Source organism: Sphingobacterium spiritivorum (genome assembly GCF_016724845.1).
Lineage (GTDB): Bacteria > Bacteroidota > Bacteroidia > Sphingobacteriales > Sphingobacteriaceae > Sphingobacterium > Sphingobacterium spiritivorum_A.
The window spans coordinates 2,190,309-2,420,994 of record NZ_CP068082.1 but is presented as its reverse complement, the minus strand read 5'-3'; the positions used below and the strand labels follow the sequence as shown (position 1 = coordinate 2,420,994).

Annotated in this window: 183 protein-coding genes, 6 tRNA genes, 3 rRNA genes and 1 pseudogene (2 of these 193 only partly in view); 82 read left to right on the top strand and 111 right to left on the bottom strand. The window is 40.3% G+C overall.

Annotation, left to right across the window (positions count from 1 at the left end; all coding sequences use genetic code 11):
- From I6J03_RS10200 to I6J03_RS10160, 9 genes are all read right to left on the bottom strand, one after another.
- Window positions 1-149, bottom strand: partial view of a PRTRC system ThiF family protein gene (locus I6J03_RS10200; RefSeq protein WP_003012815.1) — the beginning only. The gene continues 658 nt to the left of window position 1, outside the view; the window shows 149 of its 807 coding nt (coding positions 1-149); its start codon is at window positions 147-149; its stop codon lies off the left edge, out of view.
- Window positions 149-862: a PRTRC system protein B gene (locus tag I6J03_RS10195; protein WP_003012816.1), complete on the bottom strand. Its 714-nt coding sequence runs from the start codon at window positions 860-862 to the stop codon at window positions 149-151. Before I6J03_RS10195 ends, I6J03_RS10200 begins: the two co-directional genes overlap by 1 nt.
- 12 nt (window positions 863-874) lie before the next feature.
- The gene (locus I6J03_RS10190) at window positions 875-2,029 is read right to left on the bottom strand and encodes a hypothetical protein (protein WP_003012818.1); all 1,155 of its coding nucleotides are present in this window, start codon (window positions 2,027-2,029) and stop codon (window positions 875-877) included.
- Between the two features lie 17 nt (window positions 2,030-2,046).
- Window positions 2,047-2,265: a PRTRC system protein C gene (locus tag I6J03_RS10185; protein ID WP_003012820.1), complete on the bottom strand. Its 219-nt coding sequence runs from the start codon at window positions 2,263-2,265 to the stop codon at window positions 2,047-2,049.
- A gap of 18 nt (window positions 2,266-2,283) precedes the next feature.
- Window positions 2,284-2,823 carry a PRTRC system protein E gene (locus tag I6J03_RS10180; RefSeq protein WP_003012822.1) on the bottom strand — a complete coding sequence of 180 codons (540 nt, stop codon included), beginning with the start codon at window positions 2,821-2,823 and terminating at the stop codon, window positions 2,284-2,286.
- Between the two features lie 12 nt (window positions 2,824-2,835).
- Window positions 2,836-3,033: a hypothetical protein gene (locus I6J03_RS10175; protein ID WP_003012824.1), complete on the bottom strand. Its 198-nt coding sequence runs from the start codon at window positions 3,031-3,033 to the stop codon at window positions 2,836-2,838.
- Window positions 3,034-3,291: 258 nt separating this feature from the next.
- The gene (locus I6J03_RS10170) at window positions 3,292-4,365 is read right to left on the bottom strand and encodes a DUF932 domain-containing protein (protein WP_003012828.1); all 1,074 of its coding nucleotides are present in this window, start codon (window positions 4,363-4,365) and stop codon (window positions 3,292-3,294) included.
- Window positions 4,366-4,409: 44 nt separating this feature from the next.
- On the bottom strand, window positions 4,410-4,802 hold the full coding sequence (locus I6J03_RS10165; RefSeq protein ID WP_003012830.1) for a single-stranded DNA-binding protein: 393 nt from the start codon (window positions 4,800-4,802) through the stop codon (window positions 4,410-4,412).
- Between the two features lie 671 nt (window positions 4,803-5,473).
- The gene (locus I6J03_RS10160; RefSeq protein ID WP_201694356.1) at window positions 5,474-6,739 is read right to left on the bottom strand and encodes a site-specific integrase; all 1,266 of its coding nucleotides are present in this window, start codon (window positions 6,737-6,739) and stop codon (window positions 5,474-5,476) included.
- Window positions 6,740-7,010: 271 nt separating this feature from the next.
- Between I6J03_RS10160 and I6J03_RS10155 the strand changes: the two genes are divergently transcribed.
- Window positions 7,011-7,223, top strand: coding sequence for an NADPH-dependent FMN reductase (locus tag I6J03_RS10155; RefSeq protein WP_003012844.1), 213 nt, complete (start codon window positions 7,011-7,013; stop codon window positions 7,221-7,223).
- Between the two features lie 4 nt (window positions 7,224-7,227).
- Here the strand turns inward: I6J03_RS10155 and I6J03_RS10150 are convergent, their stop codons facing one another.
- Complete coding sequence (locus I6J03_RS10150) at window positions 7,228-8,055, bottom strand: UDP-2,3-diacylglucosamine diphosphatase (RefSeq protein ID WP_003012845.1); 828 nt, start codon at window positions 8,053-8,055, stop codon at window positions 7,228-7,230.
- Window positions 8,056-8,163: 108 nt separating this feature from the next.
- Here I6J03_RS10150 and I6J03_RS10145 point away from each other — a divergent pair, with 108 nt between their 5' ends.
- Window positions 8,164-8,898, top strand: coding sequence for a 3-keto-disaccharide hydrolase (locus I6J03_RS10145; protein ID WP_003012846.1), 735 nt, complete (start codon window positions 8,164-8,166; stop codon window positions 8,896-8,898).
- Window positions 8,899-8,962: 64 nt separating this feature from the next.
- Here I6J03_RS10145 and I6J03_RS10140 read toward each other — a convergent pair whose 3' ends face one another.
- The 3 genes from I6J03_RS10140 to I6J03_RS10130 all read right to left on the bottom strand — a co-directional run bounded on the left by I6J03_RS10140 (window position 8,963) and on the right by I6J03_RS10130 (window position 12,175).
- Entirely contained in the window at window positions 8,963-10,591 is a 1,629-nt protein-coding gene (locus I6J03_RS10140; protein WP_201694355.1) for a peptidase associated/transthyretin-like domain-containing protein, read from the bottom strand.
- A gap of 70 nt (window positions 10,592-10,661) precedes the next feature.
- Window positions 10,662-11,624, bottom strand: coding sequence for a FecR family protein (locus I6J03_RS10135; RefSeq protein ID WP_201694354.1), 963 nt, complete (start codon window positions 11,622-11,624; stop codon window positions 10,662-10,664).
- Window positions 11,621-12,175 (bottom strand): RNA polymerase sigma-70 factor, encoded by a 555-nt coding sequence (locus I6J03_RS10130; RefSeq protein WP_003000010.1) that lies wholly within the window; start codon window positions 12,173-12,175, stop codon window positions 11,621-11,623. The genes I6J03_RS10135 and I6J03_RS10130 overlap by 4 nt, the downstream gene beginning before the upstream one ends.
- Before the next feature lie 266 nt (window positions 12,176-12,441).
- On the opposite strand from I6J03_RS10130, the gene I6J03_RS10125 reads away from it, so the two are divergent.
- The 3 genes from I6J03_RS10125 (at window position 12,442) to I6J03_RS10115 (ending at window position 14,467) form a co-directional block, all read left to right on the top strand.
- Window positions 12,442-13,257 carry a lysophospholipid acyltransferase family protein gene (locus tag I6J03_RS10125; protein WP_232279870.1) on the top strand — a complete coding sequence of 272 codons (816 nt, stop codon included), beginning with the start codon at window positions 12,442-12,444 and terminating at the stop codon, window positions 13,255-13,257.
- A gap of 94 nt (window positions 13,258-13,351) precedes the next feature.
- On the top strand, window positions 13,352-13,918 hold the full coding sequence (locus I6J03_RS10120) for a porin family protein (protein ID WP_003012852.1): 567 nt from the start codon (window positions 13,352-13,354) through the stop codon (window positions 13,916-13,918).
- Between the two features lie 150 nt (window positions 13,919-14,068).
- Complete coding sequence (locus tag I6J03_RS10115; RefSeq protein WP_039990596.1) at window positions 14,069-14,467, top strand: hypothetical protein; 399 nt, start codon at window positions 14,069-14,071, stop codon at window positions 14,465-14,467.
- Window positions 14,468-14,532: 65 nt separating this feature from the next.
- Here the strand turns inward: I6J03_RS10115 and I6J03_RS10110 are convergent.
- The 27 genes from I6J03_RS10110 to nagA all read right to left on the bottom strand — a co-directional run bounded on the left by I6J03_RS10110 (window position 14,533) and on the right by nagA (window position 55,838).
- Window positions 14,533-14,602, bottom strand: a tRNA-Phe gene (locus tag I6J03_RS10110).
- Window positions 14,593-14,844, bottom strand: a complete 252-nt coding sequence (locus I6J03_RS22915) for a GIY-YIG nuclease family protein (RefSeq protein WP_003012856.1) — start codon at window positions 14,842-14,844, stop codon at window positions 14,593-14,595. The genes I6J03_RS10110 and I6J03_RS22915 overlap by 10 nt, the downstream gene beginning before the upstream one ends.
- A 41-nt stretch (window positions 14,845-14,885) precedes the next feature.
- Window positions 14,886-14,960: transfer RNA gene (locus tag I6J03_RS10100), tRNA-Val, on the bottom strand.
- Between the two features lie 16 nt (window positions 14,961-14,976).
- Window positions 14,977-15,051: transfer RNA gene (locus I6J03_RS10095), tRNA-Val, on the bottom strand.
- A gap of 275 nt (window positions 15,052-15,326) precedes the next feature.
- A complete protein-coding gene (locus tag I6J03_RS10090) occupies window positions 15,327-17,318 on the bottom strand; it encodes a putative porin (RefSeq protein ID WP_003012857.1) in 1,992 nt (663 codons plus the stop codon).
- A gap of 62 nt (window positions 17,319-17,380) precedes the next feature.
- Window positions 17,381-18,196 carry a purine-nucleoside phosphorylase gene (locus I6J03_RS10085; RefSeq protein WP_198137151.1) on the bottom strand — a complete coding sequence of 272 codons (816 nt, stop codon included), beginning with the start codon at window positions 18,194-18,196 and terminating at the stop codon, window positions 17,381-17,383.
- Window positions 18,197-18,275: 79 nt separating this feature from the next.
- The gene (locus tag I6J03_RS10080) at window positions 18,276-19,763 is read right to left on the bottom strand and encodes a sodium:solute symporter (RefSeq protein WP_003012861.1); all 1,488 of its coding nucleotides are present in this window, start codon (window positions 19,761-19,763) and stop codon (window positions 18,276-18,278) included.
- Between the two features lie 28 nt (window positions 19,764-19,791).
- Complete coding sequence (murQ, locus tag I6J03_RS10075; RefSeq protein ID WP_003012862.1) at window positions 19,792-20,613, bottom strand: N-acetylmuramic acid 6-phosphate etherase; 822 nt, start codon at window positions 20,611-20,613, stop codon at window positions 19,792-19,794.
- Window positions 20,614-20,644: 31 nt separating this feature from the next.
- Window positions 20,645-23,146, bottom strand: coding sequence for a glycoside hydrolase family 9 protein (locus I6J03_RS10070; protein ID WP_003012864.1), 2,502 nt, complete (start codon window positions 23,144-23,146; stop codon window positions 20,645-20,647).
- 18 nt (window positions 23,147-23,164) lie between these two features.
- Window positions 23,165-25,030: an outer membrane protein assembly factor BamB family protein gene (locus I6J03_RS10065; protein ID WP_003012866.1), complete on the bottom strand. Its 1,866-nt coding sequence runs from the start codon at window positions 25,028-25,030 to the stop codon at window positions 23,165-23,167.
- A gap of 12 nt (window positions 25,031-25,042) precedes the next feature.
- Window positions 25,043-26,272: an exo-beta-N-acetylmuramidase NamZ family protein gene (locus I6J03_RS10060; RefSeq protein ID WP_003012868.1), complete on the bottom strand. Its 1,230-nt coding sequence runs from the start codon at window positions 26,270-26,272 to the stop codon at window positions 25,043-25,045.
- A 65-nt stretch (window positions 26,273-26,337) separates the two neighbouring features.
- Window positions 26,338-28,179 (bottom strand): RagB/SusD family nutrient uptake outer membrane protein, encoded by a 1,842-nt coding sequence (locus I6J03_RS10055; protein ID WP_003012870.1) that lies wholly within the window; start codon window positions 28,177-28,179, stop codon window positions 26,338-26,340.
- A gap of 10 nt (window positions 28,180-28,189) precedes the next feature.
- Window positions 28,190-31,711: a SusC/RagA family TonB-linked outer membrane protein gene (locus tag I6J03_RS10050; RefSeq protein WP_201694353.1), complete on the bottom strand. Its 3,522-nt coding sequence runs from the start codon at window positions 31,709-31,711 to the stop codon at window positions 28,190-28,192.
- Between the two features lie 382 nt (window positions 31,712-32,093).
- Window positions 32,094-33,116, bottom strand: a complete 1,023-nt coding sequence (locus tag I6J03_RS10045) for a glycosyl hydrolase family 18 protein (protein WP_236586224.1) — start codon at window positions 33,114-33,116, stop codon at window positions 32,094-32,096.
- A gap of 46 nt (window positions 33,117-33,162) precedes the next feature.
- On the bottom strand, window positions 33,163-34,797 hold the full coding sequence (locus I6J03_RS10040) for a PKD domain-containing protein (RefSeq protein WP_201694350.1): 1,635 nt from the start codon (window positions 34,795-34,797) through the stop codon (window positions 33,163-33,165).
- Between the two features lies 1 nt (window position 34,798).
- On the bottom strand, window positions 34,799-35,569 hold the full coding sequence (locus tag I6J03_RS10035; protein ID WP_003012881.1) for a hypothetical protein: 771 nt from the start codon (window positions 35,567-35,569) through the stop codon (window positions 34,799-34,801).
- Between the two features lie 4 nt (window positions 35,570-35,573).
- Complete coding sequence (locus I6J03_RS10030; protein WP_232279873.1) at window positions 35,574-37,112, bottom strand: SusD/RagB family nutrient-binding outer membrane lipoprotein; 1,539 nt, start codon at window positions 37,110-37,112, stop codon at window positions 35,574-35,576.
- A gap of 10 nt (window positions 37,113-37,122) precedes the next feature.
- On the bottom strand, window positions 37,123-40,137 hold the full coding sequence (locus I6J03_RS10025; protein WP_003012886.1) for a SusC/RagA family TonB-linked outer membrane protein: 3,015 nt from the start codon (window positions 40,135-40,137) through the stop codon (window positions 37,123-37,125).
- 319 nt (window positions 40,138-40,456) lie between these two features.
- The gene (locus I6J03_RS10020; protein ID WP_039990598.1) at window positions 40,457-41,110 is read right to left on the bottom strand and encodes an N-acetylmuramoyl-L-alanine amidase; all 654 of its coding nucleotides are present in this window, start codon (window positions 41,108-41,110) and stop codon (window positions 40,457-40,459) included.
- A 124-nt stretch (window positions 41,111-41,234) separates the two neighbouring features.
- A complete protein-coding gene (locus I6J03_RS10015) occupies window positions 41,235-42,875 on the bottom strand; it encodes a SusD/RagB family nutrient-binding outer membrane lipoprotein (protein WP_003012893.1) in 1,641 nt (546 codons plus the stop codon).
- A 4-nt stretch (window positions 42,876-42,879) separates the two neighbouring features.
- Window positions 42,880-45,969 (bottom strand): SusC/RagA family TonB-linked outer membrane protein, encoded by a 3,090-nt coding sequence (locus tag I6J03_RS10010; RefSeq protein WP_003012895.1) that lies wholly within the window; start codon window positions 45,967-45,969, stop codon window positions 42,880-42,882.
- A gap of 283 nt (window positions 45,970-46,252) precedes the next feature.
- On the bottom strand, window positions 46,253-47,278 hold the full coding sequence (locus tag I6J03_RS10005) for a phosphodiester glycosidase family protein (RefSeq protein WP_003012898.1): 1,026 nt from the start codon (window positions 47,276-47,278) through the stop codon (window positions 46,253-46,255).
- An 11-nt stretch (window positions 47,279-47,289) separates the two neighbouring features.
- Window positions 47,290-48,099, bottom strand: a complete 810-nt coding sequence (locus tag I6J03_RS10000; protein ID WP_232279874.1) for a DUF4397 domain-containing protein — start codon at window positions 48,097-48,099, stop codon at window positions 47,290-47,292.
- Between the two features lie 13 nt (window positions 48,100-48,112).
- Window positions 48,113-49,672, bottom strand: a complete 1,560-nt coding sequence (locus I6J03_RS09995) for a SusD/RagB family nutrient-binding outer membrane lipoprotein (RefSeq protein ID WP_003012903.1) — start codon at window positions 49,670-49,672, stop codon at window positions 48,113-48,115.
- Window positions 49,673-49,676: 4 nt separating this feature from the next.
- Window positions 49,677-52,757 carry a SusC/RagA family TonB-linked outer membrane protein gene (locus tag I6J03_RS09990; protein ID WP_003012905.1) on the bottom strand — a complete coding sequence of 1,027 codons (3,081 nt, stop codon included), beginning with the start codon at window positions 52,755-52,757 and terminating at the stop codon, window positions 49,677-49,679.
- A gap of 276 nt (window positions 52,758-53,033) precedes the next feature.
- The gene (locus I6J03_RS09985) at window positions 53,034-54,641 is read right to left on the bottom strand and encodes a glycoside hydrolase family 10 protein (RefSeq protein WP_003012908.1); all 1,608 of its coding nucleotides are present in this window, start codon (window positions 54,639-54,641) and stop codon (window positions 53,034-53,036) included.
- 72 nt (window positions 54,642-54,713) lie between these two features.
- Window positions 54,714-55,838: an N-acetylglucosamine-6-phosphate deacetylase gene (nagA, locus tag I6J03_RS09980; protein ID WP_003012911.1), complete on the bottom strand. Its 1,125-nt coding sequence runs from the start codon at window positions 55,836-55,838 to the stop codon at window positions 54,714-54,716.
- A gap of 69 nt (window positions 55,839-55,907) precedes the next feature.
- On the opposite strand from nagA, the gene I6J03_RS09975 reads away from it, so the two are divergent.
- The 11 genes from I6J03_RS09975 to lipB all read left to right on the top strand — a co-directional run bounded on the left by I6J03_RS09975 (window position 55,908) and on the right by lipB (window position 68,772).
- Window positions 55,908-56,048, top strand: a complete 141-nt coding sequence (locus tag I6J03_RS09975) for a DUF6728 family protein (protein ID WP_003000088.1) — start codon at window positions 55,908-55,910, stop codon at window positions 56,046-56,048.
- A gap of 11 nt (window positions 56,049-56,059) precedes the next feature.
- Window positions 56,060-56,446 (top strand): RidA family protein, encoded by a 387-nt coding sequence (locus I6J03_RS09970; protein WP_003000090.1) that lies wholly within the window; start codon window positions 56,060-56,062, stop codon window positions 56,444-56,446.
- The gene (locus I6J03_RS09965; RefSeq protein ID WP_003012914.1) at window positions 56,446-57,360 is read left to right on the top strand and encodes an EamA family transporter; all 915 of its coding nucleotides are present in this window, start codon (window positions 56,446-56,448) and stop codon (window positions 57,358-57,360) included. The genes I6J03_RS09970 and I6J03_RS09965 overlap by 1 nt, the downstream gene beginning before the upstream one ends.
- Window positions 57,361-57,705: 345 nt before the next feature.
- On the top strand, window positions 57,706-60,771 hold the full coding sequence (locus I6J03_RS09960) for a SusC/RagA family TonB-linked outer membrane protein (RefSeq protein WP_003012916.1): 3,066 nt from the start codon (window positions 57,706-57,708) through the stop codon (window positions 60,769-60,771).
- An 11-nt stretch (window positions 60,772-60,782) separates the two neighbouring features.
- A complete protein-coding gene (locus tag I6J03_RS09955) occupies window positions 60,783-62,453 on the top strand; it encodes a RagB/SusD family nutrient uptake outer membrane protein (protein WP_003012919.1) in 1,671 nt (556 codons plus the stop codon).
- A 137-nt stretch (window positions 62,454-62,590) separates the two neighbouring features.
- Window positions 62,591-63,292, top strand: coding sequence for a hypothetical protein (locus tag I6J03_RS09950; protein ID WP_003012922.1), 702 nt, complete (start codon window positions 62,591-62,593; stop codon window positions 63,290-63,292).
- Window positions 63,293-63,314: 22 nt separating this feature from the next.
- Complete coding sequence (locus tag I6J03_RS09945; protein WP_232279875.1) at window positions 63,315-63,746, top strand: hypothetical protein; 432 nt, start codon at window positions 63,315-63,317, stop codon at window positions 63,744-63,746.
- 2 nt (window positions 63,747-63,748) lie between these two features.
- Window positions 63,749-64,441 carry a hypothetical protein gene (locus I6J03_RS09940; RefSeq protein ID WP_003012928.1) on the top strand — a complete coding sequence of 231 codons (693 nt, stop codon included), beginning with the start codon at window positions 63,749-63,751 and terminating at the stop codon, window positions 64,439-64,441.
- A gap of 53 nt (window positions 64,442-64,494) precedes the next feature.
- Window positions 64,495-66,600 carry an ATP-dependent DNA helicase RecG gene (gene recG, locus I6J03_RS09935; RefSeq protein WP_003012931.1) on the top strand — a complete coding sequence of 702 codons (2,106 nt, stop codon included), beginning with the start codon at window positions 64,495-64,497 and terminating at the stop codon, window positions 66,598-66,600.
- 123 nt (window positions 66,601-66,723) lie between these two features.
- On the top strand, window positions 66,724-67,932 hold the full coding sequence (gene hflX, locus I6J03_RS09930) for a GTPase HflX (protein ID WP_003012934.1): 1,209 nt from the start codon (window positions 66,724-66,726) through the stop codon (window positions 67,930-67,932).
- Between the two features lie 144 nt (window positions 67,933-68,076).
- Window positions 68,077-68,772, top strand: a complete 696-nt coding sequence (gene lipB / locus I6J03_RS09925; protein WP_003012936.1) for a lipoyl(octanoyl) transferase LipB — start codon at window positions 68,077-68,079, stop codon at window positions 68,770-68,772.
- A gap of 22 nt (window positions 68,773-68,794) precedes the next feature.
- Here lipB and I6J03_RS09920 read toward each other — a convergent pair whose 3' ends face one another.
- Both I6J03_RS09920 and I6J03_RS09915 read right to left on the bottom strand, forming a co-directional pair.
- Window positions 68,795-69,577, bottom strand: coding sequence for an MBL fold metallo-hydrolase (locus I6J03_RS09920; RefSeq protein ID WP_003000120.1), 783 nt, complete (start codon window positions 69,575-69,577; stop codon window positions 68,795-68,797).
- A 41-nt stretch (window positions 69,578-69,618) separates the two neighbouring features.
- On the bottom strand, window positions 69,619-71,046 hold the full coding sequence (locus I6J03_RS09915; RefSeq protein WP_201694341.1) for an L-serine ammonia-lyase: 1,428 nt from the start codon (window positions 71,044-71,046) through the stop codon (window positions 69,619-69,621).
- Window positions 71,047-71,277: 231 nt separating this feature from the next.
- Between I6J03_RS09915 and I6J03_RS09910 the strand changes: the two genes are divergently transcribed.
- Window positions 71,278-72,804: a glycoside hydrolase family 10 protein gene (locus I6J03_RS09910; protein WP_201694340.1), complete on the top strand. Its 1,527-nt coding sequence runs from the start codon at window positions 71,278-71,280 to the stop codon at window positions 72,802-72,804.
- Between the two features lie 62 nt (window positions 72,805-72,866).
- Here I6J03_RS09910 and I6J03_RS09905 read toward each other — a convergent pair whose 3' ends face one another.
- Both I6J03_RS09905 and I6J03_RS09900 read right to left on the bottom strand, forming a co-directional pair.
- The gene (locus I6J03_RS09905; RefSeq protein ID WP_003012952.1) at window positions 72,867-74,576 is read right to left on the bottom strand and encodes a glycoside hydrolase family 3 protein; all 1,710 of its coding nucleotides are present in this window, start codon (window positions 74,574-74,576) and stop codon (window positions 72,867-72,869) included.
- A gap of 121 nt (window positions 74,577-74,697) precedes the next feature.
- Window positions 74,698-75,240, bottom strand: coding sequence for a TetR/AcrR family transcriptional regulator (locus tag I6J03_RS09900; protein WP_003000135.1), 543 nt, complete (start codon window positions 75,238-75,240; stop codon window positions 74,698-74,700).
- A gap of 143 nt (window positions 75,241-75,383) precedes the next feature.
- On the opposite strand from I6J03_RS09900, the gene I6J03_RS09895 reads away from it, so the two are divergent.
- Window positions 75,384-78,167, top strand: coding sequence for a TonB-dependent receptor (locus tag I6J03_RS09895; protein WP_003012957.1), 2,784 nt, complete (start codon window positions 75,384-75,386; stop codon window positions 78,165-78,167).
- Here the strand turns inward: I6J03_RS09895 and pncA are convergent.
- Genes pncA through I6J03_RS09880 form a run of 3 tightly spaced genes read right to left on the bottom strand, consistent with a single transcriptional unit; the run spans window position 78,164 to window position 80,867 of the window.
- Window positions 78,164-78,754 (bottom strand): bifunctional nicotinamidase/pyrazinamidase, encoded by a 591-nt coding sequence (gene pncA, locus I6J03_RS09890; protein ID WP_003012961.1) that lies wholly within the window; start codon window positions 78,752-78,754, stop codon window positions 78,164-78,166. The two genes, I6J03_RS09895 and pncA, sit on opposite strands and share 4 nt — an antisense overlap.
- 2 nt (window positions 78,755-78,756) lie before the next feature.
- The gene (locus tag I6J03_RS09885; RefSeq protein WP_003012963.1) at window positions 78,757-79,434 is read right to left on the bottom strand and encodes a response regulator transcription factor; all 678 of its coding nucleotides are present in this window, start codon (window positions 79,432-79,434) and stop codon (window positions 78,757-78,759) included.
- Window positions 79,435-79,436: 2 nt separating this feature from the next.
- Window positions 79,437-80,867, bottom strand: a complete 1,431-nt coding sequence (locus I6J03_RS09880) for a sensor histidine kinase (protein ID WP_003012967.1) — start codon at window positions 80,865-80,867, stop codon at window positions 79,437-79,439.
- Window positions 80,868-80,992: 125 nt separating this feature from the next.
- Here I6J03_RS09880 and I6J03_RS09875 point away from each other — a divergent pair, with 125 nt between their 5' ends.
- Window positions 80,993-82,354, top strand: a complete 1,362-nt coding sequence (locus tag I6J03_RS09875) for a DUF4270 family protein (RefSeq protein WP_201694339.1) — start codon at window positions 80,993-80,995, stop codon at window positions 82,352-82,354.
- A gap of 6 nt (window positions 82,355-82,360) precedes the next feature.
- Window positions 82,361-83,350, top strand: a complete 990-nt coding sequence (locus tag I6J03_RS09870; protein ID WP_003012973.1) for a Kelch repeat-containing protein — start codon at window positions 82,361-82,363, stop codon at window positions 83,348-83,350.
- A gap of 272 nt (window positions 83,351-83,622) precedes the next feature.
- On the opposite strand, the gene I6J03_RS09865 is transcribed toward I6J03_RS09870, so the two are convergent.
- Window positions 83,623-84,612: an aspartate-semialdehyde dehydrogenase gene (locus I6J03_RS09865; protein ID WP_003012976.1), complete on the bottom strand. Its 990-nt coding sequence runs from the start codon at window positions 84,610-84,612 to the stop codon at window positions 83,623-83,625.
- A gap of 160 nt (window positions 84,613-84,772) precedes the next feature.
- On the opposite strand from I6J03_RS09865, the gene I6J03_RS09860 reads away from it, so the two are divergent.
- The 11 genes from I6J03_RS09860 (at window position 84,773) to trhO (ending at window position 95,772) form a co-directional block, all read left to right on the top strand.
- Window positions 84,773-86,611: a lamin tail domain-containing protein gene (locus tag I6J03_RS09860; RefSeq protein ID WP_003012978.1), complete on the top strand. Its 1,839-nt coding sequence runs from the start codon at window positions 84,773-84,775 to the stop codon at window positions 86,609-86,611.
- Window positions 86,612-86,624: 13 nt separating this feature from the next.
- Window positions 86,625-87,587, top strand: coding sequence for an NAD-dependent epimerase/dehydratase family protein (locus I6J03_RS09855; RefSeq protein ID WP_003012979.1), 963 nt, complete (start codon window positions 86,625-86,627; stop codon window positions 87,585-87,587).
- 8 nt (window positions 87,588-87,595) lie between these two features.
- Window positions 87,596-88,321: a YebC/PmpR family DNA-binding transcriptional regulator gene (locus tag I6J03_RS09850; RefSeq protein ID WP_003000156.1), complete on the top strand. Its 726-nt coding sequence runs from the start codon at window positions 87,596-87,598 to the stop codon at window positions 88,319-88,321.
- Between the two features lie 95 nt (window positions 88,322-88,416).
- Entirely contained in the window at window positions 88,417-89,553 is a 1,137-nt protein-coding gene (locus I6J03_RS09845) for a hypothetical protein (protein ID WP_201694338.1), read from the top strand.
- Between the two features lie 67 nt (window positions 89,554-89,620).
- Window positions 89,621-90,364 (top strand): DeoR/GlpR family DNA-binding transcription regulator, encoded by a 744-nt coding sequence (locus I6J03_RS09840; protein ID WP_003000159.1) that lies wholly within the window; start codon window positions 89,621-89,623, stop codon window positions 90,362-90,364.
- A gap of 21 nt (window positions 90,365-90,385) precedes the next feature.
- Complete coding sequence (locus I6J03_RS09835) at window positions 90,386-91,888, top strand: lipopolysaccharide biosynthesis protein (protein WP_003012981.1); 1,503 nt, start codon at window positions 90,386-90,388, stop codon at window positions 91,886-91,888.
- Window positions 91,885-92,775 (top strand): glycosyltransferase family 2 protein, encoded by an 891-nt coding sequence (locus tag I6J03_RS09830; protein ID WP_003012982.1) that lies wholly within the window; start codon window positions 91,885-91,887, stop codon window positions 92,773-92,775. The genes I6J03_RS09835 and I6J03_RS09830 overlap by 4 nt, the downstream gene beginning before the upstream one ends.
- 31 nt (window positions 92,776-92,806) lie before the next feature.
- Window positions 92,807-93,724 carry a glycosyltransferase family protein gene (locus I6J03_RS09825; protein ID WP_201694337.1) on the top strand — a complete coding sequence of 306 codons (918 nt, stop codon included), beginning with the start codon at window positions 92,807-92,809 and terminating at the stop codon, window positions 93,722-93,724.
- Between the two features lie 4 nt (window positions 93,725-93,728).
- The gene (locus I6J03_RS09820; protein ID WP_039990599.1) at window positions 93,729-94,481 is read left to right on the top strand and encodes a glycosyltransferase family 2 protein; all 753 of its coding nucleotides are present in this window, start codon (window positions 93,729-93,731) and stop codon (window positions 94,479-94,481) included.
- Window positions 94,481-94,696 carry a DUF3820 family protein gene (locus tag I6J03_RS09815; protein WP_003012989.1) on the top strand — a complete coding sequence of 72 codons (216 nt, stop codon included), beginning with the start codon at window positions 94,481-94,483 and terminating at the stop codon, window positions 94,694-94,696. Before I6J03_RS09820 ends, I6J03_RS09815 begins: the two co-directional genes overlap by 1 nt.
- Before the next feature lie 86 nt (window positions 94,697-94,782).
- On the top strand, window positions 94,783-95,772 hold the full coding sequence (gene trhO, locus I6J03_RS09810) for an oxygen-dependent tRNA uridine(34) hydroxylase TrhO (RefSeq protein ID WP_003012990.1): 990 nt from the start codon (window positions 94,783-94,785) through the stop codon (window positions 95,770-95,772).
- Between the two features lie 73 nt (window positions 95,773-95,845).
- Here the strand turns inward: trhO and pgi are convergent, their stop codons facing one another.
- A complete protein-coding gene (gene pgi, locus I6J03_RS09805) occupies window positions 95,846-97,492 on the bottom strand; it encodes a glucose-6-phosphate isomerase (protein WP_201694336.1) in 1,647 nt (548 codons plus the stop codon).
- Between the two features lie 174 nt (window positions 97,493-97,666).
- Between pgi and prfB the strand changes: the two genes are divergently transcribed.
- Window positions 97,667-98,750, top strand: a protein-coding gene (gene prfB, locus I6J03_RS09800; protein WP_157600629.1) for a peptide chain release factor 2 whose coding sequence is annotated in 2 segments (ribosomal slippage) — window positions 97,667-97,726 and window positions 97,728-98,750 — 1,083 coding nt in all. Because the reading frame shifts where the segments join, the coding sequence is not laid out codon by codon here.
- Window positions 98,751-98,816: 66 nt separating this feature from the next.
- Here prfB and dcd read toward each other — a convergent pair.
- A complete protein-coding gene (gene dcd, locus I6J03_RS09795) occupies window positions 98,817-99,353 on the bottom strand; it encodes a dCTP deaminase (protein ID WP_037460748.1) in 537 nt (178 codons plus the stop codon).
- A 114-nt stretch (window positions 99,354-99,467) separates the two neighbouring features.
- Here dcd and I6J03_RS09790 point away from each other — a divergent pair, with 114 nt between their 5' ends.
- On the top strand, window positions 99,468-100,202 hold the full coding sequence (locus I6J03_RS09790) for a 4'-phosphopantetheinyl transferase family protein (protein WP_003012994.1): 735 nt from the start codon (window positions 99,468-99,470) through the stop codon (window positions 100,200-100,202).
- A 19-nt stretch (window positions 100,203-100,221) separates the two neighbouring features.
- On the opposite strand, the gene I6J03_RS09785 is transcribed toward I6J03_RS09790, so the two are convergent.
- From I6J03_RS09785 to I6J03_RS09670, 24 genes are all read right to left on the bottom strand, one after another.
- Complete coding sequence (locus I6J03_RS09785; protein ID WP_003012997.1) at window positions 100,222-100,995, bottom strand: enoyl-CoA hydratase/isomerase family protein; 774 nt, start codon at window positions 100,993-100,995, stop codon at window positions 100,222-100,224.
- A 4-nt stretch (window positions 100,996-100,999) separates the two neighbouring features.
- A complete protein-coding gene (locus I6J03_RS09780; protein ID WP_003012998.1) occupies window positions 101,000-103,531 on the bottom strand; it encodes a DUF5686 and carboxypeptidase-like regulatory domain-containing protein in 2,532 nt (843 codons plus the stop codon).
- Between the two features lie 113 nt (window positions 103,532-103,644).
- Window positions 103,645-105,030 (bottom strand): NADH-quinone oxidoreductase subunit N, encoded by a 1,386-nt coding sequence (locus I6J03_RS09775; protein ID WP_003012999.1) that lies wholly within the window; start codon window positions 105,028-105,030, stop codon window positions 103,645-103,647.
- A gap of 35 nt (window positions 105,031-105,065) precedes the next feature.
- Window positions 105,066-106,511 carry a complex I subunit 4 family protein gene (locus I6J03_RS09770; protein ID WP_003013001.1) on the bottom strand — a complete coding sequence of 482 codons (1,446 nt, stop codon included), beginning with the start codon at window positions 106,509-106,511 and terminating at the stop codon, window positions 105,066-105,068.
- A 17-nt stretch (window positions 106,512-106,528) separates the two neighbouring features.
- Entirely contained in the window at window positions 106,529-108,448 is a 1,920-nt protein-coding gene (nuoL, locus tag I6J03_RS09765) for an NADH-quinone oxidoreductase subunit L (RefSeq protein ID WP_003000189.1), read from the bottom strand.
- Window positions 108,449-108,475: 27 nt separating this feature from the next.
- Entirely contained in the window at window positions 108,476-108,805 is a 330-nt protein-coding gene (gene nuoK, locus I6J03_RS09760) for an NADH-quinone oxidoreductase subunit NuoK (RefSeq protein WP_003000191.1), read from the bottom strand.
- The gene (locus I6J03_RS09755; protein WP_003000194.1) at window positions 108,798-109,301 is read right to left on the bottom strand and encodes an NADH-quinone oxidoreductase subunit J family protein; all 504 of its coding nucleotides are present in this window, start codon (window positions 109,299-109,301) and stop codon (window positions 108,798-108,800) included. Before I6J03_RS09755 ends, nuoK begins: the two co-directional genes overlap by 8 nt.
- A 7-nt stretch (window positions 109,302-109,308) precedes the next feature.
- The gene (locus tag I6J03_RS09750; protein WP_003000196.1) at window positions 109,309-109,833 is read right to left on the bottom strand and encodes a NuoI/complex I 23 kDa subunit family protein; all 525 of its coding nucleotides are present in this window, start codon (window positions 109,831-109,833) and stop codon (window positions 109,309-109,311) included.
- Between the two features lie 34 nt (window positions 109,834-109,867).
- The gene (nuoH, locus tag I6J03_RS09745; RefSeq protein ID WP_003013004.1) at window positions 109,868-110,905 is read right to left on the bottom strand and encodes an NADH-quinone oxidoreductase subunit NuoH; all 1,038 of its coding nucleotides are present in this window, start codon (window positions 110,903-110,905) and stop codon (window positions 109,868-109,870) included.
- Between the two features lie 14 nt (window positions 110,906-110,919).
- Entirely contained in the window at window positions 110,920-111,933 is a 1,014-nt protein-coding gene (locus I6J03_RS09740) for a 2Fe-2S iron-sulfur cluster-binding protein (protein WP_003013006.1), read from the bottom strand.
- 21 nt (window positions 111,934-111,954) lie between these two features.
- Complete coding sequence (gene nuoF, locus I6J03_RS09735; RefSeq protein WP_003013008.1) at window positions 111,955-113,307, bottom strand: NADH-quinone oxidoreductase subunit NuoF; 1,353 nt, start codon at window positions 113,305-113,307, stop codon at window positions 111,955-111,957.
- A gap of 11 nt (window positions 113,308-113,318) precedes the next feature.
- Window positions 113,319-113,834, bottom strand: coding sequence for an NADH-quinone oxidoreductase subunit NuoE family protein (locus tag I6J03_RS09730; RefSeq protein ID WP_003013010.1), 516 nt, complete (start codon window positions 113,832-113,834; stop codon window positions 113,319-113,321).
- A complete protein-coding gene (locus I6J03_RS09725; protein WP_003000205.1) occupies window positions 113,827-115,062 on the bottom strand; it encodes an NADH-quinone oxidoreductase subunit D in 1,236 nt (411 codons plus the stop codon). The genes I6J03_RS09730 and I6J03_RS09725 overlap by 8 nt, the downstream gene beginning before the upstream one ends.
- Window positions 115,063-115,075: 13 nt before the next feature.
- Window positions 115,076-115,579 carry an NADH-quinone oxidoreductase subunit C gene (locus tag I6J03_RS09720; RefSeq protein ID WP_003013011.1) on the bottom strand — a complete coding sequence of 168 codons (504 nt, stop codon included), beginning with the start codon at window positions 115,577-115,579 and terminating at the stop codon, window positions 115,076-115,078.
- A complete protein-coding gene (locus I6J03_RS09715; protein ID WP_003013014.1) occupies window positions 115,572-116,126 on the bottom strand; it encodes an NADH-quinone oxidoreductase subunit B in 555 nt (184 codons plus the stop codon). Before I6J03_RS09715 ends, I6J03_RS09720 begins: the two co-directional genes overlap by 8 nt.
- A 106-nt stretch (window positions 116,127-116,232) precedes the next feature.
- Window positions 116,233-116,613 carry an NADH-quinone oxidoreductase subunit A gene (locus I6J03_RS09710; protein ID WP_003000211.1) on the bottom strand — a complete coding sequence of 127 codons (381 nt, stop codon included), beginning with the start codon at window positions 116,611-116,613 and terminating at the stop codon, window positions 116,233-116,235.
- A gap of 118 nt (window positions 116,614-116,731) precedes the next feature.
- On the bottom strand, window positions 116,732-118,450 hold the full coding sequence (locus I6J03_RS09705; protein WP_003013016.1) for a tetratricopeptide repeat protein: 1,719 nt from the start codon (window positions 118,448-118,450) through the stop codon (window positions 116,732-116,734).
- Between the two features lie 39 nt (window positions 118,451-118,489).
- Complete coding sequence (locus I6J03_RS09700) at window positions 118,490-119,440, bottom strand: PstS family phosphate ABC transporter substrate-binding protein (protein ID WP_003013019.1); 951 nt, start codon at window positions 119,438-119,440, stop codon at window positions 118,490-118,492.
- A gap of 294 nt (window positions 119,441-119,734) precedes the next feature.
- Window positions 119,735-120,613 (bottom strand): energy transducer TonB, encoded by an 879-nt coding sequence (locus I6J03_RS09695; protein WP_003000219.1) that lies wholly within the window; start codon window positions 120,611-120,613, stop codon window positions 119,735-119,737.
- Window positions 120,614-120,649: 36 nt separating this feature from the next.
- Window positions 120,650-121,201 (bottom strand): ExbD/TolR family protein, encoded by a 552-nt coding sequence (locus tag I6J03_RS09690; RefSeq protein WP_003000221.1) that lies wholly within the window; start codon window positions 121,199-121,201, stop codon window positions 120,650-120,652.
- Between the two features lie 31 nt (window positions 121,202-121,232).
- A complete protein-coding gene (locus I6J03_RS09685) occupies window positions 121,233-121,889 on the bottom strand; it encodes an ExbD/TolR family protein (RefSeq protein WP_003013022.1) in 657 nt (218 codons plus the stop codon).
- 98 nt (window positions 121,890-121,987) lie between these two features.
- Entirely contained in the window at window positions 121,988-122,818 is an 831-nt protein-coding gene (locus tag I6J03_RS09680; protein ID WP_003013025.1) for a MotA/TolQ/ExbB proton channel family protein, read from the bottom strand.
- Window positions 122,819-123,260: 442 nt separating this feature from the next.
- Entirely contained in the window at window positions 123,261-123,611 is a 351-nt protein-coding gene (locus I6J03_RS09675) for a translation initiation factor (RefSeq protein WP_003013028.1), read from the bottom strand.
- A 9-nt stretch (window positions 123,612-123,620) separates the two neighbouring features.
- Window positions 123,621-124,499 carry a diacylglycerol/lipid kinase family protein gene (locus I6J03_RS09670; protein ID WP_003013030.1) on the bottom strand — a complete coding sequence of 293 codons (879 nt, stop codon included), beginning with the start codon at window positions 124,497-124,499 and terminating at the stop codon, window positions 123,621-123,623.
- A 310-nt stretch (window positions 124,500-124,809) separates the two neighbouring features.
- Between I6J03_RS09670 and metK the strand changes: the two genes are divergently transcribed.
- Both metK and I6J03_RS09660 read left to right on the top strand, forming a co-directional pair.
- Window positions 124,810-126,063: a methionine adenosyltransferase gene (gene metK, locus I6J03_RS09665; protein ID WP_003013032.1), complete on the top strand. Its 1,254-nt coding sequence runs from the start codon at window positions 124,810-124,812 to the stop codon at window positions 126,061-126,063.
- A gap of 117 nt (window positions 126,064-126,180) precedes the next feature.
- On the top strand, window positions 126,181-126,597 hold the full coding sequence (locus tag I6J03_RS09660; protein ID WP_003013035.1) for a Dabb family protein: 417 nt from the start codon (window positions 126,181-126,183) through the stop codon (window positions 126,595-126,597).
- Here the strand turns inward: I6J03_RS09660 and I6J03_RS09655 are convergent.
- The 6 genes from I6J03_RS09655 to I6J03_RS09630 are packed head-to-tail and all read right to left on the bottom strand — an operon-like array spanning window position 126,589 to window position 132,810.
- A complete protein-coding gene (locus I6J03_RS09655) occupies window positions 126,589-127,920 on the bottom strand; it encodes a DUF58 domain-containing protein (RefSeq protein ID WP_003013038.1) in 1,332 nt (443 codons plus the stop codon). The two genes, I6J03_RS09660 and I6J03_RS09655, sit on opposite strands and share 9 nt — an antisense overlap.
- On the bottom strand, window positions 127,917-128,909 hold the full coding sequence (locus I6J03_RS09650) for an AAA family ATPase (protein ID WP_003013040.1): 993 nt from the start codon (window positions 128,907-128,909) through the stop codon (window positions 127,917-127,919). Before I6J03_RS09650 ends, I6J03_RS09655 begins: the two co-directional genes overlap by 4 nt.
- Complete coding sequence (locus tag I6J03_RS09645; protein ID WP_232279876.1) at window positions 128,906-130,117, bottom strand: DUF4350 domain-containing protein; 1,212 nt, start codon at window positions 130,115-130,117, stop codon at window positions 128,906-128,908. Before I6J03_RS09645 ends, I6J03_RS09650 begins: the two co-directional genes overlap by 4 nt.
- Window positions 130,114-130,950, bottom strand: coding sequence for a hypothetical protein (locus I6J03_RS09640; protein WP_003013047.1), 837 nt, complete (start codon window positions 130,948-130,950; stop codon window positions 130,114-130,116). The genes I6J03_RS09645 and I6J03_RS09640 overlap by 4 nt, the downstream gene beginning before the upstream one ends.
- Entirely contained in the window at window positions 130,940-131,857 is a 918-nt protein-coding gene (locus tag I6J03_RS09635; protein WP_003013051.1) for a hypothetical protein, read from the bottom strand. The genes I6J03_RS09640 and I6J03_RS09635 overlap by 11 nt, the downstream gene beginning before the upstream one ends.
- Window positions 131,848-132,810: a stage II sporulation protein M gene (locus tag I6J03_RS09630; RefSeq protein ID WP_115168813.1), complete on the bottom strand. Its 963-nt coding sequence runs from the start codon at window positions 132,808-132,810 to the stop codon at window positions 131,848-131,850. The genes I6J03_RS09635 and I6J03_RS09630 overlap by 10 nt, the downstream gene beginning before the upstream one ends.
- Window positions 132,811-132,841: 31 nt before the next feature.
- Here I6J03_RS09630 and I6J03_RS09625 point away from each other — a divergent pair, with 31 nt between their 5' ends.
- Window positions 132,842-133,570 (top strand): RDD family protein, encoded by a 729-nt coding sequence (locus I6J03_RS09625; RefSeq protein WP_003013055.1) that lies wholly within the window; start codon window positions 132,842-132,844, stop codon window positions 133,568-133,570.
- A 49-nt stretch (window positions 133,571-133,619) separates the two neighbouring features.
- On the opposite strand, the gene fabD is transcribed toward I6J03_RS09625, so the two are convergent.
- The 4 genes from fabD to I6J03_RS09605 all read right to left on the bottom strand — a co-directional run bounded on the left by fabD (window position 133,620) and on the right by I6J03_RS09605 (window position 139,493).
- The gene (gene fabD / locus I6J03_RS09620) at window positions 133,620-134,504 is read right to left on the bottom strand and encodes an ACP S-malonyltransferase (RefSeq protein ID WP_003000266.1); all 885 of its coding nucleotides are present in this window, start codon (window positions 134,502-134,504) and stop codon (window positions 133,620-133,622) included.
- A gap of 43 nt (window positions 134,505-134,547) precedes the next feature.
- Window positions 134,548-135,792 (bottom strand): M16 family metallopeptidase, encoded by a 1,245-nt coding sequence (locus I6J03_RS09615; RefSeq protein ID WP_003013057.1) that lies wholly within the window; start codon window positions 135,790-135,792, stop codon window positions 134,548-134,550.
- 142 nt (window positions 135,793-135,934) lie between these two features.
- Complete coding sequence (locus I6J03_RS09610) at window positions 135,935-138,730, bottom strand: outer membrane beta-barrel protein (protein ID WP_003013064.1); 2,796 nt, start codon at window positions 138,728-138,730, stop codon at window positions 135,935-135,937.
- Window positions 138,731-138,743: 13 nt separating this feature from the next.
- Window positions 138,744-139,493 (bottom strand): hypothetical protein, encoded by a 750-nt coding sequence (locus I6J03_RS09605; RefSeq protein ID WP_157600631.1) that lies wholly within the window; start codon window positions 139,491-139,493, stop codon window positions 138,744-138,746.
- A 185-nt stretch (window positions 139,494-139,678) separates the two neighbouring features.
- Between I6J03_RS09605 and I6J03_RS09600 the strand changes: the two genes are divergently transcribed.
- Window positions 139,679-140,275 carry a ribonuclease HII gene (locus tag I6J03_RS09600; RefSeq protein ID WP_003013070.1) on the top strand — a complete coding sequence of 199 codons (597 nt, stop codon included), beginning with the start codon at window positions 139,679-139,681 and terminating at the stop codon, window positions 140,273-140,275.
- A gap of 28 nt (window positions 140,276-140,303) precedes the next feature.
- Here I6J03_RS09600 and I6J03_RS09595 read toward each other — a convergent pair whose 3' ends face one another.
- The 4 genes from I6J03_RS09595 to I6J03_RS09580 all read right to left on the bottom strand — a co-directional run bounded on the left by I6J03_RS09595 (window position 140,304) and on the right by I6J03_RS09580 (window position 147,253).
- Window positions 140,304-142,793: a YfhO family protein gene (locus I6J03_RS09595; RefSeq protein ID WP_003013072.1), complete on the bottom strand. Its 2,490-nt coding sequence runs from the start codon at window positions 142,791-142,793 to the stop codon at window positions 140,304-140,306.
- 143 nt (window positions 142,794-142,936) lie between these two features.
- Complete coding sequence (locus tag I6J03_RS09590; RefSeq protein ID WP_003013075.1) at window positions 142,937-143,623, bottom strand: potassium channel family protein; 687 nt, start codon at window positions 143,621-143,623, stop codon at window positions 142,937-142,939.
- A 9-nt stretch (window positions 143,624-143,632) separates the two neighbouring features.
- On the bottom strand, window positions 143,633-145,354 hold the full coding sequence (locus I6J03_RS09585; protein ID WP_236586223.1) for a TrkH family potassium uptake protein: 1,722 nt from the start codon (window positions 145,352-145,354) through the stop codon (window positions 143,633-143,635).
- A gap of 108 nt (window positions 145,355-145,462) precedes the next feature.
- Window positions 145,463-147,253, bottom strand: a complete 1,791-nt coding sequence (locus I6J03_RS09580; RefSeq protein WP_003013082.1) for an AsmA family protein — start codon at window positions 147,251-147,253, stop codon at window positions 145,463-145,465.
- Between the two features lie 126 nt (window positions 147,254-147,379).
- Between I6J03_RS09580 and I6J03_RS09575 the strand changes: the two genes are divergently transcribed.
- Together I6J03_RS09575 and I6J03_RS09570 are read left to right on the top strand one after the other, a co-directional pair.
- On the top strand, window positions 147,380-148,420 hold the full coding sequence (locus I6J03_RS09575) for a hypothetical protein (RefSeq protein ID WP_003013087.1): 1,041 nt from the start codon (window positions 147,380-147,382) through the stop codon (window positions 148,418-148,420).
- Window positions 148,386-150,782 carry a hypothetical protein gene (locus I6J03_RS09570; protein WP_201694335.1) on the top strand — a complete coding sequence of 799 codons (2,397 nt, stop codon included), beginning with the start codon at window positions 148,386-148,388 and terminating at the stop codon, window positions 150,780-150,782. Before I6J03_RS09575 ends, I6J03_RS09570 begins: the two co-directional genes overlap by 35 nt.
- Here I6J03_RS09570 and rsgA read toward each other — a convergent pair.
- On the bottom strand, window positions 150,779-151,699 hold the full coding sequence (gene rsgA, locus I6J03_RS09565; protein ID WP_003013099.1) for a ribosome small subunit-dependent GTPase A: 921 nt from the start codon (window positions 151,697-151,699) through the stop codon (window positions 150,779-150,781). The two genes, I6J03_RS09570 and rsgA, sit on opposite strands and share 4 nt — an antisense overlap.
- Before the next feature lie 117 nt (window positions 151,700-151,816).
- Between rsgA and polA the strand changes: the two genes are divergently transcribed.
- The 18 genes and pseudogenes from polA (at window position 151,817) to I6J03_RS09475 (ending at window position 175,499) form a co-directional block, all read left to right on the top strand.
- A complete protein-coding gene (gene polA, locus I6J03_RS09560; protein WP_003013101.1) occupies window positions 151,817-154,609 on the top strand; it encodes a DNA polymerase I in 2,793 nt (930 codons plus the stop codon).
- Window positions 154,610-154,621: 12 nt separating this feature from the next.
- Window positions 154,622-155,734, top strand: coding sequence for a toxin-antitoxin system YwqK family antitoxin (locus tag I6J03_RS09555; RefSeq protein WP_003013104.1), 1,113 nt, complete (start codon window positions 154,622-154,624; stop codon window positions 155,732-155,734).
- A 46-nt stretch (window positions 155,735-155,780) separates the two neighbouring features.
- Window positions 155,781-156,434 carry a phosphatidylserine decarboxylase family protein gene (locus I6J03_RS09550; protein WP_003013107.1) on the top strand — a complete coding sequence of 218 codons (654 nt, stop codon included), beginning with the start codon at window positions 155,781-155,783 and terminating at the stop codon, window positions 156,432-156,434.
- Window positions 156,435-156,493: 59 nt separating this feature from the next.
- Window positions 156,494-157,525: a sensor histidine kinase gene (locus tag I6J03_RS09545; RefSeq protein ID WP_003013110.1), complete on the top strand. Its 1,032-nt coding sequence runs from the start codon at window positions 156,494-156,496 to the stop codon at window positions 157,523-157,525.
- A 102-nt stretch (window positions 157,526-157,627) separates the two neighbouring features.
- On the top strand, window positions 157,628-158,275 hold the full coding sequence (locus tag I6J03_RS09540) for a DUF47 domain-containing protein (RefSeq protein ID WP_003013112.1): 648 nt from the start codon (window positions 157,628-157,630) through the stop codon (window positions 158,273-158,275).
- Window positions 158,276-158,310: 35 nt separating this feature from the next.
- Window positions 158,311-159,321, top strand: a complete 1,011-nt coding sequence (locus I6J03_RS09535; protein WP_003013114.1) for an inorganic phosphate transporter — start codon at window positions 158,311-158,313, stop codon at window positions 159,319-159,321.
- Window positions 159,322-159,570: 249 nt separating this feature from the next.
- A complete protein-coding gene (locus I6J03_RS09530; RefSeq protein WP_003013116.1) occupies window positions 159,571-160,953 on the top strand; it encodes an OmpA family protein in 1,383 nt (460 codons plus the stop codon).
- A 212-nt stretch (window positions 160,954-161,165) separates the two neighbouring features.
- Complete coding sequence (locus I6J03_RS09525; RefSeq protein ID WP_003013119.1) at window positions 161,166-162,569, top strand: tetratricopeptide repeat protein; 1,404 nt, start codon at window positions 161,166-161,168, stop codon at window positions 162,567-162,569.
- A gap of 5 nt (window positions 162,570-162,574) precedes the next feature.
- Window positions 162,575-163,321, top strand: a complete 747-nt coding sequence (locus I6J03_RS09520) for a shikimate dehydrogenase family protein (RefSeq protein WP_003013122.1) — start codon at window positions 162,575-162,577, stop codon at window positions 163,319-163,321.
- Window positions 163,321-163,905: a gliding motility lipoprotein GldD gene (gene gldD / locus I6J03_RS09515; RefSeq protein ID WP_003013124.1), complete on the top strand. Its 585-nt coding sequence runs from the start codon at window positions 163,321-163,323 to the stop codon at window positions 163,903-163,905. Before I6J03_RS09520 ends, gldD begins: the two co-directional genes overlap by 1 nt.
- Window positions 163,906-163,923: 18 nt before the next feature.
- Entirely contained in the window at window positions 163,924-164,565 is a 642-nt protein-coding gene (locus I6J03_RS09510; protein ID WP_003013126.1) for an MBL fold metallo-hydrolase, read from the top strand.
- Between the two features lie 15 nt (window positions 164,566-164,580).
- Entirely contained in the window at window positions 164,581-165,816 is a 1,236-nt protein-coding gene (locus tag I6J03_RS09505) for an FtsX-like permease family protein (protein ID WP_003013128.1), read from the top strand.
- An 819-nt stretch (window positions 165,817-166,635) separates the two neighbouring features.
- On the top strand, window positions 166,636-169,926 hold the full coding sequence (locus tag I6J03_RS09500; RefSeq protein ID WP_003013130.1) for a SusC/RagA family TonB-linked outer membrane protein: 3,291 nt from the start codon (window positions 166,636-166,638) through the stop codon (window positions 169,924-169,926).
- Between the two features lie 28 nt (window positions 169,927-169,954).
- Window positions 169,955-171,478, top strand: coding sequence for a SusD/RagB family nutrient-binding outer membrane lipoprotein (locus I6J03_RS09495; protein ID WP_039990601.1), 1,524 nt, complete (start codon window positions 169,955-169,957; stop codon window positions 171,476-171,478).
- A gap of 14 nt (window positions 171,479-171,492) precedes the next feature.
- Window positions 171,493-172,814, top strand: a pseudogene (locus I6J03_RS09490) (GntP family permease).
- A gap of 5 nt (window positions 172,815-172,819) precedes the next feature.
- Window positions 172,820-173,290: a RidA family protein gene (locus tag I6J03_RS09485; RefSeq protein WP_003013139.1), complete on the top strand. Its 471-nt coding sequence runs from the start codon at window positions 172,820-172,822 to the stop codon at window positions 173,288-173,290.
- 9 nt (window positions 173,291-173,299) lie between these two features.
- Complete coding sequence (locus tag I6J03_RS09480; protein ID WP_003013141.1) at window positions 173,300-174,418, top strand: D-TA family PLP-dependent enzyme; 1,119 nt, start codon at window positions 173,300-173,302, stop codon at window positions 174,416-174,418.
- A 10-nt stretch (window positions 174,419-174,428) separates the two neighbouring features.
- Window positions 174,429-175,499: a dipeptidase gene (locus I6J03_RS09475; protein ID WP_039990602.1), complete on the top strand. Its 1,071-nt coding sequence runs from the start codon at window positions 174,429-174,431 to the stop codon at window positions 175,497-175,499.
- A gap of 223 nt (window positions 175,500-175,722) precedes the next feature.
- Here the strand turns inward: I6J03_RS09475 and I6J03_RS09470 are convergent, their stop codons facing one another.
- Both I6J03_RS09470 and I6J03_RS09465 read right to left on the bottom strand, forming a co-directional pair.
- A complete protein-coding gene (locus I6J03_RS09470; protein ID WP_039990603.1) occupies window positions 175,723-176,373 on the bottom strand; it encodes a hypothetical protein in 651 nt (216 codons plus the stop codon).
- A 71-nt stretch (window positions 176,374-176,444) separates the two neighbouring features.
- Window positions 176,445-176,726, bottom strand: a complete 282-nt coding sequence (locus I6J03_RS09465; RefSeq protein WP_003013147.1) for a NifU family protein — start codon at window positions 176,724-176,726, stop codon at window positions 176,445-176,447.
- Window positions 176,727-176,970: 244 nt separating this feature from the next.
- On the opposite strand from I6J03_RS09465, the gene I6J03_RS09460 reads away from it, so the two are divergent.
- The 3 genes from I6J03_RS09460 to coaBC are packed head-to-tail and all read left to right on the top strand — an operon-like array spanning window position 176,971 to window position 179,461.
- The gene (locus tag I6J03_RS09460) at window positions 176,971-177,885 is read left to right on the top strand and encodes an outer membrane protein assembly factor BamD (protein WP_003013149.1); all 915 of its coding nucleotides are present in this window, start codon (window positions 176,971-176,973) and stop codon (window positions 177,883-177,885) included.
- Window positions 177,886-177,912: 27 nt separating this feature from the next.
- Entirely contained in the window at window positions 177,913-178,242 is a 330-nt protein-coding gene (locus I6J03_RS09455; RefSeq protein ID WP_003000319.1) for a DNA-directed RNA polymerase subunit omega, read from the top strand.
- A 10-nt stretch (window positions 178,243-178,252) separates the two neighbouring features.
- A complete protein-coding gene (gene coaBC / locus I6J03_RS09450) occupies window positions 178,253-179,461 on the top strand; it encodes a bifunctional phosphopantothenoylcysteine decarboxylase/phosphopantothenate--cysteine ligase CoaBC (protein ID WP_003013150.1) in 1,209 nt (402 codons plus the stop codon).
- A gap of 2 nt (window positions 179,462-179,463) precedes the next feature.
- Here coaBC and I6J03_RS09445 read toward each other — a convergent pair whose 3' ends face one another.
- On the bottom strand, window positions 179,464-180,825 hold the full coding sequence (locus I6J03_RS09445; protein WP_003013152.1) for a methyltransferase RsmF C-terminal domain-like protein: 1,362 nt from the start codon (window positions 180,823-180,825) through the stop codon (window positions 179,464-179,466).
- 112 nt (window positions 180,826-180,937) lie between these two features.
- Here I6J03_RS09445 and I6J03_RS09440 point away from each other — a divergent pair, with 112 nt between their 5' ends.
- Window positions 180,938-181,321 carry an SRPBCC family protein gene (locus I6J03_RS09440; protein ID WP_003013155.1) on the top strand — a complete coding sequence of 128 codons (384 nt, stop codon included), beginning with the start codon at window positions 180,938-180,940 and terminating at the stop codon, window positions 181,319-181,321.
- An 800-nt stretch (window positions 181,322-182,121) separates the two neighbouring features.
- On the opposite strand, the gene rrf is transcribed toward I6J03_RS09440, so the two are convergent.
- The 5 genes from rrf to I6J03_RS09415 all read right to left on the bottom strand — a co-directional run bounded on the left by rrf (window position 182,122) and on the right by I6J03_RS09415 (window position 187,188).
- Window positions 182,122-182,233, bottom strand: a 5S ribosomal RNA gene (rrf, locus tag I6J03_RS09435).
- A gap of 106 nt (window positions 182,234-182,339) precedes the next feature.
- Window positions 182,340-185,224, bottom strand: a 23S ribosomal RNA gene (locus I6J03_RS09430).
- A gap of 162 nt (window positions 185,225-185,386) precedes the next feature.
- Window positions 185,387-185,463: transfer RNA gene (locus I6J03_RS09425), tRNA-Ala, on the bottom strand.
- Window positions 185,464-185,471: 8 nt separating this feature from the next.
- Window positions 185,472-185,548, bottom strand: a tRNA-Ile gene (locus I6J03_RS09420).
- A 117-nt stretch (window positions 185,549-185,665) separates the two neighbouring features.
- Window positions 185,666-187,188 (bottom strand): 16S ribosomal RNA (locus I6J03_RS09415).
- Together the 16S, 23S and 5S rRNA genes with 2 tRNA genes alongside form the textbook arrangement of a ribosomal RNA operon.
- A gap of 775 nt (window positions 187,189-187,963) precedes the next feature.
- On the opposite strand from I6J03_RS09415, the gene I6J03_RS09410 reads away from it, so the two are divergent.
- The 5 genes from I6J03_RS09410 to I6J03_RS09390 are packed head-to-tail and all read left to right on the top strand — an operon-like array spanning window position 187,964 to window position 196,729.
- Window positions 187,964-189,139 (top strand): Pycsar system effector family protein, encoded by a 1,176-nt coding sequence (locus I6J03_RS09410; RefSeq protein WP_003009901.1) that lies wholly within the window; start codon window positions 187,964-187,966, stop codon window positions 189,137-189,139.
- Window positions 189,140-189,161: 22 nt separating this feature from the next.
- Window positions 189,162-190,055 carry an SdiA-regulated domain-containing protein gene (locus I6J03_RS09405; RefSeq protein WP_003009897.1) on the top strand — a complete coding sequence of 298 codons (894 nt, stop codon included), beginning with the start codon at window positions 189,162-189,164 and terminating at the stop codon, window positions 190,053-190,055.
- Window positions 190,055-193,675, top strand: coding sequence for a BamA/TamA family outer membrane protein (locus tag I6J03_RS09400; RefSeq protein ID WP_003009894.1), 3,621 nt, complete (start codon window positions 190,055-190,057; stop codon window positions 193,673-193,675). The genes I6J03_RS09405 and I6J03_RS09400 overlap by 1 nt, the downstream gene beginning before the upstream one ends.
- A 16-nt stretch (window positions 193,676-193,691) precedes the next feature.
- Window positions 193,692-196,049 carry a GAF domain-containing protein gene (locus I6J03_RS09395; RefSeq protein WP_003009892.1) on the top strand — a complete coding sequence of 786 codons (2,358 nt, stop codon included), beginning with the start codon at window positions 193,692-193,694 and terminating at the stop codon, window positions 196,047-196,049.
- Between the two features lie 56 nt (window positions 196,050-196,105).
- Window positions 196,106-196,729 (top strand): trimeric intracellular cation channel family protein, encoded by a 624-nt coding sequence (locus I6J03_RS09390; RefSeq protein ID WP_003001750.1) that lies wholly within the window; start codon window positions 196,106-196,108, stop codon window positions 196,727-196,729.
- 11 nt (window positions 196,730-196,740) lie between these two features.
- Here the strand turns inward: I6J03_RS09390 and def are convergent, their stop codons facing one another.
- Complete coding sequence (gene def / locus I6J03_RS09385) at window positions 196,741-197,319, bottom strand: peptide deformylase (RefSeq protein WP_003009884.1); 579 nt, start codon at window positions 197,317-197,319, stop codon at window positions 196,741-196,743.
- A gap of 114 nt (window positions 197,320-197,433) precedes the next feature.
- On the opposite strand from def, the gene I6J03_RS09380 reads away from it, so the two are divergent.
- The 3 genes from I6J03_RS09380 to miaA all read left to right on the top strand — a co-directional run bounded on the left by I6J03_RS09380 (window position 197,434) and on the right by miaA (window position 200,400).
- On the top strand, window positions 197,434-198,213 hold the full coding sequence (locus I6J03_RS09380; RefSeq protein WP_003009882.1) for a hypothetical protein: 780 nt from the start codon (window positions 197,434-197,436) through the stop codon (window positions 198,211-198,213).
- Between the two features lie 61 nt (window positions 198,214-198,274).
- The gene (locus tag I6J03_RS09375) at window positions 198,275-199,447 is read left to right on the top strand and encodes a Gfo/Idh/MocA family protein (protein WP_003009879.1); all 1,173 of its coding nucleotides are present in this window, start codon (window positions 198,275-198,277) and stop codon (window positions 199,445-199,447) included.
- A gap of 50 nt (window positions 199,448-199,497) precedes the next feature.
- Window positions 199,498-200,400, top strand: a complete 903-nt coding sequence (gene miaA / locus I6J03_RS09370) for a tRNA (adenosine(37)-N6)-dimethylallyltransferase MiaA (RefSeq protein ID WP_236586222.1) — start codon at window positions 199,498-199,500, stop codon at window positions 200,398-200,400.
- Between the two features lie 27 nt (window positions 200,401-200,427).
- Here the strand turns inward: miaA and I6J03_RS09365 are convergent, their stop codons facing one another.
- The 3 genes from I6J03_RS09365 to I6J03_RS09355 form a co-directional block, all read right to left on the bottom strand.
- Complete coding sequence (locus tag I6J03_RS09365; protein WP_003001733.1) at window positions 200,428-201,981, bottom strand: Rne/Rng family ribonuclease; 1,554 nt, start codon at window positions 201,979-201,981, stop codon at window positions 200,428-200,430.
- Between the two features lie 302 nt (window positions 201,982-202,283).
- Window positions 202,284-203,120 carry a tetratricopeptide repeat protein gene (locus tag I6J03_RS09360; RefSeq protein ID WP_003009868.1) on the bottom strand — a complete coding sequence of 279 codons (837 nt, stop codon included), beginning with the start codon at window positions 203,118-203,120 and terminating at the stop codon, window positions 202,284-202,286.
- A gap of 20 nt (window positions 203,121-203,140) precedes the next feature.
- Window positions 203,141-203,425, bottom strand: a complete 285-nt coding sequence (locus tag I6J03_RS09355) for an HU family DNA-binding protein (protein WP_037461054.1) — start codon at window positions 203,423-203,425, stop codon at window positions 203,141-203,143.
- Between the two features lie 366 nt (window positions 203,426-203,791).
- Here I6J03_RS09355 and I6J03_RS09350 point away from each other — a divergent pair, with 366 nt between their 5' ends.
- Entirely contained in the window at window positions 203,792-206,248 is a 2,457-nt protein-coding gene (locus I6J03_RS09350) for a glycoside hydrolase family 2 TIM barrel-domain containing protein (protein ID WP_003009859.1), read from the top strand.
- A gap of 54 nt (window positions 206,249-206,302) precedes the next feature.
- Here the strand turns inward: I6J03_RS09350 and I6J03_RS09345 are convergent, their stop codons facing one another.
- On the bottom strand, window positions 206,303-207,358 hold the full coding sequence (locus tag I6J03_RS09345) for an aminotransferase class I/II-fold pyridoxal phosphate-dependent enzyme (protein WP_201694333.1): 1,056 nt from the start codon (window positions 207,356-207,358) through the stop codon (window positions 206,303-206,305).
- A gap of 187 nt (window positions 207,359-207,545) precedes the next feature.
- On the opposite strand from I6J03_RS09345, the gene I6J03_RS09340 reads away from it, so the two are divergent.
- Window positions 207,546-208,241 (top strand): outer membrane beta-barrel protein, encoded by a 696-nt coding sequence (locus I6J03_RS09340; RefSeq protein ID WP_003009852.1) that lies wholly within the window; start codon window positions 207,546-207,548, stop codon window positions 208,239-208,241.
- A 228-nt stretch (window positions 208,242-208,469) separates the two neighbouring features.
- Here I6J03_RS09340 and I6J03_RS09335 read toward each other — a convergent pair whose 3' ends face one another.
- A complete protein-coding gene (locus tag I6J03_RS09335) occupies window positions 208,470-209,174 on the bottom strand; it encodes a hypothetical protein (protein WP_003009849.1) in 705 nt (234 codons plus the stop codon).
- A 189-nt stretch (window positions 209,175-209,363) separates the two neighbouring features.
- On the opposite strand from I6J03_RS09335, the gene I6J03_RS09330 reads away from it, so the two are divergent.
- From I6J03_RS09330 to I6J03_RS09310, 5 genes are all read left to right on the top strand, one after another.
- Window positions 209,364-210,410 (top strand): DUF1573 domain-containing protein, encoded by a 1,047-nt coding sequence (locus I6J03_RS09330; RefSeq protein WP_003009846.1) that lies wholly within the window; start codon window positions 209,364-209,366, stop codon window positions 210,408-210,410.
- Between the two features lie 19 nt (window positions 210,411-210,429).
- A complete protein-coding gene (locus I6J03_RS09325) occupies window positions 210,430-210,687 on the top strand; it encodes a carbohydrate-binding module family 14 protein (RefSeq protein WP_003009843.1) in 258 nt (85 codons plus the stop codon).
- 21 nt (window positions 210,688-210,708) lie between these two features.
- The gene (locus I6J03_RS09320; protein WP_081445153.1) at window positions 210,709-210,996 is read left to right on the top strand and encodes a chitin binding peritrophin-A domain-containing protein; all 288 of its coding nucleotides are present in this window, start codon (window positions 210,709-210,711) and stop codon (window positions 210,994-210,996) included.
- 580 nt (window positions 210,997-211,576) lie between these two features.
- Window positions 211,577-212,026 carry a hypothetical protein gene (locus I6J03_RS09315; protein WP_039990183.1) on the top strand — a complete coding sequence of 150 codons (450 nt, stop codon included), beginning with the start codon at window positions 211,577-211,579 and terminating at the stop codon, window positions 212,024-212,026.
- A 133-nt stretch (window positions 212,027-212,159) separates the two neighbouring features.
- Complete coding sequence (locus I6J03_RS09310) at window positions 212,160-212,714, top strand: hypothetical protein (RefSeq protein ID WP_232279782.1); 555 nt, start codon at window positions 212,160-212,162, stop codon at window positions 212,712-212,714.
- Window positions 212,715-213,085: 371 nt separating this feature from the next.
- Here the strand turns inward: I6J03_RS09310 and I6J03_RS09305 are convergent, their stop codons facing one another.
- The 4 genes from I6J03_RS09305 to I6J03_RS09290 form a co-directional block, all read right to left on the bottom strand.
- Window positions 213,086-214,126, bottom strand: a complete 1,041-nt coding sequence (locus I6J03_RS09305) for a hypothetical protein (protein WP_003009831.1) — start codon at window positions 214,124-214,126, stop codon at window positions 213,086-213,088.
- Complete coding sequence (locus I6J03_RS09300) at window positions 214,123-215,388, bottom strand: SGNH/GDSL hydrolase family protein (protein ID WP_003009828.1); 1,266 nt, start codon at window positions 215,386-215,388, stop codon at window positions 214,123-214,125. Before I6J03_RS09300 ends, I6J03_RS09305 begins: the two co-directional genes overlap by 4 nt.
- A gap of 341 nt (window positions 215,389-215,729) precedes the next feature.
- Window positions 215,730-216,341, bottom strand: a complete 612-nt coding sequence (locus I6J03_RS09295) for a hypothetical protein (RefSeq protein ID WP_003009825.1) — start codon at window positions 216,339-216,341, stop codon at window positions 215,730-215,732.
- A gap of 446 nt (window positions 216,342-216,787) precedes the next feature.
- Window positions 216,788-216,860, bottom strand: a tRNA-Lys gene (locus I6J03_RS09290).
- A 173-nt stretch (window positions 216,861-217,033) separates the two neighbouring features.
- Here I6J03_RS09290 and I6J03_RS09285 point away from each other — a divergent pair.
- The gene (locus I6J03_RS09285; RefSeq protein WP_003009819.1) at window positions 217,034-217,492 is read left to right on the top strand and encodes a hypothetical protein; all 459 of its coding nucleotides are present in this window, start codon (window positions 217,034-217,036) and stop codon (window positions 217,490-217,492) included.
- A 55-nt stretch (window positions 217,493-217,547) separates the two neighbouring features.
- On the opposite strand, the gene I6J03_RS09280 is transcribed toward I6J03_RS09285, so the two are convergent.
- A complete protein-coding gene (locus I6J03_RS09280) occupies window positions 217,548-219,959 on the bottom strand; it encodes a TonB-dependent receptor (RefSeq protein WP_232279781.1) in 2,412 nt (803 codons plus the stop codon).
- Between the two features lie 481 nt (window positions 219,960-220,440).
- Between I6J03_RS09280 and I6J03_RS09275 the strand changes: the two genes are divergently transcribed.
- The 4 genes from I6J03_RS09275 (at window position 220,441) to I6J03_RS09260 (ending at window position 225,114) form a co-directional block, all read left to right on the top strand.
- Window positions 220,441-222,585, top strand: coding sequence for a TonB-dependent receptor (locus I6J03_RS09275; protein ID WP_003009813.1), 2,145 nt, complete (start codon window positions 220,441-220,443; stop codon window positions 222,583-222,585).
- A 105-nt stretch (window positions 222,586-222,690) separates the two neighbouring features.
- Window positions 222,691-223,314: a hypothetical protein gene (locus I6J03_RS09270; RefSeq protein ID WP_003009810.1), complete on the top strand. Its 624-nt coding sequence runs from the start codon at window positions 222,691-222,693 to the stop codon at window positions 223,312-223,314.
- Window positions 223,315-223,321: 7 nt separating this feature from the next.
- Window positions 223,322-224,365: a sensor histidine kinase gene (locus I6J03_RS09265; RefSeq protein WP_003009805.1), complete on the top strand. Its 1,044-nt coding sequence runs from the start codon at window positions 223,322-223,324 to the stop codon at window positions 224,363-224,365.
- The gene (locus I6J03_RS09260) at window positions 224,362-225,114 is read left to right on the top strand and encodes a LytR/AlgR family response regulator transcription factor (RefSeq protein WP_003001675.1); all 753 of its coding nucleotides are present in this window, start codon (window positions 224,362-224,364) and stop codon (window positions 225,112-225,114) included. Before I6J03_RS09265 ends, I6J03_RS09260 begins: the two co-directional genes overlap by 4 nt.
- A gap of 1 nt (window position 225,115) precedes the next feature.
- On the opposite strand, the gene I6J03_RS09255 is transcribed toward I6J03_RS09260, so the two are convergent.
- Together I6J03_RS09255 and I6J03_RS09250 are read right to left on the bottom strand one after the other, a co-directional pair.
- Window positions 225,116-225,580: a hypothetical protein gene (locus I6J03_RS09255; protein ID WP_003009801.1), complete on the bottom strand. Its 465-nt coding sequence runs from the start codon at window positions 225,578-225,580 to the stop codon at window positions 225,116-225,118.
- A 204-nt stretch (window positions 225,581-225,784) separates the two neighbouring features.
- Window positions 225,785-226,264, bottom strand: a complete 480-nt coding sequence (locus I6J03_RS09250) for a hypothetical protein (RefSeq protein WP_003009798.1) — start codon at window positions 226,262-226,264, stop codon at window positions 225,785-225,787.
- 205 nt (window positions 226,265-226,469) lie between these two features.
- On the opposite strand from I6J03_RS09250, the gene I6J03_RS09245 reads away from it, so the two are divergent.
- Entirely contained in the window at window positions 226,470-227,444 is a 975-nt protein-coding gene (locus I6J03_RS09245) for a hypothetical protein (protein ID WP_232279780.1), read from the top strand.
- Between the two features lie 128 nt (window positions 227,445-227,572).
- On the opposite strand, the gene I6J03_RS09240 is transcribed toward I6J03_RS09245, so the two are convergent.
- A protein-coding gene (locus I6J03_RS09240) for a S41 family peptidase (RefSeq protein WP_003009792.1) crosses the window boundary here: on the bottom strand, window positions 227,573-230,686 show its 3' portion. The gene runs 57 nt beyond the window's last position; 3,114 of the gene's 3,171 nt are visible here — the last part of the coding sequence; its start codon lies beyond the right edge, outside the window; the stop codon is at window positions 227,573-227,575.

Genomic DNA, 230,686 nt, shown 5'->3' with positions numbered 1-230,686 from the left:
AACTCGATTAGGCTGTGGTTCATTTCAAGCAAAGCGGTCATTACTTTTGAGCCTGTGCCACCTGCACCGATTACGTTTACCGTTATCGGATTAGTGGGATTTATCAGATAGCTGTCCGTAAAATGGACTTTTAAAATTTCTGTGTTCATTACAATATCGTTTTTATGGTCTTGTTTGTCTTTTTCAATACCTCTTTAGGAAAGGTTTTGTCTGTGCTGATAAGGTCTTTCCAAAGGCTCATACAATTCCCTTTTATGGGGTTGTGATCGTTTACCAAGTGGCTGAAATAGCTGTTAAAAAAATAGCTTTCCCACGCCTGTATAAATTCTTCCATCGAAGCCGAATTTTTGATGTTCACATTTACATTACCCATACATACGTGTCCATCCTCGTACACGTTGAAAAACGGAGCGTGAAACAATGCGGTTTTCTCGGTAGGTCTGCGGTCTTTATCGAGGGCGAAAACAACAAGGCTCTGTTTGCTTGCATACCAAAGCATTGCAGGTACTTCTGCCGTGCCGTTTGGTATTTCAAGACTTTCCGTAAAGTACATTTTGGTTTTTCTTGCTTTGGTGTACCAAAGCACCGTACCGTTTTCACTCGGATTAATGTGCAGGACGTTGGTAGGCATAATGCCGTTAGATTTTAAAAATGCCTTGCTCTTTTCCTTTTCCGTATTAAGTGCTTTTGCCAATACTTTGGCTTCCCGTTCGGTCAAAGGATGGGCGTTGATAGGATTACCGTTCTTATCCATATCAAAATGCTCTACATAGGTGGTTTTACTACTTCCTTTGGTCTGGTAGAAAACCAAAGCCGATAAGGGGTGGTAAAGTGTTCCAAAGTCTTGTGTTATATCTTTCATCGCTTGCTGTATCTAATAGTTATTCAGTATGTATATCAATTCCTCAATTAAGGCGAAAACACGGTTTTCAAATTCAAGGGTATTGGCGGTAATGTCACTACCATCAAACCGTTTCACAATGGTGGGTTCTTCCATCTGTCCGTATTCCTGCAACTCGGTGTTAACGCTGTCGAAAAGTGTTTGAAATAAAATGCCTTTTGCATCGGCACAAAAGGAAACATACTTTTCCATCCCTATACTATTTTCCATATCTTCCTCGTTAGCTTCTCCGTTTGGCAGGGCATTTCGGTTTATGGTGGCAGTCGGGAATTGTCCATACAGGGCAAAGGCTTCGCTTGCCAGTTTGTAACAATCTTGGTCAAAGCTGTCTTTGATTTTAAAAGCAATTAAACGCTCTTTAAATCGGCTCAAATTCTGCCCGTTGTAAATCTTCTGCTCCATACGTTCGCCTATCTGTTCTGCTTGCCTAATCTCGTTTAAATAGGTTGGCGTGTCCTCGTTCTCATCATCGCATACAATCCACTCCGTTACCATTTCATACATCCAATACAGGTAACTGCTTTCCTGCCGATAATAAGGAACATCTGCAATGTGGTACAGGTAGGCACACACGGACTGCAATAGCTGTACGGCTTGCTTACGGTTAGGGTTCTTGGATAGTCGGTACAATGGCACTATAGGAATATAATACAGGGTTGCACCTGTACTGTACCGTTCCTCGCTTACGAAATACGTTTTCTTACTATCCTGTATCAAACGTATTTCTTCCCAATCACGAAACTTTTTCCTTAACTGTTCTTCTGTATCATCCAAAGCCAAAGCGATATTGTAGGGATAGCCGTATTGCCTGGACTGCATAGGTTGTATGCCGTAATGTCCTGCAAGTTTGGAAAGGGACTGGTAAAAATCCCTTTCCGTTTTTTCAGATTTCTTACAAGCCTGTGCCGTTTCCGCTTCTTGCAGTTTCGGGAGGAATGAACATCTTAGAAAACCATTGGTAGCATGGCTATCGGTACGGCTTTCAATTTGTCTTTCCGTATCTCGTTTGCGTCCTTTGGTCTTTGCATCCAGTCTGCGAACTCGCCCAACTGTCTGTGCAAAGTCCGCTGTTTGGGTTGCTGTGGGGTTTTGATAGTACCCGATATGATGTTGCGTTGCATAGTTCATCGTTTTTGCTTTTTGGTTTAACCTTTAGTTCCCATTACACTCTCAAATCGGTACTGTACTGTATCGTCACGGATAACAGGGGCAGATACTTCTGCGGTGGTCAATATAGGGTAAGAATTTGCATAGAAATTCATCACGGCTTCCACGCTCCATTTTGGTTCGGGGTCGGTCAGTTTTATTTGCTGTCCTTTATCGTTAAGTATAAATACTCTTTCTAATTGCGTTGCTAATAACATGGTTTCTGAATTTTGGCGTTAAACAATCTGTTCCTGTTCTGCTCCGAAAAGGCTCGGTGTTGAAAATTTTGCGGATAGTTCGCCCTTGCGTTTGCGTATCTCGTCTGCTTTTTCGGGAAACTCTGTTATATCGGGTACTTTCATCCACGCATCACGGAACTTGCCCTCTTTCTCCAGTTCTTCAGCCTTTGCCATTCCATCTTTGAATTTTTTGTCTTTGGCTTCCTGCTCTTTCTTCTGCTTATCGGCTTTCTCTTTCTCCATTGCGGAATTTTTTTTGGCTTCCTCCAATTGTTTCATAAATGCTTCCATATCCACCATTAAGCCCGAAGCCTTTTGTATAGGCGTGGTTATCTGCTCAAAAAATCCCTCGTCAAACTCCTGCGGAGTGGCGTTAAAGGTCAAAGGGGGGATTAGGTTTTTAGCGTTATCTCCGCACCCTTCGTTATTGAGCAAAACCGATACAATAAGGTTACTGTCATTGCCTTTTGCTATGGTCAGTTGCAGATTACCTGTAAAATCCAACTGTGCTATCTGATTGAAAAAATTTGCGTTCATTGTTCTTAAATTTTAATTGTCGTCTAATCTTTTTTTGATTGCTGTCAGTTTCTCGTACATATCCGTCCAGTAGGCTTTTTGCCGTTTGTCAAACTCGGAGAAACTTTTATCCTCATGTCGGTATTCTTTATATTGCCTCGCCATTTTTATGGCTTCACTAAGGTTGGTTACCTCAATAGGGCAACCGTTCAAATCTGTTACTTGCATCATATTATGAGGTTATTTTTCAGTGGTATAAACCCCATTTTCATAGTAGCCTATCAGCCGTTCCCAAAGCCGTATTAAGCTGTCCGTATCTACATAGAAATACTCGCTTCTACTGCAATAAATGATGTATATGGCTTCATCCTTATGCACAGTTTCAAGGCTTTTATATTTAGCCATACTTTTCGCTTCGTCTATTGATTTTGATTTCATCACCATATTTTTAGTAGGCTACCACCGTTTAAGGCGGTAGCCTTTAGTTATTTAATTAAGGTTTAGAATTTCTGCTCCGTCTGTTGCAAAGGAGGTGCATAGTTCAAAAGCCTTTTGGGTCTTTAACTGTGCAGTGCCGCCCATTACAATACTTTGCAACTTGGCTTCATCATTCTTATAGTTGCGTACATTCTGATAGTAGCCTGTAACAGCGTTGTAAGCCCCGAACAATGTGCCTTTAGTGGTGTCCATTTGCTGTGTATCGCTTATCATTGCGTATGCAAAGGCATCCTCTACGGTATTTTTGAACAGCGTAGAAACTTCATCCTCTGCACCTTTTTTGAGTAGGTCAAGCGTTTCCTTATTCGGGCAAAGTGCCAATTGGATTAACTTTCTTACTTCCCTGTCCGTTACTTTTACCTTAGTCCACTCATTGAAAATGCCTTCTAACTGTTTGCTTAGGGTGTTTGCCAAGCCCATAACCTTGTGAGCGTTTTCCAAACGTTGTTTTGCTCCCGAAGTGTGCTTGATGCGTACAACATTGCTCATGTTGCGAAGCGAAGCGTTAAGGGTATTTTGGCATACAATCCTGATAGGTGTAAATGCTGCGGTAATGCTTCCGCTACCATCGTGCGAAGTCGTGAGGAAGATATATTTTGCTGTCACGTCATCGCCATTGCCTACACGGATATAGTCAGGAAGTTTTGCGGTGATGAATATGCGTTCTCCGTTGCCTAATGCTCCTGCGGTTTCGTACAGAATACCCTCGCCACCACCAACAATGGCGTCAAAGAAATTGAAGGCTTCACGGTTTTGTACAATGTGATAGTCTTTGCCCACCACACCCAATACAGCATTGTTATCGGTGCGTATGTTGGCGAAATAGTTGGGTACTTCCAATTCGCTACTGCCTATCTCTATGCCGTTAGCTGTTTCGATTATGCCCGAACCTTTGGTAAACAGTGGGGATTTTACTACCTCATAATCTAACCCTGCGTATTTGATAGCTTCCTCGCTTGTCGGGTATTGCTCCACGATTTGCCCTAAACCGTGCCATGCTTTTTGTTGTACGCTAAAGAATGAATAACGTCCTGTTCTCTCGTTGAAATTGATATTATGTGCCATGATGCTTAAAATTTTGATGTTGAAAAATGATTTAATGCTCTTTGTTAAAATGGGAGGTCGTCCTCTGTGCCTTGCCCTGTTGTAGTGTTGCTTCCTGTTTGTGGGGTAGCCTGTACGGTTTCTGATTTCTTGCCACCTCCGTGCAGTTTGATGTTTGAGGTATGGAAATTCAGCCCTGCGTGTGCTTCTCCGTCATTGCCAGTCCACGCCCTTGCACTTACCCTGCCTGTCAGCTCTACCAATGTGCCTTTGGTGAGTATCTTCGCTACGTTGGGGCTTATCCAGTATGAGCAGTCGAAGTAGGTTGTTTGCTCTATGCGTTCGCCCTGTTTGTTACGGTAGCTGTCATTGGTCGCTATCGAAAAGTTTACTACTTGTTTGTCCTGTGACGTTGTGCGTACTTCCGCATCCCTTGTCAGTCTTCCTGTGATGTTCATGTTTTCTACTTTTTTGCGTTATGAAATTTGTTCTGATTTGATTTTTTTAGATTTATTCGGTAATGAGAGGAGGTGCTGAAGTTTCGTTTCACTCTGTTACCGTTTCCAATGCTGTATTTTTCCATTACTGACATTTTTTTTATTCGTCTAAAGAGCCGGAGTATGCTTTGTTTCGTTTCACGAGCATAAAAGGTTAGTGTTTAGCAGGAACAAGGTTTTGCCAAACAAATACGACCCGCATGGGTGGAGATTTTTTGGCAAACCCAAGGGCAAGACCTTGTTCCTGGGTTAAGAACACGATCATACCTTTGCTCTTGAAATGGAACAAAAGCGGCATACCGGCTCTTGAATAAAAACTATGTGGAAGCAGGTGGAAAAGGCATTAGGAAACGGTTCTGTGTGATTACAAAATCTGTATTCAGTTGTAACAGAAATTTTTAAAGACCTTTTATTTTTTCAAATTATCGTGGCCTGGGAAGCCACGTAAACGATACTAAAAATGTAGTTGAGCAGCAGAGGGGAAGATTTTTTGTATGGTTTATCAATACATCCTGTCAAAGCTCTTTTATGGCAGAGAGTGTGCCGGAGAAATAAATGTGCTTTAAGGATTAAGTATGGGCATAAAAAAAGCAGGACTTAATCCTGCTTCGATTTGTAAGTAAATAATAATTTTACACAAGAACCTCTTCTTCCATTTCAATAAATGCAGCTTCCATTTCGGCGAATTTATGTGATACTAAATCCATGTCCTTACTGATTTTCTGACTTGTGATCTTTGCATAAATCTGTGTGGTGGAAATATTTTTATGCCCCATCATTTTGCTAAGGCTTTCAAGTGGTACACCTTCGGTCACGAACATGGTAGCAAATGTGTGACGTGCAGTATGGAAAGTTACTTTCTGTTCTGTAATAATTTCCGCGTCCTCTATCAATTTCTTTACATGACTATTGCAGGTTGCATTGGAAGGAACCGGAAAAACATACTCATTGCGTGTAACGCCCCTGTATTTCTCAATAATACGCTTCGGAATTTCCAATAGGCGGACGTTTGAAGCAACGTCTGATTTTTTTCTTCTGCAAATGATCCATTGGTGGCCATCAAAAAAGGACTGTATGTTGCTCCATTTCAGCTTTTGAATATCAACATAAGAAAGCCCTGTAAAGCAACTGAAAATAAAGAGGTCTTTTACAAGTTCGTATTTGGGCTTGGACGGTTTTAGAAGCATTAACTTTTCTACATCCTTCTTCAAAAGATAGCTACGATCAGTTTCTTCCATGCTGATTTCATAATCTTCAAAAGGGTTTTGTCTAATCAAGCCTTTTTTAATTGCCAGTTCTGCCAAAGCAATAACCGGCATGGTATAAACCCAAACTGTGTTATGTGTACACTCCTTATCTATGCGGAGAAAGAAATCGAACTCCCGAATAAAGTCTGAGGTAAGTTCCCGAAACGCCATATCCTCCCTGTGATAGCGTTCCCTGATAAATTCGGACAGATGATTGTAAACGGTCTTGTATTTATTGTAGGTGTTTTGAGAACGTTTGCCCTTGCTGACCATTCTTTCAAAATCCTCATTCTGGTCCTTGAATACTTTAAGGATGGCATCATCCATTACACCAACTCCCAAAAATGATAGCTTTACTTTTTGTGCAGTTGCAAAGCCTTCATCTTTGAGCATATCATCGTAAATCTTATTGATACGCACCCGTATATTGTCCAATTTAAGATTGGTACTCAGCGCCTGCGCACTTTTGCCCAAAACCCTTCCGTGTTTTAAATCCCAATTATTGGGGTTGATGTCCAGTTTGGTACTAAAGGATTTTGGTGTTCCGTCAATAGTGATACGCCCCATAACAGGGACGTTCCCGTTCTTCTTCGGTTCATTTTTCTTCAGGTAGAAAAGCAGTTTGAACGTGGATCTTTTCTCTTGTTCCATAACTCAAATGTTTAACGTTTAAAATTAACTTTCATTGAGTTACAAGGGAATACGAAAATCGGTGCAAATAACTGAAATATAGGTTGTTATATCATCATTCGGTTAGTTGTATTCAGTAACGATTTAGTAACCTAACCTTGTCATTTTAAGCCCAAAACTTGTCGGACACCTACTTCCAAATTTTTCCTCACGTTTTATAAACCACTGTATATGAACGGTCTTAACCGTTTTGCTTATTTTTGCTTTCTCCTAATATTTTTTCAACAAAAAAGTGGCTTTAGTCGGTGTCTCCAGCGGAAAATATGGCAACATCAGAGGAGTGGATCATTTTACAGGAGTATGCAACTACCTCCGCATGCATGTATTACCACTCAAAATTCATGTCCCGCATATTCAGTCTGAACTGAATGAAGAACAACAGTTATTTCAACCAACAACTGTAAAATTTGTACAGGAACAAATCCACGAAATTATTCAATTCTAATCCCTTATCTGGATTTCAGAATATTTTCCAACAGCTGATCTACAGAGGTTTTAAATGAAACTTCAGGAGTCGGGTATTTACCCAAGAGGTCTTTACTGTTTTCATATACAAACATTTCCCATTCGCCTTCATGATATTCCAATGCAGTGAGGTTTTCGACCCAATCTCCTGAATTGAGGTAGATCGTCTCTCCCTTCTTTGTTTTGACCGTCCGGATCTGTGGCTGATGGATATGTCCGCAGATAACATAATCGTAATTTTGTTCTATGGCCAGCTCTGAAGCGGTTTCCTCAAAATCATTGATATATTTCACCGCTTTCTTGACACTGTTTTTGATTTTTTTTGAAAATGAGTATTTCTCTCTTCCCATTTTACTCAGTACCCAATTCACCAGATTATTGAGCTGAATAAGTTTATCGTATCCCCATCCGCCCAATTTTGCTAACCACTTGGCATGATGAACGGATGCATCAAATACATCTCCGTGAAAGATCCAGGCCAGCTTACCTCCAAGATTGAGAATTATTTTATTGGTGAGGAGAATATTTCCGAAATGCACATTTGCAAATTTGCGAAGCATCTCATCATGGTTGCCTGTGATATAAATGACTTCGGTATCCTGACAGGCGAGTTCAAAAATATATTTGATAACCAGTAAATGTGAATCAGGGAAGTAGCTTTTTTTGAATTGCCAGATATCTACGATATCACCATTCAGGATAAGTTTACGTGGTTTTATAGACCTCAGATACTGCAAAAGCTCCTGAGCTCTGCATCCATATGTACCCAGATGGACATCAGACAGAATGACTAAATCGACTTCTCGCTTCATATGCAGATTGGTTTTTACAAAAAAGATAAAACTATATTAACTAATCATTTTCAGACAATTAAGAAATTATAATTTTTATATCTTTACCAAAAACCAACAATTATATATATGTACTTTATCAACAAACATCTCCTTTTTATTACATTGCTATTTATTGTCTTCCAAAGCTGTTCAAATTCCAACTCTACTTCTAAATCCCTTACTGATGCTGAACAAAAGGCAGGATGGCAATTTCTTTTTAACGGAGAGAATACCGAAGGGTGGCATATTTTTAATAGCGCAGCAAAAGATTCAAAATGGATCGTGAATAACGGAGTCCTGGCCTGCTCACCTCATAAGAAGGATGGTATATTCGGAGACCTTACAACGGATAAAAGTTATAAAAACTTTGAATTAGCATTTGACTGGAGTATTGCCAAAGGAGGTAACAGTGGAGTATTTATCAATGTGCAGGAAGCCCCGAAGTATAGCGCAACATTTGCGACCGGAGTGGAAATGCAACTTCTGGACAATGCAAATGCTGAGCCCCGGCACCAAAAAGACAGCACACACTGGGCGGGCTGTATCTATGATGTAAGCTGTATTGGTAATCAATCCAAACCAAAGCCTTTCGGGGAGTGGAATTCGTCAAGAATTGTTCAGAAGGACGGTAAAGTAAGCTTTTACCTGAACGGTGTCCTTACTGCAGAAGAAGATCTGAGTGGACCTGCCTGGAAAGCAAAAGTGCAACAAAGTAATCTGAAGGTACATCCCGATTTTGCTAAGACTACAGAAGGCAAAATTGCTTTTCAGAACCATACGGATTCTGTAGCTTTCCGCAATATTAAAATACGGGAGATATAAAATTTATTATACAGATCAGGGGTAGTGAATGATACTCCTGATCTGTAAATATTCTTCATTCGGATTACCACTTAAACACAAGACCCACTGAAGCGCCTCCATGGAAGGTATCAGCTTTTTTGTCTGATCCGAAAAATTTCCATTTAACCGGCTCTTTATCCACATCAGGAACTACATGCTCCGAATAATGGAAAGAAGGCGCAGCATATATAGCCAGATGTTTTGACAGATGAAATCTTGGGATTACCCGTAGACCCGCTCTGAAATAGTCATTCTTGAAATCTTTATCATAGCTCGTTCTGCTGATCAGCTCGGTGGCCAGAGAGAAATTTTTATTACGGATCATATTTGCTCCTATTCCGAATTCTAAAGCATACCGGAGATCCGGATCGTCCCAATAATAACCTGCACTGATAAGACTGTACAGCATACGTCCTCCTGACCTGAAATTAAGGCTTACTAACTTGCTTTCGTCCGCACTGACAGACAATTCTTTATACCCGTTTTTTATCAAGTTAAAAAGACCAATCGGATAGTCACTACTATCCGCAATATTAACCAAACCGGCTATCTGTACGCCTTTTACTTTTTTTGCCACATTAACGGCTCCTGCCAATTGATTCTTCACTTCTGATCTCGATACATTGACAAGTCCGCCAATCTGGCTTCCCTGTGAAGAATTGGCAATATTGAGTGCCCCTGCAAGCTGCAATCCTGACTTTACGGTGTCTACCTTATTCCACAACCCTCCCATCTGGACTCCTGAGAGGTCGTTAACCACCACATTCCCTGCACCGGCCATTTGTAACCCTTTCACATTTCCACCCACGACATTAACAAGACCTCCGATCTGTGTACCACGCATATTGTATTGATTGATATTTAATGCCCCACCGATCTCAAAACCATCCACTCCGGCAGTATACCCCCCCAATACGTTCAGAGAAAACTTATTGACAACCTGAGATTCAAAAAAACCATGTGTGCTCAGTCCGGGTGTCATCGACACCTGAAAGGGGCTATATGCAAATACACCTCCCAGATTGAGACTCTGGAGCCTGCGGGAAGAGTTAGAAAACAAGTTACCCAGATAGGTAGTAAATATTCCCTTTTCTTTGTTGTAATCGGAATAGTACCCCAGCTTACCTTTTTTTGCTAATTTGGTAGCTTCTATGGGCAACAAAAGAATAATGGATGTATCCCTGTAGTTTTCTTTACTCATTGATATAGCAACCAACTGTTCAGGCTTCTTGATATCAAGCTCGAAATACCCGTTTTTATCCGTTAGTGTAGATACAAATGCATTCTTATCATAGATGCTTGCATATTGAATAGCTTTATTGGTACGGATATCTTTTATATAGCCCGTTATCATAACCCTGTTATTTATCTGAGCGGGGATATGAACATCTACATCCATCTTTTGAGGAGAATAGGCAATGATGACGTGAGACATGGTTTCTTTAAAACTGAACTGATCTCCCAACAGATTTTCGAGATAACCGACCAGCACACCACTGTACGCCGGCACATTGACGATGCTGTCTTGATTGATTAGCGGACTGTTATAAGAGAAAAGAATTTGATTCGATGATTTAATCTGTTCAAAGATTTCACGTATTGATGTATTTTTGAATGCCTGCATTCTGATCTGCTGTGCTAATTTTTCCTGTGCACCAGCGTATGTACACATACACAATGCAACAAAAAGTGAACAAAACAGCATTTTTGACAAGTATATTAGGTTGTTTTTAGACATGATTTTATTTGATATGGTACTGATTCCCCTTTTTCTCAATTTTCAGATCAAAGGTCTCCAGGATTACTTTGATAATTTCAGATAGCGGCTGCTGTTCAAATGTTGCGGTAAGCAAAAGCTGCCTCTGCTTCGGATTGCTCAATACCAGATGCTGATCGTAGGCCTTATTCAGTATTTCAAGTACCCTTGGCAATGGTGTATTCTCAAATACAAACTCCTGATGTACATAGTAGCGATACAATTGATCGGGAACGGTATCTACCCTAAGCTTATTTTTCAGCGTATCGCTAATCAAAACAGATTGCAGCGGCTTTAAGATGACCTCCTGATCTGCACTGCGTACACTTACAGAGCCGGAGGCAACAATTACTTCTGTTTCGCCATTACCACGTCTTACGTGAAAACTGGTTCCCAGAACAGTAATTTTAGTTTTACCCGCATCGATTACAAATGGATGCTTTTCATCTCTTTTCACTTCAAAAAATACTTCTCCGGATGTAAGTTTCACTGATCTGTTTTTACTTAACCAAGACTCAGAATAGGCTATCTCCGAATATTTATTTAATGTGACCACACTTCCGTCAGGGAGCTGATCTCTTCGAACATCTGCAAAAGATTGTAATTGTTTGTCCACTGCAGACTGCGCAGCAAAGAAGTAAAGAGAAATACCCAAACACAACAAGGTGACAGCTGCGATCATCCATTTAACCGGAAGGACACGTGAAGGTTTTTCGTATTTGACCTGCGCTTCTTCCCGTTCATTCTTTTTCCGCACAAAATCTGCCCAGACCTGATCGATATCGATATCTTCCGGAACAGTTGTTTGCTTACTCAGTTCCCAGGCTTTCTTCATTTGTTGATACACTTTTTCATTTTCATGATTACTGGAGATCCATTGTTCTACAACAAGAACCTCTTCCGGAGAAGCATCTCCTACAATATATTTTGTCACTAACACGTCTTTCATAACCCAAATAGTAAAGAGATGATTAAAAAGGTTAAATAATCTACCAGATGCACACGCAGATGGCGTAACGCCTTGCTCATATGGCCTTCTACTGTCTTGATGGATAAGTTTAGCAGATCTGCAATCTCCTTATACTTTAAATCCTGAAACCTGCTCATTTCAAAAACGGCTCTGCTTTTCTCTGGCAGCTGCAACAGTGCCTGATGCAATTGTTTCTTTAACTCCGAATCTCCCTGATCCATATATTCTGTATCTTTTTCATGCAGCAACTGGTATTCCTGATACCTTCTTTTTAATTGCTCGCGCTTAAGTGTATTGAGACTTTCATGATACACTGCCCGATAGAGATAGGCTTTTAAGGAAGTATGGATATCTGTCTCCCAATCGCGCTCCCAAAGCCTCATAAATACCTGCTGTACTACCTCTTCTGCAATAGCTGAATCCTCCAGAAAACGAAATGCATACCGATGGAGATCCTTGAAATGTTCTCGGAAGATCATTTCAAACTTGTGTTCCTTTTGAAGCGGAATATGTTCAATACCTGCTAACATCGAAATAATTTAAATACGTTATTTATTCTTCAATTTATAGCTAAGACAACTCAAAAATCATTTACCCTCATCCTTTTCTGCATTTTTTTCCTTTTGTCGTTTCTACCAATACTTTTCTAATCTTTTTAAGGGTAAAAGCCAAACCAATTGTCAAAACTATTAAAAAACAATGTTAAACATGGGGCTCCTCATCTACTCTTTTATTCTCGGCGGATTAATTTTTATTTCTTTTCTATGGATGCTGTATATCCTTATCAATGCAATACATGAAAGCGCAGAAACAGAACAATAAAACGAATCGTAGTCCTCAACATATGAACAGCATATACCGCATTATGGGATTTATGATTGGCCGGATATTTCGTTACCGATATAATGTCGTCATTCAAAACTTCTCACGAGCCTTTCCGGACATGTCTTATACTTCGATTGTGCATCACGTACATGATTTCTATTGTGTACTGGCCCGAATTATCATTGAGCAATTATCCGGCATATTTCGCTCATCCACAGTTCATGTAAAAAATGCACAGCTATTCGATACAGCATACCGGGAAAAAAGACATATTATTATTCTGATGGGTCACTATGGAAACTGGGAACTTCTGAATCGTCTGCCAGGTCTCTTAAACAAACCTGTACAAGCACTTTACAAACCTTTAAAAAGCAATCATTTTGATCGCCTTGCACAAAAATCAAGAACACGTGAAGGACTGCGGCTTATTCCTTCTTCACAGGCATTACGAACATTATTAAAGGAAAAGAATTCCCCACATATCACAGTATTTCTTGCTGATCAATATCCCGGATCTGAGAATGGCTATCCTGTTACTTTTCTGAACCAGCAAACCTATGCCTTTAGCGGAGCAGAAAAAATTGCAAAGACTTTAAATGCATATGTAGTATACGGGGAATTCTCTCCCGCAGGTGATTACAACTGGACGCTGCGTTTAGATCTGATCTGTGAATCCGCAAGCCAGACCTCAGCAGGTGAAATAACTCAAAACTATACCCGGAAACTGGAAGACAGCATTATAAAGGCACCTTCCTATTGGTTATGGTCACACCGGAGATGGAAATAAAAAAAATTAAAATGCGACAAGGGTATAATGCAATTACTCTGTCTTATTCCTAAACAACAATAAAAATTTCATTATCTACTAAAATCAAAAAAAGATGAACAAGAACTTAAAAACAGGATTCACACTATTAGCACTTACTTTGGGGCTCACTCTAACTGCACATGCTCAAAAAATTGAATATGGTATCAAAGCGGGTGCACAGTACAGCAGCTTTTCATACGGAAATAAATCAATTAAAGATGAAGCCGGAAAAATAGGTGCCCATATAGGAGTATTTGCCCGCACAACTGAAAAACTATACTTTCAACCGGAACTGAATTTCTCCATGTTTAATGCAAAATATACGTACGACAGCAAAGTATACACTCCAAAATTCTATCAGGCAAATCTGCCTTTACAGGTGGGATATAAAGTCCTTGAAAAAGATGATCTGAACTTACGCGTATCTGCAGGACCTCAACTTAACTATGATCTGAAAAAAGTGAAGGCAACTGCTACCACATCTTTCAAACAACTTTCCTATGATGCATTGATAAACGTAGGGGCTGATGTTGAAAAATTCACCTTTGACCTGAGATTCAATTACGGCCTGAATAAAAGAAATAAAGATCTGGGTGCCCGAAATGAAACTTATGGCTTGTCAGTAGGATACAAATTCTAATTCCTTTCCCCTCTATTTTAGTAATCAGGCATCCGCGAGGGATGCCTTTTCTGTTTGCGGAAAATCGATATCAGTTGGATTTGTGAGATACTAAATATGTAATCTAAAAACAATCACTAACTTAAGGTTAAAAAACTAGAATCTATAAAAATGCGCACAGGAGTATTAATAACATTAATAGCCATCATCTTTACATCTTCCCTCGTAGGCTGCTCTACAACAGTGAAACTAGGTCTATCGGGAAAGTATAATATGAAACATGTTCAAAGCGAAGAAATTGCAAAGAACAAAGTAGCGATTGCAATCAATCTCTTTGATATCAAAACCAAAGATAAGATTGCTATTGCGGATGTAAAAAATCTACCAGGTATTGTTATAGATAGCTCCAGCAACTACAAATTGCTTCTATTCGACCGCGATTCATTACCTCGAAGTATAAGAATCAATAAAAAGGGAAAAATGCCTTTGCCACTTCATCCTGAGAAAAGCAAAAAAAACCTTCTTATAATTAAAGTATATCTAAGTGAAGATATCAGAGGTGTTATCTGATATTTACAGATATAATTAATCCATAATTAGATGATAACACTAAAGCATCCTCGCGGATGCTTTAGTGGAGGCTACTGGGTTCGAACCAGTGACCCTTCCGATTTTATCGGAATGATCTGAACCAGCTAGTCCGACTTGTTAATAAGCTCCTCTATTTTTAAACGGCTTTTCCAGGATTTAAGCTGACGTTCACGAATTAATGCTTCATTCTTCGTTTCATAACACTCCTGATGGACAATACACCAATCCGTAAATCTTCCGGTAAAACCCTTTTTATAACGTGAATTATGTCGACGCAAACGACCTTCAGGATCATGCGTCACACCAATATAATAACCGTCTGCTTGGACTGAATATAGAATGTATAGAAAATACATAATTAGGTGATAATAAAAAAGCATCCTCGCGGATGCTTTAGTGGAGGCTACTGGGTTCGAACCAGTGACCCTCTGCTTGTAAGGCAGATGCTCTGAACCAGCTGAGCTAAGCCTCCTTTTTTTACTTTAGTGTGGAGAATACTGGGTTCGAACCAGTGACCCTCTGCTTGTAAGGCAGATGCTCTGAACCAGCTGAGCTAATTCTCCTTGTATTTTTAACGGATTTCATACCGCCTACGCTTTCTGACCAGTGACTCTTCCGATCTGTATCGGAATGCTCTGAACCAGCTGAGCTAATTCTCCTTGTATTTTTAACAGATTTTATTCTCTCTGTTGTTTTTTGATTATCTCAAAAACACAATCGTTCTTTCTGATTGCGTGTGCAAATATAGGCGATTATTTCGATTTACAAAACAATTTGTAATATATTTTTAACCATTAAATTACAATTCACTCAAAAACAACCACATAAATTCTTCTGATTAATCATAGAATTTCCAACTCACACCGAACCGAAGATTTGCTTCATTCATCGGATACCTTCTCACTGTATAATATCCTTTAGGGTAAACGAATTGGTTGATGAAATTGTAGCTGATAAATAAGTTCACCCTCTTTATATTAGCTGTAGCCCACACATCGACAATCGGATACGTAGAGAACTCTATACCCACATTATCATTATAAAACTGTCCTGAATTGATCGAATAAGAAGGCGTACGGAAGGGCGTATTGAATTTCACATCCGTTCCCAGATTAAAATCCAACACTTTATATAATTTATTATTATAATAAAAGCTATGCCATGTGTATATTTCAGGAATTGCTAAAATACCGGCAGCATCGGATTTTTGATACACGACCAAATTGTTTAAATGGAAGTTACCAAACTTAAAGTTTTGGCCTACGGATATTTTCAATAAATTCAGATTTCCAAATTGTGCCGGTTCGATTTGCCTTGCCAGCTCTGCATTGTTACTTGGATTGTCTATTTCCTTAAAATAAAGGTAATTGCTGATCAGGAAGTACTCTGCCTTACCCGTAAATCCTAATTTGTTGTTTTTATAAGCAAATGACAGATTCTGTGTCTTTGTTTTATCAAAGTTATTATCCCATTTATGATATGTATAGTTTAAGCGGTCAAATATCATCTCAGGAGACTTATTTTGACTATAGGCACCCAAACTGATCTTTCCGGCATTTTCACTTAACAGCACATCTGCTTTTGCTTCATACAGATAATCACCAAAGTTACGCCCCAGTATAATCTGATCCACTCTTCCCTGAAAATTTACCCTGTCGCTAAACTTATATCCTATTGTACCCCAGATCGTGCTATTCTGAAAAAACTCATTACCAAGCGTATCTTTTGAGCCTGAATACCAGATGAGATCATTTTTGAATCCCAGGTCGAGCTTGGCTTCATTCTTAAGTTTTCCTCCAGGCCTTAAATAGAAAGTATACGTAAATTCATTTGATATATTGGTAATTGAAGTCGTATCTCGTGTAAGTACACTTCCTCCTACCGGGAAGGCATCGTATGAATCGGCTTCATTCTTAAAAAACAGAAATTTCTGCATCCGGATAGATGAGTTGTGAGAAACAGCATTAGTCGGATGTATCTCCATTTCGGGTGTCCCTGCATTAATCGTATCTAGCCGGCCGATGTAATAAGACTGCCGAAGAAAAAATGAATTATCTTTCCATTTATTATAGGGTCGGTTTGCTGTTTGTCCGCTCAACTTTGTTTCATACGTATACTTAGCCTGCCCTGTCGTGTCCTGAAAGATATTATTATTCACTACCGAACCATTCTCAGTGGCATCTAAGGAATTGAAGACAGCATTGACGAGCATATTGTACCGTAGGTTGGAAGACTCATACCAGGAGAACACAGCCGCTTTTCGATCACTGTAATTCTGGTTTTTATAATAGCCATCTGTATTCGTGGCGTGATATTCCGCACCAATGTTCCAATGTGGTGTAATATTTTGTGCAATTTTGGCCTTAAAAACCTGATCATCAAAGAAAAATCCTACAGCATACAACTCCGAATATCTGGCTCGTGCTCTGTAATACTGTATAGAGTCGGGCCGCAGTAAATAACGCTCCATAGCATGAAATCCACTCTGAAATCCAATGGTCTTATTCGGATTGAAAAGAAGATCACGTGATGCGAGTCCGTAAGACCCCAGGTTTATACTTGGATTCCATGGCAGATTTTGTTTATTGAAATACTGAAAATTTCGATGTGAGGTATCAATCTGTACGGTATATGTTGCTTGTTTCAGCATCTCTAATGTAGCATAGCGAACATATCTTGCCGTAAACTCTACCGAATCCTTTTTGTTATCCTCTTTTGCCCGTGCAGAGTCCAGAGCAGTACTCCACTCTTCCCCTTCTTGAGCGTGCGCTTGCCCAAGTCCCAAACTTACACAGCATATTAATGCTAAAACGCGGAGTAAAATTCTCATCTACAATCTTTCGAAATTTATTTTGTTGTTTCCTGCCTCAAAAATAACGCTAAAAAACAAAATTATTGTAGTGCAATTAATTCTTTCATAATTGCGGTCATTTTGGGTTCACATTTGGCTGCCACATCGACAATCTCCTGAAGTGAAACGGGCTTAAGTTCCTCATGAAACCCTTCGTCTGTTACTACTGAAATAGCAAATACAGGCAATCCCATATGATTTGCTACAATTACTTCCGGAACGGTACTCATGCCGACAATATCTCCGCCAATAATGCGCATATAACGATATTCTGCACGAGTTTCAAGATTAGGTCCGGGAGTAGATACGTACACAACTTTATGCGCCTTGAAATCCAGCTTGTCAGCTATATCCAAAGCCTGTCTGATCATCATAGGATCATAGGGTCTGCTCATATCAGGGAAACGCGGACCGAATACATTTTCATTTCCTCCACGCAAAGGATTATCCGGTAATAAATCGATATGATCATCTATAATTCCTAAATCTCCTTTTTTGATCTCCGGATTAAGTGATCCAGAAGCATTGGACACGAACAGTTTTTGTATGCCTAATACTTTCATAATGCGTACTGGAAAAGTAATTTCACGCATACTATAGCCCTCATAATAATGAAGCCTTCCCTGCATAGCTACGACCTTGCGGCCGTTTAAAGTTCCGAAGATGAGTTTTCCGGAATGAAACTCTACAGTAGAGATTGGAAAGTTAGGGATATTCGAATACATGAGTTGAAACTCGACGTCGATTTCATCGACCAGTTTTCCTAATCCTGTTCCCAGGATAATACCGAATTCGGGAACAAAGTCCCCTATTCGTTTTTTGATAAATGATACGGTTTCTTCTATAGATTGATACATGTGTGCAAAAAAAAGTTTAAATTCAAACTTAACGCATTTTTTTTGCACGCACAAGTATCAAATGGTATTCATAGGTAGATTAGAGGGCTTTGGTATCAGCATGCTGTTTGCCCGGCGATGTGATGATCAACATCAGGGCAGTCAGGAATCCGTTATACACGATCAATTCGTAACCGATTCTGTACGTTGTATGCGGTACAATCAGAAAGTAATTGATCAAGAATAATATAACCGGAGAGAGCACACAAATAAATGGAACCAAATTATCATTGACACGATATCTTGTCAAAATACCTAGAGCAAATAATCCCAACAAAGGACCATATGTATAGCTCGCTGCTACGAAAATTGCTGTAACAACAGAATCATCGTTGAGAATTCTGAAAATCAAGATAACAACAAGCATCAGTACAGAGAATCCCACATGAACCCAATTGCGCTGACGCACTAAAGCCGGATCATTTGGATTTGCCTTTTTATTGAAGTTTAGAAAATCCACACAGAAAGATGTAGTCAGTGCTGTCAAAGCAGAATCTGTAGTCGCAAATGTCGCGGCAGTAAGCCCCATCATAAAGATAATGCCTGGAGCAAGTGAAAGATAATTCAGTGCAATTTCAGGATATAAATAATCCGGTGTACGTAAAGCGGAAACATCAATATTATTTTCTGCAGCATAGATATACAGCAATGCGCCTACTGCGAGAAAAAACAAATTGATAACAACAAATATGCTGGTAAAAGTCAACATGTTTTTCTGTGCTTCGCCGATCGTACTCATACTTAAATTCTTCTGCATCAGATCCTGATCCAGTCCGGTCATAGCGATGGTAACGAATATACCTCCAATGAAATTCTTTAGGAAGTGATTCTTATCGCCCAACAGATCTTCCCATACGAATATAGAGGAGTATGAACTGTTTTTCACCTTTTCAAATGCTTCTACTACTGATATTCCAAGACCGTCTGCCATGAAATAAATGGAGAGGACAACCGCCAGCAACAGGAAGAATGTCTGCAATGTATCGGTGATAATAATAGTCTTAAGACCTCCTTTATTTGTATACATCCAAATCAGGATGAGACAGATTGCAATCGTTACTGCAAATGGAACCTGAAGGGAATCAAATATAAATTTCTGCAGAATGATAGCAACCAGGTAAAGTCTGAATGCCGAACCTATAGTTCTGGATATCAAGAATATCATCGCCCCGCTTTTATAGCTTTTATGCCCGAATCGTTCTTCTAAATAGGTGTAAATAGATGTCAGATTCATACGATAATACAAGGGTAACAACACATATGCAATCATCACAAATCCTACAGCATTACCCAAGACAAACTGGAAGTAGCTGAAGTTAGTATGACCTACTGCACCCGGAACAGAGATAAATGTAACTCCTGACAGCGCTGTACCTATCATTCCAAAAGCAACCATATACCATTTAGAATTGCGGTTAGCAACAAAAAATGTAGAGTTGTCAGATGATTTTCTGGATGTAAAATAGGCTACTCCGAGCAAAAGTCCGAAATAAACCAATAAAAAGGTTAATAATATTAAAGGTGACATGTGTTTAGTTTGATTGTTTTAGTGTTCGTTATCCTTTACTTACATAATTCTCTATTGCCTTGCGGACATTTCCAAATTCTTCCAGTAATTCTGATGCCGTTAATTCATCAGCCCCTGTTTCATCCATAATGATACGAACTCCTCTGGCAACCAATTTGTGATTGGACAACTGCATATCGACCATTTTATTACCTTTGACACGCCCTAACCGGATCATGATAGATGTACTTAACATATTGAGAACCAACTTCTGTGCAGTTCCGGCTTTCATACGTGTAGATCCTGTTACAAACTCAGGGCCTACAATCACTTCGACTGGTAACTGTGCTACCGCAGCGATCGGGGATCCTCCGTTACAAACAATACATCCTGTGATTAATCCCTTTTCATTGGCTGTAGTCAATCCACCGATGACATACGGAGTAGTTCCGGATGCAGCGATACCGATCACTACGTCTTTTTCGTTTACACCGTATTCTTCCAGATCTTTCCAAGCCTGCTCGATATCATCTTCTGCAAATTCCACGGCTTTACGTATAGCCGTATCACCACCAGCGATCAATCCGATAATCCAGTCAAACGGCACCCCGAATGTTGGAGGGCATTCCGAAGCATCCAGTATACCCAGACGGCCACTGGTGCCTGCTCCGATATAGAAAAGACGTCCTCCGGTTTTCATTTTCTCTACCGTTGCCGTTACGAGCTTTTCAATCTGAGGAATTGCTCTTTCTACAGCTAAAGGGACTGTATTATCCTCTGCATTTATATTGGTTAACAATTCGTGTACAGACATTTTGTCCAGGTCCTGATAGTTGGATTCTTTCTCCGTGGTGTTAATCATCTTTATCATTGTCTTAATCACTTGTATATGCTGCGCTACGTTACAGCATGTCGTTTATCACTTTAAAATGGTAATCTTTTTTTCTTAATTCTTTAATCAGACGAGGTAGCAAAGTATAAAATTTATCCTTACGCTTCGGATCCGTCCCCAAATGTACTAATATAATGTATCCGTTTAATCCTTCTTTTTGTTCCTTTTCAATCAATTGATTGTAAATAGTTTCTGAATCCAGATAACGGTTACCCAATTCCGGATACGTATAATCTGCAGCCGTTCTTAACCCAGGCGTAAAATTTACAACCTGAATTCCTTCCTGTCCTGCCCATGAAACAATGTCTGCATTATACCACTCATATGAAGGTAAGAAATATCTGGCAACATCTCTCTTCACTCCATATTTTTTCATTTTCTGAAAATTATTATTCAGATCCTGAGTAAATTCCTCTTTTGAAACCCGTGTATGCTGGCGGTCTTCCCAGTCGCAGTACAACAAATGCTGATCGGAATGAGGCGCTAAATAATGCCCCCTTTTAACAATCTCTTTCGTGATACCATCGGTATTCGGGTTATCCAGAAAGCGACCGGTAACAAAGAACGAGCCCTGAACCTTTTCTTTTTTCAATGTTTCCAGAATGGAAGTCGCTCCATCATAGAATTCATCTGCTGTAAAGACTAATGAAATATTCTTTTTGGCCGGATCACCTTTTATAATCGCACCGTAGTTATCTTTTACCACATGATGGCTATCCTCTTCCTGAGCTGCTAACAAATACACCAGCGAAGCCGTTCCATCCATTGTTGGTTCATTTGTACTGTAGTCACCATAATCATCATGATAGACAGCCAGCTCACTCTGGAATTCGGCATATTCATCTTCTTCATTCAATTTGATCCCGATCAGATTATTGAATATAGAAGAATATACAGGTCCGTCTACCAATCCGCCATCGATAGGATAGTTTCCAATCTTTGTAAATGCGGAGTGTGGATCAACCGGAGTATCTCCATCAGCCGGAAGACCGTAAACCATACTTGTACCCCATGGATTGACACCAAATAACCAATCGATATTGGCCTGCTCTAAAGCGGCATAGGAAGAATCCTTACTGATATCCCGATACCATTTACATTGTATAGCAAATGAAACGGTAAGATTATTACTGCACCAGATGAAAGGTACGCCGCGGTAGAAGGCATTTTCCTTTGCCCGTGACCACACCTCATCTATACCTTCTTTATAAAATGCAATCACTTGTTTCTGTTCATCTCCTTTTAACGATTTAGCTAATTCGTAGTGACCAAGATTAATAAAAGGATAATATTGATAATGACTCGCTGTATCTCTGATCATCCAGGGAGTTACTTTTTCCTGCTCTGCGAAATCCAATGCTTTTCTCGCATATGTCTGATCTCCTGTCTTGGAAAACATCAGAGCTGACGCCAGCTCCATATCATCTACCCAATTGTCTTCTGCATAGATATAAGGAGATTTGACAGAAACGGTCTGTGTCACTCCCGGTTTTATATAAGCATATTCCAGAGCTGATTTTGCTTTGTCCTGCAGTGCACCGGAATATCCGGGGTCAACAGACTGAAATAAGGTACTGCCTAATGTAAATGCACTGGAAAACTTAGCTGCTGTAGAACTTGTACCGGTAGTATTGTTCATAAATTTCCCGCGTTGCTGTGGTTCGCCGTCAATAAAGTAAACCGGGCGTTCGAATCCTCTTCCATAAAACGGGTCTTCTTTGGGAATACGCATATTTGTGTGATCCCTGTCATCAGCGATCTGATTAAACATCAGATGTGGCTGAGGATGCATTTTCAGGAGCCAGTCCAGCCCCCATTTTGCTTCATCCAGAACATCGGCAATGCCATTTTTACCCACCAGTCCGTTGGCTTGTTTGGTATCTTCAAAAACATGCGGAAAATCACGGTAAGCAGCCAGCAGATGATATGTTGCATTCGCAGAAGTAGTTGAATACTGAAGGTAATCGGATGCATCATGCCAGCCTCCTCCTGCATCGATCTGCGTACTGTCCGGAAGCCCGGCCTTTCCGGCATACATCGTAAATCCGTCATGGGTATGACAGCTATCCTGTAAGAACGGATTGAAAAGTGTACGTTGTTGCCTCATATAACGCAGAGCAAAATCTGCAGTGCCTTTATAGACATTTTTATTAATCTTAAATGTAGGGGAAACGGCCTTACCTGCCTTAATATAATATTCGCCCTCTTCCCGGAACACAGAAAAATCTAAGCGAAGAGAATGGAGAAACGGCCCGTAAGCTCCGAAATTTTTGCCGGTACTATTTTTAAAGACTGTTTTTTGTGTGCGCACATTGATCAACTCAAATTTATGAGGGACCGATTGCTCTTTTGAAACCCACACAGCCACCTTGACGGCCTGCGGGGTATAGCCTATCTGATTAATACGAATCCAAGATTTTTCTTGTGATTTAGCAAGATTAAAACACAAAACAGCACAAAACAGCATGGCTATCTGCATGATTTTTTGCTTATGTTTATGTGTTAATGTCATCTTTGATATTTTCAGTGATTAAGGTTGATATGACAGCGAAACAACTTTACCGTCCATTGTACTTGCAATAATACTATTTTTTTTGCTTACTAATATAGGATTAACCATACCATTTGAAATTTTATATTGCCATTCTATTTCTCCGGACTTCGCATTAACTGCTGAAACCAGCCCTGATTGACTTGGCACAAACACGTAACGTCCTGCTGACACGATTGCAGACGGAGTAAGTTCGTAAGGCAATTGTAACTTTGACTGCCAGGCAATGTCCATACTATCGGCACGGCTTGAGATACCCAACAGTTGCCCATCCATAGTTTTAACGTATACATGCTGACCATCTTTTGATAAGCCCATTGATTCTCTTACACGATAAGGATCTTTTTTAGCTCTCCATATAATATGACCGTCTGAAGCATCCAATGCTGTCATAAATCTATCCGGAGCAACCACGAAGATACGATCGTGAATAGCGACAGGGTAGCAGGCTGCAGCAGAAAACATACGGTTAGCATGCCCGTTGTTCCATTCCCAGGCTAATTTTCCATCTGCAGTATTCAAGGCATAAAAACCATTTCCCCAGGATCCGAAGATAACCTTGTCTTTATACAGAGTTGGCAGGGTCGAAACATATCCCTTTACCTGTTCAAAAGTCCATTTTACAGCTCCGGTGCTAATATCTACAGCTCTGAACTTTCCATCAGACCCACCTATGTAAGCCGTTCCATTATGTACTGCAGGCGATCCTAACACAGATTTTTCTGTATCTATTTTCCATTTCAGCTTTCCGTTGTTGGCATTAATACCATAAATGCTGTGATCCGATGATCCTACAACAATCGTATTTCTCCATACGGCAGGAGTAGAATAGACTTTTCCTTTTGTAGAAAAAGTCCATACTTTTTTCCCTGTCTTGTTATTTAAGGCTATGATTTCACCAAGTGTATTGGCTGTAATAATAAGATCTTTATAGCTGTTCATACCTGCACCTATATCACCGGCATCTTCAAACACCCAATTCACCTTTACTTTATCACTGTACTTTGTATTGACTGTATAATCAGGTCTGGGATAGACTGTTTTATCTGTCGCAAACTGATGATCTTTCAATTCTACAGTTGCCCAGGCAGATTCCGGGGCCTGCCCCGGTTTCTTTACCTGATAAACCGCTTTTCCGTCTCCTATGGTTACAATATTGTATCCTCCGATGCTATCCTTTGCACGAAGATTTGATCTTCCCATTATACCGGGAATACCTTCCCAGTTATATTTTACATTCGCGTGTCCGTGACCACAAAATGCCAGTTGTACATTCCTTTTCTTCACACGATCTATTGCTTCAAACCAATTGTTGAGTGATGAATCCTGCGGATAATGATTGATATATATCAGTGGCGTCTGCGTATCGGGATTTGCTTTAAAGACCGAATCCATCCACACCAGATTTTCTCTTGGGATCTGACCGGGACTCATACGCATATTGGGTCCTGAGTTGGTCCCCATGAACATGTAGCCTTTATGTCTGAAAAAAAATGTCTCTCCTCCAAATACTGTTCTGAATGTATTTGCGCCATTTTCGGACCAGTTACCGTCATGATTGCCAGGTATGACATACCAGGGCAACTGCAGGCTATCCAGAATCTGCTTAGCTAATTTTAATTCTGCATCTGCACCAAATTCCGTTATATCGCCCGAGAGAATAACAAAATCCAGTTGCTGCTGCGCATTCAGATCCTTGACCGTCCGGCGTAAGTCATCCGCTCCTGTTGCTCCTCCAACATGCGTATCAGTCACATGTGCAAATCTGAATGATTGAGCAGAAAGACTTTGTGCAACAAGAAGACAAAGAGCAATAAATATAGATTTAGTAGGCATGTTTTTCATTTTTGTGGCTTTTTATTCAAAATCAGGATACAGCAAATATTGCTTACGCATCTTTTTATAATCACTCAGCTCCTGCTTCCAGGAATCACGGATTTGTTGTTCTGATTTTCCGGCCAGAATCTGCTTCCTTAATTCGTCGGTACCAGCCAGCTTATCAAAAAATTCTGCACGCGCAAAGAATTTGGATTTATCCGGCATCTTATCATAGAAGTGAAGAATATATTTAAGCGTAAACTTCTGTTCATCCGGATTTAGGTTTCTAAGGTCAATGCCGTAATTGGTTGTTCCTTTTCCTTCCACATGTTTTACCATTCCGGCGCGCTCACTTGGTGTAAATGTAAACTGACCATATACAGGATCCGTATATCCTACCACCTGAAAAGGCCAGTCTGTGCCGCGACCAACTGAAATATCTGTTCCTTCGAACAGACACAGAGAAGTATACAGACGTACGGAAAGATGATTCGGAAGGCTAGGGGACGGAATAACGGGCAGATCATACATCGTTTTGTGATCATAGTTCTTAACCGGAATGACCGTTACTTTACATTGCTTTCCCTTCTCCAGCCATTTCTCTCCATTGATCATATGTGCCAGTTCACCCACTGTCAGTCCGTGAATCATAGCAATCTTATGAAAAGAGACATTTGATTTGAATTTATCATCTTTTCTGACCGGACCATCCACCTGATCTCCGTTTGGATTAGGTCTGTCCAGTACGATCAGCTCTTTGTTATGTTTAGCGCATAATTCCATCACACGATGCAGAGAGGTGATGTATGTATAAAAGCGAGCACCCACATCCTGCAGATCAAATATCATGACATCTACAGACTTCACAATGGAGTCCTGCTTCTCATTACCTCCATATAGGGTGTATAACGGAAGACCTGTTTTCTGGTCTACATCATTGCTTACTTTTTCACCACGCTCCACATTTCCGCGGAAACCATGTTCAGGAGCAAATCCGAATTTCAAATTTACCTTCTCTCTTAACAGCACATCGACAAGATGTTCCTTATCTTTTCCGACAATAGATGTCTGATTCCCCATCAAACCTACTTTCTTGCCTTTCAGCAAAGGCAGATAAGCAGATAGCTGATCAGCTCCGGGAAGAGGAGATGAAGCAACAGTGGTCTGTGCAACAGAATCATTTCTTACCGCCGCTTGTTTTGAAGCTGAAGTACAGGCGTTCTGCATCAGTACCACAGTGATAAGTGATAATGTAAATAGTTTTTTCATAAGCAGTAGAAAACACCAAGAGATTTGGTTCTCTTGGTGTTGTATATTTATAATTGTTTAAATAATTACCAACCTGGTGTCTGAGCCAGTGTATAGCCTAACTCGGTATATTGTTGTATCTGATTTAAGCCCACAGGAGCTAAATAAGCTCTGTCTGTAAAAGCAACACGATTTGCAAATCTCGCCACTACATAATACCCGACCAACGCATCTGCATTGTTACCGTCATATGTAATAATCTGTCCGTTTGCATTTTTTACTTTCAGTACATTTCTATAAGTTGCTGTCAATCGGTTTGGCAAATCTTTTTTCACATTTACCCATGGTCCTAAACTGTAATCTTCTTTTACAAAATTCATATAGTTTAATTTCTTCCACCGTCTGATATCATTGATACGTGCGTATTCATAAACAAATTCCATGCGTCTTTCTCTGCGGATTTCCCACATCAATTGGGAAATCTCTCCGTCACGGGTAGGATCATTAGGTAGATTTGCCAGAGTTAAAGGAGCTGTTTTCTTTACACCCTTATTTGTTGCTTCTGTATCTAAAGGACGATTACGGATCGCATTGATCGACTTATCCAGATCTGCCTGAGTCACTGCCGCACCACCAAATTTTTCTGCCAGGATCTGTTTTGCTTCGATCCAGTTTAGCACTACTTCACCAAGGCGTACAACAGGTGCATCACTGACATTTGTATTACTACCCCATTTAGCCGGATAGGTCTTACCGATATAAGTCAATGCATCTCTTCCTGCAAATTTGTGCGCATAAGCCATCGTGGAAGATGCTGTATTCACCGTATCCATAAATGTGGCTTCGAAACGCGGATCTCTTGTTTTTGCCAGATTTTTCAGTGTAAAATCCTTTGCATTTGCAACTGTAGAATTTTGCCATGTCTGACCATCGTTACAGATAAATGCTTTCAACAGATCCAGATTAGCACCACGAGGCTGACCTTCCGTACCATTGCTGTAAGAAGATACAGCATGTGTTACTTTCAACACATCATCATAGGATCTGTAAAATATAACCTCTGTATTGGTTGCCAGATTATCAGACGCAAAGAGACTTTTGAAGTCATTATTAAAACGCCATTTTCCGCTATCCATTACAAACTGAGCTGCTTCAACAGCTAATTCCAGATATTTTTTAGCTCTTGTTGCGTCCAGACCGTGATAATGCTGCCATGACCCTTCGAATAACATCATATTAGAAATGAGTGCCGCCGCCGCATAACGATTTACGTACTGTGCACCATCGTCCAGACGCATATTAGCCAGCACATATTTAAAGTCATCGTACACACGATCCATTACTTCTCCTCTAGGCGTACGTTCTTTGTACATAGAGGCCTGATCTGTAGGATCCACAGGTGCGTCATAGTATGGAACATCTCCGAAGACACTGGTTAATCTGGAATATTCAAAACCTCTGAAGAATCTAGCCACTGCCATCCAGTGATTATACTCTTCCTGAGAAAGATTTGCTTTAGCCTGATTGTCCAGTCTGTTAATCATGACATTTGCTTTGCGAACCCACGCAAAATTCCAGTTGGGTCCTCCGCCGTATTGCTGAGAGAGAATCGCAGGAACTTCTGATGTAGAACCTCTGGTAGCAGGGACAGTCGCTTCAAATCCGGTCTGCGTTCCTTCTGACGTGAAATCATCTGCCATTGTATAACCGGTCATGGGTGCATATGCAGTTCCGAACCCGGAGTTGTATCCCACAAAGTAATTGGTGTAAAAGTCATTGGCGTATAACTTTACATCTCCCTGATTTCTCCAAAAATCTTTATCTATAACTTTTGTTTTCTCGGGTCTGTCCAGAACATCTTTATTACAGCTTGCTAAACCAACTGTAGTAGCAAGCATTGTATATATGATTTTTTTACTTATTTTCATTTTTGACACATTAAAAATTCAACTGAATACCAAAAGATGCACTTTTAAAGCTTGGCGTACCGACACCTGTTCTTCCTCCGTTATAACTATTGGCATCGAATGAGATTTGACTTCTGCTGCTTGTCGGATTAAAGATAGATTCTCCCTCTACTTCTTCCGGATCAATAGGCAATCCGTTCAGCTTATCCCATGTAAAGAAGTTTTCCAGAGAAACGTATACTCTTAAATTATTGATCTTAACACGCTCCAGCACATTTCTTGGGATGGTATAACCCAAAGTCAGGTTTTTCACTCTCAGGTAGGACATGTCCAGCAAATAGCGCGATTGAATCTGCATATTATTTACATTTAATGTTCCTGCATTATTAAATGCTGCAGGATAGAATGCATCCTGATTATCCGGTGTCCAGTAATCATTAACAAAAGATGCAGGCATAGCTCCGTCAGAAACGTTAAAACCGGGAATAGCCAGGAATCCGACTCCCCATACACTACGCTGTCCTACTCCCTGGAAGAATGCAGAAAGATCAAATCCTTTATAATCTGCTCCTATTCTGAATCCGTACTGGTAACGTGGAGTAGAGTTTCCGATAATACGCATATCGCCCGGATTTTCTACTGTTCCGTTTCCGTTATCAATCTCACCGTCACCATTTAAGTCTTTAAATTTAACATCACCGGGACCGAAGTAAAAATTCGTTGAATTCTGGAACCTCGGCTGATAAACAGCTTTTTCTCCGTTAGGTCCGTCCTTCAGCAAGTATGCTTTACCACCACCGCTGGTATTGTATTTTGACATTTCAGGAGTCAGGCTAACCAGTTGAGGTTTTCCGTTACCATCTAACACAAAGTCATCATACTGATACAGACGATCTGTCTCATATCCCCAGATATCTCCGTATACACGGCCATCGTAATTTAACCCTGTACCTCTTTGTGAGGTGTATCCGCTAAATACAGACTTGGCATCATCGATATTAGCTCTTAAATTGATCCCCAATCCGTTTTCGAAACGGTGGTTGAAGTCAATAGCCAACTCGAAACCTTTAGTTGTCAATGTACCATAGTTTCCGAATGGAGCAGCAGCACCTAAGGTCCAGGTCGTTCCCTCCATAGGAGCAAACATGTTATTTGTTTTCTTCTGATACCAGTCAAATGTTAAACCCAGTTTGTTTTGGAAGAAACGTGCATCCACACCAAAATCCAATGTTTCCAGATCTTCCCAGGTTACAGAAGGGACATTCAGCTTAGGAGTACCTACCGAATTGGTCAACGCACCATTCGCAATCCAACCCGTCTGTCCTGCAGTCATATTCGCTATATACAGATCGGAAGGAACGGCCTGATTTCCGATAATACCCCATGATCCTCTGAACTTCAGGTTACTTAATGTAGGCTTAGCCCACTCCATAAAACTTTCTTCTGAAGCTACCCAACCTGCAGAAAAGGATGGAAACCATCTCCACTTCAAATCCGTTGGAAATTTAGAAGAACCGTCATAACGCAGATTCGCTTCGACCAGATATTTGTTTTTAAAAGCATAGTTGACACGTCCGAAATATCCAAGTTGAGAATCCCATGATTCACCTCCGCTACCGGTAACTTGTCCCACGGCCAGGTCAAACTGAGGATTAGTGATATCTATCAGGTCTGCACGTTGTGTCCAGTGGTATTGTCCATCCGTAGTCACTCTGTTAAGTCCCAGCATAAATTTGAAATCGTGTGCATCATTCAGATTCAGCTGATAGGTAGTGAATGCATTTACAGTGTGTCTGCGCTCATTTTCAGATCGCATATAGATATGATCCTGAGCGGACCCGTTAGCAGTATATGTATCTTTTGAAAGATCATATGCCAATATCGCTCCCGGATCTGTAGAAGCAACAGTCTGTCCGTCACTATTTACATACACCGGCTTACCGTCTTTATCAAATCTTTGCTTTGCAGCGACCCATGAGTTGGCTGCAGTATAACGGGTTCCGTTTCTTCTCCAGCTGTAGTCTTCATTTGTGAAAGTGTAGTCTATATCTACTTTCCAGTTTTTCATGATATTGACCGTTGCACCCGCATTTAAGTTGATATAATTGCGCAGCATACTGGCATCATTTGCCACGGAGTTTTCGCTCCATGGGCTGCGAATCGGATTTCCGTTTTCGTCATTTCCCATCGGATATAAGGAACTCCATCTGTACATGTACAACCATGGATCGGCTGTAGTAGAGTTGGTGGCATACGGATACGTCTTGTTCCGCTGTGCAAACATGGCGCCTCCGCGAACAGTCAGATATTTATTCAGCTCCGAACTCACACGTAAAGCTGCATTGTATCTTTTGAATTTATCCGAATCTCCCGGTTTCAACATACCACTCTGATTGAGCGATCCAAATGACATGGTATACTTGGTTTTATTCAGGTTACCATTCAATGACAGGTTATGTGTCTGTGTAGGTGCCCATTCACGGATCATATAATCATACGGATCGTATGTACGCACACCATATTTCTTGGTCGGATCTCCCGGGTTTACATACCAGTCACGACCATATACAGTCGGATCATCTGCACCAATAGTGGATCCGTATTTTTTATCCCATTCTACCGCTTTTTCATAACTCTCGCGGTTTACTTTGTAAAACGCTCCTGTTTCTACAGCTCCGATACGGTCTAATGCATCCATTGTATATTTCAATGCATTGACACGCCCCATTTCATATTTTTTGAAGGGATTTTGGAAAGAAAAGTTGTTGGAGTAATTAATATTGATTTTTTCCTGCGTACCGCCGGTCTTACTTGTAATGAGAATAACACCAAACGCAGCTTTTGCTCCATAAATAGAGGATGCAGCAGCATCTTTCAGTACGGAGATCGATTCGATATCTTCCGGATTGACATACTGAATACTTGGAATTTCCACATTATCCAATAAGATCAATGGATTACTGTTTCCCTGCATAGAAGAAATAGCACCACGGATTCTGATTCTCGGATCAGAACCAACTTCACCGCTAGGTATGGTGACACTCAAACCTGGAGTTGTTCCCTGTATAGCACGACCGACATCTGCAATAGGCCGACTCTGCAAATTTTCCTTTACATTGATGGTAGACACAGCTCCGGTTAGATTTCCCTTTTTCTGTGTACCGTATCCTACAACCACGACCTCATCCAGTGTAGATTCGTCACTTGTCAGCGTTACATTCAATGTGTTAGATGTAACAGTCAGATCTTTAGATGTAAATCCTACACTTGAAAAACGGACTTTAGCTCCTATCGGAGCTGTAAGACGAAACTGCCCTTTGGCATCCGTTTGTGTAGAAGTAGTGGTTCCCACCACAGAGACAGTAACACCCGCCAGTGGTCCGTCAGGACCGGATACTGTCCCTTGAACCGTCCCTTGCTCCATTCGTAGATTTGAACTCATGTACGAAGTTGCTTCGCGGACGAGCGCATTACCTTTTACATTTTCGGCATGTGCTTCCGAAAATGGCAAGGATAACCCTAGAGCAACAGAAAATAGTAGAAATTTTCTCATACTTTTTTAGATTAAATTAGCTTGTTTTTTAAAGTAGATTTTAAAAAGTTTTGCCTGTTTATGTTTGTTTTGTTTTAAATCAGGATAAAAGTATGCAAGAAATATGGATATAATTAACATTTATTAACAAATAAAGTGAGGAAACACTTACTTTGCTATGTAATAGTTTTGATTTAGGCTCTTGTAAAAAGCAGAAACAGGCAGGTCAAATTTTGAAAATGCGCACAAAAACGCACAATAATCAGATTGACTGCTATTTAAAAGACAAAAGGATAGTGTAACAAATACACTATTTTGTCACGTTTACGATACAATTGCGTTTATAACAAAAAATGCCGGCACTTTACTGCCGGCATTTAAAAACGATTAAGTTGGCGAATACTTACTTTGCAGCAGCAAAACCCACTTTTATTAAAGATTGTGCTCCTACAGCATCCTGACCCCATTCCCAAAACATAATTCCATTTCCTTTTTGTTTGGCCAGCTGTGTTTTCAGCCTGATGGTATTTTCACCATTGTAATAATAAGTCTTTCCATCTTTAGTAAATTCATCAGCATTTGCATTCGCTCCCATCGCAAGCAAATCCCGATATGGAGTTGCTGCATTGGCGGCCGTTTTCCCATAAGCCGGCAATCCTAAAACAGCCTTATTTGCCGGAAGCCCTTTTTCTGTTATCCAGATATTAAGCACACGCTCTGCCATACCATAGCTTGCATGGTGGTTGGGATTGGCCGAATCTGTTCCAATACCATCATAAGCCATAAGGTTGACAAAATCACAGGCATCTATAGCCTCTTTGCTGATTCCTTCTTTTACAGTCCCCGCAAAGATCCCTGCGGTCACAGCCATACTGAGTGTACGGTGCCAGGAGTGAAGCTCGGCACCTAACTCTTGCATAAAGATTCCGAACGTAACATCATTCGCCTTATTGGATCTTGGATATTCCCAATCCATATCTACGCCATCGAACTGGTTCTGAAGCGTAAAGCTCACTATATTCGCAATAAATTTAGATCGTAACTGCGGATTGGAAACAATCGTCGTAAATACCGAATCCACACCATTCATTGCGATTACAATTTTCTTATTGTGACGCTTTACCAACCTGACCGCAGCCTGCATGTTTTCCTTTGTTCCCTGCAAAACCAATGATCCGTCGGACTTGGGCTGCATAAACGCGTATATCACATGTGTCAAACTTTCCAACGCTGTTGTGTCTATAGCGGCAATCGTACGGTAACTTGGTAAATAAACAACCGTTTTAAATGAAAGATCTGGCTGATAAGGAGTTGTCGGTTTGACAAACTGATCTGCTCCGTAACCATCCGGCACCCAGATAACATCCTTCTTACAGGACACCAGTGTTACCAAAAGGGCTATACCCAATATTAAAAATTTCTTCATATTCATTTTATTTAGCCCCTGCATTTCTACAGGGGCAGATTATATCTTATCGTTTTACCTGATCAATAGCGATACCATAAGGCGCATATCCTTTGATAATAAATTCAGGAGTTTCACTTGTTCCTAATTTATATCTCAGGACTCCGGATTTAGATCCCGAACCAACTGTCTGTGGTGCATTTGCTCCACTTGCGTCAGCTTTATTACGGTAACCAAAGTATAGATAACCTTTTCCGGTCTCATCTACATCGATATCCATACCGGTTACATAGATGGTCTCATTTGTGTTGTCCGGTGCTACATAGCCCTGATCACTAAATCCTGTAGCAGTAAAGCCCATTACAGCCGGATCATTATAAACGGCAACAATATTATTGCCGTCCATATCCGAACGGTAAATTCCCGGTATATATGTTCCGCCTCTGTTGATCGCAAAATAAATCTGCTTATTGACCTGATCTACGACAAACTGACGTACTCCTAAAGACTTAATAGTTCCTGACAGGGAGCCGATAAACGCTCCAGCTTTGCTGAACTTATGAATTCCGACACCTGCAGTACCAGTAAACGAAACCCAGATTTCACCATTCACTTCTTTAATTCCGCTATAGAAATGTGTGGAAGAAGAAAAACCGGGAATATTGGTCGCTGTTGGTCTGAATTTAAAGTTAGGATAAGGAATCTCTACCCCACCTCCGGCAGCTACATACACACCGTTATTACGGCTTGTCCACCAGACATTACCATCCGAATCTACTGCGTTCATCCATGGATCCAGGTTATATTCGGATGCTCCGACAACACTTCTCTTTGTCAGGAAGGTCTCGCCTGTTCCATCCAGATTGAAATATTTCACAAAACCATCTCCGTTTGCATTGGTACCGGTACTAAAACGCAATCCAAGACCGGCATCTGACAGATACACCTTGCCATTACCTATAGACAAACCTAAAGGACTGACACCGGTGGTAATTCCAAGATCAACTACGGTAGACGGCGCCAAAGTAGTCAGTTTATATTTGTAGATTTTCTTGGTAATGACATCCGTAAAATAAATGGTTTTGGCCAGCTCTCCTTTGACATCTACTGCAACTTCTGTTGTTAGCGTTTCTACGCCGTCATTGACAGTCAGTTTCACAATCTGACTACCTTCTTTTGTAAACTTAATAACAGGCTTTTCGAGATCTGAAACTACTCCGTTGCCAAAATCCCAGCTATAGGTAACCGTTTTTCCGGGATACGTAAATATGCTGGCGGAGAATTGTACATCTGTATAAACGGCTATATTCTCAGGCACGTTGATCTTTGGCTGCATTTTAGGGATAACGATTTTCTTTGTAATCTCCTTTTTCTGATCGCCTTGCCAGGTGGTCAGGCTGACACTGTATTCACCCGGAAGTTCATAAAAAATAGTATCCGGAACCATTTTTTCAGATGTAGTCACATCCTGTACCTTACCTTTGCTATCGATAATCTTTGCCCCTTCAAACTGCCATTGAAACCTGTCTGCATTCTTTGATCGGTTTGTCAGCACCACTTTTGCCGGAGCGGTAATAGCATATTCCGGAAAATCAAAATTTGCGATATACTCCCCCTGCTGGCCGATACCGGTTATCTCATCCTTTGAACAGCCTAATATGACAAGGCCGATAAATAGGTATAAAAATTTAACTGTCTTCATATTATAAACTGTTTTCGAATGTTCTGGTCGCTACTGTAGCAGTACCTGTTGAAGTTATTGCCGCCACATCTATAGTCACACTGTATTTCCCTACTTTTTTAATGCTGTTGACAACGGGTAGCAACTGTGTTTTTGTCAATGTCTGCTTTAGATTATTAATACCCGTTTGTGACAACACATAAGTTCCGCCATTCGTAAAATGACTGGCAGGAGCACTCGGATACAAGACCAGATAATCTGCCCTGGTAATCGTATAAGCCAGCAACCCCTTCAGTATTTCAAACTCCTGATCCGACAACTTCGTAACCAAGTTGCTGTTATTCGGATACTTCCCTTCTTTAATAACCATCGGATACCTTCCTACCATCACATAATTATTGGTTACAGTTACCCAGTATTTATCCATATCGGCAGCAGCAACTTTCAACCATGAATTTGCTTTTGCAATGGAATCTATAACGGTCAGCGTAGACTCAGTTTCTCCTTTTGTCAATAGTTGCGTCCCGTTTTTAAGACTCATATTAATACCGAATGTTTCGACTATAGTCTCCATAAACCTCACTTCTGAAAATTTATCATCACGCTGCCAGGTCGATGCTGTCACTTGTAAGGTATCGCCGATTGCCGGCCGTGTATTATTATACGACACTCTCAACTGGGCAGCAAACTGACCGTTTGTTTCTCCCAATTCTGAAATGGGATCATTTTTCTCACAAGAAATCAAAGCACATGCTAAGACTACTGCATATAGTATGTTCGTTATCTTTCTCATTCTCTTAATCTTTTAATGTTGACTTCTCTGCCCACCAAACCGGTTTAAATACCCAGTCTCTGGCCGTTGCACCTAAGCGAGCAATTTCTTTAGGATTGTACACATATTCTGTCTGCGGATCGTACGGCAGACGCTGAATATATCTTCCTGTCCATTCGGTAAGTGCATATCTTGGGTAGTATAAATTCGGATAAGCTTTTTTACTGTATCCGTACCGTCTGATATCTGTCCAGGTCTCTCCCTGCAGGTAGAGTGCTATATATTTTTGAAGCATAATGTCAGCTATAGTCAGTGCAGAAGCATTCTGTGCAACCTTGGCAGACCCCATATAACTGATGATCTGACCTTCAGCTACACCCAGTCTTCTCAGGTTCAGATCTATGCCCGTATGGTAAGAAGCCAGCGCACCTTCTGTATCTCCTAAGTAAAACTGTGTTTCGGCTTTGATAAAATAAAGTTCTTCTTTTAACAGGATCGGATAAGGAGAATCATCTGATGTCCAGAATCCGTTTCGCAGGTTTGCAAAATCCTGATATACAGTTCCTGTCGGAAGATTAACGTCCCGCAGACCTTCAGACATTTTAGCTCCCAGATATTTGTTGTTTACACCCGGTGTTGTCAGCTTCAGTAAACGAGGATCATATACCTTATTTACTTCGTCTATTGTCAGTGATTTCATAAGCACATCCGTTGGGAGAGTGGTTTCCAGATCACTTTTGATATCAGCAAACTGAAATGCTTCTCCGGCAGGAGGCGGACCTGAAGGACCCCACAGATTGCGCTGCCAGGATGATGTCGATCCTTTTGGATAGGTATACAGGGCATCCGAGAAATTAGCGATTGCATTGTTTACAATTGTCAGCAACTCCTGATGACCATTTTGAAAATTAGCTGTTCTCAACTTTACACGAGCTCTTACCGCTTCGGCCAAACCTTTCCATTTATTAAGATCTCCCTGGTAGATAATATCTGTCTTAGCATTCATGGACAAGGCCTGATCACTTACATTGTTCAGATCAGCCACACCTTCGTCCAGAAGCACGAGTATATTTTTCAGAATTTCTTCCTGGCTATCATACAGCGGATTGAAAGAGCCTATATATGCTTCTTTCATTGGCATATCTCCAAATACGTCTGTCGCACTCAGGTAACTCAATGCAAGCATAATTTTGCCCACACCAATGTAGTTATTAGACCCTTCTTCTTTAGCACGGACAATCATACCGGCCTGCCCGATAATATTACTACCAACATCAAAGTAATGCCATCTCCATGCACCCAGACGTGTAATACTGTTATAATTCCAGGTATCTGTCTGTGCATTACTATTTCCTGTTCTTGTCGTCAGGTAATAGCTGTGATAGGCTCCCCAACGTGCCTGAGAATACAACGAATAGGCCAGATTGGCTTCTATTGCTGCCAAACGCTGTGTAGAAGGCACGGTTACCGGATTCACAGGGTTCTCATTAATATCCAGTTTACTACACGAACTTACCACGACCAGGGCAAGTACTGTTGTTATGTTTTTTAAAATTCTAGTCATGATCCGATGCTTATAAAGAAATATTAAAACCAAAAGAGTAGGATTTAGGTAATGGAATAGCCCCATTGTCCACCCCCATCGTACTGGCTCCCGAGCCACCTGCATTTGGTCCGGCACTGTTTACCTCCGGATCTCCTCCCGAATAATTAGTAATAACGAAAGGATTCTGCGCAGACAGTTCCAGACTCAGATTATTTACACCCAATCGTTTGGACCACATCTTCGGCAATGCATAGCTTAATGTGATATAACGCACACGAGCCCAGTTCACTTTTTCAACAAAGTTGGTTCCTACCTGATAGTAGTTGTTTGCAAAGTAACTGTAATCCATCACGACGGATTTCTCATTCTTGACATACGTTCCGTCATTTTGCTGCACAACACCATTGAACACAAACTCTTTATCTCTCCATTCTCCGATATCATATGCTGTACCTACAGACATCATGCGCTGACGGCTGGCATTCAGAATATCTCCTCCGAATCTGAAATCCCACAGAAAAGAAAGACTGACATCTTTATACCGAAACTTGTTCATCCAACCGATATTAAATTCAGGTTCGCGGTTACCGATATACTTTTCTTTAGAATCTATGATCGGGTAACCCTCTGCATTTACAACAACATACCCTTCATCTGTTCTTTTATAATCAGTACCCACAATTCCCAACACGGCATCATTAAGTGTCGTTGCGGCTGTACCGGCAGTAAGTTGTGCATTGGTGTACTTGAATGTCACGATATCTCCCGCAAATTCTAACATTTTCGAAGTATTACGCCATGCGTTTAGTGTTGATGACCATGTAAAATCATCTTTTTTAATTGGCGTTCCGCTAAGGGAAGCTTCGATTCCACGATTACGCAGTGAACCTGCATTGAAAGTCATAATAACATATCCTGAAGGCAGAGGCACGCGTGGAGTCATAATCATATCAATACTCTTACGCTCATAGTAGGTCAAATCCAGATTCAGTCGGTTTTTAAACAAACTTAATTCTGATCCGATCTCAAATTCACTGGTTTTCTCCGGTCTCAGGTCCGGATTACCTCCTGTAGCACTGGTCACGAATCCGCCTCCCTGTGTCTGCGCTTGTACCAGATTGGTATTGGTACGATAAATAGGAGCATCCTTACCTACTTTGGCATAACTCACACGTACTTTACCAAACCAGGAATCATGATCAAACAGTTCGCTATAACTAAAACTACCGGAGTAGGATGGAGAATAGAATGACCGTGCATTTTTAGGTAAAGTGGAAGACCAGTCATTACGTCCGGTTACCCCAACAGAAACGATGTTTTTATATTCCAGTTTGAAATCTCCATAGATTGCATAACGCTGACGTCTGGACCAAGTGTCTGTAAGGCTAAGGTTTTCACGCTCCACGACATTCGGAGAGAAGATATCCCTTACGAGCAGGCTTTCGCCCATATAGCCGACACCTTTACTATCAAAATAATCGCTTGTTCCTCCCAAGATCAACGTGGCACGGAAGTCATTATAGAATTTACGGTCAAATGTGGCATTGAATATCGACGTTGTATATTTTGTATTTGTATTGGATTCTGAAACCCGGCCATCAAAGTAGGTTCCCGGAGTTCCCGGCGTAGTGATAATCCGGTATTTGGATGCTGTAAAATCCTGTCCCAATTGATACGAAAGTCTTACCCAGTCTGCAACTTTGTAATCGATTCTTCCATTGACGACAAAACGTTCCACATCGTTGTTTCGCGGATTACGCATTACACCCCACATAGGTGAGATCATCGCATTACGCCCATCATCTTCTGCCTCAATATACGAATACAAGGGTTCTCCATTTGGTTTCTGATACGAAAGGATATCGTATCTGAGCGGATAAGTCAGAATACTATTGATCCATCCACCAGAGTTTACTCCCCCCAGACCTTCCTGAATATTGTTTTTGATGTAATTTGCAGATGTGGTCAGTTCCAGTTTCGAACTTAATTTAGCCGTTCCTTTCAACAGGAAGTTGATTTTTTCCTGCTCCGTATTCGGCACCATAGATCCGGCATTGCGGTATCCTCCGGACATATAGTAATTTAATTTCTCACTACCCCCATTGACATTCAGGTTGACATCATGTGTCAGCGCTGTCTGAAAGAAGCGATCTATATTATTGTACACGGTCTCATCATATCTAAATTTCCGACCCCATGAACTTCCTGAGGTTTCATCATATACTCCTCCTGTTCCGGTAGTATAAATCCCTTGCTGACGAGGTGTACGCCCCATAGTCTCGACAAACGCCTTGTACGAACCGTTGATCTGCATCGCTCCGGCTTTTCCTTTTTTAGTTGTAATAATGATTGCACCGGAAGCGGCATCAATACCATAAAGTGCTGCCGCAGCCGCTCCTTTCAATATGGAAATATCCTCAATATCGGCAGGATTAAAATCCGCAATCCGGTTGACCGTTCCATTAGCGGAAGAATTACTCACACGGATACCATCCACGATCATCAGGGGCTGGTTGTCTCCTGTAAGTGTACTTGATCCCCGAAGGATAATTTCTGTAGGTAGTCCCGGCGAACCTCCGGAAGATGAGATCTGCGCTCCTGCGATCTGCCCTTGTAATGCATTCAGGACATTCGATTGATTGGCATCCCGGAGATCGTCTCCTTTTACAGTCTGCACGGAATAGGTAAGGCTCTTTTTATTACGCTCAATTCCCATTGCTGTAACCACTACCTCATCCAGACCTTTCATGTCGGGCGACAAAGCAATGTCTATAGTAGAAGATTCGCCGACCACACGTGTGACAGGCAACATTCCAATGTAACTAAAAGAAAGAGTCTGCCCTTTAGCAGCCTTGATCTTATACTTACCACCTGCATCGGTCACTGCTCCTACAGCAGTACCTACGACTTTAATTGAAGCGCCCAAAATAGGTTTTCCATCCTCCTGCGATGTGACTAAACCAGAAATTGTTAGCTCCTGAGCAGTTACCACATCCAAAAGGCACACTAGCATTGCCAGCAGCAATAGTAGATGTTTTCTCATAGTGAAAAAATTAGTTTATTCTTTAGTAGTTGTTAAATTGGTTTTGCGTTTTCATGTCGGTTAATTGGCAAAACGTGATAAAAATAATAAAGATTTTGAGTTTAGAAAACAAAACCATCAATTAAAACCAGCCAAAACATGCAAAAATAGTATGGAATAGGTTTTTAAACAGCAATAATGCATAATTTAAAATGCGCACAAAACCGCATTAACGTGTTTAAAATCTTATTATTTGAATCAAAAAAGGAAAGAAGAGAAAACAAAAAAAGTGTCATTTAGACACTTTTAGGTAATTTTTGTGTTACAGTAACAGTATAAGCTAAAAGGAGAGCTTTCTGAGGGTTGTGTTTTTCAGTCCGGAACGCAGTTTTTTCATAAAGTCCAATCCCGGATCTGATTTTCCGGTGATATAGTTAGGGTCCGTTTCTTTCCACCATTTGGTTTTCTTAAACTGTTTGTATTCCAGATGCCCAATGACGAGTTCAATGGGATACTTCTCCGATAACAGATCAATAAGTTGTGTATTGGCCTTCAATTGTGCATCTGTTAACGGGTTTTTCTCACTTCCTATGTTTTCGATACCAATGGCACAATAATTAAGACCTATAGTATGCCTTGCAAATACGGTATCCGGTAAGAATTGATAGATCGTACCATCCCGGTCAATGACGTACTGCGAAGAAACATTAAGTTTACTGGCTTTGGTAAGCTCGGGCCTGCCGGGTAACTGCACCGGATTGAAAGCATTGAATGTAGATTTTACGCTGTTATTTGCGGTCCAGTGAACGACCACGATCTGAGGTTTTATAACAGCTTTTTTCTGATCTAATCCATGCCGGACTTTCAGGTATTCCAGCGATAATTTTTCCCGCTCATCATTCCATGTTATTGGTTTTTGAATGATTTTTGGCGCTTGTGCAGCAAGTACTGTAGTACATAGGAAGCTACAAAACAACATAAGGTATCTGTTCATCCCGTAAATTTAACAAATAATAAAAGCAAATATATATTAAGACCTATTAAAATAAAAAGCGAGGGCTGAATGTAAATTCAACCCTCGCTTAGTCTAAATAAGATCAGTTTTGGAAATATGTCCCTTACTTCTTATCCCAAAATACAGGCTTCGTAATATACGTTGGTAAACCTGCATCAGGATCAGCTTTGGTTACCTGATCAAGATTATATTGAATCTCGTAAGAAGCAATAGCAAATCTTCTTGGCCAATCTGTTGGTCCCGGAAAAGAATTAGTAAAAACGTGGCCAGGTCGGTTAAATCCTTTATAAATTCCTGTAGCTTCATTGTAATTGCCAGATGCATCCATACAATAATCCATTCTTCTCATATCTGCCCATTGCTCCTGAGAATAAGACAATGCAATATACTTTTGAATCATAATATGGCTTAATGTCAATTTGCCCGGATCCTGAATCACAGAACTGCTATTCAGAAAATTAGCAACATTTAAAGCGGTTACCCCCATAATCTCCATATGAATTTTGATACCATCTTTATACGCTTGCAAAGCCTGAGCAGTTTGCCCTTTTTTGAAACGAATTTCAGCTTCAATAAATTTCATTTCAGCTCCTGTCAGCAAAAGTCCTTTTCCACCTTTTTGTGTATACCAGGTACCGGTTGACAATACCCGACCGCTTGTCGTTGCTTTTGCACTTCTCAAGGAGATGTAAACAGAATCTGCATGAGAAAACTTATTTGTCTTTTCATTAAATGTAACAGCAACCGGGCCTGTATTAGGTAAGGCCGACTGCATATCTACTGCTTTAGTTCGCACTAAAGTACCTGTCCCATTATCCATCCTAGGAACTAATAAGTCTAACCGGGGATCAACCATATTATTAGCTCCTGTCGGTGCATTTGTATAGTTATTGGTAATATAATCATAATAAAACTTAGTAATCCGCGCAGTAGTACCCGTATTTGTCCACTGCAAGGAAGCTTTTGAGTTATCAGACACATTATTGACACTTTCATCCACATATTGATAAATTGTACCGTCTGCACTTGAAGTTGGAGCCTTTGTTAATAAATCCAAAATCTGATCCGGATCATAATTCGGTCTTTTACTCAAATGATTTAAAAAACGGGCTTTAAGTCCGTATGCTAACTTAATCCATTTCTGCACATCTCCCAGATTATACGTATCTCCAACCTTAAGATCCGGTGCAAATTGGTCCTGAGGTTTACTCAGATCAGCAATTGCTTCATCCAGCAAAGGCAAAATTTTGCTATACACATACTCGCCTTCATCAAATTTAGGCGTCAGATTATTAACAACATCAAATTCATCATAAGGTAGTATACCATAACAGTCTACCATGTAGCCAAAACCCCAGGCTTTCATGATCTTTGCAACACCCACATAATGATTAGCTCCAACTTTATTAGCGGCATCGATCATGGGCTGTATATTGACAGCAGTATTTACATACCAGGCCTGCCATGGCCATCCTATTGCCGCATTAGTCAGATTCCAACGCGTCATATTCCAGTTGTTGTTACTCGCATTGACTACTGCCAACTGCTGGGTAATAAAAGATGTTCTTGTACCCGCACTTTCATACCCATCAGCAAATTGCGCCAATATAGGCGGCAACCTTTGCTCCGCAGTAGGCACAGTTGCGTTTGCGGAATTAGGGTTATCATTAACATCAAGCCATTTGCTGCAGGCACTTAAAGACAATGCAGACAAAACTGTTGCTATATATATAATTTTTTTCATTGTATTAGAACTTAAGATTTAAACCAAACGTTACTCCTGCAGTGGCAGGTACACCTGCGTAGTCTACACCAACAGATCCTGAGCCAATCACACCTGCACCAGCAGCACTGACTTCAGGGTCCATTCCGGAATAATTCGTCAACAACCAAAGATTGGTTCCGATCGCTGTAACAGAAGCTGCTTTAAAAATTTTAGAGCGATTTAATAAGGCAGAAGGCAAACTATAAGTCAAGCTAAGGGATCTCAGACGCAACCAGTTTACTTTCTCCACAAAATGAGGTGTATTTAAGGAATATATATCCCTGTAATACTCTTCAGTAGCCAGGACTTCACGGGTAATTTGTTCATATTGCTTAGTATCAGGATTTAATCCCATACCTGTAAATGATATTTTTTCCCCTCTGTTTTCAGTGTTCTTACTCATTCCGTTAGCCGTCAACAGATATTCCGTACTATTAAGAATATCACCTCCTTTTCTGAAATCAAACAAGAAAGAAAGCTCCCAGTTTTTATAAGTAAATGTATTATTAAGACCACCAATAAAATCCGGTTCGCGGTTTCCTATAGGATATGTTGCTGTTGTAGAAGTCAAAGGATAACCTGTCTTCCAGTCTAACAATAGATTTCCGTTAGCATCCTTTTGCCAGATGGATCCACTTATCCCCATAAAATCTCCATTACCGAATGAAGCAGCCTTACCATTACCAACCTGCACATCAGTCACATACAAAATTGGCAAAGCAGCAGGTAAAGATTTAACAACACCGTTATTATGAGAGAAGTTTAATGCTAAATCCCATTTAAAGTTTTCTTTCTTAATCGGGCTTGTATTAATAGAGACCTCGATCCCTTTATTTTCAATCTCTCCTGTATTAACATAGCTTAAGATATATCCTGTAGCATTCGAAACACGAGGCTGCAGAATCTGATCTTTAGAGTTGTTTTTGTAATATGTAAATTCCAAACCTAACTTATTGCTGAATAATCTCAGGTCGGTACCTACTTCAAACGAAGTTGTAGTTTCGGGTTTCAACTGGTCATTTCCACGGGTCCACTCATTTCTAAAACCTCCCCCAATGGTTAATTGAATATCCTTCAAATAAGTATTTGTCTGATATGGAGGCGCATCTTTACCCACCTGAGCCCATGAAGCTCTTAGCTTTCCATAAGATAAAATATCATTTTTCTCCATTAACTCCGTGAAGATCAAACTTCCCGAGAATGAAGGGTAAAAGAAGGATCTGTTTTGAATGGGTAATGTAGAAGACCAGTCATTACGGCCTGTAGCACTTAAAAACAATAAATTTTTATACCCTATACGTAAATCTCCGTACACACCTAAAAGGCGCTTATTTGTAATCACCTCATTCAGGTATCGGTTCTTAGGATCTGCATTATTTATACTTTCAAAGTTAGGTATAGAAAACTGCTCAGCCCGCATAGAATTAGCTTGTATACGTGTATCTTCCGCAGTTGTACCCAACAAGAAATTCAGATCCCAATCCTTTGCGAACTCTTTATGAAAGTTCAACATAAAGTTAGAATTGATATAGTTGTATTGTCTCACATTTTCAGAGAGCATACCTTTCTGCCAGGCTTCTTTTACTGCTGAACCTGGTGTAAGAATAGATCTGAAATTGGTCGTATAATTATCAACGCCTAATTTATAAGTAGCATCCAGCCAATCTGTGATTTTCACATTTGCATACACATTTCCTAAGAAACGGTTTGTTTTATCATTTTGCGGATTTTTGTTAATTGTCCAGTATGGATTGTCTACATTATCCTGCAAAGCGACATTAGGTAATAACAAGATCTGTTTCCCACTTGGGTCAATCCAATTCTTCATATCCACATTGCGGGGGAATGCCAAAATAGACTCCATATAACCCATTCCCGATCCTCCCCAAAGACCTGAACCTGTCAACGTCTTTTGTGTAGTACTATGAGAATAAGAAGCATTCGCTCCGAACGTAAATACACCTACCTTTTGCTCTCCATTAAAACGAAAAGTTGTCCTTTTAAAATCAGTTGTCGGCACGATACCTGATTGATCAAGATTAGAACCGGATAAATAAAAATTGCCATTAGCATTTCCACCTGACACGTTAAAGGAATTATCAAAACTTGTAGCTGTCTGATAAAAATCTTCTAAGTTATTATATATCGTTTCACCCTGAGCGAACGCATCACCCCATGATAAATAAGTATTATCCGTAATTTTATTTCCCTTGTAATTAGACCCTTGCTTGTATTTGGATTGAAGCTCTGGTAGACGATTCACCCAATTCGCTCCAAAACGAGAGTTAACACCTATTGTTGCAGATCCTTCTTTACCACGTTTGGTTGTAATGACAACTGCACCAGCTGCTGCCCTCAAACCGTATAATGCCGCCGCCGCAGGCCCCTTTAATACCGAGATTGATTCTATATCTTCCGGGTTCAAATCTAATGCACGGTTACCATTTGTTGTTGAAATATTTGTATTACCGTCAAAAGCAGAATTATCTCCTTGCCCTGTTGAGTTATCCATTGGCATCCCGTCAATCACAAATAAAGGTTGATTATCACGCTCTAATGAAGTTCCTCCACGAATGATGATAGATGCAGAAGCACCTGGAGATCCACCCGAATTCGTAACATTTACCCCTGCGATCTTACCATTAAGGGAGTTAATAACATTTGGATTCTTATTTCGCATTAATTCATCCGATTTAATATCCTGAACAGCATATCCCAATGCCTTTTTCTCTTTTTTGATACCCATCGCTGTTACTACTACTTCTTCAAGAGCTTCCTCCGAACCGGACATAGACACAGAAACCGTATTTGAAGACCCTACTGTTTGCTGGACTTCTTTGGACCCTACAGAACGGAAGATCAGTACATCGCCTGGACTTGCCTGGATTGTAAAGCTACCATCCGGATCCGTTTTTGTGGTTACAGACTTTCCTTTGACAAGAACAGTCACACTGGACAACGGCGCCCCGTCTGCGGAATTGGTAACTTTCCCGGAGATCGTTTTCTGCTGCGCCATCAAATTGACTGAAATAAGCATCAGCCAAAAAAATAATAAGAGTAATTTTCTCTTCATGTTTGACAGTTTGTTTATGGTTTATAAATAAGTTTAGATAATAAGCATGTAATATAGTCTGGTCAGTATAAACAGGACAATGTCCTTTACAATTTTAGCAATTTATTTTCTAAAACTGCACTATTTTGCTTCTTTTATTTAAATTCGAGACAAAATAACACAATTATACCTCAAATTAAACCTTAAAGTCTGCAATAAAACGCAAAAACAAGAACATAACAGCGTTCTTAACAAAAAAAGCGGGCAGAATATCTGCCCGCCTATACTATAAACGTTAAACTTATTATGGCCGCAGCACAAATCCGATTCCATTCGCTGTGGCAGATCCGGTTTTATTAACCGGTCTGTTCAACATATCCCAACGCAGACCTTTTGCGTCTTCCTTTCTCTTAACCATAGCAGAAAAATTGCCTCCATTCGTAAAAAATGCTCTGCTGGATCCCAGAGTTTTCATGACTATGCCCAGATCATTCAGTGTGATTCCTGTAGAAAAGGCATCATCTCCGCCATCTACTACTACGCAGATAACTTTTTTATCTGCATTAATCCCAATTGCCGTACGAGCAGATACTGTAGCAGTCGTAGATGTTATCAGATTATTGTTAAAAACAAGCCAGTTTGTCCCGGAAACTAAATGATAAATGGTATTCAGATCCACCGCTTCCGCAGGATAAGTTGCACTTGGTCTGTTTCCGATAAACGGCACTCCGGCCTTTGTAACAGCAAAATAAGGAATAGTAAAAGCAGTCGCAGTAGTGGTATTCGTTTTGATCTGCCTTCCATAGCGTATATACGACCCCGATGGCGCATTCACCGTTGTTCCGGAAGTCAATACAGCATCTCCGTTGATCGCAACCATCATCTTACCTCCTGATCCTGACTCATTATACTTAGCCATTTCAGGTAAAATCTGTGTAGCATAAAGCACCTCGTTAAATGGACCGAGCGCCTGAGCGGCAAGCTTAGGTTTGGACAAATCGATTTCCAGAACATGCATACTGACAGGGAGATTCAACCTGTTGAGGTAACGGATATGCGTATGAACGATCCCGTCTGCAACAGTTGTAGTCGAATCCAGACGAAATGTCTTGATAATATCGGTATTTGAAATAATACTTTGAGTCAATACACCGATTTGATTATCAGGAGGAATGGTATCTTTTTCCACTACAACTTCCTTTTTCTCAAATACCGGCCAGTCATCCCGTTGTTTACAGGATGTAAATGCTGAAACGATAAACATAGAAGCCACAACAAACTTCAACGAATGTTCAACGCTCAATGACAAAAATTTTAAACTTGATTTCATAGCGTGGTCATTTATCGTATGTTAAAAAATGAAAGATAAGGCTTCATTGCGGTACTGGTCTGTCCATTATAGCCCAATGCAAATGCAGTATAAGTTCGCTGATTGACTATAGTACCTGCATTGCCGTAAAAAGCAATAACGGTCGCATTGGTCACTGCTGCCCCTGCAGGTCTGACTTTCCAGGTTCTGGAGACACTTCTGTTCAGTACAAAATATTCACTCATCTCCATAAATTTAATATTACTAGCCACCAATGAGTCCTGAGTCGCCACCTGGCCCGCTGCTGTAGTAGAGAAAAACCCATAATACAGATCTACTGCCGGCACATTAGGCATCAGGTTTACAAACCGGTAGCGTGCATATAACGAGTCCGGCACGGAGAAATCTTCTTCTGTCAGAAGCGATTTGGTATTTGCTGCAGTATCTGCCAGATGGAGTGTATAACGTTTACCTGCTGTCAGCATAATATTTGTTTCATAAAGAATCAGCGAATCCGTACCATCATCCTTCTTCTTCGGGAGACCCAGTTTTACATTTACATTGCCGGCTTTGATTCTTAGAAAATCTGCTCTCGAGTCTCCTCTTGTATTCCATCCACCACCCGGATACGGTTCACGCGCTCGAATAAGTGGCGTCACACGCTGATCATTAAATTTGACATACATGTATCTGTCATCCGGATACACACTTGCCATATTAATCTTGACAATAGCATCATCGTTGGTCATAAACTCCAGATTTCCGTAATCCTTGACCGACTTTTCGCAGCCTAACAGAGACACAAGACCAAGGATGCATATAATTAGTTTTATTGATTTCATAACTTCAAAAATTTCAATCCGTAGATTTTGAAAACCATAGTTCTTTTGTGACATAATCAGGCTCTAAACCGCCCCATTTAGCCAATTCATCTGCATTCCATACATATTCTGAATTGTAGCGGGGGCGCACCCGGTATCCGTATTTCTTATAGACCAATGTGGAGGGATCGATTTGCTGGTATTGCCTGAAAACAGTTGCATCATAATGATATTTTCTCAGGTCACACCATTGTTCCAGTGATCCCCATCCCCATTGCGCAATATACTTTTGCCCCATAATATCGGTTATGGTCAGTTCTGCTGCAGATTGTGCAACCTCTGTACTTGCCAGATATAGCCCAATTTCAGTTGCCGTAATTTCTTTTTCTCCGGAAGCTTCTGCTACAGCATACCGGCTTACAAACGACATATGTGCGGTTATCCCGTTGCGATATGCAGCAAATGCGCCGTCCCGATTACCTTTTATCAGCATCGCCTCTGCTTTGGCAAACTGCAACTGTGAATACGTCATTAATGGAAAGTCTACCGTATTCTTAAATATAAATTTACCCCCCGCACCTACAACAGACGGAACAGTCGAATTAGAAATATTGGGTGTACCTCCGATGAATGTACTATCTGGAAGTCTAAAGTTCAGCATTCTTGACAATCGGGGATCCAGAGAAGTCTTCGCTGCCTCCACAAAATCTCCTCTGACACCTCCTGTTAAATACCGTAAAATCGGCAAGCCCGCTTTACTGTAATATGTAGAGTTAAGATATCCGCCATCTGTCCCAAAGATATTTGATGTTTCAGGAGATTTGCCACCAAACTTTACTCCGGCATCATCCGCTGCAGAAGTAAAGGAAAGATCTGCATAACGGATTACAGAATCTGCATACTGAGAAGAAAACTCCGGCTTATTAACCAGATGACTGTATTGCAAAGCCAAAATCCCATATACAAATTTTTTCCAGCGATCCATATTCCCTCTGTACAGGTTATCACCGGATGCAGAATTCAGATTTGCAGAATAATTAAGCGGACTTTTCAGCGTCATATAATACAGCGAAGAATCACACCATTGACGAACCTTAGCGTACACCTCAGGCTGATCCTGATATTTGAATTTTAATAAATCATTGCGCAAAGCTTCATCCAGAATCACAGGACCATGATAATCTGTCAGCATCTGATAGCCCCAGGCTTTGATAGCATAGCCAATTGCAGCATACTCATACTTTTCATTTTTGATAGCATCTTCGAGCATTACCCTCAGATTATGTCCATGATTATAATATACCATTCGCCACATCACACCTCCTACATCACTTACACCGCCGATATATCCGTGTCTTTCCCATACCAGGGAGTTAAAATCGGAACTACCGCCCACAATCCCTTGCGTAAACTTGTTTATAATACGTGCATCCTGCGAATAACCATTAGCCATCTGATAGACAATCGGCGCCAGCAGCAATTCAGCTTTTGCATCCTGTGGAAATGACGGGTTATCATTAATGTCCAGATATTTTTTACAACTGGTCAGTAAGCCCACTATGAGCACTACCAGCAATATTTTTGTGCTTTTCATAAAATTATAATTTTAACCGCAATCCTAAGTTAAATCCACGGGGCTTAGCCATATTACCATAGTCAATACCGTAGCCACCTATACCTCCCACACCCGGTGTATTCAGGTTACTTTCCGGATCCAGCCCGGTATAGTTTGTAAATAACAACAGATCGGTTCCTGTAAAGAATACACTCATACTTGTATTTTTACCGATTCTGCTGGTAAGGCTTTTCGGCAATTCATAAGCCAGAGAAATATCCCGTAAACGAAAAGTATAGATGTCCCGCTCGATAAACATAGACGGTTCGACATTTGTAAAGTAATAGTTGGAATTATAAAACGGAGTAACAGCAATATTATTAATAGTCGGATTAGCAGACTCCTCTAAACCATCCTGCAGAACACCCTGAATAACGCGAGGATCTTCACGGTTAAGTGTTTTCGCTGAAACACCCAGATTAAACATCCGGTTTTCTAAACCATTAAATACATCTCCTCCAACCCGCAGATCCCAAAGGAAGGATAAGGAGATACTTTTATATCTGAACTTATTAATCGTACCCAACGTGAAATCAGGTATACGGTCGCCGATAGGATAATAAACACCATCTCCTGTCACAGGAAGTCCTGTCGCTGTATTGATCAGCACATCTCCATTCGCATTCCTCTTAAATCTTGTACCACTCAATGCTCCTATACTATAACCCGGATGCACAGAAGTACGTAATCCGGAAAGTACCCATGTATCAGACTCATACAATTCCGGCAACTCTTCAGCCAAAGAAAGTACCTTTCCTCTGTTTTTAGTAAAATTGAATGTAACATCCCAGTTGAAATCACGTTTCTCAACAGGTCTGACCATTGTCTGAATTTCTATACCGTGATTTTTGACCTCTCCGCCATTCAGCATTTTCAAAATATAACCTGTTCCGTAGCTGAGGCGTGGCAGAATAATCTGATCCGAACTCAAACGAGTGTAATAAGTAAAATCAAATGAAACACGCTTCTTAAATAAAGAGAACTCAATACCCGTCTCAAAGTCGCGCGTACGCTCTACTTTCAGATTCAGATTACCCCCATTGACACCATATGCAAAACCTCCTCCTGTAGAATACTGTCCTTCAAAAGAAGATTTAGTATAATAGGTCCGCCAAGGTTCTTTTCCCGTAAGCGAAACTGAAGATCTCAACTTTCCTTCATCCACAAAAGGGAACATATCGTGAAATCCCTTAATATCAGAGAAGTTAAAAGCAATAGATCCTGAAGGATAACCAAAGAACGGATTATTCGGCATTAGCCGTGAACTGCCATCCAGACGTCCTGACAATGTCAGGTACAATATCGTTTTGTACCCAAGCACTGCCTGCCCGAAAAAACCGACATTCCGGTAATTATTAATGGTGCTTTTGGATAATCTTGTTTCCGGCAGTGTATTGTTTATACTGTAAAAATCCGGATCAAAGAATTTTTTGCCATACTGTGCATTGGTCACATAATTATAATCATTAAAGGAGGCGCCCAATACGCCCTGCAATGAGAAATCATCAAACTTGTGACTCGACCTTGCCGTCAATGATCCCGTCAGGATGCGTGAAGTTCTGTCATATACACTTATCTGTCCTCCGGTAGGATCGCCTTCAGATCCGGAACCTAAGTAGGACTGATTATGATACACACTCTCTCCATGTGTAAAGGAATAGTCTAAGCCCAGAATACCATTAACAGACAACCATTTAGAGGGTCTGTACATAATATTGGAATTGGCCATCATACGATTCACCTTATCAAAAGATGTATTTCTGTAAACATCCCAAAACGGGTTGTCAAACTCGCTGTATATAGTACCGGAGTGCAGGACACGATTCCCTTTTTCATCTATCCACTGACGTACATCAGCCATAGGATTGAATCGTAATAAAGTAACCATATAACCATCTGCACCTTTTCTGGCTTTATCATTATCCGAATTGGTATAGCTAAAAGAGGTATTGATATTTAGTTTCTCTCCAAACTTAGCGGTGGCTGCGAGTCTGGATGAAATACGGGTATAACGTGTATTCGGTGTGATACCGGTATTATCATTGTATTCATTAGACCATCTGTAGGTAAATGCTTCATTTCCTCCTTCAAAAGAAAGATTATGTTTCTGATTATATCCTGTTCTGAAAAAACTTCTGATATTATCATACAATTGGACGCCTTCTTTATATTTAGGCCCCAATGAATATGGTGAAGTCCCGTCATATAATCCATTAGTACCTTTGGAATATATGTTCTGCACTTCAGGAAACTTATTGACAGTCTCCATACGTCCCGAAAAGTTGTATGTTACAGCTGTTCTGCCGGCTTTTGCTTTCTTTGTAGTGATCAATATCGCTCCGGAGGCTCCCTGACTACCAAACAAAGCCGTTGCCTCAGGACCTTTCATGATCGTGTACGATTCAATATCTTCCGGATTCAGGTCCATTCCGCGATTGGAGTAATCCAACGCTCTGTTTGCAGAACCCGATGCCAAATCATTTTCATTAAGTGTCGAATTATCAATAGGAACTCCATCCACAACAATCAGTGCACTGTTGTCTCCGGACACAGACACAAATCCGCGAAGTACAATTTGTGCAGAAGCTCCGGGCGCACCACTGGTCGAATTGATGGACAATCCCGGAACGCGTCCCTGCAGACCATTAAAAAAGGCCTCACGCTGTGTTTCAGAAACTTCATCACCACTCACGACAGGAGTTGAATAGCCTAAAGATTTTTTACTTCTGTCAATACCATAGGCCGTGACCACCACTTCATCAATCGATGAGGATGAGCTTGATAAAGTTACGTTGAGATTGGTTTTGCTGCCTACAGCTTGTTCTACAGTATTCATGCCGACGTAGCGATAGATAAGAGTAGCGCGGGGAGACACCGTAATCTTATAATTACCACTTCCATCGGTAATTACCTGGTTACTTTTGCCCTTTTCCATAACAGTAACCCCCTGTAACGATTTTCCATCATCGTCAGTTACTTTACCGGTTATTGTCTGTTGCTGCGCAAAGAGTATAGCGCAATTCCAAACAACCCCCAGCATTAATAGGAGAAATTTTATTTTCATGATTCAAAATTAGGTTAGTTTCAATAGGTTAAGTCCGATCAGATTAATGACCTGGTCAATAATTCTGAAAAAACAGAGAGGTAGCTGTCTACTTTTTGTTTATAAAATTTGGTTCTTCTTAGGTTAATAATCTCTACCGAAGATAACACATTTATGCATGATATTTCGAAATATATTTTAAAATAAACATAAAAAAGGGTTTGAATATTATTTCAAACCCTTTTTTTCAATAAAACATAATGCATTCACGTAACAAGACGCAAGAATACGCAAATCCTATTTTACCCTATACACCCCCATTTCTCCTTCATTTTCCAGTGGGTCTATAGCTTTTACAATGACCATTTTTAGTTTTTTGCCGTTTTCTTCACGCGCAAACTCCTTACTCAGTATAGAAGGTACTACAATCTCATATTTCCACTCCCCTCCGTAGTTAGTATACACCAGCCACTTACTTACCTGCTCTTTTCGAGGATGCGACCATTTGACAAAGACGCTCTGTTTATGCGTATCGCCGCTTACAAATGGAGCGGAGAGATAGAAAGAAGTTAGCCAGGGTGTTCTCGGTGAAAGTGCCTCCGTACGGTAAGGTCCGTCAGCAACCGCTCTGGTCATAGCCGCATTTTTAGTCAACCCGGCAATACTCCAGTGAATGGCACCTATACTGTTAGGAATTTCCTTACGTGTCACCTCTATCTGACGGACAATCTCATTTGAATAATCTGCAGATCGTCTTCCAACCGTATTAATACCTGGCCACACATGACGACCTAATGTATTTTCACTCTGCCACCATCTCAATAGAGTCGTAAAACTCTGCTTAGCCGGTTCAATTGGCCAGTATAGCTGTGGGGCAAAATAATCGATCCAACCTTTATTTAACCATAGCTTGGCATCAGCATACAACTGATCATACTGACTTGATCCCTGTATTCCGGCAGGATACCCCGGTTTCCAGATACCAAAAGGACTGATTCCGAATTTTACATGATTTTTTTCAGCTTTGATTTCCTTATAGATACGCTCAATAAATGTATTTACACTATTTCTTCTCCAGTCCGCACGGGTAAGTTTACCTCCGGATTTGACATAAGCATTCCAGCTTTCCGTATCCGGAAAATCCTGCCCTCCGTTATACTCGGCATATGGATAGAAGTAGTCATCAAAGTGAACACCATCAATATTATATCGCTTTACAATATCTAATACGACACGTGAAGCATGATCCTGAGTGGATTTTTTAGAAGGATCAAACCAGTAATAGCCTTGTTTCAGCTTCAGTACAGATTCAGGCATTCGCTTTACCATAGATGCTTCCGTGACCACACCGCTTGCGCTGTGATGTGCACGATAAGGGTTTAACCAGACATGAAGTTCCAGCCCCCTTTTATGTGCCTCTTCAACCCAGAATTCCAGCGGATCATAGTAGGGGTACGGAGCTTTCCCCTGTTGTCCTGTCAGAAATACAGACCAGGGTTCATATTCACTTTTGTATAATGCATCAGCAGCAGGTCTGACCTGAAAGATAACCGCATTAAAGCGATTTGATTTTAAGAAATCAAGTAAGGATATGGCTTCCTGCTTCTGTTCCTCTGTGGAGAGGTTATTTTTACTTGGCCAGTTTATATTAGCAACAGATGCAACCCAAGCCGCCCTGAATTCACGTGGTACCTGCGGCAAATCCACCTTAAGCTCTTCCTCTTTTTCCTTTACTTTGGTTTGCGGTTTTTCTATTTGCGGAGTGACCGCCGGTACAGAATCCACCTGTACAACAACGGAAGGAGCTACCAATACCTGGTTTTTCATTCTTTTCTTGGAAGAACATCCGCTCAAACCAACAAAAATAAAACTCAATACTATAACGTAAACTAACGGTTTATTCATAAATCGTAAAATAAACGACAAAACTACACTTTTAAGATTAAACGAAAAACTAATCACTGCTATTGCCGTTTTCTAGCCTTTAATGTTGATCTGTTCTCCCTCAAAAACAACCTGCTGTAATCCGAACGCATCATCAAACACAATTATATTGGCTGTCGCACCCGCTTCGATCCTTCCCAGATCTGTACGTCCGATTAGATTCGCCGGATACAATGTTGCCATACGCAAAGCCTCTTCCAGAGGAATACCAACCTGTAATACGGCATTCTTTACAGCCTGCAACATCGTCAGCGCAGAACCGGATAATGTCCCGTCCGGCAACACATAGTGATCTACATTCAGGATATGTTTATAAATTCCTTTATCACATCTGGCGACAGCATCTGTAATCATAAACAGACGTTCTCCCATTTGTCTTTTAGCCACTTTTGCAGCTTCATAATTCACATGAATACCATCCAGAATGATACTTGCACATGCTCGCTGATGATTGAAAACAGCACCAGGCAGACCTGTTTCACGATGATGGAAAGCCGACATCGCATTGAAGAGATGTGTCGCCGTCAGTATACCGCTATCAAATCCCGCTGTAGCTTCTTCAAAAGTCGCATTGCTGTGCCCTGCACTCAGTAGAATACCTCTCTCCAGCAAAAGAGACAGACAATCAGCATCCAGTAATTCGGGGGCCACAGTCATCATTTTAACCAGCGCCTTATGGTCATCATTCAACAAGTGTGTGATCTCTTCTGCTGTAGCTTTTATGATCAGCTCTTCAGGATGTGCGCCTCTTTTTTTCGCATTCAGGAAAGGACCTTCCAGATGAAGACCCAATGCTACCCGCGGCTCATACTTATTTACAATGGCAATAGCCGTTTTGAATACATCGATAGTATTAGTGGCCAGACACAAGAGGTAAGAGGTACAGCCTTGTTTCAGAAGTGTATCATCAATCTTAGCCAATGAATCACTGGTCAGCTCAGCGGAAAACAGCTGGTCACCTGCGCCGTAGATCTGAAGATCAATCAGTCCCGCACTCACCAATCCTCCTTTTGCGTCTATAACCTTTGCTCCGGCAGGAGGCTGTTCGTAAGGTATGATAGAAGAAACCTTATCATTTTCCAATACGATGATCCGGTCAGATAATATTTCGGTACCTGTAAAGATACGCCCGTTTACAATTACAGTTTTTGTATGCATGATGCCTGAATTTTGAGAGATATAAAGATAAGGATTGGTAATGTCAATGAAGGTGTGTAAATTAGCTTAATGGATTCTTTTAACAAAAAAGACAGCGAAAAACCTGTCAATTCGAATATCAGACTGATGCGAAATATCAATATTATAGCCATCACGATCTTCGTACTGGCTATTCTTTTCAAGGTTATCCAACATTTCTTTTTTAAGTAAACGCTAAACGCATGTCAGAAAAAATTATTTTAAACACTGAAAAAGCGCCCGCAGCTATCGGGCCTTACAACCAAGCCATCAAAGCAGATAAAACATTATATGTATCCGGACAGATTCCTTTGATTCCGGAGACAATGGAACTTATCACATCAGGAGTCCGCGATGAAACACATCAGGTACTCAAAAATGTAGAAGCTATTCTAAGTCATGCAGGATATTCTTTTAAGGATGTAGTCAAAACATCTATCTTCTTAAAAGATATGGGCGATTTTGCTACTGTCAATGAAATATATGCCCAGTATTTTGTAGATGCTCAGCCTGCACGTGAATGTGTTGCAGTAGCGACATTACCCAAAAATGTAAACGTAGAAATATCAGTCATTGCCTGGAAAGCATAGTGAATAACGAAATAAAACATACAGAAAGCCGCGGAAAGTATTTCTTAGCGGCTTTTTTAGCCCCTTTCATCTGGGGATTTATGTCTATCCCTGTTCGCTGGATACGCGGTTGGCCGGCTGAAGATATCCTTTATTTTCGCATACTGACGGCCATGCTTATCCTTTGGATATTCATCCTCATATTCCGGAGAAAAAAATTAAAGGAAGATATTTACCATTATAAAGAACTGGTCCAAAAAGACAAACGAAAATATGTCTGGCTCACTATACTGGCCTCTTTATTTATCTTTGGTAACTGGTATACCTATATCTACTGCATCAATCATATCAGTATTCAGGCCGCAGCATTTGCATATATGTTATGCCCCCTCATTACCACAGCAGCGGCCCACTTTATTCTCAGAGAAGAATTGAGCCTGATTAAAAAAACAGCTTTATTCTTTGCGTTATGCAGTGTCATTATGCTGGCTACCGGCTCATTGATTGAAGTATTATGGTCTATAGCGATAGGTGGATTATATGCTTTCTACCTTATTATACAAAGAGTCGTACAAGGATTTGACAAATTAAACATTCTGGCGATACAGTTGCTGTTGTGCATGGTTATCGTCATACCTAAATTATTATTCAATCATCATGCCCTGCCCACTGCCCCGGTATTCTGGTATACGACATTCATTATAGCACTGTTATTTACGATCATTCCCTTGTATCTGAGCATGTTTGCACTCAACAAAATATCCTCCTCAACTGTTGGCATAATGCTGTATATCAACCCGATAATAGCTTTCTTTTTAGCCGTATTCTATTTCAAAGAACAGGTCGATCCGCACAAATTCTGGGCCTATGGTTTGCTTATCGTGGCATTGCTACTCTTCAATTCAAAGGTCCTGACAAAAATTCTGAAAGGTTAAAAACACATACCTGAATAAAATTTTACTCAAAAACTGACAATAATAAAACAAAAAAGTCGTTAAAGTGTACTTATTTTAGCATCCGCTTTTTTAGCGTTGCTAAATGCTTTTAACACACAAAATATAAACTGTAATTGTCACTTTATCTGTTATCCGGTTATATCGTAATTAGTGGTTCCTTTTCCTTCAAAAACGGCAACCTGCTATATTCCCCTTTCTGTAAGAAAACGGTGCGACAATTTTTTACACACGAGACGCATCCCACCTGATATTCAACGCCGACTTAATTAAAAACAATAAACAATTATATCATTTGATAATACACTATCTTAAAATCACCAATATATGGGTCTTACTACTATCAAATTACATGAATTGCTCAAAGCGACTTTAATAGTACTACTATTAAGCTTGGGCAGCAGCCAGGTATTTGCACAGGCACGGCAAATCAAAGGGCTTGTCCTTGACGGACAAAATCAATCTCCGATCGCAGGAGCTACCATCAAATTGGTCGGGACAGAACAGGCTGCTTCCTCCGACCAGAACGGAACGTTTACAATCAATACGACTTCCACATCAAACACGTTAAGTGTATCTTCTGTAGGCTATGAAACCAAAACAGCAACTGCTGCGGCAAACGGAGCACAGGTAACCATCGTGCTGACACCCAGCATGCAGGAACTGGAAAGCGTAGTTGTAACAGCATTGGGTATCAACCGTGCACAGAAATCATTAACCTATTCTACACAGCAGGTTAATTCGGAAGAATTAAACCGCGTAAAAAGCCCCAATCTGATCAATACTTTAAACGGTAAGGTTGCCGGGGTCAATATCGCTCCAAGTTCTTCAGGTCCCGGAGGTTCTGCGAAAGTAGTTCTGCGTGGTAACAAATCCGCATCCGGAAACAACCAGGTTCTGTATGTTATTGACGGGGTACCGATCAACAACAGTACACTCGGAACGCAGCCAAGCAATGTCTTCGGAGGTGAGCGCGATCCGGGAGATCCCATTGCACTTATCAATCCGGAAGATATTGAAAATATATCCATCCTGAAAGGTGCATCAGCTGCAGCCTTGTACGGTAGTCAGGCCGCAAATGGTGTAATCCTCGTAACAACGAAATCAGGAAAACAAGGACGTACAGTAGTGAATTTTTCATCCAGTGCAACTTTGGAAACACCGGCTTACACGCCTGAATTCCAGAATAAATATGGACAGGGTTCCAACGGAGTAGCAAGTACGACAGGTTCTTCCAGTTGGGGAGAGGAAATCTCCGGACAGAACTACGACAATGTAGGGAAGTTCTTCCGCACAGGTAATAATTTCACCAATTCCATTACCTTATCCGGAGGAAACGAAAAAAATCAAACTTACTTCTCATACGCTAATACGCAGGCTCAGGGAATCACTCCTAATAATGATCTTTCCCGACACAACTTCAACTTTAAAGAATCTGCAAACTTCTTCAATGATAAACTAAAAGTAGAAGGAGGGGCAAATTATATCACACAGAAGTTAGAAAATGCACCTCAGACCGGTTTTTATTTCAATCCGATTGTAGGGCTCTATCTTCTTCCGAGAAGTATTGATATCTCACCCTATAAAGACTTTGAAAAATTCAATCCTGCAAGAAATCTATACGATCAGAACTGGTTTTCTATAACAGATAATGAGACCACACAGCAAAACCCGTGGTGGATTGTCAATCGTAATCAGAATTCTTCCGTACGGAATCGCCTTCTCCTGAGCGGTAGTGCAAAATATACAGCTACACCATGGTTATCTGTTCAGGCTCGTGGTAGCCTCGACAGAACAAGCGAAGTCTATGAAAGAAAAGTGTACGCAGGAACACAAAGCATCCTTTCCAGACCAAACGGAAGATACGATTATACAAATACCACTATCACACAACAATATGCAGACTTAGTCGCCAATGTCAATTTCGATGTGACAGACAAATTCAAGATCTCCGGTGTGGTAGGAACCAGTATCACCGATTGGAAAACAGAAGGTGTTGATTACAACAGCGGACAGGAAAGTCTGAAGATCCCGAATGTATTTACACTTCAGAATTCGACAACTCCCCGTCCTTCGACACTCTCCGCCATGAGAAGACAATTACAGTCTGTATTTGCAAGTGCCAATCTATCGTATGACAACTGGTTATACTTAGACCTTACAGCACGTAATGACTGGTCAAGCACGTTAGCTTTTACCGGCAACAAATCCTTCTTCTATCCTTCTGCCGGTCTGGGTGTTGTACTGAATGACAAACTGAATTTGCCATCGTTTATTAATATGGCGAAGATACGAGGATCATTTGCGCAGGTAGGTAATGATCTGCCGCCATACACAACGCTGCTCACCAACAGATTGGATCCGTATGCGGTCCTTACCCTAAACGATATTGCATTCTTAAGAGAACTGAAACCGGAAATGACCAACTCTCTGGAGATCGGTACAGAATGGAGAATGTGGAATAACCGTCTGGGCGTAGATGTGACCTATTACAAAACGAACACAAAAAATCAGTTCTTTAAGATCGCAGCCAGTCAGGCGTCATTCTACAATCAATATGCAATCAATGCCGGAAATATTCAGAATCAGGGTATAGAAGCATTAATCAGTCTGGATGCCGTTAAATCAGAAGATTTTAACTGGACGACAAGCATCAACTATTCTTACAATAAGAATAAGATCATTGAACTGGATGACAGAATCAAAGATTTCTCTCTTACAGGAGAAAGCCGTAATAACTACGCTTCTAAATTCGAAGTTGGGGGCTCATTCGGAGACATCTACGGACAGGATTTCCAGAAAGATGATCAAGGGAGAATCATTGTCAGCGATGGTATACCTCAAAAAAATTCAAACTATACCAAATTAGGAAATGCCAATCCACTTTGGCAAATGGGCTGGAATAATAATTTCAGCTACAAAAATCTATCGCTTAGCTTCCTGATCGATGGTAAGTTTGATTACGAAGTAATGTCCGTGACACAGGCTGTCCTGGACGGATACGGTGTATCCAAAGCTAGCGGAGATGCACGTGAAGCAGGAGGCGTAGCGATCAACGGTGTTACACCGGCCGGAGTTCCTGTCACCAGCATCGATGCAAATAAATGGTATACTTCTACAGGTGGGATAGGTCCCGTTACCAGCAACTATATCTATGACGGGACAGTGGTTCGACTGAGAGAATTGACATTAGGTTATGACTTCAATATCAAACAAGGCTTTATTAAGAAATTAAAAGTTTCGGCAGTAGGACGTAATCTGTTCTATATTTCCAAAAAAGCACCTTTTGATCCGGAAGTTACTATGTCTACAGGAAATACACTAAGCGGTGTAGATATCTTTATGATGCCTGCAACACGCAACTACGGACTTACTTTAAATGCGACTTTCTAATCTGGACTATCATGCAAAAAATTAATATAAAAAAATACGGAAGCTATTTATTATTCCTTTCGTTATCAGCCGGAGTACTAAGCGGTTGTACCAAAAATTTTGAAGAATATAACACGAATAATATCGGGGTGACAGATGAAGACCTCAAACTTGACGGACAGGATCTGGTCTTATTCTTTCGTCAGGCACAAATGGCCATCTACAATTTTTCAGGTGGGGGCGATCCAAACTCCTATCAGGTACAACAGAATCTGAATGCAGACGTATTTTCAGGATACTTCATGTCTCCGACACCTTTCAACAGCGGTCAGAACAATCTTAATTATGCTTTAGTAAACGGATGGAACGGGGAACCTTTCAAAGTGTTATACGTCAATGTACTCAACTCGCTGAATAAGCTCGAGAAAAATGAGCTGGCTAAAACATATCCGGCACTTTGGGGATCTGCTTTAGTCGTGAAAGTTGCAGCAGCCAGCCGTGTAACCGACATTTACGGTCCGATTCCTTACAGCAAAGCGGGTATTACAGGAGATATTCCATATGACAGTCAGGCAGATATCTATACCAGTTTTTTCAGCGATCTGGATGCTTCCTCAAAAATACTGCAGGACTACATCACGAATCCATCTGCGAGTCCTGTTCCGGATAAAATTAATGATATTGACCTGGTTTATAAAGGAGCTGACAATACCGCACGTTTCAGAAACTGGCTCAAATTATCCAATTCCCTTCGTTTGCGCTTAGCTATGCGTATTGTAAAAGTAAATCCGCAATTAGCACGTGAACAAGCGGAAAAAGCCCTTAACCCTGCAAATGGCGGAGTAATAGAAGTAAATACCGATAATTTCAAGATCAATATTCCAACAGATGCTAACTTCTCCAACCCATTATTCTTTATTGCAAAAAACTGGGATGACACCCGTATTAATGCATCCCTGGAATCATTTATGGTAGGTTATCAGGATCCCCGTATCTCCAGATACATGGATAAAGCCACTGATCCTGCATTTGCAGGACAGTACAAAGGGATACGCGCCGGTGCAGACGGTATAGAAAAAGATAAGTATAAATCTTATTCATCATTAAATACAACCGATGGCAATCCTTCTTTTACTGCGACTACAGCTCCGGTACTCATGACTGCTGCTGAAATATACTTCCTGAGAGCAGAAGCTGCGCTCCGGGGATGGGCAAATGCAGGTGGCACAGCACAATCGCTATATGAGAAAGGAATAGATCTATCCTTCCAGCAATGGAATGTCTCATCTCAATTGAACAACTACATTCAGGATAACACGAATATACCTGTCAAATATACAGATCCCAAGAATACGAAAAATGACGCCCAGGCCATGACAGCAATCACCATCAAATGGGATGAGTCAGCAAGCAATGAACAAAAGCTGGAACGTATCATCACACAGAAATGGCTAGCCATATTCCCTGAAGGACAGGAAGCATGGAGTGAATACAGAAGAACAGGATATCCGAAAATATTCCCTGTTGTGGTCAACAACAGCGGAGGCACGATCAGTACGGCTGTACAGATCAGAAGATTGCCTTTCCCGCAAAATGAATACAATGCCAATGGTGCCGAAGTGCAAAAAGCCATACAGTTACTTGGTGGTGCCGACAACGGGGGCACCCGTCTGTGGTGGGACAAAGAACAAGGAAATTTCTAAAAATCCTTATTCATATCTCTGTATAATGCCTCTGATCTTATTGATCAGGGGCATTACTATTTTTATTAAAATAACAATACAGCTGTAGCAAAACTATTACAATCACCGTCTCACTCTAAAACCATATTATTATTGTTATGAAAATCAAAGCCGTATCGATCTCGATACTTTCGATCCTTATTCTCACACTAATGGGCTGCAAGAAAGAAGGAGAGTCCTATGAAGAGCTAAACAGACTAGCCAACCTCAAAGTTCAGGAAGCCATACAACTTACTAAAGATCGCTCCTGTGGCAATCTGAATGAATGGCGCATAGACACCCTCTATAACTATGGTTATTTCCCGGTGCACCCAAGTTTTGAACAGGATTACAAAAAATTAGTACAAGAAGCGAGTGAACTCTTCACAAGAGCCGGCAAGCTCTATAAAGGGCCGGTACTCAATACCGCCAGAACGTCAATTGCCGTCCTTCCGCCTCACTTTGGATTACGTTGTACAGAAGGCAGGATTAAAGTGGTCACTGCCAATGATTTTGACTTAACAGAGGTCAATGATCGTTTACAGAAACTTTTCCCGGAAATCAGAGACTTTTTTAAAGAGCAGACATGTAGTTCGGCTACAGGATGGTATGTGACTACGATACGAAAAGATTGTGAATTTGTATCAATAGCCTATACACAGACTGACAGATTTAGAGAGTTCTCTAAGAGAATGGAAGAGTATGCTCACCTGTATTATCGCAAAACAGTTTTGGATAAGTCTATGAATTGTCCGTCTGTCAATGATAAACCGGCAAAAGGAGTAGCTTGTGAGAATGGTAAACCTGCTGTTAAATACTAAATCAGTATATATTATGAATATTATGAAACATAGAGCACTTTCAGCATCGCTGGTCTTTATGGTAATCCTGATCTTTTTTAGTTGTAAAAGAAAAGACTGCTGTATTCCTGATATCCCCAATCCGTATAAAAACTTTAGTCAGGAACAATTAGAAAAACTTTCAACAGATTCTTACAAAAAGATAAATGAGTTAACAACCAGTATCCCCTGTACCGACCCCACAGATTGGAATATGACCGATATGCGCACAGAATGTGGATTATCACACATTGTTTATCACAAAAGCCTGGACAGAACAAAACTTGAGCAGCTGATCTACAACCATAATCAGATTATGGAAATATATGCGCCTATGGTCGCTCCTGTTATAAATTGCATGGCTTATCAAAAGCCATCAGGAATCATTTGTCAGAACGGGAAAGCAACATTAATCTATAATAACACCAAAAACTAATTATGAAAAGAGTATTAAGCACCCTCCTTTTATTGTCCGGGATCCTGGTTTTGGGCTGTAAAAAAGATCCTGGTTACGAAGAATTAAGGCGTCTGGCAGACGAAAAGTTTCAGGAAATAGTACAACTGACACAAAGTGTAGCATGCGGAGATCCATCCGTCTGGAAGATCGCTACTATTTACCAACTGGGGCCGGTATATCTTCCGGTACACCCAAGTTTTGAAGAGCGCTATAATAAACTTGTAGAAGAATATCATGTTCGCCGCAAGCGCGCTGATAATGCTCCGGATGCTCCTCCGATTCCTTACCTTGATTATTTTGAAGCCTATCCACCGATCGGAATACGATGCAAGAACAATAAAGCTGAGCTTTATTATGCTAAAGATATGACATTGCAGGAAATTGAGGAGGAACTACCAAAATATTTTACAGAAATAGTGGATTTCCATAAGAATGATCCTTGTACGAATCCCAATTTGTGGAGAATAGGATATATCCGGCAAGACTGTAAATATATCGCTGTACTCTACAATGAAAACATCAGAGGAGAAGAGTTTTACAAAAAAGGTCGTCAGTATGAAAGTCTGTATGCACAGAAAAGAAAACTTCAGGCCTCCCCTCCCTGCAGCAATCAAAATGATAAGCCCGCAAAAGGAGTAAGCTGTGAAAATGGAAAACCAGTCATACAATACTAACCGTTTTTAAAGCATTTTTCTTAAATTAGCCACTTAGCAGAAATGTAATTGCAGTGGCTAATTTATCTTTAATAACACCCATAGAATATCTCAAAGGCGTAGGCCCTCAAAAGGCCGACATACTCAAAAAAGAGTTGCAGGTTTTTACTATAGGTGATCTGCTGGAATATTACCCTTTCCGCTATATAGACCGCACTCAGTTTCACAAAATTCATAAGCTACATCCCGATATGATCGGCGCCCAGGTATTGGGACGACTAATTGGCCTGCAGGAAGTCGGTGAAAAAAGAGGGAGAAGGCTGGTCGGCCAGTTTAGAGACGATACCGGATCAATAGAACTCGTCTGGTTTCAAAGTATTCCCTGGCTGAAGAAATCACTTAAAATCGGCTCTCCATATATTCTCTATGGGAAACCAACCGAATTTAACGGACATATCTCCATTACACATCCGGAGATGGAGCTCTATAATGCACAGGAACAAAAGATCGGAAATCAAAGTCTGCAACCTGTTTATTCCTCTACAGAAAAGCTCAAAAAATTCAACCTTGACACAAGGGGTATACAGCGTTTACAACAGACCGCCCTGGAAACAGTATACCGTAGCATCGGAGATATGTTGCCGCCCTATCTCATACAGGAACACCGGTTAATCGACTATCCGAAGGCTTTACTTGCTATACACTTTCCAAAATCACAGCAGGAACTCGATCAGGCCATCCGAAGATTGAAATTTGAAGAGCTGTTTTTTATACAACTTCGTCTCTTAAACAACAAGCAGCTTAATACCCTCAAATTTAAAGGTCACCGCTTTGATCAGGTCGGAGAAAAGGTCAATACATTTTTCAATGAAAAACTCCCCTTTCCACTGACCAATGCGCAAAAAAGAGTAATTAAAGAAATTCGTCAGGACACCAATACCGGCGCCCAGATGAACAGACTTGTCCAGGGAGACGTAGGCTCAGGGAAGACTGTTGTAGCCCTGATGAGTATGCTGCTCGCCATAGACAATGGATTTCAGGCCTGCATGATGGCTCCCACAGAAATTCTTGCTACACAACACTACGCCAGCGTAAGTGAACTGTTAGGCGAGGGATTCGCAAAAGTCCGCTTGCTGACCGGATCTACACCCGCCAAAGAACGTCGGATTATCCATCAGGAGCTCGAAGAGGGAACACTGGATATACTTATAGGTACCCACGCACTCATCGAAGATAAGGTACGATTCAAAAATATTGGTTTTGTAGTTATTGATGAACAACACCGGTTTGGAGTAGAGCAGAGAGCCAAACTATGGCGTAAAAATGTCATACCTCCGCATATGCTCGTGATGACAGCTACACCTATACCACGCACATTGGCGATGACCATGTACGGCGATCTCGATATATCGGTCATTGATGAATTGCCGGCAGGCCGTAAACCGATCAAGACGGTGCACTTTTTTGAAAGCTCCCGGCTGCGCATGTTTGGTTTTATGAAAGAAGAGATCGCAAAGGGCAGACAGGTATATGTCGTATTTCCCCTGATTAAGGAAAGCGAAAAGCTGGACTTGCTCTATCTGGAAGCAGGGCTTGAAAATCTGCAACGTGAATTCCCGTTGCCACAATACAAGATCAGTATCGTTCACGGAAAGATGCCAGTGAAAGATAAAGATTTCGAGATGCAGCGTTTTATAAAACATGAAACACAAATCATGGTAGCAACGACCGTGATCGAAGTAGGAGTCAATGTACCGAACGCATCTGTCATGGTCATCGAAAATTCCGAACGATTTGGGCTATCCCAGCTTCACCAGCTGCGCGGGCGCGTAGGAAGAGGTGCAGAACAATCCTTCTGTATCCTTATGTCTGGCAACAAACTAAGTAAAGAAGGTCGTTTACGACTGGAAACAATGGTTCGCACCAACGACGGATTTGAAATTGCAGAAGTCGATTTACAGCTTCGCGGGCCCGGAGACATCTCCGGAACACAACAATCCGGTGTATTAGACATGAAGATTGCCAATCTTGCCAGCGATCAGGCGATTCTTTCAGAAGCCCGGAATACAGTGATCAGCATTTTCAAAGAAGACCCTGCTCTACAGTTGGAGAAGAATATTTTACTTAGCGCTTACCTTAAACAACGTGCTCCCGGTATCTCCTGGGACAAAATCTCTTAAAAAACAACTATCTTTGCATTATGCTTTAAGCAAGATGCTTCCGGCAAACAAAATTGCGTAGGAATCTGTTAATAGTATACCTGTTTTCAAATCTCCTGTCGCTATTATTCTTAATACTATTATATGGCTAGAACCAAAATATACGATACCGCATTAAAACCCGAAACTGCAGTACTGATCTCCGTCATTACTCCGGATACAACAGAAGCCAAAGCCCGTGAGTATCTCGAAGAACTGCAATTTCTGGTCGAGACTGCCGGAGGGATTACCAACGGTATTTTCACACAAAAACTCGCTTATCCGGATAAGGCAACTTTTATCGGAAGTGGCAAAATGGAAGAAATCAAATCTTACATCGATGCAGAAGAAATCGATATGGTAGTGTTTGATGATGAATTAAGCCCTTCTCAACTGCGCAATATCGAAAACTTTTTCAAAGTAAAGATTCTGGACCGTTCCAATCTGATTCTGGATATATTTGCCAGTCACGCCAAAACAGCACAGGCAAAGACTCAGGTAGAGCTGGCTCAGCTTCAATACATCCTTCCCCGATTGACACGCATGTGGACGCACCTGGAGCGTCAGCGTGGTGGTATCGGTATGCGTGGTCCGGGTGAATCTCAGATAGAATCCGACAGACGGATGATCCTGAATAAGATCTCCCTGTTCAAAGAACGTCTCAAATCCATTGATAAACAGAATGAGACACAGCGTAAAAACCGTGGAGAAATGATCAGAGTGGCATTAGTCGGATATACAAACGTTGGAAAATCAACCATTATGAATATGATTTCCAAATCTGACGTACTGATCGAAAACAAACTCTTTGCAACCCTGGACACAACAGTCAGAAAGGTTGTAATCGATAATTTGCCATTCCTGCTGTCCGATACCGTAGGGTTTATCCGCAAGTTGCCTCATCATCTGGTCGAGTGTTTCAAATCCACATTAGATGAAGTACGGGAAGCAGATGTACTGATTCACGTCGTAGACATTTCTCACCCCAATTTTGAGGACCACATTCACGCTGTCAATGAGACGTTAAAAGATTTGGGAGCATTAGACAAACCGGTTATTACTGTATTCAACAAAATCGATGCTTACAAACCGGCAGTTGAAGAAGGAGACGAAGGTGAAGAAAGAGACGAAGGTGAAGAAAGAGAAGTAACACTGGAAAAATTCAGAAATAGCTGGATGGGAAAAAATTCAGATCCGGCCATCTTTATCTCAGCAACCAATAAAACGAATGTTGAGGAATTCAAGCAAAAGCTTTACGACATTATTGTCGAAATGCACAATGCCCGATATCCATATAATAATTTGTTGTATTAGCGAAAGGCCGTAAGCGATAATTTAACAAAGAGGGATTTGAACTCACATCATCATTTCCCTCTGCCGATAAAAACAAAACGTTACAGATTAAGCGAAAAAAAACAGTCAGTCAACAGCTTACAGCCTTTTGCCTACGCACATCATATGAACAAAAAAGTACAATTCACGGACTGGGGTTTGCAGGATTATCAGGATGCCTGGAACAGACAAGAAGAGATTTTCAAAAGTATATTGGACATCAAGCATGATAATCGTGTCAACGAAGCGTATACAGAGACCAATAACTATCTCATCTTTACTGAGCATCCTCATGTATACACCTTAGGAAAAAGCGGTCACCCGGACAATCTTTTATTAGATGAGCAGGGCCTTGAAGAAAAACAAGCCACCTTCTATAAAATAAATCGCGGCGGAGACATCACCTACCACGGTCCCGGACAGATTGTAGGCTATCCGATTCTGGATCTCGACAATTTCTTCACCGACATTCACCTGTATCTCCGTACATTGGAGGAGGCTATTATTCTGACCCTCGCAGACTATGGAATTCCGGCAGGCAGATACCCCGGATATACCGGCGTATGGATAGATCCTGATAATGACAAAGCCCGCAAAATATGTGCAATGGGTGTGCGCGCCAGCAGATGGGTCACTATGCATGGATTTGCCTTCAATGTAAACGCAGATTTGAGTTATTTCGGAAACATTGTTCCATGTGGAATAGATGATAAAGATGTGACTTCTATGCAGCGTGAACTTGGAAGAGAGATAGATATCAACGAAGTAAAAGACAGATTAAAGAACCATCTGGCAGACCTGTTCCATATGGAACTGATATAAATATTCCAGATCAGCAACAGTACTAAATCAATTCCTTCAGGAGCAAAGCATGAAGATCAAACAATTCGGTCTCCGCAGACCTGGTCGCTATGGACAGTTTGATCTCTGAGCAATGCGGGGCAAATGTCTGTTCCACCAACTCTACACTGTTATTTTCTCCCGAAAGATGAGTTAATATCAGGTGCTTCAGCCTGCTACTGCGGCAATTATTGAAAATTTCCAGAGAAACAGTATTGGAGATATGCCCCCATCCGCTACTGATTCTGTTTTTCAGATAATAAGAATAGCGCCCCGTACGAAGCATTTCCTCATCATAGTTAGATTCTAACAGCAGAATATCCGCATGCTGAATAACATATCTGACATTATCGCAAGCCCGGCCGATATCGGTCAGGATACCGATATTATACTGTCCGTCAGAAACAAGAAAGCTGCAGGGTTCCTTCGCATCATGATATTTGGGAATACCATATACCGTCAGTTCCCCTATCTCCACTTTATCATCAGGCTTGATTACATGTACCAGATGAGAAGGGAGATGTAACCGGCTTCCGCGATAACTTCCTTCAGTAATATACACCGGAAGATTGTATTTTTTGCTAAAAACCGATAGCCCGCGAATATGGTCGGTATGTTCGTGTGTTATAAAAATTGCTTTTATAGTATCAGGCTGAATCCCCAGATTCCCCATGCGCAGATGGATATGCTTACTGTTTATCCCGGCATCAACCAGAATCGCAGAATCATTCTTCGCCACGTAATAGCAGTTACCGTTACTGCCTGATGCTATAGCACTATACTTCATTCAAAACAAAATTAAAAAATATCCGGCAAGATCATATGCCTTTAACATTCAGGAAGACTAAGCGGAATATGTACAGCCAATCCACCATCTGCCGTTTCTTTATATTTCACATTCATATCCTGTGCGGTATCCCACATCGTTTTCACCACGGCATCAAGACTTACTTTTGCCTTATCCGGATTAGAACGCAGCGCTAACTGCGCAGCAGTGATTGCCTTAATTGCCCCCATGGTGTTCCGTTCTATACAAGGCACCTGCACAAGCCCACCGATCGGATCACAGGTCAGTCCCAGATGATGTTCCATGGCAATCTCCGAAGCCATCAGTACCTGCCGTTGAGATCCACCCAGACATTCGGTCAGCGCTCCGGCAGCCATTGCAGAGGAAACCCCAATCTCAGCCTGACAACCGCCCATTGCCGCAGATATAGTCGCTCCCTTTTTAAAAATCGAACCGATCTCAGAAGCTGTAGCAATAAATTGAATAATCTTACTCTCATCAAATCCATTGTGAAAAGTAATAAAATATTGAAGCACCGCCGGAATCACCCCCGCAGCTCCGTTTGTAGGCGCCGTAACGACACGTCCAAATGAAGCATTTTCCTCATTTACGGCCAAAGCAAAGCAACTCACCCAATCCAGAATATAATCAAAATCTTTTCCTCCTTCACGTATAGCCTGTACCCAACTCTCAAAATCGACATAACTACGGCCATTGATCAGTTTTTTATTCAGTTTTGCAGCACGTCGTTCCACGTTCAATCCGCCCGGAAGGACACCCGAAGTATGACAACCTCTGTAGATACATTCTTTAATAGCTGTAAAAATACGAAGTACTCCGGCTTTAGTCTCTTCTTCGCTACGCCAGGCGCTCTCATTCTCCATGACGACATCAGAAATCTTCAAACCCGTACGCATACAGGCCAACATAAGCTCCTGAGCAGTATCAATAGGAAAAGGCAAATCTATTTCAGATAAGAACCCGGAATCGTCACCCTCCTGAACAACAAAGCCACCGCCGATTGAATAGTAGGTTTCACTCACCGCCTTTTCACCTTTCAAAAAAGCCTGAAATGTTACCGCATTAGGGTGAAAAGGAAGACTTTCCTGAAATAAGAACAACAGGTCTTCTTTAAAAGAAAAAGGAATAACATGTTTCCCTGCTAGCACCAGCTCATGAGCTGCTTTGATATGCTCGACCTTAGGAGTGATCTGATTCACATCACAGGTCACGGGATCATCTCCGCTCAGTCCCAACAGGATTGCAATATCGGTTCCGTGTCCCACTCCGGTCTTTGCCAGTGATCCGTACAATAAGATCTTGACAGCTTCTACATCACCCAACACACCCTTATCTTCTAAGACTTTGGTAAACTGCTGTGCAGCACGCCATGGACCCAATGTATGCGAACTGGAAGGCCCTACCCCAATCTTAAACATATCAAATATAGAAATCTGCTCTTTTGCCATTTTTTAGATCAACAATTTAATCGTCACAAAAATATGATATATTCCATTACAAATATCATATTGAAAAGGTTATTTCAACACGAATTATTGTCATTTTTATAAACAATGGTTTTCCCCCGGCACATTCCGAAAAATTAACACTATTTAACACCCTCATACCTGTACGTAACAAGTCAGTTACCCGCTGTTTGTTATCTTTGATGCCTAATAGTTGTGGGGGATTCAAAAAACATGTTGCACTTTCGAAAGATAATCATTCTAATTCTTTTCATCAGTCATTTCCCGTATCAGGCCATAAGCCAAAATTCTCCGAAACGGGAACTTCGGGGTGTGTGGATTGCTACGGTAGCCAATATTGACTGGCCAAGCAGGGACAATGAAAGTAGTGAACGGCAAAAGCAAGAACTGATCAATATTCTGGATGCACATCAACGTGCCGGACTGAATGCGATATTCTTCCAGATCAGACCTGCTGCAGACGCATTTTATGCAAAAGGAAGAGAACCCTGGAGCAGATATCTTTCGGGTGTACAGGGTAAAGCACCTTCCCCATTCTATGATCCGCTCGAGTTTGTCATTGAAGAAGCACACAAAAGAGGAATGGAGCTGCACGCGTGGGTCAATCCTTACCGCGCATCGACAACACTGAATCCTGCCCATTTTTCCAAAGATCATATTACCCGTACAAAACCGGAATGGTTTTTTAAATATGGCGGAAAATACCTGTTCAATCCAGGATTGCCTGAAGTAAGGCAATATATTATAGATGTCATCATGGATGTCGTCAAAAACTATGATGTGGACGGGATTCACTTCGATGACTACTTCTATCCTTATCCGGATGCCAGAAATACTGCACTACCTGATGCCCCTACTTTTCATCAATTCGGACGAGGCTTTGCCAATATACACGACTGGCGCAGAAACAATGTGGATCTTTTGATCCGTGACCTCGGAATAGCAATTAAAAAGGAAAAGCCTTTTATCAAATATGGAATCAGTCCCTTTGGGATTTGGGACAATAAAAGAGATAACCCGGATGGCTCCAATACGAGCGGACTCAGCGGCTACCGCACACTGTATGCCGATGGAGTCAAGTGGATGAAAGAAGGCTGGATAGATTATATCAATCCACAAATCTACTTCCCGTTTAATAACAGGGCCGCAGCATTTGAAATATTACTGGAATGGTGGGAAAAACATACGTATGGACGTCATTTCTATGTAGGACATGGGGCATATCGTGTAACTGAAAAACGTCCGGGATGGACAGATAAGGGACAAATTCCAAAACAGGTGCGTCATCTGCGGGATCAACATGAGGTACAGGGAAGCATTTACTTCAGCTCTAAATCGTTGATGGACAATCTGGCAGGCCTGCGTGATTCCATGCAGTATGATCTGTATCGCTACAAAGCACTTCCACCAACAATGGCATGGATAGACAGTATTCCTCCACAATCCCCTTACGGATTACAGGCCCATGTGTCTTCAAACAGAAAGTCAGCTACACTTGTATGGCAAAAGCCGAACGATGAACAGATCTATGGCTACATCATTTATCGTTTTGAAAAAGGAGAAAATGTCAATACAGCAAATGCAGAACGTATCTTACAAATATCTTACGATGACAGCTACCTTCAGTATACAGATAATACTATAAAACCGGGAGGACATTATTTTTATGTAGTGACTGCTATTGACCGAATGAAGAATGAAAGTAATATCTCTAATATTCGGGAAGTCATACTCCCCTAATACAATAAAAAAGTGGCGAATCATGTAAGAATGATTCGCCACTTTTTTTAATACGCTAAACCTTAAATTCCTGTTCCGTATTTATAATTTTCGTTGATCGTTACCGGCAGTTTACCTTTAGGCTTGATCTCTCTGAAGATAGCTCTGACTGCAGCTCTTTGCATAAACCAGTCATTCTGATACCCCATGAGTATAGATTGACTTTTCTCTACACCCGGCAGATCAGCCAATGCGTAAGGATTCGTAAACAGACAGGTAATCGCTTTTCTCTTTGCTAATTTAGCAATCACTTCTTTTACTTCAGGGCTAAAAGGAACCTCACTGCGCGGACGTGAACGATCATCGTGAATCGCTACGATCAACTGCTTATGTCCTTTCGCATTTTTAAAGATCTCCTGTAGTGCTTCTTCTTTTTCATCTCCTTTGATGTAATATATATCAGACTCCGGAAGACGGGCTTTCATTTCTTTTTCGAAATCCTGTGCCGCAGTAACACCTATACTTACAATGGCTGTTTTTTGCTTTGGCTGAAAGGAATACAGACGGTTATTAGAATTCAGCAGTGTAATGGATGCATCCGCTAATCGCTGTACCAGTTGTTTTGAACTCGTTCTGTTCAGGTCATCGTACAGATAGTTAGTACTGATTACACGCTTACGGTTCAGACCAACCCACAATTTTGCAGCAAGAACCTTCTTTACACGGGCATCCAGATCAGCTTGTTTGATACGGCCATCTTTGATTGCTTTTTCGATCAACCCAATAGCACGGCCACTGTTTTCAGAGACTTCCAACAAATCATGACCAGCAATAATAGCCTGAACATCTGCTTCTCCGTTTGGAAAAAATTTCTTCACGCCACTCATATCCATGGCATCTGTAACCGTAAGACCCTTGAAGCCCAACTGATCTTTCAAAAGTCCTGTTACCACAGGTTTGGATATAGATGAAGGCATATTAGGTGTCGGATCCAGACTTGGAATATTCATATGCGCAACCATGACAGCTGGTGCACCATCTTTGATCAACTGTCTGAAGGGATACATTTCCAACGTATCAAGACGCTCTTTACTGAATTTCAACTGCGGCAAATCATGGTGTGAGTCCACATCCGTATCTCCATGCCCCGGAAAATGCTTTAATGACGCAATAATCCCCCCGTCAACCATACCGTCCATATAAGCTTTTGCTTTCTTAACGACATTGTATTTATTATCACCGAATGATCTGAAATTGATCACCGGGTTTTTAGGATTATTATTAATATCAACTACTGGCGCAAAATTAAAATGCATGCCGATACGATGAAAATCTTTAGCCACCTCTTTACCCATCTGATAGATCAGAGACTCATCCTGAATCGCTCCCAAAGTCATTTGATAAGGATAAGAAATTGTAGAATCCGGCATACGCATACCCAGCCCCCATTCACCATCAAAAGTCATCAGCAATGGCACTTTGGCAACAGCCTGATAACGGTTAAACATATTGGCATGACGCACAGGTCCGCCCTGAAAAACAACCAGACCACCCAACTGTTCTTTTTGAATCACGGTAGCCACAGAATCTATATATTTCTGGCCCAGATTCGTATGTGCACGGACAAGAAACAATTGTCCTATTTTCTCTTTAGGTGAGAGGGTATTGAATACAGAATCAACCCAGGCGTGCTTTTGATTAATAAAGGCAACAAAATTTGGGTTAGACTGTGCTTTAGCGGCAATTGAAACAGCCACAAAGGCAAGCCCTAAAACCATTTTTCTAAATATCATATGCTTTAAAATTAATTAGGTACCACGAATTACGTCAAATAAAATTGATTTTTAAAACTATTTGTGCGTATTGCAACAAAAAAGATGCACAAAAACGCAAATTGCTACAAAAAAATATAGCTTATAACAGATCGTATTTTTTCTCCAAAAGAATAGCCAGATCCAGGGATTGGTCAATCTCACCGCTGGCTTCTTTTTTCCAGAGCGAGTCAATAACAATTAATAAAAACTGTGTTTCAAGTTCCGGATTTTCATATCCGAGTTCCTCAAATGCCCGGTTAATAATAGGCTGTACAGGTTTCATAAATTGTTCGTGTTGTTGACGCGAAAAAGAATTATGAGACAGACGTTCCTGCAGCTTCCAGAAAATAGGTTCTTCAGCCACCAGTTTACTTGGCAGAAAAATCATATTTTTGAGAAAGTCTTTTGGATTTTTGTAAGTCATCATACCCTTATGATACATCAGTACCCTACGGTATCCGGATTTGATCAGATGAAAAAGCAGCGCATCTTTATTTCCAAAATGCTTAAAAATCAAGGCCTCTGAGACTTCTGCATTTTGAGCAATAATTTTTGTCGAAGTATCCGCATATCCTTTCTCAGCAAAGAGAGCCAGAGCCTCCTTCATTATCCTTTCCTTGCGACTCATCGCATTATCTTTCATGTATCTTTATTGCTATAAATATTACAAATATACCTAATCTTTTTATATTCGCACAGGCATAGTCGAAGAGGATAACGGATTGTCATTATTTTTTTTACAAACGGTATTCTTATAAAAAGGCTATTACATCAACCTAAATTTCAATGAGACACCTTGCGCTTGTCAGTATCTTTCTGTTCCTGTCCTTATCGGCTGTTGGTCAAATCCGGATTTCAGGTAAAATCACGGATAAACAGACATCCCAACCTATCAAAGGGGCCAGTATTTCTATTCTTAACAGCAAAGATTCAACGACCCTGAAAGCTCCCAGTGATGAGGTGGGCAACTATACGTTCAACAACCTGGAACAAGGCACCTATGTCATCAATATCAACTTCATGGGGTATAAACAGGATATGCGAAAAATTACTTTGGGCAGCACAGCTGCAACTGTCAATTTTCAGATGGAATCTTCGGAGATCATGTTGGATGAAATAGAGATTACAGCCGAAACCGTTGCGCTGAAAGGTGATACAATGGAATTTAATGCCAATAAATATGCAACAGCCAAAAACTCGGATGCAGATGAACTGATCAGGCAGATTCCCGGAGTAGAAATTGATGAAGACGGCAATGTGAATGCCCACGGAGAAGCCGTAAAGAAGATAATTGTAGACGGCAAAGAATTCTTCAGCACCGACCCTAAAATTGCGCTCAAATCTCTCCCTGCAGACATCATAGACAAGGTACAGATCATCGATGATAAATCTGAACAGGCTAAATTCTCAGGGTTCGATGATGGTAAACGGGACAAGGTCATCAATATCGTTACCAAACCCAATCGCAAAAGAGGATATTTCGGTAAAGCAAACGGCAGTCTGGGAAATGATGAAAAGTATGCGACCAATATCAATATAAATGGCTTTCAGAATGACAAACGTTATTCCCTTACAGCAATGGCCAATAATACCAATGAGACCAATTTCGGAGAACAGGGACGCGGAGGCAACAGAGGAGGGAATTCAAATGTTGAGCGTGGCCTTTCCAAGACATACGCAGTAGCAACAAGCGTCAACAACAGCTATTTGAATCAAAAAATGCAGGTAAGCGCCGATTACAATTTTAATTCGACCAATACCAATATCTTTACAAATTCCCTAACCAATTACATACTCGGTTCACGGGCAAACCAGTTAAGAAAACAGACTCAGAATTCAGATAACGGATCCGTAAGTCACAATGCCGGAGCAAGGCTGCACTGGGATATAGATTCAACGCAACGTATAGATTTTGCTCCACAATTATCTTATACCTCCAATGACCGTACTAATTTTAACATAAGCACGACTCTTAATCAGCTTCAGGATACCATTAACACATCGGACCGGAGAAATCGGAATAATAGCAACAACTTTAATATATCGGGCGCACTTACTTATATGGTACGACTGAATAAACCCGGAAGGACATTATCTGTTAATTTAAACGGCAATCATTCCTCCAACAACAGTGAGGGACGCACATATGCGCTCAATCAATATTATAAAGATGCACTGTTAAATCGTATCGACACCAATAATAATCAGAATATCTCTGAAGGCTATGGAAACGGAATAAACGGAAGACTGACGTTCACTGAAAATATATCCAAATTCAGCCGGTTACAGGCTAATTACAGTTACCGCAACACGGCAAATTATTCTGACCGCAAGACTTTCGAATTTTTGGAAGAAACCGGACAACTGGGACAGCTGAACGAGAGGCTGTCAAATGAATTCAGAAATGATTTTGATTTTCACAGCGGTGGGATATCTTATTTATTCTCTAAAAAAGACAGTCTAACCTTTCAGATTGGGGCAAATTATCAATATGCTTCCCGCAAAAATGACAAGACTTTTCCTAAAAATGTCATTACCACTTCCGGGTTCAGGAGCTTTTTGCCGGAGATGAATATCACTTATCACATCAGTAAAGAAAAGCGGCTGGAATTAAAATACAATACCGCGACTAATGCCCCTTCTATAAATCAGTTGCAAGACTTTATAGACAATCAGAATGCCTTACGTATTCAAAACGGTAATCCGGATCTGAATCAGGAATATAAACATAATATCAGTTTTCAGTTCAGAGATATCAAAAAATCAACAGGACGAAGTTTCAACTCCAGCCTCAACTTTGAATACATACAGGATAAGATCGTCAATTCGATCTTGCTCACAGATACAGCTGTACAAATCACAGACGAGATTATCTTAGGTGCAGGTGGACAGTACATCAGACCGGAGAATGTTAACGGAGCTTACTCCGTCAGGATGACAAACAGTCTGGGTTTACCGATCAACAAATGGAAACTGAATCTCAATCTGAATAATAATCTTTTCTTCAATAACAATTACTCCATACTAAATAAAGACTTGTTAAATTCCAGATCCTATGTTATACGTCAGCGAGTAGGAGTATCCAGTAACTTCGGTAGAAAGACAGTAATTGGACTTTCCTACAACGGCAACCTGACCTTTACTGAAAACCCGTCATTACAGGTCAAAAAATATAATGTGTACAACCATACCATCAACAATAATGCATCTGTAGATTTCTGGAAAGGAATGTTTGTGACTTCGAATATAAACTACATGCTTAACGGAGGTGTACAGAATACTTCCGGTGTGCAGACTGTCATCTGGAATGCCTCCATAGGCAAACGGTTCTTTCAGAAAGAAAATGCGGAATTGTCTTTAAAAGCGTTTGACATTTTCAATAAAGCAAAAAATGTCAACAGGCGTATAGATGAATTCTCCATTTCAGACGTGCAGTCCAACACACTGACCCGCTATTTTCTGTTGAGTTTTACATACCATTTACGCAAATTCGGCGGACAGGAAAGCAAAGGGTCACGCGGACCGTCTAATTCGCGCGGAGAACGGGGAAGAGGCCGAGGAAACCGCTAAATCAACCTTCCGCCATCTTCTTCAAATGATCTGGCAAGTTTTTCAAACTGAGCCGGATCTATTGCTTTTGTAGCATCGGTAAGGATTGCAGTCTTAAAGCCAAGAGACAAAGCATCTTTAGCCGTAAAGTACACACAATAATCTGCAGCCAGACCGCATATATGAACTTCTTCAATAGTTCTGTCACGCAGATATCCGGCAAGACCTGTATTTTTCCGGCGTCCGTTATCAAAAAAACCACTGTAACTATCAATTTCCGCATCCATTCCTTTTCGGAAGACAGCTTCTACCCGATCCATATCCAGTTGTTCATGAAATGCAGCACCACTACTTCCCTGCACACAGTGCGTAGGCCACAGTCGCTGCTCCAGACCATTAAGTTCAATCACCTCAAAGAGGCTTTTACCAGGATGTTCCGCAGCAAAGCTTTTGTGATGAACAGGGTGCCAGTCCTGCGTTGCTACAATAAGTCCATAATCTGACTGAAGCCCGTTAATCAAAGGAATAATCTCATCCCCGTGTTCTACAGCCAGCGATCCTCCCGGCAGAAAGTCATTCTGCACATCCACTATAATTAATGCTTTCATCGTTATTCATCTATGGTTAACATATAACCTATCCCTCTGATATTAATAATCTTGATCCGTTCATCCTTAATAAGGTACTTTCGCATTCTACTGATAAACACATCCAGACTTCTTCCCGTAAAGTATTTGTCCTGACTCCAATAAGCTTTAATAATCTCTTCTCTGGGAACTACTTTGTCCTTATTTTCAAATAATCTGCGTAACAATTCACTTTCCCGAAAGGATAGCTTCTCTTCCATGTCCTCAAATGTCAGCAGATGCTTCACATGATCCAGGACATAATTTCCTATTTGCAATTTAGGAACAGATTGTGCCCGGTTATAGTATTTAAACAAAGCTTCTATCCTGACAATGAGCTCTTCTATCTTAAATGGCTTTTTGATATAGTCATTGGCTCCCAGATGAAACCCCGCAACGACATCTTCCGTCTGAGTCCGTGCTGTCAGAAATATAATAGGTACATCCGTATCCATTCCTCTTACCTTCTTTGCCAACTCAAAACCATCCATCACAGGCATCATCACATCGATCAGCAAAAGATCATATTTTTGCTCCTGAAAAGTGGAAAATGCTTCTCCGCCATTATCGCAATGTGTCACCGCAAACCCATGAGACGCCAGAGTATCTGACAGAATCATGGCCAGCCCCGCCTCATCCTCTACATACAAAATACTGATCATAACTACGCTTTAGGAATACTGATCGTAAATATACTACCTTTATTTAATTCACTGACGAGAGAAACAGTCCCTCCATGTTGTGTAATCATTTGTTTTACATACGATAATCCCAGACCAAAGCCCTTTACTTCATGAAGATTCCCTTCCGGAACCCTGAAAAAAGCATCAAATACATCCTTTTGATATTCTGAGGCAATACCTTTTCCATTGTCTTTCACACTGACTTCTACCGACTGAGGCAATTCTCTGAGAGTGACCGTTATCAATACCTTCTCCCCGGAATACTTGATCGCATTATCCAGCAGGTTACTGCATACATTCTTGAGATGCGCTTCATCCGCAAACAGCATTACCGGCCTCTTTTCGCAATCAAAGACAATCTCAATCTTCTTTTTAAAATTAAGCTTTGCAATCATAATACAACGCTCCAGCAGATCTGCAATATCAAATGTTGTATATTGTAAATTGACCCCTTTTACTTCGTCAATATCCATTTGCAGAACTTTTTCAATCATATCCGAAAGATGCTGAAGCTCATTTCTGGAAACCTGAAGATACAACTCCATTTTAGCCTTATCATCTTTGACACCATAGGTCTGAATCGCTTCTACGGCAGCCATCACAGTGGATACCGGCGTCTTGAGCTCATGCGTCATATTGTTCACAAAATTCTTCCGCAGCTGTGCCATTTTATTCTGCCGGAATATCGTCAGCATCAGATAAAGAAAAGATCCTACCAGAGAAGCCACCAGAACAATAGAAACCAGCAATTGCCATCCTATACCAAAAAGAAGATAACGCCAGGTATTTTCAAATTTGACCACCACAAACTGTCCCCGTTCCGGATTGACTAATGTAGGTCTGGTCCACATCAGCTTTTGGGCTTTCGTATTTGCACGGAAAGTCGACACTTCTTCCCTGCTAAGCTGCAGCAACTCTACTCTGAAATCTGTATGGATACCTTTATCTGTTAATGTGGTCTTCAGTCTGTGACAGACGGTGTCCATTACTTCCTTATCAAAATCAAAGTCCTTGAACAGATAAGGTGGGATAATCTGTGAAGGTCCCTCGTCATTACGCTCTTCTCCCCGTCGGGGCGCGTTATCCCTGAAACCTTGCATATATGAAGATTTCCTTGAGCTTTCCTCAAAATTCTTTCGTAAAGAATCAAAATCTATTTTTGGAAATTTCTCCTGCAGATAGCCGACAAATGACTTTCTGCCTCTTGCCTGAGCTGAGCGAAGAGAATCATCTACATTGATCTTGCTCTGATATACATCCTGTATAACATTAAACATTGATCTTTCTGCCGAGGAAAGAAACAGATCCCGGCGGTTCTGATAGCTCCCGTAAAGCCATCCAGACAACACCAGAATAACGCCCAAACCCGTCAGGATCATGACTGTTATTACCAATTTATACCTTTTCACCATAATTAAAAAACAAATTTAAATTAGTAGCTTTGCTTCACGGTTATGAATTAACCTAATTTAACAAAATATAACACTGATTAACAGGTGGCAATCATTACTTTTGCGTCATTGCGTAATTTTTCAACATGAGTCGATTTTTTAAAAGAAGAAATATAAGATATATTTTACCAATTTTATTCATTGCTGTCGTAAGTTCTTGTAATAAGGACATCAGTATTTCACTTGATGGCTCCGATAACAATCTTGGTCTTAGTGTTACCGATTCATTTACTGTAAATGTATCCACCTTTCAGATGGACAATCTTCCTACTGCAGCAACAGGTACTATTCTGGTAGGTAAGGCCAATAGTGCAAAGACAGGAAGTATTTCATCCAGCAGCTATTTTCGCTTAGGTTTAGGAAATGTTTCTGCTACCATACCTGACGGGGCAATATTTGATTCCCTGACACTGGTTATCAAACCCAATCAGGCGAGATACTATTACGGAGATACTACTGTAAACCAAAAGATAAGTGTACATGAAGTCACAGAAAATATCATATTAAGAGACATTACTACAGGTATTGATAATAATCTGACTCCGGCTTTTGTCACAGGACCTACTCTTTTCGGTAAGCAGAAGTTTAACTATAACAGCACTCCTCTGGGGGAATTAACATTCAGCCCACGTATTAAATCCTTAGATACTTTATCTGTACGTTTGGACCAGAATCTTGGAAATACATTATTTAATCTTTTCAAGAATAATGATATCAAAGTATCTTCCAATGCTAACTTTCAGGAGTTTTTCAAAGGTATGGTCATTGTCCCTGCAGCAGGCAATACGGCTGTACTCGGATTTAATGATACGCTGGCAGTTAAAGTAAACTATTCGTATATCGGATCAGACGGATTCAAAACCCGCGCGGCTAAAACATTTACAATAGACAGTAAATCTTACCAGCACAATAACATCACTTTTGACCGTACAGGTACTCCATACGCATCCCTGAATTACACAAATAAAGAGCTGAAAAGCTCGGAAACCAATCAGGAAGTATTTGTTCAGGGTGGTACAGGTGTTGTAGCGAATATTAAGATTCCTTCGTTAAGAGAATTTATACTGGATGAGAAGATTTCTATAAATAAAGCCGAGTTGATTATCGAAACTCCAAATTCAAATACCGGAATGTACCCTGTACCTCCGTCTGTCATGTTGATGGTAGCGAATATTAACGGAATACCTGTTACAGCAGTCAATTTTCCTTTTACAACTACGATACAACAGGTAAATTTTAGCAAAGGAAATGATACCGGTGCAAATGGTAAATATGTATTTGATCTGATTGCATACCTTAAAAATATTAATACTGTAAATTATTATGATACTTCGTTATTTTTAACTGTTGCTTCTCCAAGCCTGTTCTCCACAGCGAATACGCTTGAAATCGCAAAAGAAAATAACAAGCCAAAAGTTAAATTAAACATCGTATATACTAAATTTTAACAATTTATGAACAAGAAAAATTGGCTAATCCTATTTTTAGCCTGTACTATCGCTTTAACATCTTTTAATTCTTGTAAAAAAAGCAATGATACAGATACCAGCACAGATACAGGCCCAACTGAATGGTTTAAAACTTCGGCTTTTGACGGAGATCCACGCAGTGCAGCAGCCTATTTCTCTATCGGAGATAACGGGTTCATTACAACGGGTATTCTGAGAACAAATGAGAGAGTAAAAGATACCTGGTTATTCGATTCCAAAAAAGGTTCATGGTCCAAAAAAGCGGACTTTATCGGAGACGCTCGTAACGCAGCTGTAGGTTTCGCTATCAACGGAGTTGGTTTCGTAGGTACAGGTTACAATGGAACAGATGCGTTGAATGACTTTTACAAATACGATTCAGCGACAGACAAATGGACTGCAATTGCACCTTTGCCAGGTGAAGCCAGATACGGAGCTGTAGCTTTCTCATTAGGAGGTTTCGGATATGTAGGTTTAGGTTCTACTAAAGCTGAAAAAACACTTAAAGATTTCTACAAATACGATCCTGCAACTAATACATGGACATCAGTAGGTACTATCTTCGCTAACAAAAGAGTGAATGCATTTTCTTTCGTGATCGGCAACACAGCTTATGTAGGTGGTGGTTTTGACAACAACTCTTTCCCTGAAGATTTCTACAAATTTGACGGCACAACATGGACTCGTCTGAATGACATCAAAAATGATGATATCGATGTAACACGTCAGAGCGCATCTGCTTTTACTGTAGGTCAGACAGCATTCGTTGTAGGCGGTAAAAAATCTTCTATCCTGAACAGCACATGGAGATACAACCCTTCAAGTGATTCATGGGAAAGCAAACATCAGGCATTCCAGGGATCTGCACGTGAAGGCGCAGCAGCGTTCTCAGTAAACGGAAAAGGATATATCACAACAGGTGCTAACGGTACATTCAAATTTGATGATACCTGGGAATTCATTCCTGTGAGATAAGAATACACCTGTTCACAAAATAAAAAAAGAGCAACTTTCGTTGCTCTTTTTTTGTCTCTGTATAAAGATCATCCTCTTCTGAATAAGTCGAAAGAGTATGGCGCCCATACTTATACCCTTCAACATACAATGTCGGATAACACTTATCTTTTCCCTCTTTACCTTAAGAGTACATGCTCACGTTACGGGACGGTACAGTAAGGAAGATAAGTTCATAAAAAAAGAGCTGCTTTATGAAAGCAGCTCTTGATATACTTGATAAAGTGTTCTGATTAAATCAGTCCTCTTTTGTTTAATAACTCTGCAATCTGAACAGCATTCGTTGCAGCTCCTTTTCTAAGGTTATCTGCCACAACCCACATATTCAATGTCTTGTCCTGTGATTCATCGCGACGTATACGGCCTACGAAGACTTCATCGCGGCCATGTGCATCCTTTGGCATAGGATATGCCAGATTAGCAGGGTCATCCACTACGATTACACCACTTTGTGCTTCCAGTACAGATCTGATATCTTTTAGATCAAACTCATTTTCGAATTCGATGTTAAGAGATTCAGAGTGTCCGCCCATTACCGGTATACGAACCGTAGTCGCTGTCACTTTGATAGAATCATCCTGCATGATCTTATTTGTCTCCTTGATCATCTTCATCTCCTCTTTTGTATATCCATTGTCCTGGAATACATCAATATGAGGAATTACATTTAAGTCGATTTGATAAGGATATGCTTTTTCTCCTTCTATACCCGCACGCTCATCGTTAAGCTGCTGAACCGCCTTAACTCCCGTGCCCGTTACAGACTGATAAGTGGATACCACGACACGTTTGATTTTGTACTTGTCATGTAACGGCTTCAAGGCCACTACCATCTGGATAGTAGAACAGTTAGGATTTGCGATAATTTTATCCTCTGCAGTCAATACATCTCCGTTTACTTCCGGAACCACAAGTTTCTTTGTCGGATCCATGCGCCATGCCGATGAATTGTCAATAACAGTAATGCCTGCCTCTGCAAACAAAGGAGCAAATTCTGTAGAAGTACTGCCTCCGGCTGAAAAAAGAGCAACATCAGGTTTCAGTGCAATAGCTTCTGTTGCGGTTACAACCGCGTACTTCTTACCCTTAAACTCAATTTCCTTACCCTTGCTCTTCTCTGAAGCAACTGGAATCAAGGTGGTCACCGGGAAATTACGCTCTGCCAAAACTGTCAACATCTCTGACCCAACAAGGCCTGTTGCGCCAACTACTGCAACTTTCATAATAATCTGTTGTTTTTTAAATTGTTATAAATTTTATTAATCTTTACTTAACTTACATGTTAATGTAGAATGCCAAACATACAAATTAAAGAGACGTCAAACCAGAGATATTTTAAAATTTATAAATTTTATACAGCAATATTGACAATTTATATAAATTATGAGCATATTAATAGAAAAAAGACAACTTTTAGGCTACTGGTTAGCAGGTCTGCTGTACCTTATCCATCCACCGGCATCCTCCTATTCGCAGAGCCGACTTTCTCCCTCTGACACATCGGGAGCACTATTTCTGGACAAATTTCAGGCTGGCCACCTCCGTCAATGGCAGCCTACCACAGATTATATCGTAGAAAGTAATATGTTGCATATCAGTCCGCAATCCTTATCTCCTGCATATCTTCATAGCAGTACATTACCCAAGCCCGGCATGCAATATGAAATCGGATTTACCAGTACAATGCCACTTACTTCAGCGAATTATTTCCGCTTCTATCTTTCCGTTAATAAACCTTCAGTTTCTCTTGCGCATCAAGGTTATCACCTTCAGGTGGACGGCACAGCAGATCAGCATGTCTATAAACTTTATCGTCAGAACGGGGCTTCAAGAATCATTATTTTCCAAAGCATTCCTCTTCCGAATGAAAGAGAACACTTATCTGCTCAGGTAATGATAACCCGGGATCAGAATGGTATTTGGCGTATTGCAGTGAAAGAGTATGAACAAAAATCATTTCGTACCCTCCTCAATACCAAAGGCCAGCCTCAGGTAAAAGACATGGTTTACAAGCTGCAGCCTGATTTTGGTCTCGCAGCTTATTTTACACCAATGCGTCATTCTATACTTCGCTTCCACTATATCCTGTTCAAAGCCTACGCATCAACCGATCAATTATCTGTTAAAAGATCAGCTATCCTTAATCCTAACACGGTATCACTTCTGTTCTCTGCTCCTCTGGATACCGTACTCATGTCCCAACACTCCAATTACTCCATTAGTCCTTTGAAAGAAATCAGGGATGTGACTACTCAGGATTCAATTGTATATCTCCATCTGAAAGATTCTCTGGTAAAGGAAACCTTCCAGATTAATATTAATAAAGGAGCTCTCTTCACCGGACAGCAGATAACGTTGGATACTACTATAGTACTGTCATACATTCCTGCCTATCAGGCACAGCAACACGATATAATCATTAATGAAATACTCTTTAATCCGAAACCCGGCGGGGTTGATTTTGTCGAGATCTATAACAACAGCAAGGAAGACATCAATCTTCAGGGTTGGAAGATTGGGAAATATACCATTTCAGACGCTGTTCATTCCTTCCCATCCGGACATTACAGGTTGCTAACCACAAATGGTACAACAGTAAAACAACATTATCCAGCTGCGGACCTGAATAATCTGATACAGCTACGTACACTACCGGCCTATAATAATATATCAGGAGTAGTCCTACTCCGGAAGAACGATCTGATTGTAGATAGTCTGCATTATACCGAAAATATGCACAGCCCGTTTATAACAAATAAAAAGGGAATTTCATTGGAACGGCAACACTATAAAGAAGATACAAATACTCCCGGAAATTTCCGATCTGCTGCAACATCAGCAGAAGGAGCAACTCCTGGATATCAAAACAGCAGGTACAGCGATAAAATTTTCAAAAAAAATAATTTTTTTTTGAGCTCCCGTACATTTTCTCCTGATGGAGATTCATTTGAAGATTTACTCCTCATCAACTATGAAATACAAGTCGAAAATGCCATGATCAGCCTTAGTATAGTAAACGACAGAGGCCATATGATCAATCGATTGATTCGGAATAAAAGTATAGGTTCATCGGGACAGATTATCTGGGATGGCCGGACAGAAAACGGGTCCCCGGCTCCGCCGGGAATTTACTTGTATATAGTTGAATTATATGACAATCAAGGCTTCAACAGGACATTCAGAGGGAGTTTTGTCCTGGCCTCACCCACATCCCACTATTGACAAAGGTTACAAAATGAGTATCTTTGTTTCGATGAAAGAGCGCGTAATTATTATAGGTGCAAACGGTCAGATCGGAACCGAATTAGCATTGGCCTTAAGACAAAAATTTGGATATGAAAATGTCATCACATCAGACATTCGTGAACCAAAATCCTTAGCCGAAAATGAGATTTTTGAAATCATTAACGTATTAGACAAAGAAGCTTTAAAAGCGCTTTTTGATAAATATAAACCTACTCAGATTTATCACCTTGCAGCCATGTTGTCTGCTACCGGTGAGCAATACCCGCAAAAAGCCTGGGATCTCAACATGAATGGTTTACTTCATGTACTGGATTTATCACTGGAGTTTAAAGTAAAACGTGTATTCTGGCCAAGCTCAATCGCTGTATTCGGACCCCATTCTCCAAAGCAGGATACTCCGCAATACTGCACGATGGATCCAAACAGTATCTATGGCATCAGTAAACTGGCAGGAGAGCGCCTGTGTGAATATTACCATGCAAAATATGGTTTGGACGTGAGAAGTATACGTTATCCGGGTATTATTTCATGGAAAACAGAACCGGGAGGAGGAACTACAGATTATGCCGTGCATATCTTTTTTGAAGCGCTCAGAAATGGCACATACGACTGCTTTCTTTCAGAAAACACAGCGTTGCCAATGCTCTATATGGACGACGCAATAAGAGGAACGCTCGAATTGATGGAAGCTCCGGAAGAGCAGTTGACGATCCGGTCCAGCTACAATCTTGCAGGTATCAGCTTCACACCGAAGATGATTGCTGAAGAAATTAAAAAAATTCTTCCTAATTTTACCATCACTTATTCGGACAATGATCCCCGTCAGGCTATTGCAGACTCCTGGCCTGCAAGTATTGATGACTCATATGCCCAAAAAGATTGGGAGTGGAAACCGAAATTCGATTTAACCGAAATGACGGCGGACATGATCCAAAACCTTAAAAACAAATAACAGACAAAATGGGAAGAGCTTTTGAATTCAGAAAAGAGCGCAAATTTAAACGCTGGGCAAAAATGGCTGTCCAATTTACACGTTTAGGAAAAGAAATCGCTATCGCAGTAAAAGAAGGTGGACCTCACCCCGAAACCAACTCTCGCCTGCGTACAGCAATCCAGAACGGTAAAGCCGTGAACATGCCTAAAGACCGTATCGAAGCGGCAATAAAACGTGCCTCAGAGAAAGATGCGAAAGGATATGAAGAATATGTATACGAAGGATATGGCCCGCACGGAGTGCCTATTCTTATCGAAACAGCAACTGATAACACCAACAGAACGGTAGCTAATATCCGCAGTTATTTTACAAAGGCCGGCGGTACATTAGGCAAGACAGGTTCTTTAGATTTTATTTTCAACAGAAAATCAATCTTCAGGTTTGATGCTCAGGAAAATCTGGATGTAGAAGAATTAGAACTGGAACTTATCGACGGAGGTCTGGAAGAGCTATATGTAGAAGCAGATGAAGAAGGAAACGATGTTGTAGTAGTACAAACTTCATTCGAAGATTTTGGAAATATGCAACGTCTTTTAGAAGAAAAAGGCATAGAAGTGAAATCTGCAAAATTAGAACGCATTGCACTATCCCATTCCAGCATTTCTGAGGAAGAAGCAGCTGATGTTCTTAAACTTATTGATAAAATTGAAGAAGATGACGATGTACAGGCTGTATATCACAATATGGACTAATACATTCGTGTTATTTCTTATAAAATGAAAAAAGAGAGCTTCCGCTCTCTTTTTTCATTTTGGTAAATTCGGTACATTTGTAAAAACAGGAACATATGACCCTTGAAGAATTTTTTGTAAAAAAGAACATTGATTTGAGTGCATTACAGCATTCAAACTCGGCTCTTTATGATGAATTCAAAAAGCATTATATGTTAATGGGAGAGAAGAGCTTTGATCATACAAAGAAATTCTGGTTTAATCGTCTTCGTAAGGATTATAAACTTGCCGAACAGGAAATAAGTCCTGCTGTAGTCCTCAAAAAGACAGAAACACAGGTCGCTTCTTCGACATCTGCGGACATTGCATCTAAACCAGCAGGGTTCAGACCAAAGTTCAAGTCTGCAGCTCCAACAGTTGCTGATAATGCACCTGCTGCAGAATCAACGTCAGCAGAAACCCGTCCGGCGACCGGCTTTACACCTCGATTTAAAAGTAATAGCACTCCGGCCAACACAGAGCAAAAAGAAAGCTCAGATCCTCAACCAGCATCTTCGAACACACCCGCAGGATTTAAGCCTCGTTTCAAACCGGGAGTTACGAAAACAAATCCGGAAGAATCCACTTCTTCCGAAAAAGACAATACACAAGAAACTGTTAATAAGCCCGCAGGATTTAAGCCTCGGTTTAAGGCCGGAATTACAGCCCCTAAGAAAGAGGACGAAATTCCACAGGCAGAATCCACGATTATAGAAAACAAGGAAACTACGGAAACACCTCTTGCTGCAACCGCACAAGACAACAAAGAAGCTCTTCAGACTCCCGCTAAGCCTTTGGGATTCAGACCAAAATTCAAAGCTGGGGTAACAACTGTCAAAAAAGAACAACAGGAACAAACTGCACAGGAAGAATCCACAGTTATAGAAAACAAGGATACTACAGAGACACCTTCTGCTACAACCGTAGAAGACAACAAAGAAGTTCCTCAAACTACCGCTAAACCTCTGGGATTCAGACCCAAATTCAAAGCTGGAGTAACAACTGTCAAAAAAGAACAACAGGAACAAACTGCACAGGAGGAATCCACAGTTATAGAAAACAAGGATACTACAGAGACACCTTCTGCTGCAACCGTAGAAGACAACAAAGAAGTTCCTCAGACTACCGCTAAACCTCTGGGATTCAGACCAAAATTCAAAGCTGGGGTGACAAAGATTCAGAAAAATGATGACAACCAAACATCTGAAGACTAAATTTTTAGCGAAAAAATTTAGAATGCGAAGAAAAGCCTTAACTTTATAACAATAATCAGCTATAAATATGTTAAAAGAAGAAAGACAAGCCTACATTATACACCAAATCAATCTTCACAATAAAGTTTTATCTTCGGATCTCAGTGTCCAGCTTAATGTTTCGGAAGATACTATCCGCCGGGATCTTAATGAGCTTGCTGAAAACGGACAGGTATTAAAGGTTTATGGTGGAGCACTCTCCAAGTCATTTCAATTCCCGTTTCAGGATGGAAATGTATATGCTAAAGAGTCTAAAAAAGAAATTGCCAGAAAATCAATATCACTCATCCAAAACGGCATGACGGTATTGGTCGGCGGTGGTACGACAGTTATAGAACTGGCACGGATCATCCCGGAAGACATACAATGTACCTTTTTCACTATCAGTCCTCTTGTCGCATTAGAACTGGCCGAAAAGGAAAACATAGAGGTAATCTCCATAGGAGGTAAACTTTCCCGTAATACGAACATTGTAACCGGAGCACAGGTAATTAATGAACTTTCTGAAATCAAAGTAGATCTTTGCATATTGGGTACAAACAGTCTTTCTATTGATGACGGGATTACAGATTCAGACTGGGAAGTTGTACAGATTAAACGTGCGATGATCAAATGCTCGCATAAAGTAGCTATATTAAGTATTGCGGAAAAACTGAACTCTAACCAGAAAATGAAGGTGGCTCCATTAAGAGACGTTTCATTCTTAGTAACAGATTTGACACCTGATCACCCATCTTTAAAGGAGTTCGCTAAAACGATAAAAGTAATTTAAAATAGCGTATCAAAGAGTTAGATGGAATCGTTGCGGGAGGAAAATAACAATACCAATACCAGGGAAGAACCTTCTTTAAAACACAAAACTGCTAAGGGTCTTCTTTGGGGAGGGATGAGCAATCTTATCCAACAGCTCCTGGGTGCATTTTTTGGCGTATATGTAAGTCGCATCCTTACACCGGAGGATTATGGCGCTGTAGCTGTACTCCTCATTTTTCCGGTTTTGGCATCCACATTACAAGAGAGTGGTTTTGTAAGCGCTATTACAAATCAAAAGCAGGTAGAACATAAAGATTACAATGCAGTCTTTTGGTTTAGCGGACTTATAGGATTATCTTTATACATTATCCTTTTCTTTTGTGCTCCTCTTATCGCATCCTTTTATGATATGCCGGAATTAACGCCGCTTGCACGCTATTTATTCCTCAGCTTTTTAATATCCAGTATGGGCACGGCACACAATGCCTACCTTTTCAGGAATCTGAAAGTCAAACAGCGCGCAATCGGAACCACTATTGCCCTCATTATTTCCGGAATCGCAGGAGTCGTGATGGCTTACAACGGCAAGGCATATTGGGGAATTGCCACTCAAACCGTACTTTATGTATTGGTCAATACGACTTTTCTATGGATATTCTCTTCTTTCAGACCAACTTTTCATTTTGATTTCAGCCCTGTAAAGAAGATGTTCGCATTCAGCAGCAAAGTGCTGATTACCAACCTTTTTTTACAATTTAACACCAATATTATTACCACCATTTTAGGAAAATTCTACACCAAAAGTGACGCCGGAGCTTTTAATCAGGCAAATAAATGGAATATCATGGGCCAATCTGTCCTATTGGGTATGTCACGTAGTGTCGCTCAACCGATTCTGACAAGCGTGCACGAGGAAGAAGAGAGGCAGCTAAGAGTATTCCGGAAGATTCTGAGCTTTACCGCTTTTATGACCTTCCCCCTTATATTTGGTCTGTCCTCTGTTGCAAAAGAATTTATTGAGATCTTTCTTACAAACAAGTGGCAGAATAGTGCCTACTTTTTAGAATTGCTGTGTATAGGCGGAGCTTTTGTCCCCCTGGCTGACATTTATGCTAATCTGGCTCTAAGTAAAGGAAAATCAAACATTTACATGTGGAATGTTATTGCATTAAGTCTGACACAGCTCGCACTGTTCTTATTGGTATATCCATACGGTATTTCCATCATGATCCTGGTCTATGTCATTACAAATATCCTTTGGCTATTCGTCTGGCATTATTTTGTTTCTAACCAGATCGGGCTCAAATGGAAGTATCTGTTTTCTGATGTATTTTTATTTGCAGCGATTGCATCGGTCGCAATAGCCGGGACCTATCTCATCACAATGGATCTGACACTCCACCTCTACATTCATTTTATCCTGAAAATAGTCCTTACAGCTCTATTATATACAACACTTATCTGGTTTATTCGTCCGCAACTGGTTAAAGAATGTATTACATTTCTTAAACTTGATAAATTTTTCAAAAGCAAAACAGCATGAAAATTTTAGCAATCATTGTTACTTATAATTTTGAAAAATGGATAGACAAATGCCTGCCAAGTCTGATCCGTTCGGATGAGCCTGTTGACATACTGGTGATAGATAATCTCTCCCAGGATCAGACCATAAATCGCATCCGTCAGGAATATCCAAGTGTACGTCTTATCGCCAATGATCAGAATCTGGGATTTGGAAAAGCAAATAATATCGGACTCACTATTGCCATTGAAGAACATTATGATTATGCCTTTTTAATCAATCAGGATGCCTGGATCACTCCGCCTTCCATCGGTAATATGTTACAACATATCGAGCAGGATCTCCCGGAAGGTATTATTTCTCCTGTTCACCTGACTGGTGAGGGAAATGAACTCGACCATGGATTTGCAACCTATATCGGGAATAGAGATTTGGAAAAGGTAAAGCAGGATGAAACAACCCGGATTGTCGAGTTTATAAATGCAGCTTTCTGGTTTATTCCGGTTTCCATTCTCCGCAAAGTAGGCGGCTTCTCTCCTCTTTTCTATCATTATGGGGAAGATAAGGACTATGCAAACAGACTTAAATTCCACCATTGTAAATTCGGATATACCTCATCTGCCATCGGCTTTCATGACAGAGCCTTTCGGAAACCTTCATTTGCTGCAACAGAACGTGCAGAATATGTATATTTTCTTTCTGAATATGCCAATATTAATTATGCGTTTGGCAAAGCCTTCGGAAAAAGCATTCTGGCAGCAAAACTCAAAAGTATCAAAGCCTTTTTCAAAGGAGATCTGAAATTATGCTGGGCTTACTATAAAATGATTTTTAAGCTTTTGGCAAAAACATCGGAAGTAACTCAGGTACGCAAGCAAACAAAGAATCCGGGAAGAAATTTTATTTAATCTTATCTTTGTTTAACCTTTGGCAATCTTTATGGAAAAAAAACTGGCTCCTGTTGTTCTTTTTGTTTACAATCGTCCTCTCCATACGGAACAGACATTAGCGGCTCTGGAAAAAAATCTTCTGGCACCTGAGTCTGATCTTTTCATTTACGCAGATGGCGCCAGGAATAAGGAAGCTGAAGCTCAGGTCGCTGAAGTCAGTAAAATCATACACAAACCCTGGTCATTCCGTTCTGTCACTATTATACAACGGGATAGAAACTGGGGGCTGGCTCCAAATGTTATTGACGGCGTAACCACTATTATTCGTAAATACGGTAAAGTCATCGTTCTGGAAGATGATCTCAAAACCGCTCCAAATGCACTTCAATATTTTAATGATGCCCTGAATCAGTATGAGTCCAAACCACAGGTAATGTCTGTGAGCGGATACAACTATCCGTTGAAAGAAGCTGACACGCTCCCCGAAACCTTCTTTTTCAGGGTTACAAACAGTTGGGGGTGGGCAACCTGGGAAAGAGCCTGGAAACATTTTAATCCGGATATAGAAAGCATGGTTCAACAACTGAACCAGGAACAGATTTATCAATTCAGTATAGAAGGAAAAGAAAATTTCTGGAGACAGGTACAGCAGTTCAGAAAAGGTAAAATAAATTCCTGGGCTATCCGCTGGTATCTCTCTGTTTTTCTGCAAAAGGGCTTAACTTTGTATCCCCGTCATTCCTACATTCAGAATATAGGTACAGATGGTTCCGGAACGCATTCCGATGCAGAACAGACGTATAAGGTTCGGCTCAATGAGGAAAAAACAACATCTTTCCCGGAAAAAATTGAAGAAAATGCAGTTGCTTATGAACACATCAAAGATTTCTACGCACATCGCAAAGGATCGCTGTTCCAGCGCGGAATTCGCTTTGCAAAAAAAAGAATCAACAAATTAAACAAATAATCACGTGGCGCATCCTAAAATATCAATCATAACTATTGTGTATAACAATGTCCGGGACATCCGATATACATTAGATTCTGTGGCCACTCAAAGCTATGATAATATTGAGTATATTGTTATTGACGGTTTGTCAACGGACGGAACTTTAGCTGTTATCGATCAATACAAGTCTCATATACATGTCTTGAAATCTGAAAAAGATAAAGGAATATATGATGCCATGAACAAAGGGCTGGCTCTTGCGACCGGAGATTATGTTCTTTTCCTAAATTCGGGAGATGAACTCTTCTCGCCCTCTACATTGAGCGATATTTTTGAAAATTGCGAAATGGCCGATATCTATTATGGTGAAACAAAACTCGTAGATGAGGATCGCCATATCCTGGGCGATCGCAGACATCGCATTCCGGAGCATTTTGACTGGAAAAGCTTCAGATATGGTATGAATGTATGCCACCAGGCGATCTATATAAAAAGGGAACTTACAGAGCCATATGATACCTCTTACCAGCTCAGTGCAGATATAGACTGGGTAATCCGTGCAGCAAAGAAAGCCAAGACAACAGTCAATACGCATCACTATGTTGCTAAATATCTTGTGGGTGGTACGTCGCAAAAAAGGCATAAACAAAGTCTGAAAGAACGTTATGCCATTTTCAAAAAACATTACGGCACTATACCCAATATATTTCATCATGCAGTTATCGCTGCCCGTCTTCTACTATACCGTATAAAAAACGGAAAAACTCAAGATTAATGTTCAATCCCGAAATTTTAACTGAACTGGCCAATACACCCATGCCATATGGTAAATATAAAGGTATGCTCCTGTGCCGGCTTCCCGAATCTTATATCGTCTGGTACCGACAGAAAGGTTTTCCTAAAGGAAAACTGGGCAATCAGCTTGCCACATTGTATGAGATCAAACTCAATGGTCTGGAATACCTGCTCGCTCCCCTGATAAAAAAGTGATGAGAATCAAAATGGAGGATATTTTATTTTCCTTATCTTTGTCCCATTAATTTAATTAGCATTAAACGCCGTTTGCAGCGGTATCAATGAAGAGTATGACATATCAAACATTGCTGTATTATTGTTACAGCCCTATCGAGAACGCAGAACAATTTGCTGCAGATCACTTAGAATTTTGTAATTCCCTGGGCCTTGTCGGTCGTATTATTGTTGCAGACGAAGGTCTGAACGGTACAATCTCCGGAACAGAAGAAGCCTGTAAAGCCTATATGGAAGCTATCTATGCAGATGGACGGTTCAATAAAACGGAGTTTAAGATCGACGTGGTCGATGAGCCTTCTTTTATCAAAATGCACTGCCGTTATAAAGAAGAGATCGTACACTCGGGACTACGTGATCCAAAAGAAATAGATCCCAATCGTCAGACAGGAATTCATCTGGAGCCCAAGGATTTCATGGAAATGAAAGATCAGGATGACGTCATCATATTAGATGTACGCTCTAATTACGAACACAGTGTAGGACGTTTCAAAAATGCCATTACACTGGATATCGAAAACTTCCGTGAATTTCCCGAAAAAATCAAGGAATTAGAGAAATACAAAGACAAAAAGATCCTTACGTACTGTACCGGTGGTATCAAATGTGAAAAAGCATCTGCACTACTTCTGAAAGAAGGATTTGAAGATGTGTATCAACTTCACGGAGGAATTATCAAATACGGAAAAGAAGCCGGAGGAAAGGATTTTGAAGGAAAGTGCTATGTATTTGACAACCGTCTTACTGTAGATGTCAATGAAGTAAACCCGACAATTGTCTCGACCTGTAAAAACTGTGGCAAGACGACTCCAAAAATGATCAATTGCGCTAATCCCGAATGTAATGAACATTTCACACAATGTGAGGAATGTGGTTGGGAACTGGACGGATGTTGCTCAGCGGAATGTAAGGAGCACCCGAGAAAACGTCCTTATGACGGAACAGGATACTATGTAAAAGTACCGCAACCGGTCAATCTGGAAAAAATCAGCAAACGGAAACACAAAAACTTTCCACCGAAGCCAACGGAAGCATAAGATAATCAGTATATACCAAAAAGGGTCATTTCGAAATGAAATGACCCTTTTTTAATATTCCGAGGAATGAGTTTTACCTCCAGGCCTTATACTGATTGATCAACCCGTTTGTAGAAGAATCGTGAGAACTGATTTCTTCATTACCCTTCAGTTCAGGTAAGATCTGATTTGCTAATTGTTTACCCAATTCTACTCCCCACTGATCAAATGAAAAGATATTCCAGATAATTCCCTGAACAAATATCTTGTGTTCATAGAGAGCAATCAGCGTTCCAAGAGAATGCGGTGTAATCTCTTTCAGCAGAATAGAATTGCTTGGACGATTACCTTCAAACACTTTAAAATTCTTTAAACGCTCAATATCTTCCGGAGATCTTCCCACCTTTTCAAACTCAGCAACGACTACTTCCTCAGACTTGCCGTTCATCAATGCTTCCGTTTGCGCGAAGAAATTGGATAAGAGCAGTTGATGATGGTTGCCGATCTTATTATGACTAACTGCCGGAGCAATAAAATCACAAGGGATCAGCTTAGTTCCCTGATGAATCAGTTGATAGAATGCATGCTGACCATTTGTTCCGGGTTCTCCCCAGATAATAGGCCCAGTCTGATAATCTATACGATTGCCGTTTCTATCTACATATTTACCGTTGCTCTCCATATCTCCCTGTTGGAAATAGGCAGCAAAGCGGTGAAGATATTGATCATATGGAAGAATAGCATGGCTTTCAGCATCAAAAAAATTATTGTACCAGATGCCTAACACAGCCAGCAACACCGGAATATTTTCCTCAAACGGAGCTGTTTGAAAATGCTCATCAGCGATATAAGCACCTTTCAGTAATTCCTTAAAATTGTTAAAGCCAAGAGCTAGAGAAATAGACAGTCCGATTGCCGACCATAAAGAGTAACGCCCGCCGACCCAATCCCAGAATTCAAACATATTACGTGTATCAATTCCAAAGGCAGATACAGCTTCAGCATTGGTACTCAAAGCCGCAAAATGCTTGGCAATATCCGATTCTTTGGCTCCGCTGTTCAGGAACCATTCACGTGCAGACCCGGCATTTGCCATAGTCTCCTGTGTCGTAAATGTTTTGGAAGCAATCAGAAACAAAGTCGTTTCGGCGTTAAGCCCCTTCAGAGTTTCAACAATATGCGTACTGTCTACATTAGATACAAAATGTACATTAAGATGTGTTTTATATGCTTTCAGTGCCTCTGTTACCATTACCGGCCCGAGATCCGATCCACCGATACCTATATTCACGACATCTGTTATCACTTTGCCCGTAAATCCTTTCCAAGATCCGGAAAGAATTTCATTCGTAAAGGATTCCATATGATCCAATACAGCATTTATCTGAGGCATCACATCTTTGCCGTCAACCAGTACAGGCTTACCGCTCTGGTTTCTCAATGCTGTATGTAATACCTCACGTCCTTCCGTTTCATTTATCTTTTCTCCGGAAAACATGGCCTTGATAGCCACACCCAACTGACATTCTTTAGCCAGTTGAATCAATAAAGCTATTGTTTCTTCATTGATCCTGTTTTTAGAATAATCAACTAAGATATCTTCCAGCTGAACAGAAAATTTATCAAATCGCTGAGGGTCTTTCTGAAAAAGTTCTTTAAGACTCTCCTGATTAATAGTGATATAATGATCTGTCAGATATTTATATGCATTTGTCTGCGTAAAATCTATTCTTGGTAACATAACTTTTGTATTTATTCAAAGATAATAAATTCCCTCTCCCGATCAGGTGAAATACAAACATATTTCCCCTTCACACAGCCAGCTGAAAAAACGGAAGAGAGAAAGTTAAGGGAAGTTAGAAAGTTAAAAGGCCCGAAAGATGAGAAAGTACTTTTAAATCTTTACTTTTGATACATGACCAAAGAACATATTCAAGACTTGAGGGATCGTGTAACATCCCTGAGGAGGCATCTTTGACATCGATGTCAAGAAAGAAGAGATCAATCAGGAGCAGGAACTGACACTTGCACCCACTTTTTGGGATGACTCCAAAGCCGCCGAAAAAGTACTTCACGCTATCAAAACAAAAAAAGTATGGACTGAACATTTTGATCAGGTCGCATCTGCGGTAGAAGATACGGTAGTCATGTACGAGTTTTTCCAAAGCGGCGATGCAACGGAACAGGAACTCGAAAGTCAATATCAAACGGCTTTACAGGACATAGAGGAGCTTGAGTTTAAAAACATGCTCAGTGCTGAAGAAGATCAGCTTGATGCGATCTTACAGATCACAGCAGGAGCTGGCGGAACAGAGAGTTGTGACTGGGCCGCAATGCTTATGCGGATGTATATTATGTGGGGAGAAAAGCATGGTTGTAAAGTGACGGAGCAGGACTCTCAGGAAGGAGATGTCGCAGGGATTAAGACTGTTACACTACAGTTTTCAGGAAACTTCGCCTATGGTTATCTGAAAGGCGAAAATGGAGTACATCGTCTTGTACGTATCTCTCCCTTTGACTCCAATGCCAAACGACATACCTCATTTGCATCGGTGTATGTATATCCGTTGATCGATGATAATATCGAAATCGATGTTAAGGACTCCGAAATCGAATGGGATACATTCCGCTCCGGGGGAGCAGGTGGACAGAACGTAAATAAAGTGGAAACTGCAGTGCGTTTGCACCACAAACCGACCGGTATTATTATCAAGAACCAGGAAACCCGCTCGCAGCTACAAAATAAAGAGAATGCACTACGTCTTTTAAAGTCACAGCTATACGAGATAGAGATGCGTAAGCGTCAGGAAGCTACTGCAGTTATTGAAGGATCAAAGAAAAAGATCGAATGGGGTTCGCAGATCCGAAATTACGTCCTGCACCCTTACAAACTTGTTAAAGACCTGAGAACAAGCGTAGAAACATCAAATACACAAGCCGTATTGGATGGGGATATTGATATGTTCCTGAAAGCTTATCTGATGGAATTCGGAGGGTAAGTATAAAGTACATAAAACAAAAGAACAGGGATAATTCCCTGTTCTTTTGTTTTTATATTCTTGCAGTTAGAAAGAGTTCTTCCACATCATACTCTCTACAGGACGGACCGTTTTACTATTGTACTTGGCATTCCCTTTAGTATTATACAAGGTCTCAATATCGCCTTCAACTGCAAAATAGATCAGCTGTCCGATAGGCATACCCGGATACACCCGAACGGGCTGTGCTACAGAAATCTCAAGCGTCCACGTATTACAGAAACCCACATCGCCCTTTCCTGCCGTTGCATGGATATCAATCCCCAGACGTCCTGTACTGGATTTTCCTTCCAAAAAAGGAACATGTTTATGTGTCTCTGTATATTCCAGAGTTACACCCAGATACAAAGTATTAGGCTCTAACACATATCCTTCAGCAGGGATCTCAAAATGTGTAATCTGATTATGTTGCTTTGCGTCCAGCACACGATCCTTATATGTTGCCAGATATTTGCCCAGATGCACATCATATGAATTGGTCCCCAGGCAAGTGCGGTCAAATGGTTCGATGACGATCGTTCCGGCATCAATTTCTTCCAGTATTCTTTTGTCCGATAAAATCATGTTTTGTAAAAATAGACTGACCGGGATAACCCCCACATTGTCAGCCTCCAAAAATACAGTTTTGCCTCAAAATTATGACCATATATTCCGAATTTTATTTAACCCGTATACTTTATGCTGTCTGTAGCCCTAAACATTGTGACAGATCTGTTTGATTTTAGTCCGGGTCTGCGTAACTTGCAGTATAATCAACGATCATACTGTACTGAGATGGCTTTAGCATACCTCCGCGAATTAGATGAACACACTAAACTTGCTATATGGAAGATAGAAGAGTCTGCTGAAGAATTGTTAGCAAAACTTCAATTGGATACCCGTGAGAGAGCACTTCTGGATTCTTTCGGTAAAGGCAAACGAAGTCTTCACTGGATGACAACACGTGTTCTGCTACGCTATCTCCTGCAAACAGATCAATATATTGACTGTCCGTCAGATGAAAACGGGAAACCCTATCTGACAAATTTCCCCTACAAAATATCCCTTACCCATTCCTATGATTATGCTGCAGTGCTGATAAGTGCTAAAGGAGAAGTAGGAATTGATCTGGAAATTGTAAAAGATAAAGTCATCAGAATCAAACACAAGTTTCTGAAACCGGAAGAACTTGCTTTCATACAGGGAGAACAAAGCACAGAGCAGCTGTACGCCTGCTGGTGTGCTAAGGAAGCCATATATAAATTACAGGGTAATAAGGGCGTTTCTTTCTTGAATAACATGACTATACTCCCTTTCGAATATCAGGCGCAAGGTGTTCTAAAACTACAATTAGAAGTCAATCAGATTCGTACGACATATAACGTGTATTATGAAAAATTCGGGGAGTATATGCTCGGATATGCTATTGAATAAATTAACACAGTATAAAATATTAAAATTTTGGCTTGCGTTTCTCTACAAAAGCAGATACCCCTTCAATGAAATCAGGCTGGCCAAAACATTTTCCAAACTCAGCGATTTCCACTTTATAACCGTTCTCCTCTTTAGAAATACTGGCATTGATGGCTCTGATAGCGGCTTTGACAGATGTCTTGGATCTTGAAAAAATATGTCCCAATATCTCTTCCGCCTTAGAAAGAAGATCCTCCGCTTCCGTGACGTGATTGACCATACCCCATGATAAAGCCTCTTGCGAGGTAATCATATTACCGGACAATATCATTTCCATAGCTTTCCCCCGTCCTACAAGATCAGTTAAACGTTGTGTCCCTCCATATCCCGGTATTAACCCTAAGGAAGCCTCCGGAAGACCCAATTTGGCTGATACAGCAGCTACACGCATATGACAGGCTAGTGCCAGTTCCAGACCTCCGCCCAATGCAAAACCGTTAATAGCTGCCATGACCGGTTTGTCAAAATTATAAATCCGATCCATCACGGCATGTCCCGAAATCGCTAAAAGCCGGCCTTCTTCTTCATCTAACGATTGAAACTCTTTAATATCAGCACCGGCAATGAAAGCCTTTGATCCTGCACCTGTGACAATCACACCCCAGATATCCTGATCCGCAGCAATATCATCTAATACGGTACTCAACTCCTCAAATGTTTTGGTATTGAGTGCATTCAACTGCTGCTCGCGGTTGAAAGTAATGTAGCAGATATGACTTTGTTTTTTTACTAAAAGATTTTCAAGTGCATTCATCTCATTAAAAATTAAAGTGTACTGTTAAACGAACTTTTTCTCTCCGGACATTATCATACTCCCGGTAAGAAAGTCTTTTGACATATTCAACGGTAAAAAATCTAAGAACATTCTCTACCCCAACTGTTGCTTCCATATATGGTGTCTGATCAATCGTGCGCGTTACGATTCTCCCGTCATCATCTTTATCAAAATAAACAACCTCATTACTGATGTAAGGGTTATTATGAGGAGAAAGGTCTCCATAAAACATCCTAAGCCGCCACAACTCTCTCCACCTCAATTTTTTGATAAGCGGGATCTTATTCAGTAAAAAACCCTGCAAACGATGGTCTATTGCAAACTTCACATACCGGTCTGCTGCAAACTCCATGCTATTCATCATAAAGTAGTCTACCGTGTGCCTGTCCTGTTCAATCTGGACATTCGGTATCTCTAATAAAGGATAAGGTAATGCTCCCCAGATTTTACCTACACCCAGTGTAAGATCTGCAGTGCCCAGTTGATTCAGAAAAAGTCGTTTGGATGCTGCCAACCGCAATGCACTATAGTTGTACTCTCCGCCGAGAAAACCTTTTATCCCTTGATTATACTGAAGGGTAAATACAGGATATTTATCAATAATAGGTGTCCGGGTAAGATTTCTATAATAGAAATTTTCATTAGGTGCCCATCTCAGCTGCATCTCCACATCATTCGTCACTATACGTGGCAGCGTCTCACCGGCATGAATACCTGTTTTGTTAAACACAAGAGTACCTGCAGTTTCCCGTTTGAAATAAGTAAATCCGGTACTTATGCTGATATGGTTTCCGAATTCCCAGACATGATTTAGTTTGTAGGCATCATTGAATAAGAATTTCTCCGGTTTAGTCCCGCTAAAGGAAGCAAAGAAACTGTCTCCCTTCTTAAAACCAATCCCACGCCCGGGTTCCATGACATCATGCTGTACTGTCCCCTCAAGGTAGTGAGCAGGGAAAGTCGTCACAGACTTATTATTGAGCGAGAATGCGGATCTCAGGTAATACTTCATTTGCTTGTCTTTGACTCCATAGGCAAGATAACCCTCCAGGTATACTTTTTCAGAAAGCTGTCCCGTAGTCCTTCCCCCAAACCGTATACGGTTTCCTTCGACTTCGTTAAAACTATAGGTATATTCAAGAGGTCCGAATTCTACAGGACCTGCATTATGAAACCCCTGAGCCAGTAAATATCCTATAGCCATCAGCCGCTTGAAGCTTTTCATGTTATTGAGCGAATCGGTATTGGAGTATACTGTCTGCTCGATCTTATTGAGCGGAATAGGTCGTTGCCGCTCCAAAATAGCCGTATCCTGACTAGCTGAAGCTAACATTTCGGTAGGAGCTCCCTCAAATACTTTAGCCGGGATCTGACTTTTAAAATCCCATTTCGAATTAAAAGCAACTCTGCGACCAAATAAAGCGTCATCTTTCCGGCCTCCGAAAAGAATCAACAGGTCTGACTTCCGAAGGAACATAAATCCGTCTGCATTAGGGTCATAATGCAGGCTGATCAGAATATCGTTTATCCAGTTGAGATTCGCTTCCTTGCCCACTGTAAGCTCAGCCTGTCTTACAGCATAGCGGCCATCTGTCGTGACCTGTAATGTACCACTGAACAGCAGGTCCTGTTTGTTCTTGGGTTCAAATGCCAGCTCCACAAATGTCCCGTCTACAGTCTGTATAGTGTCCTGTATATAAAACCGGTAAAACAATTTTGCTTCGTCTGCAATCGGACTTAAAAACAGTTTATTGATAATAAAGATACTGGGATCATAGATATCAACCGGACGGAACTGATAATTGAGATATTGTTGAATATTGGCATTATTGACATACCGCGGATCAAATTCTGTCTTCTTATGAGACTTGATAAGCTTCTTATACTTGGAAGGATCTGTCTGTGAGTAGACATCCGAAAGGTTCTCTTCCATATACATCGGCAGAAGCGCTTTCCCTTTTATAGATGCAGTATCCAGGTTCTTAAAAATAAATTTTAACTTACCCATCCGCTTCTCCATAGCTTTTCGCGGATCTACAAGTCCAAACTGAACTTTTTCGTACTCTTCAAACTGTACCTGATTCAACGACCGAAGCCGGTTATCCTTTTTATGTTTTATGACGAGATCAATTAACTCCAAAGCCGGGTCATCCTTTTTGGATTTTGATCTTTTGGAGATAGTGACCATTTCCAACATATTATCGGCGTAATCTAACTCGACATTAAGCTGCTGAAGGGAGTCCTGAGTAAGAGGCAAATTAACGGCGGTATAACCCATTGCCCTGAATTGGATAGAGGTATGATTTTGGTTGGCAAGAATAGCAAAATTACCCGAAGTATCGGTAGAAGTCCCCAGATTTCCCGGAGCTAATACGATAGTCGCACGAGGAATTCCATGTCCTGTGTTCTTGTCCACAACTCTTCCTTTGATCGTCAGTTGACCAAGAGCAGGACAAGTCATCAGTAGTAGGAATCCAACAAGTAAAATATAATCGAGTTTCTTATTGTATATCATTCTTAAATCCTGCACCCGTATAAATATACAATTTGTAAACTGAGAATAAAACTTATAACAAAAAAATGCATGGTAGATCTACCATGCATTTCATTTTTTTCTATTTATAACAATCAGATAAGCTTTATCAAACAATCAGGATAAATACCGATCAGGACTGTTAGCAAAACTGCGATAAGGAAGACAAAAGAATAGTTAACAGGAATATTTACTTTTGAAGAATCCTGCTCACTCTCTCTGAAATACATAGCCACCACCACTCGCAGATAATAAAATACACCTATCACAGCGTTCACCGCTGCAAGAATCAACAATACAATATGGTAATTGTTCATCGCTATGGTAAACATCATAAATTTACCGATAAAACCTGCTGTCAATGGAATACCTGCCAGTGAAAGCATGGCCACTGTCACTACCAGTGCAAGCCAGGGATTACGTTTTGCAAGACCGTTGAATGCGGAAAAGTTATCCGAACCCACCTCACGTTTTACAAGGATCAATGCACCGAAAGCAATAACCGATGCTAATGAGTAAGCTGTTGCATATGCCAAAATCGCACTCGCCGATTGATTACCAATCGAGATCACAGCAAATAGCATATAACCTGCATGCGCTATACTGGAATACGCAAGCATACGTTTAAAAGAGTGCTGCATCAAAGCTGAAATATTACCTATAAACAGCGTTATAATCGCAATCGTAAGTAAAATTGGTGTCCAATACTCATGTAGCGGAACGAAAGCCGAACTGAAAAGACGTAGCATACCGGCAAAAGAGGCTGCCTTGACTACAGTACTCATATAGCTGGTGATCAAAATCGGTGCTCCGTCATAGACATCGGGTGTCCAGAAATGGAATGGAGCAGCTCCTACCTTAAAGCATAATCCTACAATCAAAAATAGAATTCCGGCATAGAATAACGGAGAAATATCATGCGGATGAGCAATCACATACCCTTTGATTACGTCCAGATCAAAAGAGCCTGACGCTCCATAAATCAGAGCAATACCAAAAAGCAAAAATCCGGTTGAGAATGCACCCATAAGGAAATATTTCAAAGAAGCTTCATTCGAAGCAAAATCCTGCTTTCTGATACCGACAAGAATATATAATGCGACCGACATAATCTCTATACCGATAAAAAGCATAGCAAAATTATGATAGGAATTAACGAGTATAGCTCCCGTCAGTGAGAACAGAATTAAAGCATAATATTCTGCAACATGCTCACTGATAGACCAAAAATATTCTTTGGAAAGTAACAGCACTAATGCCGTGATGAGAATAGAAAGTACAGAAAAACCTATAGCGAAGTGATCGAATATGATCATACCGCTGTAAAGCGGTTCGGCAACTTTGTTCCAATCCAGTATTAGAAAAACTAATGCACCGGCCAATCCCAGCAGTGTAACAGGCAATAAGGCATTTTTAGCCTTATACAGTCCCATGTATAAAACTAATATTCCTAATAAAGACAGCGTAATAATCGCACCCATAAATAAATCGTTCTAATATTTTTGTCGCTATAATTCTAAAATTTCACTTGCTGAAGCAATTGTTGTACAGAAGCTTCTGACAGGCCCAATAAACCATTTGGAGTCACACCGATATAAATAATGGCTATCACAACAATACTCAGCAATACTATTTCATGTCCGTTGATATCCGTAACATGACTATTTTGTTCTTTCAAGGGGCCCAACATAGATTTTTGATAAAGACGCAGCATGTATACCGCCCCTAAAATCAGTGTCAGACCGGCAAATACAGCATACCAGAACCCATATTTATAAACCCCCATCAACAATAAAAATTCTCCTACAAAACCATTTGTCAACGGCAGCCCGACAGCCCCCATTACAATGATCAGGAAGAATATGGCCAGATTCGGCATACGCTTGGCTAATCCCCCAAGATCAGCCAGAGATCTTGTTCCGGTTTTACTGGCTATAATATCCAACACATAGAATAATCCGATAACAGAGATACCGTGGTTGATCATCTGTATCATAGCTCCCTGCAATCCTTGCAGATTCCATGCAAACACCCCGGCACTGATCAGCCCAACGTGTGCGATAGAAGAATAAGCAATCAGGCGTTTCATATCTTTTTGCTGAATAGCAATAATAGAAGCATATACAATTCCGATAACCGCTAATATCATAGCAATATGGCCGTATTCAGCCACTCCTTCCGGTGCAATCGGAATCAACCAGCGGATCAGACCATAAATACCCATTTTTAACATAATACCCGCCAGTAACATTGTACCTACAGTAGGTGCATTGGTATAAGTATTAGGTTGCCATGTATGAAACGGGAACAAAGGAATCTTAATAGCAAAAGCGAGAAAGAATGCCCAGAAAATCCAGCGCTGTACAGACTCAGTCAGATCAAGTGCCACAAAAGAACTCCATTCAAAATCCTTGTTGACAGTCTGTTGTTGCAAATAAATAATCGCAACCAACATAAAAATACTTCCGAGGAAGGTATAAACAAAAAACTTAAGATTGACACGTATACGGTCTCCTTCGCCCCAAAGTGCACAGATAAAGTAAATCGGAATCAATGCAATCTCCCATCCTACATAAAATGTAAAAGCATCTAATGCAGTGAATACCAATACCAGACCGGCTTGCATAAAAGCGACCAAAGCGTAAAGATTACCCTTGTATGTTTTAGAGAACGTCGATAATACGATCAAAGGCATAAGTGCATTTGTCAGTAAAACCAGAGGCAAACTAATTCCATCCAGTCCGATATGAAAATGTATTCCTAAACTCTCAATCCAGCTATAGTTTTGTTCAAACTGAACACTGGCATCAGGGACAAACTGACACAAAAAAGGAATCGTGAAAGCTAATTGCAGTAAAGACAAAGTCAATGCAATGATCTTAGCAGGTTGCGAATTCTTCACAAATGCCAGAACACCAGCACTAATCAGTGGTAATAAAAGCAGTATAAAAAGGTTAGTCATCTATACAATTATTTTCATTAAACGCTTAAAATTCCATATACAAACAATACAACCACAGCAACGACCATCATGAAGATATAGAATCCAACATGGCCATTCTGTAATTGACGGATTCCTTTTCCTGAGGAGACAAACAAATTGCCGATACCGTTAACGATACCATCTATACCCGAACGATCTATTACTTTATATAAGAATCTTGAAAATGCATTAAGAGGTTTTACAATAACACTATCGTAAAGCTCATCTACATACAGCTTGTGATAAGATAATTTATGCAGTCCGCTATCTTCCAAAGCGTCAGATTTTGGTACATATCCTCTTTTTACATATCGTCCGTATGCCACTACAGCCATAATCACTGCCGCTAAAGCAGATACAGCCATTAAAATATATTCTGTCTGATGATCAATATGGAAAGTCCCTTTGATGGATTGGCTGTCAGCAAATACAGGTGCCAGGAAGTTAGCAAGTTTATGTCCTCCGCCCAGAGCCTCCGGAATATTCATCAGCCCACCAACTGCTGCCAGAACTGCCAATATAATTAAGGGCAGCGTCATGGAAACAGGCGACTCGTGAAGATGATGCTTTTGCTCTTCCGTTCCACGGAATGTACCAAAGAATGTAAGATACAACAATCTGAACATATAAAAGGCCGTGCACAGAGCCGCAATAAATCCTATTGTCCACAACAGTTTATTCTCCGCAAACGCAAAGGCCAGTATCTCATCCTTGGAGAAGAATCCTGATAAAGGTGGAATACCTGCTATTGCAATTGTACCAATGAGCATGGTAAAATAAGTCACAGGTAACTTCTTACGAAGTCCTCCCATCTTACGCATATCCTGCTCATCACTCATCGCATGAATGACAGATCCTGCTCCGAGAAATAATAGCGCTTTGAAAAATGCATGCGTCAGAACATGGAAGAAAGCACCTGTAAAAGCACCCACACCCAAACCTAAAAACATATAACCCAGCTGGGAAACAGTTGAATAGGCCAGTACTTTCTTAATATCATTCTGAGTCAGTGCAATAAACGCCGCCAATAAAGCCGTTGCCACACCAATGATGGCAATAATCTGCATCGTTACGGGTGAAAGCGTAAACATAATGTTAGATCTTGCTATCATATAAATACCCGCAGTAACCATGGTTGCGGCATGGATAAGTGCCGATACAGGAGTTGGTCCTGCCATGGCATCAGGCAGCCACGTAAACAATGGGATTTGTGCAGATTTACCGGTGGCAGCTATAAATAATAAGATCGTGATGACAAGCAAAGAGGTGTCACCCATAGCCAGTTCTTTTGCTTTAGGAAATACAGAAGCGAACTCTAATGACCCGAAGGCATAAAAGATAAAGAAAACAGCTAAAAGAAAACCAAGGTCCCCTATGCGGTTCATTACAAAAGCTTTTTTTGCTGCTGATGCATAGGAGTCATTAGTATACCAGAATCCGATGAGTAAATAGGAGCATAGACCTACACCTTCCCAGCCAATAAACATGACCAAATAGTTAGAGCCTAAGACCAATAGCAACATAAAGAAGATAAACAGATTGAGATAAGCGAAAAACTTACCAAAACCTTTATCCTTATGCATATATCCAATAGAATATACATGTATCAGAAAGCCTATTCCTGTAACGATCAGCAACATAATAGAACTCAGCGGATCCACTAAGAAAGATAGGGAAATACTTAAGTTGCCAACTTTAATCCAATTGAAGATTTCTTGTGTAAATACGGCTGCGTCTCCGGCAACTCTGGCCTCATATACGGTCGAGAATATTCCGCAACTGATCAGGAAAGAAGCCAGCACCACTCCGCTTCCAATAACTCCGATAAGAGACTTGGGAAGGATATGCTGACCGATTCCATTGATTAAAAAACCAATTAACGGTAAGAGAGGGATCAACCAAATTAATTCAATCATACTTATAATGCCTTAATCTTGTAAATGTTACCAACGCAATCGACTTAACGATTCAATATCAACTGATTTGGTATTTCGATATACCATAATAATAATCGCAAGACCGACAGCCACTTCTGCCGCAGCCAGTGCCATAATGAAAAATACAAATACCTGTCCGCTGGGGTCTCCGTGATGAGAAGAAAATGCGGCCAGCAACAGATTGACAGCATTCAGCATCAGTTCAATCGACATCATGATAATGATGACATTACGTCTGATCAAAACACCAATCACTCCGATTGCAAAAATGATACTGCAAAAAATCAGATAATGATTTAATGGTACCCCTTGTATGTGTTGAACAATATTATCCATTTACTTTCTTAGTATCTTTTTTAGCCAGTAAAACTGCTCCTACCATTGCCGTTAGCAACAGAATAGAAGAAATTTCAAAAGGCAGTAAAAATTTATCAAACAGAACCTCTCCTAATTGCTTCACCAGTCCGATAGACGGTTGGGCGACTACATCACCATTATCAATTTCAATGATCCGTAAAGATCCGAGGACCACTACCAGTAGACACATTCCTGCTACTGCGCCCATCACCTTCACTACTCCGGACCGCATGGGTTCGGATTCCTTATTGAGATTGAGGAGCATCAGGACAAACAGAAACAGTACCATGATCGCTCCCATATAGACAATGAAATTGACGACAGCCAGAAACTGGGCGTTCAACAGAATGTAATGTACTGTAAAGGTGAAAAACGTGATAACCAAATACAGAACACTATGTACAGGATTCTTTGTGAAAATGGTCATTAACGCAAAGAAAATAGACAAAAAAGCTACAAAATAAAATATCGTCATCTGCTAATTAGGTTATACTTTTTTGCTGAAGCTGAGTTATATCAAACTTAGGTTCTACCAATTTATCTTTTCCATATATAAAATCCTTTCGCAGGTAGGAAGCCGTTACATGAGGACCATCCAGATAAATGGCCTCTTTAGGACAGGCTTCTTCACACAATCCGCAAAAGATACAGCGCAACATATTGATCTCATATACTGCAGCATATTTTTCTTCCCGGTACAGGTTCTCTTCCCCTTTTTGACGCTCGGCAGCAGTCATTGTAATCGCTTCCGCAGGACACGAAAGTGCACAAAGTCCGCATGCTGTACAGCGCTCTCTTCCCTGCTCGTCACGTTTCAGTGAGTGCTGTCCCCTAAAATTCTTAGAATAAGGTCGGATTTGTTCCGGATACTTAACCGTCGGAATTTTCTTGAAAAAATGTCGTAAAGTAATAGCAAGTCCCTTGGCAATGGCAGGCAAATACATGCGCTCCCAGATGTTCATGGGCTTTTGTTCCAGTACTTTCTTTCTATTTGATAATGATTGCATCCTAATTCTAGTTTAAATAATCCCTACACAGCCCTTAAAAATACGTGTCCTTTACTATCGTAATAATACCGGTCAACACAATATTGGCGATGGCCAACGGAATCAAAATTTTCCAGCCCAGCTTCATCAACTGATCATAGCGGAAGCGCGGAAGTGTCCAGCGAATCCACATAAAGAAAAAGATAAAGCCGAATATCTTGATAAAAAACACGATAACTCCAATAATAGTAATCCAGTTTTGTGATAAGCCCAGATCATTCATGAAAGGAAAGTTATACCCTCCGAAATATAAAGCAGCCATCAATGCAGATGACACAAACATATTGATATACTCCGAGAACATATACAAGCCAAGTTTCATAGAGGAGTATTCTGTATGATATCCACCCACAAGTTCTGTTTCACACTCAGGTAAATCAAATGGTACGCGATTACACTCTGCAAAAGCACATACCATAAACAGTAAGAATCCCAGAGGTTGTACCCATATATTCCAATTTACAAAACCTGTTTGCTGCGCTACAATAGTACCGATAGACAATGTTTGTGTCACCATCAGCAAAGCGATCAGAGATAATCCCATAGCGATCTCATAGCTGATACTCTGAGATGCTGCGCGTATGGCTCCCATCAGGGAGAATTTATTATTTGAAGCCCATCCTCCCAACATAATACCGTATACTCCTAAGGCAACTACTCCGAAAATATAAAGCACACCGACATTGATATCTGCAACCTGAAGAGAGATGGTACGTTCTCCTATTGTGAGCGTCTGTCCCCATGGAATAATAGCCGAACTTATACAAGCTGTAATAATAGCAATAGTAGGCCCCAGAATAAAAAGAGCTTTATGTGCACCTGCCGGAATTATTTCTTCTTTGAAAAAGAACTTTCCACCATCACACAAAGGCTGCAATAGTCCGAATATACCTGCACGATCCGGTCCGTACCGATCCTGCATAAATCCCGCAATCTTCCGCTCTGCCAGCGTAGAATACATCGCAATGACAAGCGTCACTACGAAAATAATGGCGACTAAAACGGACTTCTCTATAATGAAAGCTGTTTCCATGCTTATATTTTATACTATTTTAGTTTTTCAGTTCTTGCTAATTGCTCTTCATTTGCCTCCTGCAGTTCCAGATCAGGCTTAATAACCGGTGGCGGATTAAACTCAGGATAATGATTTGCACCGATTACCGAATCTTTATCAACTGGCGTTGGTTCTTCCAGCGTCCAGTCATCCGTATGTTTTTTATCAAAACGACAGGTATTACAGATAAACTCTTCCACTTCACCAAACTCATCTTTACGAGCCGTTACACGCAACACTTCCGTACCTCTGTTCCACAAGGTCACTTTACCCGAACAGGTTGGACAGTCGCGATGTGCATCTACCGGTTTTGTAAACCACACCCGGTTTTTAAAACGGAAAGTCTTATCTGTCAATGCTCCCACCGGGCATACATCTATGACATTTCCCGAAAAGTCATTGTCTACAGCTTTAGCAATATAGGTAGAAATCTCAGCATGATCTCCTCTGTTAAGAATACCATGCACACGATTATTAGTAATCTGATCTGCTGTAAATACACATCTGTAGCACAGAATACAACGATTCATGTGCAGTTGAATCTTATCTCCGATATCGATACGTTCAAAAGTCCGGCGATCAAATTCATAACGGGTTCCTTCGCTACCGTGTTCATAGCCCAGATCCTGAAGTTTACATTCACCCGCCTGATCACATACCGGACAATCCAAAGGGTGATTGATAAGCAACATTTCGACCACACCTTTTCTAGCTTCCACCACTTCAGGAGAAGTGATATTCAGCACTTCCATTCCATCCATAACTGTTGTACGACAAGAAGCCACCAGTTTAGGCATAGGACGGGGATCCTTTTCTGATCCTTTACTCACTTTTACCAAACAGGTGCGGCATTTACCGCCACTTCCTTCTAACTTGGAATAATAGCACATTGCCGGAGGGACGATATCGCCTCCTATCTGACGGGCAGCATTCAAAATAGTTGTTCCCGGAGCTACTTCTACAGGAATTCCATCTATGCTTACCTTGAATTTAACGTCTTCTGCCATTTTCTACTTTCCTTTAATATTTTAAACAACCGGTGTTAACGGATCTGCATAATGTGCTAAGCCGTAATTTCGGCTTGTAGCTTCACCGGCGCTGGTAATATGCCACTCAAATTCATCCCTGAAATGTCTGATCGCTGCTGCCACAGGCCATGCAGCGGCATCTCCTAATGGACAGATCGTATTTCCTTCAATCTTACGCTGTACATCCCATAACAGATCAATATCTGCCATAGATCCCTTCCCCATTTCTATTTTATGAAGGATCTTTTCCATCCAGCCGGTTCCTTCACGGCATGGCGAACACTGTCCGCAACTTTCGTGATGATAAAAACGGGTAAAGTTCCAGGTATTGCGGACAATACACTGATCTTCATCAAAAGCAATAAAACCTCCTGATCCTAACATCGTACCTGTTGCAAAACCTCCGTCAGCCAATGATTCATAGCTCATCAGCCGGCTTTCTCCGTTAATAGTTTTTGTAATAAGATTGGCCGGTAAAATCGGAACAGAAGAACCTCCTGCCACCACGGCCTTCAATCGTTTACCGTTGGCGATCCCGCCACAATATTCATCGGAATAAATAAACTCCTCAACAGGCAATCCCAACTCGATCTCATATACTCCCGGTTTGGCTACATTACCTCCGGCTGAAATCAGTTTTGTTCCGGTACTGCGGTCTATTCCGATTTTTGCATACTCCTCTCCGCCATCATTAATGATAGGAACTGTCGCTGCAATAGATTCTACATTATTAACTACAGTAGGGCATCCGTATAAACCTGCAACTGCCGGAAACGGAGGTTTAATACGTGGATTCCCTCTTTTTCCCTCAAGGGATTCCAAAAGAGCTGTCTCTTCTCCACAGATATAAGCACCTCCCCCCGGCTGTACATAGATCTCCAGATCATATCCGGTACCCAAAATATTCTTTCCCAGGAATCCCGCATGCTTTGCTTCGGCAATAGCCTTTTCCAGAATACGGATCTGAGGCATCATTTCTCCTCTGACATAGATATAAGAAGTATTGGCTCCCAATGCATAGCTGGATACGATCATACCCTCAACAAGTGCGTGAGGTATATGTGTCATCAGGAAACGATCTTTAAATGTTCCTGGTTCAGATTCGTCACCATTGCAGACCAGATAGCGGGGTACGCCTTCCGGTTTTGCCAGAAAACTCCACTTCATACCCGTAGGGAATCCTGCTCCGCCACGACCACGAAGTCCGGATTTCTTTACCTCTTCTACTACATCATCCGGAGACATCGATTTCAATGCCTTTTCAACAGCGCGATATCCGCCCTGCTGCCGGTATACTTCGAATGTATGGATACCGGGAACATTTATATGTGTTAGTAATAACTTACGAGCCATCTCCTGGATAATTAATGTTTTTCTTTCAATTCGTTTATGAGCTGATCCACGCTTTCCACAGTCAGATTCTCATAGAATGTATACTCCGGACCAATCTGCAACACCGGACCAAATCCACAGGCAGCAACGCATTCCACTCCTCTCCATGAAAAAAGCCCGTCAGGAGTGACCTCTCCTTCTTTCACACCAAGACGGTTTTCAATATGATCCATGATTTTCTCCGCTCCGACAAGACAGCAAGGTCCTGTACGACATACCTCAAGAACATATTTTCCTTTAGGCTCCAGAAAATACATAGTATAAAAAGTGGCCACTTCGTATACTTCAATGGGCTGTATATCCAGATAATGTGCCACCTTATCCATTGCATCCACACTCAGCCAGCCAAATTCAGCCTGGACCAAATGTAAAACAGGTAATAATGCAGACTTCTGTTTACCTTCCGGATAACGGGATACCACTTCTCCGAACTTTTGCAAAAGTTCAGCAGAAAATTCTACGGGCTGACTTTCTTTAACACTAAGCATCTAACTCTCCTGCGATTACGTTTAAACTACTCATATTAATAATAGCGTCCGAAATTAACATACCGCTACTCATAGGAGCAAACATCTGATAATTTACAAACGATGGTCTTCTGAAATGCAAACGATAGGGTGTGCGGCCTCCGTCATGAATCAGGTAAAATCCTAATTCACCATTTGCGCCTTCTACAGCGTGATAAACTTCTGCTTTCGGAGTCTCCCATTCGCCCATCACGATCTTAAAGTGATAGATCAAAGCTTCCATATTCGTATATACCTGTTCTTTTGGAGGAAGATAGAATTCCGGGACATCAGCATGGAACACATCGGCAGGTTCTCTTGCTATTTTCTCCAGAGCCTGCTCGATGATACGCATAGATTGCCGCATTTCAGCATTACGCACCATAAAACGATCGTACACATCCCCCGTAGTTCCTACAGGCACTTCAAAATCAAACTCTTCATAAGAGCAATACGGTTCTTGTGCACGCACATCATAATCGATACCTGTAGCCCGAAGAATCGGACCCGACCAACTATAACTCAAAGCTTGCTCTGGTGTGACAGCCGCCACTCCGGAAGTACGCTCTATAAATATTCTGTTACGAACAAACATTTCCTCAAACTCTGTCAGGACTGGAGGAAAGCGTTCTAAAAATTCTCTTATCTTTAAAAAGGCGACATCATTAAAATCTCTTTCAAAACCGCCGATACGGCCGATATTGGTCGTCAGTCTCGCCCCACAAATCTCCTCAAAGATCTCATATATAAACTCACGCTCCTGCATCACATACAAAAAGCCTGAGAAAGCTCCTGTATCAACACCAAGAATACCGTTACATATAATATGATCTGCAATCCGCGCCAGTTCCATGACGATGACACGCATATACTGCACACGTTTGGGAATCTCTATATTCAGCAGTTTTTCAACTGTCATGTGCCATCCCATATTATTAATAGGAGATGAACAATAATTCAACCGGTCAGTGAGTGGTGTAATTTGGTAGAATGGACGATGCTCTGCAATTTTTTCAAAAGCTCTGTGTATATAACCGATAGTAGAGACACCACTAACGATGCGTTCACCATCTATCTGCACTACATTCTGAAACACACCATGTGTCGCCGGGTGAGTAGGGCCTATATTCAGGGTTATCAGTTCATCTTGCGGATCGTTATCGGAATAAACGGGGCTATTGGGGGTTATCTTGGTTATAAAATCGCTCATCTCAAATATTTAGTTATCGGCCAAAATAAAAATCCTTCTTATCTACTCTGTTCGGATCTTCCAGAGGATACTCTTTTCGCATCGGAAAGACCGTCATTTCATCCACATTCAAAATTCTTCTGAGATCAGGATGTCCTTCAAACTGGATTCCGAAGAAATCATATGTCTCGCGCTCCATCCAGTTAGCTCCGTTCCAGAGTACCGTTGCGGACGGGATCGCAGGATGTTGTCCGTCGATAAAGACTTTAATACGGATACGTACATTATGAACCAGGCTATGCACATGATAAACTACGGCAAAAGCTTCTTCCTGATTTGGGTAATGTACTGCTGTAATATCCGTCAGATAAATAAACTGCAGTATAGTATCATCTTTTATAAAAGCCAGTACATCTATTATATCTGTTTTTGAAGTCTGTATGGTCAGAAGACCGTAAGACTCAGATGCATTTTTGACTTTAGTCCCAAAATGCTCTTGCAGACGTTCCCACAGTTGTATATTAGTAAGTTTATCCATTATCAGTTACTATTCCGTACTTTTCTAACAATGCTTTATATTCAGGTGTATTTCTTCTGTTGAGAGATTCATTCTTCACAATCTCCTGAAGGCGCAGTACGCCATCTAAAATCGCTTCGGGTCTTGGAGGACAACCTGGCACATATACATCTACCGGGATAATCTCATCTATTCCCTGCAATACGGAATATGTATCGAAGATTCCGCCACTGGAAGCACATGCTCCGACAGCGATCACCCAACGGGGCTCGGCCATCTGTACATATACCTGCTTAAGCACAGGAGCCATCTTTTTAGCAATGGTCCCCATTACTAATAACATATCGGCTTGTCTGGGTGAAAAACTCGGTCTTTCTGCCCCGAAACGCGCCAGATCATAAGTAGATCCCATTGTCGCCATAAACTCAATACCACAGCAAGAAGTAGCAAAAGGTAATGGCCATAAGGAATTAGCACGTGCCAAACCGATGGCTTTATCTAAAGTTGTCGCAAAAAATCCTGATCCTTCTACTCCCGGAGGAGCTTCAGCCAACTTGACATTACTCATAATAGTAGTTCTTATTGTTTATATTGACTCGCTTATAAAGTGATTACTTCCTAAAGGTACTGTAAAATATAATTTATTGTAAATCAAAAAATTATTTAGAATTATTCTAATCCCAGTCCAGAGCCTTCTTCTTGATAATGTAAATAAAGCCTAAAAGTAACAGTCCCATAAAGACAAACATTTCGATCAAACCTTGCATACCAAACGATCTGAAATTGACCGCCCATGGGTACATAAAGATCACCTCTATATCAAAAATGACAAATAGAATAGCCACCAGGAAGTATTTAATGGAAAAAGGCTGACGGGCATTTCCTTTTACTTCAACTCCGGATTCGAAGGAAGAAAGTTTATTCTCGGTCCTGACTTTGGGACCTATCATATGGGTAATGATGATCGTTCCTACACCAAAACTCACTGCCACAAGCAGTTGTATCAATATAGGTAAATAGTCGACGGGTGCACTGGCTAGGTTTACTGTTTCCATGTGTACATTTTTTGGTTATTTATGTTTTAAAATTAGCATTTTATACGCTAAAATCCAAGATAATAAAAAAGGTGGCCGAAAAATCGACCACCTTTTTATGTATTGTTTAGAAGCTGAATTACAGCGCCTCCATATACGATTTAGCAAACTCATCCGTAGGATTAATAGCTAATGTAGCCTGGAAGAATTCTTTTGCTTTAGGATTGTTACCTTTTGCGTAATTGAATACTCCTAAGTAGTTGTTTGCATCAACTAAATAATCATTGTTTTTAGGATCTGCCGGTTTTGATTTGATCACTTCAATCAATTTTGTGAATGAAGGAACAAACAATCCTTGCATTTTCTCTGGCTCTTCCAGATTATCCAAACCTAACTGAGCAAAGCCTCTGTAGTATAATGCAGGAATTAAGTATTTATCAACAACTTCTTGTTTAGTAGCTCCGATAACAATACCGAAAGCTTTATCTGCTTTATCAAAGAATGGTTTACCATCTTCTTCAGCAGATACTTTCTTCTGACCCAAGTTGTAATTGATCTCTCCGATGTAGTAGTTAGCATCATAGTAGTATTCCGACTCTGGTAATGAACCAGGGATCTCGAAAATCTTAGCAGCTGCTACCATATCACGATCCTGATATCTTGCGAATGCAGTTTCAGCAATTTCCGGCAACAATTCTTCTTTATCTAATTCAACAGCTTTTTTCAGGAATTCCAATCCTTTATCTGCAGCAGCAGAAGAAGCACCGGTTGTATCTGCAGAAGCAACTCCGATATTAGCCAAACCTGCGAACAAGTAGTCACGTGAGATTACACGCTCAGGTTTCATTTTTGTGAACAATGAATTAAGATATTCTGCTGATTTAGCATAGTTTTTGTCCTGGTTGTAAGCGATATAACCTAAATAACGGTAAATTTTAGGATCGATATCCGGATTTTTAGCCAATTCTTCAGAAACCGCTTTCAATTCAGCATACTCACGGGCATATACCAAGAAATCTGCATATCTGATTTTTGCCTCTAAGGACTTGTCACCAGTTAATTCGATGTACTTTTTATAAGCATCAACACCTTGCTTATTGATTTCCTTGTATTTTGCTTCATCATCAATTTTCAGTGAAGAAAGGTGATAAGTCTCTGCCAATTCACGGTAAGTAGGTGCGTAGTTAGGGAATTCCTGACTTAATGCAGTCAAAGATTCAATAGCTACGTCATATGCCTGTGCTCTACGCGTAATAACAGCCTGACCGATTTTCGCACGGATTAATGCCTCATCAAGAGAAATTGCATCACGATACTGAACATAAGCCAAACTGGATTCGTTCATTCCTGCATAAGCATCACCCAATGCCAAAGGTACCAATGCATCTTTTGCATTTTTAGCTTTTGCCTGAGTCAGATACTCCAATGCTTTTGCGAAATCCGGCTTAGGAGCATCGATCAAAGCACGACCTGAAAAATATAATGGTAAGTAATCTTTCTTACCTAAGTTTGAAGTTGCTGTTGTAAACTTCTGTTCAGCAGCAGAGTTATTGTTGTTCTTCAAATCAACAATACCAAGACCAACATTGTTTAACTGCGACTTAGGATCGTTAGTCAAACCATTGTTGAAGATAATAGCAGCTGAATCCACTTTATCATTTACCAGGTAAATCTGACCTAAGTAAAAGTAATTGTCTCCATCCTTTGGTTTTTTCTGAACCAAGTTCTCCAAAATACCTTTCGCCTTATCATATTGCTCGGCCTCCATTGCAGCTTGAGCATCCTTCAAGCTCTGCGCACTCGCTGTTCCTACAGCTCCTGCAAATAATAGACTTAAAAATAATTTGCTTTTTGTCATAATCTATTTGTGTTCTATTTATATTCTCTAAATAACGAATTATTCTACTTTATCCCTAATAATTATTTCTCTACCCGGCATTGTTGCAGGCACTAAATCCGCCTTTAACATAATTCGCTGACCTCTGTCTCCTGTCAGGAAAGCAGAAAAGCCTACCCCTAGTCCCATATCCGGCTGATAGTTTAAAATATACACCGGACGACTTAATACATACAAACCCTCTGCCAAAGTTGACTGATTTGGTAGATAAAATTTATTATCCCCTTCTTTTGTTAACGAATTTTGCACGCTTAAGGTACGAATTTTATCTTTATTCTGAAAAGAACGTTTTGCATTTAGCCATTGATCATAGCTTATAATTCCTATTCCGTCTGTATGCTCAGCCACGTAAGAAAGCACTTCCTCTCCGTTTTCCATGGCTTTCAACCCCTTACCCGAAATTTTTTCGATTTTGCCAATATCTTTTAATTGACGTAGTGTGCTCGAATTGACATTATCCAGTATTAACGAATAATTCTGTCCGATATTTTCACCCTTTAATATTTTTACTACATTTTCAACAGTAATACTCGTATCTGCCCGACCTGTATTACTAATAAAAACAACGGCATCTGTAGCTATCTGAAATACTTTTGGAGAAATAGATTTCTTTTTAAAATATTCTTCCTCACTTGCGGACAGCTTTCTGGTCATGATTGCCGTCTTGGCCCGATCCTGCAGTAACAGGTTAATTCCCTTTACCTCAGGCGCAGATACCAATTCTATTTTCGAGTCTTTATATGAATTCTGAAAAACATCTACCTGTTCTTCAATAATAGGTAAAAGTGTCTCATCTACTATTACAGATAGTCTTCCATTCAGGATATCTCCATGCTTCGCCTTTTCCTCATCGGATCCATCTTGAGAACTCCGATTGCTGCAGGATGTAAACACAGCCAGGCTTGTGGCAACTGCCATCATAATAATCCGAAAGCTTATCTTTTTGTTCATACAGCTATAGATTAGATAATTACTAAAAAGATTAATGAAATGATTTTAATCCCTAAAATTATTTTGCCAAAGTCTCGCAAATCTCATGAAAGAGTAGACAATAAGCAAAATCCCGAAAAAAGTACGATAGGTAGGATTAATTTCTAACGGAAAGTTATTCCAGAAGATGATAAGCAGCCCCAAAACAAAGTAAAGGCCAAACATAAATAGTCCTAAAATGGACAGAAATCGCTTTAGAGGCGATTTCTGTCTGTAACTATTCGTACTATTGTTAAATTTGTTACTTGTCACAAATTACTGATTAATAGTGTTTAATCGAATTGGCAATGTATATGCTACACGTACCGGACGTCCGTTTTGTATACCTGGAGACCATTTTTTAGCCTTTTTCAGTAACGTTACGGCAGCCTGACCTGTACCATACTGTAAGTCACGTTGTACTTTGATGTCAGTAAGACTACCATCTTTCTCTACAACGAATGACACTTGAACCACACCATTTACACCTTGCTCCAATGCAGCAGAAGGGTATTGGTAGTTATCGCCTATCCATTTCATGAAAGTTTTCATACCGCCCGGTGGCTCTGGATTCACCTCTACCGCAGTAAAGATTTCATTTGAACCGGTACCATCAGGAGAACCTTTTTCTGTACCAGTAACAGCACCATCGACTTTTTTAGGACCAAACTCTCCTGTCGGAACGCCGGATGCACCTTTAGTACCTTTAAGCGTAATACGAGCTGGAGTTTTCTTGTCGTCTTTAAAGTCTTCCTGAGCAGCCACTTCTTCTTTCACTTGATTTTTAGGAACTACTTTAGGCTCCGGAAAACGGATAAGGTCTTCAGCAGGTGGTTCCTGAGCGATACGCTGTGGTTGTTCTTCCGCCGGAAGAGGCTCTTCTTCCTCTTTAGGCGGCTCCGGGATCTCCAAATCTTCCAGCGTCACTTCTGTGATTACTGGAGGTGGTTCTACCGGCTTATCTGGAATCAACTTGATGTTGAAAATCTTTGGAATACTCAAAAGGATAACCAACCCTATAACAGCTGCTAAACCAACGTTAGTCGCTCTTGGTGCCAGTTTACGAAGCTGGTAAGCTCCATATTCCTTATTTCTATTCGCAAAAACAACGTCTAGCCATTCCTTTTTGAATAAATCTAATTTTGAACCAAACATAATTTCTTATTTTTTTGCGTTTAAAATTTTATAAAACTAGTCGTTATACAAATTCTCACGCTTTAACACATCTATTTCTTCAGGAGTGATTTTTGAAATCATATATCGTTTGATATCTACAATTTTCATCTCGTCTAATACATCGACAAGATTACGTTGAACAGATTTCTCACTAGGTCTGATTACTACGATCAAATCCTTTCCTCCAGCAGCAGCCGGAACTCTTGCTTTCATTTCAGTAATGACTTTACGAAGACCGTCCTTACCATAATCAATGGCTGTAGGAGGGGTAATCGGACTTTTTAATTGTCCGTAGTACCATAAAATCTTATTGTCAGAACCTAATAATAATGTGATAGAGCGGTTATCTGCAATCTCCAGATTGTCAGTAGCGTCCATTTTATTCTTATCAGGCATTGCAACGTCCATCGCTTGAGGCTTGTTTAAAGACGTAGTTAACATGAAGAAAGTAATCAATAAGAACGCAAGGTCAACCATGGCTGTCAAATCGACTTTACCACCATTTTTCTTACTTCTTACTTTTCCACCTTTCCCCTGTTTACCGGAGTCTTGATTTAATTCTGCCATTTTCTTCTATTTAATTAAAATGAGACGTTAATTATTCGTTACCTTTTAGACCTGTTACAAAACTGAATTTGTTCTGCTTTTGGTTACGAAGAGTCTCAATTACTAAATTAATTGATGGATACTTCTCGTTAGCATCTGCTTTGATTGCAATTTTCATCGGTCCCGGATCAACAAAATCCTTCTCGCTTTCTTTTTCTTTTGTAATCTCAGCTGTCGCTAATCTTGCTGACTGAACCCAATGATACAATTCGTTCGTATTATTCTCTGTACTATCAACAGGAATACCTGTTTGCACTCCCGGCTGTACACGCTGACTCACGTCAAGTGTCAAAAGCTGGCGCAAATTCTTAATCGGAACACCAAAATCTTCAGCTAATTCGAATTTTTTGTAATCCTCTTGAGAGAATTGAATATTGTACTTCGCCGACATTCTTTCTAACATCCTTTTGCGAACTTCACGTTCTTTCACTCCGAAGAACACTTTTCCTTCTCCACCGATTGTGATAATACCAAGATTAGTATCCGGCAATTTATCTTTTGTGGTAGAAGCTGGTGTGTCTACAGGGAATGCTTCCGGTTGACGTGCTGTAGATGTCAATACGAAGAATGTAAGAAGCAAGAAGGATACGTCACACATGGCTGTCATGTCGATTGACGTACTCGTTCTTTTTACTTTAGCTTTTCCCATTTTTCTTTACTTCTAAAATTAATTACTCAATATACTTTGACTATATGATGCTTTTCGTTTTATGATTCCATAAAAGAATCGTAAAAAACATCAGATTCTTATTTGTGGTTAGCCGCGTACGTTTGTACGATTGAGAAACCAGCCTCGTCAATTGAGTAAGTTAATTTATCGATTTTTGCAGTAAGGATGTTATACATTACGATAGCGAATGTAGAAGTCGCAATACCTGTTGCTGTATTGATAAGGGCCTCAGAGATACCGTTTGCTAATTTAGCTGAATCCGGAGCACCACCTGTTGCTAATGCAGAGAAGGCCTTGATCATACCTGTTACTGTACCTAATAGACCTGTCAACGTACCGATAGAAACTAATGTTGCTATAACGTTTAAGTTTTTCTCCAACATAGGCATTTCCAATGCTGTTGTCTCTTCGATTTCTTTCTGGATAGCTAATGCTGATTTTTCTGAATCAAGACCTGGGTTAGCAGAAACGTCTTTGTATTTCAATAAACCTGCTTTGATTACGTTTGCAACAGAACCTTTTTGTTTGTCACACTCAGCGATAGCTGTGTCAATGTTACCACCGTTGATTAACGTTTGTACTTTTCTTACGAAGTTACCAACATTACCAGTACCTGAAGCTTTGTTGATAACGATCAAGCGCTCAATAGAGAAGACCCACACCATTAAGAATAAACCGATAAGGATAGGTACGATAGCACCTGCGTGGTATACCATTCCTAAGTAGTTTCCTGGAAGAGGTTGGTTTTCTGGATTATTTTCCTGGAAGTTAGAAGGAGCTCCCATTACATATTTCCATACTACGAAACCAACAATGAAACAAATGATGATTGCTAAACTTGCAAATAGGGAACCTGAATTTCCGCTCTCTTGTTTTGCAGGACTAGTTGTTTTTGGTGCGTTTGCCATTTTTACTAAATTTTAGATTTTTTACTGTTGTTTAATATAATGTTTAATTCAATTATGTGCAATCTAGATCTATATCTGTTACTCATGTGAGAAACAAATATAGCATTTTGTAATAAAAATAAAATTAATGTTGCATTAAAATACAATTTTCTAAATTTTCATTTTGATTTTCACGTTTTAAAACGAACAATACATCAGCAGAATCATTGCCCGTCATTCTTATCATGTCAAAATCATGCTTAATGCTGTAATTTTTTACAATGAAAACCATTTTTTTTATGATATGCAAATTAATAAATCATTAAGTGTTAAAAATAAGTAAGTGATTACTCACATGGATACTCTTGTAACTAAGTGTTTTTTAAACGTCAAATTATCAGAGTTATTGCATCAGTTCTGTTACAAAAAGTTAATATTTAGGTTATAATCGATGCGTAAACAACTATCCACCAACGACTTTGACTTTATAGCCGTCCTGGTTCAACAAGTCAACTATTTTTTGTTTAAAATCACCTTGAATCATAATTTCACCATTTTTAGAGGTACCGCCCACTCCACATTTTTGTTTCAATTTTTTCGCTAAGATTTCAAGGTCAGCATCCGAACCTATGAAACCGGTTACAATTGTAACAACTTTTCCCTTTCTCATTTTGCGGTCAAGCATTACTTTCAGCAACTGCTTATTGGCAGGCAAAGTCTCTGCTTCTTCTGTAATATCGCTCTCCTGATAATCAAAATCGTCAGAAGTGGAATATACAATTCCTTCAAAACGTTGTTTTTTATGCTTATTCATAGAACTAAGTTAACAAATTATCCGAAGGGATTTTGGTAAGATTCGTATATCTAGTTTTTTGCCTAATTCAAACGGCTCTCCATCCACATGTGCAGCACCATCTTTTTCGCGTTCAATGGTGATTTCTTTGCCCGGAATGATTTCTACATACTCGGACTGATCTGCAGATTTATTAAACAGATGAAATACCATCATGGGTAATGTATAAAGCGGAAATTTGTGCACAATACAAACATCCAGCACGCCGTCATTAACGGATGCCTGCGGAGCGATATACGCATTATTTCCGTACTGTGGTGAATTGGCCACACTGATCATGAAAGCCTCACGCTCATACTCCACACCGTCAATGGTCAATTTATACATGCAGGGTTTATAATTGCTAAGTACATTAATAGCCGATTTGAGATATCCGATAGGGCCTCTTATATTTTCATTGGCAAAGCGGTCACTCACGGATGCATCAAATCCAATACCGGCTATGTTGAAAAAATTACGGTCATTGATCAGACCGGAGTCAACTTCTACAGCTTCAAACCGGTTTAGCCTCCGCAGTGCAGCGGCTTCATTCATCGGAATACCCAGATATAGGGCAAGTCCGTTTCCAGAACCTTCGGGAATAATTCCCAAAGGAATATCCGACCCAACTAATGCGGAGCCAAGTTCATTGATGGTTCCGTCTCCTCCCACCGCTACGACTGCATCATATTTTTCTTCAATTGCCAGCTTTCCAAGTTCATAAGCATGATTTGGATGATTCGTCTGCTGAAAAGTAGGATTAAATTTCTGAAGATCTAATACCTCAAGAACCTGCTTATTGAACGCAGTCTTTCGTTTTCCACCTGAAATAGGATTGACGACAAATAATATTCGCTTTCTCTCGGCCATAAAGGTCTTTACTTGTATTTTTTCCGGATAAAGATAGACAAAAGCCCGTATACATAATGAATGTTAATTTTAATATCATTGAATTTTCATTTTTAATTGTAGAGTATAAAATTGAATTTTATATTTCGTCAAAGAGTTGTAGCTTTGCCGAATAATTTGTGGACTGATTTGCGTTACGGGCAGAAGCTCAGTAACAGGAGATTGCAACCACAGTAAAAAAGTGCTAAAACTATTTCATTCGGTGTTTTTCCACTTCCCTGTGTTTCTACCTTCTTATCAGCGAGTATGTCTACATTAATTAGTAATACTTATGGCTTATTTATTTACTTCAGAATCGGTTTCGGAAGGACATCCTGACAAAGTTGCCGATCAAATTTCAGATGCATTAATAGATAATTTCCTTGCTTGGGATCAGGATGCACGTGTAGCAATCGAAACTTTAGTCACTACAGGTCAGGTTGTACTTGCCGGTGAGGTGAAATCCAAGATATATCTGGACGTACAGAAAATTGCACGTTCTGTCATTGAAAGAATCGGTTATACCAAATCGGCATATATGTTTGAAGCCAATTCCTGTGGTATATTATCTGCAATCCACGAGCAGTCTGCAGACATCAACCAGGGGGTAGACCGCAAAACAAAACAAGAACAAGGTGCCGGTGATCAGGGTATCATGTTTGGTTATGCGACCAATGAGACCGAAAATTACATGCCTTTAGCACTTGATCTTTCGCACCGTCTGCTTTACGAACTGGCAGATTTGCGCAGAGAAAATAAAGAAATCACTTATCTGCGTCCCGATGCCAAGTCTCAGGTGACCTTAGAATATGACAGCAATCACAAGCCCGTACGCATTGATACTATTGTGATCTCTACACAACATGATGATTTTGATGAAGAATCAACAATGTTGAATAAGATCAAGGAAGATATTAAAGCAATCCTGATTCCTCGTGTAAAAGCTCAGCTAAAACCAGAATTGCAATCCTTATTTGATGATAAGATCAAATTTCACATTAATCCGACCGGAAAATTTGTAATCGGAGGTCCTCACGGAGATACAGGATTGACTGGGCGTAAAATCATTGTGGATACCTACGGAGGCAAGGGTGCTCACGGAGGTGGTGCTTTCTCAGGAAAAGATCCTTCCAAGGTAGACCGCTCTGCGGCTTATGCAACACGTCACATTGCAAAAAATCTGGTAGCAGCAGGAGTTGCTGAAGAAATATTAGTACAAGTATCCTATGCTATCGGCGTTAAAGATCCGATGGGTGTATATGTAAATACTTACGGCACCAGCAAAGTGAATCTGACCGACGGACAGATTGCACAAAAGATCTCTGAGTTATTTGATATGACTCCTTACGGAATCGAAACCCGTCTTGGATTAAGAAACCCGATCTACTCGGAGACGGCAGCTTATGGTCACATGGGGCGTACCCCAAGATCTGTAACCAAAACTTTTGAAAACAGCAATGGTGAGCAAAAAACAGTAGAAGTAGAGCTGTTCACATGGGAAAAATTAGATTTTGTAGATCAAATCAAAGCGGCATTTAATATCTAATATACTTTTTGACCTTATAAAAATTTTAAAGGGCTTATCACGATGTGATAAGCCCTTTTTTCTGTTTTATCCCGCTGTAATTATTACTATCTTTAAGACTATCAACACAAACATACTATGAAAAGAAGAAAATTTATTCAGTCTTCCGCTGCGACTATCGGTACTTCAGTGTTAGCTGTATCTGCTCTTGCTCAGTCAAAATCTTCCTTCGCTGTTGTCGAAAACATACAGATTATACATTCGGTATATTTCTGGCTGAAAGAAGACCTTACAGCCCAACAGGTTAAAGATTTTACGAAGTTTTTTGAAGCCCTGAGAAAAGTACCTAATATTAAAAGTCTTCGCTATGGCCGTCCTGCAGAAACAAGTCAACGACCCGTGGTAGATAATAGCTGGACATATAATCTGATTGTGATATTTGAAAAGATGGAATACATCAATACTTATGAGACTCACCCTATTCATCTGAAGGCAATAGAAGATTTCAGCAGTAACTGGACAAAAGTACTCGTCCATGATACCCAGTTAGATTAACCCTCGCGCCTTTATTTCAAGATATTTGTTTATTGAATTGATAGTCAGCTGTTCCGGCGCAGTATAAATGGTCTGAATTCCCTGACGGTTAAGCTCCTGAATAATAAGACTCTTTTCATAAACAAATTTCTCTGCTATGATCTGGTTATATATATCTATCGTGTAATGTGTGCTCTCTTTTGCCATTTGGATCAGTTCGGTATTCTTAAAGACAACGACGACAACGATATGGGTCTTGTTGATCATTTTGAGATAAGGCATCTGCCTGTTCAGACTATCCATTGTCTCAAAATTGGTATAAACAAAAATCAGAGATCTCTTATTAATATGCTTATTGGCAAATGCATATAACTTTCCAAATTCAGATTCTTCAAATAACGTAGTAATACTATATAATGCCTCTGATACCTTCTGCATCTGATTATTTCTCTTCTCCGCAGGAATATGATTTGCAATCCCGTTTGAGAACGTCAGCATTCCGGCTCTGTCCTGCTTCAGTATTGCGGCATTGGACAAAACAAGTACAGAATTGATCGAATAATCCAGTAAAGTCATCTCGTTAAACGGCATGCGCATGGCACGGCCGGTATCAATAAAGGAATATATGGGCTGAGATTTCTCTTCCTGATACTGATTGACCATCAACTTTTTATGTTTGGCAGAAGCTTTCCAATTCATAAAGCGGTATTCATCTCCTCTCACATATTCCCGCACATGATCAAACTCCAGAGTTGAGCCGATTTTGCGGATCCGCTTGATTCCCATCTCTTTCAGTCTGTCTGTTGTTGCCATAAGCTGATATTTTCGCAACTGAATAAATGACGGGTAACATGGTATTTTTAAGGATTCTTCCAAAAGAAATTTCCGTTCGAAGAAGCCAAGATTCCGGACCAGCACATGGCATCTTCCGAATTCATATATACCTCTTTTAGTCGGTCTCAATTCATATTCAACATGTTTCGGAATTAAAGACGGCAGCTCTATTTCAAATTCCTTTCCGCGAATCTGCAACTGCATTGGAAATTCTTCCAGAATTCTTGCCTTTATTTTTTTCGGATAATGACTTATAAAAGCAAGCTCAAAATGATTGTCATCTCCGTTAGATAGCTTTTCCGGATAATGTCGCTCAATCTCAACTCTGTTCTTACCAAAATGCAAAAACATAAGATCCCATATCCAACAGATCAACAGCAGCCAGAAGACAATACCTACTACCAGAAACATTCCCTTCACAAAAAAGGAAATCGTAAACAAAAGAGCCATTCCTAATAAGGAATAGAAAAATTGATTGGTAAAATAAAGTCTTCTTATATGCCTGATCATCTTGGAATCTCTACGCCGTCTACAATTTGTTTGATAATAAATTCTGTTGTGAATCCTTCCATTTCCTTTTCAGGAGTCAGGGTCACTCTGTGACCAAGAATGGCAGGAGCTACATATTTGACATCGTCCGGAGTAATAAAATCTCGTCCAAGAAGTGCTGCAGATGCTTTTGACGCTTCAAGAATCGCGATCGAAGCTCTCGGCGATGCTCCTAAGGTCAGGTTAGGATTAGTTCGGGTCTGCACGATAATCTGTGCTATATAATGCAGCACATCTTCATGTGCAAATACCAGTTTGACCTGCGACTGGAAGAGTACTATCTCTTCACCCGAAACGACCTGCTGGACCAACGCTTCTTTATTGCCGGCCTTTTGCGCATGGTGTTCTTTTAATATGGTCAGTTCCTGACTGAATTCAGGATAATTAACGACTATTTTAAACAGGAAACGATCCAGCTGTGCCTCCGGCAAACGATAAGTCCCTTCGTGCTCTATCGGATTCTGGGTTGCTAAAACAATAAAAGGGGTATCCATTGGATAGGTATTTCCGTCTACTGTCACCTGCCGCTCGGACATACATTCGAAAAGTGAGGCCTGCGTCTTTGCCGGGGCGCGGTTGATCTCATCAATCAGAATAATATTACCAAAAATCGGCCCTCTTCTAAACTCAAACTCATTAGATTTCAGATCCAGAATAGACGATCCGGTTACATCTGAAGGCATCAGATCGGGGGTGAACTGGATACGTCGAAAAGTACTGTTGATCGTTTTGGCAATCAACTTTGCCGTCAGCGTCTTAGCGACTCCGGGCAGACCTTCGATCAGAGAATGTCCGGATGACAGAATAGACATTAACAGCATATTGATGACCTGATCCTGCCCTACGATTACTTTTTTCACTTCCCTTTTCACCGATTCCATCTTATCCTGTAATTCTGTCAGATCGAGACGGCTTTCAAAGTTGGGCATATATTTTTCTAACTCGTTCATATCATATTAGATTTAGTCTTGAATTCTTCTATTTTACTATTTATAAATTTGAGATCATAAGTAGACAGATCTTTTCTATTCCTGTACCTCGTTATCAAATTCATCAATTCTTCAGTTTCAGCAAGTGGGATTCCTGATTTCAGAGACAGATTGCTAAGGTACTTCTCATCCTTCAGCTGCAGCGTATCGAGATGAAAATGATTGCGGATATCGAAAAGGAAATAATCTATTTTCTTATCTATCATATTTCCGGGTTCGCCATTTTCATAATATAGCGTTCCGATGGTTTTAGCAAATTCTTTAGACAGATTTGGTTCTGGTTTCACCACCTCTACAGCCCGTTGTTCACGTTTGCTTCGGAACAACAGAAATAGCAGCAGACCAAATAATAACAGATACCATGCTTCACGAAGTCCTTCATAGGAAAGAATCATACGCAACGGTGTACTTGGCTGTCCTTCCCTGTAATAATTGTCACACCAGATGATATGCTTAGCTTTTATTAATTTCAATGCCGAAGCTGCATAATCATATTTTTGGTGCTGCAGCATGTAATAATTGGTAAACATTTCCGGCGTATGATGTAAATAGAGCTTGCCTTTGCCCCAGGATACCTCCACAAAGTTAGGTACGGCATGCTTACCCGCATACGCATTGCCCACAATGGAAATGTTGGTACTATCGATAAGGTCAAAGATTGATGTCTGCTCTATCTTATCATATTTTATTCTCCTGCGATTATTGACAAGGGAATAGTTTATATCGCCTAATAACGAAAATCCCGAAAACTTATTTACATCCAGATAGGCCGATGACAGATTAAGTGTGTCTAAGAGATTGGTGGAATAATAATTTGTTGATATGAAAACTTCTCCTCCCTCTTTCGCAAATTGCAGCAATTTTTCTGTGGCGGTGGCTCCCATAATGTCTATATAGTCCCCAACAAATACAAAAGCAGTATTCTTTGCATGCAAAGAATCCTCTTCTAAAGTCTCATAAACAGATTTTTTGGTGCTTTCGATTTTACGGTCATTTCCAAGGATATTTCCCAGCTCCTGATGCAGCACATATAATCCGTAGGGTATCTTGTCCCGCTGATCAAAAGATTTGCGCCAGTCTATAGGCTTACGACTGGTTGCATCGATTATTGCAATCAATACCAGCGCGATCAGCAACACTATAATTCCAAACTTACCCGTATTTTTCATGACCATTTAGTTTGAAATTCACGGAATAGTGTAGCATACTGTTCATAGTTTTCCTTCGTTACAGGAAAATTACCGAACCACACATAATTAAATACATTGGAACAAGCTTCAAACTCTTTTCTCAGTTCTATGTTGTCCATTTCATTCATCAGTTCAATATTGGTTTTGGTATAATTCCACTTTACCAATTCTTTTTTTGCCAGCGTCTGAATATTCAGAAGATTGAGATAACGAATGGCCAGGGAATAATTTTCATCTTTCAGTGCCTGCTCTACAAATGTATGTACATCCACCTGCAGAAGATTACGTTCCACAAATGCAACACTCGCATCTTCGTCGTCTTCCTTTTCCTGTACAGTATAGAGTTTTTTCCCCGTAAATATTAATCGGTAGAGGACGTATACCAGAAGTACGACGAATACAGCACCGATAAGTTTATACATCCATTCGGGATTTTGAAAATAGAAATCCGGCAAAATAGAGGAGAGCAGGTCATTAATCCTGTTTTTTAAACGCTTCAAAAAATTTATGTTCTCCAGTACCTTTTCATTGTAAAGAAACTCTTCACTCTGATACTTTTTGAACATTTTATTGAATTCTGCGGTATCTACTGCCGGGATATCATGTATTCTCGGCACCTTATTATAATATCCTTCTTCCCAATAGGGATGTTGTTTTTTCTTGGTAATAAGTTCTTCTGCTGCATCTATCGGCTCATCGTAAGTAGCTGTATCAGGATCTGTATAGAGCGTGTCCTGTTCCTGAGCATAACCGAGATAAGATATTGTAATAAAGAAAATGGAAAGAATAAGGGTACGAAAATTAGTGGCCATTTGCCTCCTTTCCAATATTATTTATTGTCTCATAAATATTCTCTCCGAACCGTAACTCTTTAGCGGATTCATATATCAATCCGGAAATGAGTACAGAGAACATATAGCTGGTGATTGTAATCAGAGAGAAAATTGTTCCTCCTAAGGAAACAATTAATTTGCCTGAAAAGGTATCAAAAAAATTGTCATTGAAGCCTACGGTGTTATAAGCAATCAGTCCCAGTATCAATGCCGGGATGAGGGTCATCATCATCAGCAGAACCTGAAAAATGGCACTGACGATATAAGAGGATACACCATAGTCGTATACTTTTTTCTTCAGGAGATGATAGGCCTCACTAAAACAGCTGCCAAGAGAATAGTAACCTTCTCTATATAACATAAAAGCACAGAACAACCACACTCCAATCAGGGACATCAGAACTCCGGCCACGATGTTACCGACAAAAGGAATAAAAGAAGCAATAATCAGTACAAAGAAAAACGGGATGATCATGATTAACATGACCAGAATAGATGCACCGAAAAACCTAAAATATTTACCAAAGTTTAATTTAAAATTGTTCCAGACTTCTGCCGATCCGAAATCCAGATTGTTCTGATTTTTCAACAAAATAAAATATTCTATCGCAATGCCGAAAAACAGAGTAGAAAGCAACAAAAGTATACAGACTATCCCGATAAAGAGTCCCCATATCTGCATCATATCTCCTGCACTGAAGTCTGCATTAAAATCGACTTTAGTCGTCAGATAGAATACGAGTAACAACAGAATGGCAAGGGGAATAACCGCAAGCCGAAACAGCGTAGCACAGAAATGCCGGATAACGATCTTCAGCAAATCCACAAAATCCTGTACAAATTCTCCTAATTTACGTTCCTTTTTGAACTCAAAGTTTAACTCCATTCAAATTTTCTGGCTAATTGATACGGTCTCCAAATATAAAAATATACAATCGCGAATAAGGACGCAAAAATAATAGCTAAGCACATGGCTAAAGATGACTGATAAAAACGGGTCACAAACCCTTCTAAAGTACCTGCAATGATGAAAAACGGAACAGTACTAATGAGTACTTTACTGGCCAGTTTGGCTCCCCGTTTAAAAGATTCCATCCGGGTATATGATTTCGGAAACAGAATACTGTTTCCTAATGTGAGTCCGCAGCCTCCGGCAATGATAATCACCGAAATCTCTATCGTTCCGTGGATCCAGATGGCAGACATCGCCTCCTGCATGACTCCGTACTTGAAAAACATGTAATGAAATGCTCCCAGCATAATTCCGTTAGAAAACAGAATATAACCGGAGCCGACACTATAGAATATACCAAAAATAAAAGCGTAAAATGCCACTCTAACATTATTAATAGTGATCGCTAAGGCAGATCCGAACATTCCTCCTTCATCATAGATGGCAGCAGGATCTCCGTCTTTTATTTTTTCTGTTGTATAGTCTACATATCCGTCTCCTAATATCAGACGTACAAATTGTTCGTCATAGTGTGCCGACAGAAAACCAATGCCTACGGCAAGACAGAAAATCAACAGGGAGTAGAGCAGTTGTTTTCTGATTTTCCAGATAGCCTCAGGAATTTCATAATTTACAAAATGCAGAAACTGATTGTTTGATGCCCGCTGATCTTTATAAATCTTCTGATGTGCAATAAGAGACAATTCATTCAGATATTGCTTTGTTTTACTTTGCGGGTAAAAAGTTTGCGCATATGCCAAATCATTCGTAAGTTCGATATAGTTAGAGGCTAATTCATCCGGATCAATATCAGCTTTATTTGCTAAATTGCTTTCAATAGTTGCCCATTTTTCTTTATTTCGGTCTATGAATGAAGGTTCTCGCATAATTAAATAATCGACGCATGTACTCAAATATATGAATAAGCTCTTAATAAACACCCCTCAAAACGTAAAATTTGAATATAATTTAGCCACTTTAGGAGCCCGGATTATTGCCTTTGGGATAGATCAGCTTATTGTTATAGCTTATGTTATTCTTGCCGTTCTTATTTTGAAGTATTCCGGAGCAGGCTTTTTATCAGATTCATGGACGACAATGGGATTATACAGTCTGTTTATGCTTCCGGCTTTCTTTTATCCGTTTGTCATGGAAACAGTCCTTTCGGGGCAGACACTCGGAAAAAAGATAATGAAAATCAAGGTTGTCAAAATTGACGGAACAAGAGCTACTGCTTATCAGTATTTTATTCGTTGGGTATGTTCCATTGTCGATATTTTCCTTTGCATGGGAGCATTGGGAATGAGCAGTATCATTCTGTCCAAAAAGGGACAGCGTATCGGAGATCTGGCAGCAGATACCACAGTGATCAGCACGCAGACGAATACGCTGCTCAGCCATACTTTGTTTGCAGAAATAACAGCAGAGAGAGCTGTTATGTATCCACAGGTCATCAAATTAAGCGATCAGGATGCTAACACTATAAAAGATGTTTTCAATAAGGGATTTAAGCGTAAAGACTACAATATTATCTGGGCTTTATCCGCCAGACTTGAACAGATATTAGGCATTCAACGGGACAGAAATCCGGAAGAGTTTATTGATATTATTATAAAAGATCATTATACGATATTCCGCAATAAATAGAAAAGTCCCATTCAAATGAATGGGACTTTTCTATTCTATATTATATCAATTATACTGTTGCAGCTGAAGTCGGGATCTGGCGATCTACTTTCTTCACCAATCCTTGCAGCACATTGCCTGGTCCTACTTCGACAAACGCTTCTGCTCCGTCACTTAGGATATGTTGTACCGTCTGTGTCCAGCGAACAGCTCCTGTGAGTTGTGCAATAAGATTTTCTTTAATTACAGCAGGGTCAGTCTGCGGCTTGGCATCTACATTCTGATAGATCGGACAAACCGGACTTTTGATGTCTACCGCTTCGATAGCTGCCTGAAGTTCTACACGTGCCGGCTCCATCAAAGGAGAGTGGAATGCGCCACCGACATTAAGTTTCAAAGCACGCTTAGCACCTGCAGCCAATAACAACTCACAAGCTTTATCCACTCCTGCTACCGTACCCGAGATAACCACCTGCCCGGGACAGTTAAAGTTTGCAGCGACAACTGTTTCCTCTACCTTAGCACAAGTTTCTTCGACTATGGCATCTTCAAGACCCAAAATCGCTGCCATTGCTGAGGGCTCGATTTCAGTCGCCTTTTGCATAGCATTCGCACGTTTGGCTACCAATTGTAAACCGTCTTCAAAAGTCAGTGCTCCTGCAGCTACCAATGCTGAAAATTCACCTAATGAGTGCCCTGCAACCATGTCCGGCTTGAAGTTTTCGCCCAAAGCTTTCGCTAGGATTACAGAATGCAGGAAAATAGCAGGTTGTGTTACTTTGGTTTGTTTCAACTCTTCATCCGTACCATTGAACATTATGTCGGTGATACGAAATCCTAAAATATCATTAGCCTGTTCGAACAGAGCCTTTGTTTCATCATTCAAATTATACAAATCCTGGCCCATTCCTACAAATTGAGCGCCCTGACCCGGAAACACGTAAGCTGTTTTCATATCTTATCTTGATTGTTAATGGAACAAATATACTTAAATATCCCTAATCCTCTTCCGAAGGCACAAAACTTAGAGAAGTCATCTTATCCGTATCAAAGATATCTTCTAATATTTCTTTGGCAGCATCTGCAGACACCTCATCAATTTTTTGAAAGACTTCATCCAGCGTTATTACCCGGTCATAGTCCATAATATTCTTCGCCACAGCAATGATCATACTCATTCTGTTTTCCTCTGCCAGCGCAATCTGCCCCTTAAATTTATTCTTTGCTTTTTGAAGTTGCGCAGCTGTAAGACCATGCACTTTCAGTTTATTCAATTCTTTGAAAACAAGGGATACCGCTTTTTTTGCTTTCTCCTCATCCGTTCCCAGATAAATGGAAAAAATCCCTGTATCCGAAAACATGGAATAATTGGATTCTATCGTATAGGCGATCCCGTACTTTTCACGGATAGATAAGTTCAGAATAGAACTCATACCCAATCCTCCCAGCATATTATTCAATAATAACAGCCCGGTTTTTCGTTCATCCCGTATACCATAAGCCTGCGTACCCAACATATAATGTACCTGATTTATGGGTTTCTCCACCCGAATATGTTGCGGAGCATGCACCGGAACAAGGGTTCTGTCTCTCTGTATAACAGCTGTCTCGATCTGCCCGAAAATACGATTGACCAGTTTTTCTATCTGCGTTTTTTTATAATCTCCGGTAATACCGATAACAATATCATTGGTATTATAATTCCCCTGCATAAAACGAAGTATATCGCTTTTTTGCAAGCCGATCAACTGATCTTCTATTCCCAGAATATTATGCCCTAAGCCGGAATCTGCGAATAAAATATCTTCAAAATCATCAATAATAGCATCTTCAGGGCTGTCCAGATAGGATGCCATTTCATCTACAATAACACTTTTTTCCTTTTCCATCTCAATATCAGGAAAAGTGGAGTGAAATATAATATCTTCAAACAGGTCCAGTGCGCGATCCAGATACGGATTTAAGACAGAAGCGTGAATACAGGTATACTCCTTCGTGGTATAGGCATTCAAATCTCCTCCTACCGTCTCCAACCGGTTTAAGATCTGATTTGTATTTCTTCGTTCCGTTTGTTTAAATAGCAGATGCTCTATAAAGTGTGCTACGCCAAATTTTCCGTTTTCTTCATCACGGGAACCGGCATTGATAAGAAGACAGGTATGTGTGATCGGAGTTTGCTGGGGATATAAAACTATCCTAATGCCATTCGATAATCGAATAATCTCATATTCCATTGTAGTCATCTAAAAATATTATGGGTGTTCAATATACATCGTATTCCAATACCTACGATGTACGGGACTGTGCAAAACTACATAATTATAAAACAAAAACGGCTGCAGTCTTTCAGAACTACAACCGTTTGTCGATTTCAAAGGTATAAAATTACATTCTGGGTGGACGTCCTCCTCCTGGAAATCTATTCTCTTCCTGTGGACCTACACCTCCTGCAAACTTGGAGAATTTGTAGGTAAACATCATCATGAAGTAACGGCCGAGTCTGTTGGTCCGGCTGTCAGAGATCTGAATATCTGAAAATGTTCTTGAAATATTCGTCTGCTCATTCAGCAGGTCAAATGCCTGTAAACGGAGCGTACCTCTGTTTTGCTTCATAAATTTTTTCTCTACATATGTGTTTATAACAAACGGGTTTTCATTATAGGCATTTCCCTGATAGAATGTCTTTGACAGATCTGCTCCAAAAATAACCGATGGTGAAATATTAACAGATCCGATCAAAGTCGGTGCATAAGACTGCATCACTACTGTTGTATTATTAAGGGTATTGTTGGTATGATTCCAAGAGTATCTGAAACCCGGATTTATCTCCAGATTTTCAGAAGGATTATATCTGAACATCACCCCTTGGTTTAAAGCCCAGTTTTTAGCAAGATTCAGCTTTCCGTCCGTGTAAGATGGATTATTATTATAGGTCAATCCTCCCATAAAGTTTATACTATAAGTCTTGCTCTTGAATGAACGTCCGTAATGGTAGAAACCATTCAGACTAAATGCTCCATCCTCATTCAGATAATTAACTTCCTGTACTATTCCAAATTTTGGATCGGTTCTTCTGAAATTGTTGGACACGATTTTATCCTGTGTCAATGTTCCGTTCAGCATCACAAAGAATGTTTTGCCTTTTTGAAAATCGGATGAATTAAACCGGAATCTCAGATTATGGCGGAATTCAGCCGCTAAATCCGGATTACCCGTAACCACGTTTGTCGGATTAGAATTATCTGTGAATGGCTGTATCTGTGTGATAGATGGCTCATTGGAATTTCCGGAATAGTTGATCTGCAAATTCTTCTGCCGATTGAATTTGTACTCGAATCTGGCAATCGGGATAAAATTAAACCCATTGCGGTGAATATTGATTTTATTCCCGTCAACTATCGCATCACCATCTAATATAGAAGGCTGGACTGAAGCCCCGATAGCATACTTGATTTTATCATTATTATAGCTAAAGTTGGCACCTACACGATGAGTACTAAAGGAATAATCATACATACGCTCAAAATTAAAGTTATCGTCATCCAGAACTGACCCGTCAATATTGTAAGCTTTCTGATTACGGTTATTGTCATAGGTATTGACATTGTAGTCATACGAAACTTCTAATTTGCCAAACTGGCTCAATGGTTCTATATAGGATACACTTGCACCTCCGTTCCAGCTTTTATTATCAAGCTCGGCCAGCGTTCGCCTGTAAATACTATCCATGGTAATAGTGCTGTTGTTGGGATCGCCGACTAAGGTCTCAATAATACGGTCCTGATCTTGTTTGGTTCCCGAAGAATTGATGTTCATATTGAAAAAAATATTTCTACCCATATCATTCAGACGTCTGTTGTACAGAGCACTGATGCCGACATTCGGACTTCTTGAAGAACTGTATGAGTTATTGGATTCAGTATTATAAAGCACTCCGTTTAAGAGATTTTCATTGTGACTGTATGTGTCAGTCGTTGTTTTTCCATAGCCAAGCTGAGGTGAAATTTTAATAAAATCCTTTGCTGAAGGCTTCCATTCCAGATTTGCTTCAAATCTATGGGTATTCCCGATTGTATTTGTGGTAGACTCGGTATTCTTGTCTAATGTAGAATCAGGATATAAAAATTTGTTGAGACTGGAGGAAATGACATCATTGTCATCGTGACCATAGCTATAGCTACCATATACAGTCACCTTATCATTATAATCCTGTCTGTAGTTTAGTCCGAATGATCCTGTATTGGTAATTCCGTTAGCACCACCAAACATACCGCCTCCTCCTCTGGCACCGCCTCCTCCCTGGCGTCTTCTTGCTCCGCCACCTTGTGTATTAAAATCAAAGAGCGGGGCATTGATATTGTTCAGGTTTCCTAAAGCGGAGATTTGCATGCCCTCTTTCATGGCCAGGATCATACCTGTAGCCTGATAACGGTCTTCAGTACCGTAACCAAGTCTTAATGTAGTCGTATATCCTTTATTTTTTGCAGGGTCGATCTGTATATTCAGGATTTTTTCGGCATCTCCTGTTTTATTCCCGGTCAGATTAGCCACATCACCATAATCATCAATAATCTGAATCTTCTCAATAATATCTGCAGGCAGATTTTGTGTTGCAGTCTTTACATCTCCTCCAAAAAAGTCTTTGCCATTGATACGGATACGCTTTATCTGTTCTCCCTGCGCTGTAACCGTTCCATTTTTATCTACTTCTACACCTTCCAGTTTTTTTAAGGCATCTTCTACCAAAGCTCCGTCCCGTAATTTCAGATCCCGTGTAGTATATTCCAGTGTATCACTTTTAACCACCACTGTCGGAACTCCGTCTACTACGACTTCCTCCAGCATCGTACTGGTAGGCATCAGCTCAAAACTCGGAATAGACAGACTATTCTGTCCCGCCTGAAAGGCGAATTCTTTCTCGAAAGTTTCATAACCTATACTGCTTACCTTGATTTTAAATTTTTCTCCCTTTACATTGCTGAAAGAATACATACCACTCATTGACGAGCTGGTACCCACCGAATCTTTATCTGAAATCAGCGTGACTGATGCTCCTGCCACCACCCGGGATTTGCTGTCCCTTAGAAAACCCTGCACGCTTTTACCTGTTTGTGCTAATGCACTGGTAGCTGCCATACAGAAGACGATAAAAAAAACGGAATACTTTTGAAGTATTTTCATATGTATATAATTATTAATTCTGATCCAGTATGGTCAATATCCACACCTCTGTTTGTACTTTACCTTGATTTTTAGGCATTTGTTGGGTAGCGTAAGGCCTTCCACCGGCAACGGCTCTTCCCTTGTTAGCCCTGGCTGATCTGGCCATAACTGACCACATAGTATTTAACTGTAACTGAATTCCGACAGGATCTTCATCCTTATCTGTGGCTAATCTTGAAACCGGCAACACAGCCTCATAGCACAGATTATCGTGTTCGTCGATCCGTATTTGCGCCTGAATTCCATAATTATTTGAGAAAGAAAGATTTCCATTTACTAATGACTGAAAGCCGGAAATCTGATATCCCCGTGCTGTATTAAGCAACACTTGTCTGATATCCTGACCTTTATAATCATCAGATTGTGCCAGTTCCCTTACATCTTCGCGGTCAGCAACCGGATATATCAACTCGGCTCCATCCTTTTTCTTTACATTGCCATGTACTCCAAACGTTATGCCCCAGCGCACGACATCTCTCTGCAGTTCTTTATCTTTGATTTTGACCGCTGCATACAGGTAGTCTCCGTTTCGGGCAACAGAATAGCTCCAGGAAGAATCCTGATTAACGGTAAAGAGTTTACCTGACCATTCATTCAACTGTCCGTCTATCACTACATTATCAATCGCAGGAAGAGTTACAACAGGTTGTTTTGATTTCTTCTGCCCATAGCCAGACGTTGAAATCAGGAAACATATACATATGATGAGAATTTTCTTCATAAACCGGTATTCGTGATGAACAAGGGATTGGACGTAAAGAATTGCCAAAGGTTTGTTCACCATTCGTTTTCGTTACAAAAGAACTGATAAGAAGTGTTAATTACTGTAAAAGCAGGTTAATCACAGAGAAGTTACATTTTAATCCCGGCTTAAGAAATATTACTTTTGAAGTTTAATTGAATACCATGCTATTATCCACATTTCAGATAGAACGTATAGAAGCCGGCTGCGATGAAGCAGGAAGAGGCTGTCTTGCGGGACCCGTCTTTGCCGCTGCAGTTATTTTTCCAAAAGACTATCATCATGATCTTCTTAATGATTCCAAAAAATTAAGTGAGAAGAAACGAATGGCATTGCGCCCCATTATTGAGCAGGAGGCTCTTGCTTTTGCGGTAGCCAGTGTTTCCGCTGAAGAAATTGACAAAATCAATATTCACAATGCATCCTATCTGGCCATGCATCGTGCATTGGATCAGCTAAAAGTGAAGGCTGAATACATTATTGTAGACGGAAATCGCTTTATCCCTTATCCGGAAGTTTCACATACCTGTATTATCAAAGGGGACGGGAAATATCTTTCCATTGCAGCCGCGTCTATATTGGCGAAGACCTACCGGGACGAGTATATGGAAAGTATAGCCTGCGATTTTCCGGCCTATGACTGGTTGCAGAATAAGGGCTATCCTACTGTCAAACACCGAAACGCAGTCCTTGCATACGGACTAACGCCACATCACAGAAAAACCTTCAGAATAACCGATCCGCAGCTCAAATTATTCTAAAGGTTTTTAAATCTTATTTAATAAATATTTAGTTGGTCCGTTTCGGTTTTTCCGATTCAGGACCTTTTTTCTTGTCTTGACGTACACCATACCAGACCGCACCTGCTAATCCCAGCACCAGTATGACTGACGCTATTGCAGAAAGGATATTTGTGGTTTTGACGGATTCCGGAGCAAAGATAAATTCAATCTTGTGGTTTCCTCCGGGTACCTGCAATGCTCTCAAAATATAGTCTGCACGGATAATCTGTGTCTCTTTACCATCGATATAGGCTTTCCATCCCTTATCATAGAATACTTCAGAAAATACAGCGAATGCATCATTCGGTGCTGTATATTCATACTTCAAGGTGTCAGGATGATACGAAGTGAGGGTAATAGAGGAATTGACAGGCAAACCTAAACGGCCTGCATCAATCTTATCCTTGAATTCCTGATTGACAAAAGCTTCTTTCTTAGGATCAAAACTACCTATAGCCTGCATCTCTTGCGCATTGTCTTTCACAAATGTCACTTTATCTACAAACCAGGCATTACCCGGAGCAGAACTTCTTCTAACTACTTTCTGAGCACCGTTTGAAGGGTCTGCTGTAATCAGGTAGCGAACATTGAACATATCCAGTACATCTTCATTTAAAGCCCCGTTAAACTGATGTTCCAGAATCTCCTGAAAGCGCATCATTTTGGCAGCATGATATCCTCCCAGGTTTTTATGGAAATAGGATGCTGTAGCATCTGAGAACGCATTTGTTGTAAGATCCAGCACACGATAACTTGGATCCTGATCCAGACGGATCAGCTGATCAACCTCACGCTCGGGAATCCGGGTGGAAGAAGGGTTTGCAAAAGAATCATCATTCAGGTAGCGCTTATCCACAGACCACAGATCTGCAAGGAAAATCACTCCCAAAGCAACAACTAATACAGTATAATTTAATTTCTTTTTCAGGTAAAACCAGATCAGACCAAATGTCAATGCAACAATGAAGAACGAACGCCAGGCATCTTTACTTGCAAGCGAAGCACGATCCTTCACCAATGCTGTCACAGTTTCGTTTGCAACAGTACGATCTCCGATCTGCTGTGTAAATATCTCCACAAGATCCTGATGCTTAGAATTACGGAGGCCCAGGAACATCTCCGGAACTAATGCGATCAAAAGACACAAACCTCCTACACCTATGAAAGTGTAGAGTACTTTCTTATCTAGATTTTTGATTTCAGAAGAACGGTTGATCAACTCATTGATACATAATATAGCCAGTATTGGGATCAGCAATGCCGCAATGACCAATATGGATTCTACAGCTCTGAACTTATTATACATCGGGAAGTAGTCAAAAAACAAATCCGAAATAAAAGGAAGATGACGACCAAATGAAAGGAAGATGATAAGTGCTGTAGCTCCCAGGATCCACCACTTAATACGCCCTCTGACTATGAATAGCCCCAGAACAAACAGAAATAATATACTTGCTCCAAAATACCAGGGACCTGCAGTAAATTGTTTTTCACCCCAATATGACGGCATCTGCTTTGCGATTTGTGCAGCCTGCATAGCAGAAGCACCTTTCGATTCATAAAGTTTGGCAACATGTGAATTTTCATCCAGAACTCCTTGCGAGCGACCTCCGTAAGCATTAGGAATCAAAAATGTGATGGTCTCCCCCACACCCTGACTCCAGTCATATGCATACTGTTTATCCAGCCCTTTTTGTTCATTTGTCTCATCGACTTTGATAATATTGGCCTTACCACGGGTAGAATATTTACTGTATTCGTAAGTAGGATATAATACAGATGCGTTGACCAGCACCGCAAGAATAACAGCGGTTAACTGAACGCCGCTTGCCTGTAAGAACCCCTTGATTCTCTTTTCTTTGATCGCATGGTAAAGTTCGATACCGACCAATACTAACAAGGCAATAAACAGGTAATATGTAACCTGAATATGGTTGACACGGATTTCTAAAGCCATTGACAAAGCCAGAATAGCTCCGCCTAATAGAAATTTGCCCCGATAGCACAGAATAATAGACCCGATAATAGGCGCCATATAAGCAATAGCATAAGCCTTATTCACGTGTCCGGCTTCTATATAAATAAAATTATAGGATGTAAATGCGACAGCTATTGCACCTACCGCAGCTAGCCATGGCCTAACCTTCAGGACACAGAACAAAAAATACGCTCCTATTAGATACAGCAATACAACATCTATTGGTGTTGGAAAAACTGTTTTTAAACCTCTGGATATATAGGTGCCGACATTGCTGCTATGCTCTGCCCAGATCTGGTAGGTGGGCATACCTCCAAACATAGAATTTGTCCAGTTGGGCGCATGTCCGTCCTTGGCTTTATAATCAAATAATTCTTTCTGACTTGCCTCTGCCTGCAGCACATCATGTTGTGCCAAAGTCTTACCCTGCCATATAGGTGTAAAATAAAAAAACACCATAACGATGAAGATTCCGACAATCGCAAAGTGTACTGCATTTTCCTTAAACCAATTTTTCATGTACTCTAAATAGGTTGTATGTAATGATTAAGCTCCAAAAATATACAAATCATTTTAAAATTCGTCAGAATAACAAAAAAGGATTTCAGTGTTGTATGACATGAAATCCTTTTTCCCTGTGTGACATTCTCAGAAGTTGTCAGCTATTCGCTTTTTTGAATCAGTTTTTTAATATTGGAAAGTTCTCCGAATAAGACGAGCAAATCCTCTTCCCTGAGCATGGTATCAGATTTGGCAATTCCTGTTGCTTCTTTCACTTTCACGTTTTTGCCTTTTTCCTGTACATCCCGCTGATTGATCGTAGTAAGTACAATCACCCCATAACTATTTGTCAGATTCGCCTGTTCCAGCGTCATCCCGATATATTTAGCGGGTACTTTAGTCTCTACAATACTGTATTTATCCGAGATTTTGAAGGAATCTACGATGTCAATATTATCCAGACGCATCGCCAGCCTTTCCGCAGCCTCTTCCTCCGGCATGATGTATTCGTCAATCTCCATTGCTTCCATAACTGTCTTCTGCAAATCAGATACTACACGACCAATAATACGTTTCACGTGAAGCTGCTTCAATAAGGCCGTAGTAAGCATCGAAGCGCCCTCGTCTTCACCAATGGCCACTATAACAGCATGACTGTCTCTTAGTGGCAGAGCGCTCACTGAATCACGGTCTGTAGTATCCATACATACCGTATGAGTCACCCGATCCTTCAATTGTTCTACAATCGTAAGATTTTTATCGGCACCGATTACCTCATGTCCCAACTCGGTGAGGTGTATCGCCAACGATTTCCCAAAATGTCCTAATCCTAATACAATATATTTCATGCTGATAAATTAGAATAATATTTTTTCACTCGGATAGACGTAATTTCTATTCCGCATATTTTTGATAAACGCAACAAGCAGAGTCAATGTACCCACACGCCCGACAAACATAGTGAAGATAATGATAATCTTACTGGCTGGACTCAACGATGGAGTGACACCCAAAGAAAGTCCACAGGTCGTATAAGCAGATACCGTTTCGAAAAGAAGCTCTTTCATTCCTTTGCCGGGATCTGAAAGATTGAGCAGGACAAAAGAAATTCCAATCGTAACTCCTGAAAGCAATATAATGGCAAACGCCTTATTTACAGACTCAGGAATGATCCTTCTTTTGAAAATATCTATAGAATCTTTTCCTCTTGCCAGAGATAAAATATTCAATAATGCAATAGCCACAGTCGTCACTTTCACACCTCCGCCGGTAGATCCCGGAGAGGCTCCGATCCACATCAAAGAGGTCACCATAATTACGGTAGGCCCACTCAAAAAATTAAGATTTATACTGTTGAAGCCGGCTGACCGGGAAGCATTAGTCATAAAAAAAGCGGATACGATCTTGCCATACCAGGTCTCATCCTGCTGAAGCGTATTGCTGTATTCAAACAGAAAGTAAGAACTGGTCGCCAACACGACAAGGATAAGATTACAAATCAGTATAAATTTAGAATTAAAGCTGAAAGGCCAGGGTTTATGAACATAACTGCGTTTTAAGATCAGCTTGCAAAACAGCGCCTGAACCTTTGTTTTTGCATAGGTATAGAAATTGTAAACTGTTCCAAAGCCCAGTCCTCCGAAAACAAATATCATGGCGAGCGCCAATTGAAAATTGTAATTGTATCGGTAATCTGCATGCTGTATACCATCCGGAAGAATAGAAAACCCGGCATTACAAAATGAAGAGACAGCATGAAAAATGGAAAAGAAAACCTGATCACCAATAGAATTAAACAGGGTTGGATCTAGCGTAAAATAAATAGAAACAGCACCTATAAATTCGAATAACAGTGTAATAAAAATAATAGTCAGCAAAGTACTGATTACGGAGTTAAGTTTATTCTCTTCCAGTATCTCCCCAAACATAAGTTGATTTTTAAAAGAAAATCCACCTGAAAAGAAGTACCCGAAAAAACCAGTAAAGGTCATAATTCCCAATCCACCGATCTGGATAAGAACCAGAATCACGGTCTGTCCGAACATGGAAAAATTAGAAGATATATCTGTCACCGACAGTCCTGTAATACATACTGCACTCGTTGCCATAAATAAGGCATCTATAAAAGTCAAAGGAGCGACTAAAGTGGTGCGGGGCAGCATAAGAATCAAAGTACCGATCAGGATCAGCACTAAAAAACTGATAACAAAAAGGATCGTAGGATTAAAGTAGAAGTTATCAAAAAACAAACTGTTTTTTGATAACGCAGATAAAAAGATGAGATATATTCCCAGATATATCCACTCTTCTTTATTAAAAAATGAAAGCGATTCAAGTCCGGAAAGCCGGGCAAGAGTGATAAAGAAAAAGTAGCCAATGATTACAAGTCCGGAAATATTGGAAACCCCGATTCTCTTTTGAACTAATATCGATGATACGGTACGAAATCCTTCTAACAGGAACAAACCAAAGAACATTCCGTGTATAACAACTTCGAATACTTTCGCAATCTTAGGATCTGTTATATATCCCACATGCAAAATAACGGCAAATGCACAGATCATGCTCACATAGAACATGCAAATGTCTATTATCTTGTTTTTGTATTTAAAAATAAACTTTAAGAAACCTAACATCCTCTTTTCTGCTGCAACTGTAAGGTAGCAAAGATAGCCACCTCCTTTCGTTTATTTCTTTTCCTTTTTATCTTCTTCTTTCTTATCCTTCTTTTTGAAGATAGAATTGAAGAATTTCTTGGTCTTACTGATTGTTTCCGTTGCCGTTTCGGCCTTCCCCATAAGCTTTGCCTCACGCTCAGGAGTCATTCCTACACATTGTTTGATTCCGGCCAGCAAGCTTTGCCATAATGTTTTGAAAAAAGGATATTGCGGGACACGCTTGTAATTAACATTTCCTACATGATAAATTTCATTTGCATCAGGATTACTGTCATTCAGAATAAAACTATTGACTAAAAAAGAAATAGCACGCTTAGAGACCTTCTCTTCACCTTTGCCTTGTTCATTCAGGATATTTATTTTTAGATGATTGTAATCGAATTTGAATGTTCCCCAATTGCGGTAGTCATTGGCTTTATAATCAAAATTGATTCTTTTGATATTCCCGGATGCAATCTCCACATTTAACAGCGGCCGCAGGATTCTGTTAAATGCTGTAGCATTCATCGCTCCCACCGAACCCTTATACGTATGTTCACCCTGCTTGCTCAGCATATCAAATCCAAATTCGACTTTTAATAATCCGGAGCCCATTATATTACTGCTCAGATTTGCCCTCATCCACTTATCTTTCTTCAGGGCTACAGAGTCATTGGTTACATTCGTCAGGTAGCCCCTAGTATGATCAAAGGAAATAGAGCCTTCTTTCAGGTATTTATTACTAAACTCCGAATAAGTCACATCCACATTTTCAACCAGCACTGTATCTAACCGAAGCAATCCCTTTAATTGGAGCAGCTTCTGATGCGGAGACTGCCCAATCTTGTTTTCAGAAGGACTATGATAGCGCTTATCTGATGAGATCACTACCGATCCGTTTCTGATCTGCGCACGTCTGGCTGTCAGTTGCTTGTTTCGCATGAGATTTTTGAAGTCCAGATTTTCAAAACGAACCGTATCAAACCGCAGCGATGCAATAGAACCTCCGGAGCCTTTCTTTTTGTAGAAGGCATCCTTTTTTAACTGCGGGACATAAGAGACCTTAGTCAGCAGGATATTCTGTTCTTCCGTATTGATCTTCAGCTTTTCAAATCCGACCTTATACAGCCCGTTAGGAAGAGGATACTCAAATTTCGGCACCTCCAGTTCGATCATTTTTGTATGATAGAAGCGAAGAGAATCTGAGATTGATGTCGAATCAATCAGCACATCTCTCACCCGCAGATTGACCTTTTCAATCTCCATATGTGATGACCTGCCTTTGTCAAGTTGTGTATATTTAAAGGAAATATCTTCAACTTTTATACCACCGATCTGAATCGTATTTAAAAACTTTTTGACACTTTCATACAGCGTCTTTTGTGGTTTAGTGGAAACAGTATCATTGTAGGCATGATATTCATTCATCAAATGAATCTTAGGGCTTTCAAATTCTATAGATTCGATCTTAAGCTTCTTTTTCTTTAAAATATCAATAATATTGAAGCTCACTATTTTTAGTTTGGAAACTTTGATATGAACCCTGTTATTCGGAGCTTCTTTGCGCTGATCCATCTGTTTATAGACATTGGAATCCGGGATAAGCTCCACATTCTTGACCACTACGTTTCCAAGACCGGGATTGATATCCAGATCATCATATTTCAAGGTGTAAAGACTATCACTGGCATCTTTAATTGCTTCTTTTAACTGATCCTCCACTATGGGCTTCCAATGTATACTTAAATACCAACTTGCACTTACCACTGCAATGATAAGAAATGCAACTACCCCGATTACCCATTTCCAAACTGGCTTCATCCTTTAAATTTATAATGATCTTTATTTAATTAACAATCCGTGATAAAACAACTACGTATGCTATTATGTTTTACGACTATGTATTATTTTGGCTTCACTCGTATAAATATCTTACTTTTACTCTAAATGATTTATAAGAACATACAACTATATTTTTGTCTCTTCGCCCTGTTGTTACTGGCAACAGTGAGTTGTCAGCGTCCTCAGAAAGAGGTTTCATTTTACTATTGGAAAACAAACTACGCTTCCGACTCCATTACACAAAACAGTCTCAACCAGCTCCATACTAACAAACTGTATGTACGGATCATGGATATAGATATGCAGGAAAACGGACGTGAACCGATACCCATTTCGCCTATTACTTTCAAAGATACTCTTCCGGCAGATATGCAGATTGTCCCTGTGGTTTTTATCAACACCCGGATCTTTCAATCCATGGACAGCCTCACAATAAGAGGATTAGCTCATAAAATCGTGCCATTTGTCATTGAAAAGGTAAAACAGAGCGGCAATACTACATTCGGAGAGTTACAACTGGACTGTGACTGGACAGCTTCGTCCCGTGACAAATTCTTTTATCTGATCGAATTTATGAAGACTTTTCCCGAGCTGGCAAATGTAGAACTCACTTCCACCCTTAGACTCCACCAGATCAAAAACATCAAGACCAGCGGCATACCTCCTGTTTCAAGAGCCATTCTTATGTGCTATAATATGGGGAACCTCCGAAAATTCGGAACCCAAAACTCCATCTTGAATCAGGAAGATCTTAATCTCTATCTCAAAGATCATTTAGGAAACTATCCCCTCAAGCTCGATGTTGCACTACCTCTCTTTGAATGGTTCGTTGTATTCCGCAATCAGGAATACGCGGGAATTTCTAAAAAAATTGATAAAGAAGATCTGGACAATACCACCCTATTTACCCGTAATCCAAATACAAATCTGTATGTATTGAAGCAGGATCTTCCTGAAAAAGGGCTGATGAAAAACGATATCATCAGATATGAGTTTGTTTCTGAAGAAGACCTCTCAAAAACGGCTTCATTTTTGAAGAAAGAATTAAAGAAAGAAGATCGAAACATTGTGTTCTATCATCTGGACAAAACCATACTATCAACATACCCGAATGAAACTTTACAAAAAATCATTAATCGTCTCTAGTCTGTTTCTGGCGGCATATTTTGGTGAAATTGCAGTGAATATTGCCTGTGGTCCGGAAATGGATCCTTATGATAATCAAACATCCTATTTTCTGCCCAATATAGAGGCCGGAAGCTATTCCGCTTTTCAATATATCCCATATAGATTTCTTTACTCAGAAGAAGAACCTCAGAGTGAGGCTGTAATCAACATTCGCGAATGGACAGATTACCTTGGAAAAAGCGTAAAACCGGAAGATGTACAGGCATTGATGTATAAAGCAGACAGTGCAAGTGTGATTTCATTCCTGGCGGCTACAGATCGGAAACAATTACCGGACTCCTTATCAGGAAACACATTTGCTGTCAAATTATTAGAACCAAAATCAGCACCTGCAAAAGAGTATTTCAGCCTGACAAAGGAGGCTGAAAATTTAACTTTCGTTCCCTATAATTATTGGGATCCTGCTCCGGTAGATTATTCCTCCATACTGGATATTGCCGAAAAAGCTGAAGAAAAAATCGAAACATTTCCTGCAAATAGTTTCCTGAGATTAAGATATTCTTACCAGGCAGCCAGATTGTATCTGTATGCCAAGGAGTACGATAAATCTATCCTGATATATGAAAAGTATATCGCTCCTGTCAAATCTAAAAGTGCACTGATGGGTTGGGCATTATCCAACTACGCCGGTGCAAAAAGATGGAACGGAGAAAAAGCTGAAGCTGCATTTTTATACGCTAAAGTGTTCTATTCCAATCCGGAAAGAAGAATATTGGCTTATAAAAACTACCACTATATAGATATTCCTGATGAAGAAGTCACAGCCTTATCCAAGACAAAACAGGATCAGATGAGCCTTGCCGCATTACTGGGTTTCTCTGCATCGGATATGACAATGGAGTATTTGAAAACTTGCTATACACTGGATCATAACAACGAAGTAGTGGGTATGCTGCTGACCAGAGAAGTGAATAAGCTGGAATCTGCTCTGATCACTCCATATTCCTTAAACTGGACATATTACAATCCTTTCGGCAGCCCTGAAGAACAAGAGAAATCACAGAAACATGCTCACGAACTTCGTGATTTTGCACTCCAGTTATCCGGAAAACAAAAGAGTCTGGGACTTCTCACCGCAGCTTATACCAGCTGGCTGATTAACGAAAATGAAGCCGCTCAGGGATACTTGAAAAAAATAAATGTTAAAAAACTTCCTGAACCAATTCTCGACCAATTCCGTATTACCAATATGCTGACCCAACTCACCGATTGGAAAAAAGGACGTGAAGTTAATGAAGATGAAATGGTCTCCACGCTCGACTGGCTTTCTGAAAAGTCTAAAGGGGAGCAACGCAAAGATAATGATGAGTATTATTACGGTTATGAAGGAAGCCCGTACAGCCTTATCGGCAAAAACATCTTAAGCAATATTCTGGTACCGCAGTATCTGGCAAAAGGTGACACTGCCTTAGCGAGTCTGGCGGCCTTAAAAGCAGATATATTCAGCAATAATAACTATGTACAGGATACGCTTGAAAAGAACTTTAATTATTCTACAGACATATTCTGGAAGAAATACCTGACCTCTTCATCTATAATAGAAATACAGAATTATCTTCAAAATCCGCAGCAGCAGAAAGGTATAGTCAAATATCTGCTTCAGGGAATCAGCAATACCGATCAGATGGCGATCACAGAGCTTTTAGGAACAACTTATCTGCGTACACATGATTACGAAAATGCCGTCAAAACTTTAGAAAAACTTCCGAATACATACACCTATCAATCCTATAGCGACTGGTATTCAGATCAGTCTGTATATGCCAATCCATTCATTACAATGAATAACGATTATCCAAAAGAGAGGGGCACTGATGTATTCGACAAGTTGGATTTCGCCAGACAGATGCTACAGTTAGAGAAAAAACTCAAAACGGAAAAGGATCCTCAAAAACAGGCGAATATCTATTTTATGATGGCAAACGGAGTGTATCAAACCTCTACTTTCGGAAATGCATGGATGCTGGTAAGCTACAATTGGAGCAGTTATGATCCGTACACTTCACCTGAAGTAGATTGGGAATACGACTATTTGCAGGGAAGACAGGCAAAGCGTTGGTATGAAAAAGCGCGTACATTAAGCAAAGACAACGAATTCAAAGCACGTTGTACATTCATGCTTGCAAAATGCCAGCAAAAAGAATTTCAATATTCAAATGACGAGCGGTGGAAATATTATGAATTCTTCTCACAGTCTCCGTTCTATCTGTACAGCTTTAACAATCCATACTTTAAAGAACTAAAAAACAACTATTCCAAGACACAATATTACCAGATTGCGGTCAATGAGTGCTCTTATTTACGGGATTTTATTAATTAATTGCGGGTATTCTCGTTATGGTAGATACTCAGGTAGCTATCATAACGGGAGGCCTCAATAGATCCATTCTCCACGGCCTCCATAACCGCACAGCCCGGTTCATTCACATGGCGGCAATTGTTAAACCGACATTTGTTAAGCAAAGCCCTCATTTCAGGAAAAAAGTGGGATAGCTCCTGCGGCTCTATATCTACGATTCCCAGTTCGCGTATTCCTGGTGTATCAATGAGTTTGCCGCCAAAGGGCAGATCCATCATCTCCGCAAAAGTCGTAGTATGCTTACCTTTATCTGACCAGTCCGAGATACTTCCTGTTTTCAATCCTGCTTCCGGAATCAATGCATTGATTAAGGTAGACTTACCTACACCAGAATGTCCTGAGACTAGTGTCACCCTATCTTTCAACAGATCTTTTAGTTCTTCCACATTGATTCCTTCCAGAGCGGAGACCTCATAGCAAGGGTACCCGATAGATTCATATATATGTTCATATTCCTTCAGAATATCCAGACCTTCTTCACTGAACAGATCCAGTTTATTAAAAACTAACATTGCAGGCACACTGTACGCTTCGGCAGTCACTAAAAAGCGGTCAATAAACCCCAGTGATGTCGGAGGAGAAGCCAGTGTAACCACCAGAAGAGCCTGATCCAGATTAGCACCTATAATCTGTGTTTGTTTAGAAAGATTGACCGATCTGCGGATAATATAATTGCGGCGGGGCTCCAGATGCCTGATCACACCACTATCCTGATCCGGCTCCAGATCAAATTCAACCCAATCACCAACAGCCACAGGATTAGTACTTTTGATACCATGGGTACGAAACTTGCCCTTTATCCGGCATTCATAACGACGGCCATCATCCCCCAGCACCAGATACCAGCTACCTGTAGACTTTGTCACCAAACCTCTCATACCCTATCAAAAATGATTACAGCCATTTGCTCCATGTGACAAAAGTCGTAAAAATTTATTAATCTTCGGAAGTATTGAATTTATTACCTTTGTGAATACACCGTTAAATAAGATTTTGTGAAAAAACTATTTCTTCTAGATGGAATGGCGCTCATTTACAGAGCCTATTTTGCATTAAGCAAAACACCGAGACTCACGTCAAATGGCTTGAATACCGGCGCAATAATGGGATTTACAAACACCTTACTGGAAGTTTTGAAAAATCAAAAGCCCACTCATATTGCAGTCGTATTTGATACAGATGCACCTACAAACAGACACATAGAATTTGAGTCCTACAAAGCGCATCGGGAAAAAATGCCTGAAGACCTGTCTGCCTCTATTCCATATATCTTCCGATTGATCGAAGGATTCAATATCCCCATCATTACAAAAGATGGTTATGAAGCAGATGATATCATCGGTACTTTGGCCAAAGAAGGAGAGCAAAAAGGATTTACGGTATATTGTATGACACCCGACAAAGACTTTGGTCAGCTGGTGTCTGACAATATCTTTATCTATAAACCAGCCCGAATGGGAAATGGTGCAGAAACACAAGGAGTGCCCGAAATACTGGCGAAGTGGGAAATTTCGGATGTGTCACAGGTCATTGATATTCTCGGATTATGGGGAGACGCTGTGGACAATATCCCCGGAATACCCGGTATCGGAGAGAAAACAGCAAAAAAGCTGGTACAGGACTTCGGTTCAGTAGAAGGAATTATTGCCAATTCGGATAAGCTGAAAGGCAAAATGAAAGAGAACGTGGAGAATTTTGCCGAACAAGGTCTTCTTTCCAAGCGTCTGGCAACTATACAATTAGATGTTCCGATCGAATTTGATGAAAAATCGCTGCTTCTTGAAGATCCCAATAAGGAAGTACTGGAACCTCTGTTTGCCGAACTGGAGTTCAGAACATTAGGAAAGCGCGTGTTTGGTGAAGATTTTTCTGTCGCTGATGCGACAGGAAAAAATACTTCCGGTCAGATGGACCTTTTCAGCACGGCGACGAATGATACTGCTCCGCAACAGGAAGAGCTTCCTCCTGTAGCAAGCAACAATATCGACAATACAGCACACGAATATATTCTCGTGGATAGCAGCGAAGCACAGCAAAAGCTGGCAAAAGAACTTGCTGCACAAAAAAGTTTCTGCTTTGACACGGAAACCACGGGTCTTGATGCCCTAGTCGCAGATATTGTGGGGCTATCCTTTGCAATTGAAAAAGGCAAAGCATACTATGTCCCCACTCCTGATTCACGTGAACAGGCTTTGGAGATTATAAATATATTTAAACCCATTCTCGAAGATCCAGCTATTCAGAAAATCGGTCAGAATATCAAGTACGATATCTTACTGCTTTCCCGTTATGACGTAAAAGTTAAAGGAGCCTTGTTTGATACGATGCTGGCCCATTACCTGATCGATCCGGATACCCGTCACGGGATGGATGTACTGGCAGAAAATTATTTGGGATATATCCCTGTTTCCATTACCAAACTCATCGGAGAAAAAGGTAAGAAACAAGGGAATATGCGGGATGTAGAAATTGAACTTATCAAGGAATACGCATCTGAAGATGCGGATATCACCCTGCAGCTAAAAGAAAAATTCGAACCCTTACTGGAAGAAACGGCTACTCTTAAATTAGCACAGGAAGTCGAGTTTCCGCTTGTATATGTTTTATCTGAAATTGAAAAAAATGGTGTTAAAATTGATGTAGATGTCCTTTCTGTGTTTTCCAAAACTATAGAAGAAGATGTCCGTAATCTGGAAGCCAGTATTTATGAAAAAGCCGGAGTCAAATTCAACATTGCTTCACCTAAACAGTTAGGAGAGGTATTATTTGATAAATTGCAGCTCGATCCAAAAGCCAAAAAAACAAAAACCGGACAATACAAAACAGGTGAGGATGTATTACTGACACTCGCTAACAAATCTGATATCGTTCAGGATATACTGGATTTCAGACAGCTTCAAAAGTTGAAATCAACGTATGTGGATGCATTACCAAGCCTGATCAATCCAAATACAGGTCTGATACACACGAGCTATAATCAGGCTGTAGCAGCCACAGGCAGATTAAGCTCGACAAACCCTAATCTTCAGAATATTCCGATCCGTACAGAAAGAGGTCGTGAAGTCCGAAAAGCTTTTATACCAAGATCCGAAAACAATGTGATTCTATCTGCCGATTATTCCCAGATCGAATTGCGACTAATGGCAGAGCTGAGTCAGGATGCTAATATGCTCGAAGCTTTCCAAAAAGGATATGATATTCACCGCGCAACGGCAGCCAAAGTATATGGACTGGAACTTGATGAAGTCTCTTCAGATCAGCGAAGAAATGCTAAAGCCGTGAATTTTGGAATTATTTATGGTCAATCCGCCTTTGGCCTGTCACAAAGTTTAGGTATACCCCGTCGCGAAGCAGCAGATATTATAGATCAATATTTTCAACAATATTCCGGTATCCGCGATTATATGTCTAAAGCAATAGCGTCTGCAAAAGAAAACGGATTTGTAGAAACAATACTCAAAAGAAGGCGCTATCTGAGAGATATCAATTCGGCAAATATGACCGTTCGTGGTTTTGCAGAACGAAATGCCATTAATGCACCTATACAAGGCTCCGCAGCTGATATGATAAAAGTAGCAATGTTACGCATTCAGGAGGATATTGAAGAACAACAATTGGCTGGTAAAATGATCATGCAGGTACATGATGAGTTGGTATTTGATGTTCCGTTGGATGAAGTGGAAAAATTCAAGACACTTATTCAAAACAGGATGAAGACAGCGATCCCCATGCAGGTCCCTATAGAAGTAGAGATCGGACAAGGAAAAAATTGGCTGGAAGCACACTAAACATTTTGTGTTATGATTAATTTCAAAAAAATCTGTTTGCTAAGTGTATTTGCATTTCTGCTCTTTTCAATAGAGGCGCAGGAAACTAGATTAGTCTATTTTGAAAAAGTAACAGATAGTCTGATGCGCTTTTACTTTGACAATTACTATTACCTGGCAGAAAAAAACTGTCCGTTTAAATCTATAGAACGAGTAACCGGATTTAACAAAGAGACCAATACTTTTGAAGGCAATTTTAAGGATTTTGGTCCTACAGGACATGTTATTTTAACAGGAAGTCATTCCAATGGTGTAAAAACAGGTCCGTTTATCGCTTATCACCCTAATGGCAAAGTCAAGTGGGAAGCGACTTTTGCAGATGGACAACCTGTTAATGACTGGAAATTCTATTATCCGGATGGCCGGCCCATGATGGTATTAAATTATGAGCAAGGAGTCCGTATCATGTCGCAATGGGATAGAAAAGGTAAACAGATCGTTAAAGATGGGGAAGGATTGTATGATTTCACTATTCCTTTTGAAGGGTATTCCGAGTATGGCTATCCGATGCTCCGAAGAAGGGGAAGAGTAAAAAGTGGTGTACCTGCTGATAGATGGGAAGTCTATTTCGTAGATGAAAAGAATAATAGTGTCCTTGCAGCAGATGAATACTTTTCAGGTGGTGTCTTTAAACGAGGAGACAACTATTTTACAGAAGATAGTTATTCCCAATCTGATTTTCCGGTGTTACCGGTAGAATATTTTGTAAGAGCCGAATACTTAGTGTTCAAAAGGTGCAATTTTGACGACTACAGCAATTTCACAAACTACCTGAGTGAAAAAATTGAAAAGTCATTTGATGTAGTAAAGCTGACATTTAAAATAGTTCCCGGAAATTTTGAGTACACGGCTAAATTATCTGAAGCAGGAAAACCATCCCGAATCACATTTACAAAAATGATAGAGGATGCTAAAACACAAAACATATTAGCGGCTATAATAGAGGTAATTCCGTATTATTTCCCTTCGTTGAAAAACAATCTTCCCGTAAATGATACCATCGTGGTTTCCGGTCGGTTAGAGGTAAATGACGTGGGAGAAATAGATGTACATTCCATATCCATTAAACGTCCTGCAGAAGAATAGTTCTCCTTTTTGAAGATTATACTATATTTGCACAATATTTTTGATAATGAAATTTCACAAAGAAGGTTATACAAGTTTGGCAATTGTCGTTTTGATTATTTTCATTGCGAATGCCCTTGCTGATTATTATGACGCTCCTACTGTTGTCAAGTGGATCATTTATATAGTTTCAGCATTTCTGTTTATTACGATTGTACAGTTTTTCAGAAGCCCTATCCGCAAAATAACAATTGATGATGGTGTGATTCTTTGTCCCGCAGACGGAAAAGTAGTCGTTATAGAAGAAACGGAAGAGACAGAATATTTTAAAGACAGACGTATTCAGGTATCTGTATTTATGTCACCTGTCAACGTACACTCTAATCGCAACCCTATAAGTGGTATTGTAAAATATTTCAAATATCATCCCGGAAAATTTTTGGTTGCATGGCACCCGAAATCCTCTACAGATAATGAGCGCACCACAGTTGTAGTGCAGTCCAAGTCAGGTCAGGAAGTACTTTTCCGCCAAATTGCAGGAGCATTGGCCCGCCGTATTGTCTGGTATGTAAAAGAAAATGATACTGTAACACAGGGAAATGAATTTGGTTTTATCAAGTTCGGTTCACGTGTAGACTTATTCCTTCCGCTAGGAACCAGGATCGATGTCAAACTGGAAGACAAGGTCGTAGGCGGAAAAACCATAATCGGAAGATTTTAACATAGATTTAATAAAGCATTACTTATCTTAGGCTTCGAAAGTATTTCGAAGCTTTTTTTATGAATTTTAAACTGTTAGTACTGATTAATGCCGCAGCTGTGGGATTATCGATTTCTATTGTCAGCTTTTATTATCAGCACGATATTAAAGCCGCTTTCATCATTTTTGGCATTTCCCTTATTGTGAGTTTTGTGGTATTTTATTTTCTCTTTGAAAAATATATCTATCGCCGCATCAACACCATCTATAAGCTTATACATAATCTCAAATTAGGAAAGGACCTCAAAGATGCTTTGGGAGAATACGTCAGTGATGACCCCATCACAGATGCTGAACGCGAGGTACGAGACTGGGCCAAAGAGAAAAAATCAGAAATAGATAAGCTTAGAAGTCAGGAAAAATTCCGCAGAGAGTTTCTTTCTAACATATCCCATGAATTCAAAACACCTTTATTCGCCATCCAGGGATACATTGAAACTTTACAGGACGGACTGATAGAAGAAGATCCTGAAATGGCAAAAGGCTTTCTGGATAAAGCTTCTAAAAATCTTGATCGTCTCAGCTATTTGATTCATGATCTGGACGAAATTTCAAAGCTCGAATCCGGAAGAATTTCGCTGAATATTGAAAAATTTGACCTCTCCGAACTGATAAAGGAAACGATAGAAAATCTGGATGATAAAGCCAAATCACAAAAAATTGATATTGTATTCAAACAAAAGTATCAAAATGTGACTTTTGTAAAAGCAGACCGGAAGAAAATTCAACAAGTACTAACCAATTTGATCGACAATTCTATTAAATACGGCAAAACAGGAGGAAGTACCGATATACGTATATTCCCATTATTCGAACAAGTTTTGGTGGAAGTAACGGATGACGGGCAAGGTATAGAAGAAAAAAATCTGCCACGAGTATTTGAACGCTTCTACAGAACAGATAAAAGCCGTTCCAGAGGAATAGGCGGGTCAGGTCTGGGATTAGCTATTGTAAAACATATTGTTGAAGCACACCAGCAGAATGTAAATGTAAGAAGTACGGAGGGAATAGGAACAACATTTGGATTTACATTAGAAAAATCCAAAAACTAGGCCATCTCATTGACAATGAATGCCAGTCAATATTAAGTAAGGTCAAAATTAACACTAACTTAACATTGGCTTTATATCTTTGCATAAATTATATATTAACATATGTCGTTAAATAGTATTTTCAGTTATTTTGTTCCAAAGGACAAAAAATTTTTCCCGCTATTCGAACAAGCAGGAAGCAATCTGATCGAGATGGCCAAATTGTTGAAAGAAAATGTCAACTCAACAAATCTTGAAACCCGCAAAGAGATCACCAAAAAAATCGAGGATTTAGAGCACAAGGGAGATAGCATTACCCATCAGATCCATTTAGAACTGGGTAAAAACTTTATCACACCATTCGATAGAGAAGATATCCACGCATTAGCAAGCTCACTGGATGATGTTGCCGACTTTATTCACGGAGCATCTAACCGTATGGAACTATACAAAGTTCTGGAACCAAGTCAGCCAATGATCGAAATTACTGAATTGATCCTGGAAGCAACAGAACACGTTGCAAAAGCAATATATGAACTAAGAGATCTGAAAAACATTCGCAATATCACAGATTCATGTGTAAGAATAAACAGTGTTGAAAACAAGGCAGATTATATTTTTGATAAAGCGGTGGCTGATCTTTTTGAATATGAGAAAGACGCAATCACGCTTATCAAATATAAAGAAGTACTATCTGCAATGGAAGATGCTACAGATAAATGCGAAGATGTCGCAAATGTATTAGAAAGTATTTTAGTTAAGAATGCGTAAATCCAATTTAGGATTTAAGTTTTAACAATTTCACAATGATTTCAACCTTATTAGTTGTTGTTATTATTTTAGCAATTGCTTTTGACTATATCAATGGTTTCCATGATGCAGCCAATTCTATTGCTACAGTAGTTTCGACAAAAGTATTAACGCCATTTATGGCTGTACTATGGGCAGCAATATTCAATTTTGCAGCCTACTTTTATTTTACTGACCATAAAGTAGCCAATACCGTAGCCAAAACAGTTATTGAAGAATACATTACGCTGGAAGTGATATTCGCCGGCCTGGTCGCGGCTATCGGATGGAATTTATTTACCTGGTATTATGGTATCCCTTCAAGCTCCTCGCATACACTTATAGGCGGGTTTGCAGGATCAGGAATGGCTTATGCCTATATTATGGGAGGCGACCCCATCCACGCCATCAATATTGATGCGACATTAAAAATTATTTCTTTCATTGTACTCGCCCCAGTCATAGGGATGATAATATCTGTCATTATTACACTGATCATTATCAATCTGGCGAAGAAAAGTAGACCAAGTGTAGCAGAAAAATGGTTTAAATTTTTGCAACTGATCTCTTCTGCAGCATTGAGTTTTGCTCATGGAGGTAATGATGCACAAAAAGTAATGGGTATTATCCTTGTGGCGATGGTGGCAGGAGGTTATATTGAGAACACCAGTCATATGCCCGAATGGATACCATTGACCTGTTACGCAGCTATTTCTGCCGGAACAATGAGCGGTGGATGGAAAATCGTAAAAACTATGGGAACCAAGATTACCAAAGTAACTCCACTGGAAGGTGTAAGTGCCGAAACAGCCGGAGCAGTAACATTGGGTATCACCGAACATTTCGGAATCCCGGCTTCTACTACACATACAATTACCGGATCTATTATCGGTGTCGGAATTGTGAAAAGAGTTTCAGCAGTAAGATGGGGGGTAACGATCAGCCTTCTTTGGGCCTGGATCCTGACTATACCGGTTTCAGCACTATTGGGTGGGATCACGTTGGCAATCATCCATTATATTTTATAATCGTAGTTAAAAGACTACAATTATGTCCGTTTTATTGTAATTCGATGAATTCAATATTAAAAAATTTGTGTATAAAGTTCAAAATAGGTACATTTACACGCTAAATTGAAAATCTGAAGGTAATCAAGTAATGAAGATTTAAATCTTTTAAAGCATTTTAAATTTTTGGTACAGTTATTGTTTAGATTGTTAGTGTTAAATAAAGTTAAAGAAAACAATTAAAATTTTAATAACCTTAAAAACAAGAGTATGAACTATTCTACAATTAAAAAAACAGCTATCGCTGCTTCATTAGTAGCCGCTCTAGGTTACGCTGAAGTTGCTCAAGCGCAACAACCAACAGTATTTGGCGGAAGATCACAATACAGAACTTGGTCTATCGGTGTACAAGGTGGTATTACTACTCCTAACGTACTTGTAGGTGGATCTAATGCATTCGGTCAAAAAGTAGGTCTTTTCCAAAATAAAGTTGGTGAGTACTACGGATTAACTGTTCGTAAACAATTCTCTCACCTGTTCGGTTTAGAATTAGAAGGTAACAGAGGTAAGATCAAAACTTACAATCATGATGTATCTGGTCCTAAGGCTGAAACTGCAAACGGAGCAAGATCTGCACAAGTTGATGTAAACTGGGCTGCTAGCTTAAACGGTGTATTCCAATTGGGTACTATCGACTTCTTGAGAAGAGAAAATGCAGTTAATTTCTACGCTAAAGTAGGTTTAGGAGTAATGGCTTCAAACCCTATCCAGTATGCTAACAACGATTTCACTGGTGCTGAAGTTTACAACAACAAAGGTAAATGGGGTGAAGAAATCTTTGGTGACAGAACTAACACAGGCGACAGAGATAACAAATTAGGCGCTTTCGTACCAGTTGGTGTTGGTGTTAAATTCAAATTATCTGAAGTTGTTGCCTTGAACTTAGGTTACACAATGAACTTCACTGATGACAACTTGTTATACGGTCCGGGTAGAGTTGACTACAAAGGTAAATTCTCTAACGTATACGGTGGTTTAGAATTCACTTTAGGTTCAAGAGACAAACAAAACTTGACTTTTGCTAACCCAGTTGCTACATTATACGATGAGTTGAAAGATCCTTCATTGAAAAACGAAGTTGAAGCTTTGAAACAACGTGTATCTACTTTAGAAGGAACTGTTGATCAGTTAGGTAAAGATTCTGACGGTGACGGTGTATCTGATAAATTTGACAAATGCCCTAACACTCCTGCTGGAACAGTAGTTGATGGTTCAGGATGTCCAATCAAATTCCCAGAGCCAGTTGTTAACAACATCACTGCTTCTACAGGTCAGTACGGTAGCATCCAATTCGAATTCGATAGCTCTGTATTGAAAACTGAATCTTACTCTACTTTAGACAGATTAGCTAAAGAATTGCGTGATAACAATTCATCAGTAACTTTAGATGGTTATGCATCTGCAGAAGGTACTGAAGCTTACAACATGACTCTTTCTAAAGACCGTGCTAACGCAGTTAAACAATACTTAGTAAACGCTGGTGTTACTGCTGCTAAAGTTACAGCTAACGGTTACGGAGAGGCTAACCCAGTAGCATCTAATGCAACTGAAGAAGGTCGTATCCAAAACCGTCGTGTTGAGATCAAAAAATAATTATTCTTAATCCGAATAATTTAACATACAAAGCCTTCCCGAAATTCGGGAAGGCTTTTGTGTTTTAAACACATTTACTTTATTTATTGTACCTTTGTACTATTATTTCCATAAAATGTGGAAAACATATACATCATATATTCAACAAAAAGTCTTATTTTTCTTTTAAGATTAGTGAATGGGATTATGATTTCTAAATAGAAAGGAATACGATGGAAGAAGAATTCGAATTTGGTTCTCCTGAAGAACAAAAGTTTTCGGTTGACCGCTATGAAGAAATGATCAGAAATGAAGATCAATATTTCTTTGACACGAAGGCTTTTGAGGGAATCATCGACTATTATATGGATAAGAATGATCCTATAAAAGCCCTACAGGTTGTCGACTATGCAATCAACCAGCACCCCTTTGAAACCAATTTCTTTTTGAAACAAGCACAGCTCTTTGCTGCGACAAATCAGTTTCACAATGCATTGGCATCACTGGATAAAGCGGAACTTCTGGAACCTTCGGAAGGAGATATTTACCTTATAAAAGGAAGTATACTCGGGTCTCTGAATAACTTTGAGGAAGCGCATCAAAACTTACAGAAAGCACTCGAACTGACAGATAGTAAAGATGAGGTATTTTATCAGATAAGCGGGTTATATCAGGCGCAGGGAGATTATGAGAAAGCAGTATATTACCTGCGAAAATCTTTGGAACTGAATATGGAAAATCAGGATGCTCTATATGAACTGGCATTCTGTTATGATGTACTGGATAAACAGGAAGAAAGCGTCGATTTTTACCTGCAGTATATTGACAATGACCCCTATTCTTATGCCGCATGGTACAATCTGGGTAATGCTTACCATAAACTAAGTCAGTACAGAGAAGCTATAGATGCATACGACTATGCCATTTTAATAAAAGAGAACTTCTCTTCAGCCTACTTCAACAAAGGTAATGCACTGGTTAATCTGGATTGCTTCAAGGAGGCCATAGAGGTATATAAACATACTTTCGAGTATGAACCTCCGAGTGCTGAAACATATTGTGCCATTGGAGAGTGTTATGAAAAATTAGAGCAGATGGACGAAGCCCGCCAATATTACAAAAAAGCAGTAAAGCTGGACAGTAATATGGGTGATGCCTGGTTTGGTATAGGCGTAACGTTAGATTTTGAAGAACGCTATTTCGAATCGCTTCATTTTTACAAAAAAGCACTGGACATAGACGGGCAGAATCCGGATTACTGGTTTGCCATTGCGGATGCGCGCTATAAGTTAAAACAACTGGATGAAGCTGAAAAGGCATATGCAAAGGTAGTCGAGCTTAACCCCACAGATGTTGAAGCATGGTTAGACTTTTCATCTATCTACTTTGAGCAAAACAAATTTGTAGAAGCAATAGATACTATAGCAGATGCGATCAACAACAATCCGGAAGCGGCAGAACTGTACTACCGAATGGTTGCTTATTTATTTGCAAACGGTCAGTATAATGAAGCGTTAAACTTCCTGGAATTAGGACTCGCTACAGATCCGCAGAAGCACTATATTATTTTTGAATACCTGCCTCAATTGCAGGGAAACAAAATTATTGTTGATATCATAAAAAAATACGCTTTATAACGAACATGAAAAAATTAGGGCTCATTGGATTTCCGCTAGGTCATTCCTTTTCCAAAAAGTACTATTTAGAAAAATTTGAAAAAGAACACATCCAGGGCATTGATTATAACTTATATCCGTTAGAAGACATTCATCAGTTTCCTGATCTCTATCAGGAAACTGATGGTCTTTATGGCGTAAATGTCACCATACCTCACAAACAAACAATTATTCCTTTTCTGCATGAATTATCTCCGGAAGCACAGCAAATGAATGCTGTAAATTGTATCCAGATCAAAAAAAATGGAGAAGGATATCATCTGAAGGGATTTAATACAGATGCATTCGGTTTTGAAGAATCACTGAAGCCCTTACTCAAACCTCATCATAACAAAGCACTTATTCTGGGCAACGGTGGCGCTGCACAGGCAGTTGTTTTCTCTCTGAAGAAATTAGGTATCCCTTATCAGTTTGTAAGCCGGACAAAAACAGATACCAATCTTACCTACCCGCAACTGAATGGTGCAATTATAAAAGAGCATACTCTCATTATCAACTGTTCACCCTTGGGAACTTATCCGAATGTAGATACTTGCCCGGATATCCCTTATGAGAGTATTTCAAAAGAGCACTTACTCTATGATCTGGTATACAATCCCGAAGTCACTTTATTTCTGAAAAAGGGACTGGAACAAGGTGCCGAAATCAAAAACGGATATGAAATGCTTTTACTTCAGGCTGAGAGAAACTGGGTTATCTGGAACGAAGCATAATGAGGACTTTTGTTTTATATTTGTTATTCGCCTTTTCATTCAGTGCTATATTTACAGCCTGTCAGGAAGACTATTCCCCGAAGCCAAGAGGTTATTTCAGAATTGAATTTCCGGATAAAAAGTATAAGATGACGCAGACAGGCTGTCCTTTCGATTTCGAAATACCTGCCTATGCTACATTGGAAAAGGATCGGGAAAAAGATGCCAAACCCTGTTGGTTGAATCTCGATTTCCCTCAATTCAATGCGCGTCTTCACCTCAGTTATTTTGACATCAATAAAAATGTCTCTTTTCAGCAGTTAAGCGAAGATGCACGAACATTTGCTTTCAATCATACCGTCAAAGCTACCGCAATAGAACAAAAAAGAATCAATAAGGAAGATCGCCGTATATTTGGTGTACAATACCTTATCAGGGGAAATACAGCATCCAATGATCAGTTTTTTGTATCCGACAGTACACATCATTATTTAAGAGGAGCGTTATATTTCAATGAAAAACCGCACCTCGATTCCATACAACCGGTTTTAGATTTTATTAATGCGGATATTGAACGTATCATCCAAACAATACATTGGAAATAAATCGTATTTTTGAAGACTATGGTACATTTAAAGCAATTTGTCTGCAATCCCTATCAGGAAAACACGTACGTACTTTATGATGATAAAGGCTTCTGTGTGATCATTGATCCCGGAATGTATGGGAAAGCAGAAGAAGATCTTTTCTTATCATTTATTGAAGAGCATAAGCTAAATCCTGTTTTACTGCTGAATACCCACTGTCATATTGATCATGTATTAGGCAATAAATTTGTACATGAGCACTTTGGTCTTTTACCTCAGTTTCATGAAGGAGAACTTCCATTACTGATAGAAGTACAGAATTATGCCCCGCAAATGGGCATACGTTATGATATTTCTCCTATTGGAGAACATTTTTTACCTGAAGAAGGTACTGTCAGCTTTGGAGACAATGTCTTGAAACTGATATTCGTTCCCGGCCATTCACCTGCACACTTATGTTTCTATCATGAATCCCAAAAATTTATAATAGGGGGAGATGCGCTTTTTAGAGGTAGTATCGGAAGAACAGATTTACCTGGAGGAAATCATAATCAATTACTAAAAAGTATTCAGGAAAAGCTCTACACCCTACCGGAAGATGTCATCGTATATCCAGGGCATGGACCTTCAACCACTATTGGAGAAGAGAAAAGAACCAATCCTTTTATAAGAGCATAAAAGAAAGTCCAAACCATGAATCTGTCCTACTTTTTTGCCAAACGATACCTGTTCTCTAAAAAATCGGTTAATGCTATTAACATTATTTCGATGATTAGTGTTATAGGTGTGTTGGTTAGTAGTGCAGCACTGGTTATCGTATTATCTTTTTATAATGGAATGGAAAAGCTTATTCTCTCGATGTTCAGCACATTTTCTCCGGAACTTCGTATTGAACCTGCAGAAGGCAAGCTTTTCTCTACGAAAAACCAACTCTTTGAAGAGCTCCGCAAAAGCAAGGATATCAAAAGTTACAGTGAAGTTCTTGAAGAGAAAGCCCTTTTACAGTTTGGCAATCATCAGTTTATTGGCAAACTGAAAGGTATAGAACCAAATAGTCTCCATCAACATGCTTCTGACAGCATGCTTTATGCTGGAGAATTTGAAATTTTCAAAGAGGATGTCAGCTACGCCATTATCGGTGCAAATGTCCAGGCAAATTTACAAATACCTATAGTTGGTCTGAGAAATACAATGCTGATCAATTCTCCCAGGAAAGGATCTACTAATGCTGTTAATCCTGCAGATGATATTATACAAAGGGGAATCAGTCCGAGAGGAGTACTCAAATATCAGCAAGGATTTGACGATCTGGTGATCACTCCTATTGACTTTGCCAGAGATGCACTCGGCGAGTATGATAAGGTATCTGCGATAGAAATGTACACCAGACAGCCCGAAAAGCTTGCAGAAATCGAAAAACAGATACAAGACAAACTCGGGAAAGATTTTAAAGTCTTAAATCGTGAAGAACAAAACCCAACACTTTATAAAACCGTCAGCACGGAAAAATGGGCAGTATTCTTTATTCTTACTTTTATCGGTATCATTGCCATATTCAATATTATCGGATCTATGACCATGCTGGTCATTGACAAACGTCAGGATATGATTATTTTGAAAAGTCTGGGAGCTGAAAACACCCTGATACAACGCATCTTTTATAATGAAGGAATGCTGATTGCCCTTATCGGGAGTGTAAGTGGTATTATTATAGGATATGTCTTTTGCTTTTTGCAGGATACTTTTGGATTCATCCGTACCGGTGAAGGCAATAATAGTATAATTGATGCTTACCCGGTAGATATAAGGCTCAGTGACTTCCTGCTGGTCTTTTTAACTGTATTATTAGCTTCTGTACTTATATCATACTTATCATCACTTTTAAGTGTGAAAGCAATAGGAGATCTCAAAGCAGAAAGCGGTGAGTAAAAGCAGACATTTTTATCTCACAAAAAAATCTAATTTCACGTTTCGATTATCACAACAGAGTTCATCGAACGATAAGCTACCCGGCTTGTAAATGTTCATCTCTCCCCACTCTACTTCTACTTATCCCGAAATATAAAAGATATTTTTATTACAAAAATCCATTTCGGACGCAATAACCGAAGGGTACCTTTAAAGTTGTGACCTTAAATTAGCAGATTTCATCTGAACAGGTCTGACCTCAATACTTCAAAAATCTATATATTTTATTTAAACATCCGAATCGGAATGAGATACATGTTTCATATAATTTCCGATACACTCCTACACTTTTTAACACCGCCTTCTATTTAAACTAACATTTGATTAAAAACCTTTACCAATAGCCTTCAAAGAAAGTCTTTAAAGAAAAAAAAGAGCAAAAAAGAGAGGGGAAATCAAAACAAAAAGCCATAAAATACACAATATTGTTTTGATGGTTAAATAATTATTACTACATTAACGGAATAAACCAAAAAAATTTTTAGTTTTCTCAAATGACATATTCAGTTTTATTCCCTTATAATCAATAACAAATATTAATTCATAAAGACATAAAAGAAATCTAATTAATACATTTGATCAAATCAAACTAAAACAACCTCAAAATTAAATATTATGAAAAATACATTTACTTGAATGCTTAATAAAACAAATCCGTAAACCGAAATTATACTGATCAGATTGCACCTATATCCTAACTCTTTCTGAAATCACCAAATTTAACCATAAGACACATTATGCACTTGCGTAGGGTCATTTAATACTATCAAATCCAATTACATGTATACTAAATATACCAATCCGATTGGTGTTACCAATCGGAAACACTACAAAACATTACTTATGATGATACAAACCATCATGATACTAATTATGCTATTTACACAGGCAAATGCCGAAATTCGCTCTCCTGCGGACAGATCATTTGAAGTCATCCCTCTAAAATCTTCTCCACTCTCTCATAACTCCTCAAATTGCAATGAAGAAAATTTTTATCTCAAAAACATAAAAAAGACAGAAAACCAGCAGATCATTACGAAAATAAACGGCATCGTAACTGATACAACTGGCATTCAGATACAGGGAGTTTCTATTTCCAACAAAAGAACGGGAATTAGTACTTCAACAGATGCAGAAGGAAAATTTACAATAGATGCAGAAGAAGGCGATGTACTCGTATTTTCATCAGTCGGTTATATCAGAAAAGAAGTTCACATTCTAGATGCTCAATCTAAACTTACGATAATACTAAAAGATGAAGAAAATCAATTAGATCAGGTGGTAATTACAGCACTGGGAGTCAAAAAAGTGGGTAAATCTGTAACTTATGCAATGACTGAACTTAAAGGAGATCAATTTGATAAAGCGAAAGAAACAAATGTGGCTAATGCGCTGACCGGTAAAATTGCCGGAGTAAATGTTAGTAGTACAGCCACTGGTCCTAATGGGTCAAGTAGGGTGGTGATAAGAGGAAATGGCTCCCTTAATGGCAATAATCAGCCCATGTATGTAATAAACGACTTGCCAATTGATAATACTCAGCTCAATCTTCCTGTTATAGGCAACGGAGCAAATCTGCCCCGGATAAATGTAGACCGGGGAGATGGTACAACAGTCATTAATCCTGAGGATATCGAAAGTATAACTGTTCTGAAAGGCGGCACAGCAGCAGCTTTGTATGGAGCCAATGCTGCAAATGGTGTAATTCTTATTCATACGAAGAGAGGCACCCCACAAAAAGGCATCGGAATTGATTACAGCTCTTCTTACACAAGTGAAAGCGTTGCAATTGTACCGGATTGGCAATATGAATACGGAGCCGGAGACAAAGGAAAAAAGCCACTCACCCAATCCGATGCAGTAAGTATGGGGCGCTGGTCATGGGGGGCTAAAATAGATGGAAGCGATGTGATTCAATTTGATGGAGTCAAAAGACCATATAGTCCGCAAAAAGATAATATCAGAAATTTCTACAGAGCCGGAAACACTTTTACGAACTCCGTTGCTTTATCAGGTGGTACCGAAAAAGCTACTGGACGCCTTTCTCTTTCCGATATGAATAACCGAAGTGTTGTTCCAAATGCGAACTTTAATAGAAAGACAATCAACATTGCTAATGATGTTAACTTAACAGACTGGCTGAAATTTGGCATTGTCGCACAGTACAATATCGAAAAGTCTAACAACAGGCCTACGGTGTCCGATGCCGAAGCGAATCCTAACTGGGGAGCTTATATGATTGCCAATACGGTAGATATAAGAAATCTGGCTCCCGGATACGATGCAAACGGAATAGAAATGGCATGGAACCCTGTTCCTATAGCGACCAATCCGCAATATGTTATTAATAAAATAAAAAATAACGACACCAAGAATCGGTTTATCGGAATGTTGAATGTGAAATTAAATTTTACACCAGATTTGTTTTTAGTTGGCCGTGTGGGTCAGGACTACAGCAACTACAACTTTACGGGGTATATCCCTAAAACAACGCTGAATAACCCTATAGGTTACTTGCAAAGTTCAAAAATGATACTGTCTACTCTTAATTCAGAAGCGATTCTTAACTATACAAAAAAAAATATCTTAGAAAACATTTCACTGAATGCCATGTTAGGAATAAACTCTCGTTCAACACTTAGAGATGAAACCCGAATAGAAGGATCCGGGTTTATTCTGGACGATGTTTATTCTTTAACTAATCTTTCAACTGTAAGCTACACCTACCCATACGGGAAGACAAAAACCAATTCCGTATATGGTGCTTTAGATTTGGATTACAAAAATGTATTTTTTTTAAATTTTACCGGCCGTCAGGATTGGTTCTCTACACTTTCCCCTAAAAATAATTCTGTTTTCTATCCATCCATCGGAACCAGTTTAATAATATCAGATATTTTCAAAATGCCGAACTGGATTTCGTATGCTAAGCTCAGGAGTTCTTGGGCACAGGTTGGTGGAGCGACACCGGATCCTTATGCATTACACCCTTCCTTTATCTTATCACAGGGTGGACATAACGGACAGCAACTTCAGGGATACACCAACTATAGGGTACCGAATGCGACTTTAAGTCCATTGACATCTACAACCTTTGAAGCGGGAACGGACTTAGGTTTTTTCAGAAACCGGTTGAATATTGATTTCGCATGGTATGACCGGTCTACGACGAATGATATTGTAGAGACAACGATTTCAAATTCATCAGGAGCAACCACCTCTCTACTTAATATTGGAAAAATGAGAAACAGAGGAATAGAACTCCTAATAAATGGAAAGATTTATAGATCTGGGAATTTCTCATGGGACGTCACTCTAAATGGCTCTTATAACAAGAATACAGTAGAGGCTCTTACCGACCAGTTAAACTCTATTTCTATGGCAACTTCAGTAAATGGCTATGCAATAATAGCTAGTGACGTTGGCAGACCTTACAGCGTTATCAAAGGTTACAGACCTCTTACAGACGGTAAGGGAAATATCGTTTACAATGTAAGTGGGGGTTCTGCGACTATTGCAAGAGGACCTTTGGAAGAACTCGGTCTAGGAGTACATCCTCTGGGAATCGGGCTGAGTAATGACTTTAAATACAAGTCACTTACTCTTGGATTCTTAATTGACGGAAAATTCGGAGGCAGTCTATTCTCCGGGACAGACTTATACGGAACCAGAATGGGTCTTACAAAACTTACTTTAGAAGGACGGGAAAACGGATTACCGATAAAAGGTGTAGATATAAACGGAAACCCAATTGATATGACTATAGCTCCGGAAAATTTACGAACCTATTATGATGGCATGAGAAATATTTCATCCATGTTTGTCTATGATGCCAGCTTTATAAAGTTAAGACAGTTAGTTGTCGGATATAAACTACCTGCAATAAAAAGATTGCCTGCAGTACGAGAGATATCTGTATCTCTTGTTGCCAGGAATCTACTTATTCTTTACAAAAAGACCCCAAATGTTGATCCTGAATCCGTTTTCAGCGCTGGAAATGCACAGGGAATTGAACAATTCGGAGTTCCAAGAACACGAAGTTTCGGATTAGGACTCAATGTCAAATTGTAAGAGTTTTATAACAAACAAATTAAATGATATGAATAAAATAATAATATATACACTTTGTGCGCTGACAATATACGTCTCCTCCTGTACAAAAGGCTTTGAAGAAATTAACACCAATCCCAATTCAGTAGAAACCGCAAATCCGGATTTTGTATTTAGTAAATCTCAGCTGGAAGGACTTAGTAATAGTTACTTTTTTACCTCTGTATTGCAATGTGGCCAAATGATGCAACATTACGCCACTTACAAGGAAGCATCCGGGGTGGGAGATAAATATCTGGACAACGAAGTATACTACTCTTCTTATTTTTCACAAGCTTATCCAAACGCTATAAATCAGATAACACTGGTGTTAAATAAACTAAGAGAGGAACCAAAAAACCGTAATAAATTTAACATGGCCAGAATATGGAAAGTATATTTATACCATCGTTTTACTGATTTATACGGAGATATTCCTTACACTGAAGCCGCGAAGGCTTATGAAGATAAAATCTTTTTGCCTAAATACGACAGTCAGGAATTTATCTATAAAGATATGCTGAAAGAGCTGGAAGAAGCTGCATCAGCACTTGATGTCTCCAAAGCAGGGTTTGGCAAATCTGACTTAATCTATGATGGAGATATAAATAAATGGAAAAAATTTGCCTATTCACTCATGCTTCGCTTAGGAATGCGCTTAACTAAAGTAGATAAGAACCTTTCCAAAGAATGGGTAATTAAAGCAATTAATGGTGGTGTCATTTTTAACGGCATTGATAATGCTGTTATGAAATATACTGACGGGCCCAATGATTTCAACAGGAATCCATCTGCAATTGATTTAGTACGACTAGATTATTCCAGAGGATCCAATGGTAGAACAAATAATGAAGGAGGCAAATTCAGTAAGACGTTCATAGATCTCTTAAAGTCGACATCAGACCCCCGAATAAGTGTGTATTCAGGAGTATGGGAAGGAAATATACAAAACACAAATCCGGCGATACAAAAAGGTTTTCCTAATGGGGTAAATATAGCCCCAAGCCCTGCTGAACAAGCAACTTACTCTGAGCCTAACCAGAACACTGTCCTTCGAATGGATGCACCACTCCTGCTATTGGGCAATGTAGAAACGCAACTTTATCTTGCGGAAGCCTCTTTGCGAGGATGGTACACCGAATCGGCTAAAACACTTTATGAAAATGCGGTTAAAGCCTCTTTCCTCAATATGGCAATATATGGAGCATCCTATGCTATTAACGATGCCACAGCTTACCTTACTACTAACCCTTTTAAAGAAACAGGGACTTTTGAAGAAAAAATGAACCAGATACACACACAATTATGGATAGGATTGTTTGTAGATGAACAAGAGGTATATGCAAACTGGAGAAGAACAGGTTATCCACAGTTAATACCCATAAACTTTGCGGGTAATGTGACCAATGGAACCATACCAAGAAGGATTAAATATCCTACAAGTGAGTATTCGGTGAACTATATCAATCTTACAAAAGCATTGGATCGTCAGGGTAGAGATGCATTCACAACAAGAATATGGTGGGATAAATAACATCTAAATAAACTATGAATATTCTAATCCTTTCATTATGTATCATTGTGCTGGTACTTCAAATAGTCAGATTTAAGATCAATCCTTTTATCGCATTTATAACCACATCTTTATTAGCAGGGCTTACATTAGGTGTACCTGTTGAAAAGCTCGCTGATACTATCCAGAAAGGTTTTGGAGACATGCTCGGTTCTATTACATTGATTATTATTTTTGGAACTTGTATAGGAAAACTCACTGTTTCTTCAGGTGCAGCATCTGTAATAGCAGACACAGTTATGAAGTGGACCGGGAAAAGTATGTGCGTTTAGGACTTCTTATTACAGGGTTTATTGTCGGAATACCCTTATTTTACAGTGTAGGGTTTATACTATTGGTACCTCTTATTTTTTCAGTAGCCTATCAGTTTAAATTACCCAAGGTTTACATCGCGATTCCTATGTTAGCCTCTCTGTCGGTTGCACACGGTTTTTTGCCCCCTCACCCATCTCCTATGTCATTAAACAGTATGCTACATGCAGATATAGGGCTAGTCCTTGTCTATGGAATTATTATAGCAATACCCACATTACTTATTGCGGGTCTGCTATTTTCTAATACATTGAAGAATATTAAAACCAGAGAGACTAGCACATTCAACGTAACAATGAGTACAACTGCTTCAGGTACAACAAGACCTGCTTTCTGGATAAGCATTACCTCCGCACTATTTCCGGTATTCGGTCTAAGTATAACAACATTACTTCCTCTGATGTGGAATAATGAACATGTAAGCACAATATGCAAAACCATAGGCGAACCCAGTATTATTATGTTATTATCATTAGTCATATGCACTTATACCTTGGGTTTCAGAGTTGGAAAAAACATGAAATCAATAATGGATGAATTTGTAGAGGCCATCAAGGATGTTGTTCTTATTATACTCATTATCGGGGGGGCGGGTAGCCTGAAAGAAATCATGATAGTCAGCGGTGTCAGCCAGACCATTGTAGATAACCTGAGCCAGATCAATATTCATCCCTATTTGCTGGCATGGTTAATGGCCGCTCTCATAAGAATATGTGTGGGTTCCGCAACCGCAGCTGGTTTAATGACAGCAGGCGTTTTATTGCCTATATTGCAACTCAATAATCTGGACGCGAATCTGTTAGTACTTTCTATTGGAGCCGGGAGCTTAATGTGCTCCCATGTGAATGATCCCGGATTTTGGCTATTCAAAGAATATTTCGGGACAAGCATGAAAGATACCTTAAAATCCTGGACTGTAATGGAATCTTTAGTCTCTATTCTGGGAATTGTTTTTATTTTTATCCTTAATACTATTATACACTAAAAAATATGAATAATCTATTGCCACAAGAAAAATTTGAAACACTTGGACTTTCTCTGCCCCCTGCTCCTGAGCCTTTAGGTATATATAAGCCTTTTTTGGTAGATGGTAAATATCTGTATTTATCAGGACATGGTCCCGTACAGGATGACAAATCACTTATTATCGGAAGGATTGGAGAAGATATGGATATAGAGAAAGGAAAGCTTGCCGCAAGACAGGTCGGACTAACCATGCTGTCCACTATTGTTACGAACTTTAATAGTTTGAACGCAGTAAAACGAGTGGTAAAAGTATTTGGTATGGTCAATTGTACTTCAGATTTCTTAAGACACCCATATGTCATTAATGGGTGTAGTGAACTTTTCGCTGAAGTATGGGGCAAAGAAAACGGTATAGGCGTAAGAAGCGCTGTGGGGATGGGGTCCTTGCCTGATAATATTCCTGTAGAAGTAGAAGCTATCTTCGAATTATATTAATAAATCGGTATGCAACAAAAATGGTGGGAGATAAATCCTAAAACTCTGGCAGATACGCCATTCCTGGCACTCTATTCTGATCGAATCAGCCAGAATATCAAGCAACTAATTGCTGCTGTAAACGGAGATGTATCAAAACTGAGACCGCATGTGAAGACACATAAATTAGGCGAGATCCTGGAATTATTCAAAGTTTACGGAATTAATAAAGTGAAATGTGCAACTGTCTCAGAGGCCGAACTATGTGCCATGCATGGCATCAAAAACATATTATTAGCATATCAGCCTGTGGGACAGGTAAAACAAAATCGCTGGCTGACATTGATTAAAAAGTATCCGGAAATTTTATTTTCCACCATTGTAGATAATTTAGAAGTCACAAACGAGCTTTCTAAGCTGGGTCAGAGTAAGAATGAGATTTTTAGTATATATCTTGATATCAATACCGGCATGAACCGAACAGGTGTGGAGTTTAAAAGTAACTGGGATGATCTGCTTTTCCAGATCCATGAACTCCCTAATATTCAACATTTAGGACTTCATATCTACGATGGACATTTACACGGCACCGAAAATGAAAGAACACACTTTGCTTCTGAAGCATTTTCTTTGATTAAAGAGAAGCTTCACACTGTCGAACAGAAGCTGAATACTAAAATGAAGATTGTCGCTGGTGGCTCAGGAACTTTTCCATTTTACGCCACTGCGGAAAATGTTGAATGTAGCCCCGGCACCTTTGTATTTTGGGACATAAATTATCAGATCAATTTACCAGAGCAAAACTTTTTAGCTGCACTCTTGGTAGTAGGCACAGTTGTATCTAAACCGACAGAAAATACTTTATGTATTGATATCGGGTATAAAGCAGTAGCTTCAGAAAATTCTCTTGATAAGCGTCTGGTAATTCTTAATGACACGAACCTTGTCCCTGTTTCGCAATCAGAAGAACACCTTGTTGTTGAAAACAAAGGAAATCAACAATATAGGTTAGGAGATATAATCTATGCTATACCCTATCATGTATGTCCCACCTGTGCTTTACATGACACCGTTTACGTAGTCAATTCTCAACAAGCTATACAAGAGCAATGGACTGTCCTTGCCCGTAAAAGAAAAATCACTATTTAAACAAAACGCTATGTTCATATTTGATGCACACCTGGATCTTAGCATGAATGCTATGGAATGGAACCGGGATCTTAGAAACAATGTACACACTCTGCGCCAATTAGAGCAAGGGATGGATGATAAGCCAGACAGAGGACGGGCTACAGTATCCTTTCCCGACCTGCGGAAAGGAAATATAGGTATTGTAGTAGCAACTCAAATTGCACGATTTGTAAAACCAGATAGCCTAATTCCTGGATGGAATTCTCAACAACAGGCATGGGCACAGACGCAGGCGCAGATCTCCTGGTACAAATGTATGGAGGAAGCTGGTGAAATGGTCTCTATTACAGATGTACAATCTTTACAACAGCATATCGCATTATGGAATAATGGAACACCGAATGACAAAAAACCTATCGGCTATATACTAAGTTTAGAAGGAGCAGATTCTATTGTGGATATCTCATATGTAGAAAGAGCATATAATTATGGATTACGTGCCATCGGCCCGGCACATTACGGCCCCGGGTGCTATGCCAACGGAACTGACTCTACCGGAGTAATAGGTAAGAGAGGAATAGAACTATTAAAAGAAATGGAGCGACTCCATATTATTCTGGATGCAACTCATTTATGTGACGATGCCTTTTGGCAGGCTTTAGATAATTATAGCGGTCCTGTATGGGCAAGTCATAATAATTGCCGAAGTTTAGTAAATCATAATAGACAATATGATGATGCACAAATTAAAGAGCTTATAGCTCATGGCGCCGTTATCGGAGGAGCACTAGACGCCTGGATGTTAGTTCCGGACTGGAAAAGAGGCCTTTCTACTCCTCTGAGTATGCAATGTAACCTGGAAACTGTTTTTAAGCACATGGATCATATCTGTCAACTTGCCGGAAATACTTTTCATATTGGTATTGGATCCGACCTTGATGGTGCTTTCGGAACAGAACAATGTCCTTATGATTTGGATACAATAGCCGACTTACAGAAATTAGTATTAATATTCAGAGATCACGGCTACTCAGAAGAAGACCTGAAAAATATCTTCCATCAAAACTGGATTAATTTTCTGATGAAGAACTGGAATTAAAACAGATACTTATTTCTTAAACAGATTAATTATACTCTTTTATCGAAAAGCTGTTTTTTACATCCCTATTTCAACTGATAAAATGTAAAATACAAACATTCAATAATTTTAAGAACGAGATATAATAGTGTCCAAACTGAAGTAGGTAGGTATTCTTTCTAAAATGGCCATTACGCAGAATGAAATACTAAAATCAATTAAGTAAGCAGAGATTCGGTGTTTATTAATACTTTAACTTCTTCCGGCTATCATCACCCTTGAAAATATCATTGATCAAACTACCCCAGGCAAAAGGGTTAAGCAAAGGGTTGGCATATTTTTGATTAATAGCTTTATTTGTCAATCCAATATGTCTTTGTGTAGAATTAAAATTCTGAATCTCTTCTGCACTTCTTGGCGTTATCCTGGCTAACGCTGCCAGTGCTTCAGGTGAAACACTTCTGCGTGCAGTGGTTATGGCGTCATCTCCGACACGTAGTGCCATAAAAGCCATATTAAATTCTTCTATACTAGCCCAGGGAAAGGGTGTAACCATAGGCAATTCTTTGACAAGACTCTTCATCTGAATTGCAGCTGTATATTTATCTTCAGAAGTATTGGGAACCACAAATTCTGTAGGATCGTATCCGATTGAAGAAAAACGTACTGTATCACCTACATGGGCTACAAAAGAGAAAAAACCTTCATGGTTGGCCACAAAAACCTGATCCTGGCGATCTCCATTCCGGATCGTAACAAATGGTACTGGAAGTTCAGAACCTATTGCATGAATAATCCCGCTAAACTGAACAATCTTCTTTTCCTGAGCAAAGGAAAAAACGGAAGACCAGATAAGCAAGATCGTGAAAACAATATGTTTAGGGTTTATTACCATACTCACAAAACTACACATTTGTGCGCTACACGGCTGTTAAAATGTGTTAATAGTTAAAAGTCAGTAGTTTGCTACAAAACCTTTGGAGAAGGAATAGTTGCATTCGGGTCATCCGCACTTGTAATATTCAGAGCTTCAACCGAAGTGATCTCAGGAACTGCCTTTTTGATCGCCTGCTCTAATCCTGCTTTAAATGTCATGATACTCATCGAACAAGATGCACAAGCTCCCGTCAACTTAAGTTTCACAACATTCTCAGGTGTGATTTCCTCTAAACTTACATTACCTCCATCTGTCTCTAAATAAGGTCTAATTGTATCTAAGGCCTGTTCAACTCTCTCGTGTAACGTCATTTTTAATTAGTTAAATCTTTATGATTTGTAAATATAGTGAATTATTCAGAATTCTATCGTACCTTGTCAAGGTAACATTAATTTTTCAACAACAGTATGACAAAATATACTTATTCTGTGTCGTCAGTAACTCTCGTTAAAGTTTGTTAAATTCAAAGATAGAATTGTTCAAAACTTATCTTTCCCTTATATTGCACATCAAAATTTAATTGACTATTATATCAAATTCCCTTATCTTTGTAAAATGTTTTTAAATAGGCGTTTAGTGGCAGTTGTTGCCGGATTATTGCTCATTGTATTTATTAGTGGCTGTAAGAGCAAGTTTGAGAAGTTGCGGGCCAGCAATAATTTGGCTTTAAAATACCAGGAGGCTGTCAAATTTTACGAAAAAAAGAAATATACGAAAGCCTTAGCCCTATTTGACGACTTAATGCAACGTTACAGAGGACAGGCCGAAGCGGAAGATTTATATTACTATACAGCATATACAAACTACCGTCTAAAAGACTATACTTCTGCTCGTTATCATTTCAAACAGTTTGCACAGACTTTTCCAAACAGTGCAAAAGCTGAGGAATGCCGGTTTATGACGGCTTATTGTTTTTACCTGGATTCCCCGCGGTCTTCACTGGATCAGGAAAATACACGTAAGGCTATCGATGAGCTGCAATTGTTTGTCAATCTTTATCCGGAATCTGAGAAAGCAAAAGAAGCCTCAGATCTGATTCAGCAATTAAGGGATAAACTGGAGAAAAAAGCATTTTCAAATGCTAAGCTATATTACGATATGGGGCTTAATGATGATTACAAAGCCGCTGTTATCGCATTAGAGAATGTACTTAAAGACTATCCGGATACAAAGTATGCTGAAGAGATCAATTATCTGATTATCAAAGCGCAATTCAGATATGCCGAAAAAAGTACGCCTCGCAGACAGGAAGAACGTTACAGCAAGGTAATTGATTATTATCAGGACTTTGTAGATGATTATCCGGAAAGCAAACACCGTAAAGAAGTAGATGATATCAGAAAAGATTCTGAAACAAATATGGCCGTAGCTATCAAAAGATGGAACGAGATCAAAAAATCTATTGAAGAACAAGAAAGAGAGTTGGGTGTTAACCAACAACGTGAAAGTACTGAAGAAGTAAAGAAATAAATAAGAAATAAGTAATACCCATTTGATATGAGTCAAACAAATAATAACAGTCTTCCAAATTCAACGGTTACACGTGATTTGAGACAATTGGATAAAGGTACTGATAACCTATACGAGTCTATCGTTGTCATTTCCAAAAGAGCTAATCAGGTTGCTGTTGACATGAAAGAAGAGTTAAACGGTAAGCTTGCTGAATTTGCCAGTAACAACGATAATCTGGAAGAAGTATTCGAAAACCGCGAACAGATCGAGATTTCTAAGCACTATGAGCGTATGCCTAAGCCTACTCTTGTAGCTATCGATGAATTCCTTCACGATAAAGTGTACTTCAGAAACCCTTCTAAAGAACAAGAATAATCCCATTCTGATGTCTTTACAAGGCAAAAATATTGTAATTGGTGTATGCGGCAGTATTGCCGCATACAAAATTGCGACTCTCGTAAGACTCCTTGTAAAAGAAAAAGCAGCCGTACAGGTCATTATGACTCCGGATGCAGTCGAATTTATTACTCCGCTCACTCTTTCTACCCTTTCCAACAAACCTGTACTGGTCGATTATTTTGACAAGAAAACCGGTTCATGGAATAATCATGTTCACCTCGGGCTGGAAGCCGACCTTTTACTGATCGCTCCTGCCACGGCTAATACTTTAGCCAAAATGGCGAACGGACAATGTGACAACCTTCTTACAGCTGTTTATTTATCCGCCAAATGTCCTGTTTTTGTTGCTCCTGCTATGGATCTGGACATGTGGAAGCACCCGGCGACACAGCGCAACATTGCATTGTTAAAGAGTTATAACAATGCCATAATACATCCGGGTACCGGAGAACTTGCCAGTGGTCTGACAGGCGAAGGACGCCTCGCCGAACCGGAGGAGATTTTAGCGCTCCTAAGCGACTACTTTACCCGGAGCCAACCCTTGTCGGGTAAAAAAGCTTTAGTTACGGCAGGCCCCACCTATGAAGCTATTGATCCTGTCCGTTTTATCGGTAATCATTCCAGCGGAAAAATGGGATATGCAATTGCTGAAGAATTGAAAAATCAGGGCGCTCAAGTCACATTAGTATCCGGACCTACACACTTAAGTGCACCAAGTGATGTAAACAGAATTTCTGTTATCTCTGCTAATCAAATGCTGGAGGCTGTAAATACATGTTTTGACACGGCTGATATTATCGTCATGAGTGCTGCAGTAGCAGATTATACTCCTGAAACAGTGGCAGATCAGAAGATCAAAAAGAAAGAAGATACTTTTGCTATTCCTCTCAAAAAGACGACCGATATACTGGCAACCTTAGGTAAGAGAAAAACAGACAAACAAGTGCTTATCGGTTTTGCGCTGGAGACAAATAACGAGCTTGAGAATGCAAAAGGCAAGCTACAAAAGAAGAATCTGGATTATATTATCCTCAACTCTATGCAAGATAAAGGCGCCGGATTTTCTACAGATACAAATAAAGTAACGATTATTGCTAAAGACGGAACCTTAAAAGAGTTTTCTCTAAAAACTAAACAGGAAGTGGCCAAAGATATCTGTAATATCATCCTTCGGCATCCCTATCCTTCAAATTGAGCTTATAAATAAGCTATTCTACTTTCCTTCGGATAATAATTATTGATTCTGTTCGCCAGGATCTTTATCCACCCCAATTTTACATTTTTATAGGTGACCAACGTCCAACCATTCTTCAAACTATGCTCCGGATCAATATTCTCCTTCCGCAGGTAATTCTGTGCTTCCTCCAATGTGAGCTCAAGAGTGGGAATATTAGCTTTAATAGCTGTACTTAATGCTAGTCCATGTGCCGGAATAAGCTCTTTACCAGCCAGTTTACCAATATTTGTTCCGGCATTCTTCAGGTAAAGTACATTCTGCAGAATCTTCAGGTCTGTTTCATAATCTTTGGGAAATATATGCACATTCTCATGATGAAGAAAAGCTGTATGTGTTGACGCATTATTTAACCAATGCTCTATAATTCCATTCGGAACATCCGATTTTTCAGGTTTGATCTTTTTTCTGTTAAATGTTTCCTGAAATTCTGTTTTGACAAATGCAGTGATGAAAAAACCTTCACCTTTAACCTTATGCGGGTAGAATCTATAGCCAAAGCATGCTGAAATATCAGATTGTGTTTCTTCGATTCCCCACTCTTCACCAACAGGAATCTGAATAGATTTTAGTCCATACTCCTTTACTAGCCAATCTGCAATATCTTCATTTTCCTCCTGTGAATAGGAACACGTTGAATATAGAAGAATACCATCCGTTTTAAGGCAATCCATCGCTTCAGCCAAAATTCGTTGCTGGCGTTCACTGCAAAGCTTTACATTAGCCTCGGACCATTCATCTATAGCTCCGCTATCTTTACGAAACATTCCTGAACCGGAACATGGAGCATCAATCAACAGCAAATCAAAATATCCCGGCAGTCTTTTAAAAGCACTGGGATCATTATTAGTTATTACAACATTGGAATTACCCCAACGCACCATATTTTCCATTAAAATAGGTACCCGTGTCTTTATAATTTCGTTAGCAACCAAAAGACTCTGCGGATGAAGATAACTATTTAAAAGAGTGGTTTTTCCTCCGGGTGCAGCACATAGATCCAATGCTTTAAGCGGCTCGCCATCAAGTTTAAGATGTTGGATAATATGAGAAATAAACATAGATGATGCATCCTGAGAATAATAACATCCCGCATGATATAAAGGGTCTAAAGTAAAAGAAGGCCTTTCTTCGAGATAAAACCCACGGTCACACCAGGGAATTGGTTCTGCATGAGCGAATGGAGCTGCTGTTATTTTCTTTTCATTGATACGGATTGAACTCTGCCTTTCCCCCTTCTCGTGAATATCGATAAAAGCTTGCTCATCAAACAATGGATTAGCTCCTAATTTGCGAATTAAGGAATTGGGGAGAATATTACTCATCTTGATTATCTTATATAAGCAGTAAAGTTAATCATTCTCAAAAAAAGTGCAGAACATAATTACAAAAGTGACATCAGTAATAAATCATTACCTTTGTAGCAGAAATAATGATATGAAAGATTTTAAAAAATATTTTATAATACCCGCAACTCCGGATGAGGTATATCTGGCACTTACAACAGAGATTACTGCACGCTTATGGACAGGGGACGAAGCATCCATAGATCCTGTAGAAGGTGGAGAATTTTCGATGTGGGACGGAGCGATCATAGGAAAGTTTATCAGCTTAGAACCAAGTAAAAAGATTGTACAGCAATGGTATTTCGGTGAACAGGAAGAGCCTTCTATTGTTACACTAAAACTACATGAACATAAAAAAGGAACATCTCTTGAAGTTAATCACATTCATATTCCTGATGAAGCATTTGATGATATTGCAGATGGCTGGAGTAACCCATATATGGCTTCATTAATCGAATTTTACGAAGAAGATTAATATAAAGAGCCTAATGCAACAAAAAAGCCCATTGAAAATACATATTTCAATGGGCTTTTTTGTTGTGCTGCTTGAATAACAGTCTTTAACCTCTCTCTCCATACATCGGATCTCTCCTTAAAAAGGTGAGAAGAACAGTTCGGTTAACAGTTGTAGTTTGTATGGCGCAAGCATTAGCGCAGCGATGCTTGTGCCTTTGTAGTATTCCGGGTGTGGACACCCGAAAACACTCCTAACTCGTCTGTTGGTGTCTCACCAATAGCATAGAAGTGAAGCAGCTAAAAGGTAATAAAAGGATACACTTGTAATATCGGTCTTTAACCTCTCTCCCGATAAATCGGATCTCTCCTTAAAAAGGAGAGAAGAACAGTTCGGTTAGCTGTTGTCATTTGTATGGCGCAAGCTTTAGCGTAGCGCTGCTTGTGCCTTTGTCGTATTCCCGGTGGGGACAGCAGTAAACAACGCCGTTGAAGCGTCTGTTTGTGTCCTCACCAACAGCATAGAAGTAAAGCAGTTAAAAGGTAACAGAACTGTACACCTGGAATATCGGTCTTTAACCTCTCTCCCGATACATCGGGATCTCTCCTTAAAATGGTGAGAAGAACAGTTCGGTTAGCCGTTGTCATTTGTATGGAGCAAGCTTTAGCGAAGCGCTGCTTGTGCCTGATACTTTGTATAATGAAGTCTGCAATATCCGGATTTGGTTTAACTTTAGCTTCAGGTTTCGGTTTGGTTCGGTTATCCCCTGGACTGAAAACAAAAAAGCCCTTATCTGTCTCCAGAAAGGGCTTTCGTTTAAAAAAAGGCACCGACCTACTCTCCCACCTGTTACGGCAATACCATCGGCTCTGGCGGGCTTGACTGCTCTGTTCGGAATGGGAAGAGGTAGACACCGCCGATATAGGCACCTGAATACTTTTTTGATATTATAAACTAACCAGTTGTATGTAGTCAGCACAACATCAATGACATTATATTGAAAGAAATAATTAAAGAGGAAGACAACAGTGTTATCTGCTTGAGAAAGCTTCGGGCTATTAGTATTGCTCGGCTATGGTATTTCTACCTTTACACCTACAACCTATCAACGTAGTCATCTTCTACGACCCTATAAGGAAGTCTCATCTCGTGGCTAGTTTCGCACTTAGATGCTTTCAGCGCTTATCTATTCCAGACGTAGCTACCCTGCCGTACACCTGGCGGCATAACAGGTTCACCAGCGGTCTGTCCAATCCGGTCCTCTCGTACTAAGATCAGATCCACTCAAACTTCCAACGCCCACAACAGATAGGGACCGAACTGTCTCGCGACGTTCTGAACCCAGCTCGCGTGCCACTTTAATGGGCGAACAGCCCAACCCTTGGGACCTTCTCCAGCCCCAGGATGTGACGAGCCGACATCGAGGTGCCAAACCTCCCCGTCGATATGAGCTCTTGGGGGAGATCAGCCTGTTATCCCCAGCGTACCTTTTATCCTTTGAGCGATGGCCCTTCCATACAGAACCACCGGATCACTATGTCCGTCTTTCGACCCTGTTCGACTTGTCGGTCTCACAGTCAAGCAAGCTTATGCCATTGCACTCCACGTACGGTTACCAAGCGTACTGAGCTTACCTTTGAAAGCCTCCGTTACCTTTTTGGAGGCGACCACCCCAGTCAAACTACCCACCAAACAATGTCCTCGACATAATCGAGTTAGAAACCGAATACAGAAAGGGCGGTATTTCAAGGTTGATTCCACGACTCCTGGCGAAGCCGCTTCAACATCTCCCGCCTATCCTACACATCCTGTACCCAATTCCAATGTTAAGCTATAGTGAAGGTGCATGGGGTCTTTCCGTCCCGTTGCGGGTAACCGGCGTCTTCACCGATACCACAATTTCACCGAGCTCATGGCTGAGACAGCGCCCAGATCGTTACACCATTCGTGCAGGTCGGAACTTACCCGACAAGGAATTTCGCTACCTTAGGACCGTTATAGTTACGGCCGCCGTTTACTGGGGCTTCGATTCAATGCTTCTCTTGCGATGACATCCCCTCTTAACCTTCCAGCACCGGGCAGGTGTCAGGCCTTATACCTCATCTTTCGATTTTGCAAAGCCATATGTTTTTGTTAAACAGTCGCCTGGGCCTTTTCACTGCGGCTTCTCACTCTCGTGAGGAAGCGCCCCTTCTCCCGAAGTTACAGGGCCATTTTGCCGAGTTCCTTAGCCATGATTCACTCGAGCACCTTAGGATTCTCTCCTCGACTACCTGTGTCGGTTTACGGTACGGGTTTTTATAACCTGAAGCTTAGCGGGTTTTCTTGGAAGTCTGCTTACCTGCTCTATCAGCGCCACCGAAGCTTTGCTGTACTATTGGGGTTCAGCTAGAAATGCGGATTTGCCTACATCTCTAATACCTACGCCTTTTAACGAACTATTCCGTCAGTTCGCGGCAGTGTCACTACTCCGTCACCACATCGCAGTTATAAAAAGTACTGGAATATTAACCAGTTGTCCATCGGTTGTCCCCGTTCGGGTGTACCTTAGGCCCCGACTAACCCTGATCCGATTAGCGTTGATCAGGAAACCTTAGTCTTTCGGTGGGCAGGTTTCCCACCTGCCTTATCGTTACTTATGCCTACATTTGCTTTTCTATAAAGTCCACGCCACATTACCATGACGATTCACCCCCTATAGAATGCTCCCCTACCAGTATATACTCATGTATATAATCCATAGCTTCGGTAATACACTTGATGCCCGTTTATTATCCACGCCCGGCCGCTCGACTAGTGAGCTGTTACGCACTCTTTAAATGAATGGCTGCTTCCAAGCCAACATCCTAGCTGTCTGGGCAACCGGACCTCGTTAGTTCAACTTAGTGTATATTTGGGGACCTTAGCTGATGGTCTGGGTTCTTTCCCTCTCGGCCTTGGACCTTAGCACCCAAAGCCTCACTGCAAGATATATTTGATAGCATTCGGAGTTCGTCTGGATTTGGTAGGATTTGACTCCCCCGCACCCAATCGGTAGCTCTACCTCTATCAAACTAAACTCTCACGCTGTTCCTAAAAACATTTCGGGGAGTACGAGCTATTTCCCAGTTTGATTAGCCTTTCACCCCTACCCTCAGGTCATCCGGAAACTTTTCAACGTTTATCGGTTCGGTCCTCCATTACATGTTACTGCAACTTCAACCTGCCCAAGGGTAGATCACAAGGTTTCGCGTCTACCTCATCTGACTATGCGCCCTATTAAGACTCGCTTTCGCTTCGGATACGTGGCTGAACCACTTAACCTTGCCAGACAAGAGTAACTCGTAGGCTCATTATGCAAAAGGCACGCTGTCACAGAATCTCTCTGCTCCAACCGCTTGTAAGCACACGGTTTCAGGTTCTTTTCACTCCCCTGTTCGGGGTTCTTTTCACCTTTCCCTCACGGTACTGGTTCACTATCGGTCTCTCAGGAGTATTTAGCCTTGGCGGATGGTGCCGCCGGATTCCCACAGGGCGTCTCCGACCCCGCGGTACTCAGGATACCACTATGCTGACCCTCTTTACGTATACGGGACTATCACCCTTATCGTGCAGCTTCCCATCTGCTTCTACTTCATACGGTCAATACAATCTCGTGGTCCTACAACCCCATAAATGCCGTAACATATATGGTTTGGGCTCTTTCCCGTTCGCTCGCCACTACTTGGGAAATCATTATTATTTTCTTCTCCTACGCCTACTTAGATGTTTCAGTTCAGCGCGTTCGCGTATTATACAACATACCTTCAGTATGTTAGGTTGCCCCATTCGGAAATCATCGGATCAATTCGCATTTGCCAATCCCCGATGCTTATCGCAGCTTATCACGTCCTTCTTCGCCTCTGAGAGCCTAGGCATCCCCCGTGTGCCCTTATTTACTTTCTTCTCAACCATAGCCCTTTTGCTACTATGGTGATGCTTGTATTGTGTCTTCCAAATTAATGGAAAACGTCTCTACTGTTGTCTTCTCTTGTAATTTTTTTCTTTCAATATGTCAAAGAACTCGTTAAGAAATTTATCGTGTTATCCTGCGATAACACTTTTCTATGGTGGAGAATAACGGAGTCGAACCGTTGACCCTCTGCGTGCAAGGCAGATGCTCTAGCCAGCTGAGCTAATTCCCCGGCTTGTGTGGTAGTCCCGAGCAGATTTGAACTGCTGACCCCTACATTATCAGTGTAGTGCTCTAACCAACTGAGCTACGGGACTAGCTTTTTCTTAATCTCTCTCGGTAACTCCATTCCTTTTATTGGGATGGGTACTTTCTTCTTAATGTCTTTTTTTAATCATGTGTATACGTAACGAGCACCAATTCAAGTACTCTAGAAAGGAGGTATTCCAGCCGCACCTTCCGGTACGGCTACCTTGTTACGACTTAGCCCCAATTATCGGTTTTGCCCTAACACGCTCCTTGCGGTTACATGCTTTAGGCACCCCCAACTTTCATGGCTTGACGGGCGGTGTGTACAAGGCCCGGGAACGTATTCACCGCGTCATTGCTGATACGCGATTACTAGCGAATCCAACTTCATGAGGTCGAGTTGCAGACCTCAATCCGAACTGTGATCGGCTTTCAGAGATTGGCATCACATTACTGTGTAGCTGCCCGCTGTACCGACCATTGTAGCACGTGTGTAGCCCCGGACGTAAGGGCCATGATGACTTGACGTCGTCCCCACCTTCCTCTCTGCTTGCGCAGGCAGTCTGTTTAGAGTCCCCATCATTACATGCTGGCAACTAAACATAGGGGTTGCGCTCGTTGCGGGACTTAACCCAACACCTCACGGCACGAGCTGACGACAGCCATGCAGCACCTAGTTTCGTGTCCCGAAGGACTGATCCGTCTCTGGATCATTCACTAACTTTCAAGCCCGGGTAAGGTTCCTCGCGTATCATCGAATTAAACCACATGCTCCTCCGCTTGTGCGGGCCCCCGTCAATTCCTTTGAGTTTCACCCTTGCGGGCGTACTCCCCAGGTGGATAACTTAACGCTTTCGCTGGGACGCTGACTGTCTATCGCCAACATCGAGTTATCATCGTTTAGGGCGTGGACTACCAGGGTATCTAATCCTGTTCGATCCCCACGCTTTCGTGCATCAGCGTCAATAACGGCTTGGAATGCTGCCTTCGCAATCGGGGTTCTGAGACATATCTATGCATTTCACCGCTACTTGTCTCATTCCGCATTCCTCAACCGCATTCAAGTTCTTCAGTATCAAAGGCACTGCGACAGTTAAGCTGCCGTCTTTCACCTCTGACTTAAAGAACCGCCTACGCACCCTTTAAACCCAATAAATCCGGATAACGCTTGGATCCTCCGTATTACCGCGGCTGCTGGCACGGAGTTAGCCGATCCTTATTCTTCGGGTACATTCAGCTACGTTCTCAAACGTAGGTTTATTCCCCGACAAAAGCAGTTTACAACCCATAGGGCAGTCATCCTGCACGCGGCATGGCTGGTTCAGAGTTCCCTCCATTGACCAATATTCCTTACTGCTGCCTCCCGTAGGAGTCTGGTCCGTGTCTCAGTACCAGTGTGGGGGATTCTCCTCTCAGAGCCCCTAGACATCGTTGCCTTGGTGAGCCGTTACCTCTCCAACTAGCTAATGTCACGCGAGCCCATCTCTGTCCTATAAATATTTGATTATAATGTGATGCCACATCAATAATGTCATGCGGTGTTAATCCGACTTTCGCCGGGCTATCCCCCTGACAGAGGTAGGTTGCTCACGCGTTACGCACCCGTGCGCCACTTTCATATCCAGCAAGCTGAATAATCTCGTTCGACTTGCATGTATTAGGCCTGCCGCTAGCGTTCATCCTGAGCCAGGATCAAACTCTCCATTGTAATAATGAATTGTTCGACACCTAACTATTTATCAATAAAAATAATTAGAATTGTCTTTGTTTATTTCTAACCTGAATTGACTTGGTTGATTGTTTGTTAACTTTCGTTGACTTATCAACTACTCGTTACGCTACATGATTATTTCTTTAAAGAACTTCGCGCTTCCACTCTCGTTTCAGCTTCTATTTCAACAAGGCATTGCGCCCCTTTTGATCTTGTTTTTTTCCTTCGTTTCTGAAGGGACTGCAAAGGTAGAAATCTTTTTTAAAACTCCAAAATATTTGTGAAAATATTTTCTGGCTTTTTCTCTCCCTTTTTAACCTCCCCGATCCCCTTGCGGTATCGGACCCCAGTCTTCATCTTAAGCACTAAAGCTCTTCTTTCCGGCCGGTAGGCTTGCCCCTCTCAAGGGACTGCAAAGGTAGAAATCTTTTTCGAAACCCGCAAATCTTTTTTGCAAAAAATCTGCGCTCCCGCATATTCTAAACCCCTTTTTTCAGTAGTCATCCCTTTCGAAACAACCGTCCCTCCCTTGCGGAGTGGTGCAAAGGTAGAACTTTATACTAATTACTTCCAAACCTTTTTTAACCTTATTTCTAAAATAAAACATAACTGCCTGAAAATATACAAGATAATTTCAAAAGGCATTCTGAAATCGCCTGTAAAAGTCAGCCGGGAATCAAAAAACATATATTTCCACTAAAAACAAATAGGATGTGCTACGAGTTTCTGTAGATGTAGATATATTTGTTTATAATACTTAACGGTTATTAAAATGGAATACGACCTGATCCTCCAAAAAGTGCAAGCCTATGTTTCAGACTTTATAAAGCAACATAAAATTGCCGAGCTATGCTTTCATAATGATTCACATACTTCAGAGGTAGTAAGTGCGGCTACTGAGATCGCACATCATTATGCGCTGAATAAAGAAGATCTGTTTATTGTCTTATGTGCGGCTTATTTCCATGATCTTGGTTACTTCCATGGTGGAGCAAAGCAACATGAAAGCAGGGGTGCACAACTCGCCCGGACATTTCTTGAAGAACAGAGTATAGATAAGCATATTCAGGACCAGGTAGTCGGTTGCATTATGGCAACCCGAATGCCGCAGCAACCAACTAATCTATTAGAGCAGATATTATGCGATGCCGATCTGTTTCATTTAGGCGGCGAGAATTTTGAGACACGCAATAAACTTATGCGTAAAGAAGCAGAAACAGTAGGAGGGAAGAAGATTGGCAAGGAAGAGTGGAGAAAGCAAACAATAGCACTTATGCAGCAGCATCACTATCATACTGATTATGCCAGAGAGAAGCTGAATAGGGAGAAAGATAAAAATCTAAAAATATTATTGGATAAAGAGAAGAAAGAAGGGAAGCAGCTTACTGAAGATAATTTATTTAAAAAGAATGAAGAACGGCAAAAGAAACCCGAACGCGGAATAGAAACCATGTTTCGGATTACATCATCCAATAATCAACGCCTGAGTGATATGGCTGATAATAAAGCGAATATTCTATTGACTGTTAATTCCATTATTCTTTCTATGGTCATAGCGGTATTATTAAGAAAGCTGGATAGCAACGAACATTTAGTTATTCCTACTATAATGCTTTTGTCCTTCAGTGTATCCACAATGGTGGTCGCGATATTGTCCACTATTCCGAAGGTGCCCCCGGGAGTATTCACACAGGAAGAGATCAATAAAAAAACGGTAAACCTCTTGTTTTTCGGCAATTTTTATAAAATGAAACTGGAGGAATATAAGGAAGGAATGAACCGGGTGATGGATGACAGCGAATTCTTGTACGGGATGCTGACAAAAGATGTATATGCACAAGGTGTGGTTCTGGGAAGAAAATACAAGCTGCTACGTATCGCATATGCAATATTTATGCTAGGTTTGATCCTTTCTTCTATATCTTTTTTGATTTCCGTAAGTATATAATCATTCGTTTAAAATGACTCCTATGAATCGCTCCGTCTTTATGTTATCCCTGGCGCTATCTTTAAGCTCCTATGCTTTTCAGGCCTGCTCTCAGAAAGCCAATACTAATAAAACAAAAGAAACAGCATCTGCAACATCGGCAACTGATAAAACTTTTCCTTATCAACTGGATAAGGGACAGCCAACGGAATTGCCCGACGAATTGCAGGAAATTTCCGGAATTACCTTCTTACCGGATAATAAGGAGTGGATTTATGCCATTCAGGACGAAAAGGGCTTATTGTACTCCTATAACCTTATAAACAAACAGCTCTCTTCTGTCCCTTTTGAAAAAGATGGTGATTATGAAGATTTAGCGGTCAGCAACAGTCATTTTATTATTCTAAAGAGTAACGGTACGTTGTATACTTTCCCCATTACCGAGAAAAACAATATTCAGCAGGTCAAAACCTTTAAGGACCTATTACCAAAGGGAGAATATGAAGGTCTGGCCACTGACCCTGTGCACCAACTGGTGTTTGCGTTGTGTAAATCCTGTTCCGCTGACAAAAAGAAAGCACAAACGTCCGGCTATATCTTCAAAATAAATGAGACCGGAGATTTAGAAGCGAACGGAGGATTCACTCTAAATATTAACCAGTTAAAACAATTTGACAGCAGTTTCTCTAAAACATTCAAACCGTCGGCTTTGACAAAGCGGGTCACAACTAATGAATGGTATATTCTTTCATCAGTAGATAAAGCGTTGGTCATCACAGATGACAAGTGGAATGTAAAGTCTGTTTCTCCCTTAAGCCGCAAACAACATGCACAGCCGGAAGGGATTGCATTCGATGCGGATGACAACTTGTATATCAGCAATGAGGCCGGCAATAAAGACAAAGCGATATTATATAAATTTGAACTGCTTAAATAATGAAATTTCAATCGCTTTTTTTGTTCCTTCTGCTGGCCGGTCCGGCTTTTGCTCAGGATGCACAGATCCGCAGCCGTTTGATTCTGATCGGAGATGCCGGAGAAATCAATCCGCAACAGACGTCATTGATTACTAAAGCGAAGGAACTGATTATTCCGGGCAAAACGACAACGCTCTATCTCGGAGATAATATTTATCCTGACGGTATGGCTTTACCCGGACATCCAAAAGAAAAGGTGACCAGGGAAATTTTATCCTCCCAATTTTTACCCCTAAGACAGGCTGGCAGTCCGGTTTATTTTATTCCCGGAAATCACGATTGGGATAATATGGGTAAAGACGGACTTGCAAAAATAAGGGCACAATGGAGCTTTATAGCGGATCAGCAAGATTCATTATTAAAGGTGCTGCCTGCCAATGGATGTCCCGGTCCGGTAGAGATTCCGGTCTCTGAAAATCTGGTTATTATCGCGTATGACAGTGAATATTGGTTATTTCCGCACAAGAAGTCAACTGCAGACATCGATTGTGAGTGTGATTCCAAAACTGTTTTTCTGCAACAGCTTGACGAACTGTTATATGAAAACCGTTATAAAACCATCATAGTTGCCTCTCATCATCCCATGCGGACCTACGGACCACATGGCGGATACTTTTCGGTAAAACAACACCTCTTCCCGCTTACGGAAGGCTGGAAAAATCTTTACATTCCGCTACCTGTTGTCGGCTCACTCTATCCGCTTCTTCGTTCTACGGTATTTCAAAGTCCGGAGGACAAGCCGCATCCTGAATACACAGACCTTATTACGGAGGTGACTTCTGTGTTCAAACCGTTTCCAAATACGATTTATGTCTCCGGTCACGACCACGGCCTTCAACTTATTCAGGATAAAAATATTACACAGGTTGTCAGCGGTGCCGGATCACGGGCATCACACATTCATAAAGGAAAGCACCTTTTGTACAAGGGCGAACAGAAAGGCTTTGTAATCCTGGACCAACTCGAAGACAGAAATATAAGGATGACGTATTATGTCTGTGATAAAGAGGAGATAAAAGAATCATATACATATACCAAGCCTTATAAGGATATAAATATTATTGTAGACTCTTTACACAACATGACTGCCGGCCGGGATAGCGTCACTGTACGGGTCAATCCGAAATATGATGAGGCGAATACCCTGCAGCGCTTCTTCCTGGGTGAAAATTACAGAAAAGAATGGGCAGCTGAAACCAAACTACCTGTATTACGCATGTCGGAACTACATGGCGGGTTAAAACCTACGAAAAGGGGCGGGGGCATGCAATCGATATCTCTTCGTCTGGAAGATGCACAAGGAAAAGAATGGGCTCTTCGTTCGGTGAATAAACGCACAGAATCTCTTATCCCGGAAGAACTGCATCACACTTTTGTACAGAATGTTCTGGATGATGCAAACAGTGCACAGCATCCCTATTCCGCATTAATGATACCTCCTCTGGCAAAAGCAATAGATGTGCCTGTAGCCAATCCTGTTATCGGTGTAGTCGCTCCGGATACCGCTTTGGGAGCTTATAACCTTTTATTTGCAAATGAAGTCGCCTTGCTGGAAGAGCGGGAGCCTTTGGGCAACTCGGACAACAGCATTAAGATGATGCAGAAGTTGCAAAATGACAATGACAATAAATTTAAAGCCAAAACATTTCTAAGGGCAAGAATGCTGGACGTTCTGATTAATGACTGGGACAGACATGAAGATCAATGGAGGTGGTATGATGTAAACAAAGGCAGAAAAGATAAGGACCGGGACTATGTCTCTGTCCCCCGGGATCGTGACCAGGCCTTGCGTGTTACACAGGGATTTATTACATCCAACATCTATCAGCCTTTTATTATGCCGACTATGCAAGGATTCGGGCCCAAAATCCCCAGAATTCAATATTCAATGATCAAGTCTCGTTTTCTCAATGCGCACCCGCAGGCACAACTGTCTTACGAAGAATGGATGAAGGAAGCACATAAATTTTCGGATCAACTTACGGATGAGGTATTAGCGGAGAGTATCAGCAGGTTGCCTCAGTCTTCTATCGATATCCGTGGGAAAGCGATATTGCATGACCTGAAGTCCCGCAGAGATGCCATGCCCGCAGCTATGGATAAATATTACCGCTTTGTAAATAATATCGTTGACGTGCATCTGAGTGATAAGAATGAAAAAGTACGGATTGAAGATGCACCTGATAAAGCATTAAGCATTAAGATAACCAAAATCAATAAAGAAGGTGAAGAGACTAAATTGCTTATGGACAAAATATTCTCACCTGAGATGACCAGAGAAGTACGAGTATATTTAGGTAAAGGTGCGGATTCCGTTTTTGTCAATACTTCCAATACGGACATCAAACTCCGGATTATAGGCAGCTATGATCCCAAAACGTACGCAATACAACATTCCAACAAAACGATCAGACTATACGATAACAGTGCTTCTTCACATTTCTCCGGTAATATTGACCGTTTGCATGTGAAAAGCACTAAAGATTCTGCAAATGTGGATTTTGTTCCCGTAAATTTATATAACACCTGGCTTCCTTTACTGACTGCAGGATACAATGCCGATGACGGGGTATTTCTGGGGGCAGGATTTAAATACACACATCAGCGAGGCTTTCGCAAAACTCCGTTTTCCAATACTCAGGAATTCGGAATAGGAGGGTCGATCCGTACCGGAGCTTATCGTATCAAATATCGCGGTCAATGGAAAGAAGTGTTTGGCAAAGCAGATCTGGTGGTCGAAGCAAATGCCAAAGCTCCGGACAACAGCCAGAATTTTTTCGGGATGGGTAATAATTCCGAATTTCATGAAGACACCTATGGCAGCAGGTATTACAGAGCCCGTTTTAATCTTTTTGATATAAATTCGCATTTACTGTGGAATCCCAGTTCTACTGTTACTTACAGCATTGGCCCTTCTTTTCAGGCCTATCATATGAATCCGGAAGAAAACAAAGACCGGTTTATTCTTACTTCCAATGCTCTTCATTCCTACGACAGCCTTACGGTCTCCAAAGACAAGACTTTTATAGGCCTTGCAGCGCATTTTATGAAGGACAATCGCAACAATCATTTAAACCCTACGGAAGGAGGATATTTTTCTGCCTCTATCTCCGGATATACAGGTCTGAATAAATATTCCAGATCCTATGCACAACTGACTGCCGAGATGGGTGTGTACAAAAGTTTTTTACAGAAAGCTATAGTACTTGCCAACAGAACAGGTGCGGGTTCCAATGTGGGAAAACCGGCCTTTTATCAGTCCCTGTTCCTTGGAGGGCAGGGTAATCTGCGAGGATATCGCCAATACCGGTTTGCCGGAGACCAGTATTTTTATAATAATCTTGAAGCACGGATTCGTGTACATCATATCAACAGTTATATTGCTCCCGGTGAAATCGGAGTATTGGGTCTTTATGACATCGGTAAGGTATGGTCTGAAAACACAGAGGATTCTTCTCTGCATCAGGGTGTGGGTGGAGGTGCTTATTACATTTTGGCCAAGATGCTTGCTTTGCAGTTTGTCATGGCCCATTCTACAGAAGGATGGTATCCCTATTTTTCTATGGGCTTCCGTTTCTAAATATTAAGAAGAGAATATGCAATCGTATTTAAAAGATATACACAGGGAAGAAGCTGGTTACTGGCCGGTTCTTAAAGAAGAGCTTTCCTGCGAACCCTTTTTCAATTATCTGGATAATATCGTCCAGACTTCTGATCCGCACAAACGCCTTCTTCCTGAATTTGCTTTAAAAAGAATCAGAGAAGTAGAGCACAAGCGCGGAAAACTTTCGCTGGACAATATGGCCGCTTATGATGAGGTATTTCATCTGATATACAACCTGACCGTATCCCTGATGGCAAACAATCAGGATACACTTTGGGGAATCGGGCTCCCGGCCAGCAAAACGGTTGCCTATGGTACAGACGCACTTTACTCCTTCCTGGACAGAAACCTCAAGGAGGAGGATCGGCAGGAAACAGCTTTTATAGTCCGTGAGATAGATCCGCAGATCCGCCATCTGTATGCCTTGGTTTTACAGCGATTCTATGGATTCCCCAATACCGAAAAAGATAAGATCCTGTACACATTAAAGAATGAGGATGGCTCAGTAAACAGTTATTATGACCTGATTACGGATTACACTTTTGTAGATATTCAGGTGAAAGGTGACCTGCCTGCCATAGACTACAGACAGTTAAAAGAACAGCGAAATCCAGCAAACACGGACTGGTCCCAACTCAGCAAGGTGCTTGATATTACTAAATTTGAGTTTTCGGGATTCACGCTTTTGACTTTTCAGGATGTCACTGAAGAACGCGTCACACAGCATATCAAGTCTATGATGACCAACTTGTCTCTTTACGAGACAAATCATTATTTTCAAAAGCTTGATCAGTTTATTAAAATACTTCTTGGCGTTTCTGAAGTACAATTCAGTCTGTTCCCTCTTTTCCATCTTAATGGTTCTCCCGTGGTCAATTCTGACTTCACGCATAAAAGTGTATTGTTCGGACAGCTACAAAATATCTTCAGGGAGGAGAGTCCTAATTTTATCTACGAATATCTGCATTCCCCCTTTTCCATTGTCTATAATCTGGTGGATGGCATGATAGATTCCGAATCTATGCTCACCAGTGCACTTCAACAGATAGGGATAAATTCGTATTTAGGTCTGCCCCTATACTACAATAATACGCTGTCAGGTGTACTGGAGATCTATTCTACTAATGGAAAAATGCTGGATAAAAGCATCCTGCCAAGACTTCGTCATATAGCGACACTACTTTCTCAATTGTCTTTTGATCTCTCTCTGGAATTCAAAAACAGGCTTGACAAAGTGATCACAGAACAGTTTACAGCATTGCAACCGGCAGTACAATGGAAATTTAACCAGGTTGCGGCTAAATATCTTGGAGATCTTGCGGCAAATGTCCCGAATTCAAAAATACAAGACATATATTTCAGGGATGTGTATCCTTTATACGGTGCTATAGACGTCAGAGATTCTTCTGTACTGAGAAGCAAGGCGGTACAGCGTGATTTTAATCTGCAGCATCAGCAACTGGAAGAACTCCTTCTAAAGATTCAGAATATTGATGACTCGCCTGCCGTCAGCGCATTCATGGATAAGATGCGACAATCCGGAAAGTTATTTTCCATTATGCCCTTTGATGAGGCACTCCTTAAGATTGTAGAGTTTTTCAGAAAAGATCTTAATCAGTTTTTTGAGGAGGTCAGGCATCATAGTGCCGAAACAGATGCGCTTATCTCATCTTACGAAAATCAGATAAGTTGCAATGAGATACACAACGATTGCTTTCAGAATGAATTTGAGATTTCCTTGCAACAGCTTAATGCCGTCATTAGTCAGGAACTGGATGTTCTTAACGCTTTTGTACAGGGGAACTATCCTTCTTACTTTGAAAAGTTCAGAACAGACGGCATCGAGTATGATATCTTTGTCGGCGAATCCATTACCCCGTTACAACCATTTGATCCGCAGATCATCCGGATATTTCGTCTTCAGCAACTTATCACTATGGCAAGGATCGGGATTTTAGTGCATCATATGCAACCTCAATTAAAAATACCGCTACAGACGACACAGCTTATTTTTGTTAACCCCAGCAATATTGACATCAGCTTTCGTAGTGATGAGCGAAGATTTGATGTGGAGGGATCATACAATATCCGGTACCAGATTATTAAAAAACGAATAGACAAAATACGGATCAGGCATTCACTCGAGCGCCTTACACAACCGGATAAAATTGCAATTGTATATTTTTCTCAGGAAATGGCCTCAGAATTGCGTGAAAGCATACAATCTTTGCAGGCGACCCATCTACTGTTGCCGGGTATTGAGGAATTGGATTTGGAGGAAGTTCAGGGAGTGGAAGGGCTGAGAGCAATGCGAGTAGGTATAAATCCGGACAGTCCTGTTAAAAAATAAACTTCTTCCTTACATAGCTACGCAAATTTGTTTATTATTGAATTCAAATTTTTCAGATGACAGACGCCAACTACATATATTACAGTGACCTGGTCGGAACGATGTTTTTTGCTATATCCGGAGCAATGGCAGCCAACAGAAAGAACATTGATATGTTTGGCGCTACTTTTCTGGGATTTGTTACCGCTATAGGCGGCGGATCACTCCGGGATATTTTTCTCAATCTGCGCCCTGTATGGGTCAATGACGGAAACTACCTTGTGGCCATTCTGATCGGGGTTAGCATCGCTCTCCTTGCAAATGAGCGACTGGACAAATATGCACGTACCCTTTCTTTATTTGATGCCATAGGTATCGGTTTTTTCACCATTGTAGGGGTGCAAAAATCCCTGATCTATGACAGCAGTACCATAGCAGCAGTTGTATTTGGTATGTTTACTGCCGTTCTGGGAGGAGTGATACGTGATACGCTGATGAACGAGACTCCGCTCATATTCCGAAAAGAAATCTATGCTACAGCCTGTCTGGCGGGGGCTATTACTTTTATCCTGCTGCGCAACACGGGACTCAATAATTCGTGGTGTGCATTTATTGGCGCAGCAGTTGTATTTGTTGTCCGTATTGTCTCTATCAAATACCGGCTTTTTCTGCCTGCAGTAGGCGAATACAAAAAACGTTAAGGATCTGCTCCTTAACGTTTTTTCTTTTCAAACGGAAATTTCATTTTATATCCGACTCTGATCAGTCCTTTAGATATTGCATCCAGTTTTCCTTTAAGCATCGCCTTTTTCAAAGGCCCCAGTTTATCTGTAAAAAGCTTCCCTTCCAGATGATCATATTCGTGCTGAACAATACGTGCAGCCAGACCAGAAAGTTCGATTTCATGTTCTTCAAAATTTTCATCCAGATAATTAATAACTACGTTAGCAGGACGGAACACCTCTTCATTGATATCCGGAATACTCAGGCAACCTTCATTAAATCCCCATTTCTCTCCTGTTTCCTCCACTATAATCGGATTAATAAAGACCTTTTTGAAATCTTTCAGTGACTTATCTTCATCATCGTCCTCTGCAAACGGAGATGCATCTATCACAAATACCCTGATCGCCAAACCGATCTGAGGTGCTGCCAGACCGACTCCATGAGCTGCATACATGGTATCATACATATTGGCGATCAGTTCTTTGATCTCCGGGTAATCTTCATCTATCTCTTGTGTCTTTTTTCTCAAGACCGGATCTCCGTACGCAACGATTGGCAGTTTCATCTTATTAAATTTTGTGGGTACAAAGTTACCAATATTTTTTATGACCCAAATATCAGGAAGCTTTTATTTAATCCGATTGTATCCTTTACTTTTGTACTTTGATCCAAAGTATATATGTCCGACACAGAGCAGACCCGCCATTTCATGCAACAACTTGCCACCTCCATAGGAAAGGAACTCCGTTTAGAGGTTTACGATGCGGACATATTCCTTATTACCGGGACGGACTTCGCTTATCAGATTTACGTCTATCTGGCCGGAGCAACAGAACGAATTAAAGAGCCGGCGCATCTCACGCATAATATTCATCTGGATATAGACCAGCTTGAGAGAGTTGAACGAAAAATTGTGGATCGTATTCGTACACTGGATGGACAGGGCAAGCGCATATATGCCCGTAATACCGTGGCCGCCCGTATAGATAAGCGGATTTCAATGGCCTTTCAGGAGGAATATCACCTGCAGGATGCGATGCCCGGTAAATACCGATATGGTTTGTTCGCTGACGGAGAACTGATTTCTATCGCTGTTTTTTCGGGTGGCCGTCGCATGCATGACAAACCTAAGGACTATCGCTCCTTTGAACTGATACGGTTCTGCCACAAGCAACCCTATATTGTGATCGGAGGCATCAGCAAACTGATCCGTGCTTTTCAGCAGGATTTTAATCCAGGCGATATTATGACCTATACAGATCTGGATTGGGCACAGGAATCCAGTCTGGAACGTATCGGCTTTGAAAAGAGCTATACCATTCCTGCACAGAAATACTGGATTGCAGATCAGAAAAGGTATTTTCTCTCCGAAAAAACGGAAGATATCATTATGAATACTTATCCCGCAGGTTACCTCAAGTATAATAGCGGAAGTGCCAAATTGGTACTAACATTATGAAAGAAGTCCTGTATTGTGTATATTTAACACTATAAACTTAAGTTTTAAAACGCTAAAAGAGATGAAACGTAAACTACGCATGGGCATGGTGGGCGGAGGTAAAGACGCCTTTATTGGTGCTGTTCACCGCATTGCCGCATTTATGGACGGAAAGATAGAATTGGTTTGTGGAGCCTTTAGTATTGACCCGCAGATTTCAAGAGAATCCGGAGAGCAATTATTTGTTTCTCCAGACCGTATCTATGAAAATTATGAAGAAATGATTGCCAAAGAAGCCGCTTTACCGGAAGGTGAGCGTATGGATTTTGTCACCATTGTTACCCCTAATTTTTTACACTTCGGTCCGGCAAAGCTTGCTTTGGAAAATGGTTTTGATGTGGTAGTGGAAAAACCGATGACTGTTTCTCTGGAAGAAGCGCAGGAACTCAAATCTATTGTAGAAAGCACAGGCCGAACATTATGCCTTACGCATACGTATTCCGGTTATCCTATGGTTAAACAAGCCAAAGCGATGGTCAGAGAAGGACATTTCGGCAAAATCCGCAAGATTGTTGTAGAGTACCCTCAGGGATGGCTGAGCCGTCTTTCTGAACGGGAAGGTAATGCAGGTGCTGCGTGGCGTGCGGACCCGAAACGTTCCGGCAAATCATTGGTTATGGGAGATATTGGCACACATGCCGCACATCTGGCAGAATACGTTTCGGGGTTGAAGATCACGGAACTATGTGCGGACCTGACCACTTTCGTGGAAGGTCGCTTACTGGATGATGATGGTTCGGTATTACTGCGATTTGAAGACGGTGCCAAAGGTGTTCTGATGGCTTCTCAAATATCGGCAGGAGAGGAGAATGCTGTACGCATCCGTATCTATGGAGAAAAGGGAGGTCTGGAATGGGCGAATGAAGATCCGAACAACCTTATTATAAAAATGCTGGATCAGCCTCGTCAGCTTTACCGTACAGGTAATGCATATGCTGCTCCGTATACATTAAGTTCATTTGCTACGCATAATACCCGTATTCCGGCAGGTCACCCGGAAGGATTACTGGAATCTTTTGCGAACATATACCGGAACTTTGCTCTGACAGTATCTGCGAAGCGTGAAGGCCTCACTCCCTCTGCTGAATCTTTGGATTTTCCAAATGTACAGGACGGTGTACGAGGTATGGCTTTTATTGAGACTGTCGTTCAGAATAATGAAGGTAACGAAAAATGGACTAAATTTGTCGTGTGATAAACGGACCTGATTCCTTACATTTTTCATCGGAGCAATCTGCTGTTCCGGTGAAAAATGTAATTATTATACTCGGCCCTACTGCCTCCGGTAAAACAGCATTGGCTGTTGCATTGGCCAAAAAAATAAATGGCGCTATTATCAGCGCAGATTCCCGTCAGGTATACAGACATATGGATATCGGTACGGGCAAGGACCTTAAAGAATACGAAGATATTCCCTATTATTTAATCGATATATGCGAGCCCGGGGAGAAATATAACCTCTCTCATTTTCAGCATGATTTTCAAAAAGCATATCTCGATATTGTCAAAAGCGGCAGACAACCTATACTCTGCGGAGGAACAGGTCTGTATATTCAATCTGTTATTCAGGAAAAACCATACAGTCATGTTCCCGTTAATGCAGAATTGAGGGAAGAATTGGAGACATTGTCTAGGGAAGAGTTACTGACCCGACTAGATCAGCAATCGATTCCTGCAGACCTGAAGATTGATATCAGCACCCGAAAACGCATGATCCGCGGATTAGAAATCTTAGCCGGCTTAGCTAAATATCAGACACTGGCAAAGCCTGTTTCCATCCCTTTTCCTTACCAGGTATTTGGCATCGATCCTCCGGTAGAGATCCGGAGAGCAAAAATATCACAGCGACTGAAGCAACGTATTGATCAGGGATTGACAGAAGAGGTACAGCATCTCTTGTCCCGCGGTGTTACCCATGATGATCTTCAATATTATGGACTGGAATATAAGTATATGTCCCACTATCTTTCGGGAGATCTGGATTGGGAAGCCTGTTTTACCAAATTAGAAACAGAGATACATCGCTATGCCAAAAGACAAATGACGTATTTTCGCAAAATGGAAAAAGACAATATACAGATTCACTGGCTGGAGTACGGCAGTACGGAGCAGATGTGTGAAGAAATATTAAACACAAAAAAGGGATAGTGAATACTACCCCCTTTTTAGAATATCTTATAACTTGATTTCCTCATCCTTCGCATTGAAGAAATGGAATTCCGTTAAGCTATATGAAGAGACGGCTTTTACTTTGATCCACCTTCCAAACTTCATAAACCATTTTATTCTTTTCGATACAAAACCAGACTTAATGTAGGCTTCTATATAAGGATGTACACATAGTGTTATTCCCTTATCGTTTTGTTCCTGCAGAATAAAACTCAAATTACTTTCAATATCGTCCATCAGTACGATACTGGATCGGATTTCGCCCGTACCGTTACAGGTCGGACATTTTTCATTAGTCACTACGCTCATTTCCGGGCGTACACGTTGCCGTGTGATCTGTACCAATCCAAATTTACTTGGCGGTAATATCGTATGACGGGCACGATCGGCCTGCATACATTCGCGTAGGTAAGTAAATAATTCCTTACGATTAGTTGGTTTGTGCATATCGATAAAATCGATCACCACTATACCTCCCATATCCCGCAAACGCAATTGCCTTGCTATTTCGCGCGCCGCTTCCTTATTGACCAGCAACGCATTGTCTTCTTGATTTTCTTTATTGGCAGTCCGGTTACCGCTGTTTACATCAACAACGTGCAAGGCTTCAGTATGCTCAATTACCAGATAAGCACCACCTTGCAAATTGACCGTCTTGCCAAAAGAGGCCTTAATTTGTTTTTCTACTCCGAAGTGATCGAAGATAGGTTCTTTATGTTTATAAAGCTTGACTATCTTTTCCAGATCCGGAGAAATCTCCTGTACATACGACTTTGTTTCTTCGTAGATAACAGGATCATTAACATATATATGCGTAAACTCGTCCGTCAGGATATCGCGCAAAATGGTAGAAGCTCTATCCATCTCACCCAACACTTTCTGGGGTGGTTCTGCAGTTCTAAGGCGTTTGGTAAATAATTCCCATTTCGAAATCAGGTCTAACAAGTCTTTTTGCAACTCTTCAACCCCTTTACCTTCAGAAACAGTCCGAATAATCACTCCAAAGTTGGCAGGTTTGATTCCTTCCACTACTTTTTTGAGGCGTGTACGTTCGGCGCTTCCTTTGATTCGTTTCGAAATAGAAACTGTACTCGAGAAAGGGACTAATACTACAAATCTTCCGGCGATGGATAAATCCGAACTCAACCGCGGTCCTTTTGTAGAGATAGGCTCTTTGGCTATCTGAACAGGTAGTAACAGATTCCGGCTCAAGATATCCGAAATTTTACCTGCCTTATCGATGTCCTTTTCTAGTTTTAAACTATTGAGCAGTTTCTCTTGATAACTGCCATTCTTTACTATACGGGTTAGCTTGAGTAACGACTGCACCTGCGGACCGAGGTCCAGATAGTGCAAAAATGCATCCTTTTCGTAACCTACATCTACGAAAGCTGCATTGAGACCAGGCATGATCTTCTTTATTCTTCCCAGGTAAATATCACCGACGGAAAAATTGTTGTTTGCCTGCTCCTTGTTTAGTTCAACAAGCTGTTTATCCTGTAGTAAAGCAATAGTTACCCCTTTGTCAGGGGTAGAATCGATAATTAATTCCTTTACCAACAGCTACATATTTTGGATGCCTTCCTGTCCGAACTCCGCCCGGACGGGCACCGATGAAACATAATTCCCGTTTAATGAAAAAATACAATCGATGGATCCACGACTGCAGATCCATCGATTGTACTCTGTTATTTCAGTTAGCAATATGAATTAATAACTGTCATAACCCCACAAGCTTATTTTTTCTTGTGTCTATTTTTTCTTAAACGTTTTTTACGTTTGTGAGTAGCCATTTTGTGTCTTTTTCTTTTTTTTCCGCTTGGCATAGCTTTAATGTTTTTAAATGATTATAAAATAATATGTTACTTGCTTAATTCTTCGATACGTTTATCGATGAATTGAGAGAGTGAAGGATCAGATGCCAGTTCTTTGCTTTTTTGAAAAGCAGCGATAGCATCACTCTTCATCCCAATGTTTTCATAGCCTGTGGCTAAATAAAAGTAGGACTCCGCATCGGGTTTCTGCTCGATAACCGTTTTGAAACGATCGATTGCTTTGTCAAATTGACGGGACTGCAGTGAAAACAATCCCAGTGTTTTGTTTGCTTCTACGTTTTTTGGTTCTTTCGCTACGACTTCACGCAATATCGCGATACCAGCCATAGGATTATTCGTACCCGTCACCATAGCAGCACCCAAACCTGTCTTGGCATCCAGATTGGACGCATCCAGTTTAGTTGCTTTCTCAAATGCATGAATTGCATTTTGATTCAGTGCCGAAGCTAATACGGTATCCTGTAAATTTGTATAGGCAGCGCGATAAGCCTGTCCGGCTTTCAACCAATACTCAAATTTAGGAGAAATTTTTGCCATTTCCTCATAAATTAATGCCTGAGGAGCCGGTTTTGCAACATCATCCCATTTCTGAGCCAACTGCTGATAAAGCGCAATTTTATCTTCACCAGAAGCTTTACTTACTTTAGATTCCAGATCTGCGATATCCTGAATCAGATTAGCATCTAATCCTTGTTTGGATGCCTGCGAGATCGCATCTAAATTAACGACAGAAGAAGCCTCAGTACCTTTGGTACTTGTAGCTTCTTCCTTACCATCTACCAGACCTTTTATTGGCTGCGCCAACAGGGCTCCTACAAGGAGAACTATTAAGGCAATAACAACAATTTGCTTGGTCTTTTGCATGATGAAATTATTTCGTTGAATTATTTATTCCCGTTTTTTACCTTCTCAACAAACACTTTTGCAGGTTTGAAACTTGGAACGAAGTGCTCAGGAATAATGATTGCTGTGTTTTTCGAAATGTTTCTTGCAGTTTTTTCAGCTCTTTTTTTCACTACGAAGCTACCGAAACCTCTTACATAAACATTTTCTCCGCCGATCATGGAGTTCTTCACTACTTTGAAGAATGCCTCTACTGTTTCTTGTACATCTACCTTCTCTAAACCCGTTTTGTTAGAGATCTCTGCGATAATTTCTGCTTTAGTCATATCTGTTTTTACTGTATTATTTTGTATTTCAACCCTTAGGCACACAGCACTTTGGGGACGCAAAGGTATTGCTTTAAAACGAGCTTTGGAAATTATTTCTGCGTTTTTTAATGAAAATGACAGCAAAAATGCATCATTAACAAGTATTTATCCCCAAGCGACTCCTGTTTTCAATCGTAAACGAACGACAAAAGTACAACTTTTTACCTTGAATATCAAAGAGTTATTTTGTAAAATTATCTTTTCACGTGAAACCTGAAGCCCGCAAATTTTATGCGTAAAACTTAAACGTTTTCGCAAATTCATATCTTCCAAACCTCCCTTTGCCCGCTTTCATTTCTTATTTTTAGACTTTATATCCTATTTATGAGACAATACCTGCTGTTAGTTTACATGATCTTTGCGTCTATGCAATTCAATACCGCACAAGAGAGCATACGCCTGAATGAAAACTGGGATTTTGTGCGAAATGATCTGGGCAATATCTGGGAGGCGATCCGGCCATACAGTCAGGGTTCTTCCGAAAGTGTTCCCGTCTGGCACAAAGTTACGCTGCCCCATTGCTATAATGCGACTGATGCAGTCGCTCCGTTTGAAAACTATTATCAGGGACCGGCCTGGTACCGAAATACGCTGGCGATCCGGAATCCTTATCCCAACGGACGTACACTCTTACATTTTGAAGGCGCAGGGCAAAAAACAAAAGTCTACCTCTATGATCAGCTCGTTGGAGAGCATGTGGGCGGATATGACGAATGGACCGTCGACATCACCGAAGCCGTCAAAGCTTTTGCAGCGAATGCCGCTTTCCAGAAACAATATAAGGGTCGTTACCCGCTGGTCATTCGCACAGACAACTCCAGAGACACTGAAATGATACCATCCGATCTGTCGGATTTCAATATATATGGTGGTATATACCGCTACCTCAATCTGCTGTATCTTCCTGCTGTGTCAGTCGGGCAGGTATTTGCAACACCAACTTATGACCTCGCCAGCAAATCAGCTCATATTTCAGTTTCACTCCGGCTATATGCGCAGACAGAGCAGACAAAAGGGGATATTACAGTAGAACTTACAGCTCCTGATGGCAAGACAGTCTATAAAAACACAAGCAGCCAGTCGCTGAGCAAAGAAATTACACTTCCCGGAATCAGGCTGCAGAAGCCAAAACTCTGGTCACCTGATCAACCCAACCGCTATACCTTACATATACAGGGGAATTACAACGGTCAGACTTTTCGCCACAGCACAACTATCGGCATTCGGCATTTCGAATTTGCAGACAACGGTCCTTTCCGGCTCAATGGAGAGCGTCTGCTATTGAGAGGAACACACCGGCACGAAGATCATGCCGGAGTAGGGGCAGCTATGACCGAAGAGATGATGTTGCAGGAAATGAAAATGATGAAAGACATGGGAGTCAACTTTATCCGGCTCGGACATTATCAGCAGTCCCGTATTATTCTCAATGCCTGTGACAGTCTGGGCATATTGGTTTGGGAGGAGATTCCCTGGTGCAGAGGTGGCCTGGGTGGCCCTGTCTATCAGGAACAAGCCAAACGTATGCTTCGCAACATGATCGAACAGCATTATAACCACCCCAGCATTATTCTGTGGGGGATGGGAAATGAAAATGACTGGCCGAATGACTTTCCCACATTTGACAAACAACAGATCAGGGCTTTTATGCAAGAGCTGCACAACCTGTCCCATAGTCTGGATGATACCCGCAAGACGGCTATCCGCCGCTGTGATTTCTGTAAGGACATTGTAGATGTCTATTCTCCGTCCATTTGGGCAGGCTGGTACAGAGGTCAGTATACCGACTATAAATCTGTATCCGAGGCCGAATTCAAACAGGTGCCACATTTTATTCATGCTGAATGGGGAGGAGACAGTCATGCCCGCAGGCACGATGAAAATCCGGACAACGGGCTCACCAAACTTACGTCCAGCACCTCCGCTGATGAACGGGCAGGCGATGCTTCTCTTTACGGAGGTGCGACCAGAGCATCCAAAGACGGCAACTGGAGTGAAAGCTACATATGCAATCTGATAGACTGGCATCTCAAGGAACAGGAGCATATGCCCTGGCTCACCGGATCGGCTTACTGGCCGTTTAAAGACTTCTCCACTCCTGTGCGACCAGATAATCCGGTGCCGTATGTGAATCAGAAGGGTGTTGTAGAGCGGGATTTTACAAAAAAAGAGTCATATTATGTTTTTCAGTCCTACTGGACCAAAGACCTTATGGCTCATATATACGGACATTCCTGGCCTATTCGCTGGGGAGAAGCCGATGAACAGAAAATGATCAAGGTTTATTCCAATGCTGATGTGGCCGAATTATTTCTCAACGGGAAAAGTCTGGGTACGAAAAAACGGAACTCAGCAGATTTTCCCGCAGCAGGACTACGATGGAATACTGTTTTCCGCGAAGGCGAAAATCACATCAGAGTGATTGCTAAAAAAGGCAAACAGACCGTTACTGATGAGATCAATCAACTTTACCAAACAAAAAAATGGAGTAAACCTGCAGGTATTACAACCAAAACCAGTAAACTCTCCAATGACGAAGTCTTAGCAGAAGTACAATTGACAGATACAGAGGGCGCAGCCTGTCTGGATGCGAAAGACTATGTACTTTTTGAACTGGCCGGAGACGGCGTATTGGTGCAGGATCAGGGAACTTCTTCAGGCTCACGCTACGTACAGGCTTTTAATGGACGTGCTATGATTAAGATCCGCAAAAATAAAGGTTCCAGTGTTCTTGCCGTCAAAGTCAAAGGACTGGAAACTGCTTTTGTAACGATTAAATAGTATTATATACCGCAGCTCTTAACAGCTGCGGAGAATAAAAGATATTTATTAATATTACTGATCTGTAAAATCGTTTACATGATCAGCCAGTTGTTGCAGATCCGATGCTGTATGGTGACTACAGATCACTATTCTGTTCAGCAAAGGATCGGTTGCCAGCGGATAAGGAAAGCTTGAGACCACAAAGCCTCTCTGCAACAGAAAGTGATATAACTCAACCCTGGCAGAGGTAAATACGGAAAAGCCTGGAATATGCGAAAGCCTGTTTCCCGCCAGACTGCCAAACAACGCAATATTCTGCTGCAGCAGATCAAACTGTCTGTGGTAGATTTCTTCACCATGTAATAAGGCATACATAGATGCCGGAGAACTGGGTGAAGCTCCGGTATAGAACGTAGAGGATCGCAATGCTGCAATGCGTTGCGGGGAGCCGAAAATCACACCTGCATCTGTTCCCATTCCTTTGGCCAGAGAAGCTAACAGAATGACTTCCAGATTTTCCTGTACCAGCTCTTCTACTGCGACGGATGTCCGGTTGCGGTTTATCACTCCTATACCATGCGAATCATCCAGTATAAGAATAACCTTTTTATCGGGATCAATATGCCTGAAGGCTTTAAAATCATATCGCTCCGGCTTCATATTATCCAACGTATTGCTGATCAGAACGAAAGTCTTTTGGTCTGAGCTGTTGATATAGGCGACGGTATGTGCTGCCCAGTCTGCAAATTCACCCCGGATACCGGGATTGTCGGACAGCCACAGTGCCGGGTGACTATTCGGTGCATAGATAAACTCTCCTTCACCGGCCAGATTTTTGACAACCATCTGTGCTGCCAGATATCCGCCGGATACCAGAATAGCATCCTCAAATCCAAATCTTCGGGATATAGCTTTCTCTGCTTCATCAAAGATGCCTAGCTGCACATTATTATTGCGGGAAGTCCCGTTATTCAATCCCAGCTTCCTTACACCAGTTATAAACAATTCCATGTAAGCCGGATCATTGAGCAGACTCAGATACGCCGTACCTCCAAAAAAGAGGTATTCCTTATCATGAAGCTGTATCTGGCGTCCTGTAGGTTGATTCAAATGTCTAAATGTATCCATTTTGCGGAATAGAGTTTATGAGGATAATGCTATGCAGATAATGTATCAAATATACATCATTATTTAAATTTCAATCGCTCCGGAGACACTGTAATCCCACATTTATACAGATATGGTGTAGCATTTTAGAAAAAATAACCGTTATATTCGCAAACCTTTAATTAACAGATAAAAAACCACTGAATCTATGAACATCTTCAAACTTTATGCAGCAGCATTGTCATTAATGATTATCTCTTTTACAAATAGTTTACAGGCACAGATCAAATGGGGAGCCAGAGCAGGAGTTAATTTTACCGCACTCAATGCCACGAATGAACAGGAAATTGAACTTGAAACCGAATACGTCACACGCTTCTCCATCGGCATCAGCGCAGATATTCCTGTCATAAGTGACTTTTATGTACAGCCTTCTCTCCTCTATTCCGGGAAAGGGTATAAAGCCGATGCCGGATCTATAGGTTTCAGCAAAGGATTTAATGCAAATGTATCTTATATCGAACTTCCTCTGCATATTCTTTACAAACCAAAGGTTGGACCGGGAAGTCTTATCCTGGGAGTAGGCCCTTATCTTGCCTACGGCACGGGAGGGAAATGGAAAGCTGACGAATCCGTATTGATAGGGGATATTATGATCGACAATAAAGGTGATATAAAATTTAAAAATGATGACTCTGCTACCGATTATGGCACTTATATCTACGGTAAACCCTGGGATTACGGCACAAGTGCGGTTATAGGATATGATCTTTTCAATACCTATACATTCCAGCTGAATGCGGAATGGGGTATGGCCAATCTGGAACCGAAATGGGGCTCATACAAGCCTAAAGGAGAACGCAAAAACAAAGGCTTTGGCATATCAGTCGGATATAAGTTTTAAATATAAAAGCTGCTTAGAGCTTAACCCTTCGTCTCATCTGCAAAACAGGAATCAAGCCCTCTTATCTATCATTATAAAAGAAACTAAGTTCAGGATCTGTTAGTATAACAGATCCTGAACGAAAATACTTTGTTATTAGAATAAGCAGGTTTTTATACCGTCTTACAGACTATTATCATACCCAGATAAGAATGCTCAAAATAGCAGTTTAAAATTCTTTGTCAATTATTATAGCTTAGATAGATCAACCTTAATCCATGTATAGGACCAATCCATTGCATCATAAACATCATCTTTATTCAAATCTTTTGATATTGATACAATAGTCCCCATACCGTAGGGAGAAGGCCCTTTTCCTTTCCACCTCAAACCTTTCAGCATGAAGCAAATCCAGATTTCCTTTCCTCTGGGATTTATGGATTCAATAGGAATTCTATATTCACATGAATACGTTTTTAAAAATTCATTGTCAAAAGTTGCCTGAACTGCTACTGTTATTCCGAAGTCATTATATATGGAGTGTAGCCTCGGTTTTTTTAAATCACCAGCATTATTTAGAAAAAACTGATCAAAATCCAGTTTACTTGAGCTTCCTACCGGATAACCAATATTTAAAGCATTTATTGTATCTCTTTCACCTTGTCCGTTAATAAAGAGTTGAATTCCACCGATTGTTTTACTTGCAGTTACTTTGATTAGTTTTTCATCCTTCTTAATTGCTATGTATAAATTGTGTACATCCTTTGCAATAGCATAATAAAGTGTATTATTGGAATCAAAACTAAATGAACTCTTATTCCAATCATTTAATTTTCCATCTACTATAATCTGGCCTTTGCAGATAGATGCGGGAACAATAAAGACAAGAATTAACCGTAACACCAAGCAAGTTAGCTTATTCTTAACACAAATTTTAAAACTGAGATTTTGCATAATTAGAATATAAATAATTAGTCTCTTTCAAAGCATGAGAAGTACGAATTTTAAAGATTTCGAATCCTTATAATCCTTTAGACATTAGGTTTTGAAAAAAGTTTAATAAAAAATTTCTTCATTTTAAATAAAATTTCAAAAACATCTATATATTTGAAAATTATATTTTTAAATGATAACCAACACTTTATGAGAAAAATACTAATAATATTATTAATCTGCAGTCTTTTCTCATGCAAAAAGAATGAGATTAAACTTAATTTAAACGAACTAATGTCGTTGGACGAAATAATGCAAGATAAAATTTCCAACAAAATAATTATCATGTCATCATCTGATTGCGAAATCTGTATCCCATTTAAAAGAAAAGTCAAAATACTAGTCGATTCTCTAAATAAGAACAATCACGCCGAATTTAAATATCCAGTCTCTATTTATTCAATATCAGAAAGAGATAAAAGAAATAAATATGTTAATGCAATTCTTCGTCAAATGTCTTTTCCCAATATTTTGTTTTTTAATAACAAGGGAGAATTTAAAGGACTTATTTCTTCCGGGAGAATGGATATATTTCAATCCCACATTGATTATTTTGAAAAAAATAAAAACGTATGGATAACTTCCTCAAAAAACATGTTTAAAGATTTAAAGTTATCACCTGATCAGAAGACCGAATATATAAACGACATTTTTCATTTACGAAAATTTGATACTATACAGAACTACTCGAATTTAATTTCACAGATCCTATCAAAGGATAGTATTAATTATTTCTACAAAAACTATTTACTTTCAAAGTATTATTATGAAAAAGGCGATTCGATAAAATCATCAGAATATGCTTCATTTGCTGAAAAAACGGAATTTTCAAATCTAGACTCAGCCTTGTATGATCAATTTAAAGTTGATCTTCTAAGATTCAGAAATAATAAAAAAAATGAAATTAAAAACTTTTGTTTTGGCATTGATGGGTGCTCCTATATAATTAATAAAAGAGATCTAAAAAACAATGTCGTTAAAATTAGACTAACGAACTATTTTAATGAAATCATACAACTAAAAAATGTTACTGTCGATTGTTCTTGCTATACAATTGAGCTTCCAAAACAACAAATTCTTCCAAAAAGCTCTGTTTTTATGTATGTTAAAATAGTAGAAAACACCAAAAACTTTGATAAAACTATAAATATTAAAAGCAATATAGGTCATCATAATCTCAGAATATTAATCAATTAACACTCTAACTTTATAAATTATGAAAAAGTTATCTTTAATTTTGATCAGTTTTTTTCTAACCATTGCTGTATCTGCAATTCCAGTTGATCCTAATTTTTGTGAAAATAAAGAGGATGGAGGATATGCTCACCCTACACATTGCAGAGCATACTATTTGTGTATTTCAAAAAGAACATCAGTATTAATGTGTCCTGAAGGACTATTATACGATCCGGATTATGACGTGTGTGAGAGACCTGAATTCCTGAAAAAACCTTGTGCAGAATTTGATAAATAATTTCACTAAAATTTTAATATTATGAAAACATTATTATCTTTAATTACGATGTGTCTATGTTTCACATCTACACTTTCCAGTCAAATTTCAGTTGAAATGGATATTGATTTTTGCAAAAGAAAATTAGCAGGAACTTATCCGCACCCCCTATATTGCCCCGGATTCTATATTTGTCAGGAAGATTATACATCAGAAACTATTCTCTCTTTTTGCCCTACAGGTCTTATATACAATGAAGCATTGAATATGTGCGACTTTCGGGAAAATGCCCCCCCTCCTTGTGGAGAAATGGGTCCTATAGATGCCTGATAATTAAATAAAAGATACATTTACGAGCCTTTAAAGATTTTACCAACGATTGCAAATGAAGGTCAAAAGGTATTAGGCTCAATAAAAAATGAAAATTAATTTTTTTCAATACCTATACATTCCAGCTGAACGCAGAATGGGGTATGGCCAATCTGGAACCGAAATGGGGCTCTTACAAGCCTAAAGGAGAATGCAAAAACAAAGGCTTTGGCATATCAGTCGGATATAAGTTTTAAATATAAAAGCCTTCAACCAATTTAGGTTGAAGGCTTTTAGTTTATTTGCAATTGCAATAGCTTCGATCTACGTACATCTTATTGCCATTGGAGTTTTTATAATAACATCCGCCCTTGGGGCCATCGTACAATCTGTTTCCGTTCTAGGTAAAACCTCTAGCACCAGTTGAAAGATTTTCTACCTCAGATTTTGTACATGCCAATAATGAACTTAAAACAACCAAAATTAATACTATCTTTTTCATAGGCACGAAAATACGGCCTGCCCAGAACCTGAAAAAAGGGGTTCCCGTAAAGAGGTTAACTTTTGAATTTTTTATATATTTACTCCTTAACTATAAATTATGAAAAACTACTACACCATCCTTATTCTGGCATTATTAACGACTTTTTCCTCTTGCTCCAAAAATGAAGCTTCACCTCCGCATGGTATGATCGACATTGTGGCGACTTTAACTAACGGAGATAAAGTCATAACCGGAGATGGGTATATATTTTGTGATATAGCTGTTATTCCTATTAAGGATTTTCCAAAAGAGATAAACAAGAATACAGTGTATCATATTTTTTCTGACATGCCTAAGTACGTAAAGTATGCGACGAAAGACTTTACAAAGGCCGTCCCTTCCGGAGATTATACGATTCTGGTTCAAGTCATTGGCGCATCTGACAATTACAAATCATTAATCGGGACATATTCTTACAAATGGGCTTCAATATCTGAAGGCAGTCCGTTCAAAGATTCTGCAAAATTTGATTTAAATAACAGGGAGGATTTTCATCCCTGGAAATAGGGCGTTTTTATCCGGAGAAACAGATCCAAACCGGAGGTATGTGTGCCGGAATATTTCAATCATTATCAATTTTTATATCTTTGCGACATCAAATTATTAACCATCAATGAAAAAATTTTTTATTACAACACTTATGGCGATAGCTTTCGCTGGTATGTCTTTTGCGCAAACAAATACGGATGTTGAAGCTCAGGTAGAGCATCACCAATTTGCTTATAATTTACTAACCAATCTTTCGTACGAAAAGGGTATTGGAAAAAAAACTACATTACGTTTATCAGGCCCCATAGCAGGAGGAGTTTTATACAGAAGTTCATCCATAACAATTAACGACTACCATTATGAAGATTCAGAATGGGGTTATGTCATCCGTCCTGCGCTTGATGTGCAAGTCAGATATTATTACGATTTAAACAAAAGGCTTAGAAAAGGAAAAAAAGTAGCACATAATTCAGGAAATTATATTGCCGGAGTGGTAGCTGCAGGCGGTCCGTCTATACTGAAGAGTGACAATGTGTATGTGCCTGATTTCTTTATGGCAGTGGGCGCTATGTGGGGAATTCAGCGGAACTATGGAGAGCGTTTCATGATGAATGTAGGCATCGGTCCCGGAGTAAGTTTTTATGATGGTATAAGTGAATTTACTTTTGTAGGTGGTGTAACACTTGGCTTTAGATTAGGGAAATAAAAGGTCTCATTCCAATAAAGGGTTTATCATCATTTGTCATATAAATATAGGGTATAAACTTGCAACTCTATAGACTTGAAAAGGCCGCTTTACGAAAATGTAAAACGGCCTTTTCAGAAAGTGACCCCGCTGAGGCTCGAACCCTAACACATCACTTGAAACTTATTAGGGTTTCTTTGAGTGTTAGAGATTAATTGAATATACCATATGTTTTTTTGAGACACAATTATTGGTGTGGATAGGTATTATAGTTTGATGGAGGAAGGGTGTTTTTAGATTGATGTCTAGTTAGACATTGAAGTGTGTGGTCACTTGATAATGAGGGGTATTTTTTAATACCCTCTCTTAATTATTATTATCAATTGAAAATCCTATTTAGTAAAATAGGATCTTTGTATTTTCCAAAAATCAAGTAAACAGAATAACATACTTCGTGCTTCAAGTGATGCGGAGTTATGATGTTTGAAATTTTTACTCATAGCCATATTTTCGAACTCCTTAGCTGTGCTAAATAAGCTATTTGAAACATCATTTCTTGAAAGATACTCCGCTAAGATATCTGTATTTAACTCATCAAATTGCTTTTTAATATTATATGATATCTGTCTGGATATAGCTTTTCCTTCTTTTATGTTATTTTCAATTAAGCCCAAAGAAATCTTAAGCATATTTGAGAATCCTTTTTCCCCATTGGAGCCAAATGTAAATCCTTCTTTTAATAATTTAGTTCTATCTTGTTGATCTTGAAATGAGATTTCTCTTATTGTATAATCAATTGAAATTATAAAAAAAGAAAGTGTTAAATACAAACTCCTTAAAGCTAACTGACGTTGGTTTTCTCTTATAATTGATTGGTTAGCAAAAAAATGTCCTATATTTAGTAATCTATTACAATTATCAAAAGATAATCCTGAGGAAAGCAAGTTTTTAGCTTGCGTAATTTGAGATTTCCAATCACCATCTAACTTGCCTAGATCATATGAAACAAATAATGATATAAATTCTTCATCTGTTAATCTTGCGCTAAAAGAATCTTCCGACTTTGTAATTCTACTCAAGAAATTTCCGTCTAAAACCGTTACATTCATTTTTTTACCAAAGTTTTTAACCTCGGGTCGTCTATCAGTTGTTGCTATAACTGCGTTTGAAGCTTTTACAGCATTCTTTAAGCCTTGTATCCAAAATATTCTTTCTATTGCTTGTGGAGTTTTTTTGTTTTTGGAATCGACTATAACTATTTCACGATTTAATGAAGAAGTTTTAGAATATAGCCATAAGTCAATATCTGTTACTTCAAATCCTTCATATATAAATTGAACCCCTCTAACAACAAAATAACCTGATTTAAGAAAATAATTTCTTAAAAGCTCTTCCATGTTATAACCTTTGGCTAGTTTTTGCTGTTCACTCATAACTTTACTCCTGTTCGTAAAATTGATAACATATCATGTGTTGATTTTGGATTAGTTACTAATTGTTCTCTCCTAGTAATATTTCTATTAGCTTCTGGGCCTTTGAATGACGTAACAGCCGCTGTCGGTAAAGAATCAAGGGAATGTTCGCTAGCATCACCAGATCTAATTACCTGTAAAGCTAATTCTCCAATTTCTTTCTTTAATAATTTTAACATTGGCCCAGATCTACCTCCTTTTGATCCTTGATAAACTTGGACAACACCTTTAAATTCTAAAACTTTATAATCTTCAGCAATTGCTTTTACAGGGCCAACAGACTCACCTCTAACAAGAGCCGATAGAAGTTTATCTACCATTTGAATTTTACCTCTAACATACGAACTTTTTGTCATTCCATAAGTAATTGAACTAACAAAAGCTTTAGCTAAATCAAAAGCATCATCAACCATTGAATTACTATATTTTGAAAAAGCTGCAGGCAAAGTTATATATCCCATATTTTCAGTACTATTACTAACGATACTAATATCATATAATCCTATTGCAGTTACTTTTTCAAAAAGATTATTGCCAAGTTGTTTTTTTACTAAATCTACAGGGATACATGCAGATAATCTAAGCATATCATTTAGTTCAAGTAATTTAGTCTTTTCAAAATCTTTTAGGGAATCCATTACTGCTAAGACTTTCTTCGGATTATCTCTTCTAAAAAGATTTCCATTAAATAGTAATTTTTCATCCTCTGAAATTTTTTCTACATCAACAAAACCTATTATTTCAGCCTGTTCGATTAGATTTATAGTATTAGATTCAGAGAGTTTATATTTATCAGATATTTCTTCCGATATATCAGAGGTTAATATAGGTAATATAGAAGCTCTCTCTGCTAATTCAATTGATGCCATTTCATTAGCTTCAGGATTTAGAGTATCAAATATATCTGATGTATGGTTCAATATACTAGATGAAGTCACACCTAGCACTTGTATATCCCCTTTAGAACTTATATCTATTATTCCTTGTTTTTCTAAAACCTCCAATAGAGGTGGCAGTTCAAAATATGTATTTATATTAGAAGCTTTAGCTAAGACGTTAATTTTTTCTTTACTTAAACTCATTTCAGCATCAGCTGAAATAGAAGAAAGTAATATGCCTGCCTTGCCAGCTATAAATGTTTTTGGAAAGTCTTCCTGACTTGTAACTGCTTGCAATTTATTGGTATTATGAATTAGCCATGAGCCTTTTGTTTTTTTTTCCATTAATTTAAGTTATAAAATATTAAAACTAGGTTGTAAGGCATTCCGTTCCGGAATTACTGGCATTAAGATACGCCAAACCAAGCAATAAATAAAAACGGTTTCCCGTATTTATTTATTGAGCTACGCTATTTGTCATATTTAATGTTTTGGTAACTCCTTCTCTTCATAAAAGCTCCTTTGCCTTTTGACTAGGTATTACATACCTGGTCAAAATTCAATCACTTTTAGAGTTTGGTTCGCCTGCAGATCGCAAAGGCTCCGCTCTGGTCACTATTTTTGATAAGCCCAAGGCACAAGTCCATTTTTCAAAAATACCATAGTTATAACAAATAACCAACTTTCTAAAACAATACTGACAGGAAATAGGCAAAAAGTGAAATAAGCAAAGTAATAATTTGATAGCTAAAAGTTGTCCACGACAACCTCGCTAGTAACAGATTGTTAATACGAAGATCTTTAAATTTCTCACTTAATAATTGTTGATCTTCTATATCTTTATCTATTATAAAATGTGCTCGAGAGATAGAAGATTTATATAAAACATTGATCTTTTTAAAAAAGCTATAGTTGTCTATGTTTATATCTCCATCGCATAATACTCCACCTTTTACTTTATTATATCTTTTACGTACATAAGTCTTGTGCCTAGTTAATCTAAGATCGTATAATCTACTTAACACTGTTAATGCTCCATATACTATTGAAACAAACCCAACCACTAACGCAAGGACAAAGAAAAATTTAGAAAAAGAAAAGCTTAACTTAAAGTCAAAAGGCAATAGGTTTTTTGTGATTTCTCTATTCATGAGGAAAGTAAAAAAGGCAAAACTCAATAAAAAGAAAAAATTTGACGCAAAACCAAATTGATTCAGTGCTTGTTCCGTCCAAAATCGATGTCTTTCATCATGCGTTGTTTGATTTGCGCCCTTAGAGCATTTAGAGCTTTCCGTCATAAAAATCCGTTAATATTATGTTATTCATAAACAATATACATAAAGTTTATGAAATCGGTTTAAGCAGTAATCAATTAATCTCCTATGTCTTTAATTGACAAAACAACGTTTAAGATATTAGAGCAAATCTTATCAAATCCATAATTCCAGACCATCTTATTTTTATATTATATGAATATTCAAAGTGATCTAACCTTCTTGAGACCTGAGGGAACTCATTTTGTTATTTTATACCCCTGAATAATTTTGGGTTATCATGCAGATACACTTCTAAATTGCGAGACAAAGCTTTAATTTTTAGGATTCTTTTTGGTTTTTTTGCATAAAGGAGCTATTAACAAATTAAATAACTTCTCGTTTCGGATAAATATAAAAAACTGTCCTAAGACTAGCTTAAAAGGCACAAAACAAAAAAAACCTTCCAAATGGAAAGGCTTTTTAGAAAGTGACCCCGCTGAGGCTCGAACTCAGGACCCACAGATTAAGAGTCTGTTGCTCTACCAACTGAGCTACGAAGTCAGATTTGCCCGAGGGCTATAAACAAAGTTACAGTTGTACGCCAATAAAACAAATGCTTTAAAGAATTTTTTACAACGCTGTTATACAGGAAAACTCTTATCCCGGATATACCGTTTTTTAAGTACGTATTAATACTTCTTATCCTTAACTTGCATAAGATATAATCCTGAATTATGTTTCTGAGAATAGTTATCAATACACTGACGGCATTGCTTATTTTTCCTGTAGTCATCTCTTATAGAGAATGGAGGAATATCCTTAGAGGCAATTACCAGTATTATGATACGACATACGGATCTGCAGGTGAATATATAAGCAAAACGATATTACATCCTATGGCTTATCCCTTAGTGCCGGTTCTTTTTCTGCTCTTTATCCTTATGCCGTTTCATTTTATAAAGAATTATTACAAGCATAAAGGCAGCGAGCTATCCTTTTTAAAAAAATGGCTGATATTTTCCCTTTTGCTGGCCATCTGTGGAATACTATGGGGCATGGTTAGTAATCTCTGGCAGACGGTATGGTATCACAATTTAGTCTACCTGATTTATATTGCCGGATTTTCTCTGTTTTTCACTACATTATTACATTTTACAGCCGACAAAGTAAAAGAAAAGCCGGTTGCAAGGTAAGATTGTAACCGGCTTAATATATTTCATGTATGAAAAGAATACTCCTTTCTATGTTTTAAAACTTCAGGGTCAGCTCCGCTGTAAAATTGCGTGGCATCTGTGCGACCACCACACCCTGTCCGGCGAAATACTGCGCATTCCCCAGGTTATTCATTTTGAATCCGAATCTGTACTTCTCTTTTTCCAGAGAAACAGAAGCATTGATCAGTGTATAAGCCGGGAACGTAAATCGTCCTGTCACCACTTTATCCTCGCTGATCTGTTCGCCCACCCGGTTGACACCAAATCCAAATCCAAGCCCATGCAACACACGCGTCTGCAAGACATAGCTCGCCCATGAATTGAAGACATGCGCCGGACCTGCGGATCCCGGACGGCGACCCTCTACCGAAGCATCTGCCTTCTGAAATTTACTGTCATTATAGGTATAACCCGTCATAATATTCAGCCCGGCCATCGGATTTGTAATCAGTTCAAACTCCAGACCCTTACTCCGTTGTTCACCATCCTGAATAGTGATCAGATATTCTTTACCTCCCTGTTCAACAGCGATATCACGGGACATATTGTTGACCGTGATGTCATAGTATGATGCGGTAAGGTTAAATCTGTTCTCCCATAGATTTGTTTTCACTCCTGCCTCCCACTGGTTAGCCATCTGCGGTTTCAGATTACCGTTATATTCCGGCAATTGTTGTGTTACAGGAGACACATAGCTGAATCCGTTCATATAGTTTGCGTATGCCGACAGGCGATCTTTAAGTACCTGATAGACCATGCCCACCTTTGGTGACCAGGCCGTCTGCTTAAACTCTCCTGTACGCACATTGTTATTCAGATTCAACTGTCCGCGGCTGTTGTAATGATCGACACGCAAACTCAATAAAGTCGTCCAGCGATCTGTCAGATATACCACATCCGACAGGTAAGCTCCGTATATGTTACTTGAGGTATAATTACGCACCATTGGGGATTTCGATTTCTGGATGCTGGCAGTAGCCAGTTCTCTGGAAATAAAACCATAATCATTTTCCAGATCCCGCCCGTTGATCGTATCGTATTTGACGATAGGAGAGTGGTTGTTTCGGGTAGACTGATTCAGGTAATCCAGACCGATCAGCACCTTATTCTTAATACTTCCGATATGAAATGTTCCGTTGAAATTTTGTTGTACACTCGTAGAACTACCTTCTGAATTATTCCATTGTACATTTCGCTCCAACAGCGCATCGCTGTCATTACCACGGATAAACTGATACTGGTATAATCCTTCTGTTTTTCTGAAGTTGCGGGAAAGTAATGTCTGAGAAGTCCAGTTATCAGAAATTTTATAGTTCACTTCTCCTTTGATATTAATAGATGGCGCCTTCAGCGTCATATCATTATTGGAATAAGAACGCTTCCAGTCAAAGCCGAGCTCATCCGGTGTATGCGCATAGAACGGTCGTGTTCTTGCAAAAAAGATAATCGGCGTATTGGTTCCTTCATAATTATACAGCTGTGCCCCCAGATTAAAAGTCAGTTTATCGTTGACTTCATAGCTGAATGTCGGTGCAGCAAAGAAAGATTTTCGGAACTCCGAATCCCTGAATCCGTTTTGATACTGATAAGCTGAGTTGAAGCGGAAAAGTGTTTTTCTGGATTTGGTCACCGGCCCATATACATCCGCTGTCAGGCGGTTGAGATTATAACTACCCAGAAAGTAAGAAACCTGTCCGCCAAAATAATCCTTTGGTTTTTTTGTCATAATATTGACCAATCCTCCAAACGAGGTCACCGAACCACCGTATAGTGTTCCGGATGGTCCTTTCAATACCGTTACACGTTCTATATCTGCCGGATCGATTTCACCGTTAGTTGTCGCCGGTACTCCATCCACCATCGATACTTTGGTCGGGAATCCGCGCAGACTGTAATAGAATGAACCGTCACCGCTGCCACGTCCCGGACTCCCCTGCATCTTGACCATACCCGGCACATTGCGCAGGGCATCCGAAAGATCAGTAATCAACTGTTCTTTCATGATCTGCTGATTGACACTCGTCAGTGCCTGCGGATTTTCCAGATAACGCAACGGCATCTTGGCAGCCGTGGTACTATCCTTATCCAAAAACTTATTCCGGCGGTAGCCATAGACAGTCACCCCGTCCAGATCATGGTACTTTTTAGTTGCATAGATCGTCGGCAGTTCAGCCATCCCGGTCGTGATCTGTATATTCTCCCGCAGCATTTCAATATCATTCAGGGTCACCTGTATAACATAATCTCCCGGAGGAACATTATCCAGGTAAAATTCACCTGTTTTATCAGTTCTGGACTGATAAGAGGTATTTAATAATCGGAGCACGGCATCCTTAACGGGAACCTGATCCGTGAGCATAATTTTTCCGCGCACCCGTTCCTGTTTCTGTGCCACACCCATCAGGGGAAATATACTGCACAATAAAATAATAAAGACTGATCTCATGATGTTAATTAGAATGGTAATGTTCTGTAATAATATGATTTGGTTTTAGTGTAATCCGGAAAGAAGAGGCCACAGTTCTGTACACCTCCATTATGCATTCCCATCTTTATAAAATCAACTGACATATGTAAGAAAGGCACTTCTGTGCATAAGGTAAAGACGGTATATAGAAAAGCGGGAGGACATGCGAACAGTAAACCTATCGAAGGATAGGTAGTACTTTTTCTGTTTTAAAGAAAATATATCTTGTCACCGAAAGGTGCGTATTCAGAAGGTTTGGCATACTTTATTCTTATTTAGATTAATTCTACACAAAAGTACAGAAATAGTTCAGATTCCAAAAAATAAGATGAAATACCCTTTACAAAAACCACCTCTTAATGCACGCCATACAACTCATCCCGGTTTTTTGACAATTCAGACACACTCTTTTGCCAAAATCTCTCTTTAGGGGCAATTTTAGGTCAAATTTATTAACCACATGAGAGTATTGATCTTTTTATTATTTATGCAGACTGCAGTTTTTGCACAAACCCAGATTACTGGCCGTATTACAGATAAAAGCAACAGACCTGTCCCGCGTGCAAGTATATATCTCGTCGGCACATATGACGGTACCACCTCAGATTCCAGCGGAAACTTTAGCTTCCGTACGACTGAAACCGGTACAAAAGAGCTGAAAGTTACAGCGATAGGCTATCAAAGTACGCTTCTGCCGATACAGACAGGGCAAACATCGTTTCTACAGATACAACTTGCAGAAGCGGCACTTCAACTCGATGAGATTGCTATCTCCGCCGGAATGTTGCAGGCAGGAGATAAAGCCAAAGGCAGTGTGATAACTCCTTTAGAAATTGTTACTACTGCGGGAAGTATGGGCAACATTATTGCCGGACTGGCCACACTTCCCGGTGCACAGGTGGCCGGAGAAAGCGGAAGATTAATGGTAAGGGGCGGATCTTCATCCGAAACAAGTACGTATGTAAATGGTATACAGGCCAGTCAGCCGTATACATCTGCCCCGAATGATTCTCCTGTGCGTGGGCGCTTTTCACCCTTTTTATTCAAAGGCATCAACCTATCCACCGGAGGATACTCTGCCGAATACGGGAATGCACTGTCAGGAGTATTGCTGCTCAATACTGCCGATAAAATAGAAGATCCGAAGACCGAATTGTCGCTTTCCTCGGTTGGTGTAGGACTCGGAACCACACAAGCCTGGAAGAAGAACTCCCTCAGCTTCAACGGGAGCTACTCTAACCTCAGACCTTACGTAAAACTGATCAACCAACAACTGGACTGGATAGATCCCTATCAAAGCGGATCCGGCGAGATGATCTACCGCCATCAGTCAGCAAACAGCTTTTTAAATATATACGGTTCATTTAATATAGAACGATTTTCATTGCGTCAGCAACATATAGACTATACGGAGCCGGTATATGTAAAACGAAAAACAGATAATATCTATCTGAACATCAATTATAAACAAAAACTATCCCGTGATTGGCGAATGGAGTCCGGAATCGGGGTAGACCGGAAGATCGACAATACTTACTTTAATGAAAGCTATATTCCGGATCAGGATTTCAGTCTGCATATTAAGGAAAAGCTATCTAAAACCTGGAACCAACGTCTGCGTACATCTTTCGGAGGGGACTTTTTTTATAGCCGGTACAAAGAGCGTTATACCGATCCGGAGAGATCATTTGCCTATGGTTATACTTCTCAAATCGGGGCATTGTACACCGAGACGGATTATGCGATCAGCACAAAATGGATTACAAAACTTGGCCTTCGAGCGAGTCAGACAAACATGCAGGATGGGGTGATTCTGGAACCCAGAGTATCATTGGGCTATCTCATAAACAGATCCAGTCAGCTTTCTCTTGCATACGGTGATTTTCATCAGCAGGCTGATCCGGATATACTCAAATATGCCAATCGGTTAGACTGGATGTCATCCAGACATTTTATCCTTAATTACATGTACGAAAGCAAAGGGAGAACTCTTCGTATTGAAGCATACAGAAAAACATATGACCAGCTGGTACAGTACAATACAGCCCGCCCTACCTATCAAAGTGTGTACAGCAACGGAGGTAAAGGTTTTGCTGAAGGTATAGATATCCTGTACCGGGATAATACGAGTATACGCAATCTGCAGTACTGGGTTTCATACAGTTATACACATACCCGCCGTCAGGAAGCCAACTATCCTATGGAAGTAACTCCTCCTTATGTTGCGGATCATGCCTTGTCAGTAGTCAGCAAATACTGGATCAGTGACCTGAAGTCTCAATTAAGCCTTACAGGAAGCTACGTATCCGGCAGGCCATATAACGATCCAAATACTGCAGGTTTTATGCAGCAGAAGACAAAAGGCTATTCGCAGGTGGCAATGAGCTGGTCTTATTTACTAAGTCAGCAGAAGATCCTGTTCTTTTCGGTGAGTAATCTTCTGGGGAATAAACCTGTCTATGGCTACCACTATGCGAGCCAGGCCAGTCCGCAGGGTGTATTTGCCCGTCAGGCCATTACTCCCGTGGCCAAAAGATTTGTATTTGTAGGATTCTTTATGACAATAAGCCGTAATAAAAAAGATAATCAACTGGACAACCTGTAGAAATCTGACAATTCATCCCGGTTTTCCGACAGTTGGGTTACTATTAATTGTACAACAACAGCATACTTCACACTTTTGACTTATAAACTTTTAACACAGAATACGATGAAAACAACAGTATTACTCCTTGCGCTCCTGATTACAAACAGTATGTTTGCGCAGAGCGCTTATGAAAAAGGTATGGCTAACGGAATGCAACTTTGGCAATCCGGTAAAAACACAGAGGCCGCAGCCCAGTTCGAACGCATCGCACAGGTAGAGAAAGACAACTGGATACCGGCATATTACCAATCCTTTATCACCATTCTATCTGCATTCAATGCGAAAGATGCGGACAGCAAGATGAGTCTGATCAAAACAGCCAAAACTATTCTGGATGCTTATGCCGCACAGCATAACAACCCCGAATGGCTGGTGCTGAAAGCGATGAACTATACTGCTGAACTCACGACAGACCCTATGACTAAAGCACAGGAATTGTCTCCGCTGATTATCGCCACCTACGAAAAGGCAAAAGCTATTGCGCCTGAAAATCCAAGGGTTATTCTGAGTCTGGCTCAATTTCAGATGCAATCCAAGAAATATTTTCATCAGGATACCAGCGCAGAGTGCGAAAGTATAAAGAAAGCTCTACATTTGTTCGATACACAAAAATCAGAGACCGCATTTGCTCCTTCCTGGGGAAAAGAACAAGCGGAGCAGATCGTTTCTTCATGTACAAGTAAATAATACCGATATGAAAGCCTTTCTTAAATCATTACTTCTGGGAATAGTAATAAGTGCAGGCATTTCCTTATTATTTTCGGCCTATTATCTCATCACCTACGGCAATCTGGATATTCAGTTTTACAAATCCAGAGGAGCACAGATCGGAATGATCTACGGGGTGATGGGTTATATGCTCAACAGCAATCTGGCCGCTTATATTCACAGCAAGGTGCCCAATGATAATCATTGGCGTAGACGACTATCTTACTTTATACCCGGCAGTATTCTGGTAACGGTGTTGATGGTCTTCGTGGTCAATTGCTTTTTTCTGGTTATTTTCGGAGAACTTTCCTTTGTAGAGTTTCTGTCAGGGCAACGTCCGGAGGTCTATATCATGACAACTCTTATTGCCTTACTTGTTGGTCTCGGCTTCTATGCCTTTTACTTCTACAAAGCGTATAAAAATGCGCAAATTCAGAAGCAGAAGCAGATCGCAGGAAACGCTACAGCTCAATTTGAATCCCTTAAGAATCAGATTGATCCGCATTTCCTGTTCAACAGCCTCAATGTGCTCACCGGCCTGATAGAAGAGAGTCCGGAAAAGGCGGTGGACTTTACCACCTCTCTTTCGCGCATCTATCGCTATGTGCTGGAGCAAAAAGACAAGGAACTGGTCCCAGCACAGCAGGAACTAAAGTTTGCCCAAATCTTCCTCAATCTGCTCAGACTTCGTTTTGAGGAAGCCCTTGTCGTAGAGATCGATGACAGTTATATTGAAGAAGAAGAAAATATTATCCCCTTGTCTCTGCAGTTGCTAATCGAAAATGCCATTAAACATAATGTGGTGAGCACTGCCCGCAAACTGCATATTAGGATTGTCAAAAAAGACAAATACCTGTATGTAAGCAACAATCTGCAGCCTAAAGAGACACTGGGAGAGTCTACGGGGATAGGATTAAGCAATATTATCAATCGCTACCACCTGTTGACGACTGAAGAAGTCATTATTAACGATCAAAACGGAAATTTTGAGGTAGGCTTACCTCTGTTAGCTATCAAATCGGAATCATGAATATAATAATCATTGAAGATGAAATGCCTTCTGCCCGTCTGCTGAAGCGGAAGGTAGAAAATATGGGATATACGGTGACAGCGCTTTTGCACTCGGTAGAAGATGCCAAAGCATGGCTGTTGTCTAATCCTGAGCCTGAACTCATATTTCTCGATATACAATTGTCCGACGGACTCTCCTTCGAGATCTTTGAAGAGGTGAACGTACAGTCAGCAATCATATTTACGACAGCCTATGATGAGTTTGTGTTACGTGCTTTCAAGATGAACAGCATTGATTATCTGCTCAAACCCATTATTGAGGAAGAGCTGAAGTTTGCATTTGACAAATTTCTCAAACTGCAGCACAGTAAAGAGGCGGTAGACATGAATGAGATCCGTTCGCTATTGAAACTAACAAAAAAAGAGTCTTACAAAGAGCGGTTTACGATAAAAATAGGGCAAACGATCAAGGTAATTGATATACAGGACATTGCCTGCATTTATAGTGAACACAAAGGTACTTACTTGTGGACGCGTCAAGGAAACAATTATCTGCTTGACATCACTCTGGATAAAGTTGAAAAGATGATTGACCCCAATCGGTTTTTCAGGATCAGTCGCAGTCACATTATCCAGATAGACAGCATCAAAGAAATTGCGGTACATTCCAACTCCCGTCTGCGCATATATCTGCAGCCTGACCCGGATCAGGAAATGATCGTCAGCCGGGAGCGGGTAAGTGATTTCAAATCCTGGCTCGAAAAATAGTTTAAAGAACGGTGAGATTAAAAGGTATATTAAAATTAACGGAGGTCGTAAATCCGCGGACAGGTTTGAACTGAGACTTTGTTCTCAGATCAAACCCATAACCAACAGCTATATCTACTAAACAGATCAGTCCAATTCCAATTTTGGGGGTGAAAGTATAAGGGGTAACCTCAGCTTTCAAAGCAGGCCAAAAAACATCTTCACCCCTGTAATAAGTAAATCCTAATTCCGGGATAACAGTTGTCTTATTCATCATCCAGGTGAAGTTGGCAACGCCATCAACTTTTATATATTCTTTAGAATTCAGCGCAAACAGATTCCAGCCTGATACTTTCAAAAAGTTACCACTTTGATACTGGTACCCTACAGACGGCCCCCAAATCCATTTATTCTTTTGTGCCTGAAGAGTTTCAGGAGTTAGCAGGAGCAATATAAAAAGGAAAAAGAAAGGACATGTGTTTCTCATATCGAAAAATTAATTCCATTCAATTTACCCAATTAACTTTACGAATCAAAATATTAAAAATGAAACACCCTTTACTGGCTGATGAAACAGACCAAAGAGGTTAACAATAAATGCACGTAAGTAATATCCTGAAAAGGAACAAAATTCAGGGTAGATCATTTGGGTGCCCAATGCTGTTATAACTCTGTCACAGACGCTCTATGACTAACGGATAAAGAAGTTAAACGGTACATTGACACTGATGGAAGTAGTAAAACCTTTCAGGGGTTTAAAATTATCCTTAGTCTGCATATCAAGGCCGTAGCCGACACCGATGTCCACGAGTGAAAGCAAACTCACCCCCACCTTTGGTGTCACGGTATAAGGTGTAATTTCTCCCTTCAGAAAAGGCCAGACCCCTTTATCACTCAGGTAATAAGTAAATCCAAGTTCGGGAATAACTGTCGTCTTATTCATCATCCAGGTAAAGTTGGCGCCCGCATCAATTTTCATATACTGATTATCATTGGGCGCAAAAAGACCCCAGCCTGAAACTTTTAAAAAATTACCTTTTTGGTATTGATACCCCACAGACGGGCCCCAGATCCAGGAACTACCGCCTTTACTGGCAGACAATTCCTGCTGTCCTTTTGCCGGTAAAAGAATTACCGCAAATACAGCGAAAAGAAGAAATATCTTTTTCATATGGAGGGATTTTAAAGACATACTAAATTTACAACATTAAATTAACATACTACAATAGTTGAGCCTAAGCAAGAGCTATGAACGGTTCTTATCGCAATATTATGACACTGTGATAACGGGATGGCTAAGATTTTGTTTACAAAAAATTCATCTTGTTCTTACCGATATTTATATTAACTTTGAGTTTAATCCATCTAAATCAGAGATGTACAATACAGATTCTTTAAAAAATTTCACCATTAGATTGGTCATACTTTTTGTCGCATTGCAGAGTTTCCATGCTCAGGCTCAATTTGGGAAACTGGGAGATATAGTCAATAAAGGAGTGAGCAAAGCGCTCAACAGTTCCCAACTGAAGTTATTGAAATCCGACCCTATCACAACCAATTTTGATGATTGTAATCAGGAGAAAACGCTTGTTGCTGATTTCGGAAAAGATTCTGTCAAAACAGATCTTTGCACGTTAAGCGCTCAATATACCAAAACTACAGGCTTCAGGCTGAAACCGGGCTTTTATAAAGGAACATTCAAAAGTTTCTGTCTGCAGGCAGGTACTTACGGACCATCAAGAGGAGATGCCTATCTCTTTGCTCCGCTGGCCGGCCCTAAAGAAAAGATAGCACGTACGCTCATTGCAAACTGGGAAAATCATCCTGAAATCGAACAATCTCAGGTACAGGTGCTGCTGTGGGCTATTATAGCAAAGACAAACTTTACAAAACTATCTCCGGAGCTGCAGGCTACCGCAGCAATACTCCTGAGTCAAAAAGACCTGTCAGCTTTGGGTAGCTCTGTCATTGATTATCTTAGCGGAGAAGCGATGCAGTCTCTGACACAAAACCTGCCTGAACCGGCAAAAACAATTGTAGAAATCGAAAACAAGATCAGAGGACTGATGTATAAAGCGAATGCCTCTTATCAGGAAATTGAAAGTCTGGCCATGCTTACCGGCGTAGCTCCTGTTAATGAAAAATTTCCGAGAGGTATCTGGAGCTTTCACCCGGATGGGTATTATATCAAATATCTTCCTCAGGGCTATTCTGTGACTTCGGTAGAAATATACGTGCCACAACAAGCGGGTACAATAGACTTTTTGCCAACTGGCGATGTTGCTGTTCCGGCATCAAGAGGCTCCCAGAGATTAGGACAGTCGAATATTCTGATCTGCGATCAGCAATAACCAGCCTTCAAAAAAGACCATATTACGCAACATAAATGTTGGTTTTCTTAAACGGCCAGGGACGGCAACATGTTAACAAAAGACCATTAAAAAGCCGGTATTCATTTCTGATATACCGGCTTTTTGATTTATTTCAAATCTTTCAGGATTTCCTGTATTGCTTTTTCCAACTGCGGATCCTTTCCTTCTAAACGGTCTGTAAATGTGTTCTTGACATAGATATCCGGTGATACTCCTGTCAGCTCCAGGTCCTGACCATCCAAGGTATAACATCCCCAGGCCGGTACTCTGTACATAGATCCATCGACTAGCCCCTTCGCTGAAGTGAAGATAATCCAGCGATAGGTTTCGGTTCCGATAATCTTACCCAGCTTCAGCGCCTTGAATCCCGCAGCAGTCATCTCGGCATCACTGAGCGACTGCTCATTGATCAACAGTACAATTGGTTTGGCGGCAGGAGCAAAATTACTTTGAGGTGCCCGCTTACCATCCCGGTATTGCCACTGCAGATATGGACGCTGTGACAGAAAACGCAGAACTTCATCGTGCACATTGCCTCCGGTGTTGTAGCGCAGATCCAGTATGATCGCATCTTTATTATTTTCCTGTTCGGCCATATCCAGTAAAAAGCGGTTTAACTCGTCACCCCCCATATTTTTCATATGAGAATAGGCGATCCGGTTGTTGCTCATTCCGTCCACCTTAGCTCTGTTTGCTTTGATCCACTCATCATAGAGCTGCTCCCGCTGTGCATTTGCCGGCTGCGGGCGTATATTGACGTTGATTTCTTTACCCTGACGGCTGAAAGTCAGCGCCATTTCTTCTGCTAGGGAAGGTAAGGTAAAATAGGAATCCCGGTCTCTGGTTTTATCAATGCTCTGGCCGTTGACTGCCAACAGGATATCGCCTTCTTTAATGTCTATGCCTTTGCGTGAAGCCGGGCTGTTGACAATGATCTGTGACACCTTCCAGGGATCTTTTGTATCATATACCACACCAATCTCATTCGTGACAGCAGTAAAGCTTTTACGTTCTTCAGGACCGGAAGAATTAAAACCTAAATGTGAGGCATTCAGCTCGCCCAACATATCGTTGAGTAATATGCGCAGGTCCGCTCTGTTATTGATATTCGGCAGATACGCTTCATACTGTTTTTTCACGGCAGACCAGTCTATTCCATGAAAAGTTCCGTCATAGAAGTTTTCTTCTATCCCGGCCCAGGTTTCATAAAACATCTGCGAAAATTCTTTTTCAAGATTACGTTGAAATTTCAATGAAACATCTACTTTATCAAATTTATTTGCATCTATATTATATTTCTGAATAGCTCCTCTGCTCAATGCATAATATTTGCCACCCGTTTCAAATAAAGTTCCGACGCCTCCATCAGCTACCTTCTCTGTTTTATTCGAAGTGAAGGGTTCAATCACAGTACGGTATAACGCTCCGCGTCCCTCTCCGTGATTGGAAGAATAGAAAACATAGGTCTTATCGCCCTTTTGAAACACAACGGGATCCAGCTGCGTACCGAAAGCCGGACTGACCAGTGTTATACGGTCCAGCAATCCCTGTGTATCTATAGTCACCACCGGTTTGTCAGCAGAAGCCGTTTTCGCCGGTTCTTTTTTATCCTTATCTGCAGGCGTTTTCTTTTGTGCTGTCGTATCTTTTTTTACCTTCTCCGTCTCTTTGAATAGTTCGTCAAACTTGCTGATGCGGTAGTCTTCATCAAAGTTTTCCAACGCCATACGGTATATGCTGGCGTTCTGTACTCCGGTAGGGTAGGAAGGCTTTGTCCGGTTACTCGCAAAATAAATATACTTCCCATCAGGAGACCAGGTAGGAGTAAGCTCGGATACTCCTGTATTCGTGAGATTGACAGTGCTGTTCGTCTTCAGGTTATGCAGCATAATATCTTGTTCAAAATTGCGGTATGCCGTGAACAGGATATAGTTGCCGTCCGGAGAAAATGAAGGAGAGGAATTTTGAAACGCCCATATTTCATCCTTTACCACTGTACTGCTTTTCAACGTATTGAGGTCTAATGTACGCACCTCATCGCGACCGCTGAGGTAGACTCCCAGAGTACGATCCTTATTAAATTCGATAATCCTGTTGTTACGAAGGTCTTTTGTCAATTGTTTTGCCTGTTCCTTGCCGTCTGCAGCGATCGTAAACCAGTTGAGATAACCCTGGTAGGTCTGATTAAAGAGTAAGGTTTTATTGTCTTTAAGCCATTTGACCTCCACAATGCGTTCGCCCTGACCCGGCATCTGCCGCACAAATTTTCCTTCTATATCACTCACAAACAATTCTCCGCGGGAGACAAAAGCCATTTTTTTGCCGTCCGGAGAAACATCCACATTGCTGATATTATCCTTGACATCAAACTCCTGCTGCTTGTTCAATACCAGGTTACGGCTGATTGCTATTTTAGGCTGGATGGTTTTCTTTGTGGCTACATCATATAAAAATAGCTGATAATCCTTCTCAAACACCACCTTTGTTCCGTTTGCCGAGACAGCAGGGCGTTTAATGGAGGTTGGAAATTTTGTAAGCCCGGTTTTCTTTCCATTAACAAAGCTGTACAGATTGTATTCCCCGTTTACCTCATCCGAAGCAAAGAAAATAGCTCCTTTCTGGTCCACACTCGGCCAGAAATCTTTCCCTGCATAATCCGTATATTGTTTGAATTGTTTTTGCTTCGGAGAGTAAGAAAGAATGTCCGGATTGAAAGCTCCTTTATAGCGCTTGCGGTTAGACGCAAAATTACTTTCCCAGGAATCGTTGAATAACAGTTCTCCGGAAGGCGTCTCTACAACATTATGAATGGTATTGAAATAATGCGGAAACATCCGTTCTGCAGTTCCTCCGTTGACAGCAACCTTATAACTGCTGAACCGGTTGTATCTTGACGAAGTAAAATATATACTCTTACTATCCCAGCTCCAGCTGTCTACTTCGTCACCTGCATCGTGGTATGTCAACTGTCGGATATCGCCCCCTTCCAGCGGCATAATGTATACATCCATATTGCCATTCTGATTGGAAGAGAAAGCAAGCCATTTGCCATCAGGAGAAATCCGGGGTGCGATCTCAGTTCCGGACATTGCGGTAAGCCGTAAGGCCAGACCACCATCTGCGGCGACTTTCCACAGATCGCCATCGTAACTGAATACGATTGTTTGCCCGTCCGGACTCAAAGTCGGATACGAGAAAAAGGATGCCTGGGACTGTGCATG

Excerpts from the sequence above, each read along its gene's own strand:
- I6J03_RS10195 (WP_003012816.1), bottom strand. The coding sequence starts at position 862 with ATGAAAGATATAACACAAGACTTTGGAACACTTTACCACCCCTTATCG.
- I6J03_RS10190 (WP_003012818.1), bottom strand. The coding sequence starts at position 2,029 with ATGAACTATGCAACGCAACATCATATCGGGTACTATCAAAACCCCACA.
- I6J03_RS10185 (WP_003012820.1), bottom strand. The coding sequence starts at position 2,265 with ATGTTATTAGCAACGCAATTAGAAAGAGTATTTATACTTAACGATAAA.
- I6J03_RS10180 (WP_003012822.1), bottom strand. The coding sequence starts at position 2,823 with ATGAACGCAAATTTTTTCAATCAGATAGCACAGTTGGATTTTACAGGT.
- I6J03_RS10175 (WP_003012824.1), bottom strand. The coding sequence starts at position 3,033 with ATGATGCAAGTAACAGATTTGAACGGTTGCCCTATTGAGGTAACCAAC.
- I6J03_RS10170 (WP_003012828.1), bottom strand. The coding sequence starts at position 4,365 with ATGGCACATAATATCAATTTCAACGAGAGAACAGGACGTTATTCATTC.
- I6J03_RS10165 (WP_003012830.1), bottom strand. The coding sequence starts at position 4,802 with ATGAACATCACAGGAAGACTGACAAGGGATGCGGAAGTACGCACAACG.
- I6J03_RS10160 (WP_201694356.1), bottom strand. The coding sequence starts at position 6,739 with ATGGAACAAGAGAAAAGATCCACGTTCAAACTGCTTTTCTACCTGAAG.
- I6J03_RS10150 (WP_003012845.1), bottom strand. The coding sequence starts at position 8,055 with ATGAAGCGAGAAGTCGATTTAGTCATTCTGTCTGATGTCCATCTGGGT.
- I6J03_RS10145 (WP_003012846.1), top strand. The coding sequence starts at position 8,164 with ATGTACTTTATCAACAAACATCTCCTTTTTATTACATTGCTATTTATT.
- I6J03_RS10140 (WP_201694355.1), bottom strand. The coding sequence starts at position 10,591 with ATGTGTACATACGCTGGTGCACAGGAAAAATTAGCACAGCAGATCAGA.
- I6J03_RS10135 (WP_201694354.1), bottom strand. The coding sequence starts at position 11,624 with ATGAAAGACGTGTTAGTGACAAAATATATTGTAGGAGATGCTTCTCCG.
- I6J03_RS10130 (WP_003000010.1), bottom strand. The coding sequence starts at position 12,175 with ATGTTAGCAGGTATTGAACATATTCCGCTTCAAAAGGAACACAAGTTT.
- I6J03_RS10125 (WP_232279870.1), top strand. The coding sequence starts at position 12,442 with ATGAAAGCGCAGAAACAGAACAATAAAACGAATCGTAGTCCTCAACAT.
- I6J03_RS10120 (WP_003012852.1), top strand. The coding sequence starts at position 13,352 with ATGAACAAGAACTTAAAAACAGGATTCACACTATTAGCACTTACTTTG.
- I6J03_RS10115 (WP_039990596.1), top strand. The coding sequence starts at position 14,069 with ATGCGCACAGGAGTATTAATAACATTAATAGCCATCATCTTTACATCT.
- I6J03_RS22915 (WP_003012856.1), bottom strand. The coding sequence starts at position 14,844 with ATGTATTTTCTATACATTCTATATTCAGTCCAAGCAGACGGTTATTAT.
- I6J03_RS10090 (WP_003012857.1), bottom strand. The coding sequence starts at position 17,318 with ATGAGAATTTTACTCCGCGTTTTAGCATTAATATGCTGTGTAAGTTTG.
- I6J03_RS10085 (WP_198137151.1), bottom strand. The coding sequence starts at position 18,196 with ATGTATCAATCTATAGAAGAAACCGTATCATTTATCAAAAAACGAATA.
- I6J03_RS10080 (WP_003012861.1), bottom strand. The coding sequence starts at position 19,763 with ATGTCACCTTTAATATTATTAACCTTTTTATTGGTTTATTTCGGACTT.
- murQ (WP_003012862.1), bottom strand. The coding sequence starts at position 20,613 with ATGATAAAGATGATTAACACCACGGAGAAAGAATCCAACTATCAGGAC.
- I6J03_RS10070 (WP_003012864.1), bottom strand. The coding sequence starts at position 23,146 with ATGACATTAACACATAAACATAAGCAAAAAATCATGCAGATAGCCATG.
- I6J03_RS10065 (WP_003012866.1), bottom strand. The coding sequence starts at position 25,030 with ATGAAAAACATGCCTACTAAATCTATATTTATTGCTCTTTGTCTTCTT.
- I6J03_RS10060 (WP_003012868.1), bottom strand. The coding sequence starts at position 26,272 with ATGAAAAAACTATTTACATTATCACTTATCACTGTGGTACTGATGCAG.
- I6J03_RS10055 (WP_003012870.1), bottom strand. The coding sequence starts at position 28,179 with ATGAAAATAAGTAAAAAAATCATATATACAATGCTTGCTACTACAGTT.
- I6J03_RS10050 (WP_201694353.1), bottom strand. The coding sequence starts at position 31,711 with ATGAGAAAATTTCTACTATTTTCTGTTGCTCTAGGGTTATCCTTGCCA.
- I6J03_RS10045 (WP_236586224.1), bottom strand. The coding sequence starts at position 33,116 with ATGAAGAAATTTTTAATATTGGGTATAGCCCTTTTGGTAACACTGGTG.
- I6J03_RS10040 (WP_201694350.1), bottom strand. The coding sequence starts at position 34,797 with ATGAAGACAGTTAAATTTTTATACCTATTTATCGGCCTTGTCATATTA.
- I6J03_RS10035 (WP_003012881.1), bottom strand. The coding sequence starts at position 35,569 with ATGAGAAAGATAACGAACATACTATATGCAGTAGTCTTAGCATGTGCT.
- I6J03_RS10030 (WP_232279873.1), bottom strand. The coding sequence starts at position 37,112 with ATGACTAGAATTTTAAAAAACATAACAACAGTACTTGCCCTGGTCGTG.
- I6J03_RS10025 (WP_003012886.1), bottom strand. The coding sequence starts at position 40,137 with ATGAGAAAACATCTACTATTGCTGCTGGCAATGCTAGTGTGCCTTTTG.
- I6J03_RS10020 (WP_039990598.1), bottom strand. The coding sequence starts at position 41,110 with ATGAACAGATACCTTATGTTGTTTTGTAGCTTCCTATGTACTACAGTA.
- I6J03_RS10015 (WP_003012893.1), bottom strand. The coding sequence starts at position 42,875 with ATGAAAAAAATTATATATATAGCAACAGTTTTGTCTGCATTGTCTTTA.
- I6J03_RS10010 (WP_003012895.1), bottom strand. The coding sequence starts at position 45,969 with ATGAAGAGAAAATTACTCTTATTATTTTTTTGGCTGATGCTTATTTCA.
- I6J03_RS10005 (WP_003012898.1), bottom strand. The coding sequence starts at position 47,278 with ATGAAATCAAGTTTAAAATTTTTGTCATTGAGCGTTGAACATTCGTTG.
- I6J03_RS10000 (WP_232279874.1), bottom strand. The coding sequence starts at position 48,099 with ATGAAATCAATAAAACTAATTATATGCATCCTTGGTCTTGTGTCTCTG.
- I6J03_RS09995 (WP_003012903.1), bottom strand. The coding sequence starts at position 49,672 with ATGAAAAGCACAAAAATATTGCTGGTAGTGCTCATAGTGGGCTTACTG.
- I6J03_RS09990 (WP_003012905.1), bottom strand. The coding sequence starts at position 52,757 with ATGAAAATAAAATTTCTCCTATTAATGCTGGGGGTTGTTTGGAATTGC.
- I6J03_RS09985 (WP_003012908.1), bottom strand. The coding sequence starts at position 54,641 with ATGAATAAACCGTTAGTTTACGTTATAGTATTGAGTTTTATTTTTGTT.
- nagA (WP_003012911.1), bottom strand. The coding sequence starts at position 55,838 with ATGCATACAAAAACTGTAATTGTAAACGGGCGTATCTTTACAGGTACC.
- I6J03_RS09975 (WP_003000088.1), top strand. The coding sequence starts at position 55,908 with ATGGATTCTTTTAACAAAAAAGACAGCGAAAAACCTGTCAATTCGAAT.
- I6J03_RS09970 (WP_003000090.1), top strand. The coding sequence starts at position 56,060 with ATGTCAGAAAAAATTATTTTAAACACTGAAAAAGCGCCCGCAGCTATC.
- I6J03_RS09960 (WP_003012916.1), top strand. The coding sequence starts at position 57,706 with ATGGGTCTTACTACTATCAAATTACATGAATTGCTCAAAGCGACTTTA.
- I6J03_RS09955 (WP_003012919.1), top strand. The coding sequence starts at position 60,783 with ATGCAAAAAATTAATATAAAAAAATACGGAAGCTATTTATTATTCCTT.
- I6J03_RS09950 (WP_003012922.1), top strand. The coding sequence starts at position 62,591 with ATGAAAATCAAAGCCGTATCGATCTCGATACTTTCGATCCTTATTCTC.
- I6J03_RS09945 (WP_232279875.1), top strand. The coding sequence starts at position 63,315 with ATGAAACATAGAGCACTTTCAGCATCGCTGGTCTTTATGGTAATCCTG.
- I6J03_RS09940 (WP_003012928.1), top strand. The coding sequence starts at position 63,749 with ATGAAAAGAGTATTAAGCACCCTCCTTTTATTGTCCGGGATCCTGGTT.
- hflX (WP_003012934.1), top strand. The coding sequence starts at position 66,724 with ATGGCTAGAACCAAAATATACGATACCGCATTAAAACCCGAAACTGCA.
- lipB (WP_003012936.1), top strand. The coding sequence starts at position 68,077 with ATGAACAAAAAAGTACAATTCACGGACTGGGGTTTGCAGGATTATCAG.
- I6J03_RS09920 (WP_003000120.1), bottom strand. The coding sequence starts at position 69,577 with ATGAAGTATAGTGCTATAGCATCAGGCAGTAACGGTAACTGCTATTAC.
- I6J03_RS09915 (WP_201694341.1), bottom strand. The coding sequence starts at position 71,046 with ATGGCAAAAGAGCAGATTTCTATATTTGATATGTTTAAGATTGGGGTA.
- I6J03_RS09910 (WP_201694340.1), top strand. The coding sequence starts at position 71,278 with ATGTTGCACTTTCGAAAGATAATCATTCTAATTCTTTTCATCAGTCAT.
- I6J03_RS09905 (WP_003012952.1), bottom strand. The coding sequence starts at position 74,576 with ATGATATTTAGAAAAATGGTTTTAGGGCTTGCCTTTGTGGCTGTTTCA.
- I6J03_RS09900 (WP_003000135.1), bottom strand. The coding sequence starts at position 75,240 with ATGAAAGATAATGCGATGAGTCGCAAGGAAAGGATAATGAAGGAGGCT.
- I6J03_RS09895 (WP_003012957.1), top strand. The coding sequence starts at position 75,384 with ATGAGACACCTTGCGCTTGTCAGTATCTTTCTGTTCCTGTCCTTATCG.
- pncA (WP_003012961.1), bottom strand. The coding sequence starts at position 78,754 with ATGAAAGCATTAATTATAGTGGATGTGCAGAATGACTTTCTGCCGGGA.
- I6J03_RS09885 (WP_003012963.1), bottom strand. The coding sequence starts at position 79,434 with ATGATCAGTATTTTGTATGTAGAGGATGAGGCGGGGCTGGCCATGATT.
- I6J03_RS09880 (WP_003012967.1), bottom strand. The coding sequence starts at position 80,867 with ATGGTGAAAAGGTATAAATTGGTAATAACAGTCATGATCCTGACGGGT.
- I6J03_RS09875 (WP_201694339.1), top strand. The coding sequence starts at position 80,993 with ATGAGTCGATTTTTTAAAAGAAGAAATATAAGATATATTTTACCAATT.
- I6J03_RS09870 (WP_003012973.1), top strand. The coding sequence starts at position 82,361 with ATGAACAAGAAAAATTGGCTAATCCTATTTTTAGCCTGTACTATCGCT.
- I6J03_RS09865 (WP_003012976.1), bottom strand. The coding sequence starts at position 84,612 with ATGAAAGTTGCAGTAGTTGGCGCAACAGGCCTTGTTGGGTCAGAGATG.
- I6J03_RS09860 (WP_003012978.1), top strand. The coding sequence starts at position 84,773 with ATGAGCATATTAATAGAAAAAAGACAACTTTTAGGCTACTGGTTAGCA.
- I6J03_RS09855 (WP_003012979.1), top strand. The coding sequence starts at position 86,625 with ATGAGTATCTTTGTTTCGATGAAAGAGCGCGTAATTATTATAGGTGCA.
- I6J03_RS09850 (WP_003000156.1), top strand. The coding sequence starts at position 87,596 with ATGGGAAGAGCTTTTGAATTCAGAAAAGAGCGCAAATTTAAACGCTGG.
- I6J03_RS09845 (WP_201694338.1), top strand. The coding sequence starts at position 88,417 with ATGACCCTTGAAGAATTTTTTGTAAAAAAGAACATTGATTTGAGTGCA.
- I6J03_RS09840 (WP_003000159.1), top strand. The coding sequence starts at position 89,621 with ATGTTAAAAGAAGAAAGACAAGCCTACATTATACACCAAATCAATCTT.
- I6J03_RS09835 (WP_003012981.1), top strand. The coding sequence starts at position 90,386 with ATGGAATCGTTGCGGGAGGAAAATAACAATACCAATACCAGGGAAGAA.
- I6J03_RS09830 (WP_003012982.1), top strand. The coding sequence starts at position 91,885 with ATGAAAATTTTAGCAATCATTGTTACTTATAATTTTGAAAAATGGATA.
- I6J03_RS09825 (WP_201694337.1), top strand. The coding sequence starts at position 92,807 with ATGGAAAAAAAACTGGCTCCTGTTGTTCTTTTTGTTTACAATCGTCCT.
- I6J03_RS09815 (WP_003012989.1), top strand. The coding sequence starts at position 94,481 with ATGTTCAATCCCGAAATTTTAACTGAACTGGCCAATACACCCATGCCA.
- trhO (WP_003012990.1), top strand. The coding sequence starts at position 94,783 with ATGAAGAGTATGACATATCAAACATTGCTGTATTATTGTTACAGCCCT.
- pgi (WP_201694336.1), bottom strand. The coding sequence starts at position 97,492 with ATGTTACCAAGAATAGATTTTACGCAGACAAATGCATATAAATATCTG.
- dcd (WP_037460748.1), bottom strand. The coding sequence starts at position 99,353 with ATGATTTTATCGGACAAAAGAATACTGGAAGAAATTGATGCCGGAACG.
- I6J03_RS09790 (WP_003012994.1), top strand. The coding sequence starts at position 99,468 with ATGCTGTCTGTAGCCCTAAACATTGTGACAGATCTGTTTGATTTTAGT.
- I6J03_RS09785 (WP_003012997.1), bottom strand. The coding sequence starts at position 100,995 with ATGAATGCACTTGAAAATCTTTTAGTAAAAAAACAAAGTCATATCTGC.
- I6J03_RS09780 (WP_003012998.1), bottom strand. The coding sequence starts at position 103,531 with ATGATATACAATAAGAAACTCGATTATATTTTACTTGTTGGATTCCTA.
- I6J03_RS09775 (WP_003012999.1), bottom strand. The coding sequence starts at position 105,030 with ATGGGTGCGATTATTACGCTGTCTTTATTAGGAATATTAGTTTTATAC.
- I6J03_RS09770 (WP_003013001.1), bottom strand. The coding sequence starts at position 106,511 with ATGACTAACCTTTTTATACTGCTTTTATTACCACTGATTAGTGCTGGT.
- nuoL (WP_003000189.1), bottom strand. The coding sequence starts at position 108,448 with ATGATTGAATTAATTTGGTTGATCCCTCTCTTACCGTTAATTGGTTTT.
- nuoK (WP_003000191.1), bottom strand. The coding sequence starts at position 108,805 with ATGGATAATATTGTTCAACACATACAAGGGGTACCATTAAATCATTAT.
- I6J03_RS09755 (WP_003000194.1), bottom strand. The coding sequence starts at position 109,301 with ATGACGATATTTTATTTTGTAGCTTTTTTGTCTATTTTCTTTGCGTTA.
- I6J03_RS09750 (WP_003000196.1), bottom strand. The coding sequence starts at position 109,833 with ATGCAATCATTATCAAATAGAAAGAAAGTACTGGAACAAAAGCCCATG.
- nuoH (WP_003013004.1), bottom strand. The coding sequence starts at position 110,905 with ATGGAAACAGCTTTCATTATAGAGAAGTCCGTTTTAGTCGCCATTATT.
- I6J03_RS09740 (WP_003013006.1), bottom strand. The coding sequence starts at position 111,933 with ATGGCAGAAGACGTTAAATTCAAGGTAAGCATAGATGGAATTCCTGTA.
- nuoF (WP_003013008.1), bottom strand. The coding sequence starts at position 113,307 with ATGGCTCGTAAGTTATTACTAACACATATAAATGTTCCCGGTATCCAT.
- I6J03_RS09730 (WP_003013010.1), bottom strand. The coding sequence starts at position 113,834 with ATGCTTAGTGTTAAAGAAAGTCAGCCCGTAGAATTTTCTGCTGAACTT.
- I6J03_RS09725 (WP_003000205.1), bottom strand. The coding sequence starts at position 115,062 with ATGAGCGATTTTATAACCAAGATAACCCCCAATAGCCCCGTTTATTCC.
- I6J03_RS09720 (WP_003013011.1), bottom strand. The coding sequence starts at position 115,579 with ATGGATAAACTTACTAATATACAACTGTGGGAACGTCTGCAAGAGCAT.
- I6J03_RS09715 (WP_003013014.1), bottom strand. The coding sequence starts at position 116,126 with ATGAGTAATGTCAAGTTGGCTGAAGCTCCTCCGGGAGTAGAAGGATCA.
- I6J03_RS09710 (WP_003000211.1), bottom strand. The coding sequence starts at position 116,613 with ATGGAAACAGTAAACCTAGCCAGTGCACCCGTCGACTATTTACCTATA.
- I6J03_RS09705 (WP_003013016.1), bottom strand. The coding sequence starts at position 118,450 with ATGACAAAAAGCAAATTATTTTTAAGTCTATTATTTGCAGGAGCTGTA.
- I6J03_RS09700 (WP_003013019.1), bottom strand. The coding sequence starts at position 119,440 with ATGAACAAAAAGATAAGCTTTCGGATTATTATGATGGCAGTTGCCACA.
- I6J03_RS09695 (WP_003000219.1), bottom strand. The coding sequence starts at position 120,613 with ATGTTTGGTTCAAAATTAGATTTATTCAAAAAGGAATGGCTAGACGTT.
- I6J03_RS09690 (WP_003000221.1), bottom strand. The coding sequence starts at position 121,201 with ATGGCAGAATTAAATCAAGACTCCGGTAAACAGGGGAAAGGTGGAAAA.
- I6J03_RS09685 (WP_003013022.1), bottom strand. The coding sequence starts at position 121,889 with ATGGGAAAAGCTAAAGTAAAAAGAACGAGTACGTCAATCGACATGACA.
- I6J03_RS09680 (WP_003013025.1), bottom strand. The coding sequence starts at position 122,818 with ATGGCAAACGCACCAAAAACAACTAGTCCTGCAAAACAAGAGAGCGGA.
- I6J03_RS09675 (WP_003013028.1), bottom strand. The coding sequence starts at position 123,611 with ATGAATAAGCATAAAAAACAACGTTTTGAAGGAATTGTATATTCCACT.
- I6J03_RS09670 (WP_003013030.1), bottom strand. The coding sequence starts at position 124,499 with ATGGCCGAGAGAAAGCGAATATTATTTGTCGTCAATCCTATTTCAGGT.
- metK (WP_003013032.1), top strand. The coding sequence starts at position 124,810 with ATGGCTTATTTATTTACTTCAGAATCGGTTTCGGAAGGACATCCTGAC.
- I6J03_RS09660 (WP_003013035.1), top strand. The coding sequence starts at position 126,181 with ATGAAAAGAAGAAAATTTATTCAGTCTTCCGCTGCGACTATCGGTACT.
- I6J03_RS09655 (WP_003013038.1), bottom strand. The coding sequence starts at position 127,920 with ATGATCAGGCATATAAGAAGACTTTATTTTACCAATCAATTTTTCTAT.
- I6J03_RS09650 (WP_003013040.1), bottom strand. The coding sequence starts at position 128,909 with ATGAACGAGTTAGAAAAATATATGCCCAACTTTGAAAGCCGTCTCGAT.
- I6J03_RS09645 (WP_232279876.1), bottom strand. The coding sequence starts at position 130,117 with ATGAAAAATACGGGTAAGTTTGGAATTATAGTGTTGCTGATCGCGCTG.
- I6J03_RS09640 (WP_003013047.1), bottom strand. The coding sequence starts at position 130,950 with ATGGCCACTAATTTTCGTACCCTTATTCTTTCCATTTTCTTTATTACA.
- I6J03_RS09635 (WP_003013051.1), bottom strand. The coding sequence starts at position 131,857 with ATGGAGTTAAACTTTGAGTTCAAAAAGGAACGTAAATTAGGAGAATTT.
- I6J03_RS09630 (WP_115168813.1), bottom strand. The coding sequence starts at position 132,810 with ATGCGAGAACCTTCATTCATAGACCGAAATAAAGAAAAATGGGCAACT.
- I6J03_RS09625 (WP_003013055.1), top strand. The coding sequence starts at position 132,842 with ATGAATAAGCTCTTAATAAACACCCCTCAAAACGTAAAATTTGAATAT.
- fabD (WP_003000266.1), bottom strand. The coding sequence starts at position 134,504 with ATGAAAACAGCTTACGTGTTTCCGGGTCAGGGCGCTCAATTTGTAGGA.
- I6J03_RS09615 (WP_003013057.1), bottom strand. The coding sequence starts at position 135,792 with ATGACTACAATGGAATATGAGATTATTCGATTATCGAATGGCATTAGG.
- I6J03_RS09610 (WP_003013064.1), bottom strand. The coding sequence starts at position 138,730 with ATGAAAATACTTCAAAAGTATTCCGTTTTTTTTATCGTCTTCTGTATG.
- I6J03_RS09605 (WP_157600631.1), bottom strand. The coding sequence starts at position 139,493 with ATGAAGAAAATTCTCATCATATGTATATGTTTCCTGATTTCAACGTCT.
- I6J03_RS09600 (WP_003013070.1), top strand. The coding sequence starts at position 139,679 with ATGCTATTATCCACATTTCAGATAGAACGTATAGAAGCCGGCTGCGAT.
- I6J03_RS09595 (WP_003013072.1), bottom strand. The coding sequence starts at position 142,793 with ATGAAAAATTGGTTTAAGGAAAATGCAGTACACTTTGCGATTGTCGGA.
- I6J03_RS09590 (WP_003013075.1), bottom strand. The coding sequence starts at position 143,623 with ATGAAATATATTGTATTAGGATTAGGACATTTTGGGAAATCGTTGGCG.
- I6J03_RS09585 (WP_236586223.1), bottom strand. The coding sequence starts at position 145,354 with ATGTTCTATGTGAGCATGATCTGTGCATTTGCCGTTATTTTGCATGTG.
- I6J03_RS09580 (WP_003013082.1), bottom strand. The coding sequence starts at position 147,253 with ATGAAGCCAGTTTGGAAATGGGTAATCGGGGTAGTTGCATTTCTTATC.
- I6J03_RS09575 (WP_003013087.1), top strand. The coding sequence starts at position 147,380 with ATGATTTATAAGAACATACAACTATATTTTTGTCTCTTCGCCCTGTTG.
- I6J03_RS09570 (WP_201694335.1), top strand. The coding sequence starts at position 148,386 with ATGAAACTTTACAAAAAATCATTAATCGTCTCTAGTCTGTTTCTGGCG.
- rsgA (WP_003013099.1), bottom strand. The coding sequence starts at position 151,699 with ATGAGAGGTTTGGTGACAAAGTCTACAGGTAGCTGGTATCTGGTGCTG.
- I6J03_RS09555 (WP_003013104.1), top strand. The coding sequence starts at position 154,622 with ATGATTAATTTCAAAAAAATCTGTTTGCTAAGTGTATTTGCATTTCTG.
- I6J03_RS09550 (WP_003013107.1), top strand. The coding sequence starts at position 155,781 with ATGAAATTTCACAAAGAAGGTTATACAAGTTTGGCAATTGTCGTTTTG.
- I6J03_RS09545 (WP_003013110.1), top strand. The coding sequence starts at position 156,494 with ATGAATTTTAAACTGTTAGTACTGATTAATGCCGCAGCTGTGGGATTA.
- I6J03_RS09540 (WP_003013112.1), top strand. The coding sequence starts at position 157,628 with ATGTCGTTAAATAGTATTTTCAGTTATTTTGTTCCAAAGGACAAAAAA.
- I6J03_RS09535 (WP_003013114.1), top strand. The coding sequence starts at position 158,311 with ATGATTTCAACCTTATTAGTTGTTGTTATTATTTTAGCAATTGCTTTT.
- I6J03_RS09530 (WP_003013116.1), top strand. The coding sequence starts at position 159,571 with ATGAACTATTCTACAATTAAAAAAACAGCTATCGCTGCTTCATTAGTA.
- I6J03_RS09525 (WP_003013119.1), top strand. The coding sequence starts at position 161,166 with ATGGAAGAAGAATTCGAATTTGGTTCTCCTGAAGAACAAAAGTTTTCG.
- I6J03_RS09520 (WP_003013122.1), top strand. The coding sequence starts at position 162,575 with ATGAAAAAATTAGGGCTCATTGGATTTCCGCTAGGTCATTCCTTTTCC.
- gldD (WP_003013124.1), top strand. The coding sequence starts at position 163,321 with ATGAGGACTTTTGTTTTATATTTGTTATTCGCCTTTTCATTCAGTGCT.
- I6J03_RS09510 (WP_003013126.1), top strand. The coding sequence starts at position 163,924 with ATGGTACATTTAAAGCAATTTGTCTGCAATCCCTATCAGGAAAACACG.
- I6J03_RS09505 (WP_003013128.1), top strand. The coding sequence starts at position 164,581 with ATGAATCTGTCCTACTTTTTTGCCAAACGATACCTGTTCTCTAAAAAA.
- I6J03_RS09500 (WP_003013130.1), top strand. The coding sequence starts at position 166,636 with ATGTATACTAAATATACCAATCCGATTGGTGTTACCAATCGGAAACAC.
- I6J03_RS09495 (WP_039990601.1), top strand. The coding sequence starts at position 169,955 with ATGAATAAAATAATAATATATACACTTTGTGCGCTGACAATATACGTC.
- I6J03_RS09485 (WP_003013139.1), top strand. The coding sequence starts at position 172,820 with ATGAATAATCTATTGCCACAAGAAAAATTTGAAACACTTGGACTTTCT.
- I6J03_RS09480 (WP_003013141.1), top strand. The coding sequence starts at position 173,300 with ATGCAACAAAAATGGTGGGAGATAAATCCTAAAACTCTGGCAGATACG.
- I6J03_RS09475 (WP_039990602.1), top strand. The coding sequence starts at position 174,429 with ATGTTCATATTTGATGCACACCTGGATCTTAGCATGAATGCTATGGAA.
- I6J03_RS09470 (WP_039990603.1), bottom strand. The coding sequence starts at position 176,373 with ATGGTAATAAACCCTAAACATATTGTTTTCACGATCTTGCTTATCTGG.
- I6J03_RS09465 (WP_003013147.1), bottom strand. The coding sequence starts at position 176,726 with ATGACGTTACACGAGAGAGTTGAACAGGCCTTAGATACAATTAGACCT.
- I6J03_RS09460 (WP_003013149.1), top strand. The coding sequence starts at position 176,971 with ATGTTTTTAAATAGGCGTTTAGTGGCAGTTGTTGCCGGATTATTGCTC.
- I6J03_RS09455 (WP_003000319.1), top strand. The coding sequence starts at position 177,913 with ATGAGTCAAACAAATAATAACAGTCTTCCAAATTCAACGGTTACACGT.
- coaBC (WP_003013150.1), top strand. The coding sequence starts at position 178,253 with ATGTCTTTACAAGGCAAAAATATTGTAATTGGTGTATGCGGCAGTATT.
- I6J03_RS09445 (WP_003013152.1), bottom strand. The coding sequence starts at position 180,825 with ATGAGTAATATTCTCCCCAATTCCTTAATTCGCAAATTAGGAGCTAAT.
- I6J03_RS09440 (WP_003013155.1), top strand. The coding sequence starts at position 180,938 with ATGAAAGATTTTAAAAAATATTTTATAATACCCGCAACTCCGGATGAG.
- I6J03_RS09410 (WP_003009901.1), top strand. The coding sequence starts at position 187,964 with ATGGAATACGACCTGATCCTCCAAAAAGTGCAAGCCTATGTTTCAGAC.
- I6J03_RS09405 (WP_003009897.1), top strand. The coding sequence starts at position 189,162 with ATGAATCGCTCCGTCTTTATGTTATCCCTGGCGCTATCTTTAAGCTCC.
- I6J03_RS09400 (WP_003009894.1), top strand. The coding sequence starts at position 190,055 with ATGAAATTTCAATCGCTTTTTTTGTTCCTTCTGCTGGCCGGTCCGGCT.
- I6J03_RS09395 (WP_003009892.1), top strand. The coding sequence starts at position 193,692 with ATGCAATCGTATTTAAAAGATATACACAGGGAAGAAGCTGGTTACTGG.
- I6J03_RS09390 (WP_003001750.1), top strand. The coding sequence starts at position 196,106 with ATGACAGACGCCAACTACATATATTACAGTGACCTGGTCGGAACGATG.
- def (WP_003009884.1), bottom strand. The coding sequence starts at position 197,319 with ATGAAACTGCCAATCGTTGCGTACGGAGATCCGGTCTTGAGAAAAAAG.
- I6J03_RS09380 (WP_003009882.1), top strand. The coding sequence starts at position 197,434 with ATGTCCGACACAGAGCAGACCCGCCATTTCATGCAACAACTTGCCACC.
- I6J03_RS09375 (WP_003009879.1), top strand. The coding sequence starts at position 198,275 with ATGAAACGTAAACTACGCATGGGCATGGTGGGCGGAGGTAAAGACGCC.
- I6J03_RS09360 (WP_003009868.1), bottom strand. The coding sequence starts at position 203,120 with ATGCAAAAGACCAAGCAAATTGTTGTTATTGCCTTAATAGTTCTCCTT.
- I6J03_RS09355 (WP_037461054.1), bottom strand. The coding sequence starts at position 203,425 with ATGACTAAAGCAGAAATTATCGCAGAGATCTCTAACAAAACGGGTTTA.
- I6J03_RS09350 (WP_003009859.1), top strand. The coding sequence starts at position 203,792 with ATGAGACAATACCTGCTGTTAGTTTACATGATCTTTGCGTCTATGCAA.
- I6J03_RS09345 (WP_201694333.1), bottom strand. The coding sequence starts at position 207,358 with ATGGATACATTTAGACATTTGAATCAACCTACAGGACGCCAGATACAG.
- I6J03_RS09340 (WP_003009852.1), top strand. The coding sequence starts at position 207,546 with ATGAACATCTTCAAACTTTATGCAGCAGCATTGTCATTAATGATTATC.
- I6J03_RS09335 (WP_003009849.1), bottom strand. The coding sequence starts at position 209,174 with ATGCAAAATCTCAGTTTTAAAATTTGTGTTAAGAATAAGCTAACTTGC.
- I6J03_RS09330 (WP_003009846.1), top strand. The coding sequence starts at position 209,364 with ATGAGAAAAATACTAATAATATTATTAATCTGCAGTCTTTTCTCATGC.
- I6J03_RS09325 (WP_003009843.1), top strand. The coding sequence starts at position 210,430 with ATGAAAAAGTTATCTTTAATTTTGATCAGTTTTTTTCTAACCATTGCT.
- I6J03_RS09320 (WP_081445153.1), top strand. The coding sequence starts at position 210,709 with ATGAAAACATTATTATCTTTAATTACGATGTGTCTATGTTTCACATCT.
- I6J03_RS09315 (WP_039990183.1), top strand. The coding sequence starts at position 211,577 with ATGAAAAACTACTACACCATCCTTATTCTGGCATTATTAACGACTTTT.
- I6J03_RS09310 (WP_232279782.1), top strand. The coding sequence starts at position 212,160 with ATGGCGATAGCTTTCGCTGGTATGTCTTTTGCGCAAACAAATACGGAT.
- I6J03_RS09305 (WP_003009831.1), bottom strand. The coding sequence starts at position 214,126 with ATGAGTGAACAGCAAAAACTAGCCAAAGGTTATAACATGGAAGAGCTT.
- I6J03_RS09300 (WP_003009828.1), bottom strand. The coding sequence starts at position 215,388 with ATGGAAAAAAAAACAAAAGGCTCATGGCTAATTCATAATACCAATAAA.
- I6J03_RS09295 (WP_003009825.1), bottom strand. The coding sequence starts at position 216,341 with ATGACGGAAAGCTCTAAATGCTCTAAGGGCGCAAATCAAACAACGCAT.
- I6J03_RS09285 (WP_003009819.1), top strand. The coding sequence starts at position 217,034 with ATGTTTCTGAGAATAGTTATCAATACACTGACGGCATTGCTTATTTTT.
- I6J03_RS09280 (WP_232279781.1), bottom strand. The coding sequence starts at position 219,959 with ATGAGATCAGTCTTTATTATTTTATTGTGCAGTATATTTCCCCTGATG.
- I6J03_RS09275 (WP_003009813.1), top strand. The coding sequence starts at position 220,441 with ATGAGAGTATTGATCTTTTTATTATTTATGCAGACTGCAGTTTTTGCA.
- I6J03_RS09270 (WP_003009810.1), top strand. The coding sequence starts at position 222,691 with ATGAAAACAACAGTATTACTCCTTGCGCTCCTGATTACAAACAGTATG.
- I6J03_RS09265 (WP_003009805.1), top strand. The coding sequence starts at position 223,322 with ATGAAAGCCTTTCTTAAATCATTACTTCTGGGAATAGTAATAAGTGCA.
- I6J03_RS09260 (WP_003001675.1), top strand. The coding sequence starts at position 224,362 with ATGAATATAATAATCATTGAAGATGAAATGCCTTCTGCCCGTCTGCTG.
- I6J03_RS09255 (WP_003009801.1), bottom strand. The coding sequence starts at position 225,580 with ATGAGAAACACATGTCCTTTCTTTTTCCTTTTTATATTGCTCCTGCTA.
- I6J03_RS09250 (WP_003009798.1), bottom strand. The coding sequence starts at position 226,264 with ATGAAAAAGATATTTCTTCTTTTCGCTGTATTTGCGGTAATTCTTTTA.
- I6J03_RS09245 (WP_232279780.1), top strand. The coding sequence starts at position 226,470 with ATGTACAATACAGATTCTTTAAAAAATTTCACCATTAGATTGGTCATA.